Annotated in this window: 194 protein-coding genes, 1 pseudogene and 1 riboswitch (2 of these 196 running past the window's edge); of the genes and pseudogenes, 34 read left to right on the top strand and 161 right to left on the bottom strand. The window is 41.1% G+C overall.

From position 1 onward, the window contains the following. From NYE23_RS22780 to NYE23_RS22845, 14 genes are all read right to left on the bottom strand, one after another. Window positions 1-416, bottom strand: partial view of a flagellin gene (locus tag NYE23_RS22780; protein ID WP_341081826.1) — the beginning only. Its footprint begins 1,075 nt before the window's first position; only the first 416 of its 1,491 coding nucleotides appear in the window; the start codon lies at window positions 414-416; the stop codon falls past the left edge of the window. Continuing rightward, on the bottom strand, window positions 307-570 hold the full coding sequence (locus tag NYE23_RS22785; protein WP_341081391.1) for a flagellin N-terminal helical domain-containing protein: 264 nt from the start codon (window positions 568-570) through the stop codon (window positions 307-309). Before NYE23_RS22785 ends, NYE23_RS22780 begins: the two co-directional genes overlap by 110 nt. Before the next feature lie 113 nt (window positions 571-683). Then, the gene (gene csrA / locus NYE23_RS22790) at window positions 684-914 is read right to left on the bottom strand and encodes a carbon storage regulator CsrA (protein ID WP_262174869.1); all 231 of its coding nucleotides are present in this window, start codon (window positions 912-914) and stop codon (window positions 684-686) included. Next, complete coding sequence (fliW, locus tag NYE23_RS22795; RefSeq protein WP_341081396.1) at window positions 914-1,354, bottom strand: flagellar assembly protein FliW; 441 nt, start codon at window positions 1,352-1,354, stop codon at window positions 914-916. Before fliW ends, csrA begins: the two co-directional genes overlap by 1 nt. A 15-nt stretch (window positions 1,355-1,369) precedes the next feature. After that, window positions 1,370-1,933, bottom strand: coding sequence for a DUF6470 family protein (locus tag NYE23_RS22800; RefSeq protein ID WP_341081398.1), 564 nt, complete (start codon window positions 1,931-1,933; stop codon window positions 1,370-1,372). Between the two features lie 54 nt (window positions 1,934-1,987). Further along, window positions 1,988-2,848 carry a flagellar hook-associated protein FlgL gene (gene flgL / locus NYE23_RS22805; RefSeq protein WP_341081401.1) on the bottom strand — a complete coding sequence of 287 codons (861 nt, stop codon included), beginning with the start codon at window positions 2,846-2,848 and terminating at the stop codon, window positions 1,988-1,990. Window positions 2,849-2,861: 13 nt separating this feature from the next. Further along, complete coding sequence (gene flgK, locus NYE23_RS22810) at window positions 2,862-4,424, bottom strand: flagellar hook-associated protein FlgK (RefSeq protein WP_341081402.1); 1,563 nt, start codon at window positions 4,422-4,424, stop codon at window positions 2,862-2,864. A gap of 18 nt (window positions 4,425-4,442) precedes the next feature. Further along, a complete protein-coding gene (locus tag NYE23_RS22815; RefSeq protein ID WP_341081404.1) occupies window positions 4,443-4,922 on the bottom strand; it encodes a flagellar protein FlgN in 480 nt (159 codons plus the stop codon). 15 nt (window positions 4,923-4,937) lie between these two features. Continuing rightward, on the bottom strand, window positions 4,938-5,204 hold the full coding sequence (flgM, locus tag NYE23_RS22820; RefSeq protein ID WP_341081406.1) for a flagellar biosynthesis anti-sigma factor FlgM: 267 nt from the start codon (window positions 5,202-5,204) through the stop codon (window positions 4,938-4,940). A gap of 143 nt (window positions 5,205-5,347) precedes the next feature. Next, a complete protein-coding gene (locus NYE23_RS22825; RefSeq protein WP_341081409.1) occupies window positions 5,348-5,779 on the bottom strand; it encodes a TIGR03826 family flagellar region protein in 432 nt (143 codons plus the stop codon). A 69-nt stretch (window positions 5,780-5,848) separates the two neighbouring features. After that, on the bottom strand, window positions 5,849-8,413 hold the full coding sequence (locus NYE23_RS22830) for an EAL domain-containing protein (RefSeq protein WP_341081412.1): 2,565 nt from the start codon (window positions 8,411-8,413) through the stop codon (window positions 5,849-5,851). Between the two features lie 162 nt (window positions 8,414-8,575). After that, on the bottom strand, window positions 8,576-9,280 hold the full coding sequence (locus NYE23_RS22835; RefSeq protein WP_341081414.1) for a ComF family protein: 705 nt from the start codon (window positions 9,278-9,280) through the stop codon (window positions 8,576-8,578). Then, window positions 9,270-10,739, bottom strand: a complete 1,470-nt coding sequence (locus tag NYE23_RS22840) for a DEAD/DEAH box helicase (RefSeq protein WP_341081829.1) — start codon at window positions 10,737-10,739, stop codon at window positions 9,270-9,272. Before NYE23_RS22840 ends, NYE23_RS22835 begins: the two co-directional genes overlap by 11 nt. Before the next feature lie 216 nt (window positions 10,740-10,955). After that, entirely contained in the window at window positions 10,956-11,795 is an 840-nt protein-coding gene (locus NYE23_RS22845; RefSeq protein ID WP_341081417.1) for a DegV family protein, read from the bottom strand. 215 nt (window positions 11,796-12,010) lie between these two features. Here NYE23_RS22845 and NYE23_RS22850 point away from each other — a divergent pair, with 215 nt between their 5' ends. After that, entirely contained in the window at window positions 12,011-12,289 is a 279-nt protein-coding gene (locus NYE23_RS22850) for a hypothetical protein (protein ID WP_341081419.1), read from the top strand. Between the two features lie 194 nt (window positions 12,290-12,483). Here the strand turns inward: NYE23_RS22850 and NYE23_RS22855 are convergent, their stop codons facing one another. Both NYE23_RS22855 and NYE23_RS22860 read right to left on the bottom strand, forming a co-directional pair. Then, complete coding sequence (locus NYE23_RS22855) at window positions 12,484-13,164, bottom strand: response regulator (RefSeq protein WP_095243405.1); 681 nt, start codon at window positions 13,162-13,164, stop codon at window positions 12,484-12,486. 59 nt (window positions 13,165-13,223) lie between these two features. Next, a complete protein-coding gene (locus NYE23_RS22860; RefSeq protein WP_341081423.1) occupies window positions 13,224-14,369 on the bottom strand; it encodes a sensor histidine kinase in 1,146 nt (381 codons plus the stop codon). Window positions 14,370-14,779: 410 nt separating this feature from the next. On the opposite strand from NYE23_RS22860, the gene NYE23_RS22865 reads away from it, so the two are divergent. Beyond that, window positions 14,780-15,418 carry a YigZ family protein gene (locus tag NYE23_RS22865; protein WP_341081426.1) on the top strand — a complete coding sequence of 213 codons (639 nt, stop codon included), beginning with the start codon at window positions 14,780-14,782 and terminating at the stop codon, window positions 15,416-15,418. A gap of 80 nt (window positions 15,419-15,498) precedes the next feature. Continuing rightward, the gene (locus NYE23_RS22870) at window positions 15,499-16,506 is read left to right on the top strand and encodes an LCP family protein (RefSeq protein ID WP_341081429.1); all 1,008 of its coding nucleotides are present in this window, start codon (window positions 15,499-15,501) and stop codon (window positions 16,504-16,506) included. A 77-nt stretch (window positions 16,507-16,583) separates the two neighbouring features. Here NYE23_RS22870 and NYE23_RS22875 read toward each other — a convergent pair whose 3' ends face one another. The 17 genes from NYE23_RS22875 to NYE23_RS22955 all read right to left on the bottom strand — a co-directional run bounded on the left by NYE23_RS22875 (window position 16,584) and on the right by NYE23_RS22955 (window position 39,633). Next, window positions 16,584-17,258: a hypothetical protein gene (locus NYE23_RS22875; protein WP_341081432.1), complete on the bottom strand. Its 675-nt coding sequence runs from the start codon at window positions 17,256-17,258 to the stop codon at window positions 16,584-16,586. A gap of 2 nt (window positions 17,259-17,260) precedes the next feature. Beyond that, entirely contained in the window at window positions 17,261-18,745 is a 1,485-nt protein-coding gene (locus tag NYE23_RS22880) for an O-antigen ligase family protein (RefSeq protein ID WP_341081434.1), read from the bottom strand. Between the two features lie 64 nt (window positions 18,746-18,809). Beyond that, window positions 18,810-19,517, bottom strand: a complete 708-nt coding sequence (locus NYE23_RS22885) for an acyltransferase (RefSeq protein ID WP_341081436.1) — start codon at window positions 19,515-19,517, stop codon at window positions 18,810-18,812. A 14-nt stretch (window positions 19,518-19,531) separates the two neighbouring features. After that, window positions 19,532-20,602: a non-hydrolyzing UDP-N-acetylglucosamine 2-epimerase gene (gene wecB, locus NYE23_RS22890; RefSeq protein ID WP_341081438.1), complete on the bottom strand. Its 1,071-nt coding sequence runs from the start codon at window positions 20,600-20,602 to the stop codon at window positions 19,532-19,534. A 5-nt stretch (window positions 20,603-20,607) separates the two neighbouring features. Further along, entirely contained in the window at window positions 20,608-21,723 is a 1,116-nt protein-coding gene (locus tag NYE23_RS22895) for a DegT/DnrJ/EryC1/StrS family aminotransferase (protein WP_341081440.1), read from the bottom strand. Continuing rightward, window positions 21,720-22,961: a glycosyltransferase family 4 protein gene (locus NYE23_RS22900; RefSeq protein WP_341081441.1), complete on the bottom strand. Its 1,242-nt coding sequence runs from the start codon at window positions 22,959-22,961 to the stop codon at window positions 21,720-21,722. Before NYE23_RS22900 ends, NYE23_RS22895 begins: the two co-directional genes overlap by 4 nt. A gap of 35 nt (window positions 22,962-22,996) precedes the next feature. Next, complete coding sequence (locus NYE23_RS22905) at window positions 22,997-24,025, bottom strand: glycosyltransferase family 4 protein (protein ID WP_341081443.1); 1,029 nt, start codon at window positions 24,023-24,025, stop codon at window positions 22,997-22,999. 125 nt (window positions 24,026-24,150) lie between these two features. Beyond that, window positions 24,151-25,482 (bottom strand): nucleotide sugar dehydrogenase, encoded by a 1,332-nt coding sequence (locus NYE23_RS22910; RefSeq protein ID WP_341081445.1) that lies wholly within the window; start codon window positions 25,480-25,482, stop codon window positions 24,151-24,153. Window positions 25,483-25,501: 19 nt separating this feature from the next. Further along, window positions 25,502-26,518: a Gfo/Idh/MocA family protein gene (locus NYE23_RS22915; protein WP_341081447.1), complete on the bottom strand. Its 1,017-nt coding sequence runs from the start codon at window positions 26,516-26,518 to the stop codon at window positions 25,502-25,504. Between the two features lie 137 nt (window positions 26,519-26,655). Then, window positions 26,656-27,993, bottom strand: coding sequence for a flippase (locus NYE23_RS22920; RefSeq protein ID WP_341081450.1), 1,338 nt, complete (start codon window positions 27,991-27,993; stop codon window positions 26,656-26,658). Further along, window positions 27,986-29,230, bottom strand: a complete 1,245-nt coding sequence (locus NYE23_RS22925; RefSeq protein ID WP_341081453.1) for a glycosyltransferase — start codon at window positions 29,228-29,230, stop codon at window positions 27,986-27,988. The genes NYE23_RS22920 and NYE23_RS22925 overlap by 8 nt, the downstream gene beginning before the upstream one ends. 83 nt (window positions 29,231-29,313) lie before the next feature. Next, window positions 29,314-30,372, bottom strand: coding sequence for a glycosyltransferase family 4 protein (locus tag NYE23_RS22930; RefSeq protein WP_341081455.1), 1,059 nt, complete (start codon window positions 30,370-30,372; stop codon window positions 29,314-29,316). A 266-nt stretch (window positions 30,373-30,638) separates the two neighbouring features. Continuing rightward, window positions 30,639-32,132, bottom strand: a complete 1,494-nt coding sequence (locus NYE23_RS22935; RefSeq protein WP_341081458.1) for a cell wall-binding repeat-containing protein — start codon at window positions 32,130-32,132, stop codon at window positions 30,639-30,641. 118 nt (window positions 32,133-32,250) lie between these two features. Further along, window positions 32,251-33,975: a cell wall-binding repeat-containing protein gene (locus tag NYE23_RS22940; protein WP_341081460.1), complete on the bottom strand. Its 1,725-nt coding sequence runs from the start codon at window positions 33,973-33,975 to the stop codon at window positions 32,251-32,253. A gap of 434 nt (window positions 33,976-34,409) precedes the next feature. After that, window positions 34,410-36,650 (bottom strand): SpoIID/LytB domain-containing protein, encoded by a 2,241-nt coding sequence (locus tag NYE23_RS22945; RefSeq protein ID WP_341081462.1) that lies wholly within the window; start codon window positions 36,648-36,650, stop codon window positions 34,410-34,412. A gap of 196 nt (window positions 36,651-36,846) precedes the next feature. Then, window positions 36,847-38,562, bottom strand: a complete 1,716-nt coding sequence (locus NYE23_RS22950) for a cell wall-binding repeat-containing protein (RefSeq protein WP_341081465.1) — start codon at window positions 38,560-38,562, stop codon at window positions 36,847-36,849. Between the two features lie 150 nt (window positions 38,563-38,712). Next, window positions 38,713-39,633 carry an NAD-dependent epimerase/dehydratase family protein gene (locus NYE23_RS22955; protein WP_341081466.1) on the bottom strand — a complete coding sequence of 307 codons (921 nt, stop codon included), beginning with the start codon at window positions 39,631-39,633 and terminating at the stop codon, window positions 38,713-38,715. 354 nt (window positions 39,634-39,987) lie between these two features. On the opposite strand from NYE23_RS22955, the gene tagU reads away from it, so the two are divergent. Next, window positions 39,988-40,926 (top strand): polyisoprenyl-teichoic acid--peptidoglycan teichoic acid transferase TagU, encoded by a 939-nt coding sequence (gene tagU / locus NYE23_RS22960; protein WP_341081469.1) that lies wholly within the window; start codon window positions 39,988-39,990, stop codon window positions 40,924-40,926. 105 nt (window positions 40,927-41,031) lie between these two features. Here tagU and NYE23_RS22965 read toward each other — a convergent pair. The 14 genes and pseudogenes from NYE23_RS22965 to NYE23_RS23030 form a co-directional block, all read right to left on the bottom strand. Then, window positions 41,032-42,587: pseudogene (locus tag NYE23_RS22965) on the bottom strand (IS3 family transposase). A 702-nt stretch (window positions 42,588-43,289) separates the two neighbouring features. Next, a complete protein-coding gene (locus NYE23_RS22970; protein WP_341081470.1) occupies window positions 43,290-45,704 on the bottom strand; it encodes a glycosyltransferase in 2,415 nt (804 codons plus the stop codon). Window positions 45,705-45,757: 53 nt separating this feature from the next. After that, a complete protein-coding gene (gene tagH, locus NYE23_RS22975; RefSeq protein WP_341081471.1) occupies window positions 45,758-47,350 on the bottom strand; it encodes a teichoic acids export ABC transporter ATP-binding subunit TagH in 1,593 nt (530 codons plus the stop codon). Between the two features lie 18 nt (window positions 47,351-47,368). Then, a complete protein-coding gene (locus NYE23_RS22980) occupies window positions 47,369-48,172 on the bottom strand; it encodes an ABC transporter permease (RefSeq protein WP_341081472.1) in 804 nt (267 codons plus the stop codon). Between the two features lie 146 nt (window positions 48,173-48,318). After that, a complete protein-coding gene (locus NYE23_RS22985) occupies window positions 48,319-49,416 on the bottom strand; it encodes a capsular polysaccharide export protein, LipB/KpsS family (protein ID WP_341081473.1) in 1,098 nt (365 codons plus the stop codon). Window positions 49,417-49,433: 17 nt separating this feature from the next. Next, the gene (locus NYE23_RS22990) at window positions 49,434-51,581 is read right to left on the bottom strand and encodes a capsular polysaccharide export protein, LipB/KpsS family (protein WP_341081474.1); all 2,148 of its coding nucleotides are present in this window, start codon (window positions 51,579-51,581) and stop codon (window positions 49,434-49,436) included. A gap of 113 nt (window positions 51,582-51,694) precedes the next feature. After that, entirely contained in the window at window positions 51,695-52,117 is a 423-nt protein-coding gene (locus NYE23_RS22995) for an HIT family protein (RefSeq protein ID WP_341081476.1), read from the bottom strand. 14 nt (window positions 52,118-52,131) lie between these two features. Next, complete coding sequence (locus NYE23_RS23000; protein ID WP_341081477.1) at window positions 52,132-52,656, bottom strand: KdsC family phosphatase; 525 nt, start codon at window positions 52,654-52,656, stop codon at window positions 52,132-52,134. Between the two features lie 10 nt (window positions 52,657-52,666). After that, window positions 52,667-53,650 carry a KpsF/GutQ family sugar-phosphate isomerase gene (locus NYE23_RS23005; RefSeq protein ID WP_341081478.1) on the bottom strand — a complete coding sequence of 328 codons (984 nt, stop codon included), beginning with the start codon at window positions 53,648-53,650 and terminating at the stop codon, window positions 52,667-52,669. 17 nt (window positions 53,651-53,667) lie between these two features. Next, entirely contained in the window at window positions 53,668-54,495 is an 828-nt protein-coding gene (gene kdsA, locus NYE23_RS23010) for a 3-deoxy-8-phosphooctulonate synthase (RefSeq protein WP_341081481.1), read from the bottom strand. Further along, window positions 54,488-55,222: a 3-deoxy-manno-octulosonate cytidylyltransferase gene (gene kdsB, locus NYE23_RS23015; RefSeq protein WP_341081484.1), complete on the bottom strand. Its 735-nt coding sequence runs from the start codon at window positions 55,220-55,222 to the stop codon at window positions 54,488-54,490. Before kdsB ends, kdsA begins: the two co-directional genes overlap by 8 nt. A 16-nt stretch (window positions 55,223-55,238) precedes the next feature. After that, a complete protein-coding gene (locus NYE23_RS23020; RefSeq protein WP_341081486.1) occupies window positions 55,239-56,573 on the bottom strand; it encodes a capsular polysaccharide export protein, LipB/KpsS family in 1,335 nt (444 codons plus the stop codon). A gap of 281 nt (window positions 56,574-56,854) precedes the next feature. Further along, a complete protein-coding gene (locus NYE23_RS23025; protein WP_341081488.1) occupies window positions 56,855-58,720 on the bottom strand; it encodes a S8 family serine peptidase in 1,866 nt (621 codons plus the stop codon). 761 nt (window positions 58,721-59,481) lie between these two features. After that, entirely contained in the window at window positions 59,482-59,682 is a 201-nt protein-coding gene (locus tag NYE23_RS23030) for a hypothetical protein (protein WP_341081490.1), read from the bottom strand. Window positions 59,683-60,309: 627 nt separating this feature from the next. Between NYE23_RS23030 and NYE23_RS23035 the strand changes: the two genes are divergently transcribed. Then, a complete protein-coding gene (locus NYE23_RS23035) occupies window positions 60,310-61,980 on the top strand; it encodes a cell wall-binding repeat-containing protein (protein WP_341081492.1) in 1,671 nt (556 codons plus the stop codon). A 237-nt stretch (window positions 61,981-62,217) separates the two neighbouring features. Here NYE23_RS23035 and NYE23_RS23040 read toward each other — a convergent pair whose 3' ends face one another. Next, window positions 62,218-62,436, bottom strand: coding sequence for a hypothetical protein (locus tag NYE23_RS23040; protein ID WP_341081494.1), 219 nt, complete (start codon window positions 62,434-62,436; stop codon window positions 62,218-62,220). 363 nt (window positions 62,437-62,799) lie between these two features. Between NYE23_RS23040 and NYE23_RS23045 the strand changes: the two genes are divergently transcribed. Next, complete coding sequence (locus tag NYE23_RS23045) at window positions 62,800-63,912, top strand: acyltransferase (protein WP_341081496.1); 1,113 nt, start codon at window positions 62,800-62,802, stop codon at window positions 63,910-63,912. Between the two features lie 679 nt (window positions 63,913-64,591). Here NYE23_RS23045 and NYE23_RS23050 read toward each other — a convergent pair. From NYE23_RS23050 to NYE23_RS23065, 4 genes are all read right to left on the bottom strand, one after another. Further along, a complete protein-coding gene (locus NYE23_RS23050; protein WP_341081497.1) occupies window positions 64,592-64,753 on the bottom strand; it encodes a hypothetical protein in 162 nt (53 codons plus the stop codon). A 298-nt stretch (window positions 64,754-65,051) separates the two neighbouring features. Further along, the gene (locus tag NYE23_RS23055) at window positions 65,052-65,282 is read right to left on the bottom strand and encodes a hypothetical protein (RefSeq protein ID WP_048009134.1); all 231 of its coding nucleotides are present in this window, start codon (window positions 65,280-65,282) and stop codon (window positions 65,052-65,054) included. Between the two features lie 46 nt (window positions 65,283-65,328). Next, entirely contained in the window at window positions 65,329-66,216 is an 888-nt protein-coding gene (locus NYE23_RS23060) for a helix-turn-helix domain-containing protein (RefSeq protein WP_341081502.1), read from the bottom strand. A 347-nt stretch (window positions 66,217-66,563) separates the two neighbouring features. Then, window positions 66,564-66,716 (bottom strand): hypothetical protein, encoded by a 153-nt coding sequence (locus NYE23_RS23065; RefSeq protein WP_341081504.1) that lies wholly within the window; start codon window positions 66,714-66,716, stop codon window positions 66,564-66,566. Between the two features lie 329 nt (window positions 66,717-67,045). Between NYE23_RS23065 and NYE23_RS23070 the strand changes: the two genes are divergently transcribed. The 3 genes from NYE23_RS23070 (at window position 67,046) to NYE23_RS23080 (ending at window position 69,533) form a co-directional block, all read left to right on the top strand. Beyond that, window positions 67,046-67,927, top strand: coding sequence for a helix-turn-helix domain-containing protein (locus tag NYE23_RS23070; RefSeq protein ID WP_341081506.1), 882 nt, complete (start codon window positions 67,046-67,048; stop codon window positions 67,925-67,927). A gap of 141 nt (window positions 67,928-68,068) precedes the next feature. Further along, window positions 68,069-69,136, top strand: coding sequence for a LysM peptidoglycan-binding domain-containing protein (locus NYE23_RS23075; protein WP_341081508.1), 1,068 nt, complete (start codon window positions 68,069-68,071; stop codon window positions 69,134-69,136). Window positions 69,137-69,233: 97 nt separating this feature from the next. Further along, window positions 69,234-69,533, top strand: coding sequence for a hypothetical protein (locus NYE23_RS23080; protein WP_341081510.1), 300 nt, complete (start codon window positions 69,234-69,236; stop codon window positions 69,531-69,533). Between the two features lie 34 nt (window positions 69,534-69,567). On the opposite strand, the gene NYE23_RS23085 is transcribed toward NYE23_RS23080, so the two are convergent. From NYE23_RS23085 to NYE23_RS23215, 27 genes are all read right to left on the bottom strand, one after another. Further along, window positions 69,568-70,785, bottom strand: coding sequence for an efflux RND transporter periplasmic adaptor subunit (locus NYE23_RS23085; RefSeq protein WP_341081512.1), 1,218 nt, complete (start codon window positions 70,783-70,785; stop codon window positions 69,568-69,570). A gap of 16 nt (window positions 70,786-70,801) precedes the next feature. Next, window positions 70,802-71,464: a hypothetical protein gene (locus tag NYE23_RS23090; protein WP_341081513.1), complete on the bottom strand. Its 663-nt coding sequence runs from the start codon at window positions 71,462-71,464 to the stop codon at window positions 70,802-70,804. Window positions 71,465-72,024: 560 nt separating this feature from the next. Beyond that, the gene (locus tag NYE23_RS23095) at window positions 72,025-74,031 is read right to left on the bottom strand and encodes a penicillin-binding transpeptidase domain-containing protein (RefSeq protein WP_341081516.1); all 2,007 of its coding nucleotides are present in this window, start codon (window positions 74,029-74,031) and stop codon (window positions 72,025-72,027) included. Between the two features lie 174 nt (window positions 74,032-74,205). Then, window positions 74,206-75,552 (bottom strand): hypothetical protein, encoded by a 1,347-nt coding sequence (locus NYE23_RS23100; protein ID WP_341081517.1) that lies wholly within the window; start codon window positions 75,550-75,552, stop codon window positions 74,206-74,208. 17 nt (window positions 75,553-75,569) lie between these two features. Continuing rightward, entirely contained in the window at window positions 75,570-76,676 is a 1,107-nt protein-coding gene (locus NYE23_RS23105; RefSeq protein WP_341081519.1) for a tartrate dehydrogenase, read from the bottom strand. An 11-nt stretch (window positions 76,677-76,687) separates the two neighbouring features. Further along, window positions 76,688-77,449 (bottom strand): SDR family oxidoreductase, encoded by a 762-nt coding sequence (locus tag NYE23_RS23110; protein ID WP_341081521.1) that lies wholly within the window; start codon window positions 77,447-77,449, stop codon window positions 76,688-76,690. Window positions 77,450-77,460: 11 nt separating this feature from the next. Beyond that, window positions 77,461-78,423 carry an NAD(P)H-dependent flavin oxidoreductase gene (locus NYE23_RS23115; RefSeq protein ID WP_341081524.1) on the bottom strand — a complete coding sequence of 321 codons (963 nt, stop codon included), beginning with the start codon at window positions 78,421-78,423 and terminating at the stop codon, window positions 77,461-77,463. Further along, window positions 78,420-78,833: a PaaI family thioesterase gene (locus NYE23_RS23120; protein WP_341081526.1), complete on the bottom strand. Its 414-nt coding sequence runs from the start codon at window positions 78,831-78,833 to the stop codon at window positions 78,420-78,422. Before NYE23_RS23120 ends, NYE23_RS23115 begins: the two co-directional genes overlap by 4 nt. Next, the gene (locus NYE23_RS23125; protein ID WP_341081527.1) at window positions 78,830-79,840 is read right to left on the bottom strand and encodes an NAD(P)-dependent oxidoreductase; all 1,011 of its coding nucleotides are present in this window, start codon (window positions 79,838-79,840) and stop codon (window positions 78,830-78,832) included. Before NYE23_RS23125 ends, NYE23_RS23120 begins: the two co-directional genes overlap by 4 nt. Window positions 79,841-79,861: 21 nt before the next feature. Then, the gene (locus tag NYE23_RS23130; RefSeq protein ID WP_341081529.1) at window positions 79,862-81,055 is read right to left on the bottom strand and encodes a thiolase family protein; all 1,194 of its coding nucleotides are present in this window, start codon (window positions 81,053-81,055) and stop codon (window positions 79,862-79,864) included. A gap of 3 nt (window positions 81,056-81,058) precedes the next feature. Further along, a complete protein-coding gene (locus NYE23_RS23135; RefSeq protein ID WP_197206548.1) occupies window positions 81,059-82,219 on the bottom strand; it encodes an acyl-CoA dehydrogenase family protein in 1,161 nt (386 codons plus the stop codon). 13 nt (window positions 82,220-82,232) lie between these two features. After that, window positions 82,233-83,012, bottom strand: a complete 780-nt coding sequence (locus NYE23_RS23140; RefSeq protein WP_341081530.1) for an enoyl-CoA hydratase/isomerase family protein — start codon at window positions 83,010-83,012, stop codon at window positions 82,233-82,235. A gap of 11 nt (window positions 83,013-83,023) precedes the next feature. Next, window positions 83,024-83,869: a 3-hydroxyacyl-CoA dehydrogenase gene (locus NYE23_RS23145; RefSeq protein WP_341081533.1), complete on the bottom strand. Its 846-nt coding sequence runs from the start codon at window positions 83,867-83,869 to the stop codon at window positions 83,024-83,026. Window positions 83,870-83,880: 11 nt separating this feature from the next. Further along, the gene (locus NYE23_RS23150) at window positions 83,881-85,845 is read right to left on the bottom strand and encodes a TRAP transporter permease (RefSeq protein ID WP_341081534.1); all 1,965 of its coding nucleotides are present in this window, start codon (window positions 85,843-85,845) and stop codon (window positions 83,881-83,883) included. Window positions 85,846-85,879: 34 nt separating this feature from the next. Then, window positions 85,880-86,878 carry a TAXI family TRAP transporter solute-binding subunit gene (locus NYE23_RS23155; protein ID WP_341081536.1) on the bottom strand — a complete coding sequence of 333 codons (999 nt, stop codon included), beginning with the start codon at window positions 86,876-86,878 and terminating at the stop codon, window positions 85,880-85,882. Window positions 86,879-86,891: 13 nt separating this feature from the next. After that, on the bottom strand, window positions 86,892-87,548 hold the full coding sequence (locus NYE23_RS23160) for a 3-oxoacid CoA-transferase subunit B (RefSeq protein ID WP_341081538.1): 657 nt from the start codon (window positions 87,546-87,548) through the stop codon (window positions 86,892-86,894). Beyond that, on the bottom strand, window positions 87,535-88,221 hold the full coding sequence (locus NYE23_RS23165; protein ID WP_258751346.1) for a CoA transferase subunit A: 687 nt from the start codon (window positions 88,219-88,221) through the stop codon (window positions 87,535-87,537). The genes NYE23_RS23160 and NYE23_RS23165 overlap by 14 nt, the downstream gene beginning before the upstream one ends. Beyond that, window positions 88,196-89,614, bottom strand: a complete 1,419-nt coding sequence (locus NYE23_RS23170) for a CoA-binding protein (RefSeq protein ID WP_341081542.1) — start codon at window positions 89,612-89,614, stop codon at window positions 88,196-88,198. Before NYE23_RS23170 ends, NYE23_RS23165 begins: the two co-directional genes overlap by 26 nt. Next, window positions 89,611-91,650, bottom strand: a complete 2,040-nt coding sequence (locus NYE23_RS23175; RefSeq protein ID WP_341081544.1) for a sigma 54-interacting transcriptional regulator — start codon at window positions 91,648-91,650, stop codon at window positions 89,611-89,613. The genes NYE23_RS23170 and NYE23_RS23175 overlap by 4 nt, the downstream gene beginning before the upstream one ends. Window positions 91,651-92,024: 374 nt before the next feature. After that, window positions 92,025-93,287: a PTS ascorbate transporter subunit IIC gene (locus tag NYE23_RS23180; RefSeq protein WP_341081546.1), complete on the bottom strand. Its 1,263-nt coding sequence runs from the start codon at window positions 93,285-93,287 to the stop codon at window positions 92,025-92,027. 123 nt (window positions 93,288-93,410) lie between these two features. Further along, window positions 93,411-93,680, bottom strand: a complete 270-nt coding sequence (locus NYE23_RS23185; protein WP_009332100.1) for a PTS sugar transporter subunit IIB — start codon at window positions 93,678-93,680, stop codon at window positions 93,411-93,413. A gap of 13 nt (window positions 93,681-93,693) precedes the next feature. Then, window positions 93,694-95,811, bottom strand: coding sequence for a BglG family transcription antiterminator (locus NYE23_RS23190; protein ID WP_341081548.1), 2,118 nt, complete (start codon window positions 95,809-95,811; stop codon window positions 93,694-93,696). Window positions 95,812-96,035: 224 nt separating this feature from the next. Further along, a complete protein-coding gene (argH, locus tag NYE23_RS23195) occupies window positions 96,036-97,526 on the bottom strand; it encodes an argininosuccinate lyase (protein WP_341081551.1) in 1,491 nt (496 codons plus the stop codon). A gap of 15 nt (window positions 97,527-97,541) precedes the next feature. Further along, window positions 97,542-99,233, bottom strand: a complete 1,692-nt coding sequence (locus NYE23_RS23200; protein WP_341081553.1) for an ABC transporter permease — start codon at window positions 99,231-99,233, stop codon at window positions 97,542-97,544. Beyond that, window positions 99,230-100,336 (bottom strand): ABC transporter ATP-binding protein, encoded by a 1,107-nt coding sequence (locus tag NYE23_RS23205; protein WP_341081555.1) that lies wholly within the window; start codon window positions 100,334-100,336, stop codon window positions 99,230-99,232. Before NYE23_RS23205 ends, NYE23_RS23200 begins: the two co-directional genes overlap by 4 nt. A gap of 14 nt (window positions 100,337-100,350) precedes the next feature. Beyond that, window positions 100,351-101,445, bottom strand: a complete 1,095-nt coding sequence (locus NYE23_RS23210; protein WP_341081557.1) for an extracellular solute-binding protein — start codon at window positions 101,443-101,445, stop codon at window positions 100,351-100,353. A 16-nt stretch (window positions 101,446-101,461) separates the two neighbouring features. After that, window positions 101,462-102,673: an ROK family transcriptional regulator gene (locus NYE23_RS23215; protein ID WP_341081559.1), complete on the bottom strand. Its 1,212-nt coding sequence runs from the start codon at window positions 102,671-102,673 to the stop codon at window positions 101,462-101,464. 311 nt (window positions 102,674-102,984) lie between these two features. Between NYE23_RS23215 and NYE23_RS23220 the strand changes: the two genes are divergently transcribed. The 4 genes from NYE23_RS23220 to NYE23_RS23235 all read left to right on the top strand — a co-directional run bounded on the left by NYE23_RS23220 (window position 102,985) and on the right by NYE23_RS23235 (window position 107,456). After that, entirely contained in the window at window positions 102,985-105,492 is a 2,508-nt protein-coding gene (locus NYE23_RS23220; RefSeq protein ID WP_341081562.1) for an NEW3 domain-containing protein, read from the top strand. 414 nt (window positions 105,493-105,906) lie between these two features. Beyond that, window positions 105,907-106,875 (top strand): nuclease-related domain-containing protein, encoded by a 969-nt coding sequence (locus tag NYE23_RS23225; protein WP_341081563.1) that lies wholly within the window; start codon window positions 105,907-105,909, stop codon window positions 106,873-106,875. Between the two features lie 60 nt (window positions 106,876-106,935). Then, window positions 106,936-107,196 (top strand): CGCGG family putative rSAM-modified RiPP protein, encoded by a 261-nt coding sequence (locus NYE23_RS23230; RefSeq protein WP_341081564.1) that lies wholly within the window; start codon window positions 106,936-106,938, stop codon window positions 107,194-107,196. Then, window positions 107,181-107,456, top strand: a complete 276-nt coding sequence (locus NYE23_RS23235) for a hypothetical protein (RefSeq protein ID WP_341081566.1) — start codon at window positions 107,181-107,183, stop codon at window positions 107,454-107,456. Before NYE23_RS23230 ends, NYE23_RS23235 begins: the two co-directional genes overlap by 16 nt. Before the next feature lie 542 nt (window positions 107,457-107,998). Here the strand turns inward: NYE23_RS23235 and NYE23_RS23240 are convergent. The 15 genes from NYE23_RS23240 to NYE23_RS23310 all read right to left on the bottom strand — a co-directional run bounded on the left by NYE23_RS23240 (window position 107,999) and on the right by NYE23_RS23310 (window position 123,179). Continuing rightward, a complete protein-coding gene (locus NYE23_RS23240; protein WP_341081569.1) occupies window positions 107,999-109,996 on the bottom strand; it encodes a HAMP domain-containing methyl-accepting chemotaxis protein in 1,998 nt (665 codons plus the stop codon). Window positions 109,997-110,016: 20 nt separating this feature from the next. Further along, window positions 110,017-110,985 carry a methyl-accepting chemotaxis protein gene (locus tag NYE23_RS23245; protein ID WP_341081571.1) on the bottom strand — a complete coding sequence of 323 codons (969 nt, stop codon included), beginning with the start codon at window positions 110,983-110,985 and terminating at the stop codon, window positions 110,017-110,019. A 190-nt stretch (window positions 110,986-111,175) separates the two neighbouring features. After that, on the bottom strand, window positions 111,176-111,442 hold the full coding sequence (locus tag NYE23_RS23250) for a phosphocarrier protein HPr (RefSeq protein ID WP_341081573.1): 267 nt from the start codon (window positions 111,440-111,442) through the stop codon (window positions 111,176-111,178). A 55-nt stretch (window positions 111,443-111,497) separates the two neighbouring features. Beyond that, a complete protein-coding gene (gene lpdA, locus NYE23_RS23255; RefSeq protein WP_341081575.1) occupies window positions 111,498-112,898 on the bottom strand; it encodes a dihydrolipoyl dehydrogenase in 1,401 nt (466 codons plus the stop codon). A gap of 13 nt (window positions 112,899-112,911) precedes the next feature. Continuing rightward, entirely contained in the window at window positions 112,912-114,249 is a 1,338-nt protein-coding gene (locus tag NYE23_RS23260; protein ID WP_341081576.1) for a dihydrolipoamide acetyltransferase family protein, read from the bottom strand. Window positions 114,250-114,265: 16 nt separating this feature from the next. Further along, window positions 114,266-115,255: an alpha-ketoacid dehydrogenase subunit beta gene (locus tag NYE23_RS23265; protein ID WP_341081577.1), complete on the bottom strand. Its 990-nt coding sequence runs from the start codon at window positions 115,253-115,255 to the stop codon at window positions 114,266-114,268. A gap of 14 nt (window positions 115,256-115,269) precedes the next feature. Next, complete coding sequence (locus NYE23_RS23270; RefSeq protein ID WP_341081832.1) at window positions 115,270-116,250, bottom strand: thiamine pyrophosphate-dependent dehydrogenase E1 component subunit alpha; 981 nt, start codon at window positions 116,248-116,250, stop codon at window positions 115,270-115,272. A gap of 161 nt (window positions 116,251-116,411) precedes the next feature. After that, a complete protein-coding gene (locus NYE23_RS23275; protein WP_341081578.1) occupies window positions 116,412-116,765 on the bottom strand; it encodes a PTS glucitol/sorbitol transporter subunit IIA in 354 nt (117 codons plus the stop codon). A gap of 37 nt (window positions 116,766-116,802) precedes the next feature. Further along, window positions 116,803-118,080: an NAD(P)H-dependent oxidoreductase gene (locus NYE23_RS23280; RefSeq protein WP_341081579.1), complete on the bottom strand. Its 1,278-nt coding sequence runs from the start codon at window positions 118,078-118,080 to the stop codon at window positions 116,803-116,805. 250 nt (window positions 118,081-118,330) lie between these two features. Continuing rightward, window positions 118,331-119,269 (bottom strand): sugar-binding transcriptional regulator, encoded by a 939-nt coding sequence (locus tag NYE23_RS23285; RefSeq protein ID WP_341081582.1) that lies wholly within the window; start codon window positions 119,267-119,269, stop codon window positions 118,331-118,333. Window positions 119,270-119,413: 144 nt separating this feature from the next. Further along, window positions 119,414-120,427, bottom strand: a complete 1,014-nt coding sequence (gene srlE, locus NYE23_RS23290) for a PTS glucitol/sorbitol transporter subunit IIB (protein ID WP_341081584.1) — start codon at window positions 120,425-120,427, stop codon at window positions 119,414-119,416. Between the two features lie 13 nt (window positions 120,428-120,440). Further along, window positions 120,441-120,968: a PTS glucitol/sorbitol transporter subunit IIC gene (srlA, locus tag NYE23_RS23295; protein WP_250801303.1), complete on the bottom strand. Its 528-nt coding sequence runs from the start codon at window positions 120,966-120,968 to the stop codon at window positions 120,441-120,443. 14 nt (window positions 120,969-120,982) lie between these two features. Beyond that, complete coding sequence (locus NYE23_RS23300) at window positions 120,983-121,408, bottom strand: transcriptional regulator GutM (protein WP_341081589.1); 426 nt, start codon at window positions 121,406-121,408, stop codon at window positions 120,983-120,985. Between the two features lie 350 nt (window positions 121,409-121,758). After that, on the bottom strand, window positions 121,759-122,091 hold the full coding sequence (locus NYE23_RS23305) for a bh protein (protein ID WP_341081591.1): 333 nt from the start codon (window positions 122,089-122,091) through the stop codon (window positions 121,759-121,761). A gap of 122 nt (window positions 122,092-122,213) precedes the next feature. Then, window positions 122,214-123,179, bottom strand: coding sequence for a sugar-binding transcriptional regulator (locus NYE23_RS23310; protein WP_341081593.1), 966 nt, complete (start codon window positions 123,177-123,179; stop codon window positions 122,214-122,216). Window positions 123,180-123,466: 287 nt separating this feature from the next. Between NYE23_RS23310 and NYE23_RS23315 the strand changes: the two genes are divergently transcribed. Genes NYE23_RS23315 through NYE23_RS23335 form a run of 5 tightly spaced genes read left to right on the top strand, consistent with a single transcriptional unit; the run spans window position 123,467 to window position 128,373 of the window. Continuing rightward, window positions 123,467-125,509, top strand: coding sequence for a BglG family transcription antiterminator (locus tag NYE23_RS23315; protein ID WP_341081595.1), 2,043 nt, complete (start codon window positions 123,467-123,469; stop codon window positions 125,507-125,509). A 19-nt stretch (window positions 125,510-125,528) separates the two neighbouring features. Next, complete coding sequence (locus NYE23_RS23320; protein WP_341081597.1) at window positions 125,529-125,987, top strand: PTS sugar transporter subunit IIA; 459 nt, start codon at window positions 125,529-125,531, stop codon at window positions 125,985-125,987. 29 nt (window positions 125,988-126,016) lie between these two features. After that, window positions 126,017-127,375 (top strand): PTS galactitol transporter subunit IIC, encoded by a 1,359-nt coding sequence (locus tag NYE23_RS23325; protein WP_341081599.1) that lies wholly within the window; start codon window positions 126,017-126,019, stop codon window positions 127,373-127,375. Window positions 127,376-127,405: 30 nt separating this feature from the next. Beyond that, window positions 127,406-128,074, top strand: a complete 669-nt coding sequence (locus NYE23_RS23330; RefSeq protein WP_341081601.1) for an L-ribulose-5-phosphate 4-epimerase — start codon at window positions 127,406-127,408, stop codon at window positions 128,072-128,074. Between the two features lie 14 nt (window positions 128,075-128,088). Further along, window positions 128,089-128,373, top strand: a complete 285-nt coding sequence (locus NYE23_RS23335) for a PTS sugar transporter subunit IIB (protein ID WP_341081603.1) — start codon at window positions 128,089-128,091, stop codon at window positions 128,371-128,373. 73 nt (window positions 128,374-128,446) lie between these two features. Here NYE23_RS23335 and NYE23_RS23340 read toward each other — a convergent pair whose 3' ends face one another. From NYE23_RS23340 to NYE23_RS23380, 9 genes are all read right to left on the bottom strand, one after another. Beyond that, window positions 128,447-129,904, bottom strand: a complete 1,458-nt coding sequence (locus tag NYE23_RS23340; protein WP_341081604.1) for a CoA-acylating methylmalonate-semialdehyde dehydrogenase — start codon at window positions 129,902-129,904, stop codon at window positions 128,447-128,449. Window positions 129,905-129,925: 21 nt separating this feature from the next. Further along, window positions 129,926-131,275 carry a GntP family permease gene (locus tag NYE23_RS23345; protein WP_341081606.1) on the bottom strand — a complete coding sequence of 450 codons (1,350 nt, stop codon included), beginning with the start codon at window positions 131,273-131,275 and terminating at the stop codon, window positions 129,926-129,928. A gap of 15 nt (window positions 131,276-131,290) precedes the next feature. Then, a complete protein-coding gene (locus NYE23_RS23350; protein WP_341081608.1) occupies window positions 131,291-132,487 on the bottom strand; it encodes an iron-containing alcohol dehydrogenase in 1,197 nt (398 codons plus the stop codon). 152 nt (window positions 132,488-132,639) lie between these two features. Continuing rightward, window positions 132,640-134,439, bottom strand: coding sequence for a sigma 54-interacting transcriptional regulator (locus NYE23_RS23355; protein ID WP_341081610.1), 1,800 nt, complete (start codon window positions 134,437-134,439; stop codon window positions 132,640-132,642). An 895-nt stretch (window positions 134,440-135,334) separates the two neighbouring features. Next, window positions 135,335-136,645 (bottom strand): GntP family permease, encoded by a 1,311-nt coding sequence (locus NYE23_RS23360; RefSeq protein ID WP_341081612.1) that lies wholly within the window; start codon window positions 136,643-136,645, stop codon window positions 135,335-135,337. Window positions 136,646-136,683: 38 nt separating this feature from the next. Beyond that, a complete protein-coding gene (locus NYE23_RS23365) occupies window positions 136,684-137,688 on the bottom strand; it encodes a LacI family DNA-binding transcriptional regulator (RefSeq protein ID WP_341081614.1) in 1,005 nt (334 codons plus the stop codon). 51 nt (window positions 137,689-137,739) lie between these two features. Further along, window positions 137,740-139,023, bottom strand: coding sequence for a histidinol dehydrogenase (hisD, locus tag NYE23_RS23370; protein ID WP_341081616.1), 1,284 nt, complete (start codon window positions 139,021-139,023; stop codon window positions 137,740-137,742). A 57-nt stretch (window positions 139,024-139,080) separates the two neighbouring features. After that, window positions 139,081-139,842 (bottom strand): SDR family NAD(P)-dependent oxidoreductase, encoded by a 762-nt coding sequence (locus tag NYE23_RS23375; RefSeq protein ID WP_341081618.1) that lies wholly within the window; start codon window positions 139,840-139,842, stop codon window positions 139,081-139,083. Between the two features lie 18 nt (window positions 139,843-139,860). Beyond that, window positions 139,861-140,796, bottom strand: a complete 936-nt coding sequence (locus NYE23_RS23380; protein ID WP_341081620.1) for a 3-hydroxyacyl-CoA dehydrogenase family protein — start codon at window positions 140,794-140,796, stop codon at window positions 139,861-139,863. Between the two features lie 440 nt (window positions 140,797-141,236). On the opposite strand from NYE23_RS23380, the gene NYE23_RS23385 reads away from it, so the two are divergent. Continuing rightward, a complete protein-coding gene (locus NYE23_RS23385) occupies window positions 141,237-141,428 on the top strand; it encodes a hypothetical protein (protein ID WP_341081622.1) in 192 nt (63 codons plus the stop codon). Window positions 141,429-141,878: 450 nt separating this feature from the next. Here the strand turns inward: NYE23_RS23385 and NYE23_RS23390 are convergent, their stop codons facing one another. The 12 genes from NYE23_RS23390 to NYE23_RS23445 all read right to left on the bottom strand — a co-directional run bounded on the left by NYE23_RS23390 (window position 141,879) and on the right by NYE23_RS23445 (window position 158,873). Beyond that, window positions 141,879-142,946 (bottom strand): M42 family metallopeptidase, encoded by a 1,068-nt coding sequence (locus NYE23_RS23390; protein ID WP_341081623.1) that lies wholly within the window; start codon window positions 142,944-142,946, stop codon window positions 141,879-141,881. 58 nt (window positions 142,947-143,004) lie between these two features. Beyond that, on the bottom strand, window positions 143,005-144,624 hold the full coding sequence (locus NYE23_RS23395) for an ABC transporter substrate-binding protein (RefSeq protein WP_341081625.1): 1,620 nt from the start codon (window positions 144,622-144,624) through the stop codon (window positions 143,005-143,007). Between the two features lie 272 nt (window positions 144,625-144,896). Further along, a complete protein-coding gene (locus NYE23_RS23400; protein ID WP_341081627.1) occupies window positions 144,897-146,162 on the bottom strand; it encodes a cytosine deaminase in 1,266 nt (421 codons plus the stop codon). Beyond that, entirely contained in the window at window positions 146,152-147,420 is a 1,269-nt protein-coding gene (gene codB / locus NYE23_RS23405) for a cytosine permease (RefSeq protein WP_341081629.1), read from the bottom strand. Before codB ends, NYE23_RS23400 begins: the two co-directional genes overlap by 11 nt. 366 nt (window positions 147,421-147,786) lie before the next feature. After that, window positions 147,787-148,143, bottom strand: coding sequence for a SpoIIAA family protein (locus NYE23_RS23410; RefSeq protein WP_341081630.1), 357 nt, complete (start codon window positions 148,141-148,143; stop codon window positions 147,787-147,789). An 830-nt stretch (window positions 148,144-148,973) separates the two neighbouring features. Beyond that, a complete protein-coding gene (locus NYE23_RS23415; protein WP_035327741.1) occupies window positions 148,974-149,864 on the bottom strand; it encodes an acyl-ACP desaturase in 891 nt (296 codons plus the stop codon). 285 nt (window positions 149,865-150,149) lie between these two features. After that, a complete protein-coding gene (locus NYE23_RS23420) occupies window positions 150,150-151,460 on the bottom strand; it encodes a hypothetical protein (RefSeq protein WP_341081634.1) in 1,311 nt (436 codons plus the stop codon). Between the two features lie 21 nt (window positions 151,461-151,481). Continuing rightward, window positions 151,482-152,720, bottom strand: coding sequence for a M20 family metallo-hydrolase (locus NYE23_RS23425; protein WP_341081635.1), 1,239 nt, complete (start codon window positions 152,718-152,720; stop codon window positions 151,482-151,484). A 56-nt stretch (window positions 152,721-152,776) separates the two neighbouring features. Then, the gene (locus tag NYE23_RS23430) at window positions 152,777-154,051 is read right to left on the bottom strand and encodes a M20 family metallo-hydrolase (RefSeq protein ID WP_341081638.1); all 1,275 of its coding nucleotides are present in this window, start codon (window positions 154,049-154,051) and stop codon (window positions 152,777-152,779) included. 20 nt (window positions 154,052-154,071) lie between these two features. Beyond that, window positions 154,072-155,619, bottom strand: a complete 1,548-nt coding sequence (locus NYE23_RS23435) for an AbgT family transporter (protein WP_341081639.1) — start codon at window positions 155,617-155,619, stop codon at window positions 154,072-154,074. 519 nt (window positions 155,620-156,138) lie between these two features. Next, window positions 156,139-157,560, bottom strand: a complete 1,422-nt coding sequence (locus tag NYE23_RS23440) for a M20 family metallopeptidase (protein WP_341081640.1) — start codon at window positions 157,558-157,560, stop codon at window positions 156,139-156,141. Between the two features lie 17 nt (window positions 157,561-157,577). Then, window positions 157,578-158,873, bottom strand: a complete 1,296-nt coding sequence (locus tag NYE23_RS23445) for an amidohydrolase (RefSeq protein ID WP_341081642.1) — start codon at window positions 158,871-158,873, stop codon at window positions 157,578-157,580. A 234-nt stretch (window positions 158,874-159,107) separates the two neighbouring features. Here NYE23_RS23445 and NYE23_RS23450 point away from each other — a divergent pair, with 234 nt between their 5' ends. From NYE23_RS23450 to NYE23_RS23460, 3 genes are all read left to right on the top strand, one after another. Further along, on the top strand, window positions 159,108-160,004 hold the full coding sequence (locus NYE23_RS23450) for a DUF1672 family protein (protein ID WP_341081643.1): 897 nt from the start codon (window positions 159,108-159,110) through the stop codon (window positions 160,002-160,004). 474 nt (window positions 160,005-160,478) lie between these two features. After that, window positions 160,479-161,351, top strand: coding sequence for a DUF1672 family protein (locus NYE23_RS23455; protein WP_341081646.1), 873 nt, complete (start codon window positions 160,479-160,481; stop codon window positions 161,349-161,351). 13 nt (window positions 161,352-161,364) lie between these two features. Then, window positions 161,365-163,479 carry an SA1320 family protein gene (locus NYE23_RS23460; RefSeq protein WP_341081649.1) on the top strand — a complete coding sequence of 705 codons (2,115 nt, stop codon included), beginning with the start codon at window positions 161,365-161,367 and terminating at the stop codon, window positions 163,477-163,479. A gap of 330 nt (window positions 163,480-163,809) precedes the next feature. On the opposite strand, the gene NYE23_RS23465 is transcribed toward NYE23_RS23460, so the two are convergent. From NYE23_RS23465 to NYE23_RS23545, 17 genes are all read right to left on the bottom strand, one after another. Next, on the bottom strand, window positions 163,810-164,310 hold the full coding sequence (locus NYE23_RS23465) for a hypothetical protein (protein WP_341081651.1): 501 nt from the start codon (window positions 164,308-164,310) through the stop codon (window positions 163,810-163,812). Between the two features lie 367 nt (window positions 164,311-164,677). Continuing rightward, the gene (locus NYE23_RS23470; protein WP_341081653.1) at window positions 164,678-166,330 is read right to left on the bottom strand and encodes a DUF4127 family protein; all 1,653 of its coding nucleotides are present in this window, start codon (window positions 166,328-166,330) and stop codon (window positions 164,678-164,680) included. 70 nt (window positions 166,331-166,400) lie between these two features. Then, on the bottom strand, window positions 166,401-167,744 hold the full coding sequence (locus tag NYE23_RS23475) for an FAD-dependent oxidoreductase (protein WP_341081654.1): 1,344 nt from the start codon (window positions 167,742-167,744) through the stop codon (window positions 166,401-166,403). 34 nt (window positions 167,745-167,778) lie between these two features. Continuing rightward, the gene (locus NYE23_RS23480; RefSeq protein WP_341081655.1) at window positions 167,779-168,615 is read right to left on the bottom strand and encodes a carbohydrate ABC transporter permease; all 837 of its coding nucleotides are present in this window, start codon (window positions 168,613-168,615) and stop codon (window positions 167,779-167,781) included. Next, complete coding sequence (locus NYE23_RS23485; RefSeq protein WP_445662627.1) at window positions 168,605-169,540, bottom strand: carbohydrate ABC transporter permease; 936 nt, start codon at window positions 169,538-169,540, stop codon at window positions 168,605-168,607. Before NYE23_RS23485 ends, NYE23_RS23480 begins: the two co-directional genes overlap by 11 nt. Window positions 169,541-169,551: 11 nt before the next feature. Then, a complete protein-coding gene (locus NYE23_RS23490; protein ID WP_341081656.1) occupies window positions 169,552-170,244 on the bottom strand; it encodes a hypothetical protein in 693 nt (230 codons plus the stop codon). Window positions 170,245-170,311: 67 nt separating this feature from the next. Then, window positions 170,312-171,595 (bottom strand): ABC transporter substrate-binding protein, encoded by a 1,284-nt coding sequence (locus tag NYE23_RS23495; protein ID WP_341081658.1) that lies wholly within the window; start codon window positions 171,593-171,595, stop codon window positions 170,312-170,314. Window positions 171,596-171,696: 101 nt separating this feature from the next. Continuing rightward, window positions 171,697-172,398 carry a response regulator transcription factor gene (locus NYE23_RS23500; protein WP_341081660.1) on the bottom strand — a complete coding sequence of 234 codons (702 nt, stop codon included), beginning with the start codon at window positions 172,396-172,398 and terminating at the stop codon, window positions 171,697-171,699. Next, the gene (locus NYE23_RS23505; protein ID WP_341081662.1) at window positions 172,376-174,211 is read right to left on the bottom strand and encodes a sensor histidine kinase; all 1,836 of its coding nucleotides are present in this window, start codon (window positions 174,209-174,211) and stop codon (window positions 172,376-172,378) included. The genes NYE23_RS23500 and NYE23_RS23505 overlap by 23 nt, the downstream gene beginning before the upstream one ends. Window positions 174,212-174,475: 264 nt before the next feature. Further along, window positions 174,476-175,507, bottom strand: a complete 1,032-nt coding sequence (locus NYE23_RS23510; RefSeq protein ID WP_341081664.1) for a YifB family Mg chelatase-like AAA ATPase — start codon at window positions 175,505-175,507, stop codon at window positions 174,476-174,478. Between the two features lie 175 nt (window positions 175,508-175,682). Then, complete coding sequence (locus NYE23_RS23515) at window positions 175,683-176,867, bottom strand: hypothetical protein (protein WP_341081665.1); 1,185 nt, start codon at window positions 176,865-176,867, stop codon at window positions 175,683-175,685. Between the two features lie 179 nt (window positions 176,868-177,046). After that, on the bottom strand, window positions 177,047-178,996 hold the full coding sequence (locus NYE23_RS23520; RefSeq protein ID WP_341081667.1) for an N-acyl-D-amino-acid deacylase family protein: 1,950 nt from the start codon (window positions 178,994-178,996) through the stop codon (window positions 177,047-177,049). A 647-nt stretch (window positions 178,997-179,643) separates the two neighbouring features. Further along, window positions 179,644-180,435, bottom strand: a complete 792-nt coding sequence (locus tag NYE23_RS23525; RefSeq protein ID WP_341081669.1) for a hypothetical protein — start codon at window positions 180,433-180,435, stop codon at window positions 179,644-179,646. Continuing rightward, the gene (locus NYE23_RS23530; protein ID WP_341081671.1) at window positions 180,432-182,123 is read right to left on the bottom strand and encodes a hypothetical protein; all 1,692 of its coding nucleotides are present in this window, start codon (window positions 182,121-182,123) and stop codon (window positions 180,432-180,434) included. The genes NYE23_RS23525 and NYE23_RS23530 overlap by 4 nt, the downstream gene beginning before the upstream one ends. A gap of 548 nt (window positions 182,124-182,671) precedes the next feature. After that, window positions 182,672-183,670 (bottom strand): LacI family DNA-binding transcriptional regulator, encoded by a 999-nt coding sequence (locus tag NYE23_RS23535; protein WP_341081673.1) that lies wholly within the window; start codon window positions 183,668-183,670, stop codon window positions 182,672-182,674. Window positions 183,671-183,850: 180 nt separating this feature from the next. Beyond that, the gene (locus tag NYE23_RS23540; RefSeq protein ID WP_341081675.1) at window positions 183,851-184,807 is read right to left on the bottom strand and encodes a transketolase family protein; all 957 of its coding nucleotides are present in this window, start codon (window positions 184,805-184,807) and stop codon (window positions 183,851-183,853) included. After that, window positions 184,807-185,664 (bottom strand): transketolase, encoded by an 858-nt coding sequence (locus tag NYE23_RS23545; protein WP_341081839.1) that lies wholly within the window; start codon window positions 185,662-185,664, stop codon window positions 184,807-184,809. The genes NYE23_RS23540 and NYE23_RS23545 overlap by 1 nt, the downstream gene beginning before the upstream one ends. 341 nt (window positions 185,665-186,005) lie before the next feature. Here NYE23_RS23545 and NYE23_RS23550 point away from each other — a divergent pair, with 341 nt between their 5' ends. From NYE23_RS23550 to NYE23_RS23575, 6 genes are all read left to right on the top strand, one after another. Next, on the top strand, window positions 186,006-187,376 hold the full coding sequence (locus tag NYE23_RS23550) for a GntP family permease (protein WP_341081676.1): 1,371 nt from the start codon (window positions 186,006-186,008) through the stop codon (window positions 187,374-187,376). Window positions 187,377-187,502: 126 nt separating this feature from the next. Then, window positions 187,503-188,420 carry a 2-hydroxy-3-oxopropionate reductase gene (gene garR, locus NYE23_RS23555; RefSeq protein ID WP_341081841.1) on the top strand — a complete coding sequence of 306 codons (918 nt, stop codon included), beginning with the start codon at window positions 187,503-187,505 and terminating at the stop codon, window positions 188,418-188,420. Continuing rightward, window positions 188,401-189,831, top strand: a complete 1,431-nt coding sequence (locus tag NYE23_RS23560) for a four-carbon acid sugar kinase family protein (protein ID WP_341081677.1) — start codon at window positions 188,401-188,403, stop codon at window positions 189,829-189,831. Before garR ends, NYE23_RS23560 begins: the two co-directional genes overlap by 20 nt. A gap of 610 nt (window positions 189,832-190,441) precedes the next feature. Next, window positions 190,442-192,031, top strand: a complete 1,590-nt coding sequence (gene malX, locus NYE23_RS23565) for a maltose/glucose-specific PTS transporter subunit IIBC (protein ID WP_341081678.1) — start codon at window positions 190,442-190,444, stop codon at window positions 192,029-192,031. Between the two features lie 65 nt (window positions 192,032-192,096). Continuing rightward, window positions 192,097-193,281, top strand: coding sequence for a MalY/PatB family protein (locus tag NYE23_RS23570; RefSeq protein WP_341081679.1), 1,185 nt, complete (start codon window positions 192,097-192,099; stop codon window positions 193,279-193,281). A 43-nt stretch (window positions 193,282-193,324) separates the two neighbouring features. Continuing rightward, window positions 193,325-194,119, top strand: coding sequence for a MurR/RpiR family transcriptional regulator (locus NYE23_RS23575; protein WP_341081680.1), 795 nt, complete (start codon window positions 193,325-193,327; stop codon window positions 194,117-194,119). 263 nt (window positions 194,120-194,382) lie between these two features. Here NYE23_RS23575 and NYE23_RS23580 read toward each other — a convergent pair whose 3' ends face one another. From NYE23_RS23580 to NYE23_RS23590, 3 genes are all read right to left on the bottom strand, one after another. After that, window positions 194,383-196,365, bottom strand: coding sequence for a bifunctional metallophosphatase/5'-nucleotidase (locus tag NYE23_RS23580; protein ID WP_341081681.1), 1,983 nt, complete (start codon window positions 196,363-196,365; stop codon window positions 194,383-194,385). 68 nt (window positions 196,366-196,433) lie between these two features. Then, window positions 196,434-199,214 (bottom strand): DUF6359 domain-containing protein, encoded by a 2,781-nt coding sequence (locus NYE23_RS23585; protein WP_341081684.1) that lies wholly within the window; start codon window positions 199,212-199,214, stop codon window positions 196,434-196,436. Between the two features lie 537 nt (window positions 199,215-199,751). Then, complete coding sequence (locus NYE23_RS23590; protein WP_341081685.1) at window positions 199,752-200,318, bottom strand: 3D domain-containing protein; 567 nt, start codon at window positions 200,316-200,318, stop codon at window positions 199,752-199,754. A 346-nt stretch (window positions 200,319-200,664) separates the two neighbouring features. Between NYE23_RS23590 and NYE23_RS23595 the strand changes: the two genes are divergently transcribed. After that, on the top strand, window positions 200,665-202,086 hold the full coding sequence (locus tag NYE23_RS23595; protein WP_341081687.1) for a YfcC family protein: 1,422 nt from the start codon (window positions 200,665-200,667) through the stop codon (window positions 202,084-202,086). A gap of 46 nt (window positions 202,087-202,132) precedes the next feature. Here the strand turns inward: NYE23_RS23595 and NYE23_RS23600 are convergent, their stop codons facing one another. The 18 genes from NYE23_RS23600 to NYE23_RS23685 form a co-directional block, all read right to left on the bottom strand. Beyond that, window positions 202,133-202,750, bottom strand: a complete 618-nt coding sequence (locus tag NYE23_RS23600) for a cell wall hydrolase (protein WP_341081690.1) — start codon at window positions 202,748-202,750, stop codon at window positions 202,133-202,135. 192 nt (window positions 202,751-202,942) lie between these two features. Beyond that, on the bottom strand, window positions 202,943-204,679 hold the full coding sequence (locus tag NYE23_RS23605) for a methyl-accepting chemotaxis protein (protein ID WP_341081694.1): 1,737 nt from the start codon (window positions 204,677-204,679) through the stop codon (window positions 202,943-202,945). Window positions 204,680-204,799: 120 nt separating this feature from the next. After that, window positions 204,800-205,993, bottom strand: a complete 1,194-nt coding sequence (locus tag NYE23_RS23610) for a phosphopentomutase (RefSeq protein WP_341081696.1) — start codon at window positions 205,991-205,993, stop codon at window positions 204,800-204,802. Window positions 205,994-205,995: 2 nt separating this feature from the next. Then, entirely contained in the window at window positions 205,996-207,156 is a 1,161-nt protein-coding gene (locus tag NYE23_RS23615; protein ID WP_341081698.1) for a YhfX family PLP-dependent enzyme, read from the bottom strand. A 27-nt stretch (window positions 207,157-207,183) separates the two neighbouring features. Further along, window positions 207,184-208,326, bottom strand: a complete 1,143-nt coding sequence (locus tag NYE23_RS23620) for an aminotransferase class V-fold PLP-dependent enzyme (protein ID WP_341081700.1) — start codon at window positions 208,324-208,326, stop codon at window positions 207,184-207,186. Further along, a complete protein-coding gene (locus NYE23_RS23625; RefSeq protein ID WP_341081702.1) occupies window positions 208,326-209,243 on the bottom strand; it encodes a phosphotriesterase family protein in 918 nt (305 codons plus the stop codon). Before NYE23_RS23625 ends, NYE23_RS23620 begins: the two co-directional genes overlap by 1 nt. Window positions 209,244-209,271: 28 nt before the next feature. Beyond that, entirely contained in the window at window positions 209,272-210,564 is a 1,293-nt protein-coding gene (locus NYE23_RS23630; RefSeq protein WP_341081704.1) for a YhfT family protein, read from the bottom strand. A 27-nt stretch (window positions 210,565-210,591) separates the two neighbouring features. Next, a complete protein-coding gene (locus NYE23_RS23635; protein WP_061792828.1) occupies window positions 210,592-210,951 on the bottom strand; it encodes a DUF2620 domain-containing protein in 360 nt (119 codons plus the stop codon). A gap of 1 nt (window position 210,952) precedes the next feature. Then, on the bottom strand, window positions 210,953-211,327 hold the full coding sequence (locus NYE23_RS23640; RefSeq protein WP_341081707.1) for a PRD domain-containing protein: 375 nt from the start codon (window positions 211,325-211,327) through the stop codon (window positions 210,953-210,955). Window positions 211,328-211,395: 68 nt separating this feature from the next. Then, the gene (gene yhfZ / locus NYE23_RS23645; RefSeq protein ID WP_341081710.1) at window positions 211,396-212,328 is read right to left on the bottom strand and encodes a GntR family transcriptional regulator YhfZ; all 933 of its coding nucleotides are present in this window, start codon (window positions 212,326-212,328) and stop codon (window positions 211,396-211,398) included. A 150-nt stretch (window positions 212,329-212,478) separates the two neighbouring features. Beyond that, on the bottom strand, window positions 212,479-212,964 hold the full coding sequence (locus NYE23_RS23650; RefSeq protein WP_341081713.1) for a hypothetical protein: 486 nt from the start codon (window positions 212,962-212,964) through the stop codon (window positions 212,479-212,481). A 14-nt stretch (window positions 212,965-212,978) separates the two neighbouring features. Further along, on the bottom strand, window positions 212,979-213,635 hold the full coding sequence (locus NYE23_RS23655) for a hypothetical protein (protein WP_341081715.1): 657 nt from the start codon (window positions 213,633-213,635) through the stop codon (window positions 212,979-212,981). Window positions 213,636-213,684: 49 nt separating this feature from the next. Continuing rightward, window positions 213,685-214,251, bottom strand: coding sequence for an SMI1/KNR4 family protein (locus NYE23_RS23660; protein ID WP_341081717.1), 567 nt, complete (start codon window positions 214,249-214,251; stop codon window positions 213,685-213,687). A 134-nt stretch (window positions 214,252-214,385) separates the two neighbouring features. Continuing rightward, window positions 214,386-215,192 (bottom strand): YwqG family protein, encoded by an 807-nt coding sequence (locus tag NYE23_RS23665; RefSeq protein WP_341081721.1) that lies wholly within the window; start codon window positions 215,190-215,192, stop codon window positions 214,386-214,388. A gap of 33 nt (window positions 215,193-215,225) precedes the next feature. Beyond that, window positions 215,226-215,630: a hypothetical protein gene (locus NYE23_RS23670; protein ID WP_341081724.1), complete on the bottom strand. Its 405-nt coding sequence runs from the start codon at window positions 215,628-215,630 to the stop codon at window positions 215,226-215,228. A gap of 39 nt (window positions 215,631-215,669) precedes the next feature. Next, window positions 215,670-216,032: a hypothetical protein gene (locus NYE23_RS23675; RefSeq protein ID WP_341081727.1), complete on the bottom strand. Its 363-nt coding sequence runs from the start codon at window positions 216,030-216,032 to the stop codon at window positions 215,670-215,672. A 15-nt stretch (window positions 216,033-216,047) separates the two neighbouring features. After that, window positions 216,048-217,253 carry a hypothetical protein gene (locus tag NYE23_RS25310; protein ID WP_445662628.1) on the bottom strand — a complete coding sequence of 402 codons (1,206 nt, stop codon included), beginning with the start codon at window positions 217,251-217,253 and terminating at the stop codon, window positions 216,048-216,050. Between the two features lie 126 nt (window positions 217,254-217,379). Further along, window positions 217,380-218,309: a methyl-accepting chemotaxis protein gene (locus NYE23_RS23685; RefSeq protein ID WP_341081732.1), complete on the bottom strand. Its 930-nt coding sequence runs from the start codon at window positions 218,307-218,309 to the stop codon at window positions 217,380-217,382. A gap of 61 nt (window positions 218,310-218,370) precedes the next feature. Next, a riboswitch (cyclic di-GMP riboswitch) is annotated at window positions 218,371-218,454 on the bottom strand. 166 nt (window positions 218,455-218,620) lie between these two features. On the opposite strand from NYE23_RS23685, the gene NYE23_RS23690 reads away from it, so the two are divergent. After that, a complete protein-coding gene (locus NYE23_RS23690; RefSeq protein WP_445662630.1) occupies window positions 218,621-220,147 on the top strand; it encodes an alpha/beta hydrolase in 1,527 nt (508 codons plus the stop codon). A gap of 439 nt (window positions 220,148-220,586) precedes the next feature. On the opposite strand, the gene NYE23_RS23695 is transcribed toward NYE23_RS23690, so the two are convergent. After that, window positions 220,587-221,798, bottom strand: a complete 1,212-nt coding sequence (locus NYE23_RS23695) for an MFS transporter (RefSeq protein WP_341081736.1) — start codon at window positions 221,796-221,798, stop codon at window positions 220,587-220,589. Window positions 221,799-222,065: 267 nt separating this feature from the next. Here NYE23_RS23695 and NYE23_RS23700 point away from each other — a divergent pair, with 267 nt between their 5' ends. Together NYE23_RS23700 and NYE23_RS23705 are read left to right on the top strand one after the other, a co-directional pair. Beyond that, entirely contained in the window at window positions 222,066-223,682 is a 1,617-nt protein-coding gene (locus NYE23_RS23700) for an SWIM zinc finger family protein (protein WP_341081739.1), read from the top strand. After that, on the top strand, window positions 223,675-226,494 hold the full coding sequence (locus NYE23_RS23705; protein WP_341081741.1) for a DEAD/DEAH box helicase: 2,820 nt from the start codon (window positions 223,675-223,677) through the stop codon (window positions 226,492-226,494). The genes NYE23_RS23700 and NYE23_RS23705 overlap by 8 nt, the downstream gene beginning before the upstream one ends. 7 nt (window positions 226,495-226,501) lie before the next feature. On the opposite strand, the gene NYE23_RS23710 is transcribed toward NYE23_RS23705, so the two are convergent. Continuing rightward, window positions 226,502-226,888 (bottom strand): hypothetical protein, encoded by a 387-nt coding sequence (locus tag NYE23_RS23710; RefSeq protein ID WP_341081742.1) that lies wholly within the window; start codon window positions 226,886-226,888, stop codon window positions 226,502-226,504. A gap of 206 nt (window positions 226,889-227,094) precedes the next feature. On the opposite strand from NYE23_RS23710, the gene NYE23_RS23715 reads away from it, so the two are divergent. Continuing rightward, complete coding sequence (locus NYE23_RS23715) at window positions 227,095-227,496, top strand: helix-turn-helix domain-containing protein (RefSeq protein WP_341081745.1); 402 nt, start codon at window positions 227,095-227,097, stop codon at window positions 227,494-227,496. A gap of 146 nt (window positions 227,497-227,642) precedes the next feature. Here the strand turns inward: NYE23_RS23715 and NYE23_RS23720 are convergent, their stop codons facing one another. Both NYE23_RS23720 and ssb read right to left on the bottom strand, forming a co-directional pair. Continuing rightward, the gene (locus NYE23_RS23720) at window positions 227,643-227,843 is read right to left on the bottom strand and encodes a hypothetical protein (protein WP_341081747.1); all 201 of its coding nucleotides are present in this window, start codon (window positions 227,841-227,843) and stop codon (window positions 227,643-227,645) included. Next, the gene (ssb, locus tag NYE23_RS23725) at window positions 227,840-228,208 is read right to left on the bottom strand and encodes a single-stranded DNA-binding protein (protein WP_341081749.1); all 369 of its coding nucleotides are present in this window, start codon (window positions 228,206-228,208) and stop codon (window positions 227,840-227,842) included. Before ssb ends, NYE23_RS23720 begins: the two co-directional genes overlap by 4 nt. 266 nt (window positions 228,209-228,474) lie before the next feature. Between ssb and NYE23_RS23730 the strand changes: the two genes are divergently transcribed. Further along, window positions 228,475-228,933 carry a YwpF-like family protein gene (locus NYE23_RS23730; RefSeq protein WP_341081751.1) on the top strand — a complete coding sequence of 153 codons (459 nt, stop codon included), beginning with the start codon at window positions 228,475-228,477 and terminating at the stop codon, window positions 228,931-228,933. A gap of 19 nt (window positions 228,934-228,952) precedes the next feature. On the opposite strand, the gene NYE23_RS23735 is transcribed toward NYE23_RS23730, so the two are convergent. From NYE23_RS23735 to NYE23_RS23750, 4 genes are all read right to left on the bottom strand, one after another. Continuing rightward, entirely contained in the window at window positions 228,953-229,273 is a 321-nt protein-coding gene (locus NYE23_RS23735) for a hypothetical protein (protein WP_341081753.1), read from the bottom strand. A gap of 134 nt (window positions 229,274-229,407) precedes the next feature. Further along, window positions 229,408-229,836, bottom strand: a complete 429-nt coding sequence (gene fabZ, locus NYE23_RS23740; RefSeq protein ID WP_341081755.1) for a 3-hydroxyacyl-ACP dehydratase FabZ — start codon at window positions 229,834-229,836, stop codon at window positions 229,408-229,410. A gap of 123 nt (window positions 229,837-229,959) precedes the next feature. Next, window positions 229,960-230,229, bottom strand: coding sequence for a DNA-directed RNA polymerase subunit beta (locus tag NYE23_RS23745; protein ID WP_341081757.1), 270 nt, complete (start codon window positions 230,227-230,229; stop codon window positions 229,960-229,962). Window positions 230,230-230,247: 18 nt separating this feature from the next. Then, on the bottom strand, window positions 230,248-230,686 hold the 3' portion of the coding sequence (locus NYE23_RS23750; protein WP_341081759.1) for a flagellar hook-basal body protein. 389 nt of this gene lie beyond the right edge of the window; the window shows 439 of its 828 coding nt (coding positions 390-828); its start codon lies beyond the right edge, outside the window; the stop codon is at window positions 230,248-230,250.

The raw sequence follows: 230,686 nt of genomic DNA on the forward strand, positions 1-230,686 counted from the left end.
GTTGCTGGTTTATTGGTATCAATAGAAGCATCTGCAGTAGTGATACCCGCTGACAACTTAGCTACTACTGAACCTGTAGTTGTATCTGCTCCAACTGTAGCACCGCCAGCAGATTTCAAGTTACCATTCAATAGTTTTTGAGTATTGAATTCAGTTGTATTTCCTATACGGTCAATTTCTTCTTTTAATTGCTTAACTTCGTCTTGGATTGCTTTACGATCATCAGCAGTGTTTGTACCATTAGCTGATTGATCTGCTAGTTCACGAACACGTTGAAGAATCGAATGTGTTTCATTTAACGCACCCTCAGCAGTTTGGAGCATAGAGATACCATCTTGAGCATTTGCTGCTGCTTGGTCTAAACCACGTACTTGAGCACGCATTTTTTTCAGAAATTGCAAGACCTGCTGCATCATCTCCTGCACGGTTAATACGAAGTCCTGAAGATAACTTCTCCATTGATTTAGATTGTCCAGCAGCTGCACTATTCAACTGACGATAAGTATTAAGCGCCGCAATATTATGATTAATTCTCATTGTTTGTTTCCTCCTTGAGTATATGTCCCACATCCATGTGGTCTGTTAACCAACCAGCAGAAAAGTCGGCCGCCTTCTTGCTGTTCAGCTTTACAATGGTTATATCGACTTATTTTGACAGGTGTTTAATGGTTTTGAAAAAATTTTTATTTCTTTTTAAAAAAGCTGCTTAAACTTTCAATCGCACCAGCATCTGTTTGCGTTGCGCTGCTGTTTTCCTGCTGAATAGATAGGTATATTTCTTTCCTATGAATATCAACATTTTTTGGCGCACTGATGCCCAGCTTTACCTGGTCACCTTCGATGGAGAGGATAGATATTTCAATATCATCACCAACCATGATCGATTCTTTAAGTCTCCTTGTGAGTACAAGCATTATCTCCCCCCCTGTTCTTGAGGTGTCAGGATTTTATGCTTAGTTTGGTAAGGTGTTTGACTAAGAATGACTTGTTTGCCCAGTTTTTTTGTTTGGTTAATGACTAATGGAGCCTGCAGGTTAGCGGTTGTTTCCTGGAACGGCTCTCTTACTGTCAAAACCGCAAAGGTAGCCACATCTTTATCTGATTGGATTTCTAATTTTTCCAATGCCTCTTCTGGCAAATCAAACTCATACTGAGGAAAAAGAACAAATGGATCTGTAACAATAAAAGCCACCTCAGTTGTTTTGACTGACTGCAACACAAATAAGTCTGTACCTTCAAGCGGAATAATATAAAATTCTTTCTCGTCTAAAAACCCCGGTATCCCTGATGGAAACTTAATAATCTCTTCTATTTTTATCTCTTGCTCACCATGAAATTTCGTTAAAATATTCATTTTTTCACCACTTTACTAAATTGTTAGATTGATAAAATCAATGCTTAGGCTATTTTTCTCAATAATCTCTGTACTGACTTTACCTGGCGTATAGTTATGTACCGGCTTTCTGATTTCAACTTCAATCTTCGGCTTTTGCGGCTGGGCCTCAATGTTTACTTTTACAGGTTCGTATTGAATCTTTACACTATTGTGAGAAGGTATCCAGCCAATATTAAACTGCCGTGTAGGATCCTCACTGTTTTCCTTGGCCTGATAGGCGATAGGGCTGCCGCCGTATTCAATTTTCATGAGCTCTGTTCCCTGTGCAGCTCTTCTCTCCAGCCCTTTCAGCCAATCCTGGTACCCCTTTTGGGCGAACTCTTCTATTCTTCTGCCAACACTTTTTAGGTCGACGTCCTCTCGTGCCTTTGTCTGATCGATAGTCAGCTTACCAGGGATTGTTTCGATTTCCAGGATGGCTTTAGGCTGCTGGATGGATTGAATGGCAGGGGGCTGTTCGATTTCCTGAACCGGTTTTTCTATTTTTAACCCCATTTTGATAAAGTTGGATTCCAGCCTGATTTGCGGTACGTTCATCTTAAACACCTCTTTATGAAAAAAAGCTATCTCCTAAGGATAGCTTTTCATTGATTATCTTAAAAAGTCGGTCAAGCTCGGCTGTATGATTCTTGCCCCAACACTTAATGCGGCACGATGGATACTTTCCTGGGTTGTGAGTTCAATGATGGCTTTTTCCATATCGATGTCTTCATTATCGGAAAGGATTCTTGTCGAGAAGACTTCCTGCTGGGAAAGACGGTCCTCCATCAGCTCGACACGATTCTGTTTGGCACCAATTTGCGCACGTGCAGACAAGAAATTATCTATGTTTTTATCAACAGAATCAAGCATATCCCCAACAGCAGGATCATTCGTTTCAAGAGCTGTGATCAGCTTTTGGATATCTCCCTCATCGCTGAGCATATCCTCAAATAGAGCCTTTCCTTCAGTGTTCACTGGAATTTTTATGCCTGAAAAAACCTCAAGCTCAATAGCCCCACTTTGAAAAACTGATTCAGATGGACGGACATTTGTCTGATTGCCGTTAAAAATATACTTTCCGCCAACTTGTGTATCTCCGAGATTCTGCAGATGCTCTTTAAGCTGTTTAATTTCTTCAGCAACAGCTTTTCGCTGGTCTCCCTCCAAAGTGCCATTGCTGGCTTGAAGTGTAAGTTCTCGAATTCTTTGCAGTGCAAGAACGCCTTTATCCAAAGCATCATCCGTACTATCGACCCAGTTTCTCACTTCACCAATATTGCGGGTATACTGCTCGATCCGGTTTAAGTCAGTACGATAGTTCATCCCCATCATTGCAGCAACTGGATCATCCGATGGCTTGGTAAATTTCTTCTGCGTAGAAATTTGATCCTGCAGCTTGTCCATCCTGCTGTAGCTGTTGCTTAAATTTCGAAGCATGTTATTTGATAGCATTGATTGTGTTACGCGCACTTTATTTCACCCTTTATCTGCCTACAACGCCCATGCCGTTGATGATTTTATCGAGCATTTCATCTACCACTGTTATATTTCGGGCTGAAGCATTGTATGCATGTTGGAATTTAATCATATTGGTCATTTCTTCGTCCAATGAGACTGCACTGACGGATTGCCTGTTCCGGTCTACTGAATCTGCCAGCACAAGGGAGTTTTTCAGATCCTTTTTAGCACTCTGAGAGTCTACGCCTAACCGTCCAATAATCCCGGAATAATAAGAATCCAGGCTTCCATTCAACTTTGATTTTTCATCATCAGACAAGGAGGTATAATCACTAAAACTCTTCTTCCTTAAATCAGCCAGCAGCTGAGCATTTTTGTTATCACCTGATGCTCCGCCTTTTTCGGCTGCGGCGGCAATTTTAGATGAGTCATCAAGCAGTGCTTGATTCACTTTCATGCTTTGTGCCGGATTTTTCTCATCAAACTCGAAAAAGTCCAATCCGGAGATAGTATCTGTCCCTATGGCATATCCATTCTTATGAATCTCATTGAATTCCTTAGCAAAAGCAGACGCCATTCTATTCAGCTTCTCCAGCATTTCAGGGTAAGCTCCCTTAGCAGAACCACCTGCTTCATAACCATAGCTGTTAATTAAGCCGGATAGTTCACCTGACAAAGTCTCAAACTGTGTAAAGGAGGCGGAACCAATCTTTAATCCTGTTACAAGTCCGCTCTCTTCATTTCTTTCAAGCTCTACCTTGTTAGTGCCCACAATGCCGTTCTCTTTTGTCACGGAAATGAGGCTAATAGGCGGATTATATGATTTCCCATTCTTTTGGACAATCTCGATATTATAAAGGCCCGCTGCCATCGGTTTGGCATCTCCATATGTATTAGGAACCACACCGCTCACTTTCACGTTAACCAATTGCGAAAGACTATCTACCAATAAGTCCCGCTCATCATAAAGATCATTTGGCAGATATCCGTGTGGCTCAACAGAGGCAATCTGCTTATTCAAATGATCAATTTGCGCGACGATCGCATTAATTTCATCAACTTTCACGCCAACCTGATTGCCAATATCCTCTTGAACCCGCGAAAGGGAATTATGATAATAATTCAGCGTATCCGCAACCATCTGCCCGGTGGCTGCCACTACATCTCTTGCTCCCGTATTTTCAGTATGGCTTGATAGATCCTGGAGAGCATTCCAGAACTTTTCCAGCGTACTGTGCAATCCATTCTCAGACGGTTCATTTATGATTTCTTCCATCTTGGTTAAAGACTCGCTCATGGCACCATAATAGCCCATTTTTGTGTTTTCGGTTCTATATTGCAGATCCAGGAATGATTCTCTTATTCTCTGAACTGTTCCCGCCTCAACACCCGTTCCCATTTGACCGGGTATCTGCGGGCGGTTCATGCCAACGCCCGGATAAGGCTCGGTTTGCGCGAAATTAATGCGCTGCCTGGTGTATCCCGGCGTATTCGCATTTGAAATATTATGACCTGTTGTATATAAAGCACTTTGCTGGGTGAACATGCCGCGGCGGGCTGTTTCAAGTCCCATGAAAGTTGAACGCATGTTGGTTCCTCCGTTCTGCTACACTTTCGAATTGAAAAGTCCTGGATTCATCTTTTCAGATTTCTTTCTGGCAGGCGGACCGTAGTTCATATTTTCCGCCTGCGGCCTTAATAGATTCATAGAGACATTCACAAACTGAAGGGAATGATGAACAAGCTGCTGGTTTAGGAAATTCTGCTCTTTCAGTTCATATACCAGCTCAGCAAGCTCCTCTGTGATAGCCTCCAGCCTGAGGCGATCAGGCTGCGTGAGGAGATTTAAACAATCTGATACGGTTGGGCTTTCCAGCATAGGTACGATGGAATTTGCTGCCTTCTCCCGTTCTTGATCCAATCGGCTAATAGCCGCAATATGAGACTGCTCATCCTTCAGCATCTGATTCAGGGCGTCCATGTCGCCGGTCTTAATAATGTCTGTCTTTTTAACTGCGAGTTCATATAGGCTTTTATGAAGCTTTAGCAGTTTCTCCATTGCTGCCGTAAGAGCTTCGGCTGACATGCCAATCCCTCCTCATTATTTATTCGAATAGAAATTAGCAATGCTTTTTGCGACTTCTTTCGGATTGATTTTATAGATGCCGTTCTCAACCTGAATTTTGAGCTCTTCTACCTTGGCTTTGCGGTTTTCACTCAGCTGTGATACCTGCTGCATTTCCTTTGCAGTGGAGCTGATTTCAATTTTATCTGATGCCGTTCTGGCTGGTTTTCCTGCATTTTCAAGCTTGTTCAGTTGGCGTTTGTACGGGTTCACGCCTGAAGGACCAAAATTATTGATTTTCATGTGTACCCCTCACTTTCTTTCCGGTCGATTTAACCTAATTCTATTATCGGCTAATGTGGCGGTATGTTTAAATGTTAATTTATGTTTGGTAAAAAATACATCAAAAAGCCTATAGAAAAAGCTATGTGAATGAGTCACATAGCTTAGAAACGTCTATTGATTTTTTCATTGACGGCAAAATAAGTGCCATGTTTTTCTCTCTGGGCTGCTTCTCTTCTTCTCTCTTCCTCAGAGGTAAACCGCTGCAGATCTTTTCTCAGCTCTCCTGCACAGTTCTTGCAGACCTTGCCTTCCCGAATGCTGACACCGCATTTTTCACAAGGATAGCCAAGATTCGGAAATTGAGCAAGCTTCAACTTTCCCGTACGGATAAATTTCAAAATTAAGTCTTCCTCAATTCCCGTTGCTTCTACCACCTGTAAAATGGTCGCAGTCCGATTCTCCCTCTTCCGGATGAACTGATAGACCGTCTCATAAGCCTTCTCTTCTTCCTTCCAGCAATCCTGGCAGACTTCGCGGAATTGGTTTTTGACAAAGATGGCATCACATTTTGGGCAGTTGGATAACTCAGCCATATGGTTCTTCCTCTCTCAGTTTATATGAAAATATTATAGCTCGAAGAATAGGATAATTATAGAAAAATATTATTCAAAATACAGCAGGCTGCTGGCTGTTTCTATGAAAAGGGATTCGGGAACAGACGGATTTTGCTCCAGCTGTATTTGCAGCCTGCCGAGCATCTCCGCCAATTTAGCTCTCGGTCCCTCTTCGATAATAAATTGAAAACCATAATTAGTCAGAGTATCCGATATTTCATCTTTCCGGACAATCGTTCCCGTAAATGCAAGGAACTCTCCTAATAGCTTAGTTTCAATCAATAGAATAATATTCTTTCTCACAGGAAGTTTCATTTTGGACACAAATTTTACTCCGCCTGCACTCATATCTTCAATCAAAATTTTCGTGCTGCCCATTTTGACAGGCTTTTTATTAAGCTCTAAGATGGTCATTTTTGCTTCAAGCGGGCTGGGAAACTCGACCCGTTCATACTTCCGCAAACCTTTAAACACATTGTCTTCTTTACTATTTTGCGGCTTCAAAATACCAATTAACAATTTCTGTTCAAAGATGGAAGGCGGAATTGGCTTGCTGAAAAGGTACCCCTGTATTTGGTCACATTCATTTTTCCTTAAAGTGTAGAATTGCTCAAAAGTCTCTACACCTTCCGCTACCACCTTCATATTCAGCCCATGGGCAAGCGTGATCAGATTGGCCGTAATGATGGCATCTTCCGCATTTTTATCCATTGCCCGGATAAACGTTTTATCTATCTTTAAAACATCGAATTTATATTTCTTTAACTGCGTGATGGAGGAGTAGCCGGTTCCAAAGTCGTCCAGCGCAATTTTCACTCCCATCTTACCCAATTCCTTAAGCACTGCTATTACGTTCTCTGAGTAATTGATTAGGGAAGACTCCGTCAATTCAATCTCAAGCAGTGAAGCGTCCAGATGATTCTCGTCCAATGCTTCCTTTATCGTGGAAACAAGACAGCTTTTCAAAAAGCTTAAGGGAGAGATGTTCACGGATATCGGAACAATCGGCAGCCCGCTTTCCTTCCAGGAATGAATCTGCCTGCATACCTTCCTTATCACGTATTCACCAATATCTACGATTAAACCGGTTTCTTCTGCAACGGGTATAAACTCCAAGGGCGAGACTCTGCCCCATTCCGGATGATTCCATCTTAATAAAGCTTCCGCACTTACTAGTCTCCGTGTTTTCGTATCAACTCTTGGCTGGTATTCAAGAAAAAACTCGTCATCCTGAAGTGCTTTCCGCATATCCTGTTCCAGCGTAAAAAGCTTATAAGACTCAATATCCATGGAGGGATGGTACACCTGAAATCTGGTATTCCCTTTCTGTTTGGCATGGTAAAGGGAAGATTCCGTATTTCTGACCAATTCATCAGCCGTGCTCCCATTATCCGGATATAAACTTATGCCTATGGATGGAGAGATTTTTAGCTCAAAGCTGTTGATATGGAACGATTCAGAGAAGATCAGATTGATAGAATCTGCTAATCGTGCAGGGTCCTCCCCTTCCTGAATAGATTCCATTATGACCGCAAACTGATCACCGGAAATTCTTGCTGAAAAATAATTTGCCCTCTCCTTAATTCTTTGAGAAACAAGCCTGAGAAGTTCATCTCCGGCAGAGTGGCCGAATGTATCATTAATCTGCTTTAGCCGTTCCAGATCAAAAAATAAAACCGCAAATTTCTTTTGTGAATCATCTTCTATAAGACTCTGGAGCTTCTGATCAAAGTACCGGCGGTTCGGCAGGTCGGTTAGATGATCATAAAAAGCCATACGCCTCATTCTTTTTTCAAGCCATTTCTGTTCCGTTATATCTGTTACAAACCCATCAACCCGGATCAGCTCGCCTCTATCATTCAGGTGCGGGATGCTATGATGATTAACCCACCTTAACTCACCGGACTTATGAACAATCCGATATTGATAGCGGATGCTTTTCCCATTCAGAAGTTTCGCCCGCTCTTCCTCTACCACCTGCACATCATCCGGATGGATTACATTGTTCCACAAATCGAAGTCGGCAATAAACTCCTCGACAGTGTAGCCGAAAATCCCTTCCACCCCTTTCGAAAAATGAAGAACCTTTTTCTTCAGTAAATCTGCAGAATAAATGCCCACATCAAGATTTTCATAAATCTGTCCAATTTTCCGCTCGTTTTCATAAAGTTTTTCTTCCATGCGCCGCTTTTCAGTTATATCCTGAACCGTGGCAATGATTTTGGGTGATCCATCTTCATCTGCAAAATAATCTGCCCGATGGTGAATATACCGTTCTTCACCATCCTGCCTGATCATCCTGCACACCAGGTCCACACTATCCTTTTCTTTGAGAAGCCTGTTAAACTGCTTTTCAAAGGCCAGGCGGTCATCCTGATGAAGATAGCTCAAATACATTTGATAGTCTGGAAATAAGTCTTTTTGAGGATTCAGCCCAAAAATCCGGAACAGCTGATCGGACCAAAACCCTTTATCAGTTTCCACGTCGTACTCCAGGCTTCCGATGTTTGCGATCTTCTGAGCCTGGTTGAGGTTATTTTTTATTTTCATAATTTCCGTTTTATGGCTATCACATTCAACTAGATCACTGTTATCTTCAGCCAATGACTTCACTACATCCTTTCCCCAAAAGCAGCTGAAAAGTATTCCTGTGCCGCCCTCATTCCCCGCAGTCTTCTCATCTATAAAATTTTACTTGTTTAGGATATTTTAACATAGGATTAATTACCTATTAATATTACAAACAAATAAAAAACTTGAAATATATTCCAAATATTAACCTCTTGCCAGAGTAAGTGAAAATACGGAGGCTGCACCAGCATTTTTCAAGACCTTCGCTGCATGGTATAAAGTGGAACCCGTAGTATAAATATCGTCCATTAGAAGAATTACTTTATTTTCAATATTAATACTGAGCGGCTCGAAGACCTGATGATGATGAATCCGCTCAAGACGCGATTTCTTGGATTGCTTCTCCGAATGGAATCGCTGCAGCAGGTCTGTTGGTGTAAAGCCTGCCTCACGGATGAGTGCAGCAGACTGATTAAATCCGCGCTCATACAGTCTTTCAGGACTTAATGGAATCGGAACAAGACAGTCGAAATTCAGGTTTTTCAGCTTTTCCTTTATAAAAGGAGTGAAAGCTCTGGCCAAAACATAATCACCCCGGAACTTATACCTGGCGAGTGTCTCTTTCAGAAAGTCATCATAGGTGAAAATAGAATGGTTTTTATCAAGGATCCCCCACCACTCTGGATCACGATTCCACCTTACACAATCAGTACAAGTGTCGCCTTCCCGAAATTGAAGTTCTAAAGTACTAAATGGCCGGCAGCATTTAGCGCAAGTCTCTCCTCTGATAAATGGGAGTTTACCTGTGCAGACTTGGCATAAATGATGATCTTGCGGCCGTGACCAGAGGGTAGACCAGCTGACAGCAGAGAGAATTTCTTCATGGCAGATTAAGCAGTTAATAGTCAATCAACCCCTTCTTTTTGGCTTCACTGTTCATTTTGATGATTTGTTTCTGCGCTTTAACCATGCTATCGGTTTTACCGAAATGGAAAAAGGTAATATCTCCGCCTGGAAATTGAGCACTTCTTCCAACTCGCCCTGCAATCTGGACTAGGGCGCTCTCTGTGAAAATGCGGTCTTCGGCGCCAAAAACGGCTACGTCAATATTAGGAAACGTAACTCCTCTTTCCAGGATGGTCGTGGTGAGAAGCATGGGGATTTCCTTGTTGCGCATCATTTGGACTTTAGCTTTTCGCTCGGGGTCTTCTGCGTGGACTGATTGAATTTTAGGATAGGATTTACGGAGTATGCTGAGGACTTTCTCCATTTGATCGATTTTGGGCAGGAAGAGCAGGCATTGTTTTTGGTTGTCCAGCCTTTTTTTTATCCACTGGGTAACTGCCGGCGGGAGTTTGTCTTTTTGAAGCGACTTTTCCCTATTGCCGCACCATTTGAAAGATGGTACTGGCAAGGGGTGGCGGTGATATCTGGCCGGGATAGTGACAAATTCCCTCTTCCCGTTCCGGCACTCATTCTGCCATTTTTGATTTGGGGTAGCCGTAAGATAAATCATGGAGGAATGTTCTTTGCGGGACTGGCGGACAGCATACTGAAGGCTTTCATCTGCCGTATAAGGAAAGGCATCCACTTCGTCCAGAATGACTGTATCAAAAGCCTTGTAAAAGTGGAGAAGCTGGTGCGTGGTTGCGATAGTTAAGGGCGCCTGGATATGGCGGTCTTCACTGCCGCCGTAGAGGACAGCCACCTGGATTCCGTGGAAAACTGCTTTGAGCCTCGGACCAAGTTCGAGCACAACATCTGTTCTCGGAGTGGCAATACAGACTCTTTTTCCGGAAGAGAGGGCAGTGCTGATTCCTTCAAACAGAACTTCTGTTTTCCCTGCGCCGCAGACAGCCCAGACGAGGAGTTCTCTATTTTCTATGATAGTCTGTCTAACCTGATCAGAGGCATGCTGCTGGCCGGGTGAGAGGGTGCCTGCCCATATGAGCGGATTTTCGGTCAGCACCTGCGCTGGCTCAGGTCCGCACCAGTTAATCAGAGGGGTGCACTCACTAACTCTGCCCATCATGATGCATTTTCGGCAGTAAGTACATTCTTCCTCACCACAACGGGCACAGGGAAAACCTGCGAACAGTGATCGATCTTGATTGCCGCATCTCGCACAAACTTTCTTGCTTTTGGTCTTAACTATCCCTTTTCGGTAAGTAATATAGCCATTTTCATAGTGCTGATGGATTTCCTCGAGTGGATGCTGAAGGTTTTCGAGTAATTGCTGTTTTCCGTGGAGGATTTGCTGGAGTTCTTTGTTGAATGGGTAGTTTTCGTTGAGTGGAACCTCCGGAATGGTGTTAATAAAGGATATCGGGAGGCTTTCTGAAGGAAAATCTTTTATATAGGGGGTCATTTTAGGAGTAAATCTCAATTAATTCACCTCTGACTAAATAGTTTATCTGTCTATTTGCAAGTGTTACAGTTCTATTTGCAAGTTCTCCAATCTATTTGCAGATTTAGGCCCGCTATTTGCAATATCAAACTTTCTATTTGCAGGAATCCTAAATCTATTTGCAAATCCACATCACCTCCCAAAAAATGTGCGCCATCCCAAGGAATGGCGCAAACATTACTTCTTCACCCAGCCAAACCCCATCGCACCTTCGCCCAAGTGGGTTCCAATAACCGGACCAAAATAGCTGATCATAAACTCCACATTCGGATACTGCGCTGCGAGTTCAGCCTTCCACTCACGTGCTTCTGCTTCGCGATTGGCATGGATAATCACCGCCTGATACGGCTCACCGCTTTTCACATCTTCCCAGAAAAGGTCAACCATCCGCTTCATCGCTTTCTTCCGAGTGCGGATCTTTTCAAACGGAACTATTTTTTTATCTTCAAAATGAAGCAGCGGCTTGACCTGGAGCAGACTTCCAATCAATGCCTGTGCACTCGACAAACGTCCTCCGCGCTGAAGATGCGAAAGGTCGTCCACCATAAAATAAGCGCGAATGCTTTTTTTCATTTCCTTCAAGCGCTCCACGATTTCCTGTGGATCCCTCCCGGCAGCAGCCAGTTCAGCAGCTTCGATCACATAAAAGCCCTGCACCATACAGCTGATTTCGGAATCAAACGGGAACACCTGAACATCCTCTACCATGCTCCCGGCTGTGACTGCCCCCTGAAAAGTGCCGCTGATGCCGCTCGACAGATGAATCGAGATAACCGCATCATACTCTTTTGATAATGTCTCAAATAGCTCAGCAAACTCGCCCACCGGCGGCTGTGAAGTTGTTGGAAGCTCTTTGTGCTTCACTTCTTCATAAAAGTCTGCAGCCGTAATTTCCACTTCTTCCTGGTAGGTCTCACCGCCAAAGATCACACTCAGCGGAATCATATGTATATTTAATTTCTCTCTTAAATTCTTAGGAATGTATGCTGTACTATCCGTTACAACAGCCGTTTTCATAAATAGAGGTACCATCCTTATCTTTTTTCTCTACTGTATGTTCCATTTTATATGATTGAGGGGGAAAATGCATTAAGTTATAGAATTGGGAAGCAAATAATACTCTGCCCCATTATACCTACTTTTAAGACCTGGTAATTTTTTACCTTAAATCCATCCCATGTATATGATAAAATGCTTTTTGTGTCTTTATTTTGTAAAGGAGCTGTAACACATTGAGCAAAAGCACTTCTCCCACAAATACCAACACATCAAATAAATACAGTCTGGATACTCTTCATCAAATGCTTAATAATGAATTAAGTAAATATAAACATATTAAAGTTCCAAATATCAACCATTCTGTCAGCGGGACAGAACTTGCTTCATGGCTTATAGACAGTGCATCCCCCAAAGAAATCGAAGAGCTTGTTCACATGGTGAACCAGGCTAAAAAGAGATCTTCCAATACAAAAGCTATTTTTCAAATAGCCGCTGCCGCACTTATAAAATAACCATGCAAAGTATTTGCTTAAAACCTCTATTTGGTTATTTTTTCTTAAAAAGTGTATAAATACCTTTTATTTATATAGCCTTTCATTTACTATTAATATAGAAGGGAATAAAATAGTTGAGGACTCGATAGAAAAGTATTTTTAAAATAAAAAAGAAAAAGCCCTATAAAAAAGGACTTCTTCTCTCAATAGAATTATCGCACCTCAACCCAGCCATTTTTAATAGCTACAACAACTGCCTGAGTACGGTCATTTACATTCATTTTCTGCAGAATATTGCTCACGTGGTTCTTTACCGTTTTTTCGCTTATGTATAAAGCTTCCCCAATTCCGCGGTTGCTTTTTCCATCAGCCAGGAGCTGAAGCACTTCACATTCGCGGCGTGTCAGCAAGTGAAGAGGACGGCGGATTTCTACCTGTGAATAGGAGCTGTTGCTAGTTCCCTCTGCTGCCAAGCGGCGGTACTCATTTACCAGATTATGTGTCACCTTCGGATGTAGATAAGAGCCTCCATCAGCAACCACCTTCACAGCCTCCACTAATGCATCTGCATCCATTTCTTTTAAAAGGTATCCGCTTGCTCCTGTCTTAAGGGCGTGCGTTACATAATTCTCATCATCGTGGATGGAAAGAATGATTACTTTAGATTCTGGATATTTATTAATCAGCTGGCGGGTCGCTTCCACACCATTTGTATTTGGCATATTGATATCCATGATGATCACATCTGGATCATACTCTTCGACAAGAGCCATGGCTTCACTGCCATCATCGCCTTCTGCCACTACACTAAAGCTCTTTTCGAAATCTAAAATGCGTTTTACCCCTTCTCTGAATAATTGATGGTCATCAATTATGACGATCTTTGTATTCAAATGCTTCGCCTCCCAAATCTCCAGTTCGTTTTTATCTATCTCTATTCTTAAGGTGTTTCTTAGCTTATATTCAATGGCACCTGAATAATGACAATGGTTCCTTTGCCTGGCTTGGAATCTATGGACATCTGGCCTTCCAAAAGTTCCAGCCTTTCACCCATTCCCATAATTCCAAAAGAGCCCGGACGCTTCTCACGTATATTGAACCCTTTTCCGTCATCTTTAATGACTACAGCTACCCTAGAATTGTTAATCTCTATTTTCACTTGAATTTCTTTAGCATCCGCATGTTTGAGAGCATTTGTCACAGACTCCTGAATCAGACGGAACAATGCGACTTCATATTGTGGCGGCAATCGCTTTTCTTCGCCAACATTCGCGAAATATATCTTGGTACTCCTGTGATACTCTTCGATCGTTGTTAAGTATTTTTTGAGGGTAGGTATTAAACCCAGATCATCAAGAGCCATTGGACGCAAATCATAAATGATCCTTCTAACCTCATATAAAGCATTGCGGACCATTTTTTTCAGGTCTTTTATTTCCGTAATGGCTTCATCTGCACCGCGTTCTTTGTATACCCGTTCAATTAAATCGGATCTCATCATGACATTCGCCATCATCTGGGCAGGCCCGTCATGGATCTCACGGGACACTCTTTTTCGCTCTTCTTCCTGTGCTTCGATGATCTTAAGGCCGAAATCCTGTTTGAGCTTCGCGTCTTCAATGATTTCTCCCATTTGTTTCAGATCACTTGTCAGATAGTTCATCACAACCGTTATTTGAGAAATAAGGACTTCCGCTCTATCAATAGTGTCGTTAACACCTATAAGCCTTCTTTCAATATCATCACGGCGATCCCTCAGCTGTTTTTCAAGCTGACGGTTCATGGATAAATCCATTTGAAGCTGATGGGCCTTCTCATATGCTTCACGTACTTCAGACTCCGAATAATCCTTAAAATGCATGCTTACTTCAGAAAGGCGCTTTCTTGCAAACCGGGTTTGCACCTCCAGCCGATCCCCTTCTTCAATTACCTTAAGAACCATTTGCTTAACTTCCATAAGTTCTTCGGTTAAAGTCTTATGGTCGTTACGGCATTGTTCGCCTATACGGAATATTTCATCTTTACTGGTGCCTACTGTTTGAACCATTTTTTCTAGAATAAGATCCAGAGTCTTGGAATCGAATTTCTTAATGCTCATTTACACTCCTCCAAGGGCGTAACCCTTCCGCTATGTACCTTTATTTTAGCGCTAAATGAGCTAAGATACTATGTTTCCAGTCTGAAAATTATACCAGGTTACCTAAAATTCGGTAAAAAGGCTTAGACTTGTGATTTCACCCTATGTCTTATATCCTATATAAAAGCAGGGTAAACATGACTACCTGGGAAAATAATATGTATATTTATACCACATAAAGATTAAAATCGGCGCATTTTTTATTATAGCAGCATAAACATCAGAATTGCTTACATTATAACATGGGAAAAAATGTTCTATATTAAAGTTTCATTACATTCTGTTAAAAAATTGATGTTGGGAAACTTGTCGAATTATAATGAATTTAGCTGATTTTTTTTTGGACAATGAGTTAAGAAAGGAGCGGTTCTGTGCTGCCCTCTTATTATACAGTTAAGGGATACGGAGAAAAGGAAATCGAAATAGAAAGATCCAGGTTTATTGCTCATGTAGGAAGAGCAGAAACAGCAGAAGAGGCCCTGGAATTTATTCAGAAGATTAAGAAGAAACATTCAAACGCCACCCATAATTGTTCTGCCTACTTAATTGGTGAAAACGACCAGATCCAAAAAGCAAATGATGATGGAGAACCAAGCGGCACCGCTGGTGTGCCTATTCTGGAAGTGTTGAAGAAGAAAAAACTAAAAGATACAGTCGTTGTCATAACCAGGTATTTCGGCGGAATAAAGTTGGGAGCAGGCGGTTTGATTCGGGCTTATAGTAAAGCCACCACTGCTGGCCTTGAATCAGCAGGAATTGTTGAAAGAACGCTTATGAGGATTGTCCATACTATAGTTGATTATACCTGGCTAGGGAAATTGGAGAATGAACTTAGATCCTCCATTTATAATATAAAAGAAATCCACTATCTTGACCTTGTTAAGATAGAAACATATGTCAAGTATAGTAAAACTGAACTTTTTGTTGAATGGATAAATGAGCTGACGAATGGGCAAGGAAAATGTCTAGAAGGAAATCATCTATATTTGGAAGAATTAATAAACACCTAAATATTTCTATTATAAAATCTTATAAAGTATTTTATAATTAGTTCCTAGGTTCTCGAAAATTATTACAGAGGATGTTTTGAATGAATAAAAAAGAAACTGCTCCTTTAGACAGGAGAAGAATAAATAAAAAAAAGAGAAGAAGACGCTTACTGTTAACATTATTATTAACTTTATTCCTCACTGTTCTTAGTACTTTGGGATATTTTACATTTAAAACTTATCAGGTAGCAAGTGACTCATTTAGCGATATAGATGGCCGGCAGGAAAAGTCCGAACTAAGAGAAGAACCCGTATACGTGTCATCAGATCCTTTCTCGATTCTTTTACTAGGTGTTGAAAATTATTCTGACGAGTACGATGCAGGGAGATCTGATACTATCCTTGTAGCAACCTTTAACCCTGATAAACAGTCTATGAAGCTTCTTAGCATTCCGAGAGACACGCTTGTGGAGATCCCTGATGAGGGTGAAGATAAAATAAATCACTCCTTTGGTGTTGGCGGTAAAGAAAAAGTGATAGAAACTGTAGAACACTTTTTAGATATTCCCATTGATTACTACGCAACTGTAAATTTTAAGGGTTTTATAAATATTGTTGATATCGTCGGTGGTGTGACTGTTGATGTTCCCTTCAGTTTTAATGACATAAATAGTGAGTGGGATCGTTTTTTCTTTGAAGAAGGAGAGCAAACTCTACAAGGTGAAGAAGCCCTGGTTTATGCCAGGATGCGTAAAAAAGATCCACGCGGAGACTTTGGAAGGAACTATAGGCAGCGCCAGATAGTTAGCGGGTTAATCGATAAGATGTCTTCACCCGCCACATTATTAAAAATCGATGATATTGCTGATGAAATCGGAAAAAATATTGAAACAAATATGAGAATCAAGGAAGCATTAGCCTTTAGAAAGAAATATTCCGATTTTAATTCTTCAATGATTCAACAGCTAGAATTGAAAGGTGAAGATTACAACAACTCTTATGGAACCTACTATTATATTCCTAATGAAGAAAGTGTGGAAGAATTAAAATATACTTTAAAGGAACATCTCGAGTTATCAAATGAAGTTGAGGCTGAAACATCATATTAGCCATAAAAAGAAAAAGGGCCAAGACAAGCAATATGAACGCTTGCCTCGGCTTTTTTTTGCGGGAGTAAAGGTCTAATTTAGTTTTCTTCATTTCTGATGAAGAACTCTGGGATGATAGGTAAAGCGAATGCTACCAATAACCCAACTATTACTCCTAACAATGCATCTCTTACGGGTGATGAAGCCTGTATTTCTACAGAGACTTCTTTATTTAATTCTGTTGGTGTCAAGTCAATCATTCTACCTTTAAGATCGAACAGGAATTTTTCTTTGTCAATCTGCGATTCCGAATTGGTTTCAGCTGCTTCTACTTTGTCAATTTGTGAGGTCAGCAGGGTTTTCTGCTTGTTGTAAGTATTCTCACTCATCTTTAGAAACGCATTTGTTACTTTTTGAGCTTCCTCTTCAACTTTAGAAGAATCATCCCCTGATACAGAAAATATCAATACTCTGCCTGCTTTAGGACTAACAGTCAGATTTGATAATAAGTACTTCACATCCAAATCAATCCCAGTTTGATTGCTCAGCTTTTCTAAAAATGCTTCATTTGGCATTTGATCCTTCATTAACTCTTGATGTGTTAAGCCCTCTTTTTGAAAATTACCCAGCATGATTTCTGATGATGCTGTATAGCTGCTTTGTGCATTTTGAGCAAAAAGATAAGCTAGTCCACCTGTAATAATAGGGACGATTAGAAAAAGAAGCCAAAAACGTTTTATTCTATTTAATATTCTTATTGGTATATCTTTCATTCTTATACCTCCTTTAAATCTAAAGGCTCTTTAATTCGTTTCGCCTGATGCATATTAATAAAGCCTAAGGAAAATCCGAAAAGCAGCCAATGATAATTTAATCCTAATATAGAGCTAGGACTAATTCCAGCTAATGTAAATGCAACCAGAGCAATTAATAAAAATTCTGCTACCATCTTCGTGTTAGAACTCTGTTCATTTTTCCAAATGATGTAGATGTGGTAGATAATTGCTGTGTATAAAGCAAGATATAAAATAGTAATAACAACCCCATAATTCATCAGGATCTCTATTATCCAATTATGCACGTTGAAATCACCGTATGTTGGATAGATCCCTTTATGCTCCATAAAGTACTCAGCGTTTCCTGCACCGACTCCGAAGCCCAGGCTTTCCTTTACTGAATAAAACCCGTTCAGAATTAGGTTCACTCGCTTTTCCATGGAACCTCCGCCGCCAATATCTGATATGCGATTTAAGCTTTGTAATTCACTTAAAATTTTTGTAATTATACTCATCACAACGTCACGAGCAGCAACAGCCCCTAAAGTCCCACCTACTACAAATATACCTAGATAAAACAGTTTTTGCTTTCTATTCAACATGAATAGATACCAAACAGCCAGGCCAAATCCAATTGCAAGCAAATTTGCTCTTGAAGAGGATACAACTATTAGAAACAAAATAAGCAGTATAAATAGAATATTTAATCCCTTAAAGATAATCGTTTTACTGTATGTATAAAAGGTGAGAAACAGGAAGAATGTTACGGAAAGAAAACTGGCAAAATCATTTTCATTTGTAAACACTGCAGTTGGAATACTCTTTTGGTAAGCAGAAGCAGTATATATTCTTGAAATAGGCAGATGTATTTGAAGGAAATGATTTACTAGGCCTATAAAAACTATAAAAGCTCCCATAAACCACCAGATATATGCTACCTTTATGTAGTCTTCATGGTTTCTTAAAAAGTAAATAATAAAAAATGTAAAACCCATCCCAAATCCTAAAAAGACAATACTTTTGAGAGCAGCCGATATACTGTCTGCCCACAGAGTTGACAATATGGCGTATAAAAACCATATAGTCAGGAATAAGATTGGAGGTTTATATGCTAAAGTTGCGTTTATAAAGTCAATCCTCAAATTAAAGAGTATACTTATCACAACTAAAAAAACAAGCAAAATAAACAGAACCCTAAAAGGGAAAATAGAAAAAAAACCAAGATTAAAACTAAAAAATGCTGCTCCTAAAAACGAAGTTGCAATTAATAGAAACACAATATTTTGAATGGATGAGTATTGATCAAACAAGAATTTTTTGTAAATAAGTAATATACCTAATCCCGCTAATAATACAAAAGGAAATATCAATGCTAAGTATCCTTTAAACACCTGACCAATGAGACTACTTAAGAGCAAAGCAATTATTGTAAGGACGGTTATGGTTAAGATCAGATTCATTTTATTTTTTATAGTAAAGTTCATCCATAATCACCCACTTGTAAAAAAGTGTAAAAAAGGATAAGCCTTTTTTACACTTTTCTATTTATTATTGATTCCTGAGCAGTTGATCTTCAGGGACATTTCGAAGCTTCCTAGCCGGGCTGCCGACTACTAAATCTTCACTTTGTACATCCCTAGTTACGACGCTTGCAGCTGCTACTGTACCATCCTCTTCGATCACCCTTCCAGGCAGGATGGTAGAATTGGCACCCACGCGGCCGCCTTTCTTAATGGTAACCCCTTTAAACTTATCGAAACGTTCTTTAGACCTTGCCATATAATTATCATTGGTAGTGACAACATAAGGAGCAATAAAAACAAAATCTTCTAATGTTGAATAAGCAGTTATATAAGAGTTGGTCTCCAGTTTGCATTTGCTTCCTATTGTACAGTCATTCTCAATCGCTACACCGCGCCCTACAATAGTTCTTTCTCCGACAGTAACCCGTTCTCTTATAGTAGCTAAATCAGCAACAAACACATCGTTTTCCAACCTGGCATTTGCATAGATAATGGAGGAAGTCCCTATTGTACAGCCTGATCCAATGACAGTTGGCGGAAGTTGCCCAACCTCAGGTAATATAGAGTTTTTAGCCCTTGCAGGCTGTTTTCCTATGACCACATTATCTTGAATGACAACATTATCACCTATCTCCACACCTTCATAGATAATAACATTATTTCCAATAGTGATATTCTCGCCAAGTTTGACGTGATCCTTAATAAGCACATTTTGTCCTTTAGTTAGAGACATAGTTACAATTCTCCTTAGTTAAAAAATTGGATTATCTTATCCACAATTTTTTCAGATGCCTTGCCATCCCCGTATAGGCCTTCAATATAAGGCTTCTCTTCTTTTTCAGATACCAGGCTGCTTAAGTTATCTTCTAATGGATTAACAAGCTCGTTCCAGCCAGCATGAACCGTCTCAACCCATTCTGTTTCATTTCTTAAAGTAAAGCATGGAACTTTTGCAAAATAAGCCTCTTTTTGCACTCCACCAGAATCAGTAACTATGGCAGATGCATTTTTCTCTAGAGTCAGCATTTCTAAATAGCCAGCAGGTTCTACAATTTGAAGACTGCTTGTTGAATCATTAGGAACTATATTTAGCTCTTCAAGCTTCTTTTTTGTTCTTGGATGTAAAGGAAGAATAACTTTTTGATTTAAACTCCCCAACTGATTAATGATAGCCGTCAACCTATCCGGGCTATCCGTATTTTCTGCCCGGTGGATAGTCGCCAATATGTATTCTTTTGGCAGCACCCCATATTGACTTAGGGTATCCTTTGATTTGGCGAGTTCAGTATTGTATAAAACTGCATCATACATAACATCGCCAACATTAAATACGTTTTCAGTTACACCTTCACTGCTTAAATTGTTCACAGCAGTTTCTGTAGGTGTAAATAGAATAGAAGAAATATGATCCGTAAGCACTCGGTTTACTTCTTCAGGCATTTTTTTATTATAGCTCCTCAGCCCTGCTTCGATATGAATGACAGGAATGTGAAGCTTGGCTGCACTCAATGATCCTGCAATGGTTGAATTAGTATCCCCATATACAAGTACAGCATCAGGTTTTTCTTTAATAAGAATTTCCTCAATTTTAATTAACATCTCCCCTGTCTGATACCCATGTGTACCGGACCCTACCTGCAAATTGTAATCAGGTTTGGGGATCTGAAGCTCTTCAAAGAAAACACCTGCCATTTTATGATCATAATGCTGGCCAGTGTCTACTATAATTTCCTCAAAGTGTTTTCTCAATACTCTCGATACAGGAGCAAGTTTAATGAATTGCGGCCTTGCACCGACTACAGTGACGATTTTTTTCATTTAATTTATGCCTCCTTAAAAAAGTCAGCAATCTTAGAAACGACATATTCCTGCTGTTCAGGCTTTAGTTCCGGGAACATTGGTAAAGATAGAGCCTGTTCACAAGCCTTTTCTGTAACAGGCAGATCTCCCTCTTTATATCCCAGTTCGCTGAAAACAGGCTGCAGATGAAGCGGCTTTGGATAGTAAACCATGGTAGATACACCATTTTCACGCAGATATTGCTGGAGTTCATCTCTTTTCTCCACACGGATAGTATACTGATGGAATATATGATAATTATCTTCCTTGATGAATGGAGTTTTTACCTTATCCCCTAATTTTTCGTTTAATAGCTCAGTATAATATTCAGCTTTTTCTCTTCTCTGCTTGCTCCAATCATTTAGGTGCGGAAGCTTTACATTCAAAATAGCTGCCTGCATTTCGTCGAGGCGGCTATTATAGCCTAATACATGGTGGTAGTATTTCGGTTTACTTCCATGTACACGGATGACACTCATCTTTTCTGCAAGAACTTCATTATTGGTTACAATCATTCCGCCGTCGCCATATCCGCCAAGATTCTTGGTAGGGAAAAAGCTGAAACAGCAGGTAGTTCCCAATTCTCCTGGCTTCTTCCCCTTATATTCAGCACCTATTGCCTGAGCTGCATCTTCCACTACACTTAAATTATGCTGATTAGCTATTTCCATAATTTCATCCATATCAGCCATTTGGCCATATAAATGAACAGGTATAATTGCCTTTGTCTTATCTGTAATTGCTGCTTTTATTTTCTTAGGATCAATATTAAATGTTAATGGATCAATATCTACAAATACAGGTGTAGCACCAATACGTGCAACTGCTCCAGCAGTGGCAAAAAAAGTAAATGAAGGAACGATTACCTCATCTCCAGGCTGTACCCCGCAAGCAACTAATGAGATGTGAAGTGCGTCACTTCCATTAGCTACACCAACTCCAAATTTAACATTACTATAGTCTGCAACATCCCGTTCAAGTTTTTTAACATTAGGCCCCAAAATAAATTGAGTATTTTCCATAACATCTTCTAGGGATGCTAAGATTTCCTTTTTTAAACTTTGATATTGTTCAGATAGATCAAGCATAGGTACCTTCATGATAACAAACCTTCTTTCTTTGTATTTGATGAACATACGTTTAAGAATTTTTCAGCGAGCTTTTCAATATTATGATGCTCATTAGCATATTGGAAAGCCTTATCTTTAATTTGTTTAACTTCCTCTTCACTTAAATGCAAGAGGATTTCTATGCCTTCCGCAAACTCCACAGGATCTTCGGGCTGTACAGTAACACCAGCCCCAGAAGCCTCAATTATATTATTTAAGACATTGCCGGCAAATATAACCGGCTTCCCTGCCAGCAAGTAATCATTAAGCTTGTTAAGGCTGATCCCGTACTTATATAGGGAAGTATTTAACATAGAGACCATTAAAATATCTGCTAAGTTCAAAGTAGATAATACTTCCTCTTTAGGAATACTTTCAAAAAAGTAAATATTTGAAAAAGGTTCAGCCAGTTTTTTTAAGGTAGACTTTTCTGCACCTTCCCCAATAAAAACCAGGGCTATTTGCTTGGAGTCTAAATACTTGGCACTTTGTACGATGGTATCCAGTGCATTAGCATGTCCATGGGATCCTATATACATAGCAATCTTTTCATGGTTTTCCCTTATTTTATTGATTTCTCCCTCTAAAGAAGGCTGATTAGTTAAATCCTCAATACGGGACATATGGATGCCATTAGGGATATAGTATATTTTGTTTCTGTCTATCCCTAAACTTGCAATGTAATCTGCTGCTCCAGGTAACGTCACAATAATTTTTTCCGCCTTTTTATATACGAACCTTTCTATGATTCCCAATAAAATGGCCAGAGGATGCCTCTCAGTTATTACACCAAAATCAATCAAAGTCCTTGGCCATAGATCCCTAATTTCAACAACATATTTCGCCTTTAATAACTTACTCAAGAAATAAGCTGCAAGGCAGGCAAAAAGATGGACAGATGAACCTACAATAACATCAGGCTTCTCCTTCCTCTTTTTGAGCCCTCGGAATATAGCCAAAATAAAATAACTAATCCAATTTAAAAGGCGTTTAGGTCCATTTCCAAAGTAAGGAAGACTCCACAGCCATTCAAAAATTACTCCATTAACGTTTTCCTGATAGTTTTTCTTTCGTGGATTTCTCCACTGAAAACGAAAGACATTAAAACTGCTGGCGAAAATTGTAACTTGATGCCCTTTTTTTACAATTTCGTTCGATAAATCATAATGTCTTGTAATCCCACTCTCATTTGGCTTTAACGCAACATGATTAAGAATCCATAGTTTCAATTTACCACCAACTTAAATTATAAGGCTTTGGCTGCTTATAGAGTTTTATATAACTCAATGAGTTTTTCTGCTTCAACGTCCCAATTATATTTCTCTTCTACGGCATTCCTGCCATTTCTCCCCATTCTTTCGGCTTCTGCTCTGTTTTCTGTAATCTGATTTATGGCATTGGAAATTTCATAGGGATTTAATGGATCTGCACAAATACCGCAGTCGTTTCCTTCTATAATTTCTTTCCACAAATCAAAATGGGAGGCTATAACCGGTATGCCTGCAGACATGTATTCAAACATTTTATTTGGCTGTGCATTATTGTGATTAGGTGCTGGATGATATAAAACCAGCCCCGCCAAACTTTTAGCCATTGTTTCAGCGACTCTTTTTCTGTCTGCGAATCCCAAATCAATAACCTGTTCCCATCCAGCTGTATTTTGAGCCTTTTCTTTTAATGATGGAGGGGAGAAATTACCGCCTAAAAAAAGTTTAGAATCTGTATAAGAAATAGCCTCTAACATCTCTTCAATTCCGCGAATCTTATTAATACCGCCAATAAAACAAACTGCTTTCTTTTTTTCATCCCACCCGGAATCAGGCACATATAACTCCGACAAAATGGGATAATTATTTACATTAATAGCCCGACACCCAAGCTTTTTAAATCTTTCAGTTATATGTGGGGTAGCTGCTATAACCGCATCGAACTTCCTTGCTGAAAAATTTTCGAATTTTTCAAATGCCCATGAAACCGCTGACCTTATCTTTCCGTTAATCCAAGCTTTGGAGAGAATTTGCCTTGGCACATCTTCATGAATATCATAGATGACTTTTTTACCTTTAAGCTTCAAAAGAAGCCCAAAAAAGATCATTTCTGGGTCATGAATGTGATAAATGTCTGCATTCTCTTGGGCAGCCCTCTGATAAACTTTATAGGAGGCTTTCAGCAGCCTCGTTGCACGCGATGTAATGTTCAATTTTACAGCAATGATATTGACACCGCGGTCAGTATGATCGGCTTCTTCAGGAACTACTAAATTGACATTAAATCCTTGCTCAGCAAGGCTCACGCATTCCTTCCTGAATATCCTTGTATCCTTGGAAGGATGTGAGGAGGTTATATGGCAAACTTTCATTAACTAATCATTCCCTAAAAAAATGTAGTTAGAACCAGAATTATTCTGGTTCTAAGCGTTTATAAACGGTAATATCCTTTATGCTGAGATCCGATTTCCTTCATCGCATTTCGGGTATCGAATATTAGCTCTGTCTTTTTGGCGATATGATTATAGTCAAAATCGCTATGATCTGTAAGAATTAATACTAGATCCGCTTCTTCCAATAATTGATCTGTCAATTTCCGGGTTTCAACACTCATATCACATGATCTAAATGCCTTTACGTATGGATCCACAACTGTCCAGTCCGCACCAGCTTCGTTTAAACCTTCGATTACTTTTAGTGCTGGTGATTCACGTACATCATCTATATCCTTTTTATAAGCTACACCAAGAATTAACACCTTTGCTCCATTCAGAGCCTTTTTGTTTTTATTTAGAAGCTCCATTGAGCGGCTAACAACAAACTCAGGCATGCTATTATTAATCTCACCTGCAAGTTCAATAAGGCGTGTATGATAGTTATATTCCCTTGCTTTCCATGTTAAATAGAATGGGTCGATAGGAATACAATGCCCGCCTAGGCCTGGACCTGGATAGAAGGCCATAAAGCCGTATGGTTTTGTAGCTGCTGCATCGATTACTTCCCACACATCAATGCCCATCCTGTCACAGAGGATAGCCATTTCGTTAGCTAATGCTATATTAATATGTCTAAATGTATTTTCAAGGATCTTCTCCATTTCAGCTACTGCCGGGCTGGAAACCTCATGAACGTCACCCTCAAGTACATTTCTATATAGCGAGCTGGCTATCTGTGTGCAAGCTTTAGTGATGCCTCCAATAACCTTTGGAGTGTTTTTTGTATTATAATGCTTATTTCCTGGGTCAACTCGTTCAGGTGAATATGCAAGGAAAAAGTCTTCTCCGCATCTTAATCCGGTTTCTTCAAGAATTGGCTTTAATACCTCTTCAGTAGTGCCTGGATAAGTAGTACTTTCCAAAACAACGAGCATACCAGGGTGCAAGTGTTTTGCGATTTCTTTTCCTGAACTTTCAACATAAGATGTATCAGGCTGCTGATAAATATCTAGAGGTGTAGGTACACAAATTGCAACTGCATCAACTTCTTTGATATGAGAATAGTCTGTTGTTGCAAAGATTTTCCCTTCATTTACTAATTCTTTTAACTCTTCGTCTACAACATCACCGATATAATTTATGCCGCTATTAACCATGTCTGTCCGGGATGCCTGTACATCAAACCCGATCACCTTGTACCCGGCTTTGGCCTTTTCCACAGCAAGGGGCAAACCCACATAACCTAGTCCAACAACACCGATTGTTGCTTCTTTGGCCATTATTTTATCCATAAGTTCGTTTCCAATTTTATTAAGAGTTTCTGACATTTTAAATCCCTTCCTTATCTTATGATAGTTTTACCGGAGTATTATTTTCAGCAGAATGATCAAGTGCAAGAACCAGCTGCAGTGCTTTTCTGCCATCTTCACCAGTCACAATTGGCTCTCTATTTTCTTTTATTGACTCTACCATGTCTTCTATAATACATTGGTGCCCCGGTTTGCCAATCGGATTATTTTTAATGTTTGCTTTTAACTCTTCTACATTGTCTTCATTTACAGATTCCATATTCCAGTGTTCAATAAGACTTGCTGTTACACCGCCAACCTTTACTGTACCCTTTTCTCCGAAAACACTAATCGTTTCCTCTAGATTTTTAGGATATATGGTAGTCGCAGCCTCAATTACACCAAGAGCGCCATTTTTGAACTTGACGACACCAGTTGAAACGTCCTCTGTTTCAATGTTCCTAAGCCGGGTAGCAGCCATACTATAGACTTCATCAACATCACCCATAAGCCAGATAAGCAAATCTAAATTGTGGATGGCTTGATTCATGAGTACTCCACCATCTAAAGCTTTGGTGCCCCTCCAAGCTGCCTGCTGATAATATTCATCATTTCTGTTCCAGCGAACAGTTGCATTCGCATGGCTGAGTTTCCCAAATTTGCCGTCTGCCATTGCCTTTTTAAGTTCAATCATGACAGGTCTGAAACGGTTGGGATGAACAACTGAAAGTTTAACATCATTCTCTTTGCAGGCCTCTATTATGGCATCAGTATCTTCAAGGGTAAGTGCAATTGGCTTTTCAATAACAATATGTTTTTTAGCATTTGCACATTTCACAGCAATGGAAGCGTGAAAACCACTAGGAGTGCATATATTCACTACATTGATTTGATCATTTTTAAGCATTTCATCTAAATCTTCATAAGTTTGAGCCTCATAGTCCTCAACATATGGAGTCATCCTATTGGGGTCGGTGTCACAAACCGCCAATAAATTAGCACCTTCTGAATTCTTGATAGCTTCCGCATGTTTTTTGGCAATATGCCCACACCCAACAATAGCAAAATTTATCATTTTTTTTGCCCTCTCTTTCTACTCCTATTTTTAAACAAAAAAATTTAATAAGTAAAGCAATAACCATGTGTTTCGCATAATGTTCATTTTTCAACTTATCTATTAGGTTAAGATTGATATTCGATTAATGACAGAAGTTAGCCAGAACCAGCATTTAAACGCCTAAATATTAAAGACATCAAATTTTTTATTCTGAGGAAATCAGAGCGGTCAATTAATAGAAACTGTCTATATGACAAACCTGTAATGCGGTGAAAAATAACTATTTTTATAATAAAACTAATGAAATAAGAAATAGTGGTAGCATATGCAGCACCAGATACTCCTAATTTTGGCACGAGAATCAGGTTCAAAGTAACATTGCCCACAACATTTATAATAGCAACATACATATTAAGCTCAGGCTTGCCACGGCCTGCTATATCATTTGACAATACTTTTTCAACTGCAAGCAACATAATTCCCGGCAAAAGAATCTTAAGCAGCAAAGAGCTTTCTTCGTATTGTGATCCAAAGAAAAGATCAAAAACCAGGTCTGATAGCAAAAAGGCAAAAATTCCGCCAATAAGGGTTATAAAAGCAATGTTCCTGGAAACAATTGCTGTTACTTTATCACGCTCTCCTTTATCAGTTGTTGAGGAAATCCTGGGAAATAGGACACTTGAAATAGCTACTGCCAATATGGTGATTCTCTCTCCCACATTTACAGAAACAGTATAAATCCCTACAGAAGCCGAGCTTACAAAATAGCCTAAAATTAGAATATCAAGTCTGTAATTCAAAAAGGTCATAGCATTACTGATGTGCGCTTTGATGCCATAATTAATGGCTTTCTTTAAATATAGGGTATCAAATTCCCCTCCAGTAACATCTACTTTCTTTTTCCTCAAATAATAAAAAATGGTTATCACAATAATAATATTAGCCAAAACAAATGCAATTATCGCACCATTTAGCCCAAGTCCGCCCAATATCACTAAAAGTGCAACCAAAGTTAGTAAGAATGCCTGAAAATAAACCATCAATTTATTAAAACTTTTGAAGTCCTGCAATCCATGGAAAACGGTCATAAGCATTTCCTTTATAAACATAAAAGGCAATGCCGCAAGAACAAGATAGAGCAGGCTAACATCTATCCCTTTAAAAAACTGGCCTGAAAAGAAATAAATGAAAATAAAGCCAAAAACTACAGCTATACCGCTTAAAATGAAAGAAACTAAAATATTCGTTTTAATCACGTTTGTAACAGAGATATTACCTTTGCTAATAAAATATGTAGTAGACGTATTAAGCCCAAGCGTCAGAAAAGTTACTAAAAGCAGAGGCAATAAGGTAATTAAAGAGTATTGCCCTTGGCCTTCGGGCTGTAGATAGCGTGCCAAAATGACTATTAGCAATACTCCCAAAATAATATTAGACATCTGCCTTACAATGGTACTAACAGTATCAGAAATAAACTTTTTATTTTTATCCATCTTGTTCACCACTGCTTAGCAAGTCCTCTCGGAAATCTGTATAGTTTTTGGCTGCGTTATATCTTTTCTCCCAAGTTTCTCTTGCATTCGTTCTTAATGCTTCTTTTTCCTCGTTAGAGAGATGATAAAATTCTCCGAAATAAGAAGATAATTGCTCCGGACTTATATCAACTGGCAAAAGTTTCCCGGAAGTATCGCTAACGATTTCCGGGACTCCTCCTACCTCTGTGGCATATGCAGGTATTCCATATCTGAATGCCTCCATTATTGTAACAGGGATTCCTTCGGATGAGCTTACGTTTACAAAAAGGTCAACAGGATGTTTTTTATAAAATTGCACTACTTCTGAATTGGTTAAATTACCCTCTAGTCTTGCATCGATGTTAGGCGGCAGAGCCTTTACTAATTCTTGGATTTTCTTTTCTTCCGGACCCGACCCAATGTGATGCCACACAACTGGTATATCCAGCTTCTTAAGAGCTGTAACGATAATCTCTACCCTTTTAACTGGTACAAGGTAGGAGCAGCTAACAATTACCAGCTCTTTTCCTATCGAAGCATCATTTCGATAATCATCACCATCAATCCCCAGTCTGCTTACCTTAATATGGTCAGGTGATATCCCTGTATACTTATTGAGCAAATAATTCTTTCCCTGCTGTGAAATTGTAAACAAACGAGTCAATTCTTGAATAACTTTAAATTGAAATGGTATGTATGGAGGTTTATGCCTTTCAGCATAAAGATCTCCACCATGGGCTCTGGAGTAAACGACTATATCATTTAATTTTTCTTTCAATAAAACAGCACCTAATGCCGATGGATTCTGCCAATAACAATAAATTATATACTTGCCCCGATCTTCTTCATTGTTAAAGTAGGTAACCAAACTATCTCGGGCAATCTTAGCCCACCCAAGCCAATTCATCATAGCAGCCACTCCGCGGACTCCATGACCTTGTGAAATCTTAAGTTCTTTCAGCAGCCACTCACTCATTTGACGGTCAATCAATGAGTTAAGAATCGATTTGATCTTCGCTGACCTTCCATTTTTCATATCATAAATACGTACATTATTAGGAACTTCTCTTTTTTCCTTTCTTGCATTTGCATACATAGGAAAAATTATAATTTCCTCAAACGACTCGCTTAAATATTTTATTTCCGTTTCTAAAAATGCTTCAGCATGCCCAAAAGGAAATGAGTGAGTGAAAAGGATTAGATTCTTTTTCTTCAAAATAAATCACCTTCCAACAAAAAAACCGAAAGTGAAAATTCACTTACGGTCGCAGTCTATTTTTTAGATTACGGTCGCAGCATTTAGAGGCGCCCTCTGACCTTTCGGAAAAACTTTATAAAAGGCTTATATTTATCATTGACCAGACCAATAATCTCAGCAATAATCTGTGCCATTATCAATAAGGCAAATAGAATAATTAAAGACCCCCACAAAGTAGATGTGGAAAATAATATGGCACTTATACTAAATAGTATTCCCAGCAGGTAAATAACCAATACAGTATTTCTATGAGATAGACCTAAAGCTAATATTCTATGGTGCAAATGCGATTTATCAGGAGCAGATATTGGCTTTTTATTGATAACTCTTCGGATTATCGCAAATGCAGTGTCAAACACTGGCACTCCAAGTATGATAACCGGAACAATAGTACTGAATAAAGTTACACTCTTGTATAACCCCAGTAGCGAAAGAACTGCTATTGCATACCCTAGGAAGAGAGCTCCGGTATCCCCCATAAAAATTTTAGCTGGATGAAAATTATAAAAAAGGAATCCAACAGTGCTGGCCAGCACAATTACGGCAAGTGTTAATATTAGAAACTTACCGTGAATCCCTGCCATAATACCTATGGTCGCTATCCCAATTGCTGAAATGCCTGCAGCAAGTCCATCCAGACCATCAATTAAATTCACAGCGTTAGTAATTGCCACGATCCATAATACCGTGATTGGAATCGCAAGAATTCCAAGATTAAATTTTTCCAAAAAAGGTATAGAAATATAATCAATTGTCAATCCTGTACTTACAACTACCGCTGCAGCCATTATTTGGCCGATCAGTTTATATTTGGCCGATAACTCATATTTATCATCCAGAATACCAATAATAACAATGATAAACGCACCAATTATGATACCAGTCATTTTCTGTGTATATAGACCAGCGGCAAAATAGCCGGCAATCACGCCGATAAAGATAGCCAAGCCACCTAAACGGGGCATAATTTTAGCATGTACCTTTCTTTGATTGGGCTTATCTGTTGCATTTATTTTTATGGCAAGTTTTATAATAAATGGTGTTACAGCCAAAACCGTGACTAAAGAGACAAAAAAAGCAAATATTAATTGTATAGTCATTTCGACTTCCCCTTTTTGAAGTTGAAAAATATAATTTTCAATCCTTCATTAGTTTACCACATGACAAGCATTATTCAATTTATAACAAATTAATTTTTCATTACATTTGTTTCAAATGGCACAGATGTACCAAATTTGTTCTTACTGTACTTAATTTTAATACTAAACTTTTCTGTGTCAATTATTATTTTCCTATTTAAAACCTGCTTCAAACCATGCAATTAAAGGAAAATCCCTCTTGGCTTCACCAACAGGGATTTAATTAATTATTTTTTATTATAATAATTCATAATTCCTTTATATATTGCATCCGCAGCTCTTTGCCTAAAGGTATTGTCAGCAAGCTTCTTAGCATCCTCGGGGTTGGATATAAATGCAATTTCAACCAGGACACTTGGTATTTTAGTGTATTTAATGACATAAAAGCTTCCTTGCTTTACTCCCCTGTCATTTGTTCCCATAGCCTTTACGAGTTCCTTTTGGATTTCTTCTGCAAGAAGCTTACTGTCTGCCGAGGCATATGCAGTATTATAGTAAGTCTCTGTTCCATTTGCAGAAGAACCAGAATAAGCATTTACATGTATACTTACAAATAAATCGGCACCCTTACTATGCGCCATCTGTACGCGCTCATCCAAAGTCGGGTATGTATCAGTATTCCTGGTCATCATTACTTTAGCTAATGAATCGTAAAGGCGAGCATTAACCCTTTTGGAAACATCCAGAACGATATCCTTTTCAAACATTCCATTACCAGAAGCTCCTGGGTCACTCCCGCCGTGGCCAGGATCTATCATAATGGTCTGCCCCACTGTCGGACCTCCTAGGATATTACTTATGCTGGCAGACACAGAAGCAGATCCCCCTAATATAGTAAAGCCCTGATATCCATTATTTATAATAGAATCCTTAGTAGCAGCAGGTATACTGGATGAGGTTAATAAAATTGGGTTATTCCTCTTAGCCGCCAAAACGGAACCTGTTAAAGCATCAGCAAAATTCATACCTGTTGCAACAAAAGCTTGGGATTGCGACTTGTAATAGCGATTGGCAATATTAGACGCAACAGCAAAACGATCTTTTCCATCTATCCTTATTGCATTTGGCAGACTATTAAAGACATTTTGCGATACACTCCCAGTTCCTCCGACTACAATTGTTTGATTTACGTTCCATTGGGTAATAATATTTTTAGTAGACGCCGTCATACTATTTGTATTCGTTAACAAAATGGGATACCCATTTCTGGCTGCATATGGAGCAATTGCAAGCGCATCCGGGAAATTCAACCCATATGCTACGACCACTCTATCCTTTTTCCCAATAAACTTAGCAATATTATTAGCAACCTCATATCGGTCCTGTCCCGAAATTCTATTAACGGAAATGCCCATAGCTCTTAATTCAGTAATTACTTGGTCAGACACACTTGCTTTTCCGCCTACAATTGTAACACTTTTTGCATTTAGTCTAATAATTTCCTGTTTTGTAACACTCGTAAGCTTCCCCGCATGAGTTAAAAGAATTGGTCCATTTAGTTTATAAGCTAACGGGGCAGCAGCCAATGCATCTGCATAGGCAGTATAATTAGCTAAAACCACATTAGCAGAAGTCGACCAGCCCTTTTTTGAAACATTTACAGCAACCTCAAAACGATCCTGTCCGCCCAGTCTAGTTGTGTAACCTTCTGCTGACGTCTGAACTGCAAGAAGCATGCTAAATGTAAATGTCAGCAAAAAAGTTACAAGTAATTTTTTCATTACTTTGCCTCCCTAATTAATCTCTCTCTTATTTTATCGGAAATATTCGACAGGATTCTATAAAAATTCCAAAAAAAAAATAAATTAGTAGTATCGTCTTACATCATTTAAGACTATGCTAATAATGAATTCTTACATAAGAATCTTTTAAAAGCCTATCAAACTGTGTTTTTACAGAATGGTACCCTGTTGCGTAAAAACCCTTTTGGGGGTTGTAACTTCCGTATATATTCACTGCAGCATTAAGTTTTGTTTGGAGTTTTGCATCCTCCAACTCAAGCTTCCGAATTGGAAGTGATATTGTCTTTCCTGAGAATCTGTCTGTGTATACCGAGATAAAATAGGTGGTTTTTAAAGGATGAATCTCACCGGATTCCTCCAGTTCTTTTAAGGCTTGGCCTATAAGAGCATGTGGCGGATGCCCATCATGCCATGACATGGACCTAAATTCGGCATCAGGGAACTTAGATAGGTAATTCCGTATTTCGTTTTTAATATTTTCTTTATTGAAGGTTCCATCCTCAAGTGTATTATCAAGAGCGTGGTCTTCTTTTACACCTAAAGTATTCGCTGCACTAAAATAATCATTTAAGCGGATATCCCCAAACTCTTTCAAAGTTATGTAGCCATGCAAAAAACCTTCTTTTCCCGGATCATGATAAACACCATGCCACCAGCACCAAATCGGGGCATTATTCATATGCTTTGCTCTCGATTCTTCATCGTAATGACCATTTACAATCTCTCTAGCAACAGAATCGGAACCTTTTGAAAAAATACCTAAATATACATTTCGGTTTTTATTTAATTGATTCAATATATCAATGCCAAAGGTTAGCACCTCGTCATCAGCATGTGGCACGAGATAAATAATAGGATCAGACGACTTTTTATGAAAATGGATATCCGAAATGGCATTGTCACTTACCGAAGCTCGGCCTCCAAGTACAACCACGTTATTAACAATATTGTTTTCAAAAACATCAAGAGACTCGGAAGGTACAAAATCACTTCTCGTCAATACGATGGACGCCTTCTCTTTAGCTGCAGCAACCGAACCAGTTAAAGCATCGGCAAATGACATTCCAGTGGCTAAATAAATCGAGTCTGCAGGCATTTTTTCTTTATAAACATTTGCGGCAACCTCAAATCTATTTTTGCCGCCTATTCTCTCCGGCCTTGGAAGCGCTCTTTCTACTAATTTACTTACACTGGCTTCTCCGCCAATAATTAAAGACATGCTTACCTTTTGCATTTTTATTAAATCTGCTGCTTGTACAGGCAGTGAATTTGGCCTGGTTAAAAGAATCGGCACTTGATTTATGGCTGCATAGGAAGAGATAGATAGTGCATCTGGATAATTTAATCCATCTGCAATAATGACACTTTCCCAGTTATTTATTATTTTGGCTACATTGGCTGATACCTCAAATCGATCCTTACCAGAAATTCTCTCAACATCTTTAATACCTAATAAACGAATTTGATTTAGGACAGAATCCGATACACTGGCTTCTCCCCCAACAACCACAACTTTGTTTGGAACTAATCTCTTAATTTCTATTTTGGTAGCCTCTGTAAGTTTAGTTGCATGTGTTAGTAAAATAGGAGCATCATATTTATAAGCAAGCGGACCCGCTGATAAGGCATCCGCAAAAGCGTTATAGTTAACCAACAAAACAGTATTTGCGCCATACCACTTTTTTGATACATTTACTGCTACCTCAAAACGGTCTTCCCCCCCAAGCCTTTCCGGAAGGTCATCAGCCATTACCCCATTTATGTGAAGGAATAAGCTACAAAGAATATAAACTAAAAAACTATAAAAAAACTTTTTTTTCAATTTTGTTCCATCTCCCTGTTATAGCTGACTCATAAACCCTACTAATTACCCTATTCCCTTTGGTCGAATAAACCTAAATACCCCCTTAATTTCCCTTCAATCTCATAAATTAGTTAATTTTACATATTTGTATATTAGCACATTTTTACTATTTTATATTACAAATGCACTAGTTTCCATAATTTACATTTGTGTTAGGTATAAAAATGGCCGCAACCTTTCTTGAAGGTTACGGCCTTTTTTATACCTTACTATACCTTACTGCACATTACTCGTTCTACTACATTAAATACCGGTTACAAATTAGCAATATATAGTCAGTTCCAGCAAAAAGCAAATAAGATTTCTTCAAGTAGTCTACACCCTATAATTGACAAAATTTTTGTCTTTCACCAAAAGAAAGACCCTTCAGAAGGGTCTTAAAAACAACTTTATTAGCGTTCTACCAAATTGGTGATAGGATAATAGAAGCCTAGTATTTCTTCATAATTCTTTCCTAATGCAGCCATACCTTTAGCACCATATTGGCTCATTCCAACACCATGGCCAAAACCTTTTCCGTCAATAGCAAAAGAACTATTAGGAAGCATAGATACTGCTTCAGGTGTTATAGAACCCTCTCCACCCAGAATAGTAAAATTATTTAGCATTTTCTTCTCGATGACACCCTCAGTTGGCTCAGTTAAGATATGTGTATTAGAAAGAAGGATATTCCCTTTCTCTTTCGCGGCAAGAACTGAACCCGTCAAAGCATCCGCAAAAGTTAACCCAGTTGCTATATAGGCTTTACTCGGAGATAGATTCAATTTATAAATGATATTCGCTGCCACTTCATAACGGTTTTGCCCGCCGATTCTTATAGGATTTGGCAGCTTGGAAAATACTGCTTCACTTACACTCGCAGGTCCTCCAACAACAATTGTCTGCTGGATGTTAAGCCCTTTCAGCGCTTCATAAGAAATAGGTGTTAGCTTTTCTGAATGTGTAAGGATAATAGGATATCCTTTTGAAGCTGCATATGGTGAAATGGCAAGAGCATCCGGGAAATTTAGGCCGTGGGCAATGATTGCTGTCTGAGCTCCTCCAAACCTCTTTGAGATATTATAGGAGACTTCAAAGCGGTCACGGCCCCCTATCCTTTCTATTCCTGTAACCCCTGGAATTGCCTTAAGTTCGTTAAATACTCCGTCACTTACACTTCCGATTCCGCCAATTACAAGAATATTCTTTGCTCCCAATCTTTCTATCTCTTTTTTGGTAATATCAGTAAGTTTATCTGATTTTGTAAGTAATATTGGTGCGTCATTTTTATACGCAAGCGGCCCTGCTGCTAAAGCATCTGCATACGCGTTATAAAACGCCACGACTACCGTATCCGATGAGTCCCAGCCTTCTTTTGAAACATTTACCGCTACTTCAAAACGGTCTTTACCTGCCAATCGTTCGTTTGTTCGATCCTGGAAGCTAGTAATCAAAGTACTTTTGAAGATTCCGGTACCAATAATACCCCTAATCTTGCTGGCAGATGTATCTAATGTTTTAGTGAAAACTTTAACTCTTCCACTGTCCATTACAATTTGTTTTGTTGATTTATTCTTTAATAGAAACTCAACTGTAATAGAACCATCGATTGCTCTCTCACCACTTGTTTTACCCGAAAAACTCAAATTTGGAATTGATACAATTTTTATCTCATAATCCTTATATTCCGTGTAACCGGAGAGCCAGGATTTAATGCTGTTTGAAACAGATGGATTGGTTTCAATCGCTGAACTCCACCATGTTTCAGGTTTTGATAAGTCTTTTCCTCTTAAATCAATTTGGTGCTTATCAAATTCAACTCCCCAGGAGTGCTGAGGATCATACTTATCTTTTTTTACATTTAAATACGGCACCAAAGTGGATGTAGGCCAGGCATTAGCATTGGACTCAATCATTCCCCCATTGCTTGAAGAGAAAACAGCATCAATTAGTCTATTATTATAGGTTAATACCTTATTCTCAGTTCCAGTTACAGCAGTATTCACGTATTTGTTATATGTACTTGAATCCACTACCCCACCATAAACCTGGTGCCCCTGTGTATCAGACACAATCACAGGCTTACCCTGACTTTTTAAAACAGAAACTAGGTTCAGTGCATACGTTCGGGCAGCAACCGCTTGCGCTTTCAAGGCTTCTATCCCATTTCCGCTTCCCCAAGAAGCAGGCATTTCACTTGGCAGCACACCTTTTAGATAATCGTTAAAGAGAATATCTTTATTGATAGGGCGGACATACTTGCCATCCTCAATAGTAAACTGAATATTACCAATATATCTTTTTTCATAAGTACCATATAAAGTAGTTATAGAATCCGGAGAGTAATCAGCGGCTTTAAGCAAAAAAGAATTGTCTTCGAACTCTTTAAGCAGTTTTGTACCCTCATATAAAAATAATTTACTATCTTTAACTTTTACAATATATGTACGTCCTGATATTAAATTAATAGTGTCGTCTCCATCAATTTTATAATCTCCATCAGACTTAAAGCTTAATTGATCTTTTTTTCCAATATAGTTGATTAACTTTACAGAAATTTTCTCTTCAGTGTCTACAGCAGCATCTACACCCGTGACTGAGGAGATAAGCGACAAAGAAAAAGTAAGTAATAGTGCCAGTAGAATTCTTAGCAAAACATAATACCTCCATACATTTTATTAGTCACATTATATCACAGGAATGGTAAAGAAAGGATGAATAATATAGGATTTTGTCTAAAAAGAGAGAAATCACCAGTTTAAAAAACGAAAAGAGTGGAATACTAGTAATTTATATAAAAAACTAAAAAACCCACCAAAGGCAGGTTTAGTTTTTTAAAAATAAGTACATTCATTTAGAATAGTAAACTTTTATTGCCTCTGCCATAGCCTTCGCCCTTTTTTCCTGTATAGAGCTGTTGGCCAGGAGTTTTACTTCGTCAGGGTTTGAGATAAAGCCTAATTCAATCAGGACTGAAGGCATTGAGGTCCATCTAGTTACATATAAGTTATGATCCTTTACACCTGTACTTGAATAAATTCGACTAATATTTATTCCTTGATAAACTAAAGATTTTGCCAGGTCTCCTGCCAGTAATTTGCTCCTTATTGCCGCCTGTGATGGGGTTGGATCGTAAGCTATATTCGGGCCATTGTAGCTGAGTGCCTTTGTAGAGGATCCACTTTTTACAAGGAATACCTTCCTCTCTGTATCTTCCTTTACAAAGGGATATTTAACCCCACCAGATAAAACATAAACATCTTTTGTTTCAATTGCAGGGCGGTAACTGCTATAATGCAGGCTTAACCCTCTTTGCTGCGGAGATATATTGGAATCATGATGAATACTAATGAATAAATCTGCTTTTGAATTGTTAGCGATTTTAGCTCTCATAGGTAAATCTACAAAAATATTTTTATTTGGATTTCTTGTATAAATTACTTTTGCACCCATTTTCGTAAGATGAGATGCAAGCTTTAGAGTAAACGCATTATTTAAATCCACTTCCTTATAGCCATTTTTCACAGCCCCCGGGTCAGCTCCACCATGACCGGGATCCAAAACAATCACTTTCCCCTCAAGTAATGACGAAGGCTTTACAGGTTCAGGGGCCTGACCTGTTAATATTAAAAATCTTTCATTCGGCACTGATGAGTTACCGCCCAAAATAGTAAAGTCCTTTATATTCTTGGTTAGAATAATGTCCTTAACAGAAGGTGGGGTAAAAGTCGGGCTGGCCAACAGCATCGGTGCATTTTCCTTGGCTGCCAAGACTGAGCCAGTAAGGGCATCCGCAAATGTCATACCAGTTGCCAAAAAGGACTTATCAGCTTTGGGATAGAGTTGTTTAATAATATTAGCTGAAACTTCAAAACGATCCTTCCCCCCAATTCTTTTCACATTAGGAAGGACAGCTGAGACTTTTGGACCAACACTGGCTTCACCACCGGAGATGATGGTATGAGAAACATTAAGAGTTTTTATTGCCTCTTTCATCTTTGGATGCAAGCTTGTACTTTGAGTAAGAAGAATTGGATATCCTTTAATCGAAGCATAAGGGGCAATAGACAATGCATCGGGAAAGTTTAAACCATTTGCAATTATAGCACCTTCCGATCTTCCCAATTTCATAGCAATATTATAGGCAACTTCAAATCGGTCAGTTCCGCCAATTCTTTCAATATCTTTAATCCCGATAGCGTTTAAATCTTCTATAACTTTCTCAGATAAACTACCAGGACCTCCAACTAAGACAGCTTTCACTGCTCCCAATCTCAAAATCTCTTTTTTTGTGGCACCATTTAATTCATTTAATTGGGTAAGTAAAATAGGTGAGTCTTCTTTAAAAGCGAGAGACGATGCGGCCAGGGCATCAGCAAAAGCTTTATAATTTGCCAGAAAAACAGTTTTTGTCCCATTTGGCCAGCCTGCTTTTGAAACATTCACAGCTACTTCAAAACGGTCTGTTCCGTCCAGCCTTTTCGAATTCACTTCGGCAGATGCACTTAAGATATTCATAGTTAATATTAAAAATAGCACACTAATAAAAACAAAAATTTTTTTCATGCTATACTCCCTTTTATTTCTCTTTATAATTTTTAAATATTTTTTCCAATTATACCATAAAATTTCACTTCACTTTCTGATAATTTTTAAAGTGCAAAAGAAAAAGCATTGAATCCATCTGCAGGATTCAATGCTTTTAAAGAAAAACCTTTAACTTGTCTTAATGCTTTCTAATGTATGTTTGAGACCTGCAGGAAGTTCCACGTCAGGTTTCCAGTTCAACTCTTTGATTGTTTCTCCATTGGAAAGAATGCTGTGTTTTATATCCCCTTTTCTTTCAGGGCCATAATTAGGTTCTTTGCTATATGAAGATAGCTCAGCCATAATCTTATAAAGCTCGTTAACACTTACTTTTTCTTCCCTAGAAACATTGAGTATTCTGTTGTCCCCACTCTTTAGAGCCTTTACATTTGCCTTTGCAACATCAGTAACATAAACAAAATCACGTGTTTGCTCCCCATCCCCGTCGATGGTCAGTTCTTCCTGGGTAGTAATTTTATCAGCAAATATGGCTACCACTCCACCTTCACCTTTTGCATCCTGCCTTGGACCATAGACATTCGCATACCTTAAAATTGTGTAGTCCAAGCCATGCAGCTTTTTAAACATTCTTAAATAGCGCTCAACAGTGTATTTCGATACACCATATGGAGCCAGGGGCTCTACTACATGATTGGTATCAACAGGCAAATATTCAGGAGTTCCATACACAGCAGCACTTGAAGCAAAAATTACTTTTTGGGCATTATACTTCACTGCATTCTCAATTACATTTAGAGAACCACGTATATTAATTTCTTCATCCTGCATGATATCAACTATTGATTCCGATACACTAACCTGCGCTGCCTGATGGATGACATAATGTGGCTGATGTTTCTCAAATACTTCAGTAAGCTTTTCGTCTAAAATTGACATTTCATAAAACTTCACTTTATTAACATTTATATTATTAATATTTCCGGTCCTAAGGTTGTCCACAACGATGACTTCATATCCTTGGTCAATCAGCAAATCAACTATATGGGAACCAATGAACCCGCAGCCACCAGTTACTAAAACTTTCTCCATATTTACACCTACTTTTTAGCATTCAATATCATTATTATATAGAATAGAGTTTTGAAATGCTACCCGACTGCTATATCCAATGTTCCTTTTGAATTACCTATAACTATTTGAAGGTTAGGAAGGAAGCAAACAGCAAATAAAGTTATAAACACTTCAAACTATACCGACAAACTCCACTTCAAAAACCAGTAATTTGTTGATGAACTTCAATAGTTAAAGAACAATTCAATGACTTTAAATTGATTCTGTAACATTTTTGTATTGAAAATCGTCTTTTATATAAATATCTAATTCATTTTTTTACATTTATTTGATATTCTATTAATATTGTTTAACTACTTAGGAGGCTTTTATATGGGGTCAAGAATAAAAGAGAATTCAAATAAAAAAAACAGAAAGTGGCTTAAAATATTCATATCGCTTTTTGTTGTTTTGTTTCTGTCAGTTGGGGCATATGTCTATACCGTTTACAACTCTTTAACAAATGCTGTAGAGACGATGCATCAGCCAATTGAAAGACAAAAATCCGAAAAACGTACAGAGGAAGTTACTTTTCAAAAGAAAGATCCCTTTTCTGTATTGTTACTAGGTGTTGATGAACGTGAAGGAGACAGAGGAAGGTCTGATACAATGATTGTCATGACCGTCAATCCAAATAAAGAATCTGTTCAAATGGTCAGCATTCCGCGCGACACACGAACGGAAATAATCGGCAAAGGCTTCGAAGATAAAATCAACCATGCATATGCATTTGGCGGAGTAGAAATGTCAATGGATACAGTAGAGAATCTTTTGGATATTCCAATTGATTATTACATTCAAATCAACATGGAAGGCTTTAAGGATATTGTAGATGCGGTGGGGGGAGTAACAGTTGAAAATGATATGGACCTTACTTTTAAAAATTACTATTTCCCAGAAGGCACCCTTAACTTAGACGGAGATAATGCCCTAATTTATTCACGTATCAGAAAAGAAGATCCTCGCGGAGATTTCGGACGCCAAAAAAGACAGCGTGAAGTTATCCAGGCAGTAATAAATAAAGGGGCAAGCTTCTCCTCCCTAACAAAATTTGATGATGTGTTTGGTGCTTTAGGGAATAATGTTAAAACAAACTTAACATTTAATGAAATGATATCTATACAGAAGAACTATGCGAACGCTCGAAAAAATATTTCTCAATCACAGGTGAAAGGAACAGGAACTAAAATTGATGGAATATATTACTTTTTAGTTCCAAAAGAGGAATTATCTACTTTACAAACTACTTTAAAGGAAAATTTGGAAATCTAAATACAACAAGCTTAATTATAGAGACCTACTAAAATGAGACAAGAAAAAACACCACCAAAGTGAAATGCCCCCTGTCAAGTAGACAGTGGAAATAATAAAAATGATTTAAGCGGCTTTAGCTCTATATTCCATAGGACTAAGGCCGTTTAATCTTTTTTGGTATCTTTCATGATTATAAAAATGGATGTACTCATCCATCGCAGTAGTAAGTTCCTCAAATGTCTTATATTTATGTAAATAATACTTCTCACATTTCAACGCCCCGAAAAAAGACTCCATTGGCCCATTATCGATACACCGACCAACTCGTGACATACTATGTGTCATTTCCGCCGCATCTATTTTTCGTTTGAACCTTTGAGAGGTGTATTGGAATCCTCGGTCACTATGTATAAAAGGATGTTATCCATTCAATAGTGCTGTGGCTTGATCAAGTGTCTTAAATAAAAGTTGATTGTTATTGGAGTGTCCTAGAACATAACTTATAATGGATCCGTCATAAAGATCACGAAACACACTTAAATAGGCTTTTTTTGATTGGCCATACTTAAATTCTTTAACGGCCGTTACCCACTTTTCATTTGGTTTTTCGGCTGTGAATTCACGATTTAATATATTGTCTGCCACATGTTGAGGTGTAGAGCGTTTATATTGCTTCTTCTTAACACGAATGACAGAGCGTAATCCAGCAACTTTCATCAACCGATCGATTCTTTTATGATTAAGTTTCTCCTCAAACTTTCTATTCATGTGAAGGGTCATCTGACGATAACCGAATATGCCATCAACTTTTTCATGGAGAATTTTCATCTCTTTTATGATTTCTTTATTCAGTATTTCTCTGAATGAAGGAGTACGATTTAGCCACTTATAGTATGCAGATCGTGCAATACCAGCAATTTCACAAAGTAAACTAATACTTAAACCTTCATTCTTGTGAAGCTCTTGAATAGCAACATACTTATCCTCAAATCGGATTTGGCTTATTTTCGCCTCCTTTCGACCTCCTCTAACTTTTTTAAAATAAAGTCTCTGCACGTAACCGTTCATTTTCTCTTTCTAATTTTTCTCATTTGAAGATTGATTTTCTCTTCTGGAGTCAAGCTAGTTTCTTCTTTCTTATTAACACGTTTATCTTTTAGCGCTTCATCTCCTCCATCTTCATACTTGTTTACCCATTGATAGACTTGTTGGTAAGAAACATTATAAGTATTAGCTGCTTCTTGATAATCTTTTCCGTTCCCCAAGCAATCAATTGCAATTTGTATTTGTTCTTTCCAAGTCGTTTTTCTTCCCTTAGTCATAGAGCTCGTCCTTCCTGGTGATGTATCCTTTAAATCTCTATGACTATTATACTTCTTTATCCAATCACTAAGGACAGAAGCATTTGATATTTCATACAATCTAGCAACCTCACTTAGAGAATACTCCCCAGACAGACAATCTCTAATGGCAGCTAGCTTCAATTCCTTAGAATACTTTTTCCAAGTGGAAGACTCTTTTAGACCTTCTAAACCACATTTATCATACTTGTGTTTCCAGTCCAAAATAGTTGAATGGTGCACGTTATATTTTAACTCAAGTTCATATGTTGAATAATCCTTGTCTAATTCCTTTAATATCTTGTATTTCTCCTCTACAGAGTAAGATCTTTTGGACATAATAAATACTCCCCCATAAGCGACCAGATTTTATTTTAATCTGTCTACCTAAAGGGGAGCATATCAAAATTTTATATTATGATTTAGGCGGTGTTTTTTCTTTTGGATAGGAGTTCATATCCATATTTAAAATAATGGAAAACTAATTAAATTTAGCAAAATGTAAAAGTGATAAATCAATCAATATCAGATGATTATATATCGATATTTAATGCTTGACAAAACCTGGATAAAATGGCTTAGAAAAGCGACAGATTAATTGGTTTTCTCTCTGCCTCTAGGCTGGCAATGAGCGGGAGGGATGGATGGATTTAGAAGGAAAAAAGAGGATTCTAGATATAGACGGATATTTAATGTAAGTAACATTAGATCGTCATAATTTTTAGCAACCTTGAAAGCACCAAAAGCATCTTATTTTTAGTAACATAAGTTTACCAGACCAAATTAGACCATTAGAAAGGATCAATGTATATCTTTAAAAATTTCTTTTGTAATGGACACAAGAGAATAAAAGCTCCCATTAAACGAAATCATCAGGTTAGATTGAATCGTTCTGTCAAGTTAGCTGTTATCAGAATTCAAATAATGAGTTATTAAGCTTAATACGCTTTTAGGTATAATTAACCTACCGCCCCCTAATCACAGGGGATAGGTAGGTTTTTTATAACCGGGGGTCAGTCATCATGCCTCTAGTTCTTATTTTTAGCTTTTTTGCATAGTCCTCTTACGTTTTTGCCTCCACCTTTTATGCTGTAATCTAAACTGTGATGGGTTTGTGACAAGCTTAACTAATTGTCTTAACAACCAGTTTTCTATTTTAACATACTCCTTTTCGATAACCATTCGCTGTTTATTTACCGGACTTTTTTTATGTTGATTGTTTTTATTTCCCTCTATTTTATTTTCGGTTTGCTTTGGATTCTGCTCACTTTTTTTCACTGGAGCCTCACTAGTTTTATGAACTACAGCTTTTGTTACTTGGTTATTTTTTATACTTGGATCTGAACCATTTTTAGTTTCCTTTTTTTGTTGGCCAATATTAATGGACTGGTTCTTTGGATTAGTCTCCTTCATTTGCAAAAAATAAGTCCTATATCTATCATACAAAGGTGAGCTTAAGGAAATTTTCCGTTCATTATCAAAATTATATTTTAATGAAACTTTCCCCGGAAAATTCAAAGTGTAAAAACGGAAATCTAATGTCCTTCGAAACCTCTCCCCGTTATCTCCCTTTACTACCTGTGAGTTAGTCTTTGCAAATGAATAAAAGTCAGTAATAAGGTAATGAAAAAACTTCTGTACCTTTTTTCTATCTACTGTAAATAGGTTATTTAAAGTGCTTATGGCTTCATCAGTTGTTTTTACATTCTTATTCACACCAGGAATTCCATAAAATACTTCACCAACATATAATACTGGTTTATACCACATCATGGCCTGAAGTCCTACCCCTGAATTTATTAACAATATAGCGTCAGACAATTCAATTAAGTCTTTAATATGTGTATTATCATCTACAAATTTAATTTTTTCTGAGGGATTGTGGCTTTCTAAAGGATGCTTCTTGGCAAGAATTACCCATTCTTCTCCTAAACTGCTTTGCAATTCCTCTGTAAAAGCTACAAATTCATTCATAGATTTTACTGCACCTGAAAAATATTTAATCACAGTATCATTGGGTCTTTGAAAGGGAATAAATAAAACTTTTTGATTTTTAATATCCAATTTTTCTGCTAACTTGCTTCCACCTAGTCTTGAACCTTGCTCCTCAAGGTCTTCTTCAGTAAAATAGGTTTCTTCAAAATACTTTTCAACCTTTTCAATTTGTTCCACACTTAATTCCTTATCCCAATTTTCAAATGAGTAGGAGTCGCTATCTGCATTAAAGCCATTACTATCAAAGAAAAAGGAATCCTTTAAGGCACCTCTTTCAAATACAATTAGGGGTATCTCCTCTTCTTTTAATAATTTATAAACTGCTAATCTTCTTTCATTAGCATAAGGATTGTGTAAAAAAACGCGATCAATTGAGGTATCTTTAATATATTTCACCATACTTTGTGCATCTTGAAAATCAAACTCAGACCTGTAGTCCACTTCTCCTAGATGTGGAATAATTTGCCAAAGTGAATTAAAGAATGGAGTATTCTTTCTTCCTAATGCCAGCGACTTTCCTTTATATATATCAGGAAGAGGAGTGGGATGGATACCAGTTTCATCAAACTTTTTCATTTTATCTACTAACAATTTACGATTATTAATATTAGATCCCCTATATTTTGAACCTTTAACAATTGGTTCATGCCATATATGAGCTAAGAAAATACCTTTAGCAAACAATATGTCACCATATAGACGGAACATACTCCGAAAACCTTCATATTTATTTGCATTCCAATGTTTAAAGTCCTCATAATATTTTGTTGGGCGTATAAATTTATTATTTATTGTTATTGCCCTATGATTAAACTCAAAATCTTCAAACCCATGTCCAAAGAAGTCTTTATCATGACCACCTATCGATAGATAATGTGATCTATTAATGACAATAGCTGACGTTCCAGGAGCTAGGAAAGAAATAATATCTTTATCTTCTTCTAATAAGTATTGAAAGAAACGTGATTTTCTTTCATCGTTAGGAGTATTTTTATAAATTTTACTTCCTTCTTCTGATAGATAAATACATGGAACCATTAAAATTTCAGCACTATTTTCCCTTAGCTTTTGTATTTCTATCTCCATTAACAGCTCTTCATAGAACCCCTCATAAGGCAATAGGTCTACATCTTGAAAAAATAAGAATTCGGTATTGCAATATATTGCACCTATGTCACGAGCTTTTCCTGCTGAAAATATTTCTGTTTTCGTATCAACATATAAATAATCATTATTGTTAAGATTACATATTGATTGAAGTTCTTCAGAGATATTATCTGGACTTCCACTATCAACTAAGAAGAACTTTACTCCATTTGGCAGCTTGACATTAAATAGGTTTTTAACTCTCTCTAAAGCATCTTTACGGTCAATAGAGTACCTAAATGGAATAATTACCCCAAGAATTCCTTTTTTATCCTTTTTGTTGTTCTTAAAATATTTTATATTTCTTAATCTCATGAATTGTAATCCCCTTTTGCTATGATTAAATAATTCACATTTGCCATAACAATTTACATTGGTTTTAAAATCATTTTTTTATCGTGTAAGTTTATAATTACCTCATAACCATTTATTAAAATGAGATAATCCTCTTCGCCGTTCTTAATAGAAGCTAATGTTAACAAATCATTTAAAAATGGATCTTCAATATTAATATTTGAAACTATGATACTTTCTGCAAAATCATTTTCATCAAATATAATTCCAATATTTTCTCCATCATAGTATTGAATTTTTTTTCCGGTATCGTTAACTGATTCTCCAGTTAAACCTCGAAGACTAGATTTGACATCCATATATGGCATCCCAAGATGAGCAATATAAAAACTATAGGCAGCAGAAAACGTATTTGGTGTAAAAACTAAGATATCTTCTAAAAAAAACTTATTTATTTCAATATTTTTCTCAAGTAACTTAATTTCTTCTAAATTAACATACCCGGATACATGGTCAGTCTTTACCCTGTATAAATCTCCAGTTTCTTCAATAACCAAAACTGATGTGCCAAAGCTTATCGTGCTTCCCGTTTTTCTTAACTTTATATCAGAATACACTGTTGCAGGGTTTCCTATTACTATTCCATTTTTGTTTATTTCTTTATTTATTGTTTGTTCATTACTTTCAACTTTATTATTCATTTGATTATTATCTTTGCTAGCCTCTTTATACATATCCAAATCTACAAACATAAATAAAGTACTAGTAAGCAACAAAATGCAAATAAATATAATCTGTAGAGTTCCTTTAATTTGAATTAAAGGATCCTTTTTATTCCTTTTTTTAGAGGATCGTGTTTTACCTCTAAAAAACTCCTGCTGGTCAAATTGTTCTTGCAGCATTGTAGATCTGTAATCTTTCTTCTCTTTTTCACTCAAAGAATTAAACCACTCTATAAACTCTTTATATTCTTTTAGAACTTGTTTTTTATCACCAAACTGTTTAATCTCACCAAAATGAAGCCACAAAACTCTATCACAAAAAGAACGTATTTGGGAAATTGAATGACTAATAAAAAAGATAGTTTTTCCCTGTTTCTTGAATTCTTCCATTTTATTAATGCATTTTTGATAAAAGGTTTGATCCCCTACAGATAAGGCCTCATCGACAATTAACACATCTGGATTAGTATGGATAGAAATAGAAAAACCCAAACGGGACTTCATTCCACTTGAATAGTTTTTTACAGGCTGATACATAAAGTCACCAATATCTGCAAAGTCAATAATTAAGGGAGTTACTCTGTGGATCTCCTCTTTTCTTAAACCAAGCATCAAGCATTTTAGCTCAATATTTTCATAGCCAGTCAAATTATTATTTAGTCCGGCTGAAATAGCAATCAATGAACTTTCACCATCAATTTGAACTTTGCCTTTCGTTGGTTCAACTACTTGTGCTAATAAGTTGGATAAAGTAGATTTACCAGAGCCATTTATCCCAATAACACCTATGCTTTCCCCTTCATTAACCTCAAAGGAAATATCTCTTAACGCAGAAAATTGCTTCGTTTTCTTTCTAATAGACAATAAATCCAATAATTTATCTGACTGCTTTTTATGGAAATTATAAGTTTTAGAAACATTAACAAACTTCACTTTTGGCTCCATGAATTATAAGCCCCCAAATTACAAATAATCGACAAAACGTTTTCTAAACTTTAAATGTATTGTTGCGCCAAAAAATAAAATAAATAGAGTGAAACTCCAAAAGTAAAAAGTATAAGCTAAATCTTCAAAGAACCAGGTTTTAAACAAAAATGTATTGCGGAAACCTTCAATTAAATAATAAATCGGGTTTAATTTTAAAATGTTTTGTGCATATTCAGGAAGCCTGCCCGTATCCCATAAGATAGGCGTCAAATAAAATAACATTTTCATCATTGTTTGTAATAAAGAATGAATATCTCGTACAATTGTAGAGAACGTAGAAAATAACAGCGAAAATGAGTATAAAAAAATATATAAGCAAAATAAATAATAAATTATTTGAACGTAATATATACTAGGGTAAATACCATTCATTATTAATATAAATAATAATACGATTAACATAATTATAAATGTAAAGCTATTACTTACGATGGTTACTGCAGGGAGTATACTTACAGGGAACTTCATTTTAGATACGAGCGATAGCCTTGAATAGACACTATTAGCACCTTGTGTAATGGATGGGTTAATAAAAAACCATGGTATTAATCCGCAAACCAGCCATACAAAAAAAGGAACATCACCTATTGGTTCTCCACCTCGTATTCCCAATCCAAATACCAGCCAATAAATCAGTATTTGAACAGCTGGATTTAGAAATTGCCACAAAACACCCAAATAATGAAGAAGATACTTTCCTTTAATATCGTAAAAAGCCAAACGGCATATTAAATTTATATTGAGCAATTGCTCTTTAAAAATCTGAAAAATTGAGCTCATATTTATTAGCTTCCTAACCTTTTTTCTATATACCAACAAAACCCAAATGTTATTATAACATTTAATTTCCCATTTCCCTCATTATCACGACTTCCATTTTAAGGAACCCCAAATAATAAAGGCACTAAAAATCAATAGGGAGTCTATTACTCCCTATCGACAGATGAAGCAATTTTTCCAATTACCTCTTCTAAATCAAGCTTTTTTTTTGTAACAGGGTCAGCGTATTTTGGATAAAGGATATATGCACCTGCAAATAACTCTTCAATTGTTAAATTTCTTTTGCGCCGGCTAACCTTCTGTCGGTCATCTGTCAGTCCCCAGCCAGAATAAAAAGGAGCTCCCAATGTCGTTACAGAAATTCCCCTTAACAATGCTTCAAACCCTGAAAGCGATGTAATGGTATAAACATGGTCGATGGTCTGAAATGAATCTACTAAACTTAAGGGCTCTTCTATAACCTTCGCTAAATGCTTAACCTTACTCGGGTCTGACTGCATCGGTCTTCTGCCAGTCAAGACATCCGGATGTGGTTTGTATATAATCTCAGCATCAGAATTTTCAATACTTGCTAATTGAACTAAATCGTTATTAGTCCAATTCTTTTTACTGCCTTTCTTTAAAGAAGCATCATCTTCAACCTGGCCAATAACTAATATTCTCTTTCTGTCTTTAGGGCCATAGATTTCTTCGATATTCTTTTTTTCAACATGATTATATTTGCTGACACCTAATTTCATCAGCAAGTCTATACATGATTTTGCTCGTAACAATAGCTCTGGATTACTCGAGAAATCATAAAAATTTAAAATTTCTTCTAAATCACATGATTTTGTTGAGTCGAAGTACATACCGGTTTTATCAATACATATAGAGTAGGGGGCTGTGTGCATGGATCCTAATCCGATTGATCTTATAAAACCATCTTCTATTCTGTACAATGGAATATTGTGTATTTTGCTATACTTAGTGACCTCTTCATCCTCGTTTACACCCCAAAAAATAAATACCGAATTTGGATTCCTTTTTATCAGTGGCGTCAGTAAAAACGTCCACTGAGTAAAAGGAACAAACATTAATTTATACTCAGGAAAGAATGCTTCAATATAAGGTTGCTTCCATTTAGAAACTCTAAATACTATCGCTGTCTTTTTAATGTTGTTTTGTTTTTTTAATAAAATCCAATAAGATACTTTCAAAATAAATTGGACTAACATAATAAGTTTTTTTGCTCGTTTTTTCATAATTTAATCCTTTTACTTTATACTTGTGGTCTATGAACAGCTAAATAATTGATTACATCAAATATTGTACCGGGCATCCCCGTTTCAGGATGGATATAACGAGGATAAAGCAGATATGCCGCAGCAAAAATCTCTGTTACACTACGTTGCTTAATCCTTCTTTCCACCTTTTGCTCATCCTTGGTTACTCCCCAACCTGCATAAAATGGCATTCCGAAGCAGTGGACCTCTTTTCCTAGCATAAGTGCCTCGAAACCAAACTGAGATGTTACGACGTATACTTTGTCAACCTGTTCCAATAGAGATAATGGGTTACAGTCATTATATAGAAAACGGACTGACACTCCTACATCTTTATGAGTGAGATTTCCTTCCTTCTTGCCAGAGATTACATCCGGGTGAGTTTTAATGAAAATGTCAGCGTCAGGGTTATCTTTTTTAGCTTTTTCATACATTTGTTTAAACTGCTCTTTATCAGCCAATCCTAATGAAATGGACATATCACCAAGCGTTTGATCAACAATAAGGACACGTTTCTTACCATTATTAACAAAAGTGTTTCCTTCAACCATTGGAGCATGATTATATTTGCTCAAATAATTCTTTCTAATTAAAGCTAATGCCTCTTCAGCATCGTTTAAAATTTGCTCAGTCTCCCAGCCGCTGCTGTTTAAGATGTTTTCCAACCTTGAAGGACGAGTTGCATCATAATATATTCCTACATCGTCTAAACATATTGACAATGGAGGTGAGCCGTCAACCCCTAGACCTATAGATCTTAAAAAGCCATCTTCCAAGCCCAAATAGGGGATATTGTGCTTTTCACAAAACTCTATCGCTTTTTTTGCACTTGGCTTCATCCCCCACCCAGCAACATAATCGATCTCACCGACCCTTTCAGAGGGATTAAAGATCAATTCACCTTTTAGGAATGACTGGAGATTCGGAATGGCTTTAATTCCTTTTGACATAACCCCAATCTTAGAAACATCTTCTTTTGGAATTGAAAAATCCAAGGTACTTTTAAAGGAATTAACCTCATTAATAAGATTTCTGGTGTTCAAATCCTTCATACATTTTATAGTTTTTATCGCTTCTTCTATGCTAATAAACTCCTTAGTAATTGGATGCATGTACTTTGGATATAAAATATATGCTGCAGCAAAAATTTCTTCAACTGAAAGTTTCCTATTCCTTCTTCCAGTTGTTTGTCTGTCATCAGTTAAACCCCAGCCAGAATAAAAAGGGGCTCCAAATGTAGTTACCTTAATACCTCTTAATAAAGCCTCGAAACCAGAAAGAGAGGTAATTGTATATACATGGTCAATTGTTTCAAAAGCATCTGTTAAACTAAGCGGCTCTGTGATTACCTTTGCAAGGTGCCTGACATCATCAGGATTGGATTGCATAGCCCTTTTGCCAAACAAAACATCGGGATGTGGTTTATATATTATTTCGGCATCCGGGTTTTCCATTTTGGCAAGCCAGACAAGGTCGTTATTTGTCATCGGCTTTGAGCAACCTCGCTTAATGGATTCATCATCTTCTACTTGGCCAATAACCAATATTCTCTTTTTAAGCTTTTTTCCATAAACATTATTAATGTTTTTTGAGTCAACGTTATTATATTTACTTATGTTTAACCCTCTTAACATTTCAATACAATTTGCAGCACGAGCCATCAATACTTTATCAGAGTTAAAATCATATTCATTTAATAGGTCTTCCAGGTCACTTGGCTTAGTAGCATCATAATAAAGGGCCTTTGAATCAATAGATAATGAAATCGGAGTACTTTTGGAAGCTCCTAGCTCAACAGATCGAATAAAACCATCCTCAATTCTATAGTAGGGAATTCTATTCTTTTGAGCATACTTGATTACTCTGGGCCTGTCCTTGTAACCCCAAACCATAAAAACCTTATTTTTAAATTTTTCGGCCTCATTAATTATATAGTTAATGTTTTCATTGTCTTTTATAAAAATTACTTCATATTTCGATAAATAAGCTTTTATATATGAATGCTTCCACTCACTAAAACCAAACAAGAAAGCTATAGGCTTCTTCGTTATTTTTTTAGGTTTTAACTTTTTTTGTATTATGGCTACTTTTAGAAAAGCATTATATCCAATTGTTTGTCTTAGCAGACTCTTTAATCTCCCCATTTGAACCACCTTTAGAGATTTTCAGATTTATATGAACAAGTATTTAATATCTCCGTTACAAATTGAAAGCACTAGTAACAAGTTATTTAATAACCAACTAGTGCTTTCCTATTTTAAAAATATTTTCCTAATGATTGAATGAAGTTTGTATGGGTTTTTTCATCAACACTTCGAATACTAACCTTTTGCTGTGTTGCCTGTTCTATGAGGGGCAGTCCTTTAACTTCATTCCCTTTTTCACGGGGAATAATATGGAAGTGCAAGTGCCTTACAGCCTCACTAATAGTTACAGTATACACTCGATCAATGTCTAGCTCTTTTTTTAGAGCTTCTTCTAAACGTTTAAAAAGGGGACCAACTTTAAGTAATTCTGAGTGACTTAGGTCAATCCAATTTTCAACGTGACGTTTTGGCTCTATATATAAGTATCCTAGTATTTGTGAATCAAGCGGCCCATGAGTTACAATCCAGTACTCATCTTCAAATATAGTTGTTTCAAGATTACGATGTTTTTCACATATTGGACAGTCACTCATTAGAAATACTCCTTTTATTGAACCACTCTGATTTTGCCATATAGGTAATCATCTAAGAGAGTTTCATAATCATATTGTTCTTGTAATATAGATTCAATTATATCCCTTACAGCACCTTCCCCACCTTTTAGTAGAGAAACATATTTTACCTGTTCTTTTACATAAGGTACAGCGTTATTAGGTGCTGCGGGGAACCCTACCTCACGTAAAATAGGTAAATCATTTATATCGTCCCCTACATAACAAACCTCATCCAACCCTATCTGCAGCTCAGATACGATTTGCTGTAGGACTTCAAGTTTTTCATGAATTCCCTGAAATACATAATCAATTTTTAATTCTTTTGAACGCTTAGTTACTGCTTCGGAAGATCTGCCGGTAATGATTGCTGTCTTAATTCCTGCATATCTCGCAAGGCTGATTCCCATTCCGTCTTGAGTATGGAAAGCCTTATATTCTTCTCCATCAGATCCCATATATAGTTTTCCATCTGTAAGTACACCATCAACATCCAAAACGATAAGTTTGATCTTTTTCATTAAGGACTCCTTATAATCCAAGATTCATAAGATCATGAATATGGATCATTCCAATTGGTCTATAGTAGTCATCAACAACAGGTAGTACGTTAACTTTCTTCTCTTCCATTAGACGGAAAGCTTCAGATGCAAGTAGCTCACCTTGAATTACAACAGGCTCTCTGTTGCATAAATCATCTACAGACTTAGATAATAAATCAGGTGATAAAGCAAAAGCCCGCCTAATGTCTCCATCGGTTAAGATCCCGACCAATTGGTCATTCATGTCGACTACACTTGTTGCACCCAATCCTTGAGCCGTCATTAAGAAGAGAGCTTCCTTAATAGTTGCATCTCCCATAATGAGAGGATTTTTACGAGTTGTCTGAATAACATCGTTAACAGTTAATAAAAGCTTCCTTCCTAGGGAACCAGCTGGATGAAACACAGCAAAATCTTCCGGCTGGAAATTCCTCGCTTTCAAGAGTGCAATAGCTAAAGCATCACCTAAAGCTAGAGTAACAGTTGTGCTAGTAGTAGGTGCCAGACCTAATGGGCAGGCTTCCTTCGCATTACCAATTGTTAAAACAATATCTGATTTTACAGCAAGGGTAGATAATGGATTTTTGACAATCGCTATCATTTTAGAGCCAATACGTTTAATAGAAGGAATCAGATTAAGAACTTCATCAGATTCCCCGCTATTCGAAATAGCGATAACCACATCATCCTTTGTTACCATTCCAAGGTCACCATGGAGTCCTTCAGAGGGATGCAGGAACAAAGATGGTGTACCTGTACTTGCCATAGTAGCGTTAATTTTTCTGCCAATGATCCCCGATTTTCCGATTCCAGTTATTACGACTCTCCCGCGGCATTGCAGAATCATATTAAGGGCGTCATTTATAGAGTCACCAATTACCTCTTTCAACTCCAAAATTGCCTGTGCCTCTTTCTCTAACACTTCCATAACACTATCTGTAAAATCAAGCGAAGGCGCTTTAAGGTCTAACATTTATCTTCCCCCTGTTTTTATAATTGTTTTACTAAACGGTCAATTTCAATAATTGGCTTTAATACTTCTTCGAGGTTTTCAAGCCTGACCATATTTGGGCCATCTGATAATGCATTATCTGGGTCAGGATGAACTTCCATAAAGATTGAATCAACGCCTACGGAAGCAGCAGCTCTTGAAAGATACGGTACAAACTCTCGTTTCCCTCCTGTAGTAGTGCCGTTTCCTCCAGGTATTTGCACACTGTGTGTAGCGTCAAAAACAACTGGAACATCCATTTCTCGCATTGTGATTAGTGATCGCATATCAACAACAAGGTTATTATAGCCAAAAGTTGTTCCACGCTCAGTTAAGAGGATGTTATCATTTCCAGACTCACGAAGTTTGGTAACAACATTTTTCATATCCCATGGAGCCAAAAATTGGCCTTTTTTTACATTAACAATTTTCCCCGTTTTTGCAGCAGCTACCAAAAGATCGGTCTGTCTGCAAAGAAACGCTGGAATTTGGATAATATCAAGAACTGCTCCAGCTGCTTCTGCCTGGTTTGGCTCATGAATATCCGAGGTTACCGGCAGATTAAAAGTTTCTTTTACTTTTTGCAGTAATTCAAGCCCTTTTTCCAATCCCGGTCCACGGTCTGAATATATGGATGAACGATTAGCTTTATCGAATGAACCTTTGAAAACAAAAGGTACATTAAGTTTCGTTGTTACCTCTTTGATTGTTTCTGCTGTTTCCATAACAAGCTGTTCATTTTCAAGCATACATGGACCAGCAATTAACACGAATGGATTATTACCGCCGAATTTAATTTCTTCATTTAAAATAACTTGTTTAGACATGATGTTTTCCTCCTAAGATTTTTTCCACTTTTTCAATATCCTCTGGCGTATCAACACCAATTGCATTATATTGCGTTTCAATTACCTTAATTGTATAGCCATTCTCGAGCAGTCTGAGCTGTTCAAGCATTTCCACTTCTTCTAAAGGCGTTTGTGGCAAATTAACAAATTCATTAAGAATCGATTTAGGGTATCCATAAATACCCAAATGTTTAAAGTAGTCAATTTCCTTATTAGAACGGTTATATGGAATGACTGAACGTGAAAAACACAAAGCATTTTGCATTTTGTCAGTTACAACCTTAACCACATTGGGATTTGCTACATCATTATGATCATGGATCTGAGTCTTAGCTGTGACAACCACCCGCCCGTTCTCTGCCTGAGCTGTTTTTATCAAATCATCAATAAGGCGTGGATCGATTAAGGGCTCGTCACCCTGAATATTGACAAAGAAATCACCCTCTACCAAGGAGGTTACTTCAGAGATCCGATCAGAACCTGTCTCATGATCTTTTTTTGTCATAACAGCTTGTCCACCAAAACCTTCAACGGTCTTAATAATTTTTTCATGGTCAGTAGCAATAACAATTTGATCAATATACTTACTTTTTGATACCTGTTCATACACATGCTGTATCATAGGCTTTCCATTAATTAATGCTAGTGGCTTACCCGGAAAGCGCGTAGATCCAAAGCGTGCAGGAATGACACCAATAATTTTCAATATTAACACCTCGATATCAACCTTGATTAATAGGTTCATGTATTTTATCAGCTATGTTTTTAGCTGTTTGGCTGTTCGGGATATTCAGCGTACCCTCAACCTGGTAATGAAACCTTAAATAATAGATGAATTTTTCAACCCTATCCTTGACAAAAGGGATATTTATGGAATTAAAAAGGCTCTGATATAATTCGTTAGGATTAACACACTTTTCCACGATACCATCAATATTATAAAGTGCATCTCCAAGTGTAATGACGGGCTTATTCTTGGCTAGCGCCTCTATACCAACAGTTGAGTTTATTGTTATTACTGTAATAGAATTTTTAATTAATTTATTTACACTATATTTTTGAATAAAAGTGACCTCTTTAACATTTTCATACTTCTTCTTTAGTTGCTTGTAATTATTTCTTGACATATCCTCTGGATGCTCTTTTACTAAAATTGCGATATTGCGATTATGCTTTTTATTGTATGTTGCTACGGCCTTGTGAACATAAAATAAAAACTCTTCCATCGTCTTTATTCTAGGAGAGTTATAAAATATCTGTGTATCTCTTGATACTTGAAAAGGGACAAACACATATTCGTCCGGAAGTGCAATTTGATCATCTTTTCTAATATGGTAGGTCTTCTTAAAAATAAAGTACTTTATTGCCTGCCACAAAGTAATGTGATCATACAATCTTGGATGAATTTTAAAGAAGCTGCCTACCATTGACAGAAACTTCACTAAAGCAACTTTTGTAAGGCTTTCTTTTCTGTTTAAAAATAATTGCGGGTTCTCAGGCTTAAAAAGATATTTTTTTAACCGCTTTTTATCCATTATAATAGAATCATAAAAATCGGATTCCTTGTTCACAGAAGAAGCTGCGTTAATTCCCTTTGAATCACAAGTAATAGTATAAGGCCTAAACAAACCGTCCTCGAAATAATAAATCATAAGACCTTTTTTCTGAGCTAAATACTTGGTTACTTGATCAATCCAATGATAGCCATTAAAAAGGCATATTATATCTATTTTTTTGTCATCTATATAACTATTGATAAAATACATATATTTTTTATATGTACTTAGCTGCTTTTTCGTAACTTTTTTTCCTAATATGTTTTCAATATAGGTTATATTGTATATCTGAAGACTTAAAAGTTCGTCATCAGAAATAGGATACTCATTTTTATTAGTCCAATTTGTAGTAAAGACAGACTCCACATTGGATTTAAAAAATAGTTCCCCTAGCTCCAACTTTAATATGAAACATTTATGCCCTTTTTTTTCTAACTCTTCTGCCACATTAGCAAAGAATCTTTTATTTCTATTCCCTCTTACAAACAAATAATTAGCCATTTGTTTCCTCCATGGCTTGAATATCGTAACGATTTTTGTAGATATTTGTAATTTTATAGTCTAATAATACGCAAAAAATTAAAATAAGTAAACAGAATTTAAATTAATCCACTTACTTTTTTCCTGTTTTTCAAATAGATTCCATTACAGATTGTTTTTATTTTTTTCAAATTTATTACATCGTTTAATAATAATGTAATATTAAACTAATTTCATTGGTAATTATTGTATTTTTCAGCTTGATGTAAAGATACCAGCCATTAATTTCTGCAAATAACTCACTATTTCACTAAGTAAGGAAAAACACCTTTCCCCACAGAACCTTCCCCGCCTAAAACCGTAAAGCTTTTCGTATTTCCTTTTACTATTGTGTTACGGGCCGTCACAGGGAGTTCATCTCTCTTTGTTAAGAGGATGGTTGTTTTGTCCTTTGCCATTAAGACAGACCCAGTTAATGCGTCTGCAAAAGTTGTTCCGGCTGAAATATATAAATGCTCTGCAGCAGGATAGTAGAGAAGTTTAATGTTTGTAGCTACTTCAAAACGATCCTTTCCGCCAATCCTAATCGGGGCAACTAATTGTTTATAGACACTGGGCCGAACGCTTGCTTCTCCGCCAACCACAATAGTCTCTTCAAGCGGATGCTTTGCTAGAAGGGCATTTATGTTTTCCGGCAGTTTATCTGGCCGTGTAAGAAGGATCGGATATCCTTTTTCAGCAGCATACGGAGCAATTGCCAGGGCATCTGGAAAGTTTAAACCATTTGTTATGATTGCTTTTTGATACGTGCCCATCATCTCAGCGATATTTTCAGCCACTTCAAAACGATTTTGCCCATCAATTCTTTTAGTTTTTATCCCCATCTGTTTTATTTCCGATTGAATATTTTCAGTAACGCTCCCTTTTCCGCCAATTAATATTACTTCCTTTGGCTTCAATCTTTTAAGTTCTTCTATCGTTTTTAAATGAAGCTCGTTAGAAGCAGTCAGAAGAATCGGAGCATTGAATCGGTAAGCTAGTGGGGAAGCAGCTAAAGCATCAGCAAAAGCAAGGTTATTGATTATAAAAACAGTCTCCGACTTTTCCCACCCTTTTCTTGAGATATTAGCAGCAACTTCAAACCTGTCTTTTCCCCCAATTCTTTCTGCATTGAGGATAGGCTGGATCAGACCATAGCCATATAATGGATCTTTTCCTTGAACACCAAGGTCCATTGCATTTTCTCTCAGCTTGCTCCTGATCCATGTATTTGTAGCCGTTGGGAACATTTCCTTTAATAATGCCAATTTCCCCGAAACAAAAGCTGCTGCCATTGATGTACCGTCGTAAGAGGCGTATTCGTTATTGAGTATAGTGCTCTTTATATTCACTCCAGGGGCAGAAAATTCAATTCCATCTCCTGTAGCTGAAAAAGCCCCCCTGCTATTTGACTCATCCACTGCTGCAACACCGATAACCGAAGGATAATTTGCCGGATATGATACCGTATCATTGGCTCCATCCATTCTTCCATTATTCCCTCCTGCTCCTACAACAAAAATGCCAGAATCCGCAGCCTTGTCAACTGCTGTCTTTAAGGCAGCCGAATGACCATTTGCTACAAGGCTAAGATTTATAATGTCCATTTTGTTCGTTATAGCCCAATCGATCCCCTCAATAATATTGGACAAGGAGCCGGCACCCTTTTTGTCCAGTACTTTAACTGCGTATAATTGTGAACCCGGCGCTACTCCGACTATCCCAATATTATTGTTCTTAGCACCAATAATTCCCGCTACATGGGTTCCATGCCCATTATCATCATGGTATGAACTGGTGTAGCCAGAAAACGATTTACCGCCCGCAACAGATAGATCCGGATGAGGGGAAATGCCCGTGTCAAGAACAGCTACCCTAACCCCGTTTCCGCTGAAATTGAGTTTCCATTCATTTGGTGCTTTAATAGATTTTATTCCCCAGCCACGCATCTGGCCGCCAACTTTTACTTCAAGATCCTTTTCAATACTTTTTACAGCAGAGTTTTGCCTTAATTGATTCAGATCTGTCTCAAAAAGGGAAATTTTCAAGGCTGGTATGTTTTTAAATTCCTCTAAAATAATCCCTTCAGCGTCCCATATACTCTCTTTCTTTACTTTTTCATGAAACAATACAATTAACTCTATTCTTTCCGAATCCCCATGCACTATATGATTGCCTATTGGCCCCAAAAAGAATAGTATAAAAATAAGAACAGCAATAGAAGATTTAATTGTACTCAGCTCCCATTTAATAGTTGAAACTATTATATTATGTAAGAGAATGAATTACTTTTATTTTTGTTATTTTTATGCAATAAAAAAGGGGACCCAAACAATAGGTTCCTTTCTCATCCTACTTTACCTTTCAAGTTTATTCTAACTTTCTTTAATAAATATACTCTGCAGCTTAAAACCCTATTAAATTCACTAGAGAGATAACAAGGCCAACTAAAAGACCTTCAGGCAAATACCTTTGTTTTATTTATTTCATGGGTGCCTTCTGGAATGTAAATACCTGTATAGGCTGAATGAACAGGAAAAGTTACTGCCCCTTTTTCCGTCAATATAGGCTTTGAATAAAGAATGGAAAGAAATAGAACAGAATTTTAATCAGCATTTACAGATCCGGTTATACTGAAGCAATATTATCTAAACTGTTGGATTGATGCTTATTAACCCATCTGCCGAATTCAGCATAACTTCCAGCAGTAACTCTTACATCCTTTAATAGAAACTTTCCTGGTTAGATAATAAGTTTAATCTATTCAGACTCACCATCTGCCCCCATTCAGAAAAGAACATGATTAACGTCTCTTTATAATGATACTGTGATGAAACATACTGGTTCTTACTCTTATTTTTCTCTATATAATATTTTTGTCCCTTATCATTTAATACAGTATCGTTACACCATTGTTTTTTGTAAAAGGAATAATATCTACAAAGAAGTTCAGCTCAGAGAGTTGATGTTCTTTAAGTGGAATGGTAATTTCGATAGGCTCCTGGGAATCTATTAATAATCCATTTCCTTTAGTCTCTTTTAAAATACCTTGGTCAAATCTTGCATCTTTTAATGACGCAACAAAATCCATGAAATGATTTTCAGCTGGAGGTAGTGAATACTAAGCATATATCCCGTCATCTGCAGTTTTCTGCTTAATAACTTAAAGTCACCAATTCCACCAGTCAGACTAATGTCTACAAAACGGTTCATTACTTTATAGTAGCTTTTTGAAACAAGAGAACGAGCAGGTGAATCACCAGCTCGAATCCTTTTAGCTATCACCTGTTCAACTAAAGCAACCTTTTATCATTTTGGGGAAGAGTGAAGGAGTATGCAGAAGATCCGCATCCATAGTAATTATAGCTTCCCCTTCAGGCAGTTATAACCCTGCAAGCATCGCAGCTAACACAGAAACTCACCTCTTTAATCCCTTTTTGCCTAGCAAATTTTCACATAATCACCTTGAGTTTTAAAAAACCCCCATAAAGGAAATTCCTTATTAAAGAAGCATAACCGTTTTTATTTTGATAGAATCAATTAAAAAATTTGATAGACGATTAATTCCACGACATTTGAAGTTACTTTCCTATGTCCTATGCAAAATTTTTGTCGCAAAAAATTTTATCTATATTTTCAAATATTTTACAATTTATTATTTACAGTGTATATCCTTTGACTTTAAAATAAAGTTATAAAATTTTAAGGAGATTACCAAATGAAACTTTCAAAACTCATTTCTAGTTTCACTGTTGCCGCTCTTGTAGGTTCAACTATCGCAAGCACTTCCGTCTTTGCGGAGTCAAATCCTCCTCTTGACAGGGAGCAAAAAAGGCTCCAAATTATTAATCAGCTTGAACAGCGAAACACATCGGATTCAGTTAAAGCCTCTTCTCTTCAGGAACAAACTTCAGCTGAGATCCAGTACAATGAATACATTGATGCTTATGAGATCCATGAATTTTCTTTTTCTACTGATGGCGGAAACTTCTCTTGGGATCTTGTATCGCAAGAAGATGTTGATATATTTATTTACGGATATGATAATGATGAACTAATCGATCCTGCAGAGTACTCTTCCTTTGAACTTCCAGCAGGTGATTATGCTATAGTCGCAATGGGTTTGAGTGAACATCCTGTCGAATATGACTTTTGGCTTGAGGGGGAATTTTCCGGTGTACCTGATAATACCTTGCCGGAATTAATCATTAATAATCCTGTGGATCATGAATTTCGTCTAAGCAAGGGTTCCTCTCCTATATTAAAAGTCTCAGGAGAAACGAGAAATTCAGATTATGTAAGAATTTATAGTAATCTTAGAGAATATGAGGTATATCCCGGGTCATTTCATGAAGAGATCGAATTGGGCAAGGGGTTCAATACGGTTTCCTTTTATGCTGTAAATTCCGAAGGAAATTCAATCACTTCTTTTTATAATATTACCTTTCCAGGCGTTAGCCGAATCTATGGAAAAGATCGTTATTATGTATCGGGGAATGTAAGCAGTACACTGGATTATTGGGGATACAACAGCGGAACAATTATTATTACACGAGGAGATTTATTCCCGGATGCTTTGTCAGGCGGACCGCTTGCAAGCTTTGAAGCAGCTCCGATCATGCTGACACAGACAAATAAACTTCCGGATAAAATTAAAGATAAAATCACTGACTATGGTGCTGAAAGGGCAATAATCCTGGGTGGGACAGGTTCAGTCTCAACTCAAGTAGAATCACAGCTAAGGCAGCTTGGAGTAAATGACATTGAGCGCATTGGCGGAAAGGACCGGTATGTGGTGTCTTCCAGTATTGCGGAGCAAGTTTCTTCTTATATGGAATCTGATACGGCAATAATTGCTAGCGGGGAAGTTTTCCCTGATGCACTTTCTGCTTCTACAATTGCAGGAATAGCAGGAATGCCCATTCTGCTGGTGAAATCCCAGGAGATTCCAAGCTCCATTCAAACGTTCATAAAGAACCATCCTGAAATTACTAATTTTATTATTGTGGGCGGTCCTGCAACTGTTAAAGATCCTGTTTCATTAAAACTCAAAGAGCTGCGCAAAGGTGCAAGCGTGCAAAGGATTGGTGGAAAAGACCGTTACGAGGTTTCCATTAATGTAGCAAAACACGCGATGGAAAACTATGGAATGAGTTTAAGTACAATTGCCTTTGCAAGAGGCGATCTATTCCCTGACGCCTTATCCGGGGCACCACTAGCCAACTTCTTCTATGCCCCTATCTTGTTGACCAGAACTGATAGGGTTGAAGATAAGGTTAATACTTTCCTAACCAGTAATCGAAGTCAGCTCGAGCATATGTATCTAATTGGTGATGTTGGGTCTATTTCTCCGAATACTGAAACTCAATTGTATAATTTAATACGCTAATTAAACAAGCATCGGAGGGGGCAATAAAATAAATAGAATTTATAAGATACTTCATAAAGGGAAGCCACGTTTCGTGGCTCCCCCTTTATTTCTAATAGAATAGTATTTTCTTCAAGTCTTTTCTCCTTTCAGTTCCTTTGAACAGGAATATGTTAATCAGCTAAAGGTGACCAGAAGATTTCAAGAAAATACTATTTTTGTACCGTTTTTATTGATTTTAATATATTTTAACCTCTTTTATTCTGCAGAAGATATTCTACTATAGACCTTAAATAGATTCTCCAAGCATTCTTTTTTTATTCTTTCATGGCAAATGAAATCGTTTCGAATTTCGTATTCCAGCTGTGCAGCGATATTGAATAGTTGCTTCTCGTTAACATCATTTATTTGTTTTTTTGCTAGGTAATTCCCAATCTTTCGTTCAAAGTACTCTACTGATCCAAATATTGCACTCAATTTAATCTCCTCCTTATAATTTCTTCTCGACTATTTAGCAGTTTCCCTATCATTTACTAAACAAACCAATTATTCAACAAACTTATAATCACTTAGGTATTAAAGTTTTAAACAATCAGCACTATTGTACTGATACCAAACAACTATATACTTAAACAATTTTCGATTAATTTATCACATTCCTTTCTTTTTATTTTGAGACAGGAACAATTATCCTTAATAACCAATTTTAGTTTGCTTTATTAATGTCCAGCTAAGTTTTTGTTAAAGTTATTTTACAATAGAGATATAGAGAAACCTTTCGTTTATGATGTAAAAGGAATTCAAGCAGGTCCAATTCATAAACGCAAGGATGTGAGATTTATGAGTAATACTCGAGAACACATATCTGAGATTCACATGTTACGGGCAATAGGTTGCTTATTTGTTGTTGCTGTCCATGTTTCAGGATCCTTTTATTATGCCCATGGTGAAAAATTTAATGAAATTACATTATTTATAAATCAAATCAGCCGCTTTGGAACATCAATGTTTGCACTTATAAGCGGTTTTCTTCTTTTTTATCAAACCCGTTTTAAAGGCTTTAATCTTAATCGATTTGTGAAAAGCCGTTTTACAAAGATTGGTTTGCCCTTCCTCTTTTGGAGTGTTTTCTATTCCTTGTTTACGTATTTTGTACTTGGCGTAAATCCTCTTGTCTCAGGGGAAATGCAGTTCTTAACCAACTTCATTTTCGGTAATGCGTATTACCATTTATACTTTATGTCGATTGTTTTTCAATTTTATTTATTGTTTCCGCTCTTACAGGTCTTTAAATCAAAAATGATTTGGCCAGTTCTGCTTGTCTGCTCGGTATTTATTAACTATTATTTTGTAAAATCATTCAATCCCGGACTTTTTGAAGGGATCTTGGGGAACATTCTTAATCAGAGGGCATTTCTGCCAAGCTGGATTTTCTATTTTATTTTTGGGGGGTTCCTGGCATACTTTTGGGAGCCGCTTTATGCCTTCTCTAAAAAATACAAATACCTTTTAGGCATTGCCGTATTAATCATCACTGCTGTCGCAGTACGGGAATACAAAACAGTTGGGTCTACGCCATCCAATAGGGTAACTAACATGATTAATATTCCGATCATTACCTTATTCGTAATTGGTATTGGAGCTCAAATTCAAAATGTTAAATGGCTAAACAGCTTTTTTACCCGGATTGGAACATTATCAATGGCCATCTATTTGGTACATCCATTTGTTCTTTATAGTTTTATCCAAATTGCCCCGGACTTTGTCTGGAAAACATCTCTTTTCCCATTCGTCTTTGGAGCCATTCTTTTGGGCTCCATTGCAATAGTAAAGGTTATGCAATTATTGCCGCTTAATCACTATATATTAACGGTACCTGGAGCTAAGAAGCAGCAGATGAATCATCTTCCTGGAAAGCCTGCTACTATGAGAATTAATTCTAATCTTCAGTAATTAGAAATCAACAGCCCGAGCTATCACTTGAGAGTGCTCGGGCTGTTTGTTGATTTTAAACGCAATTAGAATAGAACTATTTAATGGCTTATATACTCTTTCCAATATAATCGGCAGAATTTAACGTTATTCGATTTATCTCTTTTCAAAAATGTTTTGCCACATGATACTATTTAAATTGGGAATGAAATCTTTATAAATAAATATGCTCTTCTGGAAACATATATAACGGGTCTGGGAAATGAAGATGAATTTTTTGTAGTTGGAACAATGGATCCTCTGGCCGAGACTTTCAAACAGCACATTCAAGAGAATCACAGTCCTTGGTAACCATTGCCCATTACTATTATAATGAAGAAAAAGGCGTGTAATTTCTTATGTTTAAAGGTAATTCTATCGTTCTGGTTTTCACAGTCATTTTGGTTTTGTTTATGATAGTTGTTTCTATAGAATCAACTATCATCCGGATTCTCTTGATCATACTTTCAATTGTTTTCTTACTGCCCGGTTCGAGGAAAACGTTATTTACAAACCAAATGTTCTTTAGGAAGGTAAAGGTATCATTGTATACTTCGTTAATTATAACTGGTGGATTATATATAACGAAACTCCCATCTATACTTAGCCTTTTTCCAGAAGTAGCTGCTACTGTTTACTTCACTTTATTTGGAATTTTAATTTACGGTCTTCCAGCCTCTATGATTGCTGAGTTAGTTTCTAATAGGACTCCTGTTAAGCGTGCTTTATTTTCTGGCATAATCCATATAGGGTTTGGGCTACTGGCATTTTTTCTTTCTTCTTTCTCTTCTTTCGGAGTTATAGCATCTATTTGTTCAGTCATTTTTTTGCCCTAGATGAAATTAATAGAAAAAAGGGTTGAATTAGCTTAAATAAAGAATTTCGATTTTCCATAATCCTTCTCAGCTTGGAGCTGTCTTTAATATGGATAACCTACACTTCGGAAGATTCTTTATAACACATTCAACTTAAGCTCCTAGGAATACCTTTTAAAGTTGCATAAAAAAATCCCCTTCAAGTAACATTCTTTACTCCATGGTGAACATGAAGATTTTTTGAATGTATACTTAAAGGGGGCAAAGACAACTTTTTAGCATTTTAATAGAAAGCTCAAAATATCATTAATGCTCAGAAGGAATCCCCATTGTTGAATATGCCGGACTGTGTTCTGAAGGAATACCAGCTAATTCAATTGTTTTGCCAACACTATGTTCTGATGGAATGCCGGCTAACTCTACAGGCTTGACAACACTATGCTCTGAGGGAATTCCAGCCTCCTGGTTCCCTGCGAAAGATGCTCCAGCCCCAATTACCCCTAATGCCAATGCTCCGGCTAAAATTAATTTTTTCACGACATTGACTCCTCTCTCATTCTTAATTTATTGAATTATTTATATATTAACACCGATTGAGTAATTTTTCCATTTCTGATTCGACAATTTGGATAAATTTATCATTTTTTTGCAGCTGCAGGATATAAATAGCTTTTTGAAGAAACTCGATTCCCTTTTCTTTATTGCCAAGTTTTATATGATTCTCTCCGCTTTGATAGTGCAGATTGGCAAACAAATATTGGATTTCTTCATGTATGCAAATATCAATTCCCTTTTGGCAATATACAAGGGATTCCTGGAATTCCCCTACCTCTGTCAAGGCCTGGGATAACCCAAATAGGATCCTGACTTTCCCTCTGCTTTCAAGGATATGCGGCAGCTTTTCCAAATCATTAAGTGCCTTTTTGAACATCGATATGGATTCCTGATAGAGATTCATATCTTTATATAAAATAGCGATGCTTGCTAATATTTCGACTTCTCTTTCCGATAAGTTGACTCTTTTTTCATTTGTAAGATCCAAAGCGCCGTGCAATATTTGGATCGCTTTATCAAAATCATTTTCAAGATAAAAAACACAGATCCCCTGGTGCCAGACCAGGAATTGCTTCAGCATGACAGGCTGAAAAAGGGGATTATCCAGTTCCTTTTGAACAATTTCATAGATGGCCTTATAATTCCAATTCCGCTTGTGCTTATTAATAATTTGCATAACAGCTGTAGAATAATTTATGGTAGACTTCGAGGCAATATTAAAGAAGTACGTAAGATCAATATTCATTTTATTTGCTAATTGATTCAGCGTTTCCAGACTTGGATACGCTTTCTCTCTCTCAAAAGAAATAAGCTCTTCCTCAGAACATATGCCCTCTGCCAGTTCCTTAACACTTAACCCTTTATACTGACGAAAAGATTGTAAGCTGTCGCCAATTAAATACTCACTTAAATTCATCAGCTTTCCCTCACTTAGTATGATTAATAGTATTATTTTACCACAAAAGGTATAATATCGTTTAATAAAGTTTCAGGAGTGTTCAGGAACTGTATCAGCTATATGCTGTTTGTGATGAGCCTGCTTTAAAGTGGTACTGAGATGCAGAAAAATATTTTTGCAGCTACTTTAAAAATAGCCCCACTATATTATTATTCGATGTTTCCAGCAAATATCCTTTCATTAATTAAAAATTTTATAAATGAATGACTGCCTTCAAAGTGCAGCCTGTTTTATCCAATCTAAAATAAAAACCCTTCTATAAAAGGGTTATGTAAACATCCATATTCTGTGTCTAGTTGATTTCGTTAATTGCCCACGATTTTTCTCAGGTCATTTTCAATCTCTGAAAGAAGCTGGTTTACACTCATTTCCTTTTCCCCAACTCCGATTTCATAGACTTTTGTAAGCATCTCCAAAAAAAGTTCACTTATCGTTCTGCTACCCTCATTGTCCAGCAACTTTTTAACTCCTCCAATTTTCCTAGCAATCTTATGACAACATTCTATTTCTTTTTTTATCATTTGACAATATTTTTCCAATTAAAAAAATAAAAAGAACCGCTTCCGCATATGGAACCGGCAAAAATTGGAGATTTAAAAGGATGTTACTTCAGATGCAGTTAGGGTTTCCTCCTAAAAGCAATTCTCATCTTTATTAAAACACTTATATGCAATTTATGTATCATTGATAATTACTCATTTTTCATGAGTTTCAGAGAGAAACCTCTTGTTTATATGGATTTTCAATAGTAAATATAACTATAAGAATATTTTTAGGAGGGTAACATTTGGACTTCTCTGCAATTGGAAAAAAAATCAAAGAGTTAAGAAAAGCAGCAGGTTTTTCCCAAAAAGACCTGGCAAAGGACATATGTACTCAGGCGCAAATCAGCAAAATTGAAAAAGGCGATGTCCTTCCTTTGGCATCCACATTATATTTTATTTCACAAAGACTGGGGGTTGATATAAATTATTTTTTTGAGCACGGAACTACCCCGAGGCTTGATTATGTGCAGGAGGTCAATAACCAGCTTAGAATAGCCAGGCGCAAGCTTGATTACCCTCTCATAAAAGAGATTGTGAAATCCGAAGAAAGGAATCCCCTCTTTACATCAAACAAGAAAAATTTCCAGAACCTCCTCTGGCATAAAGGAATTTACAAGTATCATGTTGATCACCAGCTCGAGCAGGCACTTTCATTTATCGATAAAGCCATCAATTTGACATTTGAGAAGGTGTGGAGTGAAAGGGAAATTGAGATTCTAAATAGCAAAGGAATATTACTATATGAAGCAGGAAGATATACGGAAGCCCTTGATGTCTATCTTCAAGCAATGAATCATTTAGAGGGAATCCTCTATTTGAATGATGAAACCGTCCGAAGCAGGCTTCTTTATAATACGGCCAAAACCTATACAGACTTAAAGGATTATGATCGCTCTACCAAGCTCTGCCATGAGGCCATCGAAAGCTGTTTAGGAAAGGACCAGTTATTTCTTTTGGGACATCTGCATTATCATATTGGATTTAATTATGAACTCCAGGAACAGTTTGTTTTGGCAAAAAAATATATGGAGCAGGCTCTTGATATTTTCCGTCTCCAGAGAGATGAACGATATAATGACTATATACGTGGTAAAGTGGCAATTTTCGACAGAAACACCCAATAGTCATCTCAACATAAGTCGACAGTCCTTCATTATTGTAAAATAATAGTTAGTTTTTTGTATAATGATGTAAAAAAATGATCTTTTTGGACGATATATGTGGTAAAATAGTACAAAAATATGTCCAAGGAGTGATTCGGAAAAGTGAAAAAACAGATGGTCACAATTGCTGCTGCAGCAATGCTCTCTTCTGCCTTTGCCTCTCAGGCTTCCGCCGATACATATACAGTTAAAAAAGGGGATACCCTGTTTCATCTGGCTATTAAATACAAAACGACTGTTACAGATATTAAAAAAGCCAATAATTTAAGTTCCGATTTTCTATCAATCAATCAAAAACTTGAAATACCAGGGGCAACAGCAGCAGAGAAGCCTGAATCCAATCAGCCATCAGGCGGCACCACAGCACCTGCACCAGCTAATACAGCTAAAACTTATACCGTTAAAAGCGGAGATACCCTATCTAAAATTGCCTTAAGTCATAATATTAGTTTAAAAGATTTAATGAGCTGGAATGGCCTTAGCACACACTTGATCTACCCTGGACAAGTCTTTAAGGTTTCAAAATCTGCTGGCAATACCTCAGGAGATACCCAGGAGCTGGCAGGTTCAGCACCTGCACCGTCAAGCCCTGCAAATGGCGGCAGTTCAGAGGTATATATAGTTAAAAAAGGGGACACTCTAGGCGGCATTGCTGCTAAGTACAAGACTACTGTTCAGCAGATTAAAGCGTGGAATAAATTAAGCTCTGATTTAATCCTGGTTGGACAAAAGCTTAACTTAAGTGCAGACAAGGATTCAAATGAATCTGTTTCCAGCGGAAAGCCTGAGAATAATGAGCAGACAAGCGGGGCAGCAGCGTCGGTTTTGGCTGAAGCCCAGAAGCATGTTGGTGTTCCTTATCAATGGGGCGGCCAAACTCCTTCAGGTTTTGACTGCAGCGGGTTCATTTATTATGTTCTAAAGCAGACAGGCTCCAAAATGGTACGCTACTCTTCAGAAGGCTACTACAGCCGTTCTTTTTACGTGAATACGCCGCAGCCTGGCGATTTAGTATTTTTTGAGAATACATATAAAAAAGGCATATCACACTTAGGTTTCTATGTAGGAAATAATAAATTTATCCATGCCGGCTCATCAGGCGTTGAAGTCTCCAGTCTGGATAATTCGTATTGGAAGAAACATTTTGATGGATTTAAGAGATTTTACTAAGACACCTTTTTACAGGTGTCTTTTTCCATATTCAGGAAGGAACATACATATATTTTGAAGAATACTATAAATAGCGGGGTCTAAAGGAGGAGATTAAATGAACATCGTAGGCATTATTACATTTTTGTCCTTATCCTTATTATTAATGAGTCTTCTTTTAATTTACTCCAAGTTCCAGCAGCAGACGCCGGGCAAGCTGGCTGCGATTATTGTTTTTTTCCTTTTGAATGCAGTCCCCCTTGTGTATGTTGTCTATACCGAGCAAAGCATGGACTATGCTAGCAACTCTTTTACACTTGGCTCAGCTTTTATGATTGTCTGGCTGATTACAGCCGTGATTATGTTTATCGGCATTCTGTTCAGATCCCGATCCGGTAAGAATGATCCTTATTATTAGTCATAAAGAAACCAGCAGCATTAAGCTGCTGGTTTTAATACCTTGAGAGGAATCCTCTAGTTATATACTTCAGCATTTCCTTCTTTCTTAACCCCGTTAAGTCTTTCTTTTTCAATTTTTTCGGTTCATATGACGTGATAAAAGGAAAACCTGATTTGAGAAATGGTGGTCTTTCCAGTAGAACAAATTCTCCATTCTCAACCCCTTCTTTCACTTCCTGGGTCTGGTTAATTTTGGTGCCTGCTTTAATAGACTTTCTTTCTAGCAGGCCGTTTTGCTGGATTGCATATGTATAAGTTCCTTTTTTTGACTTCTTAACGGCTTTATCAGGAACCGTCAGGGTACCTATTACCTCATTCAGCACAATACGAATGTCTACATGCTTTCCATGAAAACTTTTGAACTCTGGCAACTCATTCATCACAATGGAGAATTCATAGCGACTTTCTGTCTCCACATTGGGTTTTGAAGTTGGGTAATATGAAATTTTTTCAATAGATCCATCTGTTTTATGGTTGCTGCCTTCCGGAATGATGAAAACTTTCATCCCTTCCTCAACTTTACTAATTTCTTGCTCAGAAAAAACCCCTTTAACCTTTTGTTCATTGGAAATAATTGTTATTATTGGATTTGTAAGGTCATGCTTAATGTTTTTAACCGTTCCCGTGATCTCACTTTCAACTATAAGATTTGATAGGCTTTTATCTGTTGCGCCAATCAGGTCATCATACTTCCGGATTTCACTTTCAATCCTGCTGATTTGCAGTTCCATTTCTGCAATATCCCTTACTATTGTTTGAATTAAGTATGTGTCGGGATTTGGCCCGTCATCTTCTGAGGGGATAAGCGCAAGGCTTCTCTGCATATTTTCCAGGTCGCCAATATGACTCTCTATGCTTATTAGTTCGCGTTCCAGCTTTTCTTTTTCTATTTGGAACTTTTCTTTCGAAAGCATTATGTCCTCTGGAGAGTATTCAAATAACCCTGTACCGGGTTGAACTTCGTCTCCTTTTTCTACAAGAAACCCATTGAATGCACCTATCGAATTTTCATAATAAAAATGCTGTTCTTCTTTTGGGGCCAATACGCCTTTTGCCGGCATAGTTTCAAGAAGATCCTGTTTTTTTACAGCCGTCCATTCTTCAGCATGGTAAGTCCTGTTTATTTTATCATTTTTAAGAAATAGCAGGATGATATTACAAGCCAAAAAAAGAACCACGGCACCTACTAATAGCCTTGCTTTCCAAGTCATTGAAGAATCCCCTCACTTATATAAGCTTTTCCAGGTGGATGGATGAGAGTAAAGCTGAAACAATCACAAAAAACAGATGCGTTCCGAGTAACACAAAAATAAGAAAGCGAGGGCTTCTTTCGGAAACGACTTTTAAGTACTTGTATTGCAGGACAACTGTCCAGATTTTAAATAATGTTATTGCAGAAAATGTATAGATAAGCAACGCAGGGAACGCTGCTGCTTGAGCAATAATACCGAATGAAAATATAGAGGATTCGGTATTTATTCCAAGAAATAAAAACACTGGAATGTTTATTGCTTTTTCAGTTAGAAGAATCAGCAACACTATTAGTTGAATGCTTATCAGTTTTTTGTACTCGACATCGACAAGAGTCCAAAAGAACAGGGAAGGAACAAAAATGACCAAAATGGCATAAAGAATCCCCCAAATAACCTGTCCTGCCCCAAAGAAAAGCTTATACAGTTCATACTCGTTTCTCGAAAGTTCTGTAAGGCTTCTCGACACCTGCTCACTTCCGATGCCGAAGAAAGCACTAACCCCGAAAACAAGTGCACTTAAAAGGATTAAAAGCAACACCTGTTTCCACAAACCAGACAAACTCTCCACTTTCCTCAACTGATGCGAAATTGTATACGGCTCCTTCAATCCTCTTAGAAGCGGTACCCGATAGCCCATAAAGAATCCTCCAACACTGTAATCTACTATTCTATTATCTTACATCAAAATCAAAATTTTGGGAAATAGGTAGATATGTGCAGAATCATGGCATTCACTTCCTGTAAGATTGTCGAAAAGGCTTAAAGATACTTATTTTCTTTAGTTTTCTCTTTTTTTCGTTATAGAGAGTGTCGGAATTTGCAAAAACTTTTGTTGTTTCAAGCTGTTAGAAAGGCGGTATAGTAAAGTAAGAATTTTACAACTATGTCCTTGTCACGAGAAAATTAAAAATCGAGGAGGGCTTATTAATGAAGATAAAAGCTGGAAACTGGAGAATGCTGAGTGAGCAGGAGAAGTTATTTATTTTGGAAGCTGTGAGCTTTTTTCAGTCGAGAACGAAGAAGCGGCAATAATGCCACATGATCATCTATATGTACTTCCATTTATCAGTTCAACATAAAAGGCACCTTGCCTGGCTGCATAAGGTGAAGGTGCCTGAATAGCATGGGAATTTTAGAATACTCCTCTAAAAAAAGTGCCTGCACCTCATAGATGCAAACACTTGATTAGTTACGGCATTAAAACCGTCCTTTATGTTCCTCAAATACCTTCTTTACTTTCTCCACTACCACTTTTGACCCGCCGCTTTTTTCAACGCCCTCTATCATCATCGCGATGAGCAGCTTAGGAGATTGCGGATTGTAGGCAACGAACATACCGTTCTCCTGTCCTTTTTCATCTGCACTTTTCTTCAGCTCGGCTGTTCCCGTTTTCCCGGCCAGCGGGTAATCCTTCATATTAGCCGCACGGCCGGTTCCGCCTGGATCCTGGATGACTTTAGCCATTGCCGCTGCAACCGTGTTTGCTGTTTCTTCACTCATGATAGCTTCCTTCAGCACCTGACTCTTTTCCTCTTCTTCCAGAAGAACAGGTTTGATCATGGAGCCTTTGTTGATGAAAGGTGTGTAGGATGCTGCGAGATGGACAATACTCATTTCCACCTGGCCCTGGCCGTAGCCTGAATCAGCGAGCAGGATTTCTGTATCCAGGCCGCCAATCTTGGATTGTTCCAGCGGGAATGCGTATGGAATTTCCTCTTCAAACGCGAATTTCTTGAGTCCGGCTGAGAATTTTTCTTTTCCCAGTTCAAGAGCCTGCTGGGCAAAATAGATATTATCCGAATACATCATCGCTTTTTCAAAGTTAACAGGTCCGCCGGGATCTTTGACACGTGTGACTTTATAGCCGCCCCATGAACTGTCCTTTTGCCATTGCAAGCCTTTGACATTAATGGTTTCATCAAGCGTTAATGTTCCCTCTGTCAGTCCGATCGCTCCTGTCAGCGGCTTCATCACGGAACCTGGCGCATAGGTTTGCTTGAACCGTGTCAGAAGCGGCATGTCCTTATTCGCTTCAATCGCCTTCCACTCATCCGCGGTAAATCCAAGTGACGCCTGGTTCGGGTCGAAGCTCGGGCTGCTGACAAGTGCCAGTGTATTTCCGGTTACCGGATCGATAGCTGCTGCGGTTCCCGGCTTTCCTCCCAGCTCTGTGTAAAGATCTCTCTGCAGGTTCATATCGATGGTAAGCTGAATAGTTTCACCGTTCTCTACCGGCTTTTCAGCGAGAACTACTTCAGAACCGTCTTTCTTTTGGATGCCGATTTTGATTCCGTTTGACCCTTTTAGTCGCTCTTCAAGGACCTGTTCAAGGCCTCTTTTTCCGATTATATCGGTGCTTGAATAGCCTTCACGCTCTTTCATTTCATCTGCTGTGATTGTTCCAACATATCCGATAAGATGGGCTGCTGATTCACCCATTGGGTAAACTCTGCCTTTGACATCCTGCTTAACTACGCCTTTTAGGGCAAAGACCTTGTTGAGAGCTGCCTGATCATCCGGGGACACCTTTTTAATAGGAACAAAGTATCCCGGCTGCACCCAGCTCGCGTTCAAGCTTTTATTAATCTGCTCTTCTGACATTCCCAAGGCTGCAGACAAACCTTTGATGGTCTGATCCTTCTGGTCACCCATCTGTTCAGGCACGACACCAATTTCATAGAGAGTGCCATTTAAAGCAAGCGGGTCACCTGTCCGGTCCACAATATCCCCGCGCTGCGCCGGAACAGTTGAATAGCTGATTTTATCCTCAGGCCCGAGCTCCGGGAAAATATAAGTGGTATCCCATGCAACAAACCAATTGTCTTCCTCTTTCGCTTCTTCCTTCACAAGCTTGGCATCATGGGTAAATTCAATCTTGCCGGCAGCGCTGTCCATGCTTGCTGAAAAAGGAAAACTTGCCTTCTCTTCTTTTTTGAATTCCTTTTCCATATCCGGCTTGTATGTTACCTTCAGATTATCTATCTCTAAATCCTTATAAACCTTTTCATAACGGGCTGCGAAATCCTTTTTGCTGATCGACTGTTTCGCATCCTTCGACAGGAATTCATACATTTTCTCAAACTCCTGCTTATTCCAATGCTCCACATACTGCGAAAAGCGATCCTGCGGCTTAATCTCCTTATTGCACCCGCTCAAAGCGGCCAAAACCAGGGCTGCAAAAACAAAATATAAAACCTTTCTCATACATCACCCTCCCTGTTACTATATTATCATTTAATTGGAGAAATTTCCTAGTGACAGGTACCACCAAAGTTTGCCGAATGTGAACTTGTTTCTTGAGAATTATACATCGTCTATCAAATAAAAATGGATGCAAACGATATAAGTTCGCATCCTTCTAGTCTTTAAGGAATTTTTTCAAAACCAATTCAATATATAAACATACAAAAAGGCCATCGCCGTAACAGAGAGAAAGTATGACCCATTCCATCTAAATGCAACGGTCAGCCCGTTTTTTTGAACACACTGGCTGATGATGATATTCATGGCGTTAAGAGGTGAAATGGAAGAAGAAAGCATCCAGGTGAAAATGCACATAAATGCCACACTGATTACCGTAATATCAGGCATTTCCGCAAAGTTCAGCGAGGTTAGGATCAGCGGAATGACTATGATTTGATGGACACCAAGAAAGGCCATAAACGTTACAAACAGGATGATGAAGGTGAATAAAATTCCGATAGACTGCTGAGCTGACCAGTGCATGGACTGTTCCAGCAGCTGTTTTACAGGTGTATGTGATACAGCGTTGCCAAAAAGGCCAGCGCTTAAAAAGAGGCAAATCTCCATCTTCTGTGCCAGTATTTTACTCTTATATAGTGAAATCTCTTCCTTTACAGCCTTCTTTTGATTCCTCAGGATCATCCAGCCTGCCGGCACAATGCAACAGACCATACTTACCAGCAATAGCATCGATTTTTGGGTAACCTGTTCCATGACTATCAGCAGGAGCACCAGACCAAAAACAAAGCCCGCCAAAGCATACAGATCCCTTTTTCTGCGTTTGTCAGGCGCTGAGCTTTCCGCTTCTCTCTCAAGTGCAGCCGCCTCCGCAACAGCTCGAGCCGGACGGAATAGAATAATCCCCACAGCCATCTGCAAAATGGCAAAAAAGACACCAAATACTACATATGAAAGATAAGTTATATCTAGATAAAACAAAACAATACCTACTGAAGCAAAGAAGGGCGACCAAATAACAGCCGGTGTAAAGCCTATATAATACGACCTCGATAACAACTTCGATGGAATTTTGATATTTTCCACAAAGCCGTGTACAATCCTTAAGGCCCCCATGTTCAAAATGGGAGCCAATGTCATCATAAATGAGCTTATGCCATAAAAAGTATAGGCAGGGTTGTTTTTCAGTTCATTTAAATACGTAATAACTGTGTCAATGATTCCTTCTCTTCTTAAGGGAATGGACAGAAGCGGAGCTAAAATGAGAATAGAAAGCAGAGCCATATTCTGAGTAATTCCCTGTATCAGGAGCATGCCCCTATCTCCGACTGCATAATGAATGGTAATCCCCACAGAGAATAGTCCCAGTGTAAATATCCTGCCCTTCCTATCCAATAAAGGCATCATGGTGAAAAATACAGCTGCAGCCGCAATATTAAAAATGAAGCTAATGTACATATTGGGCACAAATGCCTCAAGAATATAAAGAAAACACATACTTAATACGAGAGAAAACCGTATCATAGGAACCCTTCTCTCTATTATTTAACTCCACTGGAAGGACTTTTAACCGAAACTGGAGCATGACTGCTCAAAAGATTCATAAATTTATTGCCAAGCTGATCAGTTGAAGCTTTCCCGCCAAGATCAGGAGTTAGTGCACTCTTATGATGAAGCAGTTCTTTCATCGTTTTCAGGATGGCGGTTCCCCAAGCCGGTTCTCCAAAATGATCCATCATCTGGCTGACGGACCAGATGGCAGCAAGAGGGTTGGCAAGACCTTTACCGGCAATGTCCGGTGCGGATCCGTGAATAGGCTCGAACATGGACGGAAACTCCCTTTCAGGATTGATATTCGCTCCCGCAGCCAATCCGAGTCCACCTGTAATCGCAGCACCCAGATCGGTTAGAATGTCCCCGAATAAATTGGAGGTAACGACAATCTCAAATCTTTCCGGCTGCTGAACAAAGTAGAGGCTTGCTGCATCCACCAAATAGGAGTAAGTTTTGACATCCGGATATTCTTTCCCTACTTCAATAAATACCTCATCCCAGAACACCATGGAATAATTCAGTGCATTTGCTTTACTGATGCTTGTTAAGGTCTTTTTCTGTTTGCGGGCTTCTTCATATGCATAGCGAATAATGCGTTCTGTTCCTTTCCTTGAAAACACACCGGTCTGCAGGACTACTTCCTCAGGCTTTCCTTTGAATAGCCAATCTCCTGCTCCGGCGTATTCCCCTTCGCTATTCTCCCGTATGACCAGAAAGTCGATCTCTTTCTCCCCTTTGTTTTTAAGAGGTGTCAGCTCCGGGTGCAGAAGTTTAATAGGACGAATGTTTACATACTGATCAAATTCCTTCCGGATCTTCAGAAGGAGATCCCACAGTGAAATATGGTCCGGTACACCCGGGTAGCCTACTGCCCCCAAATAGATCGCATCGAATTCTTTTAATTGGTCAATCCCATCATCAGCCATCATCTTTCCATTATCCAAATAATACTCGCATCCCCATGGGAACTCCGTAAACGAAAAGGATAGACCGGGATCCAGCTCCTCAATTTTTTTTAACACTTTTACTCCTTCTGCCACAACCTCAGGGCCGATTCCATCCCCAGGGATCAGGGCGATTTTCCAATGCTTCATATCATAACCTCCTATGCTTTTGGGCCTCCGGCAACATATAAGACCTGACCGCTAATAAATGAGGATGCCGGACTTGCAAAAAAGCTTGCAGCCTGTGCGATATCCTCTGGTGTACCTGCTCTATTAACCGGAATGTGCTTTACTTTGGATTCAATTAATTCCTGAAAGGAAATGCCAAGCCGTTCTGCGACTGCCTTTGTCATATCTGTCATAATAAATCCTGGTGCAATGGCATTCACGGTAATATTGTATTTTCCCAGTTCAATAGCCAGTGTTTTCGTAAACCCCTGGATACCGGCCTTTGCCGCTGCGTAATTGGCCTGCCCCCTGCTTCCTAAGGCTGATACGGAAGATAGATTGATGATTCTTCCATATTTGTTCTGAACCATTAATTTCTGGGCATATTTACTGCAAAGGAAAGTACCCTTCAAGTGAACATTCATGACGCTGTCCCAATCATCGGCATTCATTTTAAATATCAGGTTATCCCGGATGATTCCAGCATTATTGACTAAAATGTCCGCCCTTCCATGCCTTTCCTCTATATGAGAAAAAAGCCGTTCCACTTCCTGTTCATTGGTGATATCCGCCTTGAACACTTCTGCAGCCAAGCCTTTTTCCTGCAGTTCATGTCTGGTCTCATTTAATGCTTCCTCATTTATGTCCACTAAATAGACGTATGCACCTTCCGAGGCCAGTCTTCCGGCTATTTCCCTGCCTATCCCCCTGCTTGCGCCAGTGACAACAGCTACCTGGTTTTCTTGACTAAACAATAGCTTCGCTCCTATCTATTAAGATTCCTGTACAAATATTCAAGCTGCTGTTCGTATTCCTGCACTATATCCTTGATAATGTCTTCTGTCTTTTTAATTTCATCTATTAATCCGATGGTATGCCCTAATGAGATGACACCGGAATGTTCATTGCCATTTTTAATTAATTCCATATAGGATTCACCGCTTATATATGGAAAGATCTCCTCTAAAGCTGCTCCATCTTCTTCCTTTTTCAGCAGCTCCATCGCCCGTTCTGTTTTCATTACTCTCATGGCTTTCCCGATTGATTTTTTCACTAGCAGGGTATCTGTTTCCTGGAGCTTTATCAATTTGTCTTTGATTGACTCATGGAGTGCTGTTTCCCTGGAAGCCAAAAACCTTGTACCCATTTGCACCCCTTGTGCCCCTAAAGCAAAAGCAGCAAGAGCAGATTTTCCTGTTGAAAACCCTCCTGCTGCAATGACAGGTATCGAAAGCTCCTGAACAGCCTTTTGAATCAAGGTAAGACTGGTTACATCCTCTTTGCCCGGATGGCCCCCGCACTCATATCCAACCACGACCACTGCATCGCAGCCAATGGATTCTGCTTTTCTGGCAAATCTTACAGAAGGCACGACATGAACTACTTTTATTCCGTTTGCTTTAAGGCTCTCCATATATTTCTCGGGGTTATTTCCAGAGGTGAACACAATGGGCACACGGGCTTCGATTGCCCCTTCCACAAATTCATCCATCGGCTTGCGGATTCCAAGAGCGATATTTACGCCAAAGGGTTTGGATGTGAGCTTTCTTGCCGACTCAATATCCTCCAGCATTTCTTCCTTGGAGGGAAAGCTTCCAGCTGTTATAAGGCCGAGTCCGCCTGCATTCGATACGGCGGACACAAGCGGTGATGTTCCAAGGCCTTGAAGCCCCCCTTGGATAATGGGATAGCGGATGTCAAACATCTCTGTGACAGCTGTTTGCATCATCCCTTTTCACCTATAGACAGCTTAAAGGTTCCGGTGCAATGTCCAATCAGTTCACCGTCTTCATTCATCAGCCTGCCTTCGATTAATACCGTGCTGCGGTTCTGATGAATAATCTCTGCCTCGGAGTATACCGTTCCTTCCATCACAGATTTAAGATATTGAATGTTTAGATGGAGAGTCGCAACCTCATCATATCCCAGCGACCTGCCAGCCATGCCCATTGCTGTATCCATTACGGATGCATAAATGCCGCCGTGGACAGAATTTCTTACATTTATGAACTCTTTCTGTATGGGCAGTTCCAGCAAAACATATCCTTCTTTTATTTCTTTTAGCTCCAGCCCAATAAAGTTCCAGAACGGGCTGTTTTCAAAATCAGTTTTCACTTTCTGCAGATGTTCTGCTGTCATGAAAATAACCCCTTCCTTGCTTCAGTCAGTTCGGCTCGATTGGCTATTACAGAAAGCTTTTGACCTTGAATGGCACTGATTAGGTTCTCTGCAATCAGCATGGAGGTTTTCCTTGCCGCCTCAAGACTGATCCCGCCAATGTGCGGACTCATGGTTACTTGCTTAAGCTGAAAAAACGGGTGATCAGGAGGCGGGGGCTCATCTGCAAAAACATCGATCCCTGCACCAAGAATTCGATTCTGTTTCAATGCCTCTGCCAAATCTTCCTCGCTGATCACGCCGCCCCGGGCAGTGTTTATCAGGACCGCTGTTTCTTTCATAAGCGAAAGCAAATTATAATCTACCAGTTTATCTGTTTCTATGGTTAATGGGATATGTAAGCTTACAACATCACTTCTAGAAAAAACATTTTCTAAAGAAGTGGTTAGTTCCAATCCTATACGGTCAGCCGCTTGCTGTTTATCAGCATTGATTGTTCTCACATACGCCATAGCTTTCATTCCGAAGCCATGGACTAAGATCCTGGCAGCTTTTTGCGCTATACTCCCAAAGCCAACAAGCCCCAGCTGCTTTCCTTCCAATTCAAGAGTAAATTCTCCGTCCCTCGACTGAAAGTTTCCGCTCCTGGTTTCCCTGTCAAAATAGGCCGTTTTCTTCATTACCGCTAAGAGCAGGCTCACTGCATGTTCTGCTGTTGCCGTACTATTGAGCTTCGGAGCATGTAAAATAGGGATCCCCTTCTTTGTTGCATATTCTACATTAATATTGTCAAGGCCCACTCCAGCTCCAGAAATAGCCTTTACTTGATGGCAGCTGTCCAAAATGGCAGGTGTAATCCTTGCCGGGGCCCGGAGGATGATTCCATCAACCTTATTATTCTGAAGGTAGCTGCAAATCTCTGATTCGTTATATTCGGTGAATTTCTTCACTTCAGCATGTTTGTTCAGTACATCCTCCCCATCTGCATGATACATGGGGAGAATCTGAACAATATGAGGTCTGTTCATCTCAACACTCCTTCATGGATATTATGAAACTTGAAGGTTTTCGACTATGGTGGTAATTCCCTGGCCGCCGCCAATACAAAGAGTGACCAGACCATATTTTTCGCCTCTCCGTTCCATTTCGTGAAGAAGCTTTGTCATCAGAATGGCTCCTGTGGCTCCAATAGGATGGCCTAAAGCAATGGCTCCGCCGTTTACATTCACCTTATTAATATCCATTCCGGATTCATGGATGACTGAAAGTGCCTGAGCTGCAAATGCTTCATTCAACTCTATCAGTCCAATGTCATCCATCGATAACCCACATTGCTTTAACGCTTTAAATGTAGAGGTGACAGGACCAATCCCCATAATTTCCGGAGATACTCCACTCACAGCCTGGGCTATGATTTTCGCTTTTGGTTTTAAGCCATATTCATTTACCTTCGCTTCATTCATCATCAAAATGACGGAAGCACCGTCATTGCGGCCGCTGGCATTGCCTGCTGTCACGGTTCCATTTTCCTTAAAAACCGCCTTAAGCTTCGAGAGCTTCCCGATATTTGTACTGCGCGGATGCTCATCCACACTAAAAAGCTGTGTTTCTCTTTTTTGCTTATATTCAACCGGGATGATTTCCTTTTCAAAACGGCCAGATTCAATGGCTGCATGCGCAAGCTCCTGGCTGCGAAGCGCAAATTCATCCTGTTCTTCCCTTGAAATAGCATACTTCTCAGCCAGGTTTTCAGCGGTTAATCCCATTGTCAGATTCCCGTATTTTTCGATTGGCTGGGAACAAGGCTGGCTTTCGGTATTCGGGTCCAGAATTTGCGCATTTCCGGCCTGGAATCCATAACGGGCGTTCCGGATATAGTAAGGTGCTGTGCTCATGCTTTCAGCTCCTCCGGCCACGACTACATCAGAGTAGCCGAGCCTGATTTGCATATCCGCATTATTGATGGCCTGAAGACCGGATCCGCATTGGCGGTGAACCGTGTAGCCTGTAACCTCAATAGGCAGCTCCGCTCTTAAGGCGGCCAGACGCGCTAGATTGGAAGTATCCGCACTTTGCTTGGCCTGGCCAAGGATCACTTCATCCACTTGTACACCCGTATGAGAACGATTCAATACTTCCCGAATGACTTTCTCTGCAAGATGATCAACCGGGACGTCTTTTATCGTTCCGCCCATTCTGCCAATTGCTGTCCGGACAGATTCGACAATATATGCTTGATTCATGCCTTACACCCCCACATAGGAGGATTCCCGCTTAAGCTCATTCGCAATGATATTGCGCTGAATCTCAGAGGTTCCTTCGTAAATTTTTGTAATTCTTGCATCCCTGTAGTAGCGTTCAATCGGATAGTCTCTCATATAGCCGATTCCGCCATGGATTTGCACGGCTAAGTCTGCCACTTTGTTATATACTTCTGACGCAAATAGCTTTGCAATAGCAGCCTCTTTCACAACCCTCATTTTTTGATCGGTCATCCAGGCAACCCGGTACGTCATGGATCTAAGCACTTCGATTTGCATGCTGATGTCGGCCAGCATATGCTGAACAGCCTGCACCTCGATGATCGGCTTGCCGAATTGCTCCCGTTCCTGAGTATATTGCAGGCAGTGTTCAAGAAGCTTTTCACAGGAGCCAAGGTTTCTGGCAGCCAGGCCAGCGCGGCCATTGGCCAGGATTTTCAGTGCATTGATATATCCCTGTCCTTCTGTACCAAGAACGTTCTCGGCGGGAACCTCCATATTTTCAAAGAAAAGCTCTGCCGAATGGGAGCCTCTTAACCCCATTTTTTGTTCGACACTCCCCAGGACAAAGCCGGGGAAGTCTTTTTCAACTATAAAGGAGGTAATTCCTTTCGCTCCTTTTGCCCGGTCCGTTACTGCCATCACGGTAAAGACATGCCCGTCAACTGCATTTGTAATATAATGCTTGGATCCGTTTAATATATATTTATCACCCTTTCTGACAGCAGTCGTTTTCAGTGCCGCTGCGTTCGAGCCAGCGCTCGGTTCAGTTAAAGCAAAAGCGCCGATCCATTCCCCTGTTGCCATTTTCGGCAAGTATTTTTGCTTTTGCTCTTCTGTTCCAAGCTCCACTATTCCTACAGAGCCGATTCCCGTATGTGCCCCTATTAAAGTGGTATAGCCATTATGTGTTTTGCCAAGCTCTTCGTAAATGGCGCACTTTCCAACCATGTCCAGGCCGAGCCCGCCATATTCTTCCGGAATGCTTAATCCGAATAAGCCCATTTCCTTGGACATCTCCACCAGCTTTTCCGGTATCATATCTTTTTCTTCAATTTCCATCGCCAATGGTTCTGCTTCTTCTTTTACAAATTTACGCACATTTTCCCTTAAAAAATTTATATCTTCAGAAAAATTAAAGTCCATTTCTGTCTCTCCCTTATTGGTTAGTAAACTCTGCCGTTCTTTTTTCCAGGAATGCTGCCGTACCTTCTCTTTTGTCCTCTGTCCCAAAAGCTACAGCCTGTGAAAGCTTCTCAATCAGCATGGCTGTCTCCAGATCAATATCAAAGCCTTTGTGGACTGCAAGCTTTGCCAGCTTGATTGCAACCGGGCCTTTTTTAAGAATTTGAGAGGCAACCTCCTCTGCTGTCGCATCCAATTCATCATCGGCTGCAAGGTATGTAACCAGACCGATTCTTTCGGCTTCTTCTCCATCTATAATTTTGCCTGTCAGGATCATGTCAAGTGCCCTTCCCTTGCCAACCACCCTGGACAGGCGCTGTGTTCCGCCTGCTCCAGGAATGATGCCCAGGTTAAGCTCCGGCAAGCCGAATTTTGCTTTTTTCGCTGCGATCCGAATGTCACAGGCAAGGGCCAGCTCGCACCCTCCACCCAGTGCATACCCCTTTACAGCTGCAATCGTTACTTTGCCCGATTGTTCGATTTTTTTGTAAAGCCCCTGCATGCCCGGAATCAATGCCTCAAGCATTTTTCTTTCATGAAGCTGTTTTATATCCGCTCCTGCTGCAAAAGACTTCTCCCCTGCTCCCTGAATGATGATGCATTTCACCTCATCATTTGCTTCTGCCCAGCTAAAGGCATCTCCAAGCTCCTGGAGCGTCTCCTGATTTAAAGCATTACGCTGTTCAGGACGGTTAATGGTCAGCCACATAACCCCCTGTTCGATTTGAACAAGCAGATTTTCGTATTGATGCACGTTCTCACCCCTTAAGAATATTGATAGAATCCGCTCCCGCTCTTTTTCCCCAGCCGTCCGGCTTTTACATATTTGATAAGAAGCGGGCAAGGGCGGTACTTCTCCCCAAGTGTCTGGTATAGATACTCCATATTGCGCAGCCGGGTATCCAGGCCTACTAAATCCGCCAGTGCAAGCGGGCCCATCGGGTGATTAAGCCCCAGCTTCAGGGCTTTATCGATATCTTCAGCAGAGGCTACTCCTTCCATCAGCATGTTCATCGCTTCATTGCCGATCAGGCAATTCATCCTGGAAGTGACAAATCCCGGAAATTCATTTACTTCAACGGTTTCCTTCTTAAGCTTTTCACCGACTTCTTTCACCAAGCGGACCGTGTCATCAGATGTTTCCAGTCCACGGATAATTTCAATCAGCTTCATTTTGTGGACCGGATTAAAGAAGTGCATGGCCACCACTTTATCGGGCCGTGATGTTTGTGCCCCAATTTCCGTTGGGCTCATTGTTGAAGTATTGGTGGCCAGAATGGTTCCCTGGGAACAGATGCTGTCCAGCTTTTTAAAAATATCAATCTTCAATTCTATCTTTTCCAGGACTGCTTCAATGACAAGGTCCGCATTTTTCGCAGCTGCCTCTAAGTCTGTTTCAAAATGAAGCCGGTCTTTTGCCATCCCATATTGTTCTTCTGAAATAAACCCTTTTTGAAGACTGCCTTCCAATAAGCTATAAATATCGTTTTTGGCTTTATCTACTATTTCCTGATTAATGTCATTCAAGTAAACTTCAAATCCCGAAACGGCACAGGCATAAGCAATCCCTTTTCCCATTACACCTGAACCTACTACTGTGATGGTGTTCATTCTGTTCCCCCTTAGTTTGATAATGTATTGGCCACTGTATTTCTAGGTACGAACTTTTGATATAAAAACATTGCCGCCAGGATCGCAAAGCCAATGATGTCTGACAAAAATCCCGGGTTGACCATCAGAAGAGCCCCGATAAAAAGAACGGCTCTTTCATACCAATATGAATGTCGGAACAGCCATCCTTCTGCAGCCCAGGCAATTCCAATAATTCCAATGATGGAGGTTGCAACAGATAGAATAATATCCGGAGCGTCTCCAACTAGCAGCAGCGTTTCCCCATATACAAACATATAAGGGACAATAAATGCCGCGAGGCCAAGCCTTACTGCAGTTAAGCCTGTTTTCATAGGCTCAGAACCGGCAAGCCCTGCCGCTGCAAATGCAGCCAGTGCTACTGGCGGAGTTATGGCAGATAACGCTGCAAAATAAAAAACAAACATATGGGCTGCAAGCGGGGACACACCCAGCTCGATTAATGCAGGAATGGTAAGCGGAACCTGTACAATGTATGCCGCAACAGTTGGGAGCCCCATTCCAAGAATGATGCTCGTAATCATCGTGAATACAAGCGTAATAATTAAAATGCCGCCTGATAAATCAATGATCAAGCTGCTGAACTTAAGGCCTATCCCGGTAAGCCCAATAATCCCGATGATAAAACCGGATGCCGCACAGGCAATAGCCGTCTCAATGGCAGCTCTGGCTCCTAAATCCAATGCCTTGAAGATCTTAGAGAAAGATAATCTTGTTGCCCCTTTTAAAGCGGCAACCAATATCGTCACCCCGATAGAGTAGAGACCAGCCTTCATTGGTGAAGAGCCGGATGCAAGCATGACCACAATCACTACTAAGGGGATAAAGAACATGAATCCGGTTTTCAAAACACTCGAAACCTTTGGAAGTTCCTCTTTCTTTAAACCAACGAGCCCCAAACGCCTTGCCCTCATATCGACCTGGAAATACAGGCAGCAGTAATAGAGGACTGCAGGAATTATCGCAGCTATGGCTATGTCCATATAAGGCACACCTAAATAGGAAGCAATGATGAAAGCCGAAGCCCCCATGATCGGCGGCATGATCTGGCCGCCCGTAGAGGAAACCGCTTCAACCGCAGCTGCAAAGTGACTCTTATAGCCTGTTTTCTTCATTAATGGAATCGTAAAGGCACCCGTTGTAACTGTGTTAGCAACCGCACTTCCTGAAATGGTTCCCAAAATGGAGCTTGCGACGATCGCCGTTTTGGCAGGACCTCCGCGATATTTCCCCATCCCGGCCACTGATAAATCGATAAAAAATTGACCTGCTCCCGAAACCTCTAAAAACTTTCCGAAGAGAATAAATAGAAAAATAAAGGTGGCTGATACCCCAAGAGGAGTACTGAAAATACCAGTCACTGTATAAAAGAGGTGATCAATAATCCACATCATGGTAAATTCACGATGGGAAAGTGACCCCGTAATCAGATGACCCCAAACTCCGTAAACGATGCAAATGAAGATAATAATCACCAGTGTATTTCCAATCACGCGGCGCGTTGCTTCAATCAGCAGCAAGCCGGATATGATTCCTATTGCAATTTCCAGTGCTGTCAGCGGCTCAATATAACTCATCCGTGATGAAATGACCTGGGAATTCATCACATAATAGGAATAACAGGCAATGGACAAAACCATAAACAGCCAATCATACCAGGGGATGCTTTCATTTTTTACCGCCTTCTTGGAAGGCTTATATATGGCAAATGTTAAAGCCAGCGCAAATGCCAGGTGTGCCGACCGCTGCAGGATGGATTCGAATACCCCAAAGAAAGCTGTATACAAATGAAAAAGAGACATTAAGACGGCAATAATGGAAATGATTTTGGCAGCCGCGCCCTTTAATAGGCGCAGCTTGCTGTTCAGATTTCCATCTTCGTCATATTCCGCAATCACTTTTGAAGCTTCTGCTTCCGTTACGTCATGTTTAGACATCATTTCACCTTCTTTTTAAAAGGATTATTTTGCTTTATTTAAGTGCCCCGACTTCCTTGTAATATTTCTCTGCACCCGGGTGAAGCTTGCCCACGTTGTTTTGCACTGAATACTCTGCATTAAAGTCTTTCATAATCGGGGATAATGTCGTCCATGTATCTTTTTCTTCTACCATCATTTTTGTGAGCTTATAAACCGACTCTTCGTCCATTAGATCATCATTAACCAGCAGAACCGTATAGCCGGCAACCGTTTTAACATCTTCTTTCACATTCGAATAAGTTCCGCCTTCAATGTCATATTCCAAATATCCTTCATTTAACTCATGCAGGCCTTTTACTGTATCATCATCCAAAGGAATCAGGCGGATTCCGAGGGTTGTATCCAGCTCCTGGAAAGTGGAAACCGGTGCAGAAACCATCCCTACAATGGCATCGATATGTCCGTCACGCAGAAGGTCGGCTCCATCAGCCGTTCCGATATATTCAATGCCGCCAAGATCGTCATAGCTCATGTCATTCAGCTTTAAAATATCCAGGAATGCCAGCTCTCCGCTGTATCCTTTAATTCCCGGGCTTACCTTCTTTCCCTTTAAATCTTTCACGGACTTTATATCAGAATCTGCCCGAACAACGATCTGGAATACATTTGGATACAGGGTTGCAACCGTGCTGACATTATCCACTTTTTCTTTAAAAGCATTGATACCGTTCAATGCCTCAGGCACTGTTTGGCCATTACTGAATCCAAGAGCAAACGTGCCCTGGCTTAAGCCCAAAAGATTGGAAACAGATCCGCCCTCTACTACCGTAACGGAGGATTCCGGATAGACTTCCTTCATTTTCTCTCCCATCGCCCCTGACAATGTGTACCAGAAACCGCCTACTGTTGCAGAACCGAAAGCCATATCCCGCGGGGCTCCTTCTGCTCCTCCGCCTTCGCTTGCTTTACCGTTGCTTCCCGCCTCATCCGAAGAACAGGCTGCCAATACGACTAACATAAAAGCCATTATAACTGCCAATAATTTTTTCAACTTTTTTTCCCCCTTAATTTGTTTCCATTTTGGTTTTTTCGAGCACATGGAATTCAGCATCTGTCATCTCCCGCAATGCTTCAATCGAAACATCGGAGAGAGTTTCTATGAGGTGCATTTTTCCTTCAAGAAATTTAAATACAGCATGTTCGGTGACAATCATATCTGCTTTTCTTGTACCGCTGCTAGGAAAGGATAATCTTTTCACAATTTTCGGACTTCCATCTTTAGACAAGTGCATGGAAGCAATAATCATCCGCCTTGCTCCCGCAACTAAATCCATGGCCCCTCCCACTCCAAGAATGGTTTCTCCGGGTACTGCCCAATTGGCGACTTCACCGGTTTCATCGACCTGCAAAGCTCCCAATACAGCTGTGTCTATATGCCCGCCGCGGATCATCAGGAACGAATCCGAACTATCAAAGAGGGATGCCCCTGTGTCCATGGAAACAGGCTTCTTGCTGGCGCTGATCAAATCCATATCAATGTCTTCGTCAGACGGAGTCGGACCCATTCCGAGAAGGCCGTTTTCAGACTGAAGGTAAACCTTTTTGTCATCAAGGTAATCCGGAATAATGGTAGGGATGCCGACTCCTAAATTGACAATTTCTCCTTCCTTCAGTTCCTGTGCTACCCTTTTGGCGATCTTGATTCTGTCAGATAGACTCAACGTATCTTCCTCCTTCTTTTACATATTGATTGATTACGACATAATCAACGTATAAGTGAGGGGTTACCACTTCTTCCGGGGCAAATGCACCAGCTTCCACAATCTCGTCCACTTCTGCTATGACCACCTTCGCAGCCGTTGCCATAACCGGGTTGAAATTCCTCGCTGTTTTGTCATAAATTAGATTTCCCAGTGTATCAGCCTTAAGTGCTTTAATAATGGCCACATCCCCTTTGATTGCTTTTTCAAATATGTAGGATTCGCCATCGATCACTTTCTCTTCTTTCCCTTCAGCAAGCTTGGTCCCGGCGCCTGTCTTCGTATAGAACCCTCCGATGCCTGCCCCGCCGCACCGGATGGCTTCTGCCAAAGTGCCCTGAGGAATTAATTCAATCTCCAGTTCACCTTTTGACCAGGCCTTAACCGCATCACGATTAGTGGTAAAATAAGAACCTTTCGCTTTTTTCAGCTTACCTGCCACCAGCAGTTTTCCGAGCCCCTTCCCTTCCTCGCCTAAATTGTTGCTGATGACTGTGAGATTATCTTTATCGGATTTCACCAGCTCATCTATTAAAGTAAGCGGTGTTCCCGAAAGGCCGAATCCCCCGACAAGCAATGTGTCGCCGCTTTTAATAAACTGCAGTGCATCAGCAGGATTTAATCGTTTTTTCATTATGTTCCTCCTCTTGTCTCTGGGTTTCCGAGTAATTTATATAAGCAGACAATGATTTGATGGCTGTATTTTCATGAAAGAAGTAAGGTTTCTTTGTTTCCTTTAATATGTCAATGGCCAGCTCCCCCTGGTATCCCTGGGACATGAAAATCGGAATAAAAATACTATCTCTTTCCTCCATCAGCTTTTTCATTTGTTCCGAGAGAATTTCATTTTGATAGTCTACCTGGAATGGGAAAGGAACAATGATATTATCGAAATCACCCGATTTATGAAGCACTTCCAGACAGGTTGTTAATTTTGACAAGTCATCGTATACGATGGTGGTCAAATCTAAAGGATTCATGAATGACTTCTCTATACCTGTAATCGTTTTCATTTTCTGCTGAAGTTCTGATGATAAAGGCTGAAGCTGAATTCCATACTTATCGCATAAATCCGCCAGATAAATGGAAGTAGCCCCTGCCCAGGAAAAGATAGCCGTCCGCTTTCCTGCTGCCTTTTTGTATGTATCAAACAGCCATGAAAGGGCGACAACTTCATCAATGCTTTCAGCTTTTACCAGTCCGGGGTGATTGACCATATCCCATGGAATAGAGTAATCATTGTTTCTTCCAAGGTGATATTTAACGGCAATTCTTGAAATCTTCGAATGGCCGATTGGCAGCAGGATCACCGGCTTCTGTTTGATATAGGCCTGGTGCAGCAGACGGAAAAAGCGCTCTTCCTCAGAAATGGATTCAATGATTAATAGAATGGTTTCTGTTGATGGATCACTAATTAAAAATTCAAAGCAGTCATTAATGGTGATATCCATCTCATTTCCAGGTGATAGCCAATAGGAAAATCCGAGGCCTTTTTCATTCGCATCAAGAACTGCCCGGCCTAAACTTCCTCCATGACTGATCAATCCAACAGATCCCTTATGAAAATTCTTAGGTTCAAAACGGGGTGAAAAAGAGATTCCCCAGTTTCCTATAAAATGATAGAATCCGGGAGAGTTTGGTCCATAAACCGTTGTTTCTGTACCTTTAACAATTTCCTTTAGCTCTTCTTCCCGGTTTATTCCATCCGGACCGCTTTCAGAAAAACCCGAGCTGATGATGATGACACTCTTCACTTGTTTATTTACACATTCTCTTAAGATGGCAGGGGCATGTTTGAAAGGAACAATTACACATGCCAAATCGACTTCTTCTCTGATCTCGAGTACACTCGGATAGCAGTGAATTCCCGAAATGGTGTCATAGTTTGGGTTTACGAGATGAATCTCCCCGGAAAATTTTGATTTTTGAAGATTGACCATGACACGTCCCGCATTTTGATGGAACCTTTCCGAAGCTCCTATTATGGCAATGCTATTAGGGGAAACAAGCGTCTGCAATGATCTCATGATTTTAATAATCCCCCTTCTAATTTTTTCACCTTTCGAACAATGGTAGAAGGATTCACTTCCAGCACACGGGCAATGCCCCGATAGGATTTTTCTGACTGTGACGCTTTATAGATCAGCTCTCTTTCAAGCAGGTCTACAGCCTCTTTTAGCGGTAATATCTGATTTACGACAATGGCTTGATCATGACTCATTCCCTGGTTATCGCCTTTGCTGAATAAAGAAAGAATCTCCTGCTCCCCCACTTCCAGATTCGAAGCTGTTACGTATATTCTTTCAATCATATTGACGAGTTCCCTTACATTCCCTGGCCACTGATAATTAGTAAGGACCTGTATGGCTTTCTTGGTGAATTTGAGATGTTTGTGATATTTTGCTTCGAACATTCTTGCATACGCATCAATCAGGATTGGAATATCTTCGACCCTTCTTCTTAAAGGCGGAATTGATATGGGAATAACATTCAGCCTATAAAATAAGTCCTCCCGAAAACTGCCTTCCAGGACTAATTCTTTAAGATCCCTGTTTGTAGCGGCAATTACACGCACATCAATCTTTGACGTTTTGGCAGATCCTACCCGGGTAATCTCCATTTCCTGCAATACACGCAGCAGCTTGACTTGCAGGTGGTTTGGGATTTCCCCAATCTCGTCCAGAAAAATAGTTCCATTATTCGCTTGTTCAAATAAACCGGCTTTTCCCTTTTTCAAGGCACCTGTAAAGGCACCGCCTTCGTATCCAAAAAGCTCAGACTCCATTAATGATTCAGGAATAGCCCCACAATTCACTTTAATAAATGGCTCTTCCGACCTTGGACTCGACTGTTGAATCAGCTTGGCAATCTCCTCTTTCCCCACTCCCGACTCACCTGATAATAGAACCGTAACATCCACCTTTGCCACTTGCTGAACGGTCTCAAGCAGTCTTTCCATTTCGGGTGATTTGGCTATGAATGTCTCCGATCTTTCGGAAAGGTGCATATGTTCAAGTATTGACTTTGTTTTTGCCAGCTCACTTCTAAGTGCATCGAATTCAGTCATGTCCTTCACATTGATAACAACTCTTTCAATTTGATTGCTGCTGTTCTTAATGGGATTTGCCGTTATAATTAAGGAATTTTTATTGTCTTTGCTTGTTTCCATGATGTTATGCGATCTGCCCTTAGCTTCTACCTGCCGGGCTATATCTTTTATGTAGTCAGGAGTATCTTTCCTTACATCAAATAGCTGCCGAAAACTCTGGTTGCATTTGATAATGGTTCCTGACCCATCTGTGATACAGATGCCGTCTGTTGAGTTATCCAGGATCGTTTCCTGTTCTTTTACCAGCTGCTTGACTGATTCAAGTTCATTGGATACAAATTCTATTTCTGAAATGTCCTGAAAGACGCCAACCGCTCCTACAAGAGTCTCGCCATCATAGAGCGGTGTTCGATGAGTTAAATATTTTCTTTTTCCTACCCGGTATTTTTCTGTATGTCCCCTGCCTGTGCGGATAACATTCAATAACCCGCTTGGAGCGACAACATCAGTTAAAAACTTTCCAATGGCTTTCTCCTTAGTTGTCATAGCCATCTTTTCTGCCGGAGGATTCATTGAGGTAATCCTCCCCTCCAAATCGATGGAAAGAATCCCATTATGTGCCGAATTAAAAATAGCATCCATGCGGCTGAGCTCCACCTGAGAAGTTCTGGCATAGGCCGCCAGATACTGTTCTTTTGTCAGGAAGCCGGTGATTTCCCCATTTTTATTTAGAATTGGCCAGATTTCCTGGTCAACGGACTTTATATTCTTTAATTCATCCGTTTCATTAAGGAAACAAAAGTCAGTCTGGTAAATTTCTGATATTGCCTTATTTTGATTTAACAAACCTTCTAATAGATTATGCTCTGTAAAGCATCCCGCCAGCTCATCTCTTACGTTATAGACCAGCCCGCCTTTCATATAGGATTCCAGCAGGGTCTTTGCTGCCTCTTTGATGTAATCGTTTTCAAAAAATTTAATAGAAGTACGAGTCATCACGTCTTTTACTAACAAATTTCCCGCTCCCTCTGAGTGATTCACTCATAAATTATTAATGCAAGAAGTGTGCCAACGTTAGAAAATTAATAAAATGCTGATATTTCTCACATTTTGTAATATTTAAACTATATATCCTGTAAAAAAATGTTGCAATACCGCAACAGGTGTTGCGACAGCGCATTAAAGGGTGAAAAAAACAGGTCTCCACGAGGCAGGAGGACCTATGATTCATTCTTATCCTTTTTAGCACTGTTGCGTTTTTGCAACATACCTTGAATTTAATAAATAGATTACTATGACTATCTAACAGTTGCCGACAGGCTAACCCAAATTTTTCTGAAAAACAAAAAGGAACTCCACATCAAAGTGAAGTCCCAATAATAACTAGATTAAGAAAACAGTTTAATAAGGAAGCTCAATAAAATCCCCACAACCCCAAAGTCCGAGTCTCCAAAGGTAGTTCCCTCAAATCCTAGTGATCCAAGAACCGGAAGCAATAAGGCCGGAAGGAATGAGATTAATAGACCGTTTGCGAATGATCCGATTATCGCTCCGCGTCTGCCCCCAGTCGCATTTCCGAATACCCCTGCCGCCGCACCTGTGAAGAAGTGCGGAATCAGGCCTGGCACAATTATTTTCAGGCCAAATAATGGTAGAAGGAACATAGAAAGCAAACCAGCTACAAAGCTGAATAGGAATCCGATAATAACTGCATTTGGCGCAAAAGGGAACACTGCCGGACAATCAAGGGCAGGCTTCGCATCTTTTACTACTTTATCCGCAATTCCTTTAAATGCAGGAACGATTTCTGCAATCAGCATCCGCACACCGGCAAGGACCACATATACACCAGCTGCAAACGTAATCGCCTGCATGAGCGAGAATACAAGGAAGTTAACTCCGCCGCTCAGTTCAGATTCTACATAGCCTTTTCCGGCGATCGGCGCAACAACCAGGAAGAGAATCGTCATTGTCAGAGACATCGCAACAGATGTATCGCGCAGGAATCCAAGGGATTTTGGCACTTTGATATCCTCTGTCGATTTGGATTTATCCCCTGCACGCTTTCCGATAAAGCCGGAAACAAAGTAGCCGAAAGATCCAAAGTGGCCGACAGCGATGCTGTCATTGCCTGTGATTTCGCGTACATATGGCTGGACAAGCGCAGGCATGAAAACCATTAATAATCCCAGAATAATAGACCCAATAATGATCAGCGGAAGTCCTGTAACTCCGCCGGTTGCAAATACAGCTGAGATCAGGCAGGCCATGAATAAAGTATGATGTCCGGTAAGGAAAATATATTTAAACGGTGTAAAACGGGCAATTAATATGTTCATGACCATCCCGAAAAGCATGATCATCGCGGTTTCTTTCCCAAATGTCTGCTGGGCAATCGCTACGATGGCTTCGTTGTTCGGAATAACGCCCTGGATATGGAAAGCCTTTTCAAACATTTTTCCGAAAATATCAAGTGAGCCTATTAAGATGCTTGCTCCTCCATTCAGGATGAGAAAGCCCATGATTGTTTTAAGGGTACCTGATATAACATCGGCAATTCCTTTCTTCTGCAGAAGCAAGCCAAACAAGGCGAATAAACCAACCAGGATGGCGGGCGTGCCCAATATATCATTCATGATGAAATCAAACATGTTTACCCCTCCTTTTTAAATCCTCTGTATCTATCTTTCATCTGAGCAATTTTTTAGGTTATACTGTATTTGTTCTTTTTATTTTTCAGCGGGCGAGTCTATCGCCTGCTCTTTTTTTCTCTATTAGGATAAATGTGATTCCAATGCCGCTTTTAGCTCGTTTTGATCAAGGATGTTTGTCAAACCAATGATCGTTCTTGTTCCGTCATCCAAAGTGGAAATCAGGTCTTTAGATCCCAGGTAGATATCCGCTTTTTCAGATTTAGCCGTAGTTAAGTCGGTATGTGAAACATCTGCTTCCACTCCCAGCTGGCTTAAAACTGTTTTTACGTTCATTTCTACGATAAAGCTGCTTCCAAGTCCGTTTCCGCATACTACTAGAATTTTTTTCATTTTTATTTCCTCCTTAGTCTTGTGAATATTGATTAATAATTTCCAATACGTCAGCTGCTGTATCAGCATTCTGCAGCTTTTCAAGGTTATCGCTGTCAGACAGCATTTTGGACAGTTGAGATAATGCTTTTAAATGGGTTTCATTATCGATGGCTGCCAGCACAAAGAATAATCTTACCTGATGCTCCGGCTTTTCCGAAAAAGCACAGCTTTCCTTTAATTGCAGAAAGCTCATTCCCAGCTTGTTCACACCAGCTTCAGGGCGGGCATGAGGAAGGGCAATTCCAGGAGCGATGACGATATATGGCCCCATTTCTTTCACGTTTTCAATCATGGCATCAATGTAATTACGGCTGATGGATTGATCGGCCAATAGCGGCTGTGACGCTATTTGCAGTGCTTCCTGCCAGCTTGGGGCAGAATCTGAAAATTGAATTTTATCTGCGGTTAGAACTTCATTTAACATTGGCTTTTGGTCCACCTCACTTTTTGCTTCTTTATTTGATTGATAGTAGACTTTCAACTCCTGGATCAGCATGCTTTCGTCTTTAATATCTGCATGCTTCCGGATAATGTCCATCAATGTCTCAATGTTTTCTGATTTCGGCCTTTTTTCTGATGCCTGAACCTGCTTAAGCAGGGATTCCTTCTCAGACGGGTTAAGAATCGGATTTACAATAAACACCGGTACATTTTTCAGGGATACTGGCGTGGTCGAAATGACAAAATCCAAATCAGCCAGGGACGCTTTCTCATATTCACGGACGGTGTATACATTCGCCACATCGACAAACGGCATGAGATCTTCAATTTGTTTCTGAAGGATTCGGGACGTGCCGATACCGCTGGCACACACTACAGCCGCTTTTTTGCGGGCTTCCACCCTGACGCCTTCTTTATCAATCCAGCCTCCAAAGTGCATCGCAATATAGGCCGCTTCATCATCCGATACTTTTTTGCCAAGCACGTATTCAAAATGATGAACCACTTTTTTGGTTAGAATAAACAGATCCTGATAGGACTCCTGTACGGATTTGGATAATGGATTCTCCAGTTCGATTCCATATTTGATCCGGAAATATGCCGGTTTTAAATGAATCAATAAATTTCGTTCAAGTTCCTTCCGGTTTTGAAAAAATACGCAGGCATACTTTTGAAAATCATCGACCATTCTTATTGCTATTGATTTGAGGATAGCAAGGTCCTGATTTTCCAGCTCATGTGTATCATAGTCGCTTATTTTCGCCCCTAACAGGTAGGTTGCAAGATAGCAGGCTTCATCATCAGGAACCTCAATCTGGAAACCGCTTTCAATTTTTCGGCAAATAAATTGAGCAGCGGTGTACTCTTTTGTTTCTTTAATGACCTGTTTTTCAACAGGATCCATTTTGATGTATTTTTCCTGGTTAAATCTTTTGATGAGCATAAATATATGGGCGCTTAGCGTCTCCATCACTTCATCTGTGTAATGAACGCCGGAAAATGATTCACTTTCATTCAGAATCTCATAAATTGTTTCTAAATCAGCACGCTGAAACATTTCAGGTGACAGTCCAGGTGTGTCCTGGATGGTTAACTGGACTTCGGATAATAGATCATTCCAGCCGCGATTGGTTAAAACCTGTGATAAGCAGTAAATCAGCATTTTCCGCTTATCCTGTTCTTCGCCGGCAATGTAGTAGCCAGAAGGTTTATGGAAATTCAACTGAACCTGGAACTGACTCAGCTGCTTTTTTAACTCCTTGATATCTGCCAGAAGCGTACTCCTGCTGACACCCAGCTTATCTATCAGATCCTGCAGATAAATGGTTTTCTCACGGGTCAGGATGAGGATGGCGGTCCAGGCCATTCTTTCTTTTCGTGAAAACTCATAACTGGCAGCTTTATCAAACGAATCCAGCCGCTGTTTAATCTGCTGCTTTTCTTCTTCATCGAGAAAAAATCCGGCAGCACGAACATATTTCAATTCATCTAAACCCTGGTCTTTCAGCCAGCTATTAATTTTGTCGACATCATAGTATACAGTCCGCTTGGAAATCTGTAATTCTTCCATAAGCTCCTGCGGAGAAACATGTGTAGGTGCATGGACCATTTTCGTCAAAATCGTCATGCAGCGCTGGTCAAGAATCATCGGGAGCGCTCCCTCCTTTACCTGATTCTAAATAGTAAGTTTGCAAAAGTCAGACTCTAAATTCATCGAATTGTCTGCTTACTACGTATTATACTCCTGTATTGCACAAAATGAAGTCCGAATTCTGTAAGGGGGTTTTTGCAAGAGTTGGACTTATATTAGCTGGGAAATAAAAAAAGCGAGCTCGCCATTGGCGAATTTCGCTTTTTTAAATACAACAATAGTCAAAATCTAAAGTTAATTAAATTCTCCCGCTTCTCCTTAAGCCCTCTCACAGTCCCCTCATAGCTGAGCAGGTCCCCTGTGAGGGTTTCATTCCGATCCTTGATCATTCTCGAGACCTCATCGGGATTCGGTCCTCCCTGGAGGCTGCGGATCTGTACAAAGTATTCAGGAGAGATGATTTTCTTCCACTCTTCCTCTGAGAGGGAAACGGGAACATATCCCCGAATGACTTCATTTACATCCTCTACTTTCCAGTCGCATAGCTCTTTCTGATCCTTCACCGTTTGTTTTGAAATATAGCTGGCAATGGAGTGGGCTTTCCGGAATGGGATGCTGTAGTCTCTTGCCAGGCTGTCGGCTAATTCTGTGATCGTGATGCACGATTTTTTGGCCATTTCTTTCGCATGGTCTTTATTGACCTTTAATGTTGCAATCACGGCATACATCAGCTTTAATACCCGATTCGCATTATTAAAAGCGCGATACAGATGGGGCTGCAGATCATCCTCAGTATCGACGATATCGCCGAATGGCGTGTTATGGACCATGTTCATGGCTGCATACGCTTCACCATAGGCACTGCTGGCAATGGATCTGGAATGCTCAATGGAAACCGGGTTCCGCTTCTGCGGCATAATGCTGCTCACCTGTACGTAAGGATCTGCCACCTGGAAGGTGCCAAACTCCCTTGTTACATGCTGAAGGAAATCCTGGATCCACCGGCCGGTATTCACCATGCAGGTCATCAGGGCGGATGAGGTCTCCAGCAGATAATCTGCTCCTGCAATCGAGTCGTACGAGTTTTCAATAATTCCTTCAAACCCCAATAAATCACGGGTGCGGTCCCTGCAAATCGGGAATCCGGTCGTTGTAAGGGCCGCTGCACCGAGTGAGGATTTATTTACGGTTTTATAGGCAGCCCACAGCCGGCTGATATCCCTTTGAAGGACATCATATACAGCAAGCAGATAATGCCCCAAAGTGGTCGGCTGAGCCGGCTGTGTATGGGTATAGCCGGTCATATAGGTCTCTTTATGCTCTTCAGCCTGCTCAAGCAATGCCTCACTAAGCTGATAGGCACTGCCCAAAAGCTGAAGCAGGTGTTCTCTCAGGACCAGCCTGTACATGGCGATCCCCATATCATTCCGGCTCCGGGCAATATGGATTTTCCCGGCCAGCTCATCACCGATCTCTTCTCCGATTTTCGCTTCCATCATAAAAAAGAGATCTTCAAATTGAGGCTGGTAGGATAATGAGCTTGTGTCTGACATTGCCACTTTATTAATTCCTTCCAGCATGGTCCTTGCTTCATCTTCCGGAATGATTCCCTGTTCTGCCAGCATGATCACATGTGCCCGGTGGATATCAAACATGACATGAAACAGATAATCCCGCTGGTCATTGAAAACAGGCATCAGCAGTTCTTCTGCATACGTCTTGCCGGGAAAGGCATGGCCTTCACTTTTAATAAATTCTTCTAATTTGCTCATTTTTTCAACTCCGTTTTATGACAATGATTTTTCAGCTTTTACACCAAAAAACTTATTTGATATGAACAGAACCAGTGCGATTAAAGCTATCTGGATCATTCCGTAAGCTGCCGCCTGGCCCATATTGAACATTCTCAGCTGATTCATAATCTCGATGGAAATCGGACGGTTTGAAAGGGTATACAGCAATACAGATGTTGGAAATTCACCGACTGACTCAACAAATGCCAGTAATGTTCCTGATAAAACCCCTGGCATAATAATCGGAAGGATTACTTTTCTGAACGTATAAAACCACTTTGCCCCAAGACTTCTCGAGGCTTCTTCTATAGAATCATCCAATTGCTCCAATACCGCATTGGTCGATCTGACGACCAATGGAATATGGCGAATAAAATAGGCCAGAGGCAAAATCCAGAATGTGCCGACGAGAATATTGCCAAACGAGAAGATGGTAGGCTCATTAAAAGCAAAAATCAAATTCATCCCGATAACGGTGGCCGGCAATGCCCATGGAATCATAACTAAAATATCCACAAAGCTTTTCCCGACAAATTTCCGTTTAACAAGCACATATGATGCCAATACGCCAAAGACGAGGTTCCCAGCTGTAGCGATAACCGACAGGATCAAGCTATTTTTCAACGGCTTGAATATGTTCGGATCCTGGAACAATAAACGATAATTTTCAAAATTAAATACCGATGGATAGGTCTGCCACGTCCAAGTTCCATCCGGCACGAGGGATAGCAGGAGAATCGTGAAATGAGGAAGCAGCAGAATAATGACTCCCACGATTCCTGTAAAGACCAGTATCCACTTTAAAACAGGATTATTCACTTCACTGCGATGGGCCCCAATCCCTTTAGATGCCATCCGGTAATCCTTGCGGTTTTGGTACCAGCGCATAAATAATAGGAAGCTGATCGATACAACCGATAAAATAACCGATTGCGTGGCGGCCACTTCCATATCGCCGTTGATTTTTGAAAAATAAATCTGCAGACTCAGCACTCTGAATCCGCCTGCCAGCAGAAACGGCGCACTGAAGGATGCCATCGAGATCATAAACACTAATAAGGATGCGGCAACAATAGCCGGTGTCAATAATGGAAAGGTTACTTTCCAGAACACGTTAAATCGGTTGGCCCCCAGGTTGTATGCAGCTTCTTCAAGGGATGGATCAATTTTATTAATGGCTGATGAAACAGTCATATAGAAATACACATACATAGTATATGCATGGACAATTAAAATGCCTGAAATGCCGCCTATTTTAAACGGGACTTCATCCAGCCCGAACAGGTCTTTAATGGCATTGGGAATCAATCCGGTTTCCCCATACAGGAACATGAACGCCATTACTCCTACCAATGACGGCAGAACGATCGGCATGATGGCAGCCGATGCAAAAAAGCCTCTGCCCGGAAAATCATACCGGTTAAAAATGAATGCCAGCGGGATGCCGATCAGCGCACTGACCAGGACACTTAATACTGAAATATATACAGAATTCCACAGGGCCTCCAGATTGGTTTTGGATTCCTGAGTAAAGAAGTCACTGTAATTCCCAAAGGTCATGCTGCCTTCTTTTTGAAGACTCTCCATTACAGTCCGTAAAGAGGGATAAAGAACATAAGCTATGAGAACCAGCAAGACTGGAATAAGGAGGAGCAGGGTCAGCCTTGTATCCCGATTTTTAATCATGATGCATCACCAGTCACCACAGGAATGATCCTCATCTGCTCTTCAGGCAGTTCCACCCAAATCTCTGCACCCGCCTGCAGGTTCCTGGATAATCCGCTATTCAGGGCATTTACCTGAAGCTTAAGACCTGCAGCTCTGACCACCACATTGATGAGGGAGCCGAAGAAATGTACCTCCTCCACCTTTCCCTTGAAGATATTTTTCCCTTCCGTCTCTTTTTCCAGTATTTTAATAGATTCAGGACGGATGGATAATGCCAGGTTCCCTTTGTTCTCCTGATTATAATTAAAAGGGGCATTTCGGACGGAAAGCTCACTGTTACTTTTACCATTCTGCACTTGTACAAGAATGTTCTCATCTTCTATCCTGCTGATCTTCACAGACAGCAGATTGATTTCACCGATAAACCCCGCTACGAAGTCATTGGCTGGTTCATTATAGATTTCCGAAGGTGTTCCCACCTGGTGGCAGACCCCAAAGTTAAATACCGCAATCCGATCGCTCATGGAGAGAGCTTCTGCCTGGTCATGGGTAACATAGATGGTCGTGATATTATAATCCTTCTGCAATCTCAGTATTTCACTTCTCATTTCATCGCGCAGCTTGGCATCCAGGTTGCTGAGTGGCTCATCCAGAAGCAAAATCTCCGGTTCTATCACCAATGCCCTTGCCAGCGCGACACGCTGCTGCTGACCTCCGCTTAACTGGCTCACCTGACGATCGGCGTATTGCTCAAGTCTCACCTTCTGCAATACATCCTTGACTTTTATATTGAGCTCCTTGGAGCCAAGTTTTCTAACCCTTAATCCAAAAGCGACATTCTCAAACACCGTCATGTGAGGAAAAAGGGCATAGTTTTGGAAAACCATGCCCGTATTTCTTTTTTCAGGAGGTACACGCGTCATATCCTTATCGCCGAAACGGACAACACCTTTAGTAGGATAATAGAATCCAGCAATCATCCGAAGTGTGGTGGTCTTGCCGCATCCACTTGGTCCAAGGAAGGTAAAGAATTCCCCATCCTTTATATCCAGATTTAAATGATCGACTGCAATAACCTTCCCAAAGGCTTTTTGGACATTATCTATGTTTATGGACGCCATACCTATTACACTTCCTATTCTTTAATTTCTTTTTCTCCGCTCTTAATGTTTTCATCCCAATACTTCATCCAGCTGTCGCTGTTTTCCTGGAATACTTTCCAGTCGATATCCATGCTCTTAATCTCTGTTTCTGTAATCCATTCAGGGAGGCCTTCCACATCATCCCTTGTTGGAATGCGGTAAAATTCTTCTGCAAGGATTTTGGCTGCTTCAGGTGTGTTGACAAACTCATAGAATGCTTCAGCCGCCTTCGGATGCGGAGCATCATTCACAACGGCAATCCCTTCTGTCAGGACTGGTGTTCCGCTTTCCGGAATGATGAATTCAAATGGATAATTTTTATTTTCTTTTAACATAACAACGTCAGGCATTGCCCAGACAGACAGCTTTCCTTCTCCTTTGGCCACCTTGTTGTACATCATTTCAGGATTCGCTGCGTATTCTTTTGTATTGGCATCCAATTTTTCAAGCCATTCGTAACCTGCCGCTGTATCGCTGGATTCCTTAAAGTCGCGGTATATCATGGCTGAAAAAATTGTTCTCATCGTTCCGGATGCCAGCGGATAGCGGATGATGATTTCATCCTTCCACTTTGGATCCAGAAGCTCATCCCAGTCTTTAGGCGCTTCATCTTCTGATAATTCTTTGCTGTTATACATAATGACTTCCGGCGTTTGGCTTGTTCCGGACCAGTGCCACTCTGGATCATGGAAGCCCTCTGCCAGACTTCCTGCATAGGAAGGCTCATACGGCTTTAACAGTCCTTCATCCTTTGCCTGATCGAAGTTTACAGATGGCGCTCCCCACCAGACATCAGCCTGCGGATTATTTTTCTCAGAGCGGATCCGGTCCAGGATTTCCTGTGATCCCATATCAAGCCATTCCACATCAATCTGATATTTTTCCTCGAATTGCTGTTCAAACTTTGATAGAATATCCTTTCCATGCGGTGAATAGATAACTACCTTTTCTTCCAGCTTATTCTCTTTCTCTCCCGGCTCTTTTTCAGAGCTTGAGCTGGAACCCTGTTCAGAGCTGCACGCTGAAAGCATTAATGCAGCCGAAATGGATAAAGTGGTTATAATTGATGCCCTTTTCTTATTTTTCATTAAAAAATCCCCCTCATTAAGAAAATTTGATAATACTTTCATGCTCCCGCAAAAAGAGTGAAACAGCACCCAGGACTCCCGCATTATCACCTAATCGTGAAGTCTTCAATTCTACTGAACTTGGAAGATAGTGATTCACGATCCTGTCCAATTTAGGCAAAATGTAATCAGATGACTTTAGAACACCACCTCCTAAAATAATGACTTCAGGATTCAATAAGCTCGCGGCATTAATGATTCCATAGGCCAAATTTTCAATGGCTTCATCAATGACCGCAATGGCTGCTGTATCGCCTTTCTTCGCAAGAGTAAAGGCCATTTCCCCCGGCAGCTCTCCCTTTATGGCCTGAGCATAGGCTGGGTGGGCTGGATCCTGCTGGATGGCTTCCGTCAGTTTTTTTCCGATCGATTTACCGCCGGCGACGCTTTCCAGATAACCGTAGCGGTGAAAGATGGGCTTAAAGTCTTTTTTTATATCTGTTTTATCCGTCACCATATAGCCCATTTCGCCAGCAGCGTTTGAATAGCCGCGGTACAGCTGATTGTTGATAATAATTCCGCTTCCAATACCTGTTCCGACCGCCATAAACAGAACATTCTGTTTATTCTTCGCATTTCCGAGCCATTGCTCCCCAAGTGCTGCCACATTCACATCATTGTCTACATGAACCGGGAAAGGGAAGTATTTATTTGCTTCCGCTAAGAACGGGTATCGAATCCAGTTGAGGCTCGGTGCTTCCAGGACGACTCCGCTGGATGTTTGTGTAATCCCCGGAACCCCTGCTCCCATTCCAAGCACCTGTTCCAATGGGATTTGGCATTCATCCAGCATGGACTGTACATCTTTGGCGATTTGTTTTAAAAGTCCAGATTCTAAAAATTGACAGGTTGAAAAACTGCTGGAATGGACGATGTTGCCTCCGAGATCGCTAATGACTATCTTTACTTTCGTGCCGCCGATATCTGTTCCGATTACATAAGCCGCTTTTTCGTTGAAATAAAGATGTATCGGTCTCCTTCCGCCTTGTGAAGACGATTCGCCTATCCCCTTTTCATACACCCACTTTTCCCCTATCAATTCATCTACCAGCAAAGAAACAGTCGGCTTGCTTATGGAAATCTTCGCAGCAATCTCGGCCCTTGAAGTCGGTGAATTTTCCTGAATCCATTGAAGTACTCTCTTTTTATTGATTGATTTCATTTGCATAGGTGTCCCATTAAAATTCATCACATCACGGCCTTAATTGATTTGGTTAGTAAATATTACTAATTAACTTCAATATAACCTACCTGGTAACCGTTTACAACCCATTATTTTTAATTTTATGATAATTGTGATTATTTATATGACTAAAGAAGGATTTTAATATAAATAATTTTTCGAATATTGAAATATTAACTATTTTCCACTATTATGAAATTTATTAGGCGGGTAGTTGCCTGAAGTTAGTTAGGATATTTAACTAACCTGCTTTAGACCTATGATGAAAGGAGTGCAAGAGGAGCGCTAGTAAACCATTTTGAAAGGGGTTACACACATTGAAAAAAATCTTTGTTTACTTTTTATCCTTGACGTTAATTCTCTCCCTGCTGCCTATCAGCGGAAGTGCCCAGTCTGAAGAGCATGACCCTGACCTTTGGAGTGCAGTGAAGCCGCTGGATACAACGGTCAGCTTTCTGAATACAGGAGCACATCCTGACGATGAGCGAAGTGACTTTCTTGCTTACTTATCACGGGGACTTGGTGTTAAAACATCAAGTTTGATCGCCAACCGCGGCGAGGGCGGCCAGAATGAAATCGGCCAGGAGCTTGGGAACGGTCTTGGAATTATCCGCTCCCGCGAAATGATTGAAGCAGCGAAAATCACCGGAGTTAAAGCCTACCATTTAAGTGAAACGACCTCTGATACCATCTATGATTTCGGCTTTTCCAAGACAAAGGATGAAACTCTGAGCCACTGGGGCAAGGACCTTACTTATGAAAGATTAATCCGCTTTATTCGTTCTTACCAGCCGGATATTGTGATGCCATCCTTCAGAGACTCGGATACCCAGCACGGGCACCACCGCACCATGACCATTCTCAGCCAGGAAGCCTTCAAAGATGCCGCAGATCCTAACGTTTTTCCTGAACAATTAAAAGAAGGGTTATCCGTCTGGCATACTAAAAAGTTCTATTTGCCGGCAGAAAATAAAGATACAGCCGATACATCGATTGAAATCGGCATGCTTGATCCTGTCTACGGCATGTCCTATCCGCAAATCGGCGAGGAATCACGGTATATGCACAAAAGCCAGGGAATGGGCAATGATATCCCTGTTGCGCCAAGACAAACGCATTTGGAGTTAGTGGACAGCGCCGTTGAAACTAACGGCAGCAATGAACTATTTGCCGGAATCCCTTATGATTTTAACGAATGGGCAAAAACGCTCCCTAAGAAAGAAAAAGCATTGCAGGTGCACTTTACAAAATTCCAAAAAAGCCTGGATGGAATTATCTCCAGCTATCCTAGCGACAGCCAGGTATTCAGCAAAACGCAGCAAGTATTAAAAGAAGCTGACCGTTTAGTTAAGAAAACAGCGAAATCCAAGCTTGATTCCCAGCTGAAGTCAGATCTGCTTCATAAGCTTGAAGTAAAAAAAGAACAGCTGCTGAATGTGAGCCTGGTATCCTCCGGCCTTGAAATTGATGCACAGGCGGAGTCCAATATCCTGACAAAAGGACAAAAAACAGCTGTTACGGTTACGTTAACCAATAATGGCAGTCAAAAGCTGAAGAAAGCTGATGTTGAACTGATCACTCCAGAGGGCTGGAAGGTTTCTAATAAGTCCAAGGCAGCTGACCTTGCACCCGGTAAAACGGCTGAAGTTACTTTCAAGGTCCAAGTTCCAGCTGATACAGCGTATTATCACGCATATGAAACCCCTGCCATACAGGCAAAGGTCAGCTATGAATCTGCCGGTGCAAAGACAATGACTGTTACTGATTTGGATGGCACCATTGCCGTTCTGCCAGACGTTGGCCTTACCCTTTCTCCTGAAGATCTGGTAATTAATACTGCCGACGTTCAAGAAGAAGTGCCTGTCAATGTAAAAGTGAAAAATTACCGTGAAGGAGCTGCACAGGCTTCCGTATCCTTAAATGTTCCGGAAGGCTGGTCAGTAAGCCCGGAAAAAGCCGCAGTTAACTTCGGATCTTCACTGGAGGAAAAAGAGGTTACCTTTACACTTAGCCCGCCCGCAGATATTCAGGAAGGCGACTTCAAATTGTCGGCCGAGGCAACCGTAAATGGAAAAACCTTTGATTCAACAGTTCAAGAAATTCAATATGACCATATCGGAACATTTTATTACCTGTACCCGGCCCAGGTAAATGGGGTCGCTTTTGAATTGCTGGCACCGGAAGGCTTAAAGGTCGGCTACATTGAAAGCGGCTTTGACAAAGTGGCAGATTACTTGTCCAATGCAGGACTCGATGTGACGAAGCTTACTGAGACCGATCTTGCTTCAGGGGACTTAAGCCAATACGATACAATCGTTGTTGGCATCCGTGCCTATCTGTCACGTGAAGACTTAACAGCTAATAATGAACGTTTAAAAGAATACGTCGCAAATGGCGGACATATGGTGGTCCAATACCATAAGCCGAATGATGGCTGGGATCAGGAAGCCACTGCTCCATACCCGCTGACTATTGGAAATCCATCCATCCGCTGGAGGGTAACCGATGAAAATGCACCTGTTACCGTTCTGCAGCCTGAATCGCCGCTCTTCAACTATCCAAATAACATTACGGAAGACGACTGGGCCAACTGGATTCAGGAAAGAGGATTATACTATCCAATGCAGTGGGATGACCGCTTTAAAACCTTCGTGCGCATGGGAGATCCGAACGAGGAGCCATTTGATGGCGGCATTCTCATGGCCAATTATGGAGAAGGCACCTACCTTTATACCAACCTGGTATTCTATCGCCAGATTCAAGGCCAGGTTCCGGGAGGCTACCGCATCTTCACGAACTTGATCAGTTACGGTCAAAATCAATAAGTTATTAGGGACAGCTGCGTATGCGGCTGTTCTTTTTTAGCGGGACATGGGGACAGGTTATCTGTCCCCAAGTACATTTGGGACATGGAACCTGTCTCCTCGTCCCTTGGTGACAGGCACCACCCGAATTTTGTCGAATGTGAACTTTGCAAATAGAGTGGGGAAGGTTGCAAATAGATGGGTGATTCTGCAAATAGAATGGGACTTTGTGCAAATAGAACCGGAAAATTGCAAATAGCTACCTGCTTCCTGCAAATAGAGAAACCGTGGAAGTGCTCGCGATCTCCACTCGCTAATAGAGTTAGAGAATCCGCAAATAGAGCACGAAAGTCTGCAAATAGAATCCCGTCTAAAAGAGGTATATAGACATTTATAGCGAAAATAACTAAGTAAACACAGAAAGGAGAGCTATACTTGATTAGTAAAAGCCTGAAAGTTCCCGAATTGAACCTCCAGCTTGAAGCATTGGTAAGAAGAATCCCCGAACAGCACCCCTCTCGTGAGAAAGTGATCTCAGAATATAAAAAGAGAAGCGCAGGATATAAGGGAGAAGAAAGATTATTTTATTACTTAAGCTTTCTTGAACCTAAAAAGTATTGGATTTTTCATGATTTGCGGTTATCAAACGGATCGCAATTCTTCCAAATCGATGCATTGCTGCTCACTGCAAACTTCGGGCTCATATTAGAAGTTAAAAATTGGACAGGCACCTTGTTTTTCAACCCTCAATTCCAGCAGGTCATCCGCATCCAAAACGACAAAGAAGAAGGATTTCCAGACCCCATTTCACAAGCCCGGCATCAGACGAACCAGTTTAGGAACTGGCTTGACCTTAATGGATTTCCTAACATTCCTCTTGATTTTTTAGTTATAATCAGCCATCCTTCCACCATTATTAAGGCAGAGACAGATCCGCTGCAAATATCTAAGAAAGTCTTACACTCTCATCACCTTTTATCCAAAATGAATGACATTGAAAATAAGTTCCCTCAAGAAAAAACTGACTCTAAGGAGATTCGGAGGCTATGCCGGACTTTGTTAAAAAAACATATCCCTGCACAATCCGATATTCTCGAGCACTTCAATGTCTCATCTGAGGAAATTCTTACTGGTGTCAGCTGTCCTAAATGCACTTCCCTTCCAATGATTTTCCATTGGGGGAAATGGCACTGCCCAATGTGTTTGTTTTCCTCTTCATTAGCACATGAAGCTGCGGTCCAAGACTACTTCCGGCTTATTAAGCCGTCAATTACCAACTCGCAATTCCGCTCATTCACCCATATACCATCCCCCTATGCGGCTTCAAGATTACTGTCCAGGATGAATCTTTCATTTAAAAGAAATAAAAGACACAGAATTTACGAAAAATCCCCTGAACAGTGATACAACTCACAAATTTTCCCAACAAAAAAATTTATAATTAAGCTGAATTGAGGTGCTAATATGGAAAAGAACTGGTCTATTTCACTTGAGCATGATAATTATGCTAGTGATTTGGAGCTTCTGATCAACGATGCGATGGCGGCAGTCAGCCAGACAGCTAAAGGGTATTATGTTAATATAGTCACACCAGCTGATTTAGGAAATCCCGATAACTACCTAACTGAAGCACTGCTCATATACTTCGGAAATAAAGTGGACTCTCAATTTATCGATCAATGCGGATGCGGGGGGTTTGTTTTGAGGGTATGGAAAAACAAGTGAGGGACTTTACGATTTTGTGTGATTATAAGAACCGGCATGTTATTTTAAATTATTATTATGAAGACGAGCTTATAGATCGGGATGGAATCAGCTTTAATGAGATTTACGTTCACCAGGGGACGGTTTACTTTATTAAAAATAAAAAACGGATTGTAACCATCAATTCGAAGAAATATCGTAATATATTGATAGGCGAGGATTTTCAAAATTACTATATTATGCGGAGAGACAAGAAACGTCTTGATATCTATTTTCCTTAAACGGAGCTGCGAAGCGCTGGATGCGCTTTTGCAGCTTTTTTTGTTTGGGGAGGAGTGGTCTCTATTTGCAAGAATCCTGCGTCTATTTGCAAATTCCCTGTTCTATTTGCAAAATCTATGACTCTATTTGCAAGTTGATTATCGTATATTGTTCCCGGACCTTTTGCTGCTCGTCTATTTGCAGGAAACAGCTTGCTATTTACAATTTTACAGTTCTATTTTCAGAATGAAGCCTGCTATTTGCAGCTTACTCTGTTCTATTTGCAGAATCCCCGGTTCTATTTGCAAATCTACTATGTGTGTCGTTACCTGCTCAGTATGCAGTTCTTCTATTTGCAGAATCCGGCTAGCTATTTGCACTTTACTTGTTCTATTTGCAGAATCCCTAGCCCTATTTGCAGTTTAAAGCATCTATTTGCAAGTTTCCGCAATCTATTTGCAAGTTTCCGCAACCTATTTGCAGAGTTCACTTTCTGAACCCGCCCGCCAGAGAATCAGCACACACAAAAATAGACCCGCCAAACCTGGCGGGCCCACCCTAGTTACTCCACTTTAAACCTCTTAATAGAATCAAGCAGTTCCTCCGCCATCCCCGAAAGTGAGGCAGCAGATGCCGCAATTTCTTCCATGGATGCCAGCTGCTCTTCTGTAGCAGCGGATACGTCCTGGCTCTCTGCTGTTGTGACAGCGGCAATTTCTTCGATTGCACTGACGAGTTCCACCACCTGGTCGGCGCCTTCGGCCATGTCCCTGATGGATGATGACACTTCTGCGATCTGGCCCGAAACGGTGTCGGCAAATTGCTGGATGTGGCTGAAGGCATCTCCGGCATTGTTCACCAGGTCGATTCCTTTTTCCACTTCAGCTGTTCCCTTTTCCATGGAAGAGATGGCTTTGTTTGTATCCGTCTGAATTGTTGAGATCAGTTCACGGATGCTTTCGGTTGACTTGGACGATTGCTCTGCCAGCTTGCGGACTTCATCAGCCACAACGGCGAAGCCTCTTCCGTGCTCGCCTGCTCTTGCGGCTTCAATGGCTGCGTTGAGTGCGAGCAGGTTCGTCTGGTCGGCAATGGCAGAAATCACATTGACAATCTGGCCAATTTCTTCCGAACGTTTCCCTAATGTATGAACAATTGAACCCAGTTCAGAGACTGTTACATTAATATTTTTCATTTGGTTTGTTGAAAGGTCGATTGCTTCACTTCCTTTTACAACCACTTCATTTGTCTCATTCGCCGTTTCGGCCACGACATTTGTGTTACGCATAATTTGCTGAATGCGGACGGACATTTCTTTGACAACAGAGGTGCTTTCTTTCACTTTTCCTGTCTGCTGCTCAGTTGCAGAAGCTACTTCCTGGATGGAGTTGGCCACCTGCTCTGTTGCCATGTTGTTCTGCTCAGAGCTTGCTGTCAGCTGTTCCGATGAGGATGCAAGATGGACCGCTTTTTCGCTCACCTGGTTGATCAGCTGCTGCAGCGATAGGACCATCTTATTAAAGCTGACACCCAGTTTGCTGATTTCATCGTTGTTCTTGACAATAAACTTCTGGGTCAGATCTCCTTCGCTGACCTTATCAGTTGCCGCGATGAGCTGATTGAGCGGTCGCGTTATCGAACGGACAATAATGTAAGAAACAAGTGCGCCCACAAGGACGAAGATGGCTATAAATATAATTGTCGACACTAAGATTGGCTGGACTGATGACGTTACTTCCTCCAGGTTCATTGTTCCGAGTACCTTCATGCCTGTCAGCCCATTGGTGGTGAAGTGCATTTCTTTCTTTACGCCATCAATCGTGTACTCAACCTGTCCCTTTTCCTTTTCCAGGACTTCCGGCAGCCAGCTGCCTTCAGCCTGTGTGCCAGGCTTCTCCTGCGGGTGTACTAAAAAGCTTCCCTCTGCACTTAATATGGCAGGATAGCCTTCTTTCCCAATTTTAATATTATTGGATATCTCACTAAGAGCAGCGAGACTTAAATCAATTCCAATAACCCCGGAGCTGTCGCCAAGCTTTTGCGCTACGGTGATTAAGATGTTTCCGCTGACAGCGTCAACATATGGCTCTGTGATGAAGACTTTTCCCTTTCCCTCCATGGCTCCCTTATACCAGGGGCGTGTGGTAGCATCAAAGTCAGCTGGCAGATCTGCACGCGGGTAGATGACTAAATCGCCATTTTCAGAACCGGCATATATAGCGACTGCCTCCGGATGAAGCTCTTTATACTGACTAAAAGAGTTTACCGTACTCTCGAGTTCTTCCTCGGTATAAAAATCCTTTTTGATCCTTTTGGAAAAGTAATTTGTATCCCCCATCTTAGGCTTTATAAAGTTGATGATAAATTGATCAAGAATCTTAACATTTTCATCTGCACTCATGGAAATCTGGTCCTTTATCTCATCATGCGCCTTCTGATAGGATATGTAGCCGATTGAAATAGAAGGAATTAATAGAATAATAATAAATGAGAGTAATAATTTCTTTCTAATCGTAAATGAAAACAGCGACCCTTTTTGTTTCTGTTTTTTCTTTTTCATCATCTGACCCCTTTTAAAACTTAGTAATTTACCGCCTTAACCTGCGAGATGGCGCCTTCAAGTTTCTCGTCAACAACTCTGGCATCGTCAATATGCCTCTGAATCAGTTCCTTCACCTGGTCAAAAACTGACTTTGTATCCGCAATCTCATCAGCTACTTCCTCGGAATACCCCTTCTGAATGTTGATCATTTCAATCACTTCACCGACTTCTGTTTCAACTGCATGAATAAGGTTCGTGATCGAGTCAATTTTGCTGGTCGTTTGGCCGCTAAGGGACATGCCATTTTTAATTAATTCGGTGCTTGCAACTGTTGAGTTCAGCGTCGCTTCAATATCATCCTGAATATTTTTCGTCAGGGAGCTGATATTCGCCGTGCTTGTCGCTGTGCTTTCGGCCAGTTTCCGGACCTCATCCGCCACGACTGCAAATCCTTTACCCTGCTCGCCTGCGCGTGCCGCTTCGATGGATGCATTCAATGCAAGAAGGTTCGTTTGCTCTGCAATATCTTTAATGACCTGAACAATCATCTCGATTTCTTTTGACCGTTTGCTCAGCGCCTCCATTTTCTGTGAATTCACTTCCAGCTGCTCTCCCAGCTGCTTAATCAGCTGCTCAGACTTGCTGACGGATCCGCGGCCTTCCTCCGAGCTTTTGACCATCTCTTTTGCAGATTGAATCAGGTTTTCCCCTTTATTCGATAGAGTGAGGCTGTTTGAAAAAGTAGCTTCGCTATGTCTTTTTACATTTTCAAAACCGTCTTTTATTTTCAGAACCAGGTCGCCCAGCATATAATGCTGACCATTGACCATTTCATGCTGGCTTACTGTAGTTGTCAAATCTTCATTAAATGATTGAATCAGTGTCTGATAAAAACTTTCCTTGCGCTGAAACTCTTCTTCAGCAAACTGGAGTTTTGCTTCCAGTTCCCGTTTTTCGTTTTCCAGCTGCTTTATCTTACCTTTTCCGAACATCATTGATCTCCCCATCTCTTATATACTCCTTTATTATATCGACAGAAAACGTGAAATTTTGTGACCTTTTTCACTCTTTTTTTAAAATACAATAGTTCTTTATAAATACCTTTAACAAGTAAACAGTAAAGTTCCCAGGAAACACAAAAAAGGAACATGTTAAAAACACGTTCCTTTTCGATGAATTAATAGTAGTTGCTTTTTACTATTCAGCAAGCTTATGCTCATTTAGTAAAGCCGCCAGATTTTTTATCGCTTCTTCCTGGTCAGCGCCTTCTGCTGTTATGGTGATTACTGCACCTTTGGGAATTCCCAGTGACATGACGCCCATAATTGATTTTAAATTAACAGCTTTTTCTTTATAGCCCAACTTTATCTCAGAATCATGCTTACTTGCTGCCTGTACCAGGATTGTTGCCGGTCTTGCATGGATACCCGTTTCATCGATAACAGTGAATGTTTTTTCAATCATATTCCGTTTTTCACCCTTTTAGATTATTTAATTAATCGATTACTAATGTCTTATTCTAGGTGAGCACCTTATGAGAATTGTTTAATTTGTTTTTTGCTTTAACAGCTGCCTCATAAAAGGACTCGGACAAGGATGGATGAGGGTGAATCATTTTCGCAGCTTCTTCTATTGTTCCTTCGAGATACATAAAAGCAGAGGCCTCAGCAATTAATTCTGTAACGTGTGACCCTGCCATAACTGCTCCTATAATTTCACCGTATTTTGCATCGTAAATGATCTTCGTAAAGCCTTCCGTCTCCCCAGCACTCAAGGCTTTACCATTTCCAGCGAAATCGAACCTTTCTACTCTTACATCCAGTCCTTGCTTGCGCGCTTCATCCTCTGTTAATCCTACTGATGCAATTTCAGGAAGTGTATAAATGCAGCGGGGCATTACTTTGTAGTCAATTTTTTCGTTGCTGCCTGCAGCATTGGCAGCAGCTACCGTACCTTCCGCACTTGCAGCGTGTGCTAATTGCCAGCCGCCAATTATATCACCAACAGCATAGACATTCGGTAAGCTGGTTTCCAATCTGTCATTAACCTTTATAAATGGCCCATCATGTTCAATGTTTACTTCTTTAGCTGCTGAAAGATTTGGACGGCGGCCTGTACAAACCAATAGTGACGCTGCATCAAACGATACTATATTTCCCTTTGAGTCACTGCATTTTACTTGTTTCAAACCACCGGCTTCATTTACATCCTGGACACTGACGCCAGTATGTATTTTGATGCCTTTCTTTTTTAATGATTTTGTCAGAAATTTGGAAGCCTCACTATCTTCCGAAGGCACAATCTGACTGGCTGCTTCTATAATGGTTACATCTGATTTTAGAGATGCGAAGATTGTTGCAAACTCAACCCCAATTACTCCGCCGCCTATAATAATTACCGATTCGGGTATCTCTTCCAGATCAAAGATCGTATCACTCGTTTCGTATTGAACTGCTTCAAGACCTGGAATCTTGGGAATAGCTGGAGTCGAGCCTGTAGCAAGAATAACCTTTTCGGATTTTAGCACTTTCTCCTCGGAACCCATTGTTAATCTAATATTTCCATCTTTTTGGATTAACCCGAAGCCATTATAAATATCTATTTTTCCTTGTTTGAGCAGATAGGAGATTCCGCTGCGCAAACGATTAATCACTTCATCTTTTCTTTGTCTCATTTTACTTAGAGATAAGGTTAACTCACCTGAATCGATTCCCCAATCTCTTGCTTTTTCAATTTGTTCAATTATTTCTGAGTGTTTTAAATAGGTCTTAGAGGGGATACAGCCTCTATTTAAACAGGTTCCCCCCAGAAAGTCCGCTTCAATCACTGCTGTCTTCTTACCTAACTCCGCTGCATGAAGAGCGGCAACATATCCTCCAGGTCCTCCACCTATAACAATCACATCATATGTTTTCTCCAAGCTCTCCACCTCCCTACACCAATAATTCGAATGGATTTTCAAGAATGTACTTTAATTCTGTAAGGAAAGCAGCCGCTGGAGCACCATCCATTGCACGGTGATCGAAGGAAAGACTCAGTGTTATCATCGGGCGTACAGCCAAATTGCCCTCAACTGCTACTGGCCTATCCAGAATTCGGCCAACTCCCAGGATAGCACTCTCTGGCTGATTAATGATCGGTGTAAATACATCAACTGCATACATGCCCAAGTTACTGATTGTAAAGGTTGAACCCTTCAGCTGATTTGGGTGCAATTTATTTTCACGGGCAAGTTTACCTGCCTCTTTGGCATCTTCCGTAATTTGTGCCAGTCCTTTTTCATTAACATTCTTGATAACAGGAACCATAAGCCCATCCTCAACAGCCACGGCAAGACCAATGTGAACTTGTTCATGCTGAATGATTTCCTCTCCCTCAATGGAAACATTGACTCCAGGGTGTCTGGAAAGTGCCTTCCCTGCTGCTTTAATTAGAATATCCGTAAAAGATAAACGGAGCCCAGTCTGTTTTTCAATGACAGGCAATAACGAAGTTCTAAGTTCCTTAACCTTTGTCATGTCTGCATCTGTAGTAAGTGTCACATGCGGTGCTGTATTAACACTTTCAGACATCCTTTTAGCTATAACCTTCCTCATCCCTGACATCTGTTTGCGATTCGGCTCTGCTGTTGCGGAACTGGAGGTCCTGTTATTTACAGCTGTGGAGATATCACTTTTCAAAATCTTGCCATTAACTCCGCTTCCTTTAATGTCACCAAGAGGCACTTGTTCTGAAGCTGCCACTTTACGCGCAAGCGGGGTTGCCTTAGGTGAAGAGGATGCCAAATGAGCCAATACATCCTTTTTCTGGATCCTTCCCTTAGGACCACTTCCCTGGATAAATACTAGCTCTACATCATTCATCCGGGCTTGTTTACGGGCAGCAGGTGTTGCCCTGACCTTTTCGCCTTCATTGGCTGCTCCAGCTTCTTTAGGTACTTCCTGTTTTTCCGGAACAGGTTCTTCATCAGGACTTTGGCTTTCAGCTTCTGCACCTCCTGAAATACCGGGAGAATTTTCAGGTACTTGCTCGTTCTTATCTCCAATGTATCCAATTATTTGGTTAACAGGCACCTGGTCATCTTCCTGAAAGTACTTTTTCAGCAAAACTCCCTGGTCGTATGCCTCAACTTCAATATTAATTTTATCGGTCATGATCTCAAAAAGCGGTTCACCTATCTCTATTGAGTCGCCTTCTTCCTTAAACCATTGAAGGAGAGTGCCGACTTCCATGGTACTGCTGAGTTTAGGCATAAATATTTCTTTAGCCACCGTATCCCCCTCCTTCTTATTTATATTTTACTGTTTCTTTAACTGCTTCAATTATGTCTGGCACCTGTGGTATAGCAGCTTTTTCTAATTTAGGGTTGTACGGAATGGGAACCTCCTTGCCCCCAAGACGTTTAATTGGGGAATCAAGATAGTCAAAAGCCTCACTCTCAGCAATTACACTGACTATCTCGCCGCCAATGCCTCCGCGCTGCACAGCTTCATGTACAACTATTAATCTGCCAGTCTTTTTAACTGAATTAATAATGGTCTCTTTATCCAGCGGTACTATAGTTCGGGGATCGATTACTTCTGCACTGATGCCCTCTTTTTCGAGTTCATAAGCCGCTTCAAGCGCCTTATGAACCATAATTGCTGTAGCAACGATGGTCACATCTGTGCCTTCACGTTTGATATCTGCTTTACCCAGTTCAATTGAATATGCTTCTTCAGGAACATGAGAAGATGTTTTGTACAGAAGTTTATGCTCATAAAAAATGACTGGGTTATCATCATCAATTGCGGCTTTTAACAACCCTTTTACATCGTAAGCTGTTGAAGGCTGAACTACTTTTAATCCAGGAATATGAGCCATCCATGCTTCAAGACTTTGTGAATGCTGGGCAGCTGCTCCGGTTCCGGAGCCAGCAGGGGTTCTTAAAACCATTGGCACCTTGCCTTTCCCTCCGAACATATAACGGGTTTTAGCAGCTTGGTTAACCATTTGATCCATGGCAATTGTAATGAAATCGGAAAACTGAAGTTCTAAAATAGGGCGCATTCCAGTTAAAGCAGAACCAACCGCAGCCCCTGCTATGGCCGCCTCAGATATCGGTGTATTGCGAACACGCTCCGGTCCGAATTCTTCTATCATTCCACGAGTGACTCCGAAAGCTCCTCCATAAACACCTATGTCTTCGCCAAGGATAAAAACATCATCGTTTTGCCGCATCTCCTGGCTCATTGCCTCGCGAACTGCTTCCAAATAAGTAATCTCTCTAACCGCCATTATTTTCATCCTCCTTAGGCATATACATCTTCCAGTAAGCTATCCATTGATGGTTCCGGACTATTTTCTGCAAACTTTACTGCCTCTTCTATGGCCTGATAAGCTTCATCCTGCAGCTGTTTTGCCTCTTCCTCAGTGAATATTTCTGCATTGATCAGTGTTTCTTTAAAGCGTTTAATGCCATCTTTTGCTCTCCACTCCTGCTCTTCTTCACGGGTGCGGTACTTTTTGGCATCACTCTTGGAATGTCCTTTCCAGCGGTATGTTTTCATTTCAATTAGAGTCGGGCCTGCTCCATCCCGCGCTTTCTCCACAGCTTCATTTACTGTATTCATGATCTCAATCATGTCATTGCCGTCAACGACCTTTCCTGGGATCCCGTAAGCACCTGCGCGGTCTGCAATATTTTCTATTCTGGTCATGTCTTTAACCGGTCCTGACATGCCATATTGATTATTCTCGCAAATAAACACAACAGGAAGATCCCAGATAGCTGCAAGATTAACAGATTCATGGAAGCTTCCTTCATTTGAAGCTCCGTCTCCAAAGAAGCATAGCACTACATAATTTTCTTTCTTCATTTTCGAGGTTAAAGCTGCTCCTACAGCAAGAGGCAGACCGCCGCCAACAATGCCGTTTGCACCAAGATTGCCTTTTTCCACATCCGCAATATGCATCGAGCCGCCTTTCCCTTTACAATAGCCTGTTTCTCGGCCAAAGAGCTCCGCCATCATTTTATTGACGTCTCCTTCTTTCGAAATACAATGCCCGTGTCCCCGATGTGTACTTACAATTTTGTCCTTTCTTCCGATCACAGCAATTGATCCTGCAGCGGATGCTTCCTGACCAACACATAGATGGGTAGTTCCATGAATCATCCCTTTGGCAAAAAACTGATCTACTTTTTCATCAAAATATCGAATCATCCACATTTCTTTATACAAATCTTTTAACTTTTCTTCCGTAATCATTTTAGGCAGTTCTAACTTTTGCACTTTCATTTTCCATCCTCCTTTTACATTTGTTCTCATTAGTTACATTTGTAAAAATCATATAATCTAAACACCAATAAGTCAAGTGTCAACAAAAAAGGGAGAAAGGGAAAATGTTAATTTTTTCCTCCTTCTCCCTTTAATAAGTTCGTTTACTATTAAGATTAATTAAAAGTAATAACGGTTCCATCCTGAATAGCAGGAAATTTATGCGGAGAGGCAAATACTGCCCCTGGCAATACATCCTCTAATGGCTCTTGAAAATATATGGAAATGTGGCCCAATTCCTTAAAGTTTTTATTGGCGTGGGATCCAAGTGCTGTAATTGTAAAGGATTCATTATCAAACGAAATAGTTCCGCCTGCTTTTAATGGTTCATCTGTTAAACTTTCAACCTCATGAATTACTGCCATTTCCCTTAGTTCTTTTGGTGCCTGAGGGCCAAATAAAATTACAATCCTGTCTTCTTTGAAGGTTGGCACCAGCACTCCAATTTCTTTTACAACTGTTTTTGTCACCTTATTAACCTCCATTAACCTTACTTTTGTTTTATTTTTATAGTTTGATAACAGGGCTTTTCTCTGGATTTAATGTAAAAAGCTGATCCTGGAGGGATCTCAGTTTCCAGACAGTTGTTTCCTTGTCTAACTCAACGTCGTCCTGAGTTAAGAATTGACCCGTTTTAATATCCTTTTTTGCAACGACTTTTCCGCTTATAAGTCCGATAGGGATATGACCATTAGTTTTCATATCAGAATGCGTTTCCAGAACTCCTCGTACAGAATATCCGCCAATTCCATCAACGGACTCTCCAGCTTTTATATCACGTTTTGCTACGGCCACTGTTTCAGATACAGGTGCTCCAAGCGGATGAATAGAAGAATCATGCTGAAGAACAGCCTTTGCAATTGTGACCGGTGTTTCTAAACTTGCAAGATGATATGGACGGTATAGTGTGTAATGCGGCCCGTTTCCTACTTTTAAATAGCGTAATTCTTCATCAACCGGCTCCAGCTCACTTTTCACAATAACGAATACACCTGGTGCAAGGCCGTCTACATATTCAACAACTCCAAAGTTATTTAAAACACCGCCATTTTCCTTTAGATTCAGCTTATCTGCCACATCTTCAAGTGTTGCAGAAACCCCATGCATTCCGGTCAGATCAGGAATTAACCCTGTGGCATTACTCAGAAGATTCATTTCTGCCATCGTTTTTGTTCCATCCTGGAATGCAGCGAGCATATGAGCACTCATATGTTTCCTTTGAGCCTCTTCTCTGCAGACGTCAGGATTGGAAAGAGGATTTAATTTGTTATTTTTTCCTTTTCCAGCAACTAATACTTCTAAGCCCATCGTTTTTGCGAATTCATACAGTTCAAGAGTCGCAGCTGGTTCATCACCTGCTGAACCGGTATAAACCAGTCCTGCATTATTAAAAAGCTGGTACATAACTGATCCAATAGTAATATCCACTTCTACATTTAGAAGAACAAGGTGTTTTTTAGACCTTAATGCTTCAAGGGAGATATTAGCACCAACTTCAGGAACTCCGGTCGCATCAACAATCACTTCCACGTCTCTTGATTGGATAACTTCCCGGTAGTCGTTTGTTACCAAAACCGGATTCCTTTTTTTAGATTTCGAGTTATAGTAATCTGCTGCCTTACGTGCAGCCTCAGTATTTACGTCACATACTCCTGTTACGATCATTCCAGGGATTCTTGAGATTTGTGTAATCATACCGAATCCCATTTGTCCTGCCCCTATAACCCCCACCCGGATAGGGGCGTTTTCCCGTTCACGTGTCAATAGTTGCTGATAAATAGACATTTTCCAGACCTCCAGCCTTTTATATTGTAGCGCTTACATTTTCATCATGCTGCTATGTCGTAACATGCGTTACCAACCATAACATTTAATTAAAATTATTAACATTTGTGAATAAAATTATCATTTGTTCCTACAATGCAAGTTTAATCCTCAATAAAAGGGATGTCAAGTAAGAACTTTCAAAAAATTTATTAAATTATTTATTTTAGATAAAAGATAAGCTACGCTGAAAGATCAGCATAGCTCTGAATTATATAAGAAGCCCTTTTGCCGTAGCTTCATCAGTTATTAGAACGTCAATCAATTTTCCTTCAAGCGAAGCCTTAATAGCTTCAACCTTTTCCAGCCCCGAAGCCACCCCTATTACAAGCGGTATTTGACTCAATTTTTCAAGTTCCAGAGAGATCACTCTATCATTCCACGGATTTTGAACAGGCTTGCCAAATTTGTTAATAAAGTTGTAGCATATATCTCCCACTATTTCTGAATTACACGCAATAGACTCATGATCCGGTCCCAGATAGGATTTCACCATAGTTGAATGCTCAGGTTTACCTCCAATCCCTACGACAGCGATATCAGACTTTGCTGCTAAATCAAATGTACTTTTTATTGATGGCTGTCTCATCAAAATTTCCTTAGCTTCCTTTGTATCCACCATTACTGGAATATGCAGCAGTTTATAATTAGCTTGAAGGATTGAGCCCACTTTAGCTACTATGGAGTTAGAATGAATATCTACATTCTCGTTTCCGACACCTCCCACTAAAGGCACTACCGTTAATTCAGGATATATTTGGGGCGAATGAAGCACTTTAGCAACTTCATTCAATGTAGTTCCTGATGAAAAACTAATAATCTGTCCGTCCCTAATGACTCTCTGTAAAAAATCACTTACGGCTTCACCCAACTGCCTTTTTGACGATTCTTGGCCGACACTTTCAATACAAACTACTTCCCGGATATTGTATAAAAGCTCAACTCTTCTTTCTAACTGACTGAACTGCTGCAGGCCTTCCTCATGGATGGTTATTTCAACGATCCCCAAATCCCTTGCTTTGGTTAAATACTTTGAAATCAGGGATCTGCTGACACCGATTTTCTGTGCGATTTCTGATTGAGTAGCGCCTTCGTTATAATACATTTGTGCTACCTTTACTAAAATTCTCCGATTATCCAGCGTAATCATATTTCCTCCTCTAATGGAAACTCCTATTCTGATTAGATTTTACTTGAAAACACTTCCAATTAGAATAAAGAAGAGAAAACTATGCATCAAAGGCACAATTACTTGGCTCATTTTTGCATAGTTTCTGAGTCCTTAAACAATATTTTAATACATACCGAAGCTCGCAAAGTAGGCAATTACAACTGATAATACCCCTGTTATCAATCTGCTGTAAAGTACAGCAGGAACCCCGTATCTTACCGTTTCCGGCTTGGCTTCTCCAAGTGACAGGCCAACAGGAATGAAGTCGCAGCCTACTTGCCCATTAATGGCGAATAGTGCTGGCAGAGCATAGGCCGGGGGAATGTTCCCCAATGCAATCTGACTCCCAATCAGAACGCCCACTACCTGTGCAATAACTGCTCCGGGTCCAAGGACAGGGGATAAAAATGGGATTGTACATACAATAACAATCACTAGCAGTCCCCAGATTGAGCTGGCTAATGGGGAAAGGGAATTTGCAATCACATCACCAATTCCAGTATAGTTTATGATACCGATCAGCATACTGACAAAAGCCATAAATGGGATAATGTTTTTTATTAGCATATCAACCGTATCACGGCCAGCCTGATAGAATGTCCCCGTGACATTCCCTATCCCTTTAGAAAATCTGAGAAGGAAGTTATCTCCCTTGCTTGCGTGCTCTTTCTTCAGCTGGTCATAATCTTCTTTAAATTTTTCTTTATCTTTCGTATTAAATTTAGGCTCATTTACAGCTTCTTGAGCCCCAGCAACTTCTTCATAGTCTTCCGCTAATGTAATATCTTTTACGGTCACACCAGATACAAAAATATCTTCAGTAATATATTTTGAAAGCGGGCCAGATGGAGAAGATGGCAAAACATCAACTGTAGGAATACGCTTCATAGGGTAAACGCCAATACGGGCAGTTCCTCCGCAGTCAATGACCACACACATCATTTCTTCTTCCGGATATGACCCATTAAAACCATCAACAGCCTGAGTGCCGGTCAGCTCTGCAATTCTTTTTGCAACTGGGTGTATGCCGCCGCCAGTAATAGAAACAACTTTATTTTTCTTTCCCTTAGGCTGAATATGAAGACCCATGCCCCATCCGCCTGATCCTTTTGCAACAAATACTGTACGCTCACTCATTTGGATACCCCCTTTATTGTACTCCTGCTTCTTTTTTAGCTAAATAATTCGTAATTAACTCTGTTACTATTCCACGTATTAAAATTATAACAACCCCAACTAAAAAGTAACGGACAGCCAGGTCTGCTACCGGAAGACCCAGCTCCTTAATTCCATTTGCAATTCCCAGATAAACAAAAAGCTCACCAGCGTTAGCATAAGGAAATAAACCAGTTACAGGATGAACAAATGAAACGGCTGAATCATAGAAAGCAGGCTTTTGCTTTTCAGGCAGGAACCGGCCGAATGTGTAAGCCATTGGATTGGTTAATAATAGAACCGATAGAACCGGCATTAATGTATAACGAAGCAAACGGTACTTTGCAGCAAATTGAATAATCCGAGTTACCCTTTCTTCACCTACAAACTTCATAATTGCATAGGTAAACGTCAATAGCACCACTAAGGTGGGGACAATTCCTGTAAATAGTCCCATAAATGTTTCTCCACCAGCATTAAACATTCCTATAAAATGTTCTCCAAACCATTTTACCCATTCCATAATACGTTCCCCCTTTAATGTCCAACCGAAATTTTATTTTTTGAAATAGATAACAGGGCAGATTCCCCTGCCTTCGCCAATGCCTTCCAATAGGACGGTATACCCTTATCCTTTTTATTTACAGATTTATCCTTTATCGTTTTCAAGACTTCACCTACATGACTGCCTTTATATGAATCTAATGGCTTAAATTTTGTAAAAACTGTCATTCCTTTTAACATATAACACTCATGGATCATGTAGTCCTGGTCTACCACCATGATGACGATAGCTCCTGGACTGAATTTTGATCTTTCCATTCCAGAGAATACGAAATAGCCGTCTTCCCCTTTATAATTACTGATGATTTTGTCCAGGCTTTTCTTATAATATTTAATCTGCAAAAGCGAAAGGGCATGTTGAATGATTAGAAGGGCACATAGGATTACAACGAGTTTCACAAAATTCCCCCTTAATATAAATTTTCATTAATCCTAAAATAGTAACCGCTTACATTTAGAATACAGATAAACCTGGTGGAACAAATGTTCAACCTTTAAACAATAATCTTGTTTATTTCACATATGACACACTTTGTTACATTTGTTAGTATTAAGAATAATTTAAATCATCAGTACTGTCAATCAATTTTTATATTTATCTGAATCTTAAGGAGAGTAAGTTGCATGCACCATGAATTTCTTGCCTGAAGCATTCATTTACAATATAAAAAAGCTGATTCAGAGCTGCATAAAAAAACAGCTCTGAATCAGCCTTTGCCGGACAGTATACTTAAGAAATGAATGAAATACTATTCTCCTTTTATTTTTTTATAGGATTCTTTTGTTTCATTCAAATACTTCATAAGACGATATGGTTTGCTAAGGACTCTTTTGGGCAGATCCTCTGCTAACTTGTTCGGATCTTTTTTTAATTCTTCGGTTAATCTAAACGGTTTTGAAGTAATTCTTTTATATACTTCCTTATATAATTCTCTTTTAAAATCCATATTCATCTCATTTGTACGCTTACAATTGTCACATTGTATCTTATTAATTTTCCCATTTAAATATCTTACATGATGCAGGGTTTCATCCAAGCATTTTGAGCAAAAAAGGTAGGTATCGGTTTCTGAAATTTTCATTTATACTCTACTCCTTATTAAGGATTCTTAAAAATTGAAATCCTGAATACCTTGATTTTTATTTAAATTCAGTAATCTAATTATATTATATACAGAAAACTTTTGGTCAGACACTGTTCTGTTCAAAACTTTTCGTTTTCGCTTTCGTATTTATTTATTACAGCGCTTGCCGTCTTTTCATCAATTATCAAGACATTAATAATCCGGCCATGCAATGCACCCAAAACACTCTCTGCTTTTTGCTGCCCTTCAACAAGAGCAATGACCGTCTCAATATTTTTTAATTCCTCCAGCGATATTCCAATTACCCGTTTATTTATTGTATCATCCACTTGTATACCCTGATTATTGTAAAATCTGAAGCCAATATCGCCTACTACCCCAAGCCTTTGCAGCTGTGACAGGTCATCCTCTTGTAAATATCCTATCTTCATTAAGGTAGATTCTTTGTATGGATTTCCGATGCCAATAATCGCCATATCCACATTTCGCCCGCTTTGTAATACCAGCTCTATATCCTGCATAGCCATGAGCCTTTCTCTGAGTTCTTCTGTTGCCACTATGGCCGGTGCATATAAATAAGTGCATTGCCCTTTAATTTTCTTAGCCAGTTCATTGGCTAAGTGATTAGCATGTATTTCGACTTCCTTAACGCCCATTCCTCCTTCTAAAGGAACTACTTGAATATCATTTCTGCGTTCATAGGGATATTCCTGTATTAGACTGGAAAGTGTAGTTCCCCAGGATATCCCTATACTCTGCACATTTTTTAAATTTCGGGATATATATGTGGCTCCAGCCTGACCAATTGCCTGTTTGGCCATTTCTCCCGGTAAATCATCATTGGGTACCACAATAGCACTTTCCAGATTGAAATATTGCTCCAGTTTCTGTTCCAGTTCCACTGTCATAACACTCTCATCTTTAATGTAGATATTTACAATACCTTCCTCTTTTGCTTTTTGCAGCAGCTTTGAAATAACAGGCCTCGAAACTTTTAGTTTTTTTGCTACATCCGCCTGTGTCAGACCTTCTTTATAATATAGGTTTGCAACCTTCACCAATTGCCTCTTTTCATGCCAGTCCACACTCATTACTCCTTTAACGCCAGGTTATTTAATCATGTTTTGATAGTTTAGGCTATTTTACCATACTCCTTTTTTTAATTAAAAAAAGACCGGAATATGTTGTGTTTCTAAATAGTAATTGACTATTTCATTTGAATCAGGTAATTTATACAAAAGTTCTTATGGTGAACAATTGTTCAGCACAGTCTTATACAAAATTTTTCGTTCCATAGGATAAAAGTTGTTATGAAAACGATTACAATTATCAAATTATTTAAAATATAATAAGTCCAAAGGAGGTTATAGACATGTTCCTTGATGATCGAAGTGTTAATTTACTAAATGTATTAATACGGACACCTCAAATAAAAAGTAAGGAACTGGAAGAAAAATTAAACCTTAGCAGACGGCAAATCGCCTATTCTATCGATAAGATCAATCAGTGGCTGGGCCTGAAAAATTTATTGCCCATCACCAAAAGCCGCAATGGATATTTTATTATCGATAAAAAGGTATTTGATTATTTTTCCATTCATCATTCACAATCTGCACTCCTTGAGGAGTATATTCCTACGGAAAAAGAACGGGCATTATTAATTATTTTATATTTACTTGGCAAAAAGGAAGAAGTATCACTATTCCATATTATTGATCTCTTAAATGTCAGTAAAAATACAGTCATCAAAGATATCAAAGAAGCCTCGGAGTTCCTTGGGGAATATTCTTTGGCTATCCACTATTCGAGGACGGAAGGCTATGATATCAGCGGAGAAGAATTCCAAATACGTAAATTATTAATCATAGTTGTTAAATCCGTATTAAATCTCTTTAACGGGCATATGTACTTTGAAAAGTTCCTGCAAATAGATATACGTCATATGCAAGAAAAAATAAGATCCATTGAAGAGCTGTTAGAGATCCACTTAACAGATGAAAGCTATGAAAGGTTGCCATATGTCATAGAATTAATTTTTATCAGAATAAATCAAGGGCATTTATTGAATGAAGACTTTCATGTTGGGATAGAGGAGTTAGCAGATACTAAAGAATATATTGCATCCGAAAAGCTATTAAAGGATGAAACGGATATTCCAATCTGTGAGAGAATATGGCTCACCCTTCAGTTATTAACTTCAAATGTTCACTCAGCAGAAATCCTTACTGACCAGCACTTACAGGATCTTAAAGGGGCAATTAATGAGGTACTCCTCTTATTTGAGAAAAAGTCGTGTATTTACATTGCTGATAAGAACGAGATTCTTGAAAAACTTCTGCTCCATATGAGACCAGCATACTACCGCATCAAATATCACCTTACTCTTAAGGATCACTATTCTTTTGAAATGATTGAGGAATATACGGAATTACATGATATGGTTTCCTCTTCAATTAGTCCTCTGGAGGAGCTAATTCAAGATCAGTTTCCTCCTGGTGAGATTGCCTTTATTACAATGTTTCTGGCCGGACAGCTTATTAAACAGGGAGAAGAACTCAAAAAAAAGAAGAAAGCCTTGGTAGTTTGTACAAATGGGCTTACCATTTCCAAAATCATGAGACAAACATTGCGGGAGATTTTTCCGGAGTTCCACTTTGTTGAAAGTTTATCATTAAGACAATTTCAGGCTTACCAGTTTGAATACGATATTGTTTTTAGCACCATTCCTGTTCAATCATCAAAGCCGTCTTTTTTAATTAATCCTCTTATGACTTTAATCGAAAAAGAAACTTTGCGAAATCAGGTAATCAATTCCATTGATGAGGCCAGTTATCCAACCCTAAATATTAGCAGGGTAATGGACACAATTAAAGAGAATGCTATCGTAACAGATGAATTAGCCCTATTAACCTCGTTGTCCAATTTGTTTCAGCCTAAACAAAGTATAGAGACTGCAGGTAATAGAATCCTTGCCTATGGCTTGAAACAGTTTTTGCCCAATGAGTTTATCCAAATAAAAGATCGGGCAGAAACCTGGCAGGATGCCATAGTTATTGCATGTGACCCCTTGATAAGAAATAACATTATCAAACCATCATATGTAAAAGCCCTGCTTGAAGAAAATGATCATCAGCAGATTTATAGTTTTTTAGGAAACAGCATGGCTATCCCGCATGCAGCTCCTGAAAAAGGAGTATCCCGTGATGCCTTCGCCATGCTGATACTAAAAAATCCAGTTGCCTTTGCGAATGGGCACAAGGTTTCCATAGTTACACCACTCGCCATTTATAACCAGAACAAGCATCTGAAAGCGCTATCCCAATTAGCTGAGCTAGCTGAGGATAAAGTGAAGATGGAACGATTAATAGAAGCAAAAGACGCTGCTGATGCCTGGTTTACTATAAATGGAAGTTGAATGGGCAGGAGGAAGAAAAATGTTTTTTGATAAGAAGATTACTTTATTTAACTTAGAAGCTTGCGACCGACAGGATGCATTGCGGCAAATGGTAAATTCCCTCCGCGCCGAGAATTTAGTGGCAGCTTCTTTTGAACAAGGAATCTTAGAGCGTGAGGAGTCTTTTCCAACTGGTTTAGCTGTGAAACCATTCGGGGTGGCCATTCCCCATACAGATGCAGATAAAGTCATATGTCCGCAAATCGCTTTTGCGTCCCTAAAAAACCCTGTGAAGTTCCTTGTCATGGGCAATAACGCACAAGAAGAAATAGATGTCTCGCTTATCTTTATGCTGGCTTTAAAGAATCCAGCAGATCAGCTGACAATGCTGCAGCGCTTAATGGAGATTCTTCAAGACCAAATTTTATTGACTGAATTTTCCGAATGCAAGAACAAAAATGAGTTTGATGATTTATTAAACAGAATTGGTCTGAAATAAATTTCAGACAATAAAAAAGGGGGATTTAAATGTCGGTTTTACAATGGTTTGTTGACCTTGGTGCCAGCGTAATGCTTCCAATTCTTTTGTTTATCTTTGGGATTGTGTTAGGAACAAAGCCTTCAAAAGCTTTTAAAGCTGGTTTAACCGTCGGCATTGGCTTTATTGGGCTGAATCTTGTAATTGGGCTGTTAACAAGCAGCTTAGGACCTGCGGCAAAGGCCATGGTTGATAATTTTGGCTTCCAGCTTGACACCATAGATGTAGGATGGCCGGCTGCGGCTGCCATTTCTTATGGTACTGCTTTAGGAAGTTTGGCAATCCCTTTGGGAATTGGCTTAAATGTAGTCTTATTGATTACCGGCCTGACAAAAACGCTGGACGTTGATATCTGGGATTATTGGCACTGTGCTTTCACAGGATCTCTAGTATATGCCTTAACAGGAAACTTCGCTCTTGGCTTATATACTATTGCCATTCATTTAGTTGTCATTTTCTTCTTAGGGGATTTAATTGCAAAAGATATTGAAAAGTTCTATGGTTTTCCAAAAATCACTTTCCCTCACGGGGCCTCTGCACCATCTTATCTTGTAGCAAAACCTTTAAACTGGGTGTTTGACCGAATTCCCGGCTTTAATAAATTAGAAGCTAATCCTGAGACTATCCAAAAAAGATTGGGAATTTTCGGGGATTCGACTGTAATGGGTGTATTAATCGGTATCGTGATTGGTTTCCTGGCAGGATATAGTGTAAAGGAAGTTATGCAGCTTGCTGTACAAACTGGTGCCGTGATGATGTTAATGCCCCGCATGGTTTCATTGCTTATGGAAGGGCTTGCCCCGATCTCTGAAGCAGCCAGTGATTTTGTCAGAAAACGCATGCCGGGCCGTGACCTTTATATTGGTATGGACAGTGCATTATCGGTAGGTCATCCTGCTGTTTTATCAGCCTCCTTAATTATTGTGCCGATTACTTTGTTTTTAGCGGTCATTTTGCCTGGAAATACAGTCTTGCCGTTTGGCGATTTGGCAACCATACCATTCTTGGTTTGTTTAATGACTCCAGTATTTAGAGGGAATATTATCAGAACTGTTGTGGCCGGAACACTTTATATGGCAGTAGGTCTGCTTATCGCTTCTTGGGCTGCTCCTTTAATAACCGATGCCGCCCTTGCAGCAAATTTTGATATGGCCGGAAATTCCAGTATCTCTGCCCTTGTTGACGGAGCTGTCTGGACAACATTTATCTTTGTTGGTCTAGCTAAGGTGCTCAACTGGACAGGAATTACTCTTATAGGTTTAGCCGCTTTTGGAGGTTTGATTTACCTGAATAAGATCAAGCCAAAACGTGAGGCGAAACTTAATAATGATACCGGAGTCGGCTTATAAAAATATCCCTGATTGAAGAAGGTGATCTATATGTATCAGGTTTGGAAGCAATTAGTATGTGATGCAAACAAGACATTAAAAGAATTGCAGCTTGTCAAATGGACCAGCGGAAATGTCAGTTACAGAGATAAAGAGAGTAATAATGTAATCATTAAACCAAGCGGCGTCCACTTTGATGTTCTAAAGCCAGAGGATATGGTTGTACTCGATCTGGATGGAAATATTGTGGAGGGGCGGCTGAAGCCTTCAGTAGACACTGCCAGCCACTTATTTGTTTATCGGAGACGTGACGATATTCACAGCATTGTCCATACCCATTCACCGTTTGCTACCAGCTTTGCTATACGAGGGTTAGGAATCCCTTCGTATACCACAACAGCTGCCAATATGTTTAAAGAAGGTGTCCCCTGCTCAGATTATGCAGCGATTGGTGAAGATGAGGTCGGCAAGCAAATTATTGACCACATTGGGGATTTGCCAGCTGTGCTGCTGCGGAACCATGGAGTCTTTACGGCAGGAAAGGATATTGAAAGTGCACTAAAGGCTGCTGTACTGCTGGAAGAAACGGCAGAGTACGCGCATTATGCCACATTGCACGAGCCTGATCTCGCACCACTAAGCAGAGATATTGTACTTCAATGTCATGTTTTCTATAAAACGTCCTACGGCCAAAACGAAAAAACAAACAATACTATCTAAAAGGGTGAGGTAAAATGAAAAAATTATTGATTATGTGCGGAACAGGAATTGCCACATCAACAATTGTAACTGGAAAAGTTAAATCCTGGCTCGAAGAAAACAATCTGCAAACGAAAGTAAAGTTATTTCAATCTAAAATCAGCGAAGAACTCGGCCGAATTGATGAGTATGATATCATCGTTTCCACTACACTTGTTCCAGATAATATTAAAAGCAAAGTCATTGATGGTGTCCCTTTATTGACAGGCATTGGCAAAGAGGCCATGTTTGAGAAAATTAAAGAGCAAATTCTAGCGTAATATACAGGGAATAGCCTATCAAAAATATAAGAGACACCTGCATTTCATTGCAGGTGTCTCTTTTGTTTTATTCCTACCAGCGTGCAGTCAGCATCTTTCTCCTTGTATAGAATTCCACTCCATCCGTCCCGTTTGCATGAAGGTCTCCGTAGAAGGAGTTTTTCCAGCCGGAGAATGGGAAGAAGGCCATTGGCGCCGGGACGCCGATGTTAACTCCGAGCATGCCGACCTCGATGTTTTCTCTGAAGTAGCGGACGCTGCTTCCGCTGTCAGTGAATAAGCATGCACCGTTTCCAAAGTCGGATTTGTTCGTAAGCTCAATCGCTTCTTCAAGATTTTTTACACGCACCACAGAAAGTACCGGTGCGAAAATTTCTTCTTTCCAGATTTTCATTGATGGATCTACATTATCAAAAATCGTTGGTCCAATGAAGTAGCCGTTTCCGTGGTATGCTTCATCTTTGCGGCCATCACGGACAAGTTTTGCTCCTTCTTTTTCACCAATTTCGATGTAATTGCTTGTGCGTTCCTTGTTTTCCTGGCGGATGACCGGGCCAAGGAATACATTTTCATCTAAACCATTTCCAATTGTCAGCTGGCTCGCCTGCTCATTCAGCTTCGCAACCAGCTCGTCTGCAACAGTATCAACAGCTACGACTACAGAGCAGGCCATGCACCTTTCACCTGCTGAACCATACGCAGCAGCGATAATTTCCTTAACCGCGCCATCAAGGTCTGCATCAGGCAGCACGATTGAGTGGTTCTTAGCGCCAGCCAGCGCCTGGACGCGCTTGCCTTTAGCCGTTGCAGATTTATAGATATACTCGGCAACAGGCTGGGAGCCAACGAATGAAATAGCCGGTACATCCTTATGGTCGATCAGGCTGTTTACCACGTCATGTGCGCCATGGACAATATTGAATACGCCAGCTGGAAGGCCTGCTTCTGTGAACAGCTCTGCCAGGCGGTTTGCAAGGATTGGCGTTCTTTCAGATGGCTTTAACACAAAGGTGTTGCCGCAGGCAATCGCGAGTGGGAACATCCAGCAGGGAACCATCATCGGGAAGTTGAAAGGCGTGATGCCGCCAATGACACCAACAGGATAGCGGTACATGCCTGATTCAATGTTTGTCGCAATATCCGGAAGCTGCTTGCCCATCATGAGAGATGGAGCACCTGCAGCGAATTCCACACATTCTATTCCGCGCTGCACCTCGCCGTATGCTTCTTTATAGTTCTTTCCGTTTTCCTGAGTAATGAGCTTTGCCAGCTCGTCCCAGTTATCTATTAAAAGCTGCTGGTATTTAAATAGAATTCTCGCTCTTTTTGGCACCGGCGTTTTGCTCCAGACTTTAAAAGCTTCCTTGGCAGCCTGTACAGCATTGTCGACATCTTCACGTGTGGAAATCGGTGTGCGGGCAAGCTCCTCGCCTGTTGCCGGATTTGGCACCACTTCGAATTTATCTGTATTGGCATCCACCCATTCGCCATTGATAAAGTTTTTTAATACTGTAGTTGTTGTCGCTGTCATAGTAATAATCCCCTTTCGAAATTAAAAGATTGAATATAAGAATATTGCCAGGAATAGTACAGCCGTTGGCATTGCTACACTTAGAATGAATATTGGCCAATAGGCACGTTTATGGGTTTCTCCGCATATCGCCCGGATCGTTGTCACGACATAGCCATTATGCGGCAGTGAGTCCAATCCGCCGGATGCAAGCGCCGAAATTCTATGCATGGCACCTGGGTCCAGCCCTTGCGACATATACATTGGCGCCAGAATCGGCAGCGCAATGCCTAAGCCGCCGGATGCCGACCCGGTAATACCGCATATCAGAGTAACGGCAATCCCCAGTCCCATTAATGGCGGTCCCGGGATATTTACAAGTGCATCTACAAAAGTATCAAACGCGGCAACCTGGGCTGCAACACTTCCAAATCCTACAACCGCACACGTATTGGCGGCTGCGACTAAGGCATCCTGGGCACCCTTGGCAAGCGCCTCCCAGAATCCGACTAAATATTTCATCATCAGCACACAGGCTAAAACGATGCCGCTTGTCAGAGAGATCAATGCGGCCGCCGTCGAAGAAGTGAAGTTGGCAGCCGTATTTAAAATGGCAATCACTGACGCCAGCGGTAAGATGGCCATGATCACATGCGGATAGTCCTTCCCTGCCGGAGCAGCATTTGGCCTTTGCATTTCAAGCTCCGATTCAAGAGCTGCTGCCGACTCATTGGCACTGGCCGGCTGATTTGGCAAGGAAAATACCTCGCCATTTTGGACCGCTTTTTTCACCATCCGGCTAAGCAGAATACCGCCTATTACCATGATCAGAAATGCCATTAACACCCCAATGATTCCGCCCGCCGTCGGCTTTGTTCCGAAAAACTCTGTCGGAATTAAATTTTGGATTTCCGGCGAGCCCGGTGCTGTCATCGTAAAGGATATGGATCCGAACACCAATGCCGCCGGGATAAAACGATGCGGCAGGTTGGCCACTTTAAATAGGGAAACAGCAATTGGATAGACGGCGAAGCCTACAACAAACAAACTGACGCCTCCGTAAGTCATGATGGCTGCTGCCGCCACGACTGCAAATACCGCTCTTGATGGCCCAAGTGTATCCTTGACCCAATTCGCAATGCTGTCAGCCGCCTTGGTTACTTGCATGATTTTTCCGAATATGGCACCCAATAAAAAGATGAGGAACCACGAGTAAAAATAGCCTGTAAAGCCTGTCATGTAATGCTCTGTCAGTGCTGTCTCAAGGTTAAGCCCTCCTGTCAGAGCAACCACAACTGCACTGATGATCGCGGCAATAATAATATTTACGCCTTTCATAGTTAAATACATTAATAGAAGCAGCGAAGCGATTAACCCCAGCATTCCAATCATCTGTATGTCCCCCTGTTACACTTTCTCTGTTTCAGAGGAAAACTGATAATTATAGCAAACATGGTAGAGCTCTTCGAGTTCGCTCTTAGCCGGTACTCTTGGGTTGTTGCCGGGGCTGCCGCTGTCGATGGCGTCGTCTGCCATCTTGCCAACTGCATTCTTAAAAGCTTCCTCGTCTATTCCCCAACCTCTTAAGTTAGGAATATTTAATTTCCGGCAAAGCTCTTTGATGGATTGAACAGCCACTTCTGCAGCTTCTTCATTGGTAAGGCTTTCATTATCAGGCTGAAAAACTCGGCCGATATCTGCCAGGCGGTCCACACATGCTTCCTGGCTGAACTCAAGAACAGCCGGCAGAAGCATGGCATTTGAGATTCCATGAGGAACATGGAATAATGCGCCAATTGGACGGCTCATTCCATGCACAAGGCATACAGATGCGTTCGAGAACGCCATTCCAGCCTGCAGTGATCCAAGGCTCATCGCTTCCCGGGCATCGACATTGTCTCCCTCATTGTAAGCGGTTAAAATATTTTCCACGATCAGTTTCATGGCCGATATCGCTATTGTGTCTGTCATCGGATGTGCCTTTTTGGATAGATATGCTTCAACCGCATGGCTTAGGGCATCAACCCCGGTTGCTGATGTTACATTCTTCGGTGAGGAAAGTGTAAGCAGCGGATCCACAATTGCCACGCTCGGCATCAAAGCAGGCTGTTTAATCATCATTTTGACATCATTGGATGAATTTGTGATGACGGTTACATCTGTGGCCTCAGAGCCAGTCCCAGCTGTTGTCGGTATCGCTATGTGAGGAACCGGTGCATTCTGGGCCAGTTTCTTTCCTCCCATATACTCGCCGATATAGCCGCCATTTGTTGCTAAAACCGCTATGGCTTTTGCCGTATCGATACAGCTGCCGCCGCCAACTGAAATAACCAGGTCACATTGCTGTTTTTGAAATAGCTCGAGCGCTTCTGCTACATACTCGTCAGTCGGCTCTGATGCGACCCCCAGATATACCTCACTTTGTACGCCCGCCTCCTGAAGATAGGTTCTGCATTCACTTACATATCCAAGCTGATCCATTATCTGATCACTGATTATTAATGCGTTTTTCCCCCTGAGCGCTGCTTCATCCCCAACTTTTTCGGAAGATCCCCTTCCATAAAAAATCGCTTCCGGCACCCGGAAAACTGCTGGTTTCTCCATTGGACGTTCCACCCCTTTTGTTCTATTACTACTTATACCTGCAAGGAGCGTGCCAACTTTGAAACCTAATAAAGCCAGTGATTTCTTTCTGCGAAAGTGTAGCCACTACACTACAACTGTAGATTTTTTGTAGCGATTCCACTACAGTTCATTCAGGTTATTCTATGTTTTTTCAGTTTCTGATAGAGAGTTGTCCGATGAATTCCAAGCAGATCAGCAGCTCTCGATTTATTTCCGCCTGCTCTTCTTAATGCATCCAGAATAATTTCAGACTCTCTTTGGCTGCCCAATAATTTTGCTTCCTCAATAGACCCTGCAGCCCGATTCACTTTTTTCAAAGTGGGTTCCGGCTTTTTCAGCATCTCCGGCAAATGATGATAGTCAATGACCTTCCCATCAACCAGTGTCACCAGCTGTTCTACCGTATTTACCATCTCCCGGATATTCCCTCTCCACGGATGCTGGACAAAAGCGTTCACCGCCTCAGATGTAAATAGTTTTCCAGATACCTGATACCTCTCACAGATTTCCTTCAGGTAATGGACCAGCAGGACAGGAATATCCTTTTTCCGTTCCCGCAGCGGAGGGATATGGAGCTGGATGATGTTCAGCCGGTAATAAAGATCCTCCCGGAATTCCCCAGTTTCAACCATTTGCATAAGGTTGCGGTTTGTCGCAGCAATTACTCTGACATTAATTTGATACTTTTTCACACCGCCGACACGTTCAGCTTCCTTTTCCTGCAGGACCCGCAGCAGCTTGGTCTGCATGACAAGCGGCATCTCTCCGATTTCATCGAGAAAAATGGTGCCGTTGTCTGCAAGCTCAAACTTCCCGGGCTTGCCGCCTTTTTTTGCCCCTGTAAAGGCTCCTTCTTCATAGCCAAACAGTTCAGACTCGAATAACTGCTCCGGAATGGCCCCGCAGTTGACACTGATGAAAGGCCCGGTGGAAAAAGGGCTGAGGTGATGGATGCTCTTGGCGAACATCTCTTTTCCCGTCCCGCTTTCCCCTGTTATAAGGACAGTGGCCGCAGTCCTGGCCGCCTTCCTTGCCAGCCGTTTCACCTCCATGATCCCTTCGCTTGTCCCAATGATTTGATCAAGGGTGACCCGGCTGTCATTTTCCTTTTTCTTTGAGAAAAGATCAGGCTTGGCATCTTGATTTTCCTGCAGCTTTTCATAGATTTTATAAACTTCTGTTACTCCCTCAAAAATCAGCATACCGATGGCGCCGGCAATCCGGCCTTCCTTCCAGAGGGGGATCCGGTGCACCACCATGTCATGCCCCTGGATGTTCTGGAGAACCCCCCGTTCAGCAATCCCGGTCTTTACCGTTTCATGAAGATGTGTGTTGTCAATAACCTCTGTGACATGCCTGCCAATTGCATCCTCCCGCTTAATGCCGGTAAAACGGCTATATGCTTCGTTAAATTCCTGCAGGATGCCGTTTTCATCCACAACCGCTATTCCCTCATAGGCACTTTCCAATATGGCGCCAAGTGCACCTTCAGCATTATGCTGCTGCCTTAGCTTATACAGATATTTGGAGAGTCCATCCAGGATATCCCTGGCTGTCAGGACGCCTATGAGCTTGCCATTATCACCCGTGACAGGAAGCTGATCGTATGGAAGCGACATGATATCAAGTATGGAATCATCCGGCCGGACAGCTGCCTGATTCGATTTGGGAATGCTGCCAATTAAAGCATCACCCGGGTTGCCCTGGGCAAAGTAGTTGAGCAGCTTCCTGGAAGTGATCATTCCAACCAGACGATTGGTTTCATCTGTGACGGGCAGGCTTTCCAGATGAAGATCTGCCATCATTTTTGAAGCTTCTGCCAGTGTCTGCCCCGGCTGTATACAAAACGGGCTTGGTGTCATCCAGTTTTTCACTTTAAGGTGCTCATCATTTAGCAAGTCCTCTTTCTTATCAGAAATGGATTGAGGCATACGGAACTCCCCCGGTAATTTTAATTTTCTAAATTATAACACTTTTAAAAGATAGATAGGTTCCAGTGTGATGCCTGAGTGTGAACATTACTAATAGAAAAGAGAATTCTGCAAATAGAGATGCTTATTTTGCAAATAGACCGGTTGAACCTGCAAATAGCATGGCCCATCTTGCAAATAGTGATAGAAATTCTGCAAATAGAGCAAGTCCGCAAAGCCGATGCCACCGAGTTTTATAGAAAATAACACTTTTTAAAAATAAACTGATTCCAGTTTCGGAGTTTTGAACATTACTAATAGAAACGGGAAATCTGCAAATAGAGATGCTTATTTTGCAAATAGACCGCTTGAACCTGCAAATAGGAAGGCCCATCTTGCAAATAGTGATAGAAATTTTGCAAATAGAGCAAGTCCGCAAAGCCGGTGCCGCCGAGTTTAATAGAAAAAAACACTTTTTAAAAATAAACTGATTCCAGTTTCGGAGTTTTGAATATTACTAATAGAAACGGGAAATCTGCAAATAGAGATGCTTATTTTGCAAATAGACTGCTTGAACCTGCAAATAACATGCCCATCTTGCAAATAGTGATAGAAATTCTGCAAATAGAGCAAGTCCGCAAAGCCGATGCCGCCGAGTTTTATAGAAAATAACACTTTTTAAAAATAAACTGATTCCAGTTTCGGAGTTTTGAACATTACTAATAGAAACGGGAAACCTGCTTATAGAGATGCTTATTTTGCAAATAGACCGGGTTAATCTGCAAATAGCATGGCCCATCTTGCAAATAGAGGTGATAATTCTGCAAATAGAGCAATCCCGCAAAGCCGATGCCACACGATTTTAATAGAAAGAAAGACAGAGAGCCTGAACCCCTCTGTCTTTCTGCTAAGCAATTTAGAAAATCGAGAATAAAATGACCGCCAGGATGACACCAAGTATTGGCACAATCACTGTCAATGCGCCAAATGCCGGATAGGCATCCTTATGGGACTCGCCGCAGATCGCCCGGATGGTTGTCACAACGTAACCGCCATGCGGCAGGGAATCAATTGATCCGGATGATATTGCCACAACACGGTGAAGTTCACTTGCATTAACACCCATGTCCAGATAATGCGGAGCCAGAAGCGGCAGGGCAATCGATTGGCCGCCGGAAGCAGATCCGGTCAGGCCGGCAATGACAGCAACAGCCAGGGCTCCGCCGATTAATGGGCTTCCCGGAATGCTGGTCATGGCATCTACCGCACTTGCAAAGGCGGGGGTTGCTTTAGCCACACCGCCAAAGCCCACAACAGCTGATGTATTTGCAATGGCGATCAATGCGCCGATGGTTCCTTCTGATACGGCACCCCATACATTAGTAAAGTACTTAAGATTAAGAAAGTAAGTTGCAAAGCAGCCGCTTAATAAGGCAATGATCAAGGCTGACTGTGCTAATGAATCATGGAAAATAAACGAAATCACAAGTACGACCAATAACGGAATCATACTTAATAATGGGCTTGGCAAGTTTTCACGGATTACTGCAGAATCTGTATCTCTTGCCTCAAATTTTTCTCCATTGCGAATCGCCTTGTTAATCATTTTCTTCAGCCACCAGTATCCAAATGCCATCATAAAGACAGCGACAATCAAGCTGACTTCCCATGCGGCATATGGGGAAGTGCCAAGGAACTCAATCGGAATCCAGTTCTGGATTTCCGGTGAGCCGGCAGACGTCATGGTAAAGGTAGTCGAACCGAAGGCAAGAGCTGCCGGAATGAATCTTCTTGGCAGGTTGGCTTCCTTAAATAGGCTCAATGCCATTGGATAGACGGAGAAGGCTACAACAAACAGGCTTACGCCGCCATAGGTTAAGACCGCACAGGCAATGACAACGGCTAATGCAGCCCGCTTCATGCCAATTTTATCGATAATCCATTTGGAAACACTGTCGGCTGCTCCGCTGTCTTCCATAAGTTTTCCGAAAATGGCCCCGAATAAGAACATTAAATACCAGGATGTAATAAATCCGGCAAAACCGTTCATATAGTTAGTCAGAAAATTGACCTCTCCCTCGCCTGCCAGCTGAGGGAAAATCGGCAATCCACTGAATATTGCAACAATAAATGCTGAAAGAGGGGCAGCAAGCAGCAGGTTCATCCCTCTCATCGTCAAATAGATGAGAAGCCCGATCCCCCCTAGCAATCCGATCATACTTAGCATAAGATCCTCCTATCCCGAAAACCCACGCCTTCTCTCCATTACCTTCTGTCCTTTACGGATCCTCTCTCCACCAAATGGCCTTTTAATCTTTGGATTTCAGGGGTGTCCGTGTCCCCGTTAATATGCTCCAAAAGAAGGTTAATCGAATAATCGACCATTTCGTCAACCGGCTGGTGCCAGGTGGTTAATTCATAAGATGACCAATCTGACATTGCCACATTGTCAAATCCTACTACAGAGATATCCTCAGGGATTCGGATTCCCTGTTTTTTTAGATAATCCATTGCGCCAAAAGCGGATATATCATTGGCACAGAAGATGGCATCAATCTTTTTTTCCTGTTCCAGCAATTTTTGGGCTGCTGCAAATCCTCCTTCATATGAATAAAGGCCGTTTTCGGTTAAAAAGGAAGAGATGCCATGTTCTGCCAAAGCTTCCTGGAAGCCATTTTTTCGATCAACTGTTGTTGATGTATTTTTCGGTCCGGAGATAAAGGCGAGATTTTCATGTCCTTTTTCTATCAAGTAGTGCCCAATCCTTTTCCCGGCAGCAAAGTTATCGCATACAACAGCACTGCTTAAGGAATCGTTCACATATCGGTTAAACAGGACAACCGAGATGCCATTGCGGGTAAACTTCTGTACAGTCGAAGAGGTCAGTAGCGCATCTGTGATGATGGCTCCCTCGACGCTGTATTCAATTAAATGGCTCACTTCATCTTCTTGGATCTCGTTATTCTGGGAGTTGATAAACATCACCTTGTACCCTTTTTCAGCCAGCCTGCTGTAAAACTTATCAAGGATTTCCGGATAAAAAGGGTTCTGGATATTTCGCATGACAACGCCGATGATGCGGGACTGATTGGTAATCAGGCCCCGTGCTATGGCATTCGGCTGATATCCAAGCTGTTCTGCAGCATCCAGAATAAGCTTTTTCTTTTTTGATGAGATACTTGAATTTTCACTAAAAGCCCGGGATACGCTCGATTGGGAAACGCCTGCCAATCGGGCGACATCCATGGCTGTCACTTTTTTATTTTTCAACGCGTGTTCCTCCTGCCCGAATCTAGACAGAGAAATTATAACAGATTTTGCTTACTTCACGAGACTGCTGTAGCGTTTTACACGAAGATCAGCCTGTGCCTGGTGGCCTTTAAAGCCTTCAAGGTCACATAGACGGGATGCATATTCACCGATTTTCGCACTCGCTTCCGGAGTTGTTCTCTGGTATGTGCACGTTTTCAGGAATTTGCCCACCCATAGTCCGCCAGTGTAGCGGGCTGCTTTTTTCGTTGGAAGCGTGTGGTTTGTTCCGATTACTTTATCACCGTAAGCAACATTTGTTTCAGGCCCAAGGAATAGTGCACCGTAGTTTGTCATGTTTTCAAGGAAGTAGTTCGGATCTTCAGTTAAAACCTCCACATGCTCATAAGCCAGTTTATCCGCTTCTACTACCGCTTCCTCCAGACTGTCTACAAGAATAATCGAACCGTAATCCTTCCATGCCGCGCCTGCAACATCTGCTGTTGGGAGAGTCTCCAGCTGGCGCTCGATTTCTGTTACTGTTTCATTTGCTAACTTTTCAGATGTTGTAATTAGGCATGCCGGAGAGTTTGGTCCATGCTCTGCCTGTCCTAAAAGGTCTGTTGCGACCATTTCGGCATCAGCCGTTTCATCGGCAATGACCAGAACCTCAGTTGGGCCGGCAAACAGATCGATTCCCACTCTTCCGTATAACTGGCGCTTCGCCTCCGCTACAAACGCATTCCCTGGTCCAACCAGCATATCAACCGGCTCGATGGTTTCTGTTCCGATTGCCATCGCACCCATCGCCTGAATCCCGCCAAGAAGGTAAATCTCGTCAGCGCCAGCAAGATGCATAGCTGCAACTGTTGCAGAAGGGATCTCTCCTTTAATTGGAGGTGTGCAGGCAATCACGCGCTTAACGCCTGCCACTTTCGCAGTCAGAACACTCATGTGGGAGGAAGCAACCATTGGGTAGCGTCCGCCGGGAATATAGCAGCCGACACTGTTTACTGGAATGTTTTTGTGTCCAAGAAACACACCAGGCAATGTTTCGACTTCAATATCTTTCAATGATGCTTTTTGATGCTCGGCGAAATTGCGGATTTGTTCCTGCGCAAACTTGATATCATTGATTGTCTGTTCAGGTACAGATGCAACAATTTCCTTGATTTGCTCTTCAGATAGTCTGAATTGTTCCGGTGACCATTTATCAAATTGCTCGGAAAGCTTGCGAACCTCTGCATCTCCGTTTTCTTCAATATTTTTAAGAATAGCACTTACTGATTCTCTTACTTTTACATCTGCTTCCTGTACCTCTTGATCGTTCTTGCCTTGTTTTAAGAAAGTTGCCATTTTGATATCACTCCTGTTTTTATTATTGAATACGTATGCAAAATTAAGGAAAAATTTTTAAATGGCTGTCCATCCGCCATCTACTTTTATCGTATCGCCTGTAATAAACTTTGATAGATTGGAAGAAAGGAATAGGGTGGCAGCTGAGACATCCCCGGCATCCGCAAGCTTTCCTAGCGGAATCCTGCTGTAGACTTCCTTTTCGAACTCCTTGTCTTCGAACATTTTCGAAGTCAGCTCCGTTTCAATAAAGGTTGGAGCCACGGCATTAACATTAATGCCGTGAGATGCCCATTCCACTGCAAGCGCTTTTGTCAGCTGCACCATACCGCCCTTGCTGGCACAATAGGCCGCCCGTTTGAAATAGCCGACAAACGCCATCTGGGAAGCAATGTTGACAATCTTGCCGGATTGATTCGGGATCATATACTCGGCTGCTTTCTGGCTGCAGAAAAACGCTGCCTTCAAATTGGTATCAAGCGTCAGGTCCCAGTCCTCTTCTGTCACTTCCATGGCAGGCTTAGCCCGGTTAATTCCGGCGTTATTGATCAGCACATCGAGAGAGCCCATATAATCCACTGCTGCTTCTGTCATTCTTTTAATCTCTGAGACATTATTTAAATCAGCGGAAACATAATAGCTATTGGCGTTAATTTTTTTCAGCTCATCGGTTGTCTGACGGAGTGCGTCTTCATTTCTCCCCACAATCACAACCTTCGCACCGTTTTCGGCAAAGGACATGGCGATATCCCTTCCGATTCCTTTGCTTCCGCCTGTCACGATTACCGATTTATTCTCCAGGTCAGGAAAGTTCTTCATGCCATTCCTCCATCAGCTTTATTGGATTCCCAGATCCTTCTTTAAAAAACGGATGAGCTCAGCTTCCCTTTTCTGATTGTACTCTTTGGAAAAAGCTTCATCCCACTTGTAGTAGCCTTCACCCGTTTTGTCGCCGAGCTTCTGTTCTGACACAAGCTTCTTTAGTGCCGGCAAAGATTCCTCTGCACTGGATAAGTGCTGGAACAGATAATCAGAGATGGCAGAGAAGACATCCAGCCCGCCCATATCAGCGGTCATCAGCGGGCCTGAAACCGGCAGCCTGCGCCCAATTCCGTAAGTAACGGCATCATCAATATCTTCTTTGCTTGCAATGCCTTCCTCCAGAAGGTATTGGGCTTCACGGAAAAGTGCATATTGAAGGCGATTGCCGACAAAACCGGGAACCTCTTTTTTCACTTCAATCGGCTTTTTCTTCATTTGCTTTAAGAGCTGAAAAGATCTTTCCACTGTTTCATCGCCGGTCTTCTCACCGCGAACAACTTCGACGAGAGGAATCAGATGAGCCGGATTCCAGAAGTGTGTCACTACCGTGCGTTCCGGATGGGCAGTCTCTGAAGCAATCTCCGTCGGACTGAGGCCAGAAGTATTGCTTGCGAGAATGACATCGGGACCGCAAAGAGTGTCGAGACGCTTAAATAAGTCAATCTTTAATTGAATGTTTTCCGGTACAGCTTCAATCACGAAAGTAGCACCCTGAACTGCTTCTTCAACAGAGACAGTCATTTTAATATTTTCCTGAATGTGGCCAGCTTCCGATTCGGATAAAATACCGTTATTGAGCATAACCTCAAGCTTCTTCAGCATGTTGGTCCAGCCCTGTTCCAGGTCTGCCTCGCTGATTCCCTGCATTGTCACGCTCAGTCCGGCCCAGGCCGCGTTAAGCGCAATTGAATGGCCCATCGTGCCGCACCCAAGTACAGCTATTCTCTCCAATCGCTCACCATCTTTCTGAAATTTCTAGTTTTTGAATACGTATTCAATATACAATGTAAGCGCTGTAATTTCAACTTAAAATTATAAATTGTTAAAATATTCATTTGTTTTTAGCTGAAAAATCAATCAAACGTTTGATTGATTTTAACTAATGACAGACAGATCAATTCCAGCCGGGCCGCTGCTTTTGGGGACAGGTTGACTGTTCCTTGTCCCGTGAATGTGAACATTACTAATAGAATTGGGAAACTTGCAAATAGAGAAGCTCATTTTGCAAATAGACCGGGTGAACCTGCAAATAGAATGGCCAAACCTGCAAATAGAGGTGGAAATTTTGCAAATAGAGCAATCCAGCACGCAGATGCTGCCGGTTTTAATAGAAAATAACACTTTTGAAAATATAGACTGATTCCAGTTTTGGAGTTTGGCAGCTATGATGTGTGAATGTGAACATTACTAATAGAATTGGGAATACTGCAAATAGAAAAGCTCATTTTGCAAATAGACCGGGTGAATCTGCAAATAGAATGACCAAACCTGCAAATAGAGGTGGGAATTTTGCAAATAGAGCAATCCAGCACGCAGATGCTGCCGTTTTAATAGAAAATAACACTTTTGAAAAGATAGACTGATTCCAGTTTCGGAGTTTGGCAGATGTGATGTGTGAATGTGAACATTACTAATAGAATTGGGAATCCTGCAAATAGAGAAGCTCATTTTGCAAATAGACCGGGTGAACCTGCAAATAGAATGACCAAACCTGCAAATAGGGATGCTCATTTTGCAAATAGAGCAATCCAGCACGCAGATGCTGCCGGTTTTAATAGAAAATAATACTTTTGAAAAGATAGACTGATTCCAGTTTCGGAGTTTGGCAGATGTGATGTGTGAATGTGAACATTACTAATAGAATTGGGAATCCTGCAAATAGGGATGCTCATTTTGCAAATAGACCGGGTGAACCTGCAAATAGAATGGCCAAACCTGCAAATAGAGGTGGGAATTCCGCAAATAGCCCGTTTCGCACGATGAATCTTATAAAAAAAAGACAGAGAGCCTGCCCCCTGTCTTCTCTGATACGATTAAGTATCCAAAAACGTCTTCCCCTGCAGCTGATTCAATGTCACCACAAAGTCGTGCAGCAACTTGTAGGAGTTTTCCATATCATCCAAATCCACTACTTCAATTGGTGTATGCGTATAGCGGGACGGGATGGAGATCACCCCTGCAGTGACGCCTTTGTTCGTCATATGTATGGCGCCGGCATCTGTTCCAATTCCCATGAAGACTTCATGCTGATATGGTATATCCCCTTCTTCAGCCACTTTTTCGAGGTGCTGAGTGACAAGCGGATGGGCAATCAGTGATTTATCAGCGATTTTAATGCAAGGACCGTTGCCAAGGATTCTCGTGCCTGTCATCAGGACATCAAAGGTGTCGCTGGTTGGCGTTGTATCTAGGGCTAGCGCAAAGTCAGGCTCTACAGCAGCAGATACAACGGATGCTCCTCTTAACCCAACTTCCTCCTGAACCGTAAAGGCACCATAAATGTCGCCATGCTGCGCCCCATTTCCTCCAATATTTTGGAGCAGACGAATCAATAGGGCGCAGCCTGCCCGGTCGTCCAAAGCTTTGCCCGTAACGCGGTTTTTTCCTATTTTCTTAAACTCGGTGCCATAGCTGATGGGCTGTCCAATCTTGATTCCCATTTCCACGGCTTCTTCTGCTGTACGGGCGCCGATATCAATATACAGGTCGCGGTGGCTGGAAATGCGCTTTGGATCATCCCATTTCACATAGTGGGCTGAAATGGTTCCGATCACTCCATCCACATTGCCTTTTTCAGAACGGACCTTAACCGGCAGTGATAAAAGAATACGATCATCGAATCCGCCTAATTTCTCAAATCGAATTAACCCATTCTCTTCAATTTTTTTCACGATAAACCCAATTTCATCGGTGTGGGCTGCAATGACTAAAGAAGGAAAATCCGGGTTATTTCCTTTCTTTTTCACAATCAGGTTCCCGACTGAATCGACGTGATATTCATCCACATAATCCTTCACTTCATTTAAAATAAATCTTTGAACATCCTGTTCAAAACCGCTTGGACCTACGATATCGCATAAACCTTTTAATAATTCATACACAGTGAAACCCTCCCTTAAATATGAAAAGAGTCCCCCGCAAACGCAGGGGCTCTGGCTGTTAATTCGTTAAGTAAACCTTCGTAAAGTCATCATCTTCCATTGGGTGTGCAGTGAATCCCTGGACATAGGCTGCCATTGCGATTGGCGGTGTTGTATGTGCAAGCGTCACCCACGGGGCATCTTTATGAAAAATTTCCTGAGCCTCTTGGTAAAGCTTTGCCCGTTCTTCCTGGTCAAATGTTACACGGGCGTCCTGCAAAAGCTTCGTGAATTCTTCGTTTTCATAGAACGCACGGTTGCTGGCAGGTTTCTCCGTATTTGTTGCACTCAGGTTCGGGAACAGGAAGTTATCCGGATCGGCCATAACGCCTGTCCAGCCGTATAAGCCCATTGGGTGTTCCCCGTTTCCTGACTTTTGAAGGTACGTTGCCCATTCATAGGTTACGATCTCTGCTTCGATGCCAACTTTCTTCAGATCTGACTGGATGGCTTCTGCCACCTTCATTGGCTGAGGCATATACGGCCTTGGGTTGCTCATCGCCCAAAGCTGGGTCTTGAATCCATCTGGATAACCAGCTTCTGCCAATAGTTTTTTCGCTTCTTCCACATTGAATTTGTAGTCTTCAATGCTGTCATTATAGCCCCAAAGCACGGATGGGAATGGGTTTTTCGCCACTTCGGCATAGCCGTTATAAAACGCATCCACAATCGCCTGTTTATCAATGGCCATATTAACTGCCTGACGGACTTTAACATCATCAAAAGGGGCCATTTGTGTGTTGAGAACCATGTAGCCGATGTTAAAGCTTGGGCGCTTGACAAGACTTAAGTTTGAATCAGCTTCAATGGTCGTTGCATCATCCGGATTTAACCCATCGATGATATCGACTTCCCCCGCCTGAAGAGCAGTAAGACGTGAGGAATTCTCCGGAATTACACGGAAAATCAGCTCATCCAGGTATGGCCCTTCACCTGCATAATCTTCATTTTTCTTAAGGACGATTTTGTCATTGGTTTTCCAGCTATCAAATACGAACGGGCCAGTTCCCACTGGATTTTGATAGAATTTGTCACCATGCTTTTCAATCGCCGCCGGACTTGCAATTCCAAACATAGGTATAGCCAAATAGCTGATAAATGGAGCTGTCTTTTCCGTTAATTTAAACTCTACTGTTGATTCATCAACTGCTTTTACATACTCGATCTTATGGTTAGGGTCTCCTTTAAAGCCCCCATACAAGAAAGGGTAGTAAGGAAAATCCCCTTTGTGGTAGGGGTTTTCAGGATCCATCCACCGATCGAAGTTGAACACGACTGCATCTGCATTAAAATCGGTTCCATCCTGGAACTTGATGCCCTTTTTCAGTGTAATGGTCCATGTCAGTCCATCGTCAGAGACTTTGTGAGATTCGGCTAATCCCGGCTGGACTTCAAGATTTTCGTCATAAACAAACAGTGTTTCAAAGATATTGCTTGTTACACGGATGGATTCGCCATCCGTTACATTTATGGGATCCAGCCCAATAGCGTCAGCACCGCGGGCATAAATTAATGAGCCTCCCTCTTTTGGTTCGCTGCTGCTGCCGCCTGATGCTTTTTCACCGCTGCTGGAACATGCTGAAAGCAGCAATGAAAGAATCAGTAAAATGCTTAAAACTAGTGAAGACTTGCCTTTCATCGTTTTTCCCCCTTGTGATTTTTATGTAGATGAAAGTAAGAAAAAGTCTTATTTTTAGACTTTTCATACTTTTTAATAAAAATTAGTATATATTAGATTATCGAAATATTCTACTATATTTTTAGAGTCGAAATGTTTATTTTGTAAAGCTTGTCTTATCAGCTTCTTTACCACCAGGATTGTAAGCGATTACATTAATTTCCGTACTTTCTAATAATTTTATGGATAAGCAAAAAAACTGACCCAGTCAGCCTGAGCCAGTCATTCTTCTATCATTTATGAAAATCTACTTTCATTTTTTCTTCACCAAACACCACTGATGTCTGGCTGGGTTTCGTTTCAGCAATTATTTTTCCATTTCTTATCGAATACCTGACAGCCGCCTGCCTCCTGATTGCTTCATACTCATTTTCCGCATCAAGAATAATCAGATTGGCCGGCTTTCCTTCTTCAATTCCATATTTCTCTTCAATATTTAATGTTTTAGCACTGTTATTTGTTATAAGGTCAAACGAGTTAACAATCTGCTCATACCCCATCAGCTGTGACACATGGATGCCCATATGGAGCACCTGCAGCATATTGCCGGTGCCAAGCGGATACCATGGATCGAAGATGTCGTCATGGCCGAAGCTAACATTCAGCCCTGCTTCGAGCAGTTCTTTTACTCTTGTAATTCCCCTGCGCTTCGGATACGTATCAAAGCGTCCCTGCAGATGGATGTTTACGAGCGGGTTTGCGACAAAGTTTATGTTTGATAGCTTTAACAGTCTGAACAGTTTGTAGGTATAAGCATCATTATAAGAGCCCATTGCCGTTGTATGGCTGGCTGTTACCCGGCTGCCCAATCCGCGTTCATAGGCTTCCGCAGCCACAACTTCCACAAAGCGCGATTGTTTATCATCGATTTCATCGCAATGGATATCGACAAGGCGGTCATATTTTTCGGCAAGATCAAAGGCCGTTTTCATTGAAGCAACGCCGTACTCCCTTGTGAACTCGAAATGAGGAATGCCTCCTACTACATCAGCCCCCATTTTCAGCGCTTCCTCCATGAGCTCTGCGCCGCTTGGATAAGAATTAATTCCCTCCTGCGGGAAAGCTACCAGCTGGAGGTCCACATAGTCAGCCATTTCTTCTTTTACTTCCAGCAGGGCTTTTAAAGCAGTCAGACTGGGATCTGTTACATCCACATGTGTGCGGACATGCTGTATTCCCTGTGCAATTTGCCATTTCAATGCCGTTTTGGCCCTTGTTTTCACATCTTCATGTGTCAGAGTTTCTTTTCTTTGTGCCCATCTTTGAATGCCTTCGAATAATGTTCCGCTCTGGTTCCATTCCGGCTCGCCTGCAGTCAGGGTTGTATCCAGGTGAATATGGGGTTCGATGAAGGGTGCCGAAACCAGGGAACCTGCAGCGTCCAGAGTTTCCTGGCTGGCATCAACTTCACCTTGTGATAAGCTATGAATCTTTTCATCTCGTATCGTTATATTCCATAAGCCTTCGCGGCCTCTGAGTTTCGCGTTTTTAATAATCACTTCTTAGTTCCCCTTCCCTGACTGTATTTCTGCCTTGTAAAGAAGCAGCCAATTTTGATGCCAGGACAAATGTGATTGCTGATCCTAACAGCGAGTTGATTGGCGGAATTCCCGGTACAAAATTTGCCGCAGCTACGCCGGCTGCCCATGCAAGGATCGCGATCCAGTTAACGGCCTTAAACTTCATATCTGCAAACTTCTTGTACTCTCCGCGGTTTACGATAAAGTAATCTGCCAGGATAATAGCTCCGATTGATGGGAGTGTTGATCCCAGAATCGTCAGGAAGCCGACAAAGTTGTTGTACAGCCACATGGCCGCAATCGTTCCGACAATCCCGTTGAAGATGACAACCTTTCCTTTTCGGATTTTCAAAATGCTCGCAAATCCTAAGCCTGATGCATATAGAGCGTTATCGTTCGTTGTCCAGATATTTAACCCAAGAACCAGAATCGCCGGGAAAATCAATTTTTGGATGAACATAACTTCTGAGATATCCGATTGCCCTGTTGCAATCGCACCGATTGCACCGAACAGGAACATAATCGAGTTTCCGATGAAGAAGGCGATGACGGTTGATACTACCGCTGAACGCTTTGTATTTGAGAATCGCGCAAAGTCAGGAGTCAGCGTGCCCGCACTGATAAACGAGCCGACGCAAATTGTTAAAGCAGCTGCCAGACTAATGGCCTCTGTTGGCTGATATTGCATAAGTCCTTCCAGACCGCCTGCTGTTTCGGTTGCTTTAAAAACGGAGAAGCTTCCAAGAATAGTGATTAAAGGTACTGCTATGAAGCTTAAGATTGCCAGTGCCTTCATACCGAAGAAGGCTGTGCCTGTCATCAGGAGACCTGCCACCGCAATCAGAAGATACGCATCAATGCCTGTTACTTTTTGAACCGGCAGTGCAAACATCGCTACCCCAACTCCGAACCAGCCAACCTGGGTGGCAGCCAGCAGGAAGGATGATAGATAGGATCCTTTTTCACCAAAAGCATAGCGGGTAAGCAGATGCGTTGATAATCCGGTTTTAGCTGCGATATAGGCAAGTGCTCCTGTATAAGCACCCAAAATCAAGTTGCCTGCCAGAACGATTCCGATAAACTGAATGAACGTTAATCCTGTTCCAAGCGTTCCGCCTGACCACATGCTGGCTGAGAAGAAGGTCAGTCCGAGCATCACCACAAGCATTTTCCAAAATCCATTGCGGTGCCCTTGAGGTACCGCTTCTAACGAAAAATCCAAATCTACTTTTTTCATACCAATTCCTCCAATCGTTTTTTGAACTGGTACCGAAGGATCTTCGATAGTAAGTGGATGGAAAAAGAAAAAGGCTTCTCGCCGTTTTCCGACAAGAAGCCTTTTTCCCGCATGAAGAACCCTTGGGCAGGATATACCTCACCCATTGGTCATCATACTTCCGCTGTCCTTGTCAGCCTCACGGGACTGATTTAAAGGTACCAGTATTTAATTGTCTACTATTATTTCAGAAAAGATTAGTAGTGTCAAGGTGGAATTTTCTAGGGGAATGATGTGACGGGTTGTCACCTTGGCATTGAAGGAAAGCTTAAGTGCCTAATATCCTGCGATCTAACATAGAAGTTAGCCCTTCCAAAAGGAATAGGGCTATTTCAATATCCACGACCAGGCTTCCTCAAGCTGATGGCCTTCAAAGTATTCAACCGCGATCCCCGGCAGGTAGTTCGTGACCTTTGAGACTGTGCCTATCCAGTCTTTATCACTGACAACAGCGAATTTATTAAACTGCTTCCACCTTTTTATATCAAATTCCATTCCTTCCGTTGCACCCTGGAAACTTGTTCCGTCTACATCCGTCATGATGGCGAGGATATTGAATTTCTGGTCATCTTTAAAATTCTCTCTCACGTATTGATCAAGCTTTTCAGCATCTTCCTTTGTTGCATTGCCATTGAAAGCGAGGGCAATGGTAGAGGGTGAGCGGGATTCTATGAATTGAAGCATACTGATTACCTCCAAGTGGTTTTATTGGGGTAAATTCCCGATTAAGAGGGCTGCAAAACTCTCGGTGAGGAGTTTTTTAATGGAAATGGTGTGCTATTTGCAGGTTTTGCTTTCTGTTTGCAAGTTTTTCTTACTATTTGCAGAATGAGAAACTCTAATTGCAAGTTGGCGATTCTATTTGCAGAAATCCAGATTCTATTTACAGCGTTCACAATTCGGTTCTTTTCCAACAAAAATAGATCCAGCCATCGCGCCGGTTCTATTTATTTGTAAATGGTGTGCTATTTGCAAGCTTTGCTTTCTATTTGCAAGTTTACCGCTACTATTTGCGGAATGAAGAACCCTATTTGCAAGTTTACGATTCTATTTGCAAAAATCCAGATTCTATTTGCAGCGTTCACAATTCGGTTCTTTTCCAACAAAAATAGATCCAGCCATCACGCCGGTTCTATTTATTTGTAAATGGTGTGCTATTTGCAGGTTTTGCTTTCTATTTGCAAGTTTACCGCTACTATTTGCGGAATGAAGAACCCTATTTGCAAGTTGGCGATTCTATTTGCAAAAATCCAGATTCTATTTGCAGCGTTCACAATTCGGTTCTTTTCCAACAAAAATAGAACCAGCCATCACGCCGGTTCTATTTATTTGTAAATGGTGTGCTATTTGCAGGTTTTACTTTCTATTTGCAAGTTTACCGCTACTATTTGCGGAATGAAGAACCCTATTTGTAAGTTTGCGATTCTATTTGCAGAAATCCAGATTCTATTTGCAGCGTTCACAATTCGGTTCTTTTCCAATAAAAATAGAACCAGCAACGCCGGTTCTATAAATTATTTCTTGCTGTAAAATCGATCCCGAACCTTTTTGAGGCGGGCATGATAGTTTAGGATATCAAGTCTTGCTTTCTCTGCTTCAGGTGCGATCGGCCGAAGCTTTTCAATTTCCCAATAGTCTATAATGACATCGAGAACCTGATCAAAGTATTCAAGCGGACCATAGTTGGCCTCTTTTGCGATGATAGCCATCCGGTTTTCAAAATCAGGCATGACTGCACCCGGCATTTTAAAGTTCATAATGACGTTCGCCAGGTAGTAGCAATAGTTAGGCTCTAATTGCAGGTGATGTTTAATAACGTCTCTGTAAAAAGTATAATGCAGGGTCTCATCCTTAGCCAAACGCCTCAGCAGGCTGGACAAATCCTTGTCATGAGGTCCTGCCACCTTTGCTACATTATAGTAAAACACCATGGTGGCCAGCTCCTGCATGGAGGTATAAACCATCGTTTCAAATGGCGTATGGAAATCAGGATTCCAGCCGTTTTCGACTGTCTGCTTATGCAGCTGGTGAAGCCTGCCCGGATGGACATTACGCGTGATTAAGAGATAGGTTTCAAGCAGGTTGGAGTGCTGATCCTCTTCCGCTGTCCAGGTATGCACAAATTCCTTAATAACACTCAATGACCCTTTAAATGTCTGATCCAAATAAGAGGTGAACCACGGGAGATTCACTTCTGTCAGGAGAGCTGTCTCCACAGCGGTAATGACAGACTCCGGTAGCGTCACCTGGCTTTCATCCCATGGTACACGCCGGAAATCCTGGGCTTTATCCCATGGAAGAAATTCGTGATAACCCCAATCTATTTTTTCAGCACGCTTTTTATGCTCCTCATACAATTCCCTTACCTTCGGCTCAAGACGAAAATCGAGATGATTTGTTAACAAGTGTAAACCCCCATTGCTATTTTATTGCTAACTATTATGACCTGTTACTAATTTAACTATATCACATTTCTGCGTTAACTAACTAATATAAAAGTCGAATTTTCGGGAAATTAAGATTTTTATACCTCATTTCTTATTTAGATCAATAGTCTTGAACATTTTTCCATCAGTACATATCTGCCTGTTTGAAAAGTTAAAAAAACCAAAAAACCCAGCTGAATAATCAGCCAGGCTTTTTGAAATGTTTGATTAAACTTTTATTCAATCACATTAAGCTCCTGTTTTTCAAAGCTTCAACTCATAAACCTTCCGCGGCCGCCCGCGCTGCCCGGGCTGTTCTTCACCCGTCACTTTGGCAAGCCCCAGCCTCTCAAGCTCAGCCATAATCCTTCTTGAGTTGCGTTCGGTGTTCTTCAGCCATCTTGAGACTTCCTGTGCCGTGACGATCTTTTTTTGATAGTGCCTTGAAAGGTATTCGATTTTGGATACGATTGCCGGATTGATTTTGGCGCCTTTAAAGCGTTCTTCCCATTCCTCTCCCCAGATGCGCTGCTGGTAGGAAATTGCTTCTTCGCCGCTCTCGGAAAGGTGTTCCTTAATTTCCTTGTTCTCATCGACACTAATCACAGGAGAAGCTTTCTGGTCGCGTGCATATTGGAGGGCGAGCCGGACGTTCTGTTCTGCATCATATGCCGTCAGCCCGTAGCCCACACCAATTCTGACCTTCAGCTTGCTGTGGATTTTCGCTTCTTCAATAAGAGAGTACATGGACGCTTCCTGAAAATGCATCTCCAATTCGCCCCTGGTTGTATAAATAAAGAATAATCCATCCCCAATTTGCACAAAGGAGCCTTGCACTTTTTCGGCATAGTCAAGCATGACCTGCTTGATTTCCAGCTCATGCCGCTTCATTTCATAGGTAAAATGCTGCTCTTCGAGGGAGCTTGGAGAGTGAACGACTTCCATTCCCATAATCGCTATCTGGGAGCGTTTATACCAGTTGGATTGGCCTCTTTCCCTTAAGTAGCGGAGCACAAGTTTGATTGCAACAGGTGACGGTACCACCCGGTAACAGGGAATCCCCTGCTCTCTCAGCCGATCGTGGACTTCCTGAACACAAGTCAATGCGACCTCCGTTTGTCCTTCCTCATAAAGCTTTTTATGAAAACGGATGATTTCCTCTGCCGGTTCGTATTCATTGTAAGAAAATGTGTGGATGTTCAAATCTCCTAAAAAATATGTATTCTTTAGTGTATCCAGCTCAGATTCCTGAATGGTGTCCAAGCTTGCCTGCTGAAATCCGCCTTCCCTGATATGCGCTTCAAGGAGTGTTCCCAGCAGGCTGGAGCCATATAGAGGGGGATAATGGGCGTTTTCTTCCCCGATCAGCCCTTTTGAACGCGCGTAAAAATAAGGGGCCTGTCCGGAGAAAAACCATAAATCGATTTCCGTTTTATGTTCCCTGATAATCTTTTCCGTTTCTTTTGTTTCCTTATAAATGTATGGAATCATCTCAAGCTCGCTGTATTCACGCGACAAGGCAAGAATGTGTCCAACGGAGTCTCCCGGTCCCACTACCCCAACGCGAATCTTCATTCTTTTCCACCTGCTTCTTCTTTATATGCTTGTTTCAGTTTTTAAATAGTGTGCGATAATCTTTGTTCCCATTTCCAGATCTTCAATAGAGGCAAACTCCTCAGGATGGTGGCTGAGGCCATTCTTGCATGGAATAAATAAAAGCCCTGAAGGCCATTTGACCGCCATGTTCATCACATCATGGCCTGCGCCGCTTTCAAGCACCAAGGCTTTGTATCCCAACGCTTCACCTGATTGCTGCAATTTTCGCATCACCGCCTCATCAAGCTGAACGGATGGATTATGAACAAGCGTTTTTACTTCTATTGTAACACCAAAAGTTTCTGAAAGCTGATGACATTTTTCACGGATCAACTTCTCCATTTCTTTTTTCAGTGAATCATCCACACTGCGGATATCAATTCCAAGCTCAACCGTTCCGGGAATCACATTCATGGCGTTCGGCTTTAGATCAAAGGTGCTTGCTGTTGCCACAATCGGGACCGCACTGGAATCCGATAAAGCAAGAGCTGTCTCTGATATGAATGGAACGAGAGGTGCGGCCGCGACAAAGGCATCCTTTCGTTTGCCCATTGGCGTCGTTCCTGTGTGCCCCATCTGTCCATTGATGATTATCTTTAAGCGGATTGGACAGGCAACTGCCGTTACTGCTCCAAAGTCCGCGCCGGCGTCTTCCACTCTTGTTCCCTGCTCAATGTGAAGCTCGATAAAACTTTTTAAAGCTGACTCCGGCCGTTCAGCTTCTTCAATTGCATCCCATGACAGTCCCATGTCCTCGACTGCCTGGCGGATGGTGATGCCATCCTCATCCGTTACACCTTCCACTTCATTCTTATTAAGGAGGCCGCTCATTGCCTTGCTGCCAATGGTTGATACTCCAAAACGGGATGATTCCTCAGATGCAAAACAAATGACTTCTATTGGTGAAGCAGGCTGGAACCCTTCTTCTTTCAATTTCGTTACGGCAGCCAGACCGCAAAGGACGCCGGCCACTCCATCATAGCCTCCTCCGCCTTTTACCGTATCCACGTGAGAACCTACGGCAACAGCAGGTGATGAATCTTCAGCTTCCCAGCGGGCAATCGCATTCCCCGCTTCATCTCTTCGAACCTTCAAACCGATATCCTCAGCAATGGAAACAAATACTTCAATGGCCCGCCATTCTTCTTCCGTGTAGCCTAAGCGGCAGAACCCTTCTGCCTGGTTCATGCTGTCTGTTAAATTCAACGCTTTCAGATGCGTATCCAGCCATTCTTTCATCTTTAACACTCCTCCCTGATCTAAAATGAGGCAGATTGCTCTGCCTCATCCAATTCTTAATTAAATTTTTTTATAGCTTCAAACAGCAGCTGAACGGCATTCATCATCGTTTCTTCATTAATATCAAACTTCTCGTTATGATGGCCTGCTGCCAGTTCTGTACCGAAAATGCAGTATGTGGCCTGTCCTCCATTTTGCTGAACACGCTCCATGAAGAAGGTTGCGTCTTCAGAACCTGCAGGTGAATTGTCTTCAAAAATGCTTTCTTTTATATAGGAAGCTTCTTGTGCGCATGCATGCAGGACGGATGCCAGCTCCTCTGAACCTTGAGCACTAATGGCCTCCCCCACAGTATGAATCTTGTATTCTACTCCATACATTTGGGCTGATCCTGCGATAACAGCTTCGGCCTGGGCTTTGACATATTCGTTAATTTTAGTCGTTTCCCCGCGTGTTTCAATTTTCAGCACCGCTTTATCTGCGATAATATTGCGGCCTGAGCCTGCATGCAATTCACCCACGTTGATGCGGGTTGCCCCTTCTGAATGACGCGGAATAGCGTAAATATTCAGAGCGGCAGAAGCGGCTGCCAGCAGGGCGTTTTTCCCCTCTTCCGGATTTCCGCCTGCATGGGAAGAAACTCCTTTAAACGTTACATCAAGTTTCGATGTAGCAAGAAATCCGTTTTTTGATGCCACAAAATGTCCATCTGGAACTCCTGTGCCGATATGAGAAGCAATTAAATAATCCACATCGTCAACAACTCCGGCTTCGGCCATCGAACGGGCCCCGCGGGTGCCTTCCTCGGCAGGCTGAAAAATCAGTTTGATTTTCCCCTTAAGGCTGTCTTTATTTTCAGCAATCAAGCTTGCCAGGCCAAGCCCGATGGTTGTATGGGCATCATGTCCGCAGGCATGCATGGTGTTTGGAACTGCAGACCTGAATCCTTCTTTTTGCGGAAAATGGCTGTCTGCTTCTGATTCATGGATTGGCAATGCATCCATATCCACACGGAAGGCAATGGTCGGCCCTTCCTTTTTCGTATCCATTGTCGCGACAATGCCTGTGTATCCATCTTTGAAGGGTTCAATATAATCTTTTTTCGCCCCATTTTCGAGTGCCCATTGATAATGTGCTGCTGTATCTTCTTGATTCGGCTTCCCCATAAAATAATCAGCGGCCATTACCTGCCTGCCCATTTCCAGCCCGAAGCCAAGCTCATCCAGGATCGATGCGACAATGGAGGCTGTCCGCATTTCCAGGAAGCCTCCCTCTGGATAACGGTGAAAATCACGCCGCCACCCTTTTAATTGATTTTCAAGATTACTCACTTTTTAACCACATCCTATTCTTATAGATAAGGACCGATTCCCGGACCAAACGGGATTCCAAAGAAGACGAATACTAAAAGCATAATGATCCACGTGATCAGGAACGTAACCGAGTACGGAAGCATTAAGGAAATAAATGTTCCAATTCCCGCTTTTTTGTCATACTTCTGCATAAACGACAGGGCGATAACCATATATGGCATCATCGGTGTCACGATATTAGTAGATGAATCTGCTATACGGTAAGCCACTTGCGTGAATGCAGGGTGGTAGCCAAGCTGCATAAACATTGGAACGAAAACTGGTGCTTCAAGCGCCCACTTCGCAGAACCTGAAGTGATCAGGAAGTTCAGGGAAGCTGTAAAAATAATATAGCCGATAATCAGGCCAATTCCGGTAAATTCCACATCTTTCAGGAACTCTGCTCCATTAACCGCTACCCATGTTGCGATGTTAGACCAGCTGAAGTAAGCGATAAATTGAGCAATTGCGAAGATTAAGACAATATAGGATGCTAAATCCTTCATAGCCTCTGCCATGAAATTTGCCACATCCTTACTGCTCTTAATGTTGCCTACTGTTACTCCATAAACAGTTCCGATAATAATGAAGAAGAAGAGAATGATTGGAATAATGCCATCCAGAAATGGAGATGGAACAAGTCCGCCATCTTCATTAGTTAACGGGCTATTTGGTATAAAGATCGCTCCTGCAATAAGGGCAATATAGGCGAATCCGGCAATTGCTGCATTCCTCAGGGCCTTGCCGGCTTTAGGCGGATCTTCTGTAATAGCTTCTTTAACCTCATCGCCTTTGTATTCTCCAAGGCGCGGTTCAATGAATTTCGTCGTGACAAGTCCGCCGACAATGGTTAAAACAAATACGGAAACAATATTAAAATACCAGTTATCAATTGGTGTAACGACAATATTCTCGTCAATAATCTTTGCAGCTTCTGTTGAAATCCCTGCCAAAAGTGCGTCTGTTCCTGCAATCAGCAGGTTAGCTGTAAAACCGGCACCAGCTGATGCATACCCTGCTGCCAAACCGGCAATCGGGTTACGGCCGATTTTATAGAACACCATTGCTGCAAGCGGCGGCACCAGAACCATCGCGGCATCTGATGCGATATTTCCCATGATCCCGACAAACACAACAGTGTACGTGATTAATGCAGGAGGTGATTTTAAAATTGTTTTCTTAATGGCATAATCCAGCATGCCGACTTTCTCGGCAAGCCCGATTCCGAGCATCATGGACAAAACCAGTCCAAGCGGCGCAAATCCCGTGAAGTTATCGAGCATGGACGTTAGAATAAACTCCAGACCTTCTGCAGACGCCAGATTTTTAACCTCCAGCTCTTCTCCAGACCCTGGGTGGACAACAGTAGCACCAAAGGCGCTAAATATTGCTGAAACAATAATGACAAGCACTGCGAGCCCGGCAAATAATATAAATGGATCCGGGAGCTTGTTTCCTACCTTTTCGACTCCATTGAGGAACCGCTGGGCAATCCCTGGCTTTTTGCTTTCCGTTACCACTTTCTTTCCTTGTTTTTCTGTTTTCATATACTCCCCTCGCTTTTCTGTTTTTGGATTTTGCTGCTTATGAATGAAGCCTCGTTGGTTTTCTGCTTGCTTTCGCGTTCTGGTAAACTCGCCGGGTTGAGATTCACCCCTCGGGTAATCCGGGTTCGGACTCAAAACCCTGTATTTCTGCTTTCTCTGTCCGAAGTTGCCTCGGGTTCGGACTCAAAACCCCGTATTTCTGCTTTCTCTGTCCGAAGGTGCCTCGGGTTCGGACCCTAATGCTCGCATTTCTGCTTCTCTGTCCGAAGGTGCCTCGGGTTCGGACTCAAACCCCCGTATTTCTGCTTTCTCTGTCCGAAGCTGCCTCGGGTTCGGACTCAAAACCCCGTATTTCTGCTTTCTCTGTCCGAAGGTGCCTCGGGTTCGGACTCAAAACCCCGTATTTCTGCTTTCTCTGTCCGAAGTTGCCTCGGGTTCGGACTCAAAACCCCGTATTTCTGCTTTCTCTGTCCGAAGTTGCTCCAGCTCAGACTCACTCGCTCCCGTCCAAATGGGAGCCTACTTTAAAGCAGAAGGCTTAACCTCTTTCGGAATTGGACATGTGTAAGGATTAGCTTCCTTAAACTCTTTAAATTCCTGTTTAACAGCTTCCAATTTTTCCTGGTCGGTCAGCAGTTTTACACCGGTTAATGCCATGGCTTCTGCTGCCCGGAGCATCCCTTTGTGGGCATAGCTGCTGATGCCTTGTGTGGTCATCTGCCAGGTATGCAGCGGTGTTCCCAATGCTGATGTTGAGGCTGTCAGCTGTGCGGTTGGAACAACCCAGCTTACATCTGAGACATCGGTAGAGCCGGCAAGGACTTCTTTGGAAGGTTCATAGGCTGAGATGGTTTCAGCCAGGTATTTCCCCTCAAATTCACTGCCGTCCCCCACATAGCCAAACCCTCTTAAAATATCTAAATAGCTTTCTTTCTCACCATCTGACAGGGTTGTCCAAATCTTTTCGGCAAAGGCCTTTTCTTCTTCATCCGGTTTATCGATGCCAGCTTCCTGAAGACTTTGATAGAGAATTTTTTCAAGGCTACGGTTTTGAATGTAATTAGAGCAGGCCTTGTCAAACTCAATGGTAAGCTCTGTTTCTGTCATCAGGGCTGCACCTTCCGCGATTTTGCATATCCGTTTATAGATTTCGTCCACCTGCTGAACCTTTGGCGCCCGGATCAGATAAAGGACCTCGGCGTCTGCCTGTACGACATTCGGCGAGATGCCCCCTGTGTTGGTAATGGCGTAATGCATTCTGGCTTCAGGCACGACATGCTCGCGAAGGTAATTCACTCCTACGTTCATGAGCTCGACCGCATCGAGGGCACTTCGTCCAAGATGAGGCGAGTTCGCCGCATGTGAGGACAAGCCTTTAAATCTGAAATAAACCTGATAGTTTGCAAGACTGGATAAGCTCATGATGCTGTTTCCCGGAGATGGATGCCATGTTAAAGCTGCGTCCACCCCTTCAAATACTCCTTCGCGGACCATGAAGGTTTTTCCGGAACCGCCCTCTTCACCCGGACAGCCAAAGAACTTAACCGTCCCAGGCAGATTGTTTTCTTCTAAATATTTCTTTGCTGCACAGGCTGCCGCAAACGCTCCGGTCCCCAGCAGATTATGCCCGCAGCCATGGCCGATATTCAGCTCGGTTGGCTCGTACGAAGTTTTATTTGGCATCTGCCCCAATCCGGACAGAGCATCGAATTCACCAAGAAAACCAATAACAGGAGCTCCGCTTCCGTAAGAAGCTACAAAAGCGGTTTCAATATTTCCAGCATTCCGTTCAACCTGGAAGCCTGCTTTTTCACATTCAGAAGCCAGGAATTCTGCTGATGCATACTCTTCAAATCTAGTTTCAGGATGATGATAGATATACTCGCTTATTTTTTCAAATGTCTCTTTATTTTCTGCCAAAAAGGTTTTTGTAAAGTTCATGATTTCCTCCCTTAATTCTAAATGGCCGAACCGCCATTTAAGATATGAATATAAGCATCGACCGCAACCAGTAAAGCACCTTCGTCAAAATCGAATTGAGGATGGTGGTGAGGATAATCAAGCTTCGTCCCAAACAGCATAAACGTAGCTTTGCCGCCATGCTTCTGGACCCTGTTCATCATAAAGCTGACATCTTCCGATCCGGAGACAGGGACAGATGGCAGCACTTCCTTCACAAGCTCGCTTGATGCACACCATTCGGTAATTTTCGGGATCAGCTCTTCATCACAGACAACCACTTCCGTAACTCCGACTGCTTCGAGTGTGCAGGACACATCGTGCATATCTGCTGCCGCCTGAAGAATCCGGGTTGCTTTTTCAGCCATATATTGTGCAATTTCCGGAGTCTCACCACGCACCTCAATTTCCATATAGCTGTCTCCCGGGATGATGTTCCTGCCGCTTCCTGCGGCCAGCTTCCCAACATTCACCCTGGTGACACCATCATGGTGGCGCGGAATGCCGTAAAGGTTGTTAGCAGCTGTTGTCGCTGCCAATAAAGCATTTTTCCCGAGTTCGGGATTGATGCCGGCATGTGAGGAAACTCCTTTAAAGTAGGCATTATATTTAGTTGAAGCCAGAAATCCCGGCGTTGTAGCTGCAATTGTTCCAACGGGCAGGGATTTAATGCCAATGTGGCCTGAATAAAAATAATCAACATCATCAAGCCAGCCTTTGCCTGTCATGGCCCGAGCCCCTCGTCCACCTTCTTCTGCCGGCTGAAACAAAAGGGTAAAACGGCCCTTAAGCTGGTCACTATAGGAAGAAATATACTGAGCTACCGCAAGGCCGATGGCGGTATGCCCGTCATGTCCGCACGAATGCATCACATTCTCTTCTTTTGAGACAAATTCGTATTGAGCTGGACGATGGGCAGGATCTGAAGATTCGTTGATCGGCAGGGCGTCAATATCAAAGCGGAAACCAACATGGTCTCCTGTTCTGCCAGTATCCCAGACTGCCACAAGCCCGGTATTGCCGCCGCGCATTTGATCAAGCCAGGACTCTTCAACTCCCCATTCCCTCGCCCTTTTCTCTTGTGCCTCCAGATCAGATTGTGCAGGAAGCCCCATACGGGAATTCTCTTCAAGCGCGTCTTTCCCTATATAAAGTTTGAAACCCATCTTTTCCAGTTCTTTTCCGATCCGGTATGTAGTGATGTACTCCATGAACCCCAGTTCAGGCAGTGCATGCAAAGTGCGCCGCCATTTGATCAGCTGGGGAGTTATTTTCTCTATAAAGCTGCTGTCCATTGTGATCCCCCTTGTTGAAAGTTATTTCGGACATTTTCCGTTTTATTACCTTAAATGTATTATACACATATTATTAGAAAATTCAAATTGGTTTTTATTCAAAAAATAATCTAACTACAATACCTTTTTCCTAATTTACATATTTAGTGTAAAATTTCATATTTAATACTGTAATAAAACTACTTTTCACACTAAAATAAAGGCAATCATCTAATCTGGAGGAAAAACATACCTATGAAAAGAATATTCCTGCTTGTACTAATTGGGTTGTCTATTTTTCTTGGAGGGTGTTCCAGTTTCTTTCGTGATAGCGAAGAGGAACATATTCAAAAAGTGTATATCCGTGTTCAGGATTACACTGGGGAAGAATACCGTCAGCCTTTTGGGAAAAAAACGGATAAGATTGCTGAAGCAAACCAGGATGTGATTGAGGAAGCCACTATTAAATATTTCAAGGAAACATACAAAACCGATGTGAAGGTACATAATATGGTCGGTGTTCTGGAGGGTGTTAAGGTATTTGTGGAATCAATAGGTGAACCGCATTTTTATACTTATGCTTATGTACAGATCCAGGATAATAAGGTGCTGCCTCACCTCATTGGGGCTGAGAAATACGAAATACAGGAAGCCATTCAGGGCGGTTTATATCACATGATTTTTGAAGAAGAATTCAAAAAACTCGATGGTTATTTAGAGTCACTTGCAGAAGAAGGGCACGTTACAGGGAAAACAAAGGAAGCTCTTCAGAATGCAGGCGGCCTCGGTTTTATGACTCCCTATTATTTTATTAACATGCTCAGTGCTGAGGCAGCGATTAAACCAGTATATGACCTATACTTAAGAAACCCTGATGCCAGTAAAAAAGAGTTAAGGAATGCCTTTGCTGAAAACCTATTTGACTCAGAAAATCTCTCTATTAATATTCAGCTATTCATGAGCGATAAAGGTGCAGAGCCGAGTGAGGAAATTTTCAATCGGGTAACCAGGGATCTCGAAGAAATGAGCGGTATTCCCAAAGGGTCCTATAGCTTTACTTTAAATGACAACCTGATTCAGAGAGAAACGTTTCAAGGTGTTAAAGATAATTCTTTAAGGAGGAGCTATCCGGATTATATTGTGAGAGATTAAAAGGTTGGTGAGGTATCAATAAGGAAAGTGTCGAGAAACTAAAAACTGCATTTGATGAAAGTAAATTTCCAGCAGAAATTTTAACAATCGGCATTCAACTATTTATGAAAGACATGGATGCTAAGCCAAGTGAAAAAATCTTTAATCAAGTTGGAAAAGATCCGGAGGAAATGAAAAACATTCCAAGAGGCTCTTTGGGGGATAGTTCTTATGCTTCAGACCATTAGAAACAACTTGGACAATCTAACTATAGTACAATATTCCCCACCCCCCCTCTTACTATTTACCTATTTTTACCTAAAAAGTGTAATTTTCCACGTTTAAACTGTAAAATTATAACTCTATCCGCTAAAATAAGGGATATAACTTTGAATGGCACATTCCTTTAGGGAGGACATTTAACTAATGCGCAAAAAAACAAAAATTTTACTATGCAGTGTTGGAATATCATTAATGCTTGGAGGATGTTCTGGTATGAATAGCACAAATAACAATCAAGACACTGAAAAAACAAAAGAAACACAGGCTGCCGCCTCTGAAGAAACAATGGTAAGTGTTCAGGATTATACCGGGGAAGGCTATGCACTTCCATATGGAAAAGAAACGGATAAAATCGCTGATGATCATCTTGCTCAAATAGAGGAAGCTGCCCTCAATTTTTTTAAGGAGAAATATAAGACCGATGTAACGGTGCATAATGTGGTTGGGGCAAAGGATGGGGCTACTGTGTTTGTTGAATCCAAAGGTGAGCCGCATTTCTACACTTATGCTGTAGTGCCCATTGATGAACTGGAAAAGAAAGTGATGACAGAAAAGATTTGGGCTGATGAATTCCAGGTGGAAAATGCCATTAAAGGCGGATTGTATCACATGATCTTTAATGAAGAGTTCAAGCAGCTCGACGAATATCTTGAGACTCTTGCAGCAGAAGGTCAGGTAACCGGAAAAACAAAGGATGCTCTCCAAAATGTGGGCGGACATGGATATATGACTCCCTATTATTTTTTAGCATTAACAAGTAAAGAAGAGGCTATTAAACCAGTCTATGACCTTTATATTAGTAATCCTGAGGAAAGTGTGGAAAATTTGAGGAATGCCTATGAAGAAGGCTCCTTTAATCCTGAAAACTTCAAAATCAATATTCAGTTATTCATGGCTGACAAGCAGGCAGAGCCAAGTGAAGAGATATTCAATCAAGTTACGGAAGAGCTGGAAGAAATGAACTCAATACCTATGGGCACCTACAGCTTCTCTCTCAATGATAACTTCATTGATAAACAGAGTTCGGAAGGTTCTAAAGAAAACTCTTTTAAACGCGGATTCCCGGATTACATTATTAAGGAATAAAGCAGGTGAATATATGGATACTCTAAAGGGTTCACCAAATATTAATACGGATATAGCAGCAACTAATGATAAAGATTTAGTGGAACTGGCCGGCCTTCATGCCTATACCTATCCGCTATTTGAATCAGTGCTGCAAGTAAATAATACAGATTATACGGTTATTGATACCCATTATGAAGACCCCACTGGCCTTGATGCAATGACAGTAGTAAATATGGAAACAGAGGAAATATCCATCATTTATGTCGGCACCGATGCAAGCGGAAAATATGGCAAGAAGGATATTCTGACAGATGCACAGCTTTTAAGTGATCTGACTCCGGCCCAGCTGAGCGCAGCAAGAAGCTATTATACTGAAATGAACCAAAAGTATAGCCAGGTTGGCGGCGTTAAATCAATCGCGGGAAATTCACTTGGCGGCGGTCTGGTTGGTGCAGTAGCAGTGGAAAATCCAGATGTAAACGCTGTTACCTTAAACCCTGCACTGCTTCCTGAGGGGATGGTGGACCCTAACCAAACGTATGATAACATCACAAACTACTTCAGCAGCTACGATGTGCTGACTCAGACTTTAATCGCATTGGATCTGCATGGCAGGATTCCGGGAAAACAGTATGAAATCTTCAATGGGATTCCAGAATTCTCAAAGCTTGCTACAAACCATACAGGCTATCTGAGGAATGAAGATGGCACTCAGTTTTATGTTATCGGTGAAGTCGGCAAGCCAGGCTATGGCAAAATCTATGTGGATGCTGATGCCCATATCGTATCCAGCATCTGGACGGGAGTACCGCTGTATGGCGGGCACTCCGACCGCATCGAGATCAACAAGGAGAACCTGGATCTTCTTGCTTCCTCCCTGCAAAGCCATGTAATGGAAAGACTGAACCTTGCTCACGAGTACCTGGGCAATTCGGTTGCCATTGTAGACGATGAAGCAAACCGTTATTATGAACGGCTCAGCCGCCTGCAGAAGATTTTCGAAGAGATGTTTGAAAATCTGATCAGTGAACCGCTGTTTATGGGGATTACTTCGATCAGCAATCGATTAACGGCCGAGATTGATCATTTGGTCTCTTTATTAAATGTGGCGGAAAGCCATGCTAAATCCCTGAACTATATATTGAATTCCCCGCCTGCTGAGCTGCTTGAACATATTTTCCGGACGAACGTCAGCGTGGAAAGCATCTTTAATGAAATCCGCGGCTTTTTATATGATTTGAAAGCAGATGTTCAGGATCTTTCCAAAAGCCTTATCCGGATTATTTCCAATAAAATCCCGGAACTTTTTGAGGGCGGAAAAGAACTCTGGTATGATGCTGTAGTCAGTGAGTTAAAAGCTCATTACGGGATCGTTAACAATAACAGGGATAAGCTTCTTTCGCATATCGGCGAATATCAAAAACAAGTTCAGGATGTTGCCTCTAACTTTCATGACAGGGATCTTTCCCTGGGACAGTCGATTAGAAGCAAATCCACCCATTCCAATTCTATATCCGTGCAGGGAACGAACACGTATAAGCTGGAAGATTCCCCTTATATGGAGCTTAGGATGAAGATTAAGGAATTCCAGATGGATACGTCTTATTCTGCTTTCACTGCATCAACCCAGGCACTTCTCTTTCCTATCTTGCATAAGGGCTGGGTGATTACCCTGAACATTGAAAATGCACTTGAACTCCTGTCGAGCACTATCAAAGGCGCAACCAAATTCGCCTTGGACTACACCATCCCCGGCAAGTTATTCGGCCTGTTTTCGGACTTTGACGATAAAATTCGAAACAGCGTCAACAACGCGCTGGAGCCTTTGGATGAATTTGCCGGCACGATTGAAGGCATCAGAAAAGGTTTAGACAGATTAATGGCGGAGTATCCTACTCTATTAGAGAATTTCAGGCCTTATGTCGAGACAGCCATATTCAATAACAGCGGTTACTATAATGTCCACCTCTATAACCTTGCATCCATTGCTATTTTAAGAGAAATGGAAATGCTGTTTGATGATGTGGTGTTTCAGCTGGGGCATCATAAAGCTGAAGCCATTGAGGCATTGTGTGAAGTTTCTAAAAAAGTGAAGGGTAATATGGGGATATTGTATGAACAGGTGGATCGCGGGACGATTAATTAATAGGATTTAAAAAACCGGGCTGAGTGGCAGCTCGGTTTTCCTTTTATATAGGCTGTATTTGATAGTTTATTTGCAGAATTTAATTATCTATTTGCAAATTGATTGCTCTATTTGCAAGTTTCCGGCTCCTATTTGCAGCCTCATTGTTTATTTGCAGGTTTCCGGTTCCTATTTGCAAGTTTGATCGCTCTATTTGCAGGTTTTCGCCAGCTATTTGCAACCTCAATAACTCTATTTGCAGGTTCACCATACCGCCAAAATCCTGCTCTTTTTGCAGCCCTCTGGTGCGTTTCTCATACATAAGCTAGATTCATCAAACGTTAGATTGAATTACTCTTCCTTTGAAGAAAGATACTCCTCTAACAGCTCTCTAAAAAGCTCATTCAATTCCTTATTTTTTTGCCCCTTCAGCCATTCCACCTGGTTTATGGGCAGGTTTAATTTAAGTGTGATTTTTTCATTCGGCATCTCGACTTTTCGTATTTCTTCCAGCGTAATGCCAGCTTCAATATCGGGAAAGTCCGGATGATCCTCTCTTATTCTTAAGAGCCCTTCATATGACTCTTCCGGATCTATTTCGCAAAATAAGCTCAGCCGGGGCAGCTTTCCCGGCACAGCCTTTAGAAACATAAAGGAGCTTATCTGCCCGCCGTCTTCCAATTCAACTTCTGTAATCAGACTGTCTCTGTCCTGATATTTTCTTAAAGTAACTTCGCTTACAATCATGTCTACTTCCAGCGTACTTCCGGAAGACGATTCAAAAATATAGATGGCACTGTTAAACACATAGATTTCTTCCCCATCGAGGTTTATTGATTTTATACCAGCCATACCTGCTCCTCCATACCTAGGATGTTCTAACATATAGACGTTTCAATATAGTTAAGTACATCATATCAAAAATCTCTATTTATAAGGGGAGATATCTAAATGACTGTCCTTAAAAGTTTACTAGTCCTGAAACCTTACGGAGCATATCAATGGTATTCTCAATAGAAAGGCTAGCTCAGCATCGCCAAGCCAGCTATAACACTTTACAGTATATGAGGTCGGTTTATTAAATAGATGGTAATTGGCCGCACAGCCAATTCTCAAGGCAGTTAAGGCTGTATCCCTGGAAAAGCCAACATGGTAGAGAATACAAGAACGAAGGCATCCGGAATACATTAATAAATTCATTGTGAAAAGTTATTAAAGATCATTTAAGATTTACTTCCGGTTCCAGCTCCGCTTCAAAAATCCTCGGCCAAGGAAGCTTAACATGGACACTTTCTAAAGAATCGATCGTCCTGTAAAAATCCTTGTTTCCCCTTTTTCCAATATAAACGTGTTTCCCCTTGAAATGCTGGAACCATTTTTGTGTTTCTAAGGTTAATTGATCATGAACAAATTGATTAACTAAGTCGTAATCTTCACCTAATCCCCATTCACTTGCGCCGATTTTGGTTATATAGGCCCTTGCTGCAGGATGAACAATGTTTTTGTAACTGTGATCTTTTGAGAATCGATGAAGCAGGAATTCATAATGTGCTTCTGCTGTGTCTTCATAAAGTGGTACACCAAATCCTGAAGTTTGTTCAAGAAATGCAGTACGGGCAGCAGCATGACCAATTGTAATGCCAATTGTATTGCCAGCAGTATTCCAGCCGCTATAGGCAAGAAGTTTAGTTAAATCGATTTTCTCAGTTAGTTGGCTAATAAGCAGAGCATCCGCCCGATTAACCTCAATCACATCCCCGATAGCAACCTGCTTTCCTGCTTTAATAAGGTCACTTGTTCTATTTACCATTTTTTCGACATCTATAGTTCTCTTATTTTTATCACTTGAAGGAGTATTCAATAACAGGTGGATATCCGCACCCTTTTCATCTTCGGCAATCTTGCCGCCTGAAGCGGTAATGTGCCTGATTACATTATAGTCGAAGGTTGTATCCTCAAATGGTGCAATCCAGTCCTTTCCGTGAATACCGCCGTAATCAATATAAAATGATGGTTCTGTATTAAACAGCTGCGTTACGAATCTGGATACTAATACCACATCAACTTCATCTGCTCCAGGGAATACGGAAACTTGATCCTCCAACCCGTATTCTGTTACCTTTTCAACTAGAATCTCTCTTTCTGCGCGGTGAAGGCCATGAGGAGCAGCATCATCCTGGGCCAGAATCAAATAATCAATTGAACCGTCGTTAACCCAATCAATTAACAGTTTATTAATAGAATGGTTTCTTGCTCTCGCATTTAGATAATCCTGCAGCACAGATTCCGGTATTTCGGATTCTAATTTCTCAAATTCAGCTCGATATTCTTCCATTCCCAAGTTAATGACCTGATCATATAATATTGCCCATCTTCTGATTTGATCGTAGTATTTCAAGTATTCATCGCTAATGGCTGTTACGGCAAGCCGCTGAATGGTGTCATAAACGTATACAGGCTTTTCAGGATAAAGCTCTTTTAGTTTTTTAATTAACTGTATATCAGAAAGTGCCTCTTCCTCGGATTTCACTCCAGTACGGGAAGCAATTAATCCCCCATACGCCAGCATACTGGCTGAAATCACAAACCCATCTGCCTCTTCAGCATTGTCCAATAGCCACTTGCTGATTTCTTTGCCATTTCCAGGCTCTGTGTAAAAACCAATCATATCGGTTGGCGGTGTTATGACTTCAACACCCGCTGTTTTTCCAACTTGCTGCGGAAAATAGAGATTAGCGGGTCGGTCATCCAATGGAACCATGAGAATTTTAGCTAAACCAACCTTCTTTTCTGTAGCCTCCATTTCACCTAGATTACCAAATAACAACAGAACAGCCATACATGCTGAAAACAAAGCTTTCCATCTATTCACGCCTTCTCCTCCTTTATAATCCAATAACATAAAGTAGATTCAGGATGTAAAGTAAGATGCCTTTTAGATATTATTGTAAAACTGCCCCACCCTCTAATAATTTCTTACGCAGCATGGTGGCATCAAGATTTCTTGGAGCGATTCCTTCAGCCAGTGATATGGCAGCTGCCGTACCTGCAGCCTGGCCTGTTGCCATACAGCTTGGTGTTAGACGAGTCGTAGCAAGTGCTTCATGGGTAGTAGAAATACATCTTCCTGCTACGAGCAAATTTTCAATCCCTTTAGGAATAAGACATCTATAAGGAATTCCGTAGCTTCCATCCCCTTCAATGTCATTCGCCTGCACACCTTTCCCAGTCGGGTCATGGATGTCAATTGGATAGCCGCTTAAGGCAATCGTATCGTCATATTTTTTGCCAGTTATCACATCTTCAATTGTTAAAGAATACTCGCCAGAAATTCTCCTTGTCTCCCTTATGCCAATCTGGGAACCGACCGCCGATATGGAGGCTTTTTCAAAACCAGGAATGGTTGTCTGCAGAAATTCTGCCATCATCATGACTTGTTTTCTTCCTTCTCTTTCACCCTTTGTTAAGTCAAATACGTCCGTGCCATCAAGCCCTTGGACCCTTGTACAGTTAACCAGGACCTCATCTTCTTCAGGCCCAATAAAAAATAGCACTTGATCACGATTAATTGGAACTCCTGAAGCGTTCCATTCTTTGTAGAAGCCCTGTACGCCCGTCAAAGGAAGTTCATCTAATTCATTAATAGGCGTCTTCTTATAAAAATTTTCAGGATTTCTTTTCATGGCATCTTTTACTTTCGATACATCGACACCCCGCATACGGAATTTCATTGTGAGCGGCTGAGTTTTTTGATCATTTTCTCTCCCCTTTAAGCAGGGAGCGCCTGATAGAAATGCGATATCAGCATCTCCGGTCGTATCAATAAATTGTTTGCCCTTAACTCGTATAGGGCCTGACTTTGTAACCAGGCGAATGCTTTTAATGGTTCCTCCATCCACTTCAACTGAATCTGCAAAACTATGAACGAGAACTTCCACTCCGGCTTCTTCAAGCATTTCTAAAGCAAGAAGTTTATATTTCTCTGGATGATATGGAGTGACAGTATTGGTGAAACCGACTGTATCCCGTAAGTGCCCCGGCGAACCTTCAATAGCCATGAGCCTCTCTACAATCTCCTGAGCAATTCCCTTAATGACCTGTCGTCCCGTTTCCGTATGAAAAGTCATCCATGGGTAGACAAGCGCCACAGTAGACATGCCTCCTAAAAATCCATACCTCTCAATAAGAAGTGTCCTGGCTCCTCCTCTCCCGGCCGCAATAGCTGCATTAATTCCTGCAGGTCCCCCTCCTGCAACGACTACATCAAATTCCAGCTCATTTTTCAAAACGATCACGTCCTTTCAACAATCTACCAGTCTATTATTTTCCTCCTGTCATGCTCACACCTTCAATAAACTGCTTTTGAGCAAAGAAGAAGACAATTAATAACGGAACTGTTGCCATAACTGAGGCACTCATCAACAGTTCCCACTTTGTTCCCACTTCATCTGTAAATAAGGCTAATGCTAACGGAAGCGTCATGAGTTCTTTCGAATTAATATAAATCAATGGTTCATAGAATTCATTCCAGCTTGTTAAGAAAGTAAATATGGTCAATGTAGCAATCGCTGGTTTGGCAAGAGGAAGCATGATGCTCCAATAGATTCGGAAATAGGAGCACCCATCCAGCTTTGCAGCTTCTTCGAGCTCTTTAGGTACAAGGAGGAAGAATTGCCTCATGACAAATACCCCAAATACTCCCGCTGGCCCCAAAATTGGTATCCCTATTAGGGGGATATGAGTATTCACCAATCCCAAATCTCTCATTAATAGAAATAACGGGATAGTAATGACCTCGACAGGGATCATCATAGTGCTTAATAAGCAAAGAAACAGAATCGAACTGCCGCGAAAGGATAACTTCGCAAACGCATAACCAGCTAATGACCCAAAGAAAATGGTGCCAATCGTGACCAATATAGCAATATAAATACTATTAAAATAAAATAGGTGAAACGGTGTTTTCTCCAGTACATCCAAATAGTTCTGCCAGCGGAAGGGATCAGGTATCCACTGGAAAGTAAAAATCTTAGTCGCGTCTTTAAATGATGTATTTATCATCCATAAAAATGGCACGATCATAATTAGAGATACAAGGGTCAATATTCCATAAAATATAACCTTTGTTCCAAAACTCTTCTTTTTTCTATTGTTCATGGAAAACCCACCTCTTTCTTAACACCCACTGAGCTATGGTGAAAACTAAAATGATTAAAAATAGAATAATCGCAATGGCCGAAGCGTAGCCGAAATCAAATAGCTTAAAGGCTGTTTCCCAAATATAATAAACAAGAACCTTTGTATGATTCCCAGGCCCTCCTCCGGTCATGACATAAATTTGCCCAAACACCTTCATGGATCCGATCACAGTTAAGATGAGTGTTAAAAATACAGTTGGCGTTATCATTGGCAGCGTGACATACCAGAACTGTTTGCTTTTGTTGGCACCATCCAAATAAGAGGCTTCATAAAGTGTACGGGGCACTTGCTGTAAAGCGGCAAGGAAAAGTACCATATTCAAACCGACATTTTTCATGGCACTGACTACAATAACTGCCGCCATGGCAAGCTTCGGATCATAAAGCCATGCAGGACCCTCAATGCTGAACACCTGCAGAATTTGATTAATAAACCCTTCATCTGTTGCGAACATATACTTCCAGATAATGGACCACACAACAATCGATGTCATGACAGGAATAAAGATGGCTGTCCGGAAGATTCCCATTCCAGGCAGGTTTCGGTGCAGCAGCAAAGCCAGCATAAGTGCCAAGATAATATTGACTGGCACCAAGCCGACTGAAAATATGAGCGTGTTCTTCAATACTGTCCCGAACTCAGGATCTGAAGTTAAACGCTGGTAATTTTCCAATCCAATAAAGTTGGGATCACCAAGCAGCTGCCAGTCTGTGAGACTCATATAAAAGGAGTATAGCAGCGGGCCAAGCATAACAACCAAGAAACCCAACACCATCGGACTCACAAACAAATAGCCGTAAAAGGCTTCACTTCCTATAAACTTTTTCCTGCGTCTTTCCTTTTCCAAAGAGAGTTGCGCAGAAGTATTTAAGTTTGCTTCCATTCTGCTACCCCCTAAATCTTGTCAATGGCATTCCTAAACTCCACAACAGAACTCTTAATACTTTCTGCTGTATGTCCGGTTACAATTGCCCCTAACATAATCCCTTTAACACCCGCTTGAGAAAGAAGAGAAATGTCATCTGGCACCAATTTTCGCTGCGACGGAATAAGAAGTGGAACATCCACCTTCTCTGCTAAATATTTATAAGCAAGAATATCTTTAAATGTAAGGGGAGACCCATATTCCTCACCAGGCACAATCGATGCTTCAAGCGCAGTTATATCCAGAGACTTTAACTGCCCCATATTCTCAATATCGTAATCTGATGATATGGCAAAGGTTTTTTCCATTCCTGCAAGCTTCATCATCCAGCTTGGCATGTGGTGAGCATAGATTGAAAAATAATTGAATCCAGCCTGAGAGAGCAGGTTCAATTCACTTTGTTTGATTTCCTCAAAAGAGCCACCAGGTACAATTCCAAGCGGACCAGTATATTCTGAGCGTATTTGCCGGAATACTTCCATATAAGATTCTGTCGTGCGGAACTCATTGCCTGAAGCACGATGATTCACATTCACATGCATTTTTACAGCATCTGCACCTTCACTTAATGCAGCTTGTGCCAATTCGAGATTGTTTTCAGGCAAGCTTACAATTAGCGTAACTTTTTTCTCACTCAGACAACTGCTTAAAGAAGAATTCATACTATCACCTCTTATGAATAGGCAAGCGGTTAAGCCTAAATGAGGATTAACCGCCTGCTAAACAGTTTTATTTCAAAATCGGATCGATTTTTTTATCCATTCCATCGAGAATGTCTTCTGGTTTCTTTAACTGTCCAAACAGTTCATCGAATCCGAATTGAATTGCGTTATCAATTTTCTGCCATTCCATATGGCCTTCCTGCAGTCTTGCATTGTCCATCTCATCAATAACGGCACGCTGAATACTTTCAACCGGCGGATTGTTCGGCTGATTTACAAACTCATCAGAACTTAAGATAGACTCGCGCGGCGGTACAAAGAAGGTAGATGAGGCCGTGATTCCCTCTTGGCTCGTTAAAAACTTCAGGAGTTCCTTGGCTTCTTCAGGATGCTTGGACCCTGCAAACATCGTGTAGCCAGCCTGGCCCAGCATTGGGAATCTTCCCTCAGGACCTTCCGGAAGCGGTGCGATATCCCATTTAAAATCTTTCACCTCACGGGCACGTGATACATAGCTGTATACATCAAAGAACATTCCAATTTTGCCGGATTCAAAGCTTACTTGTTCACCAGCTTTCGGATGAGACTTGTCTTTAAACATCATGCGATCGAGCATTTCCAGTGTCTCAACCCCTTGTGGGCTGTTCCACTTAAACTCAGTTGTTTCTTCATTAAATAGGCTTCCCCCGTTGCTCCAAGTGTGTGAAAGCAATGCAATCCAAGTATTCCAGTCACGGAAGAAATTAGCTCCATATGTGCCGCTTGCAGAGATTGCCTTTGCGGATTTTTCAAATTGCTCCCAGGTCCATGTTCCAGCTTCCACATGTTCATTTGGTGTCTTTTCCCCTGCGTTTACAAACAGGTCCTCGTTATAGAAAAGAACCATGGGAGGTGTAGAAAACGGGAGTCCATATAACTTTCCGTCTTTTTCAAACAGTTCTAAAGTTGATGGGAAGAAGTCATCCATATTATATTCCGCATCATCTTTAAACGAAGATACATCTTCTAAAATGCCATTTTCCATAAATTGAGGAACCATTCGTTCAGCTGCCCAGCCGATATCAGGCAATTCTCTGCCAGCTGCTAAAACGGTTATTTTTTGCTGATAATCCGGAAATGGAACACTTTCTAAATTTACCTTGATATTAGGGTGTGTCTCATAGAATTTTTCAAGCAGTTTATTATACATCTCCTGATGCGCTTCGTTTCCCCATATCATAAAGGTAAGTTCAACTTGTTCATCATTCTTTTTCGAATCTCCGCCTGAGCTGGATGGTTCTGCTTTGTTGCTGCAGGCAAATGTAAACGTTGTCATTAACAAAATTAAAAAAATTACACCTAGCTTCTTCATCTTTTTCCCCCTCTCCTTTGACTCTAATTGTAGAAGGAAAATCCGGTTCAAAATATCCCTTCAATCAAAGAAAAAGTACTATTTTAATAGTTGATCGAATCTTAAGATAACTTCCTGTATTCTTTAGGTGTTAAGCCTACTTCCTGTTTGAAAAGTGACATAAAATGCTTTGGGCTCTTATAACCTGAGAGCTGAGCTACCTCATATACCTTTAGGTTTGTGTTCTTCAGCAAATTTTTCGCTCTCTTTAAACGTGCACCCGTTAAATAGTCTGTAAAGGTCTGATTCAGCTCAGACTTAAACAATTGCCCTATGTATTGGGGATGGAGAAACATATGATCAGCAATGTGTTTAAGTGTTACTTCCTGCCCAATATGGTCGTGAACGTACTGAAGGATTTTCTGAAACTGTCCCGATACATCTGTATATGATTCTTCTTTATCTTTAAAAATATTGGTAATTACATTAGAAAGCTCGACCCGATTAACAGGTTTTAGCAAGTAATCAGTAACACCATATTTAAGAGCGGCTCTTGCATATTCAAAATCACTGTGCCCGCTCAGGATAATAACGGGTATAGTCTCAGAGACTTGCCGTACCTTTGAAATGAATGCTAAACCATCCATTCCGCCCATTCGAATATCCGTAATGATCAAATGCGGGATCTGCTGGCGAACCTGCATCATGCCTTCCTCACCGCTTTTTGCTTCCCATACTCGAAGCTCTCCGCTTATGGCCTCTAGTAATACCTTCAGCCCTTGTCTAATAATTGATTCGTCTTCAACCACTAATACATTTTTCATCCAATTTTTCCTCCTCCCAGTATAGCGGTAACGAAACAGAGACAAAAAACCCTTTATGTTCTTCACTTTGAATATCCAAGCCGAAATCACTTCCATACAGAAGCTGAATCCGTTCATGAATATTCGGCAATGCCACACCATTATGCTGTTCGTTAGAATGGCTTGGTTTTTGAGCTCTAATAATTTGTTTTAATTCTTTTAATTTCTCCATGTCCATTCCCACTCCATTATCCGAAATGATTATTTTCATTTGTTCCCCTAATTTAAATGCCTGTATTTTTATCTTCCCGCCAGCGTTGCGCAATCCATGGACAATCGCATTTTCAATAATGGGCTGAAGGAGTAACTTAGGAATGACTGCATCCTTTAAGTAATCTGGAATTTCCTCTATATAATGCAGCTTCTCTCCTATCCTTACTTTTTGAATGGTGATATAAGAGCCAACGAACGCCGTCTCTTCCTCTAACCTGACAATTTTCGCTTTGTTGTCCACCGTATACCGCAGCAGCTTGCCTAATGAAGAGACCATATCCGATACTTCAAAATTCCCTCTGGTAATCGCCAGCATATTAATGGACTCCAATGTGTTATAGAGGAAATGGGGATTCATCTGGCTTTGGAGTGCCCTCAGCTCCGCATCCTTCTCTCTCAGGCCCGTTCGATAGACTTCGGTAACCAAACGATCGATTTCACTAACCATTAGATTGAATCCTTTCCCAAGATCACCAATTTCGTCATTTGATTGAACCAATACCCGCTGGGAGAAGTTCCCCTTTTTCACTCCCTCCATCGCTTCTCTAAGTCTATGAATAGAACCGACTAGAGGTTTTGATAAAATAAAACCTAAAATGAATGCTATTAAAATACCGGCCATTACCACAATGAAAAGTACTTTCCGAAGATGGTTCACTTCGCTAAAAATTTCAGATTTGGGTATGAGCATGACAATATTAAGTCCCGAATACTCGGATTGATTATAAACCATCATATAATCTACACCTTCAATTGGGATATTGGTATAATTATTAACTTTTATTTTTTCCATTTCGGGCAATATGTTGGCAGAAATATCATTTTCCTCACTGTTTGGATAAATGATTTCCTGTTGATTGTTTACAATAAAAATTTGGCTTTTTGTCCTTGTATTCTTAACCATCTCTTCAATCAGCTCTTGCTTCAAATCTATTTTAATAATACCCAGCGGAGTTTGATCGGACGGATCCCTTATTAATCTAGCCACCGAAAAGACATCTGTATCCTTACTTAAGTAATAGTTCGGATGATGAAGCGGGAGAATCACATGTTCACCATCTGCTTTTATTATTCTTTGAAGCCACTCGTTATTTTGTTCAAATACTTGGAGCATAATGGTATTTGAATCCAGATTGCTGAATATATTCCCATCATTGGCCAGGATGTGTATACCTCGAATTTCATTTCTCATATGGACAAAACTCGAAATATATCGCCAGATTTTCACTCTCTCATTCGCTGGCGGAAAGGGGGCTGCCACCCCTGAAATCTGGTGATTCTTTAATATATTTATTACTTCTTGATCATATAAAGGGGATAAAGAGATGATCTGCATTTCTTTAATATAACGGTCCAGATTCCGATTGATTTGATCAGCAAGCTGTATCGAGTATTCTTCAGCGTTCCTTTGGCTTGCTCCACCAAATTGATAGTAGGTGATACTGCCAAGGATTGAGGCGGTTAGTAAGATTAGGAAGGAAAAAACCAGTATGAGCTTAATGCGATAAGGAAGAGAAAGCAGCTTTGCTTTATAGGATTTTCTTATTGTTTTTAGATTCATGAAGATTCTCCTTTGTCTGGAACTTTTGCTCAATAGGGAGATGTTCTTCTTTTCTTTCATAAATCCCTTCTTTGAAACACAGGGAAAACACAGGCGGTTTCTAAGCCTTAAAACAAGATTCAAAGAAACCCAAATAAATCCTGGCTGCCTGGCGGAGTGATAAGCCTTCAATCTCCTTAAATTTGATATTAGGTGTCCCTGTCACCTAGAGGCCATTTGCTTTTATCCCTGTACCAGCTTTCCTCTCCGCCAAGCTGTTCAGCTTCACTGCCTCCCATAACTTCGATCTGCAATGCCCTTACTTCCCTCCAGAACGGATATTGTACGAGCGAGACGAATTACTTTAATTTGAGTGCGGTTGCTCCAGTTTTTCTTATTGGAAAACTGGAGCAGTGTACGATATTGATCAGGTGTTAAAGGACTTGTTTTCAGTAGGGTGTCATAGGAGACTCGGCTATTGCAGATTTCACTTCCATATCGCTCGTATTGCCTTTTCCTTGCTTCTTCAACTCTCTTTCTTATTGTTGAAGATGATTCTTCACTTCCGGTTTGTACAGATTTTAAATGGACAGGCAGCAATGTTAAATTAATATCAAATCGGTCTCTTAATGGACCTGATAGCTTATTTTGATAGGCAATAATTTGTTTGGATGTACAAGTGCAGTAGTGGGAATTTGAGCCGGCATAACCGCACGGACAAGGATTAATGGCACCGATCAGAATAAAAGAGGCTGGATATGTTACGGTTGCCTGTGTACGGCTAATGCTTACTTTGCCACTCTCTAAAGGCTGACGGAGCATATCAAGTGTTTTCTTTGTGAACTCCGCTATTTCATCGAGAAACAGCACACCTCGATGAGCAAGAGAAACTTCACCCGGTCTTGGATATTGGCCTCCTCCAACAATCGAGACCCCTGAAGCTGAATGGTGAGGATTTCGGAAGGGAGGCATCTCTGTATGTTCCCATAAACTTCCGCTTAGCTGATATAAACTTATCATTTCTAACTGAGCTTCTTTTGACAAAGGAGGCATAATAGATGGAAAGGTTTCTGCTAATAGACTTTTCCCGCAGCCAGGAGGACCGGTCATAAAAAAATGGTGTTCACCCGCAGCTGCTACCTCTAAAGCATATTTTGCATAGGAATGACCTACTACTTTCTTAAAATCAGCAGAATGTGATTGGTGCTCGACTACTTTTGCTTTTTGAAACAATGGGATTATACCTTGACCATTAAGGTGGAGGATAACCTCTTCCAAGGAAGATACATATACAATCTCCAAATCTTTAAATTCCAAAGCAGGCATCCACTCAAGCCAACAAAAGAACTACTAATTTTAGTGAAATATGGGGTAGCAGGAACCACCCTAAATTTTGTCGAAACACATTCGGTTTGTGGATTAAAGGATAAAAAAATAGAGAGACTCCTTTTTGGAAATCTCCCTTTTTATAAAAACAAATATTGGTCTTATATTAAGAATCAGAGGTTTTAATATGGTAATAGTCAGTCTTAACTTGTTCGAGCTTCCAATTAGTATTTGATATGTAAAGAACATTATTTTGTTCAGTTACAACAAGTCCATTTAATTTTAATCTTTTTCCTTCTAAATCTTTTATTATTATTGATTCATATTTTATTTCACTTAATGGAGTATAGGTCCTTACTAATTTTGCTGCATATATTGATACTCTTGGGGTCATTACGTAAATTCCCAGCAATAGTATTAATAAAATGATTACCCCTCCCTTATGTGATTTAGGATCAGGGTCTGAAATTAAAATACTAAATTCAGAAATGATTTTTCTAATTAAACTTTTCTTTGCTTTTTGCTCTGGTGTATTCCGTTGATTCTGAAATTTATTTTTCATAAGAACTGATATTATAAAACTGATAGCTGCTGGAATGATCAACAAAATAAAATACTTAATTATAATTGGCAAATCTTTAAAAAAGGCTTCTGCCGAAGTAAAACTAACTGGTAATGCTATTAAAAAAAATGGGTAAGGAAAAATGAAAATGAAATTAAAATACTTCTTATAAGGCAGCAATCCAAAAGAGAAAAACATCATGAGCCCAAAAATTATAGTTAATTCATCAGGGAGAAAAACTTTATGATTTAGAAAGGGAACAAAAATTATAGAGAAAATTACAATCCCAAATAGTCCGCCACTTAAGGTTCTAAAAGGAGACTGACTTCCTTTTATAATACATAATGATATAAATCCTAGAAATGCGGGAAGAATCCAAATTAGAAGCAATGACAAAAAATTATTTAGATTTACTTCCTGGGAGAAGAAATAGGTTATTACTAGATGAAGCCCAGCAAAGGATATAAGAGCAATTATCTTTAAAGCTTTATCTCCATCAAATAATAATTTCAAAATATACATTATTAATGATACAGATAACCAAATCATTAAATATGTAAAAGTTATTGTATCCAAATGGAAAGGAACAAACCTTCTAAATATTTCAAAATTAGAATAAGAGTTTTGAAGCGATCCACCGAAGTAATATCCAAATAAAAAAGAATAAGTTATTAGAAATGACAGTGCAGAAAAAACACCAATTACTATTGTAGTTATAGCTATTTTTCGATAAATTTCGTTACTGAACACTAATCCAAGTTCTATCATTACCTGCTTAACACTATTCATTTTAGATTCCTCCCTTCTTCCAATTTATACCCAAGTAAGCTAGAGGTATTCACTTTTACTGATTCGTATAGCCTAAAGGGATTAAACTAAACGGTGGTCATTTTTAATATATTTATCTCTAGTATTTCAAGAAAAAAGACAGAGAAATTTCTCTGCCTTAAGTGGAAATACAATAATTATTAATCTACCTTTAATTCCCCTTTTAAGGTACCGCTGTACTGATAATCTTCACCAATCTTAACCCGAATAGTTTCTTCCCCGGTAAACGGATCTTCCTCATCAACCGTAACAAGAACAGGGACGGATTTTTCGGATTGCTTTAATTTAGCTGTTCCAGTAAAGCTTGCCCAGCCTTTATAGGTCTGCAGGAATCCGAGTTCATCAAGTTTAACATGGACATTGTTCTCTTTATCGATAATTTGAAGCTTTGCTTTTGATTGTGTTCCATCGGCGTTTTGCTCCACCATGATATTGATCTTAGGCCCTTTAGCTTTGTCATTGACGAGCTGGCCCTTTGCGGAAACTTTATGAGCTTCATTAAGGCTCATTGGACGGCTTGGCATATCATAGCTGCGCTTAAGGGCTTTTCCTGCCTGCACACCCGTTGTTTCGCCGTTCTTTATGGCAAATTGCCCATCGATAATGACATGCTCAATACCTTCTGCATACTGTTTAGGATTATCAAAAGTGGCTTTATCTGTTACTGTATCCGCATCAAATACAGTAATATCAGCTTTCATGCCTTCAGCAATAAATCCTCGGTCAACCATTCCTATGATATTGGCAGGAAGGCCTGTCATTTTTTGAACAGCTTCTTCAAGAGAAAGTAATCCATCTTCCCTAACAAGCTTTCCTAGAACCCTAGGCTGCGTTCCATACCTTCTAGGATGAGTGCTGCTTGAAACAGTCGCTCCTCCATCAGAAGCAATGGCAGTCGTAGGGTTTTTAAGTATCCGCTCGAAATCCTTCTGATCGCCAAAGAAATAGATAGTTCTTATGTTTCCTTCATCTTCAAGGATCTGCATAGTCGCTTCTCCAGGTGAGACACCTTGTTCCTCAGCTATATCGCCTAAAGTTGTTTGCTTTGTCGGAAAGTAGACGTCATAAGCATCTCTTACCCTGCTCGCAATCGTGTCATGAATTTCCCCTTCAATTTGTGTGCGCATGGCAGGATCCGCAAAGCGTTTGAGCATCTCCTCCCGGCCGCCATCCTGTATCCACTGTGGAACAATTGCCGTTAAGCCTGTTTGGCTTGCTAAATAAGGATATTGATCTGCTGCGGCAAAGGTTCCCCGCTTATTGGCATCCTGAATCATTTTAATCGTTTCTGCAGATTTCCCCCAGTTGCTCGGGCCCATTACCTTCATATGGGTAATAACCGGGACGATTCCTGCAATTTCTCCTATTTCTATTGTTTCTGCCGTGGCCTCGAGAACGTGATAATTCTCATTTCTGATGTGATTGGGAAAATTGGTTCTCCACTCTTTGGCAACACTGACAACATTAATGACTTCCTGTATTTTTGCATAATTTCCTGGAGCGTAGAATAAGCCTGCAGATACTCCCCAGGCACCTTTTTGGAGGGCTGTTTCGATCAGTGACTGCATATCCGATATTTCTTCAGGAGTAGCACGGCGATCGTCATACCCTACTACCTCTTCCCAAACTGAATTAAATCCGATATAACTTCCCACATTGATGGCCAGACCCTTTTCCTCCAGCTCGGACAAATAGGAAAGATCAACAGGACCTCCTCCATCCGGGCTTATCATTTCAGTCGTCACCCCTTGGGTTAATGAACTTTCTGCTGTTGTAAGCACGTCAGTATCGGCATGGCTGTGCATATCAATAAAACCTGGAGAAACAATTTTGCCCGATAAATTGATTTCACTTTTTCCACTTGCTCCATCCAAGTCTCCAATGGATTGAATATATCCATTTGATATTCCAATATCGGCCATATAGCGCTTTGAGCCCGTCCCATCAATAATCGTGCCATCTTTAAGGATCAAATCATATTCCTGTTTGGTTTTCTCCTTTGATTGGCCGGTTTGAGGGTATCCTACAAAAAAAATCCCCACAAGCAAGGTAACAGATAGTGTTAGCGACAGAAAACTTTTGCTTTTCACCTTTAAGCCTCCCTTATTTTTCATTCTAAACCAAATGACCCTTTTCGCCTCCCTTTATCTCCAATTTTTAACAAACTAACATTATCATATTTTACTAACTCTTCTAATATTTCAGATAATAAATGATAATAATAGACTAAGGCTAAAATTTCGTACTCCTAACATTTTCCTAATAGGCTAGTTAATAAGTCCAGGTTGCTTACGGAAGAAAGGGACAGGTCTCTGTCCCTTTCTATTCATCAGGATTCTTTTCAAAATGAAAACCTGCCTCCTTGGCAGGAAATAGGGTTATTAAATTCATTCAAGCGCGATTGAGGACACGGTACCTGTCCCCTTGTCCCATCATTTGAATGTTTATAGATTAAATTGGAGAATAAAGAGTGGGTGGTGAATTGGTAGTTTCAGAGCAAAAAGGAGGTTCTACGGTCCTTTATAGGTATTCTTTAATGGGGTTCAATTTTTTTAGTGACAAATTTAAAATTAGGGGAACAGAATAACCGTCCCCATGTTTTTCTAAGCACCTGATTTTCATTTGAAACGAATCCCTAAGGTAAACCAGCCAGTCTATCAACACCAAACTAATACTTCACCGTATGCGGGGTCAGGCACCTGATTCTGATTCCTCCTATTTACGAGGACGGCATTCCCTAAAGTTTTCTAAAAGGCATTTTTTTGGGATCAAAATATATTATAGGTTTATTTTTACTGTTTGTTACCAGAAAAACTAACCCTCTATGTTCAGCCGGGATAATGGACTTTTCTTTGGTTTCTTTATCCACACTCCAACGTAAAATCCAATTTACTGGAACATTAAATCCATATACCGTTACTCCAAAAGTTATCTTAAATGCTTGGGAAAAATTTGGGTCTGCCCCACTATTACATGCAACCAGATCAATACGGGAGTTTGCAAGCAGCTTTGCTTTGATCTTTTTAACTTTATCTAAATTATCTTTCTTATTAAGAACATCTATATTTAAGTAACTTTTACTTCCCTCAAACTCCGTTCCCGAAAATCCAATTCCACCTTTGGTTCCATGGGCAATAATCATCAGCCGCTGGATATTCCCTTTAAAATTAGCTAGTTTTTCAAAGAATTCCTTTTCACTTGCTACTTTAAGAATATTTTCTTCATTCCCCCCTGTTGCTCTAAGCGCTGTTTGCAGGAAATCAATTGAACTTGGCATCCAAAGGTGCAGACCTGCATTAGCAGCAGCTATTTCATCTGAATCACTTTGATATATATTAGGATAACCATCAGCAACTACTACCACAAAATAACCAGAAGAAGCTGCTCGTTCCTTAGCTTTCTTAGGGTCTTTTCCGGAAGAAAGGCCGGGTATTATTAACTCATTCGGTAATTTAGCTGCTTTATCCCCATACTTCAAAGACTCTTTTCCATAATCTTCAAAATCCCTATTTTCATCCATCGGGCTCATTGTATCAGTCCCTCTGTTCCTCCCTCTTTTGAACAGGAATGATCTAAAACTTGTTTCAATATTTGATCAGCTGGACAGCTAAAAATAGAACGGAAAGCTTCAACCTTTTCAAAATCTCCTGATTCAATCAATTTTAGAGCCAATTCAGTTTTTTTATTAGCTAATTGTTTTTCCAACAGCACTTCTTGCTGAGTACCCAGAGCATAATTATCAAGTGCAATTCCATGACCAAGCAAGGAATCGATGATAATCCCGTCAGTGCGCAGAGTATGGATGTCTAAATTAATTACTATCCCGTCTACAGGGATATTTCCATCCGGATAAAAGGGATGTGGTGCCTCTGGATCGGATCTACGTATTACTCGCCAGTAACTGCGTCCATTAAGATCCTGGACTTCTTCGATAAATTGTTTAGGATTTCCTTGAAAGTCAGCAATACTGTTAATTTCTTTCCAAAGTAAATCCTTTACATAGTCTCTAGGATCCGAATTTGCCCCGATGGGTGTATGTCCTTTCCATGAATCGTTTAAATATTTATCCAGCAACTGGTCAAGTTCGGAGAGAGAATATTCTTCATATACAAATCTGTCGTTAACAAAGGCTATTGAGACATCAATCAAAGATAAATATGTTTTAAATTCTTGATTTAATTCTCTGCAAACCAAGTTTAAGACACGGCTTAAATTTACATTCTTTACCGTGCGTTCGGTAATAGATTCAAATTCGGCAGCCTCGGTTGTCTCAATTTCCGTGCTGATAGTGGTATCACGCTTGGAAGAAGCTTTGGAAGCATGATGTGTTGCAACTTTTGAAACCATTTTCGCTAAGGTCTCATGAACCGATTCGGACGTACCTCCTCCTCCTCCACCTCCTCCAATTTTAAATAAGCCCAAGTTTAGCCCCGCTTCCCCATCAGCTTTCCAATTGTTAGTATCTTTCTGAGAGTTACGGTCACTTTTCTCTGATTCAAGACTTGTTTGAAAATCATCTGCCGCTTCTTTGGTAAATGAGTCAAAGATTGATGAAGCTTCCTTTTGACGTTGTTCAGTTCGACGCCAGCTCCGGATGTACAAAGTAGTCTCTTCTCCTGGCCAAAGACTGAAAGTTTGAACAGTTTTTCCTGCTCCGTAATCACCAAAATAAGAAGATAGACGATAATGTTCAACAATTACAAACCTTGGATTAGCCAAGTCTTTTGACTTTGGAGCTGGAACGTAAAGATGATGAATGTTATCCCCAAATGATTTATAAATAACAAGTGTTCGATCTTCCATAACCTCAGCCTGAATTTCACTAAAAGGTATTTCATAGTTTCGGAAGCGTAAAAAACCATCTCCATCATTATTTATTATAGCTGGGGATTTATCTCCCGCTGCCGCTGGAGCACGAACATGAACCTGGTTAGGAACAGGGTCAGGAGCAGCCGGAGCTTTCACGCGAACTTTCGTTGGTGCATTTGGGATTTCTACTGTAAATTGACCTGGTAATCGATTGATTTCATAAGCTGATTCTTTCCATGGTAAACCATCGGCTTCTATTTCCAGAAAAGCGTGTCCTTTATATGAACCCGGTAAAGAAACCTCGTACCTGAGACGCGGGATATCTTCATCCGTCACTTCCTCAAAACGCACCAAAGTTTTTGAAGACTCACCTCGTTCAATTAGAGAATTCCAATTAGGATTAGACATACAATACATACACTCCTTTCAAAGTATTGATTGGATCAGTTTTAGACCTTTTTTTAAATTCCTCTGCATAATCAGAAACTGGCTCTGCTTTAATAAAGCAGAATTAAATTAAATTATTTCAACTCTTGCGTATTTAAAGCTTGTTAACACCTCTAAAGGATGTGATTAAAACTTTTTTTCTTAGTCTTCTACTAAAAACAAGAGGTATTCAAAAAAATCTAGGAAATTAATACGGAAATGACGCGCCCTGCAGCTATAAATTAGCAAGACTCCATTTCAAACAACTTTATCTTGTAATTATTTATGCATACTAAGGTAGACACAGCTTTTCACTTTAACACTTTATTGAAAAATAGAATTAGATACCTCTATTTTACTGATTTTACTTATTTCACACTTTAATGCTTCACAGTTTTCAGGGTCAGGCCCCCTGTTAATGGATTCCTTCAAAGTATAAAAAATAACCTTGCTGCCAGAAAGCCAGCAAGGTTTGGTTGATTCACACTTTAACACTTCACCGTATCTGGAGTCAGGCCCCCTTCTTCAATTTAACAACCGCACGACTTCCTAATGATCAAAGAGGGAGGAAGTTCGATATGCTTTATATAATCCGGATTGTTAATTTTGCTTAATAGGACATCAAATGACGTTCTGCCAATTGTATTTGGCGGTAAAACAATATTAGTTACAGGCGGATCGATAATAGTAGCCGAAGCAAAATCCCCAAATCCAATCAATGCAATGTCCTCTGGAATTTTCAAGGAAAGTTCTTTGATTTTAGAAATTGCCCCGATTGTCATAAGGTCATTCTGAACAAATAAAGCTGATATATCACTCTCTCTGTCCAATAAATACTTAACAGCGCTTGCTCCCCCATTTACTGTTGCATATCCTACTTCTAAATAACTTTCGTTAAATGGTAAACTATATTGTTTTAATGCATCTTTATATCCTTTTATTCGATCTAAAGTTGTTGATACATTTGGTACAGCATATATAATACCTATTTTCTTATGACCATGTTTTAGCAGATGCATTGTAGCATCAAACCCTGTTTGATAATTGTCTCCTGTTACTCTTGAAACATCATTGATTTTTGGATCATAACGATTAACCAGTACAATTGGGAAGTTATCCTTCGTAAACCTATCCAGGTACCCAATATCACTAGATGTAGGAGATAGAATTATTCCATCAACCATCTTCGAATGCAGGAGATTAATTGTTTGTTCTTCATAATCCTTATCTTCATTTGTATTAATTAGTAATAAATTGTACCCCATCTCTCTCGCTCGTTCTTCAATCCCATAGACCATCTCGGTTACAAAAGAATCTGGAAAGCTGGAGACGATTAACCCAGCCGTCATTGTTGTTTGCTGTCTAAGGTTCTTAGCTGTTGAATTAGGAATGTAATTATATTTTCGGATTAACTCCATAATTTTGTTATGTTTCTCATCAGAAATTTTCTTTGTACCGTTTATCACATGTGAAACAGTAGCTATAGAAACATTTGCTTCTCTAGCAATGTCTTTCATGGTTATTTTCATTAATTCTCCCCCATAAGTTAAACCTTTTACTTGGCTCCTCTTATGGTATTGTATCTGTTTGGATTTTATTAAGCAATCTCGATATTTCTGGAATAACTCTTTGTTCCTAACATTGATGGGATACCTTACTCGTACACCTGTATACTCTCTTTGAGGTGCCGCATTTCTTTAATTAGATTATTATTTGGTATTAAGCAGGTGCTTAGCGGTTTTTATAATATTTTCTTTTGTAATTCCATTTAGTTCCAATAGTTTTTCATAAGGTGCAGATTGCCCGAACTGGTCTTGAACTCCAATTCTCCTTACCTTACCTCTGCCTTCTTCAGCTGCTATCTCGCACACTGCACTTCCAAGACCGTTTATAATATTATGATCTTCGATAGTTATTAAGCTCCCCAAGTCTAAACATTCAAGAACAGCCTCTCGATCTATAGGCTTAATAGTATGCATATCTACCAGTTTTACAGATATCCCCTCTTTCTCAAGTTCCTTGGCAGCCTCTAATGCCAAGTGTACAGTATCACCATTCGCTATTATTGCAATATCATTTCCATCTTTTAATTCTTTTGCCTTACCGATTGTAAATTCTTCATTCTCATCATATAAGACTGGTACCGTATCTCTTGTAAAACGAAGATATACAGGCCCATAAATAAGGGCAGCTTGTTCAACTAATTTTCTAGTAGAATAGTAATCAGCACCCATGATAACTGTCATATTGGGAAAACTCCTTAACACTCCCATATCTTCAATTGCTTGGTGACTTCCGCCATCATTAGCTGGAGTCAGCCCGCCATGGGAGCATGCAATCTTAACATTCAAATTAGGATAACAAACCTCTTGCCTTATTTGTTCAGCCATTCGTAAGGACCCGAACACAGCATAAGTACTGATAAACGGAATTTTCCCAGTTGTTGCAAGCCCCGCGGCTAAACCTGCAGCGTTTTGCTCAGCAATGCCAACATTAATATGCTGCTCAGGCAATTCCTTTAAAAATTTACTCGTTTTGCAGGACTTTGCAATATCGATATCAACAACATAAATATCTTTGTTTTCTTTACCTAATTTTAAAATTTCATCACCAAAGGCTTCTCTAGTAGCTTTTTTTAAAGTTAAAGTTTTTTCTAATAGACTCATTATTTTAAACCTCCTGTGATTTCTTCTATTGCTTGCTTATATTCTTCATCATTAGGAGCAACCCCGTGCCACTCGGCAACATCCTCCATATAGGAAACTCCTTTGCCTTTAACAGTGTCGAGTACAATACATTTCGGCTTTCCATTCTTCTGCGACTTCATTTCATCAAGCGCATCAACAATCTTTTCAATTGAGTGTCCATCAATCCGTTTTGTTTCAAACCCAAATGCTTCAAATTTTTTCTCAAGATCTTGCAAAGGCATAACTTCTTCACAAAATCCATCTATTTGAAGTCTGTTATTATCTACAAAAACAAACAGATTATCTAATTGATACTTAGCGGCTGTTTGAGCTGCTTCCCAAATCTGCCCCTCTTGACACTCGCCGTCACCAACTAAAGAAAAAACGCGGTAGTCTTTTTTATCTCTTTTCCCGGCTATAGCCATACCCACTCCACAAGAAAGACCCTGACCCAATGAACCTGTAGAGATATCAATGCCAGGACACTTCTTCATATCCGGATGGCCTTGAAAAGGAGAACCATATTCTCTTAAGGTGTAGATCGTTTCATATGGTACATATCCTCGTAAGGCCAGTGCTGAATATTGAATCGGACAAACATGTCCTTTTGAAAGAACAAATCGATCACGTTCTTCCCATGTTGGATTAGTAGGATCCACATTCATCTCTTTAAAGTATAGAACTGCTATAAGGTCAGCAGCAGAAAGCGAGCCGCCCGGATGGCCAGACTGCGCCTTATGAATCATAGTAATAGCCGTCTTCCTTAGCTCAATCGCTTTTTCCTTCAATTCTTCAATACTTATTTCTTTCATCTCTGTCACCTCATTGTATTTTATTAAGTTAATCGTTTTACCTATTTGAAAAAATGTTAATATGACAACAACGTGAATGTCAACTATTAGTTTTTATTTCTCCATATTAAAAAGGAATTGAAAAGCTGATAAATCAATGTTTATTACAATGTTTATATAACTCATTATTCTGACTAGAAAAAATATTTAAAATAAAATATTGACATTTAAGCGCTTACAACATAAAATTACCCTTAATTAAGGTAAATCGTTTAACTGATATTTTTACCTTATCAATGTTTGAATTTAGGCATTTTACTAGTTATAGATACAGACTAAAATCCTAAAGACCAAAAAACATTAAAAACAAGGGGGTTATATCAATTATGGTAACAGGAAGCTTACTACTCATTATTTTCATTCTTTCTCTTCTTGCTCTTTTCTTACTAATCCTTGGGTTTAAATGGGATGCTTATCTTGCTCTCTTAGTAGTGGCAGTAGGAACAGGGATAGCTGTCGGTATTCCACTTGCAGAGGTTCCTCAAATTATTACAACAGGATTCGGCAACACCTTAGCAGGGGTCGGTATATTAATTGGACTAGGTATCATGCTAGGTCAATTAATGGAAGTATCAGGAGCTATTCATAAAATTGCTCATACATTATTAAGAATAGCCGGTCCAAAAAACTCTTCATTAGCGGTCGCTACTACCGGCCTTATAGTAGGAATTCCTTTATTTTTTGATGCTGCTTTTGTCATTTTAAATGGGCTAATAAAAAACCTATCTGTTAAAGCAAAAGTTTCTTATACAACACTTGTACTGGCCCTGGCAGTTGGTTTAATTACGGCCTACTGCTTAATCATCCCAACTCCAGCACCATTGGCTGTTGCCGACAGTATTGGCGTGGATTTAGGATATTTCTTTATATATGGATTAATTGTTGGGATTACAGGGGTGTTTTTTGGCGGGTACATCTACGGTCTTTGGCTTAATCGAAAAGGGGATGCAAACCGGGTAATTGAAGAGACACTTAGCAGATTGGCTGCTGCCCAAGAATTGGATTCACACGAAGAGCATTTCACAAAGGAAGTTTCAGCATTTATTTCTTTTGGTGTGCTAGCTCTCCCAATTTTGTTAATCGTTTTAAATACAATCTTTAGCCTAGTTTCACCAGGCACAGCCATTACTTCTTTCTTCAGTTTCGCGGGTGAAAAGAATATGGCTTTGTTAATCAGTGTTATTTTTGCAGCTATAGTATTAAAGCCATATTTGAAGGTTCCCGCTCAAGAAGCATATTTTGAGGCCTTTAAATCGTCCGGTCTCATTATGTTAATTACAGGAGCCGGCGGAGCCTTTGGCGGTGTGATAAAGGGTTCTGGTATTGGTGATTACTTGGTAGATCTAATGCAAGGATGGGATATGCCAATATTTATACTTGCATTTATATTTGCCCAAATCTTACGTGTAGCTTTAGGTTCTTCTACAGTTTCACTTATCACAACTTCCTCCATACTGGGTCCTATGATCTTAGATTTGGGAGTTTCTCCTATTTTACTGGCACTTGCCATTTGTGCAGGAGGTATAGGTTTATCTATGCCAAATGATTCTGGCTTCTGGGTTGTTAGCCGATTTAGCGGAATGACAGTCACTCAAACCCTCAAAACCTGGTCAATCGGAGGATTTATCGCCGGTGTTAGCGCGTTGGTAATGGTATACATATTAAGTTTGGGTTCTGGGTTCTTACCTGGCCTATAATACCTATTCAGCAACCGCTATTTACAGCAAAACAAATTTATTAATTTCTTGAGAAGCGCTAATTTATATGACTACGAATAGTTGCTTTAGCATATTCTGTGTTTTTAACAAGAGAAAGGCGTGAATATAATCATGAATATTGGTTTTATTGGACTTGGAATTATGGGGAAGCCTATGGCTATTAATCTAATGAAAGATAATTATAAATTGAGTGTGTATGATATTAATACTGTTGCAGTTGAAGAGCTGGAAAGCAAAGGAGCTTTTGGTGCATCTTCTCCTAAAGAGGTTGCCGAAAGAAGTAATATCGTCATCACAATGCTCCCTAATTCTCATCATGTTGAAAGTGTCGTCTTTGGGGAAAATAGTGTAATAGAAGGTGCAAAAGAAGATACGATTATCGTGGATATGAGCTCCATTACACCTGCAGCCTCAAAAAATATTGCTAATAAACTAGCCGGATCGGGAATTCACTTTATTGATGCTCCTGTTAGTGGCGGTGAATTAAGGGCAATTGATGGAACTCTTTCTATAATGGCAGGTGGTAAAGAAGAAATATTTGATCAGGTTAAACCAATTTTAAGCTGTATGGGTCAAGATATTGTCCTTGTTGGGGACAATGGATGTGGTGTTACAGCCAAATTAGCAAATCAAGTTATGGTTAATGTAAATATAGCCACAATGGCTGAAGCTTTAATGTTAGCTGCCAAAGCCGGTATTGATATCGAAAAAATGTATCAAGCCATCCGAGGCGGTTTTGCCGGCAGTGCAGTATTAGATGCTAAACTGCCTACTATCTTGAACAGAGATTTTACAGGCGGAGGAAGAGTCGACATTAACTTAAAGGATTTAACTAATGTCGTCAATACAGCCCATGAACTTGGGTCACCTATCCCCCTAACCAGTCAAGTACTCGAAATGTTCCATTCATTAAAGGTAGATGGCAAAGAAAAAATTGATCATAGCGGATTGGTTCAATACTACGAGAAACTTGCTAATTTTGAAGTAAAAAGGAAAAAAGAACATGAACCAAATATCTTATAAAGATGTTATCGATAAATACCCCGCATTAAATCAAAATAAGTTAACAGATTTATGGTCATCTGCCCGTTCAGATTTTAATGTTAAAATAATCGTTTTGGACGATGATCCAACCGGAATTCAAACAGTACACAGTATACCCGTATACACGGATTGGGAAGAAGAAACAGTCGAAATGGCATTTAAGGATGAATCTCAACTCGTTTTTATATTAACCAATTCGAGATCTTTTACTGAAGCGAAGGCAGAACAAGTTTATCGCCTTATTGCAAAAAGAATATCATATGCCTCTGAGAAATATAATATCCCTTATTTATTAATCAGCCGCAGTGATTCAACACTTAGAGGCCACTATCCATTAGAAACTGATGTGCTGCGTCAAACGATTGAAGAGATAGAAGGCAACCACGTGGATGGCGAGGTAATCATCCCCTTCTTTGAAGAAGGAGGAAGACTCACCGTTCATAATACGCATTTTGTACAGCAAGCCAATTCACTCGTTCCAGCTGGTGAAACAGAGTTCGCAAAAGATCGCAGTTTTGGTTTTAAATCCAGCCATTTAGGCGAATGGATCGAGGAAAAAACAAAAGGATTATATAAAGCAGAAGATGTCTTATATATATCTCTTAAATCTATTCGCAAGTTAGAAATAGATCAAATTACGGAGCAGCTTATGACAGTCTCCCAATTCAGAAAAATTGTGGTTAACGCGCTCAATGAGGATGATATTACAGTTTTTACAATTGCATTAATTAAGTCCATTCAAAGAGGCCAGCGTTTTTTGTTCCGGACAGCAGCAACTTTTACAAAAGTGATCGGTGACATATCTTCTCGTCCTTTACTAAGCAAAGAGGAGCTAATTAAGGATTCAATTAATCATAATGGCGGATTAGTTGTTATAGGATCCCATGTAAAAAAAACCTCAGATCAATTGAATATACTAAAATCAGTATCACATCTATATTTTATAGAATTTGACTGCCATCTCGTATTTAATAAAAAACTTTTTAAAAAAGAGATAGACCGAGTACGTATCCTGGCAGAAGAAAAAGTCTCACAAGGAATAACAACAGTCATTTATACAAAAAGAGAGCGGATTGATTTAGGAAATAACATGCAAGAAGAAGAACTACAGCTATCGGTAGAAATCTCCAATGCTGTAACTCGTCTTGTTAATAATTTTACAGTTAAACCCAAGTTCCTTATTGCAAAAGGCGGAATTACATCTAGTGATATAGGAACAAAGGGATTAGGCGTGAAACGCGCAACAGTTGCAGGCCAAATTGCACCCGGAGTACCTGTTTGGAAAACAGGGTCTGAAAGTAAATTCCCTTTTATTCCTTATATTATCTTCCCTGGGAATGTAGGGACAGAGAATACATTAAAAGATGTTGTATTAAATCTAGACGCATGAGCGGTACACAATATCATCAAAGTTTATAAATAATTACAAATAGAACCTATCCATCAGGCTAGGTTCTATTTGTATATTTCTAATTAATGAATCAAATATGGAAATGGAAGTCCGTAAAAATTCACATCGCTCTAGACTATTCTGAGTAATCTTTCAAAGCATTTATTAGTGAAAATATAGGTTTAGATTAATTGCTTAATAAAAGAATTCTTGCTATGAAGTGTAACTAATAAACCAATAGAAACTAACTGCATTAAATTGTTAGTCCTGTTAGCCCATTCATATAACAACAGGGTTAAGTTCTCTTTGTGAAATACATACTGCTTCTAAAAACTTAAACCACTCTCACCCTTCATCATTCGTCAGTATCCTACTTAAAAACTAGCTCAGAAACAAAAGGCAAGCTATAATGTTTTACCGTATGCGGGCTCTGCCCCCGAACCTCTAAAGGATTTTCGATCTAAGTGATTTCAACAGTCCCATTGCACCTTTGTATTACGCATACAAAAATTGTATACATCTACATTCCGTTTGAAAGCGCTTGCGAACGGGCTGATATGGAAGTACAGTGAAGGTAAATGTTCAACATCTGCGTCAAGGGGGTTAAGTGATGAATACGAAGATGAAGAAGTCTTCAAAAGGGTGGGAGTTTTTCCAGGGGCTTGGAAAGACATTTATGCTTCCTGTTGCACTCTTAGCATTTATGGGTTTGCTTTTAGGTATCGGCAGTTCGTTTACCAGCCCTGCAACCATCGAAAATTTACCGTTTCTAGATCATAACGTGATTCAGATTATCTTACGTTTTATGTCAATGGTTGGCGGTTTTGCTTTTACCTATTTGCCGCTTTTATTTGCTGTAGCGATTCCACTTGGACTAGTCCGTTATGAAAAAGGGGTCGCTGCTTTTGCAGGTCTTATTGGTTATATCATGATGCATTTATCAATTAATTTTTATTTAACAGAAACCGATCAGCTTGCGGCTGCCGATGTGATGAGACAAGAAGGACAAGGGATGGTCCTTGGTATTCAGAGCCTCGAGATGGGTGTTTTAGGCGGGATTATCGCGGGTATTCTTGTTTATTTGCTGCATCAGCGCTTCCATACGATTAAGCTGCCAAACGCCTTTGCTTTCTTTGGTGGCGTTAGATTCGTTCCCATCATTACTTCTATTGTCATGTCAGTCGCAGGTATCCTGATTCCAATGATTTGGCCATTGTTTACCATGATTATAAATGGAATAGGATCGATGATAAGCAATGCTGGTGCGTTTGGTCCGTTTCTATTTGGTGCCGGTGAACGATTGCTTCTTCCGTTTGGCTTACATCATATTTTAGTGGCCATGATTCGCTTTACAGAAGCCGGGGGAACTATGGTGGTAAACGGTGAGACTGTTTCAGGCGCGCTCAATATTTTCTATGCCCAGCTGCAAAGCGGGGAACCTATTAGTGCTTCAGCAACAGCCTTCCTATCACAAGGGAAAATGCCGACTTTTATGTTTGGTCTGCCAGCGGTTGCTTTAGCCATGTACCACACAGCAAAACCTGAGAACCGCAAAAAGATTAAGGGACTTCTAATCTCAGGAGTCATCGCTACTTTTGTAACAGGGATTACAGAGCCGATCGAGTTTCTATTCTTGTTCCTCGCACCAGCTTTATATGGAATCCATGTGGTGTTAACTGGTCTTGGATTTATGGTGATGGCCCTTCTAAATGTGAAAATCGGAAATACCGATGGCGGGATTTTGGACTTCTTTATTTTTGGAATCCTGCAGGGAACTGAATCAAAATGGTATTTGGTTTTAGCAGTGGGGTTGATCTGGTTTGCGATTTATTATTCTGTTTTCCGGTATGCAATTATTAAATTTAATCTAAAGACTCCGGGCAGGGAAGATCAAACGGAAACGGGAGAATCGGCTGCACCAGAAAGTAAGGATCGGAAAACAAGTAATCAGGCAAGAGAATTGTTAAATGCGTTAGGCGGAGCAGAAAATATAGTCTCGCTTGATAACTGTATTACTAGATTACGATTAGTGGTTGATGATATGAAAAAAATCAATGAACCGGCATTGAAGAAAAATGGCGCCCTTGGCGTGATTAAACTGGATGCCCATAATGTTCAAGTGGTCATTGGCCCGCAAGTAAACCATGTTCGAGTTGAAATGGATAAGCTTATAGACATTAATGAAGTGAAGAGTGGATGAGAATCTCTCATCCTTTTTTCATCTTACGCGGAGCTTTGGGAACAACTAGAGAAAAGAGGGATATAATGAAACGTCATTTTGATCAAACTGTCAATCGAATCGGGACATATTGTACCCAATGGGATTATATGAAGGATCGATTTGGATCAGATGATTTACTGCCTTTCAGCATCTCAGATATGGACTTTCGCAGCCCTCCAGAAATGATTGAGGCGATCCACAAACGCACCGATCATGGGATATTTGGTTATACGAGATGGAACCATGATGATTATAAATCTTCGATTACCGGTTGGTATAAAAGGAGGTTCGATATCGAAATATCAATAGATTGGGTAATCTATAGCCCGAGTGTCATTTATTCGATTGCAAGACTGATCGAAATTTTATCATCTGAAAGCGATCACGTGATTATGCAGGTGCCTGCCTACGATGCTTTTTTTCATGTTATTAACGAATCGAAACGCGAGCTAATTCCTAACCCGCTTTTGTATCAAAATGGAAGATATGAAATTGATTATGATGATTTGGAAAAAAAGCTGCTGCATCCAAAAGCAAAGGTCTTATTGCTTTGCAATCCTCACAACCCGACGGGAAGGGTATGGACAGAGCAGGAGCTAAAAAGAATCGCCGAACTTTGTGCCAAGTACCAGGTAAAGATCATTTCGGATGATATTCATATGGATATTACATACCAGGACAGCCGGTTTATTCCTATTACCAGCGTGGCAGATGATCTGCAAAACATTTATATCTGTACGTCTGCCAGTAAAACCTTTAATACACCCGGATTGGGCGGGTCCTATCTATTGATTCCGAACGAAGAGACGAGAGAAAGCTTTATGAAGCTATTAAAATATAGGGATGGCGTTTCGAGTGCCCCTATTTTTGGAGAAATTTCCGTTATCGAAGGGTATCGTCATGGTGATCAGTGGGTTGATGAGCTATGTTCCTATCTGTATAATAATATGAAATTGATAAAGGAATTCATCGATCAAGAACTGCCATCCATTCAGTTTCATATCCCTGAATCTACGTATTTAGCATGGATGGACTGCACCGAACTTGGGAAGACCAATCAAGAGCTCCAGCAGGCCCTCGTTGAAGTGGGGAAGGTCGGAATCATGTCTGGTGCAGTCTATGGTGAGGACAGAGGAATCTTTTTACGAATGAATGCTGGCTGTCCGCAATCAAAAATTATAGAAGGTTTAGAGAGACTTAAACGCTCGGTTCTATCTCTTACACCGTAACTGATTAGGACCCTTGATCCATGGGTTATGAAAAGGTGATTATATGCAATCTTTTATGAAACGGCTGATCCAGCACCGGAATCAATTAAGTCAGCTGGAAAAGCAGGTACTGGATTATATCATCCGCTACCCGAAGAAGCTTGTTCATTTAAAACTCGAAGAAGCAGCAAAGGAAATGTATGTTTCGACTGCTACCATCAGCCGAACCTGTAAAAGACTTGGCTTTCAAGGCTTCCAGGATTTTAAACTCCAGCTGCATTTAAACATTAGGGATGATGCTCAAGGTGTAAGCCAGGGTATGTCAGAATCCTTATCTTTCCATGTTAAACGCTATGAAAAAGATATACAAGAAGTATTAAATAGAATCGATGAAGAGAAGCTTAATAAAGCCGCTTCGATGATGATGCAGGCAAGACATGTAGAATGGTTCGGTATGGGCCATTCCTATTCTGTTTGCTGGGATGCGTCCAAAAAACTGCTGATGTTAGGCAAGAGCAGCATGGCTCGAATGGATTGGGATGATTTACGAAGTGCCGCACTAAACTTAAGAACGGATGACCTTGCTATTTTTGTCTCCTATAGCGGAGAAACCTTAAATATTTTAGAATATGCGCATATCCTAAAAGAACGTGGAATCACGATTCTATCCATCGTCGGAACTCCATCAAATCGTTTAGTGGAACTATCGGATTTTGTTTTTTACACGCCCATTGAACACTGCTACCTTGATAATATTGATATGTGCTCCCGGGCACCCTTTCAACTTTTCCTGGATTTATTGCTGGTAGAATATCGGAACTTGATTAGCAGCCAAAGAAGTTATTATTCGAGCGATTGAAAACAGTAAAGTCTTCCTGCACTCCATGTGCAGGAAGTTCATTTACTGTGTTTCACCCTTTTGAATTTACTCCTGTCCATGCAGTGAATCATCCATCTATAATATGTCCTCGAAAAGGATTCCCAATCTATATGTCCAACTAGTCCTCCACCTCCAAGTTTCTTCTTAAATCCATCATATCAAAAAGAGCAGTAAAAAGGCGGAATCCTTCCTCAAAAGAAAACTGCACACCAGACTTGGTATGCAGTTTATTCTGATCTTCATTACTTGCGATAACTAATCTTTTTAATATTCTCTGCCCCTCGAAGCTCCACTAAATCACTTTTTTCAACAATGACTTCTTTCACTTCTGCACCGCTAAAGTCCACGATGATTGGCTCTTTCTTTGGCGTTACACGGACACTCACATTCTTAAGGCCATCACCCTGCAATACAGCAGAGTTCTTCAGCCAGATGCCATTTTTAATCTCAGCTGTTTCTTCTACATTAATAAAAGAAACCTTGTTCACTACCAATTTCTTCTTTTTGTCATCCGTAAGATTATATTCCTTTTCAAAATCCAGCTCTGTTACTGGAGGCAGGCTGTCAACGTCTATAATACGCCCTTCCACTGCCGGTTTGATTGTGCCCAGGCTGGATAGGTGATCCGCAAAGTTTTCCCAATCGGAAAGTCCAAGATCTGTTACTCTGCCCTCCTGGTAAGCTTTTGCAAAGACTGTATATCCATCTCCGCCTTTGGCTGTAAAAGCATTCGTAGCGATTGTGTAGGTTTGATTGTCCTGGATTTCAGTGTAGCTGCCCTGTTCATTTTGATATTCAATCGAAACAATCCGCTCACCGGCAGGTTTAGTGGAATCGAATTTTACTTTTGCACCGGACACGTGCAGGAAGCCGCCATTTTCTGCAGGATATTGTCCTACGCTGACTTCAAAGGCCTCTTTTAATTCAGCTCCCGTTACCTCCATAGTGGCTAATGTATTGCCAAATGGAAGAACAGTGATTACTTCGCCAACAGTGATAGGCCCTGCATCAATTCCTGCACGAATGCCGCCTCCATTTTGGAGCGCCATGATGACATTGCTGTTATACTGCTTTGCTTTTGCCAGCATGCCGTCTGTAATCAGGTTCCCTAGGGCTGTTTCATTTTTCCGTACACTTGGCTCTGTGCTGTCTCCGCTTGTCCGCGGATTCTCAAGGGCAGACAGCGTTTCTGCTCCGATTTCCGTGTTTTTTAATTCTTCTATCTGTGAGGAGTATGTTTCAAGCAGCACTGCTGCCTCAGGGTCCTCTGCTTTATCTGCTACTTTAATAAGCTGGCCTGTATGCCAAGTTACTGTTCCTGCCTCGTCAAATTGTACATCCAGCGTTCCGAGATAATTATTGTACTGGCCGGCTTGTACAATAACTGTAGGATCCTTTGCCGCTCCTGTTTCGTCAGCTGCCACAACTACTGGGGCATTTAATTGCGTATGGCTGTGTCCGCCAACAATCACATCAATTCCATCTACTTGAGCAGCCAGGTTTAAGTCATTATCCACATTCGGGTTATCATCATAGCCAATATGTGTGACAGCTACTATTTTGTTAATTCCCATGCCCTCGAAAGCTTTTACTGCTTTTTCTGCTTCTTCAAGGTAATTTTCAAATGTAACATTACCCGGACTGGAAATGCTGGCTGTTTCAGCTGTAGTCAAGCCAAAGAATCCTACTTTTTCTCCGTTAACTTCTTTGATGATGCCATTATATATTTTTCCATCAGCAGGTTCGCTCGATATAAGATCACTGAACAATCCCTGCAGGTTTGCATCCTCAGAAAAGTTTACGTTTGAGCTGACGAATGAGAATTGTGCACCTTTTACAAAGTCAGCCAGGGCTTTGTGACCTTCTGCACTTGCACCCAAATCGAATTCATGATTTCCAAAGGTCATAATATCATAGCCCATGAGATTCATAAATTTAAGGTCAGCCTGCCCAAGGAATTTATTAAAATATAAAGTTCCTGAAAAAACATCTCCTGCATCAACAAGCAGGGCATCCGGCTTTGCTTCTCTTACTTCCTTTACAGCCGTCACTTTTTTTGCGGCGCTGTCCATATTTGCATGTGAGTCATTGGTATGCATTAATGAAAGGGTGAAATCTGAAGCTGAAGTCTCATTTGCTGAAACCAGACCTGCCGGAACGGCTGTTGAGATGGTTAATGCTGCTGATAAGGCTACTGTAGATAATACTTTAATAGGTAATTTCATAAAAATGCTCCTTTCAATTTTTACTCAAAGGGATTGAAAGCCAGAGTTCTGCACTCCGGCTTCAATTGTTATGCCGCTCCTTCTTCCTCATAAGGAGACTCTATTTCCATTCCATCCGAATCTTTGAAAATGATATGTGACGCGTCCGCTTTTTTCCCAAGTGTCCATTTCTGCACATTTTCAGCGCCGCGGATTTCCACGACTTTGTCACTTTCGATCATGACTTCTTTAATCTCTGAGCCTGTCAGGTCAACAACTGCCCCTTTGTTGGCGGAGCTGATGACCACTTTTGTATGTTTCAGGCCTTCGCCTTTAACTGCAGCTGATTTCTTCAGCCATAGACCTTGCGAGAGGCTGGAGGAGCCGTCCATTACAACTAATGCATTATGTGGCCCTGCCACGAATTTCTTCGCATGGTGGTTTACCAGATTGAAAACATGATCATATTTAGGCTCTTCCGGTTTTGCTGCCGGCTTTAAGCTTGTCTGAATCAGGACCGGGTCATGGTCACTTGCACGGCCGTGCTCTTCCATGAAGCCTGAGTTGATATGAAGAATATCCACTTCTGTTTTCTTGGCCAGGTTGTTGGATACTAAAATGTGATCGAGCACCTGTGCATTTCCCTGGTACGTATAGGTGTATCGCTCTTCTGCCGGAACTTTTTCAATCATATTAGTCAGTTCTTCGCCCTTTAGTGCCTGTAAAGGATTGGAGAACTCAAAATCGTTAAAATCGCCAAGCAGGACTACATTTGCATCAGGGTCTTCCGCTTTTACATTCTTTACAAAACCATTCACAACATTAGCTATTTTCATGCGCTGGATTTCACTGCTTAAGACAGGAGGCTGCACTTTTCCGAATAACGGAAGATCTCCGCCTTTCGAGTTAAAATGGTTAGCAACAACAATGACGCTTTCGCCCTGGAATTCGAACTGTGCTGCCAATGCTTTGCGGCTATCTTCAAAGGCTTCATTTGTTGGATCAATACGCCCTGGGTTTAGCGTCAGTTTGCCGTTTTCAAAATCAACTGCTTCGGTTGCAGAGCCTTTTTCGCCTTCCGACAATGTTACCCGTTCTGCATTATATAGGAAGCCGACACGGATGTTACCTCCCGGCTGGCCGCCATCCTGCTTATTTTCTGGTGCGATGTCTGTGTAAGTGTAGGCCGGTCCGCCAAGCTCTTTTATTTTTTCAATCAGCAATGCTGCACTTTGGTCCGCTTCTGTTGTGCCGCTATCAGTTGGTCCGTCGTTATCCTGTACTTCTGTCAGGCCAATGATATCCGGCTGTTTCATTTTATCTGTGATTGCTTCTGCTAATCTCGTTACCTTTTCTGCATCTGTTTTTGTTGAGAAGTTTTCAACATTATAAGACGCGATGGTTAATAGATCTTCTTCAGGGACAAGGCTTGTTGCTTCTCTTGTCGCAGAGCCTTCCACGAATTCCGGCAATGTGTCTGCATCACTTAATACTTTATAGTTACTGAAGCCGTAGCTGACAACACCCTGGATGCTGCCTTTGAAGCTGTCGCCCATTTTGGCAACAAAATCTTCATTATTAATATCAAGGGTGATTCTCTCCGGGTTAAAATCGTTTTCTGAAATGCGCAGTCCACCTGCCGTTGTGTTCGTTTCCACATCTCCAGGAACAACTACAAGCTCGCCGTATTTTTGCGGGGCAACTACTTTAGCGTTGTCCACTTGAACCAGCATGCCTTCCAGGCTTTCGTAAAAATCGATTCCATCCTGTTCTGGATCAAAACTCCCAAGGTTATCATTGTCGATAATTTCAGTTGGAAGATTTTCTTTGTTAATGATCACCGGAGCAGGGAGTTCCTGACCGGAAGCAATGTTCTCGATTGATGCTGCATTGATTTCTGTTACAGGAAGATCTGTTTTCAGCTTGTCTGAATAGCCATCAAGCACCCACTCTTTTACCTGTCCTGAAACGGATACCACATCTCCAGCCATTACACCGTGACCCTTTTTATAAACGAGGATTCCTTCAGATGTGCTTTCATCAGCATCAGGCTGCTGATCCTGCATGTAGAAATTACTGCTGTCTACCACCTTGGTGACAATTCCTTCAACATCTAAAACCTGCTGGTTCGCATTTTGGGAATAGTGGCCTGCACCTTGAATATCATGAATGCGCAAATCTTCCAGCCCAATCATGTACTGAAATACAGATACTTTGCTGTCTGTTAAGGCGTCTTTGACAGCTATTGCTTTAATCGTTGTCTCTTCATTAATAACGATCGGATCAGAATATACTGTGCTTTCAGCAGTCGGTTCTGATCCATCAACTGTATAATAAATTACTGCGCCAGCAGTGGAGGTCGATAGTTCTACTGTTGTTCCAGCTTTAACATGGCCCGCCTCAGGGGAAGCTGTAACCGCTGAAACCTGTGGTGTACTAGTATCTTCTACAAACGTGTAAGCTGTTGGGCTCTTTAATCCGGGAACAGAAAAGTATGCTTCAAGAGAGCCTGTAATCTGGACTTTTTTCCCGAGGTAATTCGGGTTATCCACTAAATTCAGCTCTGTCCTGATAGAATTATTCGGCAATTGAACCGGCAGTATCTTACTGGGGTCTGTTTCACTTGGGGAATCGGCAATGGCCAAATTTGTATTCACTGAAAATGGGCCAGTATGGGTATATTTTGGACCGCTTGCGGTGGTTCCCACAATATATCCTTCAACCGTTGCTGTTCCTTTATTATCTGCAATCGCTTCTGCCACAGACTTCACTTCTTCTGCACTCGCCGCGGCAAAGGGACTGAATAGACTAAGAATTAATGCAAAAATACTCATAAAGCTAATGAACTTTATTCGCTGCTTTTCTATCATGAGATCCTCTCCTATATCCATATTTTAAAGCGTTTACATGCACTACCATTCTAGTAAATCACTCTTCTTTTTGGCATACAATCTGATATTTGTAAAAATTGAGTAAATGATTAAAAATAAGTAAATTAGCATAGATAACCAACAGGTATTAATGCCTTCAAACGAGGATTTTACTAATCTTTTAGAACTAGGTTTCTGTGTTCTTGATAAATTTTATATTTTGTTAATCATGGTAAAATATTACTAAAATATTCCATTATCATCTTAGACGCTTGCGAATTTTACACAGGCGGCACTCAGTATGGGGCCTTTTTAGTGAAATGGCCTCAGTTAGACTTTTAGTTTCTTGCATGAGTGGAATTATTCTATTTGCAGTTTTCAGGAGTCTATTTGCAGTTTTGGGAGATCTATTTGTGAGTTTAGGGATTCTATTTGCAACTATGATGTTTTATTTGCAATTTTATTCCTTTTATTTGCAGCGTTCACAATTGGGAACAAAAAAAGAACCTCCATCAGGGAGGTTCTCTCAAGTTTCTGCTACTTATAAACTTTTATAGTAACCGTTTTGCTGCCCCATTGAAGAGCACGCTGTTTGTTCGGGATAAAGACGTCAATTTTATTTCCTTTTACTGCAGAGCCTTTGTCTGCTGCAATTGCTTCCCCGTATCCTGGAACATATACTTTTGTACCTAGTGGGATTACTTTAGGATCAACTGAAATAACCTTGGCATTCGGGTTCTTTTTCAGGTTGATTCCTGTATAAGTAATGCCGCTGCAGCCTTTGCAGCTGGCAGTGTAGGCAGTCGCTTTCACTTTAATTTCTTTATAGGCTTTCGTTGATGCAGCCTTTACAGCTGTCTTTTTAGGTGCTGCAGCTTTCGCTGAAGTTCCAGTAACTTTAAGCACTTGCTTTGGTTTAATTGTATCTGAAGTTAATTTATTCCATGATTTAATTTGCTGTACAGAAACATTATGTTTTTTAGAGATGGCCCAAAGCGTATCTCCCTTTTTTACTGTATACGTATTTCCTGCGGCTGAAGTGACATTGGAAAATCCAAACGATAGAAAAACAGCTGTGATTAGATAGATTACTAGTTTCTTCATGATATCTCCTTTATGTCCCTTGATAGGAACATATTAACACCATTAGATAACAGAAAGATTTCAGTAAAACTCTTTTTTTATTACAAATTAAGGCGATTTTAATATATTTGTAATAAAAATTACCAGATTTGCATTCGAAATTGATCATTTGCTTTGGTTATATTTTCTTTTGGAGTTACAGGCGATGCAAGGAAACTAGTTAATTTAAGGCTTTAAGACAGATGTGTTTTGTTTTCTAACTATTTGAAATATTGTTTATATCTCTTTATAATAGACAGCAATATCCTTTTACATGGTAATACTGCAGTTGTATAAAGGAAAAAATGAATGGAGGGATTTAAGAATATTGAAAGCAGAGACATCGCAAGAAACAGGATTAGAAACTAATAAGAAAAGTAAATGGGAGATGCCGGATACTTATGTCATCCTCTTCGCTGTTTTATTAATGGCAGTAGCAGCTACTTATTTTGTGCCTGCTGGAGCTTTTGAAAGAGAGATCGTCGATGAGGTAGAACGGGTTATCCCGGGTACATATGCAGAAGCAGAAGGGAATCCGACTGGTTTTATGGACATATTTCTCGCACTGCAGGAAGGAATGGTTCAGTCTGGCGGCTTGATTTTTCTTGTTCTTTTTGCAGGCGGAGCCTTTGAGGTAGTTGAGCGGTCAGGTGCTATCAAAGGAGGTATTCTGCGTGCTGTTACAAAGACCCAGGGAAAAGAATTTTGGCTTATCGCTATTGTATCTATATTATTTGCATTAGGAGGAGCTGTCGGGGCTGTGGCCAATTCGGTCATCCCTTTTGTCGCAATCGGACTGATCATCACCCGGGCCCTCAAGCTTGATGCTCTTGTAGCAGTTTCCATTACGTTCGGGGCCACTTTTGCCGGCTTTAATGTCGGGTTCCTGAATCCCTATACGGTTGGCATCGCTCAATCGATTGCCGATGTCCCCTTATTCTCCGGAATGGCCTTAAGGCTTATCGCATTTCTTGTGATCGTAGGTGTAACTATTCTCTACACCTGGCGCTATGCCAGGAAGGTCCTTGCTGATCCATCTAAAAGCCTGGTCGGAGTATCCAATGCAACATCCTCTTTAGATGACAATCTTGAAATACCTTTCACAGGACGGCATAAACTGATTCTCAGCTTTGTCGGATTGTCGCTGCTATTTTTCATTTTTGCCACCATTCAATTCCAATGGACGATTAATCATATGGCTGCCTTTTTTATAATCATTGGTCTCATTTCAGGTATTATTGCGGGCATGAATTATAACCAAGTGGCTTTAACTTTTTTGGAAGGCTGCCAAAAGCTTGTTTACGGAGCATTAATTATTGGTGTTGCCAGAGCCATTCTGATTGTGATGGAAAATGCCAGGATCCTCGATACATTTGTCCATGCACTTTCCGTTCCACTGGAAGGGCTATCCCCTATCCTGGCGACAATTGGGATGTTTGTTTCCAATGCCATTCTAAATTTCCTTGTTCCATCGGGAAGCGGGCAAGCGATGATATCGATGCCTATCCTGGCTCCTCTGGCAGATATGATTGGGATTACCCGCCAGGTTGCGGTGCAGGCCTACCAGTTTGGTGATGGATTCACCAACAGCATCTTCCCGACATCAGGTCCGCTCATGGCAAGCCTTGCCGTAGCCGGTGTCCCTTGGATCAAATGGGCCAAGTGGATGATGCCGCTCTTCCTGATTTGGTGTGTGATCGCTGTTGTCATGCTTAGTGTAGGAGTACTGATTAATTGGGGTCCAGTTTAATAAAAAGATTGAAGGCACCTTTACATGGGGTAAAGGTGCCTTTAATTTAATAGGCAAAATTATGATTGCCGATCTGTTTTATCACTGGACGGGTGAAAATCCATTGATCTGTAGCTGTATAAGGATTGTAATAATAGACGGCACCGCCCGTGGGGTCCCATCCATCAAAAGCATCTTTTACTGCCTGATAAGCTTCGGCATCAGGCTGCAGCCAGTACTGTCCATCATTCACAGCTGTAATGGCATTCTTTTGGAATATTACATTGGAGAGTGTATCCGGAAATTCATTTGACTCCATACGATTGAGAACGACAGCGGCAACTGCCACCTGGCCTTCATAGCTTTCCCCGCGCGCTTCCCCATAAACGACATGTGCCAGCATGTCCACATTCCTAAGCATTTCTGCTGTGTTAACTCCTACAATACCATCAGCTGCTAAACCGAAATCATATTGAAAGTTTCTAACGGCGTTCTCTGTTACCATTCCATAATACCCTGTATGGTCTGTATTAAAATAACCAAGCTTTTGTAATGCTGATTGAATATATGTAACCTCCGGACCTGCAGAGCCACTCTTTAAAACAGCAGCATCTGCTTTCGGCTGGCTGAAGCTCAATACAAATACCATTGCGGCAGCTGCCGCAATCCACTTTATGTAATTCATTTGAACACTCCTCTTTATGTTTTTTAGAACTCAACTGCCCTCCTTTTAATAAAGTCATATGTTCACCTTTACTTGTTTCCCTATAGGTTTAATTAGAAAACTCGTTCAAATGGTTTAATTTTCCGGATAGTGCAAAAGGACAGGCGGGTAAAAGAAAAAAGCCGCTCTCTACAAAGAAGAACGGCTCCCCATTTATAATTTAAACTTCTCCACGGACTGTTCCAGCTGTTTAGAAAGACTGCTCAGCTGAAGGGTCAGCTCTGAAATCTTTTCTACCGCATTCTCCTGCTGGTCTGTTGAGGCTGCGACCTCCCGGGAAATTTGTGCTGTGTCTTTAGATAGACCCGCAAATTCATCAATGGATGCAGAAATCTCTTCTGATCCGGCAGAGAGCTCTTCTGTTACAGCAGAAACCTCCTGGATTTCCCCGGTAACTCCTTCAACCGCATGCAGAATCTGATTGAATTTCTCGCCGGCGCTATTGACCAGAACAGTGCCTTCTTCAACTTTGCCTGAGCTCGCATGCATATTTCCGACTGCCTGTTCAATGGATAATCTGAAGTGATTTAGCTTTTCTGCAATTTGTGCAGCAGATGCTTTGGAGCCTTCTGCCAGCTTTTTAACCTCCTGGGATACAACGGCGAAGCCTTTGCCATGTTCGCCTGCCCTTGCTGCTTCAATGGCTGCATTTAATGAAAGCAGATTGGTTTGCTCCGCTATGCCGGATATCAGATTCACGATATCTTCAATTTCACTGGCCTGGGTACCCAGTTCTTCTATAAATACGGAAGATTCGTTTACAGTTTTTTTAATCTCATTGATCTGCCGAATAATGGACTGAATTTCATCAAATCCTTCTTTTACCTGCTGTGCAACTGTATTGGATTGTTCACTTACATCCGTTGAAGCCTCCGCAATGCGCTGAATGCCTATTGCCATTTCTTCTATTGCTTTTGCAGATTCCTCGCTTCGGATCAGCTGTGTATCAGTAGCCCCTGCCACTTCCTGAATCCCTCTGACAATCAGGCTGCTGGCCTGGCTGATTTCTTCCATCTTGTTTTCTATTTTACCCGAGGAGATCAGGAGTGCTTCTGAAGATGCTTTTATATCTTCAACCATTACTTTTGTATGATGCGTCATTTTTTTGAATGACTCTGTCACATGTCTAATTTCATCATTCCCTTTTACTTTAATCGAACTTGCCTTCTCTTCTGCTCCGCGAAGATCGCCATCAGCCATTAATTGAGCGGCTGAACTGATGCTTTGCAGCGGATGCAGTCTTCTTTTGACGAACCAGGCCAGAATGGTAACCACGGCAAGGATTAACAGTATATTTATCACCAGGTTCATCGGCAGCACTTCCAGGAGTACTTGATCTGAAATGCTGTTAACATTCTCTGCATTAATATCGACACCCAATATCCCGATTACTTTTCCATCTGATTTAATGGGTACGAATGCTGAAAGATAGTCTCCATATTCCGGATCATGAACGATCGGTGAACTTGATGCTTTTCCATCCAGGACAGGAGAAATATCTTCATATGTTGTAGCCGTTGTCGGTGTTTTAATGTCTGCAGCAATATCGGAGCCCTTCGGCAGGCCATCAACCATTATAAAGAGTTCTTTCTTGTCGGAATCAGCCATTAAAGTATATACGTAAAACGCGCCTGTCTTCTCGCGAAAATCATTCAGCTGTTCCCTAAGGTCCCAATAGGTTTCCGACTGATTGGGATTCTTTAAAAAATCATCATATTTTTCGGTATCCATCTTCGAAGCAATATTGTCTGCAATGCTTAAACTAAAATTTTCAATCGAGGACTCTACAGAATTTTTCGTGCTTAAGTAGAGCATTGCAATATTACCGAGTAATACAATTGCCATTCCAAGAGCCATGACCAATGCAATTCTAGCGCTGAGCTTTTTCATATATTTCACTCCATTAGTAAATATTTCATATATGAATTATAACTTTTAACCTGGTTAAATAGCACTAGAAAAATCAGGAAAAACAAAAATACTGAAACCATTCCGGCTCCAGCATCTCTCTTAATCTATCATCATCTTTAAAAAACTCTCGCCTTCCTCAGTCGCAGGCAGTCCAAAGAACTCGCTGAATGTCGCCCCAACGTCAGCCATCGAATTACGTTTTCCGAGGTTAACCGGTTTTATCCGCTTACCGGCTGCTAGTATTGGAACGTATTCTCTCGTATGGTTGGAGTGTCCGATGGTCGGGTCGTTGCCATGGTCAGCCATGATAATAATTAGATCCTCCTCTGCCATCTTGGGCAGGAATTCTGCGAGCCACTGGTCGGTTGTATTCAGCAGTCTCGCATACCATTCTGTATCTTCCGCATGTCCTGCCAGGTCTGTTTCCTGTACATTTACCAGAAATGCCGCATCCTCTTTTTCTTCTAAATAGGCACTCTCCAAAGCTTGTAATACTTTTTCAGTATCGACAATTGGTTCTGCAGGCCCTTCCCCATGCAAAACATCTGCCGTTTTGCCAATCCGATGGACTTTGAGGCCATGCCGGGCAGCGATCATCGGAAATTGTCCGTCTATGTTTACGCCGTAGCCCATGTGATAGACTTCATAGCCTTTGCCGTACACCTTGGCTTTTGGGGCATCCACTCCCCACTGGTCTGGATTTTTTTCATGTACAACTGACAGGATATGTTCAATGGTTGTATAGGGTCCTCCAAACGCAATGACCCGGCTGGTGTCAACATTCTGGCGGACAACTTTCCCGACTTCCTTTAATTCCCGGAAAGGCATTTTATTAAAATCAGCAGTTAAATTGATGATGTTTCCCAGTGAGGACTCAAGATTATCCCCGATGACACAGGCACCATTCACTAATAGCACCGGCCGGTCATTCCATGGGTATTCAACCTCGTAGCCTGCTTCAGTTAATGCCTTGGCCAGATGTGGATGAATATCTTTCATCAGTCTTTTATTCGAGCGCTTCGGGCAGCTCCCGGCAATTTCCTGGTGCCCGAGGTATGTGTCTGCCCCGTAATGGGCCAATGCCGAGAAGCCGTAAGCATTGGCAGGGGCTTCCTTCCCATCCACAAGCGCCCCCAGCCCAAGCCTATATAAAGTTGGGATTTCTAAAAAATCAGCCGATTCCCGGATATGCTTATAGGTATTGGCTCTGCAGTCAGAAGGGCTGAACTCTCCGCAATCCTCCATTGCACCGATGCCAAAGCTGTCAATCACCAGCAGAATTGCTTTTGCCATCCTTACCACTTCCTCTCAAAGTGAACCAGTTCCGGCTTTCCGCTTTGAATTCCTTTTACCAGGGCAATATGGGCCCTAGTGACGAACACCTGTGTACGGAAAGAGAAAACGGCTGTATCTCCTTCAGAAATCTGAAAGCCGTTCGGTTTCTCAATCGCACCATAATAGTCAATCGCTTCAGGAGCCGGCTCGATTGCTTTTACATATTGCTTCAAAATGTCTTTTTCATTGTTACCGACCAGACACCCGGTTAAATGGGAGCGTCCGTAGTAGCCGCCGCCGATAACATAATAATGCTCCTGATCCTGGTGGGACACTTCCGTTACATATACAATGGCAGGTTTCTCGGGGAGATCCCGGTACGCATGCAGCGGGGTCGTTCCGGTAAGGGCATGTCCCGGTTCTCCATGAGTTACACCCTGTTCTGCCAGGAAAGGTATGGTTTCGCAGCTAGTCGCACTTGGACCGTTTACCTGCTTTACTGTAATGCCCTTTTTCTCCAGAGTCTCTTTTGCTTTTAAAAGGGTTTTAAAATTAGGAGTCGGCTCCATGCTTTTCTTATCATTAGATAGCTGAAAGTTCGGGAAGGTTGTGACGCCTGCTACATTAATCCCGGGAAGCCCGGCTAGTTCGGGAAGTTCTTCATCCAGCTTTTCCAATCGAAAGCCGCCCTGCTGTCCGGGATAAATCATATCGCCTTCTGCATACACCCTGAGAAGTACATCCTGCATCTTTCCTGACTGAACAGCCGCTTCAGAAAGCTGTCTGGCACGTGCAAGGGAAAATAGGGTAATGACCTCAGGATTCCATGACAGCACTTCCTGCCACTGATTTTTTCCCGGCTGGACCAGGTGGCCGACGTTCCCCATTTTTACGCCGCCTTCTGCCAGTGTTTTGGCTTCGTCGAATTCAACAGCAACCGCCTTTTCGATGCCGTGCTCTGCAATAAACTGGCCTATAAACGGAAGCCTTCCAAGCTGCTTGCTCATGAAATAAAGCGTAAAGTCATGGTTTTTTGCCGTTTCTGCCAGAGCTGCTACATTCTCTCCGAGTATATCGAGGTCAATCACGTACGTATTCGGGGGTATCTGCCCGCTTTGATGGAGGGTGACACCTGATTGAATCAGCTTAGGATTTCTGCGCTTTGTTACATCTAAAAACATGGAAGTTCCCCCCTTTATTTACGGGTATCAACGATGCTGCACTTCTTTTGCAAGAGGTATCACTTTTTCAAGAATGCCGATGATCGTGTCCGCTCCTGATTTCATCGGATTGATGCGCAGTCCATAATCCTTCAGCTCAGGCTGTGCTTCCAAAAAGCTGCCGGAAACGCGGTAAATCATCGGAATGATTTCATATTTTGATTCCGCCCCAACCGGATGGGTGGCCGCCCCATGCTCATCACTGATGCTGATCACGCTTTGGGCGATTGGATCTTCCAGCTCTACAATGACGTTTTTGGATTGGGCATTCGTCATGTAGGCGGCTCGTATTCCTTTCACAGCGCCTTCATTCAGACGGCGGCAAAGCTCTTCCACCTGTTCATTCTGAATAGCCAGTGAGACAGGCGCGAAGGTCATCATTCTTAAAAGCTCCATGGCTTCGTAGCCCTGTACCTGGCCTCCGCCCGAGTAGTTATAGTGATGCACCCGTTCGATGGCTTCTTTTTTGCCGGCAATGACTGCAATTCCTTCCGGCCCGAGAAGCTTAAATCCGGAAAAAGTTGAGTAATCCGCTCCTAATTCCACGCCAATTCCCTTTGTCTTCAATGCGCAATAATTGTCATCCACGACGATAGGAAGATCCGGGCGTTCTTCCTTCACAGCTTTGATGACTTCGGCCAATTGGTAATGATCTGCAGGCTGCTGACGGGCATGCTGAATATAGAAAACTTTAGGATTTTGATTAGTTCTGATGGCCGTTCTTACTTCCTCAAGATGGTTGTAATCTGCCTGGACTGTTTTGATGCCTAAGATTCTTAACGTTTCCTTTGTCGTCGTATAAACAGGGGCCGTGTGAATAAACATTTCATCTCCAGGAGACAGAAGCATGCTTAGAATATTGCGGATCGCACCTGTTCCGGCTCCCCTGACAAGGGCACAGTCTTCTGTTTCAAAGAAATCAGCCAGAACTCTTTCCACAAGATATGTCTGTTCCGGACGCTTATATGTTGGAGAAACTCCAAGGTCTCCCATCGATAGAAATTGCCTGCCTTTGAAATGGCGGCTCATTCTGTCGACCAGTTTGAATTGTTTTTCCTGTGCTTCCTGTATCGATAAGCTCGGCAAAACCGAATTTGCGTACTTTAATTGGGCTCTGTTGTATGTGGACACTATGATCGCTCCCTTATTGAAAAAGCTCTGGATGGATTAACGGTCAGAAATTGATGAAGGATGCTTTCCGGCACTCCGGATTTCTTCAATACTGGAATAAACGTCTCAAGCACAAGACCGTAGCCCGGACCTCCGTGCTTCTTCCAATGCGATTTGCGGGTTAAGTCAGCTGATAGAAGTATTTGCTTTTCATATCCGCGGTTTATAAAATCAAGAAGAAAGTCAGCTCTTTCTTCATCGGGACGGTAATTATTTTTTCCAATCGTATCAAACGCGATATAGGCACCTGTTTCCAAAACAGCGAGAACTTCGTCTTTATTCGGGTTGAGATCCTGATGGCCGATGATGATCTGATCAGTTGGAAGGCCATACTTCGTCAGCAGCTGAACCTGTTCAAGCCCTAGTGTTCCGAGTGTTGTATGGGTTGTCACTGGAAGGCCGGTTTCGGCACCGGCCATAGCGGCACCAATTAAAAGCTCACGTTCAATCGGCTTCATTTCATTTTTGCTTGTGCCCACTTCCCCGATGACACCCGGCAGTATGCCTGTATCCCCGATTCCTTCCGTTGCCTCTTTGATAAAATGCTGTGCAAACTGCTCCGCTTTCCAGCCGTCTGCAAAATCCGGGATATAAGGATCTTTATAAAAGCCTGTGCATGTAATAAGGTGAACCCCGGTTGCCTCGCTCAGCCTTTTTAGCACAAGAGCATCCCGGCCCATGCCGTCATTTGTCACTTCAACCATGGACCTTCCGCCGAGACGATAGAAATCCTCCAGTTCCTCATGCATGCCCTGTTCATCATCCAGAATCGTATCCGGATCTTTTTTTACTCTCGAAAGATCAATGGAGAGATGCTCGTGAGCCGAGCAAATCCCCAATTCTTCCGGAGTAATTTTTCCAAGTACGGTTTGTATCATGGCTGTCCGCTCCGTTCTCTTTGTTTTTTTACTGAGGTATGTTCATGATGCCTAGTGCTACCAGGATATTGGCTATGATACCGACTGCAATGGCACCCACAGGGCCGACCGCAATGCGGACAATCGGGCGTCCTGCTGCTTCATTCAGCAGATAAAATCCGGCAATGAAGAAGAATCCGAACCCTGGTGCAATCGCATTGGCAGCGTTCGCTCCGCCGATTAATAGTGCTACTTCCAAAAGCTTGGTCATCGCACTGCGGATATTTTCCCCGGAATTACGGACACCGGGATATTTATCAAGGAATCTTGCAATTGAACTTAATAGCATAACTTCTATGAAAATAATAATGACACCGCCGATTAAGGCTACCCAAACATTCGGGGAGAAAAATCCGACGACGAAGATGAGTGTGAATCCGACCGGGCTGTATACACCTGTTGCGATCGCTGTACTGGCGACAAGCGGAATAAAGCCGAGCGCACGGGCAGCCGCAGCAATTCCGGCATCTGTTGCTTTGCCCTCTGCTAATAGATTTAGAGAGATCGGATCTCCTGCCATGATCCATAGATTCGTAGCAGCTGCAATAAGACCGCCAATAATCATAAAGAACACGACATTTTTTCTGATTTTAGCCACTTTATCACTGAATACAGCAGCAAGGTCGATGGAGGAGCCTTCTTCAGATTTTTCCTTCATGGCAAAAACAAGCAGGAAGATCATTCCTGTAATAAGGGCCATTCCTTCCTGGTTCAGTGTTACTGTAGTGCCTGAAATCGTCAGAACTCCGCTTTCATTCAGCCAGACAGCGAGCTGTCGGATCAATGCGGAAACGATAAATGTAATGACCCCTTTTTTCACGCTGAACTGCATGGCAACCGCAAGCGCCGGGAATGCCATAAAGGTAACGACGACCGGTGTTCCAACCGCTCCCATAGCTTCAAGGAAATTAAGCGGCAGGTAATCGAACAGCTTTACAAAGCCTTCGAGTCCGATTAACAGCCCTGCTCCATAAGCACCGCCAATTACAGCCGCAAGCGGTGTTCCCCACTTATTTTTCGGCGTCAGCAATCCGATAATATCTGTTCCCAGCAGGATACTATGGACAAGAATGATACTGGCCGAGAGTGTAAAAGGTATTCCAAATCCGATTACCAGGCCGAAACTCATCGCAAAGGCAGTAAAGGCAAGGTCCCGTCTCGTCATCCGGCCCTCCACATGTTCGGAAACAATAGGACGGAGTCCATCGTTGAAAACAGCAATGTTCATATTGGCCAAAACAGCAGCAACGGCACCGATCAGGATAATTAATGTCATTTCCATTTCTTTTTCCCCCTCAATTAAAATGGATTAGCTTTTATTTTTTAAAGCTTTGATAATCATAGGCACTGCGGCTTCTTTGTGGTCAGCTGTGAATCCAAATGCCTTTTTTCCTTCACTGACAGCGGTTACAATTTTCTCCTCAACAGGCTTTTTCCCCGGCATGGAAACCGTCTCGCAATTCGGCTTGCCGAGAAGGGCAATCGCCATGGCTAAAGCTCCGCCGCCTCCTGTGTGGCAGGCTCCTACATAATAATCTGCCTGTCCTGTCTTAACGGCCATCGCTGCTTCCAGATCGGATTTGACCATCGTTGTTATGCTGCTGTCAATCTCCTTTATTAAACTCTCAATCTCTTTTTTATCAACCTGTCCGCCAACTACAATTTTCATCTTAATTTCCTCCTTTGTTAATTTGCAGTACATTTGTGTAATGTATGAGCAGAAAATCGATTTCCTCTTGGGGGAGCTGATTCTTCCATTGCTGCTGTACAAAATCGATTTCCTTCATTGCTGTGGATGCTTCCGGTGACTGTTTGACTTCATCCAGCAGAGCAGGATGAGGAGCCTCCACCTGTTCACCCTTTTCAATTCTCGTCAGAGCTGTCGGCAAATGGGTGAAAAGCATTTCCGCCCCGTCTATGGCACCTTTTTTCAAATGCGACTGTAGTTGCATAAAAGCTAATGTCGTTATATCAGCGGCTTTTGTGCTGACAACAGACGAGCTTAATAGGATATCCATTCTTTCTTTGAGTTGGTGTATATCCATAATTTCATCCCCTCCAAAATACAGTATTTAGTATATTAATGCTGCTAAGAAACTAGAACTTCAGTTTCTTAATAGTGCGGATATTTTTTCCCTTCCTCTACCAGCCTTTGGATCTCTTCTACTTTATTGAACTGCAGGAGCTGGATTTGTTCCCTGATATTTGTTCTTTCACTTTCGATGACAATGGCTGCTCTGGTTGCTTTTACCGCCAGTTCCTTTGCTCTTTTTGATTTAAAGTCAGAGGAAGCAAAAGTTTTTAGTGCTCTCGCTTCATCCGCGTTCCAGACAGCTGCATCAATACTGCCGTTTTTCAGCATATTGAAAAGCTGCATATAGTCCACCTTTATCAATTCAACCTTGTGCTCTTCACATTCAAGGAGGGTGATATTGGCCTGGTCAGCGGATGAATAGTCAATTCCAATTTTCATGCCATCTGTAATCTCGCTGTTTTTGCTATCTGAAAAAAAGACTTTATGGGACGTGACATATGTCTCCGGTCCAAGAGTATGGAGAATTTCCAGGCCGTTAAACTCCTGTACTGCTTCTTCTGCCGCCAGCTGGGACATGATCGCAAAATCGTAGCGCCGGGTTTTTAATGATTCGATCCGCCTTCGGGCTCCTCTCATATAAGCGAGGCCAGACTTTTTATTGATTTCCTCAAACCCCTCGACAATGCCAGTCGCCAACCCCTCATACTTGCGGGAATAAGGCAGCGGCATTACGCCCATAACCGGCCCGACGCCCGCAATCTCATACAGCAGGTTGATGTCCCTTTTTTTCAGAAACGTCCCCAGATGCCCTCTGGATTCAAGCGAGATGGCATGCAGATCCTCCAGCACTCTTAATGCCCCCTGCACAGTCCCGCGGCCCAGGGATAGCTTGTCTGTAAAATCACTTACCCGGGGGATTCTCTCTCCCTCTGAAAACTGAATAAGCTCCTTTGCAATAAACTTGGCAGCCAGCCCATTCTTTGAATATAAACTTTCCCAAATACGGCTCATATTGTAATACCTCTTTACTTTGATCAATATACGAAAAACTGTATATTATGAGTGTAGCGTTTTTATTTAAGAAATTCAAGCTAAAGTTTTTTCATTTGTTTGTTTATTCAGCCTATAAAGATTCATATTTTGTAATTTCTGCTTATGTAATTAAGGTGTCCAATAAGCAATACGGTTACCCGGAACAGCTGCAATTAACCATTCCTCCTCGCCTTGACGGCAGCCATCGCCAGCCTGCCAGCACTCATACATTTCATGAGATCCGTTCACAGATAATATTTTTCCTGATTGAAAAGCTAAATACAAATGCGGCATATTTTCACCTAACCAAATATCCACAACTTCCTCATTTAAAAGACTATCTATAGACATAGTATTCTCTTTAATTGTTATTGTCTTTTCATGAAAGTTCACCGCCTGGTCAAAAACTATCCATTTAGGATCCTCAATATGAAGCCAAGGTTGGGATTGATTGGACGGATGTTTCAGAGAGAAAAAGAGATAGAAAGAATCTGGCCCATCAGATTTTATTATGGTGACCCTCCCTTTTACAAAGATCTGCTTTAAAGCTGCTTCAGCAAATTCCTTATCTTTTTTATCCAAAGAAACCATTTTTCTTCCCCTAAACCATTTCACGTTCAATCCCCTTACTATATTGTAATGACCCCAACCCACTGACTTGTTTTTGAAGCTACTTGAAAGGTCCGGTTATCCACCCACTCCGGTTTTCCTAAAAATCTTCCATAAACGACATGGCTTGGCACCTCTTCAACAAGGACTTCTTCCCTAACCAGCAAGCCGCTTTTGTGATAAATTTTGGCTATCAGCTTAAAGGAAGTAACCGTATGGACTCCGACTGCATAGGCAGTGTGTTCTTTATCAGGGCTCTTTTTGGGAGTGCCTTTTAATAAAAACTCTACCGAATACTTATGTTCTTTAATTTTTTCAAGTGCATCCTTAACCGGAGTATAATTCCAGTTCTTTTCTCGAAAAACAGGAGAAATACACTCATTGAATACTCTGCAATACTCGATAAATTTTTCTTCTGGATCACTTAAATCCAAAAATTCCTTTGGATTATATGGGATCTTGATGGTTAAACCATTCTCGATTGTATAGGAATCCACGATGGTTTCCTTCATACCTGCCAAACAGTAAACCATCAAAGATTCCACTTCATCAGTTAATGCCCCTTGCAAGTAACGGCTTACTATCAGTGAAAAAACATTCGTCTGGAGATTAAAGCCAACTTCATTCTTCTTTTGTCTATTGGTTGCATCGTGAAGAATAATTTCTTTTAATTCCACCTAAATTCCCCTCTACCCAACGTGATCGAAAGAACGCAATATCATACATTTACTCAAATTCATAGAATATCCTATTTGCTAAATTGTTTTTCCCCTTCAAAATCACTTCACTAAAAAAGATTTCCAGATTTTTATAGGATTTCAGGATTTTTTTGGACCTATATTCTATCTCCAATATATTCTCGTTAAGCATATCAATCACATAGTACGTATTCTTCACAAGCGAATCAGCAAAAATAAAATGATTTTCCGGGGTTCCTTTTCTTCGGTATAAGTCCTGCATAACTTCTAAATCAAATGCCTGGTGAACCTGTTCTTCATAACTTAGCCCTCTGTAAGTCTCCGGGCCTATTCCTGACACTCTAAGGATGTCAAATAAGTAACAGCCATTGCAGTTTCTTAGAAATTCTTTATAAACTGATGGAAAGTGAACCTTTGTTTTTGTTTCATAATCCACGATCGCCTTAAGTACTAGGCCTGGCTGTAAGTGGGTATGCCAGCGGCCTTCTCCTAAATGGCCATATAGGACAGTATTGGTTCGAAGCTTTTTCTTATCTGTCTCATAGATTTGATCTAATTCTTTTTTTAGAACATCAGCTTTGAATATTTTTGCCATGTTTAATCCCCTTTTCCGAAAGACTGTATCAATAGGAATTAAATTTTCATTGTTTTAATGTATTATGCGCAAAGGCTCACATTCATAAAAACTTTCAGACTGATAAACATCATACGGGAATTAACTAGGCTCACCTAACAGCAATCCCAATTATAAAGAACATTAGTGAAATTCCTGTTTTTTAAATCTTCTTCTTTTATAAAGAAGTTTGCAACACCGCTGTCCCCGAACATTAAGTCAATATCATCGTCGGTATCCGCCTGGAATAGCAGTATGGTATATTCTCCTGTTGGATCACTTTTTTCTCTCGGATCCTGCTGGGTGAAGTAAGGATAACCGCCTATTTTATGGCCCTCTGCACCTAACTCCTCAAAGTAGAGCTCATGTAAATCTTCATAGTCCGGATGATCGATGGATTCGAATAAGTCGATATTGACCATGTCCTCAAAACGGAAATCATCAGCCGGTACAGGAGCGATCTTAAGCTGGAAACTCATCTTTGCTTCCTGGACTATCGGATCATATTCATTACTTAAATCAGGTACATACGAAAATTCTGTCACCAGGTCTTCCTCACCTTTCACGATATTTGGATGATAAATAACCCGGAAGTTTCTTTGAGCAGTCGGGTTATCAAAATCAAGCCCGTACACATCATCAGCCGGCGAGAGATAGAATTGAAGAATCCCGCTTTCAGGCATCGGCTCAATGTGGGGAACTTCTTCGAAATTAATCTGTGCAAATAGATTCATATAATTCCCCTGCTCATCCTTTGGGTGATCGCTCAACTTTGGAAGGTAGGGATGTCCTCCAAACTTACTTTCAAAAAAGGTGGTCTTCCCTCTTTCTGCTTGGATGCTGACAAACGGTTTAGCTGTTTTTTCTAATTCGGTTCGATATTTTTCAAATTCCTTCGGCAGCTTTAATACTAAACTGGTCATAAGATTCTATCCTCCTGATTCTATTCAATCCGCTTAATTAGTCACTTCTGTTAAAATTTCATCCATATATTCCTTTAATTCTATTCTTATTTCTTCCGGCGATTCATCCAGGAGCTCTCCGGCCACTTTGGAACCAGGGAATTTTCTTAAGACTGGCATGCCTAAAAATATGCGTTCGCATTCCCAAATTTTAATAATCTTTAAGTCTATGAGGTCACCGTTCTTGTCAGTAAATCCTACTGAAATGGAGGAACTGTATCCAGGATGAAAGACATCATTGCCTTCTTGGTCAAAGGCAGATTCCAGTTTGAGGCCTTTCTTTGAAAAAGCAGTTCTATGCTCTTTTTGGAGTCTTTCAGCCTGTTCTTTAAGTTTCTGTTCAATATCTTCAATCTTCATTTTTAACTGCGGGGTAAAGTCTTTATCCTGAATTCTCATACCATCAGCTGCTCTCATTATTCTTTAAAAACGCTCAACTCACCGATACTGCTCTTTAAAAATCAGCTTAAACTTGGGCCTTAATGTTATTTCTATAATGTTTTCATATAAATCTGATTCACCATGAAACAATCGAATGATCGCATATTCCTTTTCATCCGCAGCAATTTCTATTTTCCTTACAGAAAGCAGCTTCATATAGGAAAGAACTTCATTAGAGTTTTTTTCTCTTACATCCATTATAAATTCATCATAAAAAGGAGATAGCCTGACCTCCATCACTTCATTTTCATTTTCAAAAATAAAAGATGAAGTGTCATAATAAAAATTCTCCTTCTCATCTTTTCTCCCCGGCAATGATTCAAACACCGATATTAGGTCAGCTTCTTCTGGGATCTCCATGATTATACCCTCCTATTAAAAACAGCGATTACCATTCCCTCCATTCCTCTGTTCCCTCCATTCCTCTGTGATGTCCCCGTCAAACTCCAAACCCGCTATGCCTGCAGCTTCCATAATGTATTCACAGAGCTCTTCTCTTTCAAGTGTTTCGATAAAGTAATCATACTTTTCATTTAGCTTGTTCAGCTTTAGAGTCACTTGTTTTACATATTTCTTGATCTCTTTTTCCGTCAATCCGCTATCTTGGGTCAGGTTTTTCATAAACGAATCAAGAACCTTATTGGCAGCCCTGATATTTTCTTTCGTGAACTGATCATCACCATCTGCCATTCTCTTTTCCCACTCATTTACAGGCAGAGCCAGTTCCCCAAATTTCTTATCCTTTTCTGCATCCCTATTCTTAATTTTCTGCTTGGTGTAATACACTTCCTCAATGTTTTCACACACAGAGAGATCGCCATCTTGTACATGCGTATCGGGAAAGATGAGAGCCTTCATCTTAGGCAGATTTTCAGTAAAACGAATTGAGGGTATCTCCCCACAATTAATCAGCTTTAATTGTTCCAAATGCATCAATTCACCAATAGACGAAAAATCTTCAACCCCCTTGCAGCTCTCAAACTCCACATCACTCAGCGGAGCCTTCACTTTGCGAAGCGCACTAACATCTTTTAAACTCCTAAGATAATTCAACTGGAGCATTTGCAGGCTTGCTATCTCTTGGATTCCTTCAAGTGTGACAATATTTGATTGTGTTAAAATAAGCTCTTTTAAGCTTGTTAACCCACTAAATTCAGTGAGATTCCTGGCTTTCGGCTTATAGCTCCACAGCTGGGCTCTGGTTAGCTTACTTAATTCATTCAGTCCCGCCGTTTTACTCGGCAGTTTCCCGTATACTTCTTGCAGATTCTTAAGTTCTCCTATTTTAAAAACATTTCTAGTGGTTGTTTCATTTATCGATAGAATCCTTAGGTCCCTTAAGCTATAGATTCCGCTCATGTCTTTTATAAAGGAATTAAAAACATCCAAATGTTCAATACCCAGGCATTCATTCAAAAAATAAACATCTGGAGAATCAAAATCTGACACACCCACATGTTTAATGCTATGTTTATTGATATATTCCACACTCTCATTTATAGCGGCCGGATCTTCAAAGATTACCTTCTCACCAGTTTCACTCCTGCGGATATAGACATTCCCTTCATAATAAAACGGCATATGGATACCTCTTTTTCATTTAACTTACTGCATACTATAGAATTTCTCCGCCGCCATCCATTTTTCCTATCAACCAAAAAAGAGCTGCTATAAAAGCCGCCCCATCATAACGTTTTATACGTTTTCCTATAAAATACCCTTAAAACCTTTCGCCTGCTCATCCAGCTTTTTTGCTGCTTCCCCGATATCTTTAAATGCGGATACCGCCTGTTCATTAAGAACCTGATTTTCAGAGATGCCTGACTGCGATTGCAGGGTGGCGTCACTGATTTTGTTGATTTCACTTGATATTCCTTCAATATGGGCGTTGACTTCCTGAATGGAGTCCTGCACCCGGTTTGCGAGCTTTCGCACTTCTCCGGCAACGACATTGAAGCCTCTGCCATGCTCGCCGGCACGTGCTGCTTCTATGGCTGCATTTAGGGCGAGCAGGTTGGTTTGGGCTGCTATTTCCCGGATCGTTTTTACGATGCTGCCGATGGATTGTGCCTGTGATTTGAGAGAATGCAGGATTTCCAGGTTCCCTTTGGACTCAAGAACAAGCTTGCCTATTGCCTGAGCGGCCTCTTCACTTCTCTCAATTCCAGCTTTTGCTTTCTCACTAAGGGCTTCTGACATTTCCTGCAGCTGGGATGCCACCTGTGCTGTATTCGTTTCCCGTTCTGTTATATCTGTTGCAATCTTCACGACACCAGCGACCTTGCCGTCATTCCCGAAGACCGGTGTGTATGTAGCTTCGAGCCAAATAAGGTTTCCCTGTTTGGTCACACGCTGGATCTTTTCCTGAAAGCTCTTGCCATTGCGCAGATTCTTCCAAAGCTCCTGGTATTCCCTGCTGGCGGAAAATTCTGGGGTGCAAAATTGCTTATGCAGCATATTTGGCATCTCTTCTGCCCGATATTTCACAGTGCGGGCAAAATTTTCATTTGCCCAGAGCACTTTCCCATTCCCATCAAATTCAATCATCGCCAGAGAATTTTCAATTGCAGCCAAAACAGCTTCTTTTTCTAGAACCTGTGTGCTTTTAACATGATTAGGCTGATACGTTGTAAGCATGCTCTTCCTCTTTTCAAAAAAAGTTTATCAGAACATATCCTTACAAAAGAACTGTTCCCCTGTAAGTGCTGGCCGGTTGCGCTACTAGCTCGAATTCATTCAAGCGCCCAAATTACCTTGAATTCTCTTTGCTTCCAACTTGTTCTATTTATATGTCTATAGTACTAGTATCGGTTTGGCATCACAATTTTAAATGCTCTGCTCTTCAATATGCTGAAAATTCGAATAATTAAACATTAAGACCCATGATTCCCATAATTAGTAAAAGTAGAATAGAACTGTAAGAGATGATGAAGAAGGGATGGATTTATCTGAAAAATAAGCTGATTGCGTTATCTTTGGCTTCTGTTTTAAGCTTTTCACTTTTTCCGGAAAGTAGTTTTGCGGAGCAAACTGCTGTGGAAAACCAGGCGATCATACCTGGTGCGCACACAGTAACAGAACAATACTTTGACGGCGCCGGCAACAACTGGCTCACAACAAAGAATCCCCTGCAATATCAGCAGGCAACTCTTTACGGCAATATCGGCCTGACTCCTTATCTATGGGGAAATGCAGCAGAAGGAACCGGATGGCATCAAATGTACAAGCCTGCTTCTGTAACGGGGACTCAGGTAAATGGTGTTTTTGAAGATGCCCAGTTTGTCATCAGGGTTCCGGATCACTGGAATGGCCGGCTGGTAGTTTCGGGAATCCCGGCGACACGAAATGAAACGTCGACCGATCTGCTTTTCAGCGATTATGTATTGGAAAAAGGATATGCTTTTGCTGCGATCGATAAAGGCACCCAGGGTGAGGCTAATTCGGATGATCCATTTGCAAAAGTAAAAAATGCTTTAGTCAATGAAGATGATAGTGTAGCAGAATGGCATCAGCGGTTTCGCCAGATTACGAAAGCTGCTCAGCAGTACTTAGCCAGCCATTATTCGGATGGGCTGATCGATCCGGCAGACTCTTCTGATCCTGCGAGTGATTTAGTATCAGCAGAGCATAAGATTCCTACATATGCAATGGGAATTTCCAATGGCGGCTACGTCGTTCGCTATGCTCTTGAAAATGATGATCCGGAGAAAACCGGCGAACCCCGCCTGTTTGATGGAGGAGTCGACTGGGAAGGTGTTCTCTGGACGGAGAAAAAAGAAAACTTGATCAGTTCCCTGACCACTGTTGTGAATCATGCTGAGGAAGCTTTGTATGGCAGCGGCAAAGAACAGCAAAAAGCGGTTAAAGAGTTATACAAAGCAGGCTTGCCAAAAGGGTCGGAAAAACTGTGGGCCTACCATGATCAGGTTTACTGGTTTGTTTCGCTGAATATCTATCGGGATCATTTTGATCCTGAAGCACCCGGCCGGATGGAATGGAGCAATTACCTGAACTTCGTTAATGGCGTGAGAGATCGTTCCTATGATTCTATTTTTGAAGATTATAAGTATGTGACCCGGCCGAAGGAAGTAAAGGAAAATATTAAGGCGGTGGCCAATACTGGAGATATTGATGTGCCCTTGATTTCTTTCACAGGTTCCCTTGATTCGCTGATATTCCCGGAGATTCATGCCAAGGGCTATCAAGAGCTGGTCAAGAAAGCCGGAAAGCAGGATCTGCACAGAATGTATATGATCGAGAACGGCAACCATGTAGACAGCCTTGTCTGGAACCCAGGTACCGATCCGGATCAAGAACTTCAGCCTCTGCTGCCTTATGCTCATCAATCATTTGACCTGCTAGTTGACTGGGTGGAAAACGGTAATGCGGCCCCTGCGAGCAAAACGGTTGATGCACCGGAGAACCCGGTTAAGGTCATTAATTTGAAAACTGGGCTGGAACGGGATCCCCGTTAGGCTGGAGCAGATGTGGTTCGGAAATTAGACAAATGCTTTCCGCACAAATATTGAGCTTACCCGCACAGAAACTGATTTTAGTGGCACATGATAGCATCTCATGGCGGTTTTTTGTGGTAGAAAGATGCCCCAATCGTTATAGATTGGGGTTTTAAGCGTTTTTTAGTAAATAAGCTAGGGTTACCCCCAGGTTCGGACTCTAAGTGGTAAAATCACGTTCTCTCTGTCTGAAGTCACCTCGCTTCTGACTCTAAGTAGAATATTCCGGCTTCCTCTGTCCGAAGTTGCTCCAAGTTCGGACTCAAACTACTGCGTTTCTTCTTTCTCAGTCCGAAGTTGCCCAGGCTTCAGACTCAAAGTTGTAATATTTTCGCTCCGTCTGTCCGAAGTTACCCCGGGTTCGGACCCCCGCTCATCCTCTCCAAAACACATTATCATATCAGCGAAGAACCTTCCGGCTGCCCTCCATCAGCCACATCACTACCGGAAGCAGTCCAAAGGAAATCACGGTAATCCCCGTCCAGCCTCCAGTCTGCCATACCAGGCCGGCAAGCGTCCCTCCGGTTGCGACTCCAAGGTAATAGCTTACGAGATAGATGCTCGAAGCACCGGCTTTGTGATGGGCGGCGCGCTCATTTACAATAGCCGCCATCAGTGAATGCGCCACAAAGAACCCCAGACAGGTCAGGCATAGACCTATTACAATGACTGATAAAGAATGCACATTTGTAAGCAGGGTCCCTCCTATTAAAATGATTGTTCCAACTGAAACCAATGTGGTTTGCCTGAAATAAGCAGATAGTCTTCCGCCCATAACGGAGCCAACTATACCGAAACTGTATGCAAGGTAGGTAAAAGAAATATTTTTTACAGAAAGATTAAAAGGATCCTGTTCGAGGTAAAAAGGCAGGTATGTCCATACTCCTGTAAACGAAAACTGGAGGAAGATTCCCATCGCGAATGCAGGAAAAAGCTTCGTATTTTTCAAATGTGAGCCCATGCCTGACAAGTCTTTTTGTACAGATCTTTTACTGGGCTTAAAATAATGAGACTTTGGCAGAGTCATAAAATAAATGATGAATAGCAAAATGGAAAATCCAAATAGGAAGTAAACAGAAGTCTGCCAGCTGGCCATATCTGCAATGTACCCGACGAAGATTCGGCCGGCCATTCCGCCAATGGCATTGGCTGCAATATACATGGTGATGCCTAGACTGATGCTCCTAGGATCCAGTTCCTCCCCTAAATACGCGATGGCAGCTGCAGGCAGGCCCGCTATACAAAAGCCCTGCAGGAAGCGCAGCATCAGAAAGGCTTCAAAATTAGGCGCAATCGGCAATAGCACCAGCGGAATAATGGTGCAGACAAGCGTGAAATTCATTATGGAAACCCGCCCGATTCGATCAGACAGAAATCCGAAGAATAACAATCCGAAAATCATAGAAACTACAGCAGCAGACAGTGATAAACCGGCTGTTGCAGATGTGATGTCAAATGAATTCGACAGCAGCGGCATAACCGGCTGCACAAAGTATAAGTTAGCGAACACTAAAATGGATGCACTCGTCATCGCAATCATAATTTTTTTGAAGCCGGCATCCTGCAGTGAATATTTACTTGGTTCCTTTTGTAGAGCATTTACAGCAGTCATTTTTTCACCCTGTTCCATTAAAGCGTTAAATTCATCATACCATTTTTTAAAGGAAATCGAAAAACTCTGATTTTTCTCTTCGTATGATTTCCTTTACGAATATCCTTCTACTATTTTTGAAACAGCGCGCACCTTCATTCCAAGTGTCCTAAATGTTATAATAAAGGAATGTACTTTACAGGGCAGCCTGTTACGTTAACAGGTGCCTTGCTTTAATAAATTCGACAAAATTCGGGTGGTGCCTGTCACCAATGAGGAGGTATGAACATGATTCCGGAGCGGTTTTTGGAGCCCTTGGAGTTTGCAGCGAATGAGCTGAAGGGGCTGGTGCGGGCTGAGAATGAGGAGGATGTGCGCCTTGTACAGAAGGGCTTGATGCTTTTTCGGCAGGGGCTTGTGTATCAGCTGCGCTTTGAAGGTGATAAGGTGCTGGCGACTGTACAGGATGTGACTCCGGCAAAGGTTGTACTGGATCTTGAGTTCATTCATTTGAGTGAGTGTTCCTGCCCAGCTGAAGGATTCTGCCGCCATCAGACTGCTGTCTTTCTGCAGCTTCTCTCTAAAGCCAGAAGTGTGTCCATGTGGATTGAAGAGTGGAGGAAGCCGATTAAGGAAAAGCAGACCGCCAAGAATTGGGGACTTCAAAAAGCGAAGGATCTTTTGAAATCCTCCGGCCAGATGAAGGCGGATTATGATCGCTGGGCTGCTGCATTCGAAGAAAGCTTTACCGAGCTGATGGAAAAACAGGGAGAACCCCGTCCTTATGTACTTCCTGAGCTTTTCCATGTGTATCTGCGCCGCATGAAAGCGGGAGCACCGGTGGAGCAGGAATGGAAGCTTCTTTACCTTCTGATCGGCTATGTTTTTTCTTTTAAAAAGCTGATGGCGCTGAGCAGGAAGTACGGCCATGGCGAGGAATTGATTGACCGCTACTACCGCCATCTCTATCAGTCCCTTATGGAAGATTCCGTTGAGATCATGAATAAATTGTCGGTGCACTCCCTCCCCTTCGCTTTCGATCAATTTATCGAAAAGCTGAAGGATGATTCTGCGGGACTGATCACCGGTTCTTTTGGGATGGAGTATGAACGAACCCATCTATACCGGCTGTTATGGACGCATTTTTTCAAAAAGAAAGAGTGGCGTGAAGCGGAGATCGAGAAGCTGAAATCCTCCATAGAGGAAGAGCCTAACCTGCCGTTATTGGCTGGCTATGTGCATCTTCAGATTCTTGAACGCAATGATGAACAGGCACTCAGTGTTTTAAATGTGCAAAATGTCTTAATGACTCCTTATTTGCTTTACTGGCTCGATTACTTTTCAGCCAATAAGGACTGGAATCGGATGAGCCCGTATGCAGAAGCATTTATCCATAAATTACGTGATTATCTGAAAGAAATTGATGACTATTACGCCTGCATGGATTTTACCCGGATGTCCATCAAGGCGATTTCTCCATTTTGCCTGGAAAGCAGCAAAATGGATTTGTACGAGAAAGCCTTGATGGAGACGCTGCCGTACAGCTACAGTGACTATGAATATTTGCTTTTTGAAAAAGGCGAATTCATGAAATGGGCGGACCTGCAGGCGTTTATTGGCTTTGATCTTGATTCTCTTGGCAAGGACCGGATCAGGGAAATCAGCAAAAAGGAGCCCTCCATCCTCCTTCCGCTTTATCATCAGTCCATCACTGGCCATATTAATATGAAAAACAGAGATCATTACCGCGAGGCCGTCCGGAAAATGAAAAAGCTTCGCACGCTGTACAACAAGCTGAAACGCCAGGAAGACTGGCAGCTTTTTCTTGAATTGCTGCTCGAAAAAACGAAACGTCTTCGCGCCTTTCAGGAAGAATGCAAAAGGGGTAAGCTAATCGATGCTTAAAACGAGATTTCTCCATGTGAAAGTGAAACCAATAACCAATGAACGCTACCTAATTTTTGCTGTTAATGAAGAGGGACGCCTGCTTTCTCCGAAGGAATGGAAGCCTCTTCTTTTTAACCATCACAGGGAAAGCTTTTTCGGAACCATGCTTGATGCTGCAGAGGCAGACGGGATTAAAGGGATCTCCGTAAGCGGATGGCAGCTTGTCACCCTGTTTGCGGCAGAGCAATTCAACCGTTTGATTGATTGGAGCTGGGATGAAACGGCCGAAATTCTGCTGGCCTCCTCTCATGCTCTTTATGATTCGATCGTGGACCAGGAATGGATGCCGGATTTTGCCGCCTGGGAACAGGATCAATTCCGCTGGGCACTGCCGGAAAGTGTGATCGCCGAATTTGGCACAAGCTTTTGGGAGCAGACAGTAGAAGGCTCTCCAGTCAGGGAGTTTATCGGGGATTTATTCCACCGCTCCCTTGATGGCTATATGAATCAAAACCATGAAGCGAAAGCGCAGTTCGGTGAGAAGCTTGAAGCCTTGCGGAGTGAGCATCTCTCACCAAGGGATCTTGCAGCTTATTTCGATGAAGAAAGCTGGCAGGAATGGATCGGGGTCAAAGCAATTGAAGCTCCTTTCTCAATCGGACTTAAGCTTGAAGAGCCCGGGGATATCGATACCAGCTGGGATTTGACTATATTTCTGCGCGGAAAAAAGAACCCTGATGTATTCGTCGATTACAGGGACTATTCGAATTATCCGCAAGAATGGCATGATTATGAGGATTCAATTGAAAAAGAGATCCAGCGCTGGCTGGAGCTTTTCCCATGGCTTGAAGGCAAGCCCGGCGAGATTTCGACTATGCTGACGGAAGATGAAGCCTGGACTTTTCTGACAGAGGCAAGCGAAACCATGCTGGCACTCGGCGTGGAAATCCTGCTTCCATCATGGTGGCAGGCTATGAAGAACGCAAGCCTCAAGGTTAAGGCAAAAGTGAAAGGAACCGGAGGCCACCGCCCCTCTTTTGTCGGGCTGCAGTCGATGCTTGATTATGATTGGCGCTTCAGCATGAATGGCGTTGACTTAACAGAGGAAGAATTCCGGGGCATGGTAGAGGAAAAAAGACGTCTCGTCTACGTTCGCGGCCGCTGGATTAAGCTGGATCCCCATTTTGTCCGCCATATCCAGGATTTAATGAAGAAAGCGGAAAAGGAAGGTTTGCATGTCCGTGATTTGATCGAGCAGGAGCTTATGGCTGACGGGAGCCCGCAGGAAGACGAGCTGGATAATCCTAAAACATTTGCCCGGATTCAGATTGAGCTTAACCGCCAATGGAAACAGATGGTGAAGCAGCTCCGCGATATTAAAAACCTTCCGCTTGAAGAAGTCCCTGCAAGCTTCAAGGGTGATCTCCGCCCTTACCAGAAGCTCGGGATGAGCTGGCTGCTGTTTTTGCGCCGCTATGGGTTTGGTGCTATTTTGGCAGATGATATGGGACTTGGAAAAACGATTCAGCTGATCTCTTATCTTTTAAAAGTAAAGAAAGAGGAAGATAGCGGACCTTCGCTCATTGTGTGCCCTACTTCTGTCCTCGGCAACTGGCAAAAGGAAATCGAGCGCTTTGCCCCTGGCATGAGCGTATATCTCCACTACGGATCCAACCGGCTGAAGGGAGAAAGCTTTTCTGAAAAAGTAATGGAGTCTGATATTGTGCTGACCTCCTATGGACTAACCCATATGGATCTGGAAGATTTTGAAGCAATCGAGTGGAGTTCCATTTCGATTGATGAAGCCCAAAATATTAAAAATGCCCAGACAAAACAATCTAGGGCTGTCCGGAAGTTAAAGGGCAAGCACCATATTGCCCTCACCGGCACGCCGATGGAGAACCGCTTGACCGAGCTCTGGTCCATTTTCGATTTTACGAACCACGGCTATCTCGGCAGTCTCGGGCATTTCCAGAAGCGCTATGTTCTGCCGATTGAGAAGGATGACAACAAAAATAAAGTTAAGCAGCTGCAGGCCTATATCCGCCCCTTCCTGCTCCGCCGCACGAAAAAGGATGAGGATGTAGCCTTAAACCTGCCCGATAAGCTTGAGCAGAAGGAATATTGTCCGCTGACTGCTGAACAGGCTTCCCTATATGAGCAGCTTGTCCAGGATACATTCGCACAGATCGAAAAGCTTTCCGGGTTTGAGCGCAAAGGCCTGATTCTGCAGTTATTAAGCCGCTTAAAACAGCTGTGCAACCATCCGGCCCTTTATTTAAAAGAGGAGAAGCCTAAGCATGTCCTTGAGCGTTCTGTAAAGCTTGAAAAATTAAGCGAACTTGTTGGCGCTGTTCATGAGCAGGGAGAAAGCTGCCTGATTTTTACCCAATATATCGAAATGGGAAATATGATCGCCCGTCTGCTGAAAAAACAATTCGGATTTGACGTGCCGTTTTTAAACGGAAGCGTGCCAAAGCAGGAGCGGGATTCTATGATCAGCCGTTTTCAGAACCATGAGTTCCCGGTATTCCTGCTGTCGCTAAAAGCAGGCGGAACCGGTTTGAATCTGACGGCAGCAAACCATGTTATCCATTATGACCGCTGGTGGAATCCTGCTGTGGAGAATCAGGCGACTGACCGCGCCTACCGGATTGGGCAAAAACGCTTTGTTCATGTGCATAAAATGATTGCCACCGGCACACTCGAGGAAAAAATAGATGCTATGCTTGAAAAGAAGCAGTCCCTTAATGATCAGATCATTACTAGCGAGAACTGGATTACCGAGCTTTCAACAGATGAGCTGAGGGATCTGGTTCACCTGACATAAAATTGATTCAGTCTTCAAGTCCTTGATATGCATAAAGGCTTGAAGGCTTTTCTTTTATTTTCGCATATTCCGGCTTATTAGGTTTTTGCGTCAGAAAAGTGACTTTGCTGCCTTCCTTAATAATAAAACAGGATAGCAGCTGGTATGAAGGCTTCTTGTTCCCTGCGTTAATGGCCACATGGCTTAAAAAGAAGTTAAACTTGTAGTGAAGAGTTCTTTCCGTATCGTTGATCAAAAGTGAAGTTTGAGTTCTAAGAGGAATTCTTTGATAGGATTTGTTATTTTGAAGCTTAAGGAGCTGAAGTGCATCATAGAAGCTTGGCTGATGATTGGTATTTAGACTCTTATTTTCTGTTTGAAAATAAAGGTATCCGGTTTCTTCCCCATTATCCATTAAATTGAACCTCCTTTTTATTATTTTCAAAAAGTATATTCGACATATTCCGTGAAAATCCTCCCTGGTTCTTAATGCCTATTCAGCAGTATTTATTATTTGTGAATATTAATCACATTTATAATTGTGACTGCCGTTCACAAACAGCCCTTTTACACTTTATTCCCGCTAAGTTAAAAGAAAGAAAGCAAATGGCGGTGAAAAGGATGTCTTTACCTGAAATACTGAAAAAGTTAAGAACGGACCGAAAGTGGACTCAGGATTTTGCTGCTGAAATGCTGAAAGTGGATCGCTCAACCATTAGCAAATACGAAACAGGCAAGGTCACCCCCACTTACCAAACCCTCGTACAAATGGCAGAAGTATATAAAGTGGACAAGACCTTATTGACTGATGAATTGGAGAGCCCGTCCTCCTACTCAGCGGCGGACAAGTCCGTTTTAAAAGAAAACCCGGATGATAAGGACATGGAGATGATCCGGGAAATCATCAGCCATTTTCCTGACCTGAAAAAATCCCTCCTGGACATATACACCTTTAACGAAAAGAAAAAAGCCCTGGCTGTGAGAATGATTAAGAACAACATTCATGCATTGAAAGAATTTTAGGTTATTCGACAAAATTCGGGTGGTGCCTGTCACCACAAAAATAACCCGGCACAAGAGTACCGGGTTCCAATTTGGGGAAGTTTTGGGGATAAAATTGATTCTCTATATGGAAGGAATATGTGTGGACAGCTGGGTGGGGGATGCCGTCAGTTCATGATGGAGAAGCGTTTAGGTGTTTGCCGCTCTTGTGTATGGCTGTTTTGCATGACCGTTTCACGGATGAGCGATTCAAGCTGGAGGACCCGTTTGTTCAGATCATCAACTCTCTGGTTTGATTTTCCGAGCATCTTGATGAGGCTTTCGAGCATATATTCCAATGCCTTTTCTCTTTCAGACCCTTCATTCAAAATGGCAGCTCCTCCTTGGTCACGGTCACCGGGATGTCCTCTGTCTTTTTCCGGTCAAGGAAGCGGACTGATTCCGCTACCACCTCTGTTACATAAATCCTTTTCTTTTCCTGATTATCATAATGCCTCGTCTGAATTCTTCCGGTTATTCCAATCAGGGTTCCCTTCCGGCAATACTGCGATGTATTTTCCGCGGTTTTTTTCCATAAGGTGCACTGCACAAAATCCGCATCGACTTCACCCTTCTGGCTGCGGTACTGACGGTTTACTGCCAGCGTCACATTCGTCACCGGAATTCCTTCCTGTGTCCTTTTTAGCTCAGGATCCCTTGTCAGCCTTCCCACCAGGGTCACTTGATTGATCATGGTTTTCATCTCCTCTCTTTGATAGCCTTATCATAGCCGGAACTTCTCAACTGTGTAAAAAAGCCAAAATGTGTTTTTCACAGTGCTTTTTCGGCAAAAACACCCCTAAAATTCAATTTCAAGCTCATTTTCTGCAATAAACTGCCTCGAAAATACGATTTTCAGCATTAATAAAAAGAAAATTCGACATACCCTCAAATTCGCTTTCAGTATGGGCTGTGTTATAATTTTTTATAGACAACTTATTTTAGAGATGGAGGTAAGCCATGAAAACATTTAAACTTGTTTCTCTGCAATTGGTGGAAGAAAATGGCCTGATTGATATTGAACTGGATGATGGATTGATTATCAATAAAGAAGATGAGAAGAGCAACTGGCTTCTGGAGGCATTTATTGATAAATCCTATCTTGAGTACTTCAAAAAGCGCGCTGATGATAAAGACGAGCTGACCATCCAAGTTGTTATTACCAAAAAAGAAAACGATCCAGCCGCATTCCAAACTAAAATTACCTCTATCAGCGAACTGGAAAACCATATCAGCATCCTTTTTGAGGGATCACTCAAAAGAACGAAAAACGATTACGCCGAATTGCTGCTTCAGGACCTCTTGGACAAGGGCTATATCGGCGACAGCCTGCTCGAAGAATTTAAGGAAAAAATGCATAGCAAGCCGCGTCTGGCTGCTGCAGCAAAGGAAAATAAAGAAACTCCCGCTCAGTCATGACGGGAGTTTTTTTAAACTATTACTTATCCTTATTATCCTCATCCTGCATATCAAGCTTATCTTCCACAGCATCTTCACCCGGCTCGTTGTTGTCTTCCATCATGTCGCCGTCGTCATCTGTGTTGATGTCGTTGTCATCTGTGTTTTCATTTAAATCATTCGTCATGTCACCGTTGTTGCCGTTTTCACCGTTCATATCGCCATCATTTACATCACCATTATTATCCTCAGTGATTGTATCATCTTCCGGCGGCGGCTCCTGATTGTCAGTGGCACAGCCTGCTAGTAACATGGCGGAAAGAACGGATCCTCCGATAAGTTTTAAAAGCTTTTTATTCATTGTAAAAGCTCCTTTCAAAAGATGTATTGTTGACCTGCTGCATTGGTCTTCCTTTATATTTCCCAAAAAACGAAACAACTTGCATATTTTTTTACAGAAAAAATCCCGCACATTGTGTACGGGATTGTCAATCATTATCGTTCAATCGCAAACATAATTTCTGCTTCCATCGCCACTTCGCCATCCACGGTCGCAACGGCTTTGCCTTTTCCAATTCCTCTGCGGACGGAGAGCAGTTCAACCTCCATGATGAGTGTATCGCCCGGCCGCACCTGGCGTTTCCAGCGGCATTTTTCCACACCTGCAAAAAAGGCGAGTTTTCCTTTGTATTCATCCAGTGACAGCAGTGCCACAGCACCGGTTTGCGCGCAGGCTTCAAGTGTCAGGCATCCCGGGAATACATTGTAATTAGGGAAATGCCCATTGAACACTTCCTCGTTGGCACTTACATTCTTTTTGCCGACAGCTCTTTTTCCGGGCTCAAGCTCTTCAATGGAATCCACGAACAGGAATGGATATCGGTGAGGGATTATTTCTTTGATTTCTTCTACATTCAATTTCATATGTATCGCTCCCATGCATTATTTAGTACCAGATACTAATAGCTTATATTTATTTTACTAAAAAAATGGTGATACGCAAAGTGCCAACAAAAAAAGAAGGGTTTGCCGCCCTCCTTTTCATTTCTATTCTTTTTCCACCAGTTCAACTATATGCATCCAGGTGGACTTTAAAAAAATATCCTTTACTTCTCCGCCGCCAATGACCCCATACCCGACCGCGGCTCCTGCCGTAACGCTCAGGAAAATTAAAAGCACGACAATAATAATCCGAAGCCAGATCGGAATGAGACGGATGCGAACCCGCCCTTTACGCGGTGACTCATCTTTGCTGTGTTCTTTATTCAGTTGTTCACGCGTCTTGACTGCTTCTTGATTACTGTTGTTTACTGACATTTTATTTCCCCTTTTTATCTAACGTATTCCGTTGACCAGCCCCATCATTTGATCAGCCATGGAGACGGATCTGGACTGAAACTGATATGCCCGCTGGAGGTTGATCAATTCTGTCATTTCCTTGGACAAATCCACATTGGAATGTTCCAAAGAACCCTGGGCTATTCCAATCTGTCCGCGGAGCGCACCGTTCAGCTCTGTATAAATCCCCTCGCCATCTATTCCATCCGGCAGGCCAAGAAGATTATCGCCTTTTTGCTCCAGGAATTGAGGCTTGTTGATCAGAACCACTCCAAGATTGAATTCCTGGATGGCACCATTGGCTGCTTCTGCCAAAAAGCTTCCTGTATCGGTTAGTTTTAAATTTTTAGCCTGTCCATTTATTATAATCGAATTATTATTTTCATCAAGAACCGGAAGTCCGTCAGCTGTCACAAGCATGGTCTCATTATCTGAA

The sequence above is a fragment of the Cytobacillus sp. FSL H8-0458 genome (genome assembly GCF_038002165.1).
In the GTDB taxonomy this organism is placed as follows: domain Bacteria; phylum Bacillota; class Bacilli; order Bacillales; family Cytobacillaceae; genus Cytobacillus.

Excerpts from the sequence above, each read along its gene's own strand:
- NYE23_RS22785 (WP_341081391.1), bottom strand. The coding sequence starts at position 570 with ATGTGGGACATATACTCAAGGAGGAAACAAACAATGAGAATTAATCAT.
- csrA (WP_262174869.1), bottom strand. The coding sequence starts at position 914 with ATGCTTGTACTCACAAGGAGACTTAAAGAATCGATCATGGTTGGTGAT.
- fliW (WP_341081396.1), bottom strand. The coding sequence starts at position 1,354 with ATGAATATTTTAACGAAATTTCATGGTGAGCAAGAGATAAAAATAGAA.
- NYE23_RS22800 (WP_341081398.1), bottom strand. The coding sequence starts at position 1,933 with ATGAACGTACCGCAAATCAGGCTGGAATCCAACTTTATCAAAATGGGG.
- flgK (WP_341081402.1), bottom strand. The coding sequence starts at position 4,424 with ATGCGTTCAACTTTCATGGGACTTGAAACAGCCCGCCGCGGCATGTTC.
- NYE23_RS22815 (WP_341081404.1), bottom strand. The coding sequence starts at position 4,922 with ATGTCAGCCGAAGCTCTTACGGCAGCAATGGAGAAACTGCTAAAGCTT.
- flgM (WP_341081406.1), bottom strand. The coding sequence starts at position 5,204 with ATGAAAATCAATAATTTTGGTCCTTCAGGCGTGAACCCGTACAAACGC.
- NYE23_RS22825 (WP_341081409.1), bottom strand. The coding sequence starts at position 5,779 with ATGGCTGAGTTATCCAACTGCCCAAAATGTGATGCCATCTTTGTCAAA.
- NYE23_RS22840 (WP_341081829.1), bottom strand. The coding sequence starts at position 10,739 with ATGACCCCCTATATAAAAGATTTTCCTTCAGAAAGCCTCCCGATATCC.
- NYE23_RS22845 (WP_341081417.1), bottom strand. The coding sequence starts at position 11,795 with ATGAAAACGGCTGTTGTAACGGATAGTACAGCATACATTCCTAAGAAT.
- NYE23_RS22860 (WP_341081423.1), bottom strand. The coding sequence starts at position 14,369 with ATGAGCATTAAGAAATTCGATTCCAAGACTCTGGATCTTATTCTAGAA.
- NYE23_RS22870 (WP_341081429.1), top strand. The coding sequence starts at position 15,499 with ATGAATAAAAAAGAAACTGCTCCTTTAGACAGGAGAAGAATAAATAAA.
- NYE23_RS22875 (WP_341081432.1), bottom strand. The coding sequence starts at position 17,258 with ATGAAAGATATACCAATAAGAATATTAAATAGAATAAAACGTTTTTGG.
- NYE23_RS22880 (WP_341081434.1), bottom strand. The coding sequence starts at position 18,745 with ATGAACTTTACTATAAAAAATAAAATGAATCTGATCTTAACCATAACC.
- NYE23_RS22885 (WP_341081436.1), bottom strand. The coding sequence starts at position 19,517 with ATGTCTCTAACTAAAGGACAAAATGTGCTTATTAAGGATCACGTCAAA.
- wecB (WP_341081438.1), bottom strand. The coding sequence starts at position 20,602 with ATGAAAAAAATCGTCACTGTAGTCGGTGCAAGGCCGCAATTCATTAAA.
- NYE23_RS22895 (WP_341081440.1), bottom strand. The coding sequence starts at position 21,723 with ATGAAGGTACCTATGCTTGATCTATCTGAACAATATCAAAGTTTAAAA.
- NYE23_RS22910 (WP_341081445.1), bottom strand. The coding sequence starts at position 25,482 with ATGTCAGAAACTCTTAATAAAATTGGAAACGAACTTATGGATAAAATA.
- NYE23_RS22915 (WP_341081447.1), bottom strand. The coding sequence starts at position 26,518 with ATGATAAATTTTGCTATTGTTGGGTGTGGGCATATTGCCAAAAAACAT.
- NYE23_RS22920 (WP_341081450.1), bottom strand. The coding sequence starts at position 27,993 with ATGGATAAAAATAAAAAGTTTATTTCTGATACTGTTAGTACCATTGTA.
- NYE23_RS22930 (WP_341081455.1), bottom strand. The coding sequence starts at position 30,372 with ATGACTATACAATTAATATTTGCTTTTTTTGTCTCTTTAGTCACGGTT.
- NYE23_RS22935 (WP_341081458.1), bottom strand. The coding sequence starts at position 32,132 with ATGAAAAAATTACTTGTAACTTTTTTGCTGACATTTACATTTAGCATG.
- NYE23_RS22950 (WP_341081465.1), bottom strand. The coding sequence starts at position 38,562 with ATGAAAAAAATTTTTGTTTTTATTAGTGTGCTATTTTTAATATTAACT.
- NYE23_RS22955 (WP_341081466.1), bottom strand. The coding sequence starts at position 39,633 with ATGGAGAAAGTTTTAGTAACTGGTGGCTGCGGGTTCATTGGTTCCCAT.
- tagU (WP_341081469.1), top strand. The coding sequence starts at position 39,988 with ATGGGGTCAAGAATAAAAGAGAATTCAAATAAAAAAAACAGAAAGTGG.
- NYE23_RS22970 (WP_341081470.1), bottom strand. The coding sequence starts at position 45,704 with ATGAGATTAAGAAATATAAAATATTTTAAGAACAACAAAAAGGATAAA.
- tagH (WP_341081471.1), bottom strand. The coding sequence starts at position 47,350 with ATGGAGCCAAAAGTGAAGTTTGTTAATGTTTCTAAAACTTATAATTTC.
- NYE23_RS22980 (WP_341081472.1), bottom strand. The coding sequence starts at position 48,172 with ATGAGCTCAATTTTTCAGATTTTTAAAGAGCAATTGCTCAATATAAAT.
- NYE23_RS22985 (WP_341081473.1), bottom strand. The coding sequence starts at position 49,416 with ATGAAAAAACGAGCAAAAAAACTTATTATGTTAGTCCAATTTATTTTG.
- NYE23_RS22990 (WP_341081474.1), bottom strand. The coding sequence starts at position 51,581 with ATGGGGAGATTAAAGAGTCTGCTAAGACAAACAATTGGATATAATGCT.
- NYE23_RS22995 (WP_341081476.1), bottom strand. The coding sequence starts at position 52,117 with ATGAGTGACTGTCCAATATGTGAAAAACATCGTAATCTTGAAACAACT.
- NYE23_RS23000 (WP_341081477.1), bottom strand. The coding sequence starts at position 52,656 with ATGAAAAAGATCAAACTTATCGTTTTGGATGTTGATGGTGTACTTACA.
- NYE23_RS23005 (WP_341081478.1), bottom strand. The coding sequence starts at position 53,650 with ATGTTAGACCTTAAAGCGCCTTCGCTTGATTTTACAGATAGTGTTATG.
- kdsA (WP_341081481.1), bottom strand. The coding sequence starts at position 54,495 with ATGTCTAAACAAGTTATTTTAAATGAAGAAATTAAATTCGGCGGTAAT.
- NYE23_RS23020 (WP_341081486.1), bottom strand. The coding sequence starts at position 56,573 with ATGGCTAATTATTTGTTTGTAAGAGGGAATAGAAATAAAAGATTCTTT.
- NYE23_RS23030 (WP_341081490.1), bottom strand. The coding sequence starts at position 59,682 with ATGGATTTTGTTGCGTCATTAAAAGATGCAAGATTTGACCAAGGTATT.
- NYE23_RS23035 (WP_341081492.1), top strand. The coding sequence starts at position 60,310 with ATGAAACTTTCAAAACTCATTTCTAGTTTCACTGTTGCCGCTCTTGTA.
- NYE23_RS23045 (WP_341081496.1), top strand. The coding sequence starts at position 62,800 with ATGAGTAATACTCGAGAACACATATCTGAGATTCACATGTTACGGGCA.
- NYE23_RS23050 (WP_341081497.1), bottom strand. The coding sequence starts at position 64,753 with ATGACTGAACAAATAGATGCTATAACTCCGAAAGAAGAGAAAGAAGAA.
- NYE23_RS23060 (WP_341081502.1), bottom strand. The coding sequence starts at position 66,216 with ATGAATTTAAGTGAGTATTTAATTGGCGACAGCTTACAATCTTTTCGT.
- NYE23_RS23080 (WP_341081510.1), top strand. The coding sequence starts at position 69,234 with ATGAACATCGTAGGCATTATTACATTTTTGTCCTTATCCTTATTATTA.
- NYE23_RS23085 (WP_341081512.1), bottom strand. The coding sequence starts at position 70,785 with ATGACTTGGAAAGCAAGGCTATTAGTAGGTGCCGTGGTTCTTTTTTTG.
- NYE23_RS23090 (WP_341081513.1), bottom strand. The coding sequence starts at position 71,464 with ATGGGCTATCGGGTACCGCTTCTAAGAGGATTGAAGGAGCCGTATACA.
- NYE23_RS23095 (WP_341081516.1), bottom strand. The coding sequence starts at position 74,031 with ATGAGAAAGGTTTTATATTTTGTTTTTGCAGCCCTGGTTTTGGCCGCT.
- NYE23_RS23100 (WP_341081517.1), bottom strand. The coding sequence starts at position 75,552 with ATGATACGGTTTTCTCTCGTATTAAGTATGTGTTTTCTTTATATTCTT.
- NYE23_RS23105 (WP_341081519.1), bottom strand. The coding sequence starts at position 76,676 with ATGAAGCATTGGAAAATCGCCCTGATCCCTGGGGATGGAATCGGCCCT.
- NYE23_RS23115 (WP_341081524.1), bottom strand. The coding sequence starts at position 78,423 with ATGATGCAAACAGCTGTCACAGAGATGTTTGACATCCGCTATCCCATT.
- NYE23_RS23120 (WP_341081526.1), bottom strand. The coding sequence starts at position 78,833 with ATGACAGCAGAACATCTGCAGAAAGTGAAAACTGATTTTGAAAACAGC.
- NYE23_RS23125 (WP_341081527.1), bottom strand. The coding sequence starts at position 79,840 with ATGAACAGACCTCATATTGTTCAGATTCTCCCCATGTATCATGCAGAT.
- NYE23_RS23130 (WP_341081529.1), bottom strand. The coding sequence starts at position 81,055 with ATGAATCAAGCATATATTGTCGAATCTGTCCGGACAGCAATTGGCAGA.
- NYE23_RS23135 (WP_197206548.1), bottom strand. The coding sequence starts at position 82,219 with ATGGACTTTAATTTTTCTGAAGATATAAATTTTTTAAGGGAAAATGTG.
- NYE23_RS23145 (WP_341081533.1), bottom strand. The coding sequence starts at position 83,869 with ATGAACACCATCACAGTAGTAGGTTCAGGTGTAATGGGAAAAGGGATT.
- NYE23_RS23150 (WP_341081534.1), bottom strand. The coding sequence starts at position 85,845 with ATGTCTAAACATGACGTAACGGAAGCAGAAGCTTCAAAAGTGATTGCG.
- NYE23_RS23165 (WP_258751346.1), bottom strand. The coding sequence starts at position 88,221 with ATGAAAAAACGATTAAATCCTGCTGATGCACTGCAGTTTATTAAAAGC.
- NYE23_RS23170 (WP_341081542.1), bottom strand. The coding sequence starts at position 89,614 with ATGAGATCATTGCAGACGCTTGTTTCCCCTAATAGCATTGCCATAATA.
- NYE23_RS23180 (WP_341081546.1), bottom strand. The coding sequence starts at position 93,287 with ATGTTTGATTTCATCATGAATGATATATTGGGCACGCCCGCCATCCTG.
- NYE23_RS23185 (WP_009332100.1), bottom strand. The coding sequence starts at position 93,680 with ATGAAAAAAATTCTAGTAGTATGCGGAAACGGACTTGGAAGCAGCTTT.
- NYE23_RS23190 (WP_341081548.1), bottom strand. The coding sequence starts at position 95,811 with ATGATTCTTGACCAGCGCTGCATGACGATTTTGACGAAAATGGTCCAT.
- argH (WP_341081551.1), bottom strand. The coding sequence starts at position 97,526 with ATGAGCAAATTAGAAGAATTTATTAAAAGTGAAGGCCATGCCTTTCCC.
- NYE23_RS23200 (WP_341081553.1), bottom strand. The coding sequence starts at position 99,233 with ATGATTAAAAATCGGGATACAAGGCTGACCCTGCTCCTCCTTATTCCA.
- NYE23_RS23205 (WP_341081555.1), bottom strand. The coding sequence starts at position 100,336 with ATGGCGTCCATAAACATAGATAATGTCCAAAAAGCCTTTGGGAAGGTT.
- NYE23_RS23210 (WP_341081557.1), bottom strand. The coding sequence starts at position 101,445 with ATGAAAAATAAGAAAAGGGCATCAATTATAACCACTTTATCCATTTCG.
- NYE23_RS23215 (WP_341081559.1), bottom strand. The coding sequence starts at position 102,673 with ATGAATTTTAATGGGACACCTATGCAAATGAAATCAATCAATAAAAAG.
- NYE23_RS23230 (WP_341081564.1), top strand. The coding sequence starts at position 106,936 with ATGGAAAAGAACTGGTCTATTTCACTTGAGCATGATAATTATGCTAGT.
- NYE23_RS23235 (WP_341081566.1), top strand. The coding sequence starts at position 107,181 with ATGGAAAAACAAGTGAGGGACTTTACGATTTTGTGTGATTATAAGAAC.
- NYE23_RS23240 (WP_341081569.1), bottom strand. The coding sequence starts at position 109,996 with ATGAAAAAGAAAAAACAGAAACAAAAAGGGTCGCTGTTTTCATTTACG.
- NYE23_RS23245 (WP_341081571.1), bottom strand. The coding sequence starts at position 110,985 with ATGGGGAGATCAATGATGTTCGGAAAAGGTAAGATAAAGCAGCTGGAA.
- NYE23_RS23250 (WP_341081573.1), bottom strand. The coding sequence starts at position 111,442 with ATGATTGAAAAAACATTCACTGTTATCGATGAAACGGGTATCCATGCA.
- NYE23_RS23265 (WP_341081577.1), bottom strand. The coding sequence starts at position 115,255 with ATGGCGGTTAGAGAGATTACTTATTTGGAAGCAGTTCGCGAGGCAATG.
- NYE23_RS23280 (WP_341081579.1), bottom strand. The coding sequence starts at position 118,080 with ATGTCTATTTATCAGCAACTATTGACACGTGAACGGGAAAACGCCCCT.
- NYE23_RS23285 (WP_341081582.1), bottom strand. The coding sequence starts at position 119,269 with ATGATTACGCTGGATAATCGGAGAATTTTAGTAAAGGTAGCACAAATG.
- srlE (WP_341081584.1), bottom strand. The coding sequence starts at position 120,427 with ATGAGTGAGCGTACAGTATTTGTTGCAAAAGGATCAGGCGGATGGGGC.
- srlA (WP_250801303.1), bottom strand. The coding sequence starts at position 120,968 with ATGGAATGGGTAAAATGGTTTGGAGAACATTTTATAGGAATGTTTAAT.
- NYE23_RS23305 (WP_341081591.1), bottom strand. The coding sequence starts at position 122,091 with ATGAAAATTTCAGAAACCGATACCTACCTTTTTTGCTCAAAATGCTTG.
- NYE23_RS23315 (WP_341081595.1), top strand. The coding sequence starts at position 123,467 with ATGTTCCTTGATGATCGAAGTGTTAATTTACTAAATGTATTAATACGG.
- NYE23_RS23320 (WP_341081597.1), top strand. The coding sequence starts at position 125,529 with ATGTTTTTTGATAAGAAGATTACTTTATTTAACTTAGAAGCTTGCGAC.
- NYE23_RS23325 (WP_341081599.1), top strand. The coding sequence starts at position 126,017 with ATGTCGGTTTTACAATGGTTTGTTGACCTTGGTGCCAGCGTAATGCTT.
- NYE23_RS23330 (WP_341081601.1), top strand. The coding sequence starts at position 127,406 with ATGTATCAGGTTTGGAAGCAATTAGTATGTGATGCAAACAAGACATTA.
- NYE23_RS23335 (WP_341081603.1), top strand. The coding sequence starts at position 128,089 with ATGAAAAAATTATTGATTATGTGCGGAACAGGAATTGCCACATCAACA.
- NYE23_RS23340 (WP_341081604.1), bottom strand. The coding sequence starts at position 129,904 with ATGACAGCGACAACAACTACAGTATTAAAAAACTTTATCAATGGCGAA.
- NYE23_RS23345 (WP_341081606.1), bottom strand. The coding sequence starts at position 131,275 with ATGATTGGAATGCTGGGGTTAATCGCTTCGCTGCTTCTATTAATGTAT.
- NYE23_RS23350 (WP_341081608.1), bottom strand. The coding sequence starts at position 132,487 with ATGGAGAAACCAGCAGTTTTCCGGGTGCCGGAAGCGATTTTTTATGGA.
- NYE23_RS23355 (WP_341081610.1), bottom strand. The coding sequence starts at position 134,439 with ATGCCTCAATCCATTTCTGATAAGAAAGAGGACTTGCTAAATGATGAG.
- NYE23_RS23360 (WP_341081612.1), bottom strand. The coding sequence starts at position 136,645 with ATGCTAAGTATGATCGGATTGCTAGGGGGGATCGGGCTTCTCATCTAT.
- hisD (WP_341081616.1), bottom strand. The coding sequence starts at position 139,023 with ATGGCAACTTTCTTAAAACAAGGCAAGAACGATCAAGAGGTACAGGAA.
- NYE23_RS23375 (WP_341081618.1), bottom strand. The coding sequence starts at position 139,842 with ATGAAGAACTTTCCTGACCTGGAGAATAAATCGGTAATCGTGACAGGC.
- NYE23_RS23395 (WP_341081625.1), bottom strand. The coding sequence starts at position 144,624 with ATGAAAGGCAAGTCTTCACTAGTTTTAAGCATTTTACTGATTCTTTCA.
- codB (WP_341081629.1), bottom strand. The coding sequence starts at position 147,420 with ATGAAAAAAGTAGATTTGGATTTTTCGTTAGAAGCGGTACCTCAAGGG.
- NYE23_RS23410 (WP_341081630.1), bottom strand. The coding sequence starts at position 148,143 with ATGCTTCAATTCATAGAATCCCGCTCACCCTCTACCATTGCCCTCGCT.
- NYE23_RS23420 (WP_341081634.1), bottom strand. The coding sequence starts at position 151,460 with ATGAAGATTCGCGTTGGGGTAGTGGGACCGGGAGACTCCGTTGGACAC.
- NYE23_RS23425 (WP_341081635.1), bottom strand. The coding sequence starts at position 152,720 with ATGAAAGAATGGCTGGATACGCATCTGAAAGCGTTGAATTTAACAGAC.
- NYE23_RS23435 (WP_341081639.1), bottom strand. The coding sequence starts at position 155,619 with ATGAAAACAGAAAAACAAGGAAAGAAAGTGGTAACGGAAAGCAAAAAG.
- NYE23_RS23440 (WP_341081640.1), bottom strand. The coding sequence starts at position 157,560 with ATGAACTTTACAAAAACCTTTTTGGCAGAAAATAAAGAGACATTTGAA.
- NYE23_RS23445 (WP_341081642.1), bottom strand. The coding sequence starts at position 158,873 with ATGGACAGCAGCTTTATAGAGAAAATAACTCCCCAGCTGATCAAATGG.
- NYE23_RS23450 (WP_341081643.1), top strand. The coding sequence starts at position 159,108 with ATGAAAAGAATATTCCTGCTTGTACTAATTGGGTTGTCTATTTTTCTT.
- NYE23_RS23455 (WP_341081646.1), top strand. The coding sequence starts at position 160,479 with ATGAATAGCACAAATAACAATCAAGACACTGAAAAAACAAAAGAAACA.
- NYE23_RS23460 (WP_341081649.1), top strand. The coding sequence starts at position 161,365 with ATGGATACTCTAAAGGGTTCACCAAATATTAATACGGATATAGCAGCA.
- NYE23_RS23465 (WP_341081651.1), bottom strand. The coding sequence starts at position 164,310 with ATGGCTGGTATAAAATCAATAAACCTCGATGGGGAAGAAATCTATGTG.
- NYE23_RS23480 (WP_341081655.1), bottom strand. The coding sequence starts at position 168,615 with ATGAACAATAGAAAAAAGAAGAGTTTTGGAACAAAGGTTATATTTTAT.
- NYE23_RS23485 (WP_445662627.1), bottom strand. The coding sequence starts at position 169,540 with ATGGAAGCAAACTTAAATACTTCTGCGCAACTCTCTTTGGAAAAGGAA.
- NYE23_RS23490 (WP_341081656.1), bottom strand. The coding sequence starts at position 170,244 with ATGAATTCTTCTTTAAGCAGTTGTCTGAGTGAGAAAAAAGTTACGCTA.
- NYE23_RS23495 (WP_341081658.1), bottom strand. The coding sequence starts at position 171,595 with ATGAAGAAGCTAGGTGTAATTTTTTTAATTTTGTTAATGACAACGTTT.
- NYE23_RS23500 (WP_341081660.1), bottom strand. The coding sequence starts at position 172,398 with ATGAAAAATGTATTAGTGGTTGAAGACGAATCAATTATTAGACAAGGG.
- NYE23_RS23505 (WP_341081662.1), bottom strand. The coding sequence starts at position 174,211 with ATGAATCTAAAAACAATAAGAAAATCCTATAAAGCAAAGCTGCTTTCT.
- NYE23_RS23515 (WP_341081665.1), bottom strand. The coding sequence starts at position 176,867 with ATGAATAGTGTTAAGCAGGTAATGATAGAACTTGGATTAGTGTTCAGT.
- NYE23_RS23525 (WP_341081669.1), bottom strand. The coding sequence starts at position 180,435 with ATGAGCCCGATGGATGAAAATAGGGATTTTGAAGATTATGGAAAAGAG.
- NYE23_RS23530 (WP_341081671.1), bottom strand. The coding sequence starts at position 182,123 with ATGTCTAATCCTAATTGGAATTCTCTAATTGAACGAGGTGAGTCTTCA.
- NYE23_RS23535 (WP_341081673.1), bottom strand. The coding sequence starts at position 183,670 with ATGAAAATAACCATGAAAGACATTGCTAGAGAAGCAAATGTTTCTATA.
- NYE23_RS23540 (WP_341081675.1), bottom strand. The coding sequence starts at position 184,807 with ATGAGTCTATTAGAAAAAACTTTAACTTTAAAAAAAGCTACTAGAGAA.
- NYE23_RS23550 (WP_341081676.1), top strand. The coding sequence starts at position 186,006 with ATGGTAACAGGAAGCTTACTACTCATTATTTTCATTCTTTCTCTTCTT.
- NYE23_RS23560 (WP_341081677.1), top strand. The coding sequence starts at position 188,401 with ATGAACCAAATATCTTATAAAGATGTTATCGATAAATACCCCGCATTA.
- malX (WP_341081678.1), top strand. The coding sequence starts at position 190,442 with ATGAATACGAAGATGAAGAAGTCTTCAAAAGGGTGGGAGTTTTTCCAG.
- NYE23_RS23570 (WP_341081679.1), top strand. The coding sequence starts at position 192,097 with ATGAAACGTCATTTTGATCAAACTGTCAATCGAATCGGGACATATTGT.
- NYE23_RS23575 (WP_341081680.1), top strand. The coding sequence starts at position 193,325 with ATGCAATCTTTTATGAAACGGCTGATCCAGCACCGGAATCAATTAAGT.
- NYE23_RS23580 (WP_341081681.1), bottom strand. The coding sequence starts at position 196,365 with ATGAAATTACCTATTAAAGTATTATCTACAGTAGCCTTATCAGCAGCA.
- NYE23_RS23585 (WP_341081684.1), bottom strand. The coding sequence starts at position 199,214 with ATGATAGAAAAGCAGCGAATAAAGTTCATTAGCTTTATGAGTATTTTT.
- NYE23_RS23590 (WP_341081685.1), bottom strand. The coding sequence starts at position 200,318 with ATGAAGAAACTAGTAATCTATCTAATCACAGCTGTTTTTCTATCGTTT.
- NYE23_RS23600 (WP_341081690.1), bottom strand. The coding sequence starts at position 202,750 with ATGAATTACATAAAGTGGATTGCGGCAGCTGCCGCAATGGTATTTGTA.
- NYE23_RS23605 (WP_341081694.1), bottom strand. The coding sequence starts at position 204,679 with ATGAAAAAGCTCAGCGCTAGAATTGCATTGGTCATGGCTCTTGGAATG.
- NYE23_RS23610 (WP_341081696.1), bottom strand. The coding sequence starts at position 205,993 with ATGGCAAAAGCAATTCTGCTGGTGATTGACAGCTTTGGCATCGGTGCA.
- NYE23_RS23615 (WP_341081698.1), bottom strand. The coding sequence starts at position 207,156 with ATGTTTTTAGATGTAACAAAGCGCAGAAATCCTAAGCTGATTCAATCA.
- NYE23_RS23625 (WP_341081702.1), bottom strand. The coding sequence starts at position 209,243 with ATGATACAAACCGTACTTGGAAAAATTACTCCGGAAGAATTGGGGATT.
- NYE23_RS23630 (WP_341081704.1), bottom strand. The coding sequence starts at position 210,564 with ATGGAAATGACATTAATTATCCTGATCGGTGCCGTTGCTGCTGTTTTG.
- NYE23_RS23635 (WP_061792828.1), bottom strand. The coding sequence starts at position 210,951 with ATGAAAATTGTAGTTGGCGGACAGGTTGATAAAAAAGAGATTGAGAGT.
- NYE23_RS23640 (WP_341081707.1), bottom strand. The coding sequence starts at position 211,327 with ATGGATATACACCAACTCAAAGAAAGAATGGATATCCTATTAAGCTCG.
- yhfZ (WP_341081710.1), bottom strand. The coding sequence starts at position 212,328 with ATGAGCCGTATTTGGGAAAGTTTATATTCAAAGAATGGGCTGGCTGCC.
- NYE23_RS23660 (WP_341081717.1), bottom strand. The coding sequence starts at position 214,251 with ATGGCAAAAATATTCAAAGCTGATGTTCTAAAAAAAGAATTAGATCAA.
- NYE23_RS23665 (WP_341081721.1), bottom strand. The coding sequence starts at position 215,192 with ATGACCAGTTTAGTATTAAAGCTGCCGAAGGAATTTGAAAAATATCGA.
- NYE23_RS23670 (WP_341081724.1), bottom strand. The coding sequence starts at position 215,630 with ATGAGAATTCAGGATAAAGACTTTACCCCGCAGTTAAAAATGAAGATT.
- NYE23_RS23675 (WP_341081727.1), bottom strand. The coding sequence starts at position 216,032 with ATGGAGATCCCAGAAGAAGCTGACCTAATATCGGTGTTTGAATCATTG.
- NYE23_RS25310 (WP_445662628.1), bottom strand. The coding sequence starts at position 217,253 with ATGCCGTTTTATTATGAAGGGAATGTCTATATCCGCAGGAGTGAAACT.
- NYE23_RS23685 (WP_341081732.1), bottom strand. The coding sequence starts at position 218,309 with ATGCTTACAACGTATCAGCCTAATCATGTTAAAAGCACACAGGTTCTA.
- NYE23_RS23695 (WP_341081736.1), bottom strand. The coding sequence starts at position 221,798 with ATGACTGCTGTAAATGCTCTACAAAAGGAACCAAGTAAATATTCACTG.
- NYE23_RS23700 (WP_341081739.1), top strand. The coding sequence starts at position 222,066 with ATGATTCCGGAGCGGTTTTTGGAGCCCTTGGAGTTTGCAGCGAATGAG.
- NYE23_RS23705 (WP_341081741.1), top strand. The coding sequence starts at position 223,675 with ATGCTTAAAACGAGATTTCTCCATGTGAAAGTGAAACCAATAACCAAT.
- NYE23_RS23710 (WP_341081742.1), bottom strand. The coding sequence starts at position 226,888 with ATGGATAATGGGGAAGAAACCGGATACCTTTATTTTCAAACAGAAAAT.
- NYE23_RS23715 (WP_341081745.1), top strand. The coding sequence starts at position 227,095 with ATGTCTTTACCTGAAATACTGAAAAAGTTAAGAACGGACCGAAAGTGG.
- ssb (WP_341081749.1), bottom strand. The coding sequence starts at position 228,208 with ATGATCAATCAAGTGACCCTGGTGGGAAGGCTGACAAGGGATCCTGAG.
- NYE23_RS23730 (WP_341081751.1), top strand. The coding sequence starts at position 228,475 with ATGAAAACATTTAAACTTGTTTCTCTGCAATTGGTGGAAGAAAATGGC.
- NYE23_RS23735 (WP_341081753.1), bottom strand. The coding sequence starts at position 229,273 with ATGAATAAAAAGCTTTTAAAACTTATCGGAGGATCCGTTCTTTCCGCC.
- fabZ (WP_341081755.1), bottom strand. The coding sequence starts at position 229,836 with ATGAAATTGAATGTAGAAGAAATCAAAGAAATAATCCCTCACCGATAT.
- NYE23_RS23745 (WP_341081757.1), bottom strand. The coding sequence starts at position 230,229 with ATGTCAGTAAACAACAGTAATCAAGAAGCAGTCAAGACGCGTGAACAA.